Origin of the sequence: Halomonas sp. GT (assembly GCF_002082565.1) — a bacterium.
GTDB lineage: Bacteria > Pseudomonadota > Gammaproteobacteria > Pseudomonadales > Halomonadaceae > Vreelandella.
Map to the genome: position 1 here is coordinate 512106 of NZ_CP020562.1, position 230686 is coordinate 742791.

General features: G+C 53.5%; 207 protein-coding genes, 1 tRNA gene and 2 pseudogenes (2 of these 210 only partly in view). 118 read left to right on the top strand and 92 right to left on the bottom strand.

The window, feature by feature from the left end:
* The 6 genes from dapE to map all read right to left on the bottom strand — a co-directional run.
* Window positions 1–798, bottom strand: partial view of a succinyl-diaminopimelate desuccinylase gene (gene dapE, locus B6A39_RS02445; RefSeq protein WP_083000973.1) — the 5' portion only. Its footprint begins 375 nt before the window's first position; the window shows 798 of its 1173 coding nt (coding positions 1–798); its start codon is at window positions 796–798; the stop codon falls past the left edge of the window.
* Complete coding sequence (gene dapD / locus B6A39_RS02450; RefSeq protein ID WP_083000976.1) at window positions 785–1810, bottom strand: 2,3,4,5-tetrahydropyridine-2,6-dicarboxylate N-succinyltransferase; 1026 nt, start codon at window positions 1808–1810, stop codon at window positions 785–787. The genes dapE and dapD overlap by 14 nt, the downstream gene beginning before the upstream one ends.
* A 57-nt stretch (window positions 1811–1867) precedes the next feature.
* Window positions 1868–2215: a Spx/MgsR family RNA polymerase-binding regulatory protein gene (locus B6A39_RS02455; RefSeq protein WP_083000979.1), complete on the bottom strand. Its 348-nt coding sequence runs from the start codon at window positions 2213–2215 to the stop codon at window positions 1868–1870.
* Between the two features lie 29 nt (window positions 2216–2244).
* Window positions 2245–3441 carry a succinyldiaminopimelate transaminase gene (gene dapC / locus B6A39_RS02460; protein ID WP_083000981.1) on the bottom strand — a complete coding sequence of 399 codons (1197 nt, stop codon included), beginning with the start codon at window positions 3439–3441 and terminating at the stop codon, window positions 2245–2247.
* Between the two features lie 127 nt (window positions 3442–3568).
* The gene (locus B6A39_RS02465) at window positions 3569–6244 is read right to left on the bottom strand and encodes a [protein-PII] uridylyltransferase (protein WP_083000984.1); all 2676 of its coding nucleotides are present in this window, start codon (window positions 6242–6244) and stop codon (window positions 3569–3571) included.
* Window positions 6244–7035 carry a type I methionyl aminopeptidase gene (gene map, locus B6A39_RS02470; protein WP_083000986.1) on the bottom strand — a complete coding sequence of 264 codons (792 nt, stop codon included), beginning with the start codon at window positions 7033–7035 and terminating at the stop codon, window positions 6244–6246. The genes B6A39_RS02465 and map overlap by 1 nt, the downstream gene beginning before the upstream one ends.
* Before the next feature lie 336 nt (window positions 7036–7371).
* Here map and rpsB point away from each other — a divergent pair, with 336 nt between their 5' ends.
* From rpsB to tilS, 18 genes are all read left to right on the top strand, one after another.
* Window positions 7372–8121 carry a 30S ribosomal protein S2 gene (gene rpsB, locus B6A39_RS02475; RefSeq protein ID WP_038481130.1) on the top strand — a complete coding sequence of 250 codons (750 nt, stop codon included), beginning with the start codon at window positions 7372–7374 and terminating at the stop codon, window positions 8119–8121.
* A 218-nt stretch (window positions 8122–8339) separates the two neighbouring features.
* Window positions 8340–9209, top strand: a complete 870-nt coding sequence (gene tsf, locus B6A39_RS02480; RefSeq protein ID WP_038481144.1) for a translation elongation factor Ts — start codon at window positions 8340–8342, stop codon at window positions 9207–9209.
* A gap of 122 nt (window positions 9210–9331) precedes the next feature.
* Complete coding sequence (gene pyrH, locus B6A39_RS02485; protein ID WP_038481158.1) at window positions 9332–10105, top strand: UMP kinase; 774 nt, start codon at window positions 9332–9334, stop codon at window positions 10103–10105.
* A 4-nt stretch (window positions 10106–10109) separates the two neighbouring features.
* Window positions 10110–10667 carry a ribosome recycling factor gene (gene frr, locus B6A39_RS02490; protein WP_083000988.1) on the top strand — a complete coding sequence of 186 codons (558 nt, stop codon included), beginning with the start codon at window positions 10110–10112 and terminating at the stop codon, window positions 10665–10667.
* Between the two features lie 106 nt (window positions 10668–10773).
* Window positions 10774–11559, top strand: coding sequence for a polyprenyl diphosphate synthase (gene uppS, locus B6A39_RS02495; RefSeq protein WP_083000991.1), 786 nt, complete (start codon window positions 10774–10776; stop codon window positions 11557–11559).
* Window positions 11552–12373 carry a phosphatidate cytidylyltransferase gene (locus B6A39_RS02500; protein ID WP_083000993.1) on the top strand — a complete coding sequence of 274 codons (822 nt, stop codon included), beginning with the start codon at window positions 11552–11554 and terminating at the stop codon, window positions 12371–12373. Before uppS ends, B6A39_RS02500 begins: the two co-directional genes overlap by 8 nt.
* Window positions 12370–13557 carry a 1-deoxy-D-xylulose-5-phosphate reductoisomerase gene (ispC, locus tag B6A39_RS02505; protein WP_083000995.1) on the top strand — a complete coding sequence of 396 codons (1188 nt, stop codon included), beginning with the start codon at window positions 12370–12372 and terminating at the stop codon, window positions 13555–13557. Before B6A39_RS02500 ends, ispC begins: the two co-directional genes overlap by 4 nt.
* 52 nt (window positions 13558–13609) lie before the next feature.
* The gene (gene rseP / locus B6A39_RS02510; protein ID WP_083000997.1) at window positions 13610–14968 is read left to right on the top strand and encodes a sigma E protease regulator RseP; all 1359 of its coding nucleotides are present in this window, start codon (window positions 13610–13612) and stop codon (window positions 14966–14968) included.
* A gap of 100 nt (window positions 14969–15068) precedes the next feature.
* Window positions 15069–17420, top strand: coding sequence for an outer membrane protein assembly factor BamA (gene bamA / locus B6A39_RS02515; RefSeq protein ID WP_442906283.1), 2352 nt, complete (start codon window positions 15069–15071; stop codon window positions 17418–17420).
* 48 nt (window positions 17421–17468) lie between these two features.
* The gene (locus B6A39_RS02520; protein ID WP_083001002.1) at window positions 17469–17975 is read left to right on the top strand and encodes an OmpH family outer membrane protein; all 507 of its coding nucleotides are present in this window, start codon (window positions 17469–17471) and stop codon (window positions 17973–17975) included.
* Between the two features lie 51 nt (window positions 17976–18026).
* A complete protein-coding gene (gene lpxD / locus B6A39_RS02525; protein WP_083001005.1) occupies window positions 18027–19064 on the top strand; it encodes a UDP-3-O-(3-hydroxymyristoyl)glucosamine N-acyltransferase in 1038 nt (345 codons plus the stop codon).
* Between the two features lie 137 nt (window positions 19065–19201).
* Entirely contained in the window at window positions 19202–19645 is a 444-nt protein-coding gene (gene fabZ / locus B6A39_RS02530) for a 3-hydroxyacyl-ACP dehydratase FabZ (protein WP_009724151.1), read from the top strand.
* On the top strand, window positions 19642–20409 hold the full coding sequence (gene lpxA / locus B6A39_RS02535; protein WP_083001006.1) for an acyl-ACP--UDP-N-acetylglucosamine O-acyltransferase: 768 nt from the start codon (window positions 19642–19644) through the stop codon (window positions 20407–20409). The genes fabZ and lpxA overlap by 4 nt, the downstream gene beginning before the upstream one ends.
* Before the next feature lie 61 nt (window positions 20410–20470).
* Window positions 20471–21670, top strand: coding sequence for a lipid-A-disaccharide synthase (gene lpxB, locus B6A39_RS02540; protein WP_083001007.1), 1200 nt, complete (start codon window positions 20471–20473; stop codon window positions 21668–21670).
* Complete coding sequence (gene rnhB / locus B6A39_RS02545; RefSeq protein WP_083001008.1) at window positions 21660–22277, top strand: ribonuclease HII; 618 nt, start codon at window positions 21660–21662, stop codon at window positions 22275–22277. Before lpxB ends, rnhB begins: the two co-directional genes overlap by 11 nt.
* A 38-nt stretch (window positions 22278–22315) precedes the next feature.
* Window positions 22316–25819, top strand: a complete 3504-nt coding sequence (dnaE, locus tag B6A39_RS02550; protein ID WP_083001009.1) for a DNA polymerase III subunit alpha — start codon at window positions 22316–22318, stop codon at window positions 25817–25819.
* Window positions 25820–25992: 173 nt separating this feature from the next.
* Window positions 25993–26949 carry an acetyl-CoA carboxylase carboxyl transferase subunit alpha gene (accA, locus tag B6A39_RS02555; RefSeq protein ID WP_083007833.1) on the top strand — a complete coding sequence of 319 codons (957 nt, stop codon included), beginning with the start codon at window positions 25993–25995 and terminating at the stop codon, window positions 26947–26949.
* The gene (gene tilS / locus B6A39_RS02560) at window positions 26930–28216 is read left to right on the top strand and encodes a tRNA lysidine(34) synthetase TilS (RefSeq protein ID WP_083001010.1); all 1287 of its coding nucleotides are present in this window, start codon (window positions 26930–26932) and stop codon (window positions 28214–28216) included. Before accA ends, tilS begins: the two co-directional genes overlap by 20 nt.
* Here the strand turns inward: tilS and ppx are convergent.
* Window positions 28197–29732 (bottom strand): exopolyphosphatase, encoded by a 1536-nt coding sequence (ppx, locus tag B6A39_RS02565; RefSeq protein ID WP_083001015.1) that lies wholly within the window; start codon window positions 29730–29732, stop codon window positions 28197–28199. The genes tilS and ppx overlap by 20 nt on opposite strands.
* A 467-nt stretch (window positions 29733–30199) precedes the next feature.
* Here ppx and rho point away from each other — a divergent pair, with 467 nt between their 5' ends.
* The 9 genes from rho (at window position 30200) to B6A39_RS02595 (ending at window position 37177) form a co-directional block, all read left to right on the top strand.
* Window positions 30200–31459, top strand: coding sequence for a transcription termination factor Rho (gene rho, locus B6A39_RS02570; protein ID WP_009724159.1), 1260 nt, complete (start codon window positions 30200–30202; stop codon window positions 31457–31459).
* A gap of 69 nt (window positions 31460–31528) precedes the next feature.
* Window positions 31529–33022 (top strand): 4-hydroxy-3-polyprenylbenzoate decarboxylase, encoded by a 1494-nt coding sequence (gene ubiD, locus B6A39_RS02575; protein ID WP_083001017.1) that lies wholly within the window; start codon window positions 31529–31531, stop codon window positions 33020–33022.
* Window positions 33023–33063: 41 nt separating this feature from the next.
* Window positions 33064–33843 carry an FAD-binding oxidoreductase gene (locus tag B6A39_RS02580; RefSeq protein ID WP_083001019.1) on the top strand — a complete coding sequence of 260 codons (780 nt, stop codon included), beginning with the start codon at window positions 33064–33066 and terminating at the stop codon, window positions 33841–33843.
* Between the two features lie 66 nt (window positions 33844–33909).
* Window positions 33910–34038 (top strand): hypothetical protein, encoded by a 129-nt coding sequence (locus tag B6A39_RS19125; RefSeq protein ID WP_264177150.1) that lies wholly within the window; start codon window positions 33910–33912, stop codon window positions 34036–34038.
* A 98-nt stretch (window positions 34039–34136) separates the two neighbouring features.
* Window positions 34137–34268 (top strand): hypothetical protein, encoded by a 132-nt coding sequence (locus B6A39_RS19130; RefSeq protein WP_269747974.1) that lies wholly within the window; start codon window positions 34137–34139, stop codon window positions 34266–34268.
* Window positions 34269–34414: 146 nt separating this feature from the next.
* Entirely contained in the window at window positions 34415–34591 is a 177-nt protein-coding gene (locus B6A39_RS18960) for a hypothetical protein (RefSeq protein WP_198036751.1), read from the top strand.
* A 3-nt stretch (window positions 34592–34594) separates the two neighbouring features.
* Entirely contained in the window at window positions 34595–35674 is a 1080-nt protein-coding gene (locus B6A39_RS02585; RefSeq protein ID WP_083001021.1) for a 3-deoxy-7-phosphoheptulonate synthase, read from the top strand.
* 89 nt (window positions 35675–35763) lie between these two features.
* Window positions 35764–36276, top strand: a complete 513-nt coding sequence (locus tag B6A39_RS02590; RefSeq protein WP_083001023.1) for a DUF3087 family protein — start codon at window positions 35764–35766, stop codon at window positions 36274–36276.
* Between the two features lie 160 nt (window positions 36277–36436).
* On the top strand, window positions 36437–37177 hold the full coding sequence (locus tag B6A39_RS02595; RefSeq protein WP_083001026.1) for an MliC family protein: 741 nt from the start codon (window positions 36437–36439) through the stop codon (window positions 37175–37177).
* 30 nt (window positions 37178–37207) lie between these two features.
* On the opposite strand, the gene B6A39_RS02600 is transcribed toward B6A39_RS02595, so the two are convergent.
* A complete protein-coding gene (locus B6A39_RS02600) occupies window positions 37208–38278 on the bottom strand; it encodes a metal-dependent hydrolase (RefSeq protein ID WP_083001028.1) in 1071 nt (356 codons plus the stop codon).
* Window positions 38279–38355: 77 nt separating this feature from the next.
* Between B6A39_RS02600 and B6A39_RS02605 the strand changes: the two genes are divergently transcribed.
* From B6A39_RS02605 to B6A39_RS02615, 3 genes are read left to right on the top strand one after another with little or no spacing between them, the layout of a single operon-like run.
* Entirely contained in the window at window positions 38356–38805 is a 450-nt protein-coding gene (locus tag B6A39_RS02605) for a DUF411 domain-containing protein (RefSeq protein WP_083001030.1), read from the top strand.
* A gap of 18 nt (window positions 38806–38823) precedes the next feature.
* Entirely contained in the window at window positions 38824–39264 is a 441-nt protein-coding gene (gene gloA / locus B6A39_RS02610; RefSeq protein ID WP_083001032.1) for a lactoylglutathione lyase, read from the top strand.
* 45 nt (window positions 39265–39309) lie between these two features.
* The gene (locus B6A39_RS02615) at window positions 39310–39741 is read left to right on the top strand and encodes an META domain-containing protein (RefSeq protein ID WP_198036776.1); all 432 of its coding nucleotides are present in this window, start codon (window positions 39310–39312) and stop codon (window positions 39739–39741) included.
* 29 nt (window positions 39742–39770) lie between these two features.
* On the opposite strand, the gene B6A39_RS02620 is transcribed toward B6A39_RS02615, so the two are convergent.
* The 8 genes from B6A39_RS02620 to B6A39_RS02655 form a co-directional block, all read right to left on the bottom strand.
* Window positions 39771–40973 (bottom strand): FAD-dependent oxidoreductase, encoded by a 1203-nt coding sequence (locus B6A39_RS02620; RefSeq protein WP_198036777.1) that lies wholly within the window; start codon window positions 40971–40973, stop codon window positions 39771–39773.
* On the bottom strand, window positions 40973–43117 hold the full coding sequence (locus B6A39_RS02625) for an FAD-dependent oxidoreductase (RefSeq protein WP_083001038.1): 2145 nt from the start codon (window positions 43115–43117) through the stop codon (window positions 40973–40975). The genes B6A39_RS02620 and B6A39_RS02625 overlap by 1 nt, the downstream gene beginning before the upstream one ends.
* Window positions 43118–43193: 76 nt before the next feature.
* Window positions 43194–43826 carry a TIGR04282 family arsenosugar biosynthesis glycosyltransferase gene (locus B6A39_RS02630; RefSeq protein ID WP_009724174.1) on the bottom strand — a complete coding sequence of 211 codons (633 nt, stop codon included), beginning with the start codon at window positions 43824–43826 and terminating at the stop codon, window positions 43194–43196.
* Window positions 43816–44490, bottom strand: coding sequence for a TIGR04283 family arsenosugar biosynthesis glycosyltransferase (locus B6A39_RS02635; protein ID WP_083001040.1), 675 nt, complete (start codon window positions 44488–44490; stop codon window positions 43816–43818). The genes B6A39_RS02630 and B6A39_RS02635 overlap by 11 nt, the downstream gene beginning before the upstream one ends.
* 19 nt (window positions 44491–44509) lie before the next feature.
* On the bottom strand, window positions 44510–45145 hold the full coding sequence (locus B6A39_RS02640; protein ID WP_083001043.1) for an ATP-binding cassette domain-containing protein: 636 nt from the start codon (window positions 45143–45145) through the stop codon (window positions 44510–44512).
* Complete coding sequence (locus B6A39_RS02645; RefSeq protein WP_083001045.1) at window positions 45142–46824, bottom strand: ABC transporter permease; 1683 nt, start codon at window positions 46822–46824, stop codon at window positions 45142–45144. Before B6A39_RS02645 ends, B6A39_RS02640 begins: the two co-directional genes overlap by 4 nt.
* Window positions 46825–48042, bottom strand: coding sequence for an ABC transporter substrate-binding protein (locus tag B6A39_RS02650; RefSeq protein WP_083001047.1), 1218 nt, complete (start codon window positions 48040–48042; stop codon window positions 46825–46827).
* Between the two features lie 24 nt (window positions 48043–48066).
* Window positions 48067–49101: a phosphotransferase family protein gene (locus tag B6A39_RS02655; protein ID WP_083001049.1), complete on the bottom strand. Its 1035-nt coding sequence runs from the start codon at window positions 49099–49101 to the stop codon at window positions 48067–48069.
* Window positions 49102–49367: 266 nt separating this feature from the next.
* On the opposite strand from B6A39_RS02655, the gene B6A39_RS02660 reads away from it, so the two are divergent.
* The 9 genes from B6A39_RS02660 to B6A39_RS02700 all read left to right on the top strand — a co-directional run bounded on the left by B6A39_RS02660 (window position 49368) and on the right by B6A39_RS02700 (window position 57795).
* Window positions 49368–49859 carry an Lrp/AsnC family transcriptional regulator gene (locus tag B6A39_RS02660; protein WP_083001051.1) on the top strand — a complete coding sequence of 164 codons (492 nt, stop codon included), beginning with the start codon at window positions 49368–49370 and terminating at the stop codon, window positions 49857–49859.
* A gap of 255 nt (window positions 49860–50114) precedes the next feature.
* A complete protein-coding gene (locus B6A39_RS02665) occupies window positions 50115–51296 on the top strand; it encodes a glycine cleavage T C-terminal barrel domain-containing protein (protein ID WP_198036752.1) in 1182 nt (393 codons plus the stop codon).
* A 62-nt stretch (window positions 51297–51358) separates the two neighbouring features.
* On the top strand, window positions 51359–51841 hold the full coding sequence (locus tag B6A39_RS02670) for a methylenetetrahydrofolate reductase C-terminal domain-containing protein (protein ID WP_083001053.1): 483 nt from the start codon (window positions 51359–51361) through the stop codon (window positions 51839–51841).
* Window positions 51834–52868 (top strand): methylenetetrahydrofolate reductase, encoded by a 1035-nt coding sequence (locus tag B6A39_RS02675; protein WP_083001055.1) that lies wholly within the window; start codon window positions 51834–51836, stop codon window positions 52866–52868. The genes B6A39_RS02670 and B6A39_RS02675 overlap by 8 nt, the downstream gene beginning before the upstream one ends.
* Before the next feature lie 113 nt (window positions 52869–52981).
* Window positions 52982–53857 (top strand): formyltetrahydrofolate deformylase, encoded by an 876-nt coding sequence (gene purU / locus B6A39_RS02680; protein WP_083007835.1) that lies wholly within the window; start codon window positions 52982–52984, stop codon window positions 53855–53857.
* 16 nt (window positions 53858–53873) lie between these two features.
* On the top strand, window positions 53874–54800 hold the full coding sequence (gene folD, locus B6A39_RS02685) for a bifunctional methylenetetrahydrofolate dehydrogenase/methenyltetrahydrofolate cyclohydrolase FolD (RefSeq protein WP_083001057.1): 927 nt from the start codon (window positions 53874–53876) through the stop codon (window positions 54798–54800).
* On the top strand, window positions 54787–55248 hold the full coding sequence (locus tag B6A39_RS02690) for an OsmC family protein (protein WP_083001059.1): 462 nt from the start codon (window positions 54787–54789) through the stop codon (window positions 55246–55248). Before folD ends, B6A39_RS02690 begins: the two co-directional genes overlap by 14 nt.
* A gap of 24 nt (window positions 55249–55272) precedes the next feature.
* Window positions 55273–56076, top strand: a complete 804-nt coding sequence (locus tag B6A39_RS02695) for an enoyl-CoA hydratase (protein WP_083001061.1) — start codon at window positions 55273–55275, stop codon at window positions 56074–56076.
* Between the two features lie 84 nt (window positions 56077–56160).
* The gene (locus tag B6A39_RS02700) at window positions 56161–57795 is read left to right on the top strand and encodes an acyl-CoA synthetase (protein ID WP_083001063.1); all 1635 of its coding nucleotides are present in this window, start codon (window positions 56161–56163) and stop codon (window positions 57793–57795) included.
* Between the two features lie 20 nt (window positions 57796–57815).
* Here B6A39_RS02700 and B6A39_RS02705 read toward each other — a convergent pair whose 3' ends face one another.
* Both B6A39_RS02705 and B6A39_RS02710 read right to left on the bottom strand, forming a co-directional pair.
* Window positions 57816–58070: a hypothetical protein gene (locus B6A39_RS02705; protein WP_083001065.1), complete on the bottom strand. Its 255-nt coding sequence runs from the start codon at window positions 58068–58070 to the stop codon at window positions 57816–57818.
* A gap of 72 nt (window positions 58071–58142) precedes the next feature.
* Complete coding sequence (locus tag B6A39_RS02710; protein WP_083001067.1) at window positions 58143–58898, bottom strand: SDR family oxidoreductase; 756 nt, start codon at window positions 58896–58898, stop codon at window positions 58143–58145.
* Between the two features lie 158 nt (window positions 58899–59056).
* On the opposite strand from B6A39_RS02710, the gene B6A39_RS02715 reads away from it, so the two are divergent.
* The 3 genes from B6A39_RS02715 to B6A39_RS02725 all read left to right on the top strand — a co-directional run bounded on the left by B6A39_RS02715 (window position 59057) and on the right by B6A39_RS02725 (window position 61182).
* Window positions 59057–59977 carry a LysR family transcriptional regulator gene (locus B6A39_RS02715; protein ID WP_083001069.1) on the top strand — a complete coding sequence of 307 codons (921 nt, stop codon included), beginning with the start codon at window positions 59057–59059 and terminating at the stop codon, window positions 59975–59977.
* A gap of 241 nt (window positions 59978–60218) precedes the next feature.
* Window positions 60219–60386, top strand: a complete 168-nt coding sequence (locus B6A39_RS19185) for a TfoX/Sxy family DNA transformation protein (protein WP_442906318.1) — start codon at window positions 60219–60221, stop codon at window positions 60384–60386.
* A gap of 97 nt (window positions 60387–60483) precedes the next feature.
* The gene (locus B6A39_RS02725; protein ID WP_083001083.1) at window positions 60484–61182 is read left to right on the top strand and encodes an NAD(P)H-binding protein; all 699 of its coding nucleotides are present in this window, start codon (window positions 60484–60486) and stop codon (window positions 61180–61182) included.
* Window positions 61183–61262: 80 nt separating this feature from the next.
* Here the strand turns inward: B6A39_RS02725 and B6A39_RS02730 are convergent, their stop codons facing one another.
* The 9 genes from B6A39_RS02730 to B6A39_RS02770 form a co-directional block, all read right to left on the bottom strand.
* The gene (locus tag B6A39_RS02730) at window positions 61263–64109 is read right to left on the bottom strand and encodes a valine--tRNA ligase (RefSeq protein ID WP_083001085.1); all 2847 of its coding nucleotides are present in this window, start codon (window positions 64107–64109) and stop codon (window positions 61263–61265) included.
* Between the two features lie 93 nt (window positions 64110–64202).
* On the bottom strand, window positions 64203–65519 hold the full coding sequence (locus B6A39_RS02735; RefSeq protein WP_083001087.1) for an HlyD family type I secretion periplasmic adaptor subunit: 1317 nt from the start codon (window positions 65517–65519) through the stop codon (window positions 64203–64205).
* A complete protein-coding gene (locus B6A39_RS02740) occupies window positions 65516–67654 on the bottom strand; it encodes a type I secretion system permease/ATPase (protein ID WP_083001089.1) in 2139 nt (712 codons plus the stop codon). The genes B6A39_RS02735 and B6A39_RS02740 overlap by 4 nt, the downstream gene beginning before the upstream one ends.
* Window positions 67641–69095, bottom strand: a complete 1455-nt coding sequence (locus B6A39_RS02745; RefSeq protein WP_038481276.1) for a TolC family protein — start codon at window positions 69093–69095, stop codon at window positions 67641–67643. The genes B6A39_RS02740 and B6A39_RS02745 overlap by 14 nt, the downstream gene beginning before the upstream one ends.
* Window positions 69096–69131: 36 nt before the next feature.
* A complete protein-coding gene (locus B6A39_RS02750) occupies window positions 69132–69911 on the bottom strand; it encodes a SapC family protein (RefSeq protein WP_083001091.1) in 780 nt (259 codons plus the stop codon).
* 58 nt (window positions 69912–69969) lie between these two features.
* A complete protein-coding gene (locus B6A39_RS02755; protein ID WP_083001092.1) occupies window positions 69970–71181 on the bottom strand; it encodes an MFS transporter in 1212 nt (403 codons plus the stop codon).
* Between the two features lie 81 nt (window positions 71182–71262).
* The gene (locus B6A39_RS02760) at window positions 71263–71694 is read right to left on the bottom strand and encodes a DNA polymerase III subunit chi (RefSeq protein WP_083001094.1); all 432 of its coding nucleotides are present in this window, start codon (window positions 71692–71694) and stop codon (window positions 71263–71265) included.
* A 102-nt stretch (window positions 71695–71796) separates the two neighbouring features.
* Window positions 71797–72918, bottom strand: coding sequence for a branched-chain amino acid aminotransferase (locus tag B6A39_RS02765; protein ID WP_083001095.1), 1122 nt, complete (start codon window positions 72916–72918; stop codon window positions 71797–71799).
* Between the two features lie 152 nt (window positions 72919–73070).
* Entirely contained in the window at window positions 73071–74591 is a 1521-nt protein-coding gene (locus B6A39_RS02770) for a leucyl aminopeptidase (protein ID WP_083001097.1), read from the bottom strand.
* A gap of 165 nt (window positions 74592–74756) precedes the next feature.
* Here B6A39_RS02770 and lptF point away from each other — a divergent pair, with 165 nt between their 5' ends.
* The 5 genes from lptF to bfr all read left to right on the top strand — a co-directional run bounded on the left by lptF (window position 74757) and on the right by bfr (window position 78432).
* Window positions 74757–75836: an LPS export ABC transporter permease LptF gene (gene lptF, locus B6A39_RS02775; RefSeq protein WP_083001099.1), complete on the top strand. Its 1080-nt coding sequence runs from the start codon at window positions 74757–74759 to the stop codon at window positions 75834–75836.
* 15 nt (window positions 75837–75851) lie between these two features.
* Window positions 75852–76916 carry an LPS export ABC transporter permease LptG gene (lptG, locus tag B6A39_RS02780; RefSeq protein WP_083001101.1) on the top strand — a complete coding sequence of 355 codons (1065 nt, stop codon included), beginning with the start codon at window positions 75852–75854 and terminating at the stop codon, window positions 76914–76916.
* 25 nt (window positions 76917–76941) lie between these two features.
* Entirely contained in the window at window positions 76942–77427 is a 486-nt protein-coding gene (locus B6A39_RS02785) for an RDD family protein (protein WP_083001103.1), read from the top strand.
* Window positions 77428–77585: 158 nt separating this feature from the next.
* Window positions 77586–77792 carry a (2Fe-2S)-binding protein gene (locus tag B6A39_RS02790; RefSeq protein ID WP_083001105.1) on the top strand — a complete coding sequence of 69 codons (207 nt, stop codon included), beginning with the start codon at window positions 77586–77588 and terminating at the stop codon, window positions 77790–77792.
* Between the two features lie 154 nt (window positions 77793–77946).
* A complete protein-coding gene (gene bfr, locus B6A39_RS02795) occupies window positions 77947–78432 on the top strand; it encodes a bacterioferritin (RefSeq protein WP_009724215.1) in 486 nt (161 codons plus the stop codon).
* Between the two features lie 94 nt (window positions 78433–78526).
* On the opposite strand, the gene B6A39_RS02800 is transcribed toward bfr, so the two are convergent.
* The 6 genes from B6A39_RS02800 to sodC form a co-directional block, all read right to left on the bottom strand.
* On the bottom strand, window positions 78527–80290 hold the full coding sequence (locus B6A39_RS02800) for an ABC transporter permease subunit (protein WP_083001107.1): 1764 nt from the start codon (window positions 80288–80290) through the stop codon (window positions 78527–78529).
* Between the two features lie 13 nt (window positions 80291–80303).
* Entirely contained in the window at window positions 80304–81818 is a 1515-nt protein-coding gene (locus B6A39_RS02805) for an ABC transporter substrate-binding protein (RefSeq protein WP_083001110.1), read from the bottom strand.
* Window positions 81819–81891: 73 nt separating this feature from the next.
* Window positions 81892–82749: an ABC transporter ATP-binding protein gene (locus tag B6A39_RS02810; RefSeq protein WP_083001123.1), complete on the bottom strand. Its 858-nt coding sequence runs from the start codon at window positions 82747–82749 to the stop codon at window positions 81892–81894.
* Entirely contained in the window at window positions 82750–83562 is an 813-nt protein-coding gene (locus B6A39_RS02815; protein WP_083001125.1) for an ABC transporter ATP-binding protein, read from the bottom strand.
* Between the two features lie 246 nt (window positions 83563–83808).
* On the bottom strand, window positions 83809–85290 hold the full coding sequence (locus B6A39_RS02820; protein ID WP_038481311.1) for a carbon starvation CstA family protein: 1482 nt from the start codon (window positions 85288–85290) through the stop codon (window positions 83809–83811).
* A 213-nt stretch (window positions 85291–85503) separates the two neighbouring features.
* Window positions 85504–86037 carry a superoxide dismutase family protein gene (sodC, locus tag B6A39_RS02825; RefSeq protein WP_083001127.1) on the bottom strand — a complete coding sequence of 178 codons (534 nt, stop codon included), beginning with the start codon at window positions 86035–86037 and terminating at the stop codon, window positions 85504–85506.
* Window positions 86038–86253: 216 nt separating this feature from the next.
* On the opposite strand from sodC, the gene B6A39_RS02830 reads away from it, so the two are divergent.
* The 7 genes from B6A39_RS02830 to B6A39_RS02860 all read left to right on the top strand — a co-directional run bounded on the left by B6A39_RS02830 (window position 86254) and on the right by B6A39_RS02860 (window position 93178).
* Window positions 86254–87024, top strand: coding sequence for a pseudouridine synthase (locus B6A39_RS02830; RefSeq protein WP_083007836.1), 771 nt, complete (start codon window positions 86254–86256; stop codon window positions 87022–87024).
* 56 nt (window positions 87025–87080) lie between these two features.
* Window positions 87081–87905 (top strand): tRNA cyclic N6-threonylcarbamoyladenosine(37) synthase TcdA, encoded by an 825-nt coding sequence (gene tcdA / locus B6A39_RS02835; protein WP_083001129.1) that lies wholly within the window; start codon window positions 87081–87083, stop codon window positions 87903–87905.
* Window positions 87902–88123, top strand: a complete 222-nt coding sequence (locus tag B6A39_RS02840; protein ID WP_009724224.1) for a DUF1653 domain-containing protein — start codon at window positions 87902–87904, stop codon at window positions 88121–88123. The genes tcdA and B6A39_RS02840 overlap by 4 nt, the downstream gene beginning before the upstream one ends.
* Before the next feature lie 219 nt (window positions 88124–88342).
* Window positions 88343–88771, top strand: coding sequence for a TIGR01244 family sulfur transferase (locus tag B6A39_RS02845; protein WP_083001131.1), 429 nt, complete (start codon window positions 88343–88345; stop codon window positions 88769–88771).
* 53 nt (window positions 88772–88824) lie between these two features.
* Window positions 88825–90567: a SulP family inorganic anion transporter gene (locus tag B6A39_RS02850; RefSeq protein ID WP_083001133.1), complete on the top strand. Its 1743-nt coding sequence runs from the start codon at window positions 88825–88827 to the stop codon at window positions 90565–90567.
* A 79-nt stretch (window positions 90568–90646) separates the two neighbouring features.
* Window positions 90647–92647, top strand: a complete 2001-nt coding sequence (locus B6A39_RS02855) for a RecQ family ATP-dependent DNA helicase (RefSeq protein WP_083001135.1) — start codon at window positions 90647–90649, stop codon at window positions 92645–92647.
* Window positions 92648–92734: 87 nt separating this feature from the next.
* Complete coding sequence (locus B6A39_RS02860) at window positions 92735–93178, top strand: ion channel (protein ID WP_083001137.1); 444 nt, start codon at window positions 92735–92737, stop codon at window positions 93176–93178.
* 25 nt (window positions 93179–93203) lie between these two features.
* Here B6A39_RS02860 and zigA read toward each other — a convergent pair whose 3' ends face one another.
* The 4 genes from zigA to B6A39_RS02880 all read right to left on the bottom strand — a co-directional run bounded on the left by zigA (window position 93204) and on the right by B6A39_RS02880 (window position 96580).
* The gene (gene zigA, locus B6A39_RS02865; protein ID WP_083001140.1) at window positions 93204–94430 is read right to left on the bottom strand and encodes a zinc metallochaperone GTPase ZigA; all 1227 of its coding nucleotides are present in this window, start codon (window positions 94428–94430) and stop codon (window positions 93204–93206) included.
* A gap of 124 nt (window positions 94431–94554) precedes the next feature.
* Window positions 94555–94830, bottom strand: coding sequence for a TIGR03643 family protein (locus B6A39_RS02870; RefSeq protein ID WP_083001143.1), 276 nt, complete (start codon window positions 94828–94830; stop codon window positions 94555–94557).
* 121 nt (window positions 94831–94951) lie between these two features.
* Window positions 94952–95566 (bottom strand): class I SAM-dependent methyltransferase, encoded by a 615-nt coding sequence (locus B6A39_RS02875; RefSeq protein ID WP_083001145.1) that lies wholly within the window; start codon window positions 95564–95566, stop codon window positions 94952–94954.
* A gap of 69 nt (window positions 95567–95635) precedes the next feature.
* Complete coding sequence (locus tag B6A39_RS02880) at window positions 95636–96580, bottom strand: helix-turn-helix domain-containing protein (protein ID WP_083001147.1); 945 nt, start codon at window positions 96578–96580, stop codon at window positions 95636–95638.
* A 254-nt stretch (window positions 96581–96834) separates the two neighbouring features.
* Here B6A39_RS02880 and B6A39_RS02885 point away from each other — a divergent pair, with 254 nt between their 5' ends.
* The 6 genes from B6A39_RS02885 (at window position 96835) to B6A39_RS02910 (ending at window position 104030) form a co-directional block, all read left to right on the top strand.
* On the top strand, window positions 96835–98250 hold the full coding sequence (locus tag B6A39_RS02885) for an ethanolamine ammonia-lyase subunit EutB (RefSeq protein ID WP_083001149.1): 1416 nt from the start codon (window positions 96835–96837) through the stop codon (window positions 98248–98250).
* On the top strand, window positions 98243–99085 hold the full coding sequence (gene eutC, locus B6A39_RS02890; protein ID WP_083001150.1) for an ethanolamine ammonia-lyase subunit EutC: 843 nt from the start codon (window positions 98243–98245) through the stop codon (window positions 99083–99085). Before B6A39_RS02885 ends, eutC begins: the two co-directional genes overlap by 8 nt.
* Before the next feature lie 172 nt (window positions 99086–99257).
* Entirely contained in the window at window positions 99258–100691 is a 1434-nt protein-coding gene (gene eat, locus B6A39_RS02895) for an ethanolamine permease (protein WP_009724234.1), read from the top strand.
* A gap of 119 nt (window positions 100692–100810) precedes the next feature.
* Window positions 100811–101329 carry a CIA30 family protein gene (locus B6A39_RS02900; RefSeq protein ID WP_083001152.1) on the top strand — a complete coding sequence of 173 codons (519 nt, stop codon included), beginning with the start codon at window positions 100811–100813 and terminating at the stop codon, window positions 101327–101329.
* Between the two features lie 43 nt (window positions 101330–101372).
* A complete protein-coding gene (aceK, locus tag B6A39_RS02905; RefSeq protein WP_083001154.1) occupies window positions 101373–103139 on the top strand; it encodes a bifunctional isocitrate dehydrogenase kinase/phosphatase in 1767 nt (588 codons plus the stop codon).
* 177 nt (window positions 103140–103316) lie between these two features.
* Window positions 103317–104030, top strand: a complete 714-nt coding sequence (locus B6A39_RS02910) for an SIR2 family NAD-dependent protein deacylase (protein ID WP_083001156.1) — start codon at window positions 103317–103319, stop codon at window positions 104028–104030.
* A gap of 44 nt (window positions 104031–104074) precedes the next feature.
* Here B6A39_RS02910 and bioA read toward each other — a convergent pair whose 3' ends face one another.
* The 6 genes from bioA to bioB are packed head-to-tail and all read right to left on the bottom strand — an operon-like array spanning window position 104075 to window position 109777.
* Window positions 104075–105346: an adenosylmethionine--8-amino-7-oxononanoate transaminase gene (gene bioA / locus B6A39_RS02915; RefSeq protein ID WP_083001166.1), complete on the bottom strand. Its 1272-nt coding sequence runs from the start codon at window positions 105344–105346 to the stop codon at window positions 104075–104077.
* Window positions 105343–106068 (bottom strand): dethiobiotin synthase, encoded by a 726-nt coding sequence (gene bioD / locus B6A39_RS02920; RefSeq protein ID WP_083001168.1) that lies wholly within the window; start codon window positions 106066–106068, stop codon window positions 105343–105345. Before bioD ends, bioA begins: the two co-directional genes overlap by 4 nt.
* On the bottom strand, window positions 106065–106844 hold the full coding sequence (bioC, locus tag B6A39_RS02925; protein WP_083001170.1) for a malonyl-ACP O-methyltransferase BioC: 780 nt from the start codon (window positions 106842–106844) through the stop codon (window positions 106065–106067). Before bioC ends, bioD begins: the two co-directional genes overlap by 4 nt.
* Window positions 106835–107572, bottom strand: coding sequence for an alpha/beta fold hydrolase (locus B6A39_RS02930; RefSeq protein WP_083001172.1), 738 nt, complete (start codon window positions 107570–107572; stop codon window positions 106835–106837). The genes bioC and B6A39_RS02930 overlap by 10 nt, the downstream gene beginning before the upstream one ends.
* The gene (gene bioF, locus B6A39_RS02935) at window positions 107560–108714 is read right to left on the bottom strand and encodes an 8-amino-7-oxononanoate synthase (RefSeq protein ID WP_083001174.1); all 1155 of its coding nucleotides are present in this window, start codon (window positions 108712–108714) and stop codon (window positions 107560–107562) included. The genes B6A39_RS02930 and bioF overlap by 13 nt, the downstream gene beginning before the upstream one ends.
* Window positions 108701–109777: a biotin synthase BioB gene (gene bioB / locus B6A39_RS02940; protein ID WP_083001176.1), complete on the bottom strand. Its 1077-nt coding sequence runs from the start codon at window positions 109775–109777 to the stop codon at window positions 108701–108703. The genes bioF and bioB overlap by 14 nt, the downstream gene beginning before the upstream one ends.
* Before the next feature lie 211 nt (window positions 109778–109988).
* Here bioB and B6A39_RS02945 point away from each other — a divergent pair, with 211 nt between their 5' ends.
* On the top strand, window positions 109989–110750 hold the full coding sequence (locus tag B6A39_RS02945) for a tRNA-uridine aminocarboxypropyltransferase (RefSeq protein WP_083001178.1): 762 nt from the start codon (window positions 109989–109991) through the stop codon (window positions 110748–110750).
* Here B6A39_RS02945 and B6A39_RS02950 read toward each other — a convergent pair.
* The 8 genes from B6A39_RS02950 to def all read right to left on the bottom strand — a co-directional run bounded on the left by B6A39_RS02950 (window position 110747) and on the right by def (window position 119165).
* Entirely contained in the window at window positions 110747–111652 is a 906-nt protein-coding gene (locus B6A39_RS02950; RefSeq protein WP_083001180.1) for a DMT family transporter, read from the bottom strand. The two genes, B6A39_RS02945 and B6A39_RS02950, sit on opposite strands and share 4 nt — an antisense overlap.
* Window positions 111649–112902 (bottom strand): TraB/GumN family protein, encoded by a 1254-nt coding sequence (locus B6A39_RS02955; protein WP_083001183.1) that lies wholly within the window; start codon window positions 112900–112902, stop codon window positions 111649–111651. The genes B6A39_RS02950 and B6A39_RS02955 overlap by 4 nt, the downstream gene beginning before the upstream one ends.
* Window positions 112903–112941: 39 nt before the next feature.
* Window positions 112942–114390 (bottom strand): TrkH family potassium uptake protein, encoded by a 1449-nt coding sequence (locus tag B6A39_RS02960; RefSeq protein ID WP_083001185.1) that lies wholly within the window; start codon window positions 114388–114390, stop codon window positions 112942–112944.
* Window positions 114391–114438: 48 nt separating this feature from the next.
* The gene (gene trkA / locus B6A39_RS02965) at window positions 114439–115812 is read right to left on the bottom strand and encodes a Trk system potassium transporter TrkA (RefSeq protein WP_083001188.1); all 1374 of its coding nucleotides are present in this window, start codon (window positions 115810–115812) and stop codon (window positions 114439–114441) included.
* 113 nt (window positions 115813–115925) lie between these two features.
* Entirely contained in the window at window positions 115926–116132 is a 207-nt protein-coding gene (locus B6A39_RS02970) for a dodecin (RefSeq protein ID WP_083001191.1), read from the bottom strand.
* A 50-nt stretch (window positions 116133–116182) separates the two neighbouring features.
* Complete coding sequence (gene rsmB, locus B6A39_RS02975) at window positions 116183–117517, bottom strand: 16S rRNA (cytosine(967)-C(5))-methyltransferase RsmB (protein ID WP_083001193.1); 1335 nt, start codon at window positions 117515–117517, stop codon at window positions 116183–116185.
* Window positions 117514–118500: a methionyl-tRNA formyltransferase gene (gene fmt, locus B6A39_RS02980; RefSeq protein WP_083001195.1), complete on the bottom strand. Its 987-nt coding sequence runs from the start codon at window positions 118498–118500 to the stop codon at window positions 117514–117516. The genes rsmB and fmt overlap by 4 nt, the downstream gene beginning before the upstream one ends.
* 152 nt (window positions 118501–118652) lie before the next feature.
* Window positions 118653–119165: a peptide deformylase gene (def, locus tag B6A39_RS02985; RefSeq protein ID WP_038481402.1), complete on the bottom strand. Its 513-nt coding sequence runs from the start codon at window positions 119163–119165 to the stop codon at window positions 118653–118655.
* Window positions 119166–119341: 176 nt separating this feature from the next.
* Here def and B6A39_RS02990 point away from each other — a divergent pair, with 176 nt between their 5' ends.
* The 5 genes from B6A39_RS02990 to aroE all read left to right on the top strand — a co-directional run bounded on the left by B6A39_RS02990 (window position 119342) and on the right by aroE (window position 123835).
* Window positions 119342–120205 (top strand): peptidoglycan-binding protein, encoded by an 864-nt coding sequence (locus B6A39_RS02990; RefSeq protein WP_083001197.1) that lies wholly within the window; start codon window positions 119342–119344, stop codon window positions 120203–120205.
* 27 nt (window positions 120206–120232) lie between these two features.
* The gene (gene dprA / locus B6A39_RS02995; RefSeq protein WP_083001199.1) at window positions 120233–121354 is read left to right on the top strand and encodes a DNA-processing protein DprA; all 1122 of its coding nucleotides are present in this window, start codon (window positions 120233–120235) and stop codon (window positions 121352–121354) included.
* Between the two features lie 81 nt (window positions 121355–121435).
* Window positions 121436–121993, top strand: coding sequence for an L-threonylcarbamoyladenylate synthase (locus B6A39_RS03000; RefSeq protein WP_083001201.1), 558 nt, complete (start codon window positions 121436–121438; stop codon window positions 121991–121993).
* 72 nt (window positions 121994–122065) lie between these two features.
* Window positions 122066–122998, top strand: coding sequence for an oxygen-dependent coproporphyrinogen oxidase (gene hemF, locus B6A39_RS03005; protein WP_083001204.1), 933 nt, complete (start codon window positions 122066–122068; stop codon window positions 122996–122998).
* 9 nt (window positions 122999–123007) lie between these two features.
* A complete protein-coding gene (gene aroE, locus B6A39_RS03010) occupies window positions 123008–123835 on the top strand; it encodes a shikimate dehydrogenase (RefSeq protein WP_083001206.1) in 828 nt (275 codons plus the stop codon).
* Between the two features lie 94 nt (window positions 123836–123929).
* Here the strand turns inward: aroE and B6A39_RS03015 are convergent, their stop codons facing one another.
* Both B6A39_RS03015 and B6A39_RS03020 read right to left on the bottom strand, forming a co-directional pair.
* Window positions 123930–124187, bottom strand: coding sequence for a hypothetical protein (locus B6A39_RS03015; RefSeq protein ID WP_009722105.1), 258 nt, complete (start codon window positions 124185–124187; stop codon window positions 123930–123932).
* Window positions 124188–124209: 22 nt separating this feature from the next.
* On the bottom strand, window positions 124210–125013 hold the full coding sequence (locus tag B6A39_RS03020; RefSeq protein WP_083001208.1) for a M48 family metallopeptidase: 804 nt from the start codon (window positions 125011–125013) through the stop codon (window positions 124210–124212).
* A gap of 97 nt (window positions 125014–125110) precedes the next feature.
* Here B6A39_RS03020 and B6A39_RS03025 point away from each other — a divergent pair, with 97 nt between their 5' ends.
* Window positions 125111–125992 carry an ATP-binding protein gene (locus B6A39_RS03025; protein WP_083001210.1) on the top strand — a complete coding sequence of 294 codons (882 nt, stop codon included), beginning with the start codon at window positions 125111–125113 and terminating at the stop codon, window positions 125990–125992.
* Here the strand turns inward: B6A39_RS03025 and B6A39_RS03030 are convergent.
* The 15 genes from B6A39_RS03030 to trmJ all read right to left on the bottom strand — a co-directional run bounded on the left by B6A39_RS03030 (window position 125989) and on the right by trmJ (window position 140379).
* Window positions 125989–126603: a hypothetical protein gene (locus B6A39_RS03030; RefSeq protein ID WP_083001212.1), complete on the bottom strand. Its 615-nt coding sequence runs from the start codon at window positions 126601–126603 to the stop codon at window positions 125989–125991. The two genes, B6A39_RS03025 and B6A39_RS03030, sit on opposite strands and share 4 nt — an antisense overlap.
* 174 nt (window positions 126604–126777) lie before the next feature.
* The gene (der, locus tag B6A39_RS03035; protein ID WP_083001221.1) at window positions 126778–128181 is read right to left on the bottom strand and encodes a ribosome biogenesis GTPase Der; all 1404 of its coding nucleotides are present in this window, start codon (window positions 128179–128181) and stop codon (window positions 126778–126780) included.
* Window positions 128178–129362 carry an outer membrane protein assembly factor BamB gene (bamB, locus tag B6A39_RS03040; protein WP_083001223.1) on the bottom strand — a complete coding sequence of 395 codons (1185 nt, stop codon included), beginning with the start codon at window positions 129360–129362 and terminating at the stop codon, window positions 128178–128180. The genes der and bamB overlap by 4 nt, the downstream gene beginning before the upstream one ends.
* The gene (locus B6A39_RS03045; RefSeq protein ID WP_083001225.1) at window positions 129359–130018 is read right to left on the bottom strand and encodes a YfgM family protein; all 660 of its coding nucleotides are present in this window, start codon (window positions 130016–130018) and stop codon (window positions 129359–129361) included. Before B6A39_RS03045 ends, bamB begins: the two co-directional genes overlap by 4 nt.
* A 76-nt stretch (window positions 130019–130094) precedes the next feature.
* Window positions 130095–131390 (bottom strand): histidine--tRNA ligase, encoded by a 1296-nt coding sequence (hisS, locus tag B6A39_RS03050; RefSeq protein ID WP_083001227.1) that lies wholly within the window; start codon window positions 131388–131390, stop codon window positions 130095–130097.
* A gap of 86 nt (window positions 131391–131476) precedes the next feature.
* A complete protein-coding gene (gene ispG / locus B6A39_RS03055; RefSeq protein ID WP_030069523.1) occupies window positions 131477–132592 on the bottom strand; it encodes a flavodoxin-dependent (E)-4-hydroxy-3-methylbut-2-enyl-diphosphate synthase in 1116 nt (371 codons plus the stop codon).
* Window positions 132593–132600: 8 nt separating this feature from the next.
* The gene (locus B6A39_RS03060) at window positions 132601–133602 is read right to left on the bottom strand and encodes a RodZ domain-containing protein (RefSeq protein ID WP_083001229.1); all 1002 of its coding nucleotides are present in this window, start codon (window positions 133600–133602) and stop codon (window positions 132601–132603) included.
* 39 nt (window positions 133603–133641) lie between these two features.
* Entirely contained in the window at window positions 133642–134376 is a 735-nt protein-coding gene (gene pilW / locus B6A39_RS03065) for a type IV pilus biogenesis/stability protein PilW (RefSeq protein WP_083001231.1), read from the bottom strand.
* A gap of 146 nt (window positions 134377–134522) precedes the next feature.
* Window positions 134523–135707: a 23S rRNA (adenine(2503)-C(2))-methyltransferase RlmN gene (gene rlmN / locus B6A39_RS03070; protein ID WP_083001233.1), complete on the bottom strand. Its 1185-nt coding sequence runs from the start codon at window positions 135705–135707 to the stop codon at window positions 134523–134525.
* Between the two features lie 85 nt (window positions 135708–135792).
* Window positions 135793–136218, bottom strand: coding sequence for a nucleoside-diphosphate kinase (gene ndk / locus B6A39_RS03075; RefSeq protein WP_038481458.1), 426 nt, complete (start codon window positions 136216–136218; stop codon window positions 135793–135795).
* A 165-nt stretch (window positions 136219–136383) separates the two neighbouring features.
* On the bottom strand, window positions 136384–136710 hold the full coding sequence (locus B6A39_RS03080; RefSeq protein ID WP_038481461.1) for a HesB/IscA family protein: 327 nt from the start codon (window positions 136708–136710) through the stop codon (window positions 136384–136386).
* 56 nt (window positions 136711–136766) lie between these two features.
* Window positions 136767–137933, bottom strand: a complete 1167-nt coding sequence (locus B6A39_RS03085) for an aminotransferase class V-fold PLP-dependent enzyme (protein WP_083001235.1) — start codon at window positions 137931–137933, stop codon at window positions 136767–136769.
* A 31-nt stretch (window positions 137934–137964) separates the two neighbouring features.
* Window positions 137965–138432 carry a Fe-S cluster assembly transcriptional regulator IscR gene (iscR, locus tag B6A39_RS03090; protein ID WP_038481467.1) on the bottom strand — a complete coding sequence of 156 codons (468 nt, stop codon included), beginning with the start codon at window positions 138430–138432 and terminating at the stop codon, window positions 137965–137967.
* Window positions 138433–138508: 76 nt separating this feature from the next.
* Window positions 138509–139462 (bottom strand): serine O-acetyltransferase, encoded by a 954-nt coding sequence (cysE, locus tag B6A39_RS03095; RefSeq protein ID WP_083001248.1) that lies wholly within the window; start codon window positions 139460–139462, stop codon window positions 138509–138511.
* Between the two features lie 170 nt (window positions 139463–139632).
* Complete coding sequence (gene trmJ, locus B6A39_RS03100; RefSeq protein ID WP_083001250.1) at window positions 139633–140379, bottom strand: tRNA (cytosine(32)/uridine(32)-2'-O)-methyltransferase TrmJ; 747 nt, start codon at window positions 140377–140379, stop codon at window positions 139633–139635.
* Between the two features lie 142 nt (window positions 140380–140521).
* On the opposite strand from trmJ, the gene B6A39_RS03105 reads away from it, so the two are divergent.
* Complete coding sequence (locus tag B6A39_RS03105; protein ID WP_038481476.1) at window positions 140522–141316, top strand: inositol monophosphatase family protein; 795 nt, start codon at window positions 140522–140524, stop codon at window positions 141314–141316.
* Between the two features lie 162 nt (window positions 141317–141478).
* Here B6A39_RS03105 and secF read toward each other — a convergent pair whose 3' ends face one another.
* The 5 genes from secF to queA all read right to left on the bottom strand — a co-directional run bounded on the left by secF (window position 141479) and on the right by queA (window position 147085).
* Window positions 141479–142405: a protein translocase subunit SecF gene (gene secF, locus B6A39_RS03110; protein ID WP_083001253.1), complete on the bottom strand. Its 927-nt coding sequence runs from the start codon at window positions 142403–142405 to the stop codon at window positions 141479–141481.
* 78 nt (window positions 142406–142483) lie between these two features.
* On the bottom strand, window positions 142484–144337 hold the full coding sequence (secD, locus tag B6A39_RS03115) for a protein translocase subunit SecD (protein WP_083001256.1): 1854 nt from the start codon (window positions 144335–144337) through the stop codon (window positions 142484–142486).
* Window positions 144338–144472: 135 nt separating this feature from the next.
* A complete protein-coding gene (yajC, locus tag B6A39_RS03120; RefSeq protein ID WP_083001259.1) occupies window positions 144473–144799 on the bottom strand; it encodes a preprotein translocase subunit YajC in 327 nt (108 codons plus the stop codon).
* 71 nt (window positions 144800–144870) lie between these two features.
* On the bottom strand, window positions 144871–145989 hold the full coding sequence (gene tgt / locus B6A39_RS03125; RefSeq protein ID WP_083001261.1) for a tRNA guanosine(34) transglycosylase Tgt: 1119 nt from the start codon (window positions 145987–145989) through the stop codon (window positions 144871–144873).
* 64 nt (window positions 145990–146053) lie between these two features.
* Complete coding sequence (queA, locus tag B6A39_RS03130) at window positions 146054–147085, bottom strand: tRNA preQ1(34) S-adenosylmethionine ribosyltransferase-isomerase QueA (RefSeq protein ID WP_083001264.1); 1032 nt, start codon at window positions 147083–147085, stop codon at window positions 146054–146056.
* A gap of 113 nt (window positions 147086–147198) precedes the next feature.
* On the opposite strand from queA, the gene B6A39_RS03135 reads away from it, so the two are divergent.
* The 11 genes from B6A39_RS03135 (at window position 147199) to B6A39_RS03185 (ending at window position 162695) form a co-directional block, all read left to right on the top strand.
* Window positions 147199–147285, top strand: a tRNA-Leu gene (locus B6A39_RS03135).
* Window positions 147286–147609: 324 nt separating this feature from the next.
* Complete coding sequence (locus B6A39_RS03140) at window positions 147610–154068, top strand: calcium-binding protein (protein WP_083001266.1); 6459 nt, start codon at window positions 147610–147612, stop codon at window positions 154066–154068.
* Window positions 154069–154262: 194 nt separating this feature from the next.
* Window positions 154263–155030 (top strand): helix-turn-helix transcriptional regulator, encoded by a 768-nt coding sequence (locus B6A39_RS03145; RefSeq protein ID WP_083001269.1) that lies wholly within the window; start codon window positions 154263–154265, stop codon window positions 155028–155030.
* 130 nt (window positions 155031–155160) lie between these two features.
* On the top strand, window positions 155161–155517 hold the full coding sequence (locus B6A39_RS03150; RefSeq protein WP_009722132.1) for a RidA family protein: 357 nt from the start codon (window positions 155161–155163) through the stop codon (window positions 155515–155517).
* Window position 155518: 1 nt separating this feature from the next.
* Entirely contained in the window at window positions 155519–156454 is a 936-nt protein-coding gene (locus tag B6A39_RS03155; RefSeq protein WP_083001271.1) for an ornithine cyclodeaminase family protein, read from the top strand.
* A gap of 155 nt (window positions 156455–156609) precedes the next feature.
* A complete protein-coding gene (gene dctP / locus B6A39_RS03160; RefSeq protein ID WP_038481511.1) occupies window positions 156610–157683 on the top strand; it encodes a TRAP transporter substrate-binding protein DctP in 1074 nt (357 codons plus the stop codon).
* Between the two features lie 57 nt (window positions 157684–157740).
* Entirely contained in the window at window positions 157741–158286 is a 546-nt protein-coding gene (locus tag B6A39_RS03165; RefSeq protein ID WP_083001274.1) for a TRAP transporter small permease, read from the top strand.
* Window positions 158283–159557 carry a TRAP transporter large permease gene (locus B6A39_RS03170; RefSeq protein WP_083001275.1) on the top strand — a complete coding sequence of 425 codons (1275 nt, stop codon included), beginning with the start codon at window positions 158283–158285 and terminating at the stop codon, window positions 159555–159557. The genes B6A39_RS03165 and B6A39_RS03170 overlap by 4 nt, the downstream gene beginning before the upstream one ends.
* Before the next feature lie 18 nt (window positions 159558–159575).
* A complete protein-coding gene (locus B6A39_RS03175) occupies window positions 159576–160625 on the top strand; it encodes a histone deacetylase family protein (RefSeq protein ID WP_083001278.1) in 1050 nt (349 codons plus the stop codon).
* Window positions 160626–160635: 10 nt separating this feature from the next.
* Window positions 160636–161742, top strand: coding sequence for a class II histone deacetylase (locus tag B6A39_RS03180; protein WP_083001280.1), 1107 nt, complete (start codon window positions 160636–160638; stop codon window positions 161740–161742).
* Window positions 161739–162695 (top strand): branched-chain amino acid transaminase, encoded by a 957-nt coding sequence (locus tag B6A39_RS03185; RefSeq protein ID WP_009722139.1) that lies wholly within the window; start codon window positions 161739–161741, stop codon window positions 162693–162695. The genes B6A39_RS03180 and B6A39_RS03185 overlap by 4 nt, the downstream gene beginning before the upstream one ends.
* Before the next feature lie 47 nt (window positions 162696–162742).
* Here the strand turns inward: B6A39_RS03185 and B6A39_RS03190 are convergent, their stop codons facing one another.
* From B6A39_RS03190 to B6A39_RS03215, 6 genes are all read right to left on the bottom strand, one after another.
* Window positions 162743–163852, bottom strand: coding sequence for a pyridoxal phosphate-dependent aminotransferase (locus B6A39_RS03190; protein WP_083001282.1), 1110 nt, complete (start codon window positions 163850–163852; stop codon window positions 162743–162745).
* 25 nt (window positions 163853–163877) lie between these two features.
* On the bottom strand, window positions 163878–165260 hold the full coding sequence (locus B6A39_RS03195) for an FAD-binding oxidoreductase (RefSeq protein WP_083001284.1): 1383 nt from the start codon (window positions 165258–165260) through the stop codon (window positions 163878–163880).
* 36 nt (window positions 165261–165296) lie between these two features.
* Window positions 165297–166952 (bottom strand): ABC transporter ATP-binding protein, encoded by a 1656-nt coding sequence (locus B6A39_RS03200; RefSeq protein ID WP_083001286.1) that lies wholly within the window; start codon window positions 166950–166952, stop codon window positions 165297–165299.
* A 9-nt stretch (window positions 166953–166961) separates the two neighbouring features.
* On the bottom strand, window positions 166962–167795 hold the full coding sequence (locus tag B6A39_RS03205) for an ABC transporter permease (protein WP_083001289.1): 834 nt from the start codon (window positions 167793–167795) through the stop codon (window positions 166962–166964).
* Entirely contained in the window at window positions 167792–168769 is a 978-nt protein-coding gene (locus B6A39_RS03210; RefSeq protein ID WP_083001291.1) for an ABC transporter permease, read from the bottom strand. The genes B6A39_RS03205 and B6A39_RS03210 overlap by 4 nt, the downstream gene beginning before the upstream one ends.
* A 78-nt stretch (window positions 168770–168847) precedes the next feature.
* Window positions 168848–170404 (bottom strand): ABC transporter substrate-binding protein, encoded by a 1557-nt coding sequence (locus B6A39_RS03215; protein ID WP_083001294.1) that lies wholly within the window; start codon window positions 170402–170404, stop codon window positions 168848–168850.
* A 255-nt stretch (window positions 170405–170659) separates the two neighbouring features.
* On the opposite strand from B6A39_RS03215, the gene B6A39_RS03220 reads away from it, so the two are divergent.
* The 10 genes and pseudogenes from B6A39_RS03220 (at window position 170660) to B6A39_RS03260 (ending at window position 180438) form a co-directional block, all read left to right on the top strand.
* Complete coding sequence (locus tag B6A39_RS03220) at window positions 170660–171334, top strand: GntR family transcriptional regulator (protein WP_083001296.1); 675 nt, start codon at window positions 170660–170662, stop codon at window positions 171332–171334.
* 146 nt (window positions 171335–171480) lie between these two features.
* A complete protein-coding gene (locus B6A39_RS03225) occupies window positions 171481–175146 on the top strand; it encodes an ATP-binding protein (protein WP_083001298.1) in 3666 nt (1221 codons plus the stop codon).
* Entirely contained in the window at window positions 175143–175772 is a 630-nt protein-coding gene (locus tag B6A39_RS03230; RefSeq protein WP_083001300.1) for a condensin complex protein MksE, read from the top strand. Before B6A39_RS03225 ends, B6A39_RS03230 begins: the two co-directional genes overlap by 4 nt.
* Window positions 175769–176998, top strand: a complete 1230-nt coding sequence (locus B6A39_RS03235; RefSeq protein ID WP_083001302.1) for a hypothetical protein — start codon at window positions 175769–175771, stop codon at window positions 176996–176998. Before B6A39_RS03230 ends, B6A39_RS03235 begins: the two co-directional genes overlap by 4 nt.
* Complete coding sequence (locus tag B6A39_RS03240) at window positions 176995–177861, top strand: DUF7281 domain-containing protein (RefSeq protein WP_083001304.1); 867 nt, start codon at window positions 176995–176997, stop codon at window positions 177859–177861. Before B6A39_RS03235 ends, B6A39_RS03240 begins: the two co-directional genes overlap by 4 nt.
* Window positions 177862–178178: 317 nt before the next feature.
* Window positions 178179–178316: a hypothetical protein gene (locus B6A39_RS18865; protein ID WP_156886190.1), complete on the top strand. Its 138-nt coding sequence runs from the start codon at window positions 178179–178181 to the stop codon at window positions 178314–178316.
* 227 nt (window positions 178317–178543) lie between these two features.
* Window positions 178544–178816, top strand: a complete 273-nt coding sequence (locus tag B6A39_RS03245) for a CopG family ribbon-helix-helix protein (protein ID WP_083001306.1) — start codon at window positions 178544–178546, stop codon at window positions 178814–178816.
* On the top strand, window positions 178813–179094 hold the full coding sequence (locus B6A39_RS03250) for a type II toxin-antitoxin system RelE/ParE family toxin (RefSeq protein WP_083001308.1): 282 nt from the start codon (window positions 178813–178815) through the stop codon (window positions 179092–179094). Before B6A39_RS03245 ends, B6A39_RS03250 begins: the two co-directional genes overlap by 4 nt.
* Window positions 179095–179246: 152 nt before the next feature.
* Window positions 179247–179430, top strand: a pseudogene (locus B6A39_RS03255) (type II toxin-antitoxin system YoeB family toxin).
* A gap of 46 nt (window positions 179431–179476) precedes the next feature.
* A pseudogene (locus B6A39_RS03260) lies at window positions 179477–180438 on the top strand (ribonuclease Z).
* A gap of 15 nt (window positions 180439–180453) precedes the next feature.
* Here B6A39_RS03260 and B6A39_RS03265 read toward each other — a convergent pair.
* The 4 genes from B6A39_RS03265 to B6A39_RS03280 form a co-directional block, all read right to left on the bottom strand.
* Window positions 180454–180708, bottom strand: a complete 255-nt coding sequence (locus B6A39_RS03265; protein ID WP_083001310.1) for a Txe/YoeB family addiction module toxin — start codon at window positions 180706–180708, stop codon at window positions 180454–180456.
* Complete coding sequence (locus tag B6A39_RS03270) at window positions 180705–180956, bottom strand: type II toxin-antitoxin system Phd/YefM family antitoxin (RefSeq protein ID WP_083001312.1); 252 nt, start codon at window positions 180954–180956, stop codon at window positions 180705–180707. The genes B6A39_RS03265 and B6A39_RS03270 overlap by 4 nt, the downstream gene beginning before the upstream one ends.
* 163 nt (window positions 180957–181119) lie before the next feature.
* Entirely contained in the window at window positions 181120–182316 is a 1197-nt protein-coding gene (locus B6A39_RS03275; protein ID WP_083001314.1) for an E22 family MetX-like putative esterase, read from the bottom strand.
* A 77-nt stretch (window positions 182317–182393) separates the two neighbouring features.
* Window positions 182394–183566 carry a UbiH/UbiF/VisC/COQ6 family ubiquinone biosynthesis hydroxylase gene (locus tag B6A39_RS03280; protein WP_083001316.1) on the bottom strand — a complete coding sequence of 391 codons (1173 nt, stop codon included), beginning with the start codon at window positions 183564–183566 and terminating at the stop codon, window positions 182394–182396.
* 115 nt (window positions 183567–183681) lie between these two features.
* Between B6A39_RS03280 and B6A39_RS03285 the strand changes: the two genes are divergently transcribed.
* Window positions 183682–184521 (top strand): NAD-dependent protein deacetylase, encoded by an 840-nt coding sequence (locus B6A39_RS03285; protein ID WP_156886191.1) that lies wholly within the window; start codon window positions 183682–183684, stop codon window positions 184519–184521.
* Here the strand turns inward: B6A39_RS03285 and B6A39_RS03290 are convergent.
* Window positions 184518–185159 carry a DNA-3-methyladenine glycosylase gene (locus tag B6A39_RS03290; protein ID WP_083001321.1) on the bottom strand — a complete coding sequence of 214 codons (642 nt, stop codon included), beginning with the start codon at window positions 185157–185159 and terminating at the stop codon, window positions 184518–184520. The two genes, B6A39_RS03285 and B6A39_RS03290, sit on opposite strands and share 4 nt — an antisense overlap.
* A gap of 70 nt (window positions 185160–185229) precedes the next feature.
* On the opposite strand from B6A39_RS03290, the gene B6A39_RS03295 reads away from it, so the two are divergent.
* From B6A39_RS03295 to B6A39_RS03310, 4 genes are all read left to right on the top strand, one after another.
* Complete coding sequence (locus B6A39_RS03295; protein WP_083001324.1) at window positions 185230–186705, top strand: protein adenylyltransferase SelO; 1476 nt, start codon at window positions 185230–185232, stop codon at window positions 186703–186705.
* A gap of 63 nt (window positions 186706–186768) precedes the next feature.
* Window positions 186769–187815 carry a DNA polymerase IV gene (gene dinB / locus B6A39_RS03300; RefSeq protein ID WP_083001326.1) on the top strand — a complete coding sequence of 349 codons (1047 nt, stop codon included), beginning with the start codon at window positions 186769–186771 and terminating at the stop codon, window positions 187813–187815.
* Window positions 187816–187958: 143 nt separating this feature from the next.
* Window positions 187959–188780, top strand: a complete 822-nt coding sequence (locus B6A39_RS03305; RefSeq protein WP_083001329.1) for an alpha/beta fold hydrolase — start codon at window positions 187959–187961, stop codon at window positions 188778–188780.
* Between the two features lie 18 nt (window positions 188781–188798).
* Window positions 188799–189047: a YkoF family thiamine/hydroxymethylpyrimidine-binding protein gene (locus B6A39_RS03310; protein ID WP_030069625.1), complete on the top strand. Its 249-nt coding sequence runs from the start codon at window positions 188799–188801 to the stop codon at window positions 189045–189047.
* A gap of 48 nt (window positions 189048–189095) precedes the next feature.
* On the opposite strand, the gene gabT is transcribed toward B6A39_RS03310, so the two are convergent.
* The 5 genes from gabT to csiR form a co-directional block, all read right to left on the bottom strand.
* On the bottom strand, window positions 189096–190370 hold the full coding sequence (gene gabT / locus B6A39_RS03315) for a 4-aminobutyrate--2-oxoglutarate transaminase (protein ID WP_083001331.1): 1275 nt from the start codon (window positions 190368–190370) through the stop codon (window positions 189096–189098).
* 171 nt (window positions 190371–190541) lie between these two features.
* On the bottom strand, window positions 190542–191345 hold the full coding sequence (locus B6A39_RS03320) for an EAL domain-containing protein (RefSeq protein ID WP_083001334.1): 804 nt from the start codon (window positions 191343–191345) through the stop codon (window positions 190542–190544).
* Window positions 191346–191584: 239 nt separating this feature from the next.
* A complete protein-coding gene (locus tag B6A39_RS03325; RefSeq protein WP_083001336.1) occupies window positions 191585–192799 on the bottom strand; it encodes a CaiB/BaiF CoA transferase family protein in 1215 nt (404 codons plus the stop codon).
* 26 nt (window positions 192800–192825) lie between these two features.
* On the bottom strand, window positions 192826–194004 hold the full coding sequence (locus tag B6A39_RS03330; protein ID WP_083001338.1) for an acyl-CoA dehydrogenase: 1179 nt from the start codon (window positions 194002–194004) through the stop codon (window positions 192826–192828).
* 83 nt (window positions 194005–194087) lie between these two features.
* Window positions 194088–194777 carry a DNA-binding transcriptional regulator CsiR gene (gene csiR / locus B6A39_RS03335; protein WP_083001340.1) on the bottom strand — a complete coding sequence of 230 codons (690 nt, stop codon included), beginning with the start codon at window positions 194775–194777 and terminating at the stop codon, window positions 194088–194090.
* Between the two features lie 261 nt (window positions 194778–195038).
* Between csiR and B6A39_RS03340 the strand changes: the two genes are divergently transcribed.
* Genes B6A39_RS03340 through B6A39_RS03350 form a run of 3 tightly spaced genes read left to right on the top strand, consistent with a single transcriptional unit; the run spans window position 195039 to window position 198602 of the window.
* Window positions 195039–195998: a TAXI family TRAP transporter solute-binding subunit gene (locus B6A39_RS03340; protein ID WP_083001342.1), complete on the top strand. Its 960-nt coding sequence runs from the start codon at window positions 195039–195041 to the stop codon at window positions 195996–195998.
* A 45-nt stretch (window positions 195999–196043) separates the two neighbouring features.
* Window positions 196044–196556 carry a DUF1850 domain-containing protein gene (locus tag B6A39_RS03345; protein WP_083001344.1) on the top strand — a complete coding sequence of 171 codons (513 nt, stop codon included), beginning with the start codon at window positions 196044–196046 and terminating at the stop codon, window positions 196554–196556.
* Between the two features lie 33 nt (window positions 196557–196589).
* Window positions 196590–198602 (top strand): TRAP transporter permease, encoded by a 2013-nt coding sequence (locus B6A39_RS03350; RefSeq protein ID WP_083001347.1) that lies wholly within the window; start codon window positions 196590–196592, stop codon window positions 198600–198602.
* A gap of 79 nt (window positions 198603–198681) precedes the next feature.
* On the opposite strand, the gene B6A39_RS03355 is transcribed toward B6A39_RS03350, so the two are convergent.
* On the bottom strand, window positions 198682–201210 hold the full coding sequence (locus B6A39_RS03355; RefSeq protein WP_083001349.1) for a penicillin-binding protein 1A: 2529 nt from the start codon (window positions 201208–201210) through the stop codon (window positions 198682–198684).
* A 193-nt stretch (window positions 201211–201403) separates the two neighbouring features.
* Between B6A39_RS03355 and pilM the strand changes: the two genes are divergently transcribed.
* The 12 genes from pilM (at window position 201404) to eno (ending at window position 218478) form a co-directional block, all read left to right on the top strand.
* Window positions 201404–202465, top strand: coding sequence for a type IV pilus assembly protein PilM (gene pilM, locus B6A39_RS03360; RefSeq protein WP_083001351.1), 1062 nt, complete (start codon window positions 201404–201406; stop codon window positions 202463–202465).
* The gene (locus B6A39_RS03365) at window positions 202462–203031 is read left to right on the top strand and encodes a PilN domain-containing protein (protein WP_083001354.1); all 570 of its coding nucleotides are present in this window, start codon (window positions 202462–202464) and stop codon (window positions 203029–203031) included. The genes pilM and B6A39_RS03365 overlap by 4 nt, the downstream gene beginning before the upstream one ends.
* On the top strand, window positions 203028–203675 hold the full coding sequence (locus B6A39_RS03370; RefSeq protein WP_083001357.1) for a type 4a pilus biogenesis protein PilO: 648 nt from the start codon (window positions 203028–203030) through the stop codon (window positions 203673–203675). The genes B6A39_RS03365 and B6A39_RS03370 overlap by 4 nt, the downstream gene beginning before the upstream one ends.
* On the top strand, window positions 203672–204193 hold the full coding sequence (locus B6A39_RS03375; RefSeq protein ID WP_083001359.1) for a pilus assembly protein PilP: 522 nt from the start codon (window positions 203672–203674) through the stop codon (window positions 204191–204193). The genes B6A39_RS03370 and B6A39_RS03375 overlap by 4 nt, the downstream gene beginning before the upstream one ends.
* A gap of 29 nt (window positions 204194–204222) precedes the next feature.
* The gene (gene pilQ, locus B6A39_RS03380; RefSeq protein ID WP_083001361.1) at window positions 204223–206244 is read left to right on the top strand and encodes a type IV pilus secretin family protein; all 2022 of its coding nucleotides are present in this window, start codon (window positions 204223–204225) and stop codon (window positions 206242–206244) included.
* Entirely contained in the window at window positions 206244–206810 is a 567-nt protein-coding gene (gene aroK / locus B6A39_RS03385) for a shikimate kinase AroK (protein ID WP_083001363.1), read from the top strand. Before pilQ ends, aroK begins: the two co-directional genes overlap by 1 nt.
* Entirely contained in the window at window positions 206807–207913 is a 1107-nt protein-coding gene (gene aroB / locus B6A39_RS03390) for a 3-dehydroquinate synthase (protein ID WP_083001365.1), read from the top strand. Before aroK ends, aroB begins: the two co-directional genes overlap by 4 nt.
* Before the next feature lie 599 nt (window positions 207914–208512).
* On the top strand, window positions 208513–212985 hold the full coding sequence (gene gltB / locus B6A39_RS03395; protein WP_083001367.1) for a glutamate synthase large subunit: 4473 nt from the start codon (window positions 208513–208515) through the stop codon (window positions 212983–212985).
* Between the two features lie 33 nt (window positions 212986–213018).
* Window positions 213019–214437, top strand: a complete 1419-nt coding sequence (locus B6A39_RS03400; protein ID WP_083001369.1) for an FAD-dependent oxidoreductase — start codon at window positions 213019–213021, stop codon at window positions 214435–214437.
* A gap of 138 nt (window positions 214438–214575) precedes the next feature.
* Window positions 214576–216231 carry a CTP synthase gene (locus B6A39_RS03405; RefSeq protein ID WP_083001371.1) on the top strand — a complete coding sequence of 552 codons (1656 nt, stop codon included), beginning with the start codon at window positions 214576–214578 and terminating at the stop codon, window positions 216229–216231.
* Between the two features lie 17 nt (window positions 216232–216248).
* Window positions 216249–217118, top strand: a complete 870-nt coding sequence (gene kdsA / locus B6A39_RS03410) for a 3-deoxy-8-phosphooctulonate synthase (protein ID WP_038481648.1) — start codon at window positions 216249–216251, stop codon at window positions 217116–217118.
* Between the two features lie 70 nt (window positions 217119–217188).
* Entirely contained in the window at window positions 217189–218478 is a 1290-nt protein-coding gene (gene eno / locus B6A39_RS03415; protein WP_009722188.1) for a phosphopyruvate hydratase, read from the top strand.
* Window positions 218479–218925: 447 nt separating this feature from the next.
* On the opposite strand, the gene fdxA is transcribed toward eno, so the two are convergent.
* Window positions 218926–219249: a ferredoxin FdxA gene (gene fdxA, locus B6A39_RS03420; protein WP_009722190.1), complete on the bottom strand. Its 324-nt coding sequence runs from the start codon at window positions 219247–219249 to the stop codon at window positions 218926–218928.
* Between the two features lie 155 nt (window positions 219250–219404).
* The gene (gene mutS / locus B6A39_RS03425) at window positions 219405–221972 is read right to left on the bottom strand and encodes a DNA mismatch repair protein MutS (RefSeq protein ID WP_083001373.1); all 2568 of its coding nucleotides are present in this window, start codon (window positions 221970–221972) and stop codon (window positions 219405–219407) included.
* A gap of 148 nt (window positions 221973–222120) precedes the next feature.
* On the opposite strand from mutS, the gene B6A39_RS03430 reads away from it, so the two are divergent.
* The 9 genes from B6A39_RS03430 to alaS all read left to right on the top strand — a co-directional run.
* A complete protein-coding gene (locus B6A39_RS03430; RefSeq protein WP_083001375.1) occupies window positions 222121–222654 on the top strand; it encodes a CinA family protein in 534 nt (177 codons plus the stop codon).
* Window positions 222655–222743: 89 nt separating this feature from the next.
* Window positions 222744–223805 (top strand): recombinase RecA, encoded by a 1062-nt coding sequence (gene recA / locus B6A39_RS03435; protein WP_038481661.1) that lies wholly within the window; start codon window positions 222744–222746, stop codon window positions 223803–223805.
* 551 nt (window positions 223806–224356) lie between these two features.
* Complete coding sequence (locus tag B6A39_RS03440) at window positions 224357–225358, top strand: glycosyltransferase family 2 protein (RefSeq protein ID WP_083001377.1); 1002 nt, start codon at window positions 224357–224359, stop codon at window positions 225356–225358.
* 76 nt (window positions 225359–225434) lie between these two features.
* Window positions 225435–226553 (top strand): NAD-dependent epimerase/dehydratase family protein, encoded by a 1119-nt coding sequence (locus B6A39_RS03445; RefSeq protein WP_083001378.1) that lies wholly within the window; start codon window positions 225435–225437, stop codon window positions 226551–226553.
* Complete coding sequence (gene rfbF, locus B6A39_RS03450) at window positions 226550–227326, top strand: glucose-1-phosphate cytidylyltransferase (RefSeq protein WP_083001380.1); 777 nt, start codon at window positions 226550–226552, stop codon at window positions 227324–227326. The genes B6A39_RS03445 and rfbF overlap by 4 nt, the downstream gene beginning before the upstream one ends.
* A gap of 7 nt (window positions 227327–227333) precedes the next feature.
* Entirely contained in the window at window positions 227334–228680 is a 1347-nt protein-coding gene (locus tag B6A39_RS03455) for an NAD(P)H-dependent oxidoreductase (RefSeq protein ID WP_083001382.1), read from the top strand.
* 3 nt (window positions 228681–228683) lie between these two features.
* A complete protein-coding gene (gene rfbC / locus B6A39_RS03460) occupies window positions 228684–229232 on the top strand; it encodes a dTDP-4-dehydrorhamnose 3,5-epimerase (protein WP_083001384.1) in 549 nt (182 codons plus the stop codon).
* 17 nt (window positions 229233–229249) lie between these two features.
* Complete coding sequence (locus B6A39_RS03465; RefSeq protein ID WP_156886192.1) at window positions 229250–229711, top strand: regulatory protein RecX; 462 nt, start codon at window positions 229250–229252, stop codon at window positions 229709–229711.
* 169 nt (window positions 229712–229880) lie between these two features.
* Window positions 229881–230686, top strand: partial view of an alanine--tRNA ligase gene (gene alaS, locus B6A39_RS03470; protein ID WP_083001388.1) — the 5' portion only. It continues 1804 nt past the right edge of the window; the window shows 806 of its 2610 coding nt (coding positions 1–806); its start codon is at window positions 229881–229883; its stop codon lies off the right edge, out of view.

The window sequence follows — 230686 nt, forward strand, 5'->3', positions numbered from 1 at the left end:
ACGGAAGTTAAAGACGACTTCTACTTCACCTGGAATGACGTTGGTTGCCCCGGTGCCCGCGCGAAAATTAGATACCTGGAAGCTGGTGGCTGGAAAAAAGTCATTGCCCGCGTCCCAGTGCTCGTTAACCAACGCATCCAGTGCGGGCATCGCTTGGTGAATAGGGTTGCGCGCAAGGTGTGGGTAGGCCACATGACCCTGAACCCCTTTGAGATGTAGAACGCCGCCCAATGACCCGCGGCGACCGTTTTTAATCATATCGCCCAGTCGTGAAGTTGACGAAGGTTCACCAACAATACAGTAGTCCAGGCGTTCGTTGCGTTCGCGTAAATGCTCAACCACTGCACGGGTGCCATCAACGGCAGGGCCTTCCTCATCGGATGTGATTAAAAACGCTATCCGGCCATCGTGCTCCGGATGGGTCGTAACAAAGCGCTCAACAGCAGTGAGCATCGCCGCTAGGCTGCCCTTCATGTCTGCTGCGCCTCGCCCACAGAGCATGCCGTGCTCATCAATGCATGGCTCAAACGGTGGGAATTCCCAGTTCGTATGGGGCCCACTGGGTACGACGTCGGTGTGGCCAGCAAAGGCTAACACGGGGCCATGATGGCCTCTTATTGCCCAGAAATTTTTGACATCGCCAAACGGCAGTTGCTCGATATGAAAACCGAGCGCCGTTAAGCGCTCGATCATAAGGTCCTGGCAGCCTTCGTCATCCGGCGTTACCGACGCCCGGCTTAGTAGCTCAAACGCGAGCTGCAGTGTGGGCGACAGCGTTTCAGGCTCAGTTATGGGCATGCAGTGCCTCGTTCAGCGCAATGGCGCTTTTATTGGTCAGGCACTCAATACGACCGTTTTGCGAATTGCGGCGCAGTAATAAGTCATCCTGGCCTGCTAGTTCGCGTGCTGCCACGGTGTTAACTTCCTGATTCTGATCGTCGAGCAGGGTAACTTTCGAACCTGCGGTAATATACAAGCCCGCTTCTACGGTGCAGCGGTCACCTAGTGGAATACCGATGCCAGCATTGGCACCGATCAGGCAGCCTTCGCCTACCTTGATGATGATGTTGCCGCCGCCAGAAAGCGTTCCCATGGTAGAGCAGCCGCCACCCAGGTCAGAGCCTTTACCGACCATAACGCCTGCAGAAATGCGCCCTTCGATCATGCCGGGGCCTTCAGTACCTGCGTTGAAGTTGACGAAGCCTTCATGCATTACCGTGGTGCCTTCACCTAGGTAAGCGCCCAGGCGCACGCGAGCAGTGTCGCCAATGCGGATGCCCGTGGGCACCACGTAATCGGTCATTTTGGGGAATTTATCAACGCAGTCGACTGATAGCGCTCGACCCGCTAAGCGCGCTTTCAGGCGGCGGGCGGGCAGCTCTTCGATATCAATCGCGCCTTCGTTGGTCCAGGCAATATTGCGCAGCAGGCCAAACATACCCGTCAGATCCAAGCCATGAGGCTTCACTAAACGGTGAGAGAGCAGGTGCAGCTTTAAGTAGACTTCAGGAGCGGTTTGTGGTGCCTGATCGCTTTCTAAAAACATCGCGACCAGAGGGCGATGGCTGGTGGCGAGTGATTCGGCGAGGGCTGCCTGCTCAGAGTGGCCGGCAGCTTCTAACGCTTTGGCTAGGCGCGTGCAATCTTCAGGCAGGAAACTGATCGCCGTATTTCCAGTGGGGGCGTCTAGCGCCTCTTTGGCTGCGGCTACCAAGCTGTCTGCAGGATTAAACAGTGGTGCTGGGTAGTAGATTTCTAGCCAGTCGCCCTGGGTGTTTTGGGTGCCGATTCCAAGCGCGAAGCTCAGCATAACGCGTCTTCCTTTAAAGTTTTAAATAATAATCAGTTGTTAGGGTTCAGTGGCGTATTAGCCGCTGAGAGAGTCGTAATCGCCGTCGCGGTAGCCCACTAAAATAGTATCGTTATCAACTTCTAACAGTGGCCTTTTGAGCAACGTGGGCTGTTCAAGTAATAGCCTGCGGGCAGACGTAGCATCCAAGCTGTCTTTTTCTTCCTGGGGTAAGTCGCGCCATGTTTTGCTGCGCTTATTAAGCGCCTCTAATAGCGGTACGCGCTCAAGAATGTGCTCAAGTAGGCCAGCTGAAAGACCATCTTTACGCAGGTCATGGGTCTTGAAAGGAATACCTTTTTCTTCAAGTGCGTTGCGTGCTTTGCGGCAGGTGTCGCATGTGTTGATGATATAGAGTGTCAGCATACAACCTCCTTAAATAAGTCTACGGTGTCTTAGCCGCGCTCAAGCAGTTGACGAAGTCGCTCAGCTGCTTCAAGTGTGGGCGCAAGTTCCGCCACTAATGCTAAACGTAGTCGACCCGAGCCGGGGTTACGGCCATTTTCTCCTGGGCGGCCCATAAGGCTGCCAGGTAAGACGCTGACGTGTTGCTCGCTAAATAGCCGCTGGGTAAAGGCGATGTCATCACCATCGGGCACTGCTGGCCAGAGGTAAAAGCTCGCTTCTGGCGTGGGGAAGCTCATTACCGGGGCCAGAACGTTGGTGACAGCGTTAAATTTTTCGCGGTAAGCGTCCCGGTTGGCGCGAACGTGGGTTTCATCCTGCCAAGCGGCGATAGAGGCATGCTGAAGCGGCAGCGACATTGCACAGCCGTGATACGTACGGTAGCGCTTAAACGGCGCCAGAATATTCGCGTCACCCGCCACAAAGCCAGAGCGTAACCCTGGCAAGTTAGAGCGTTTAGATAGCGAGTGAAATACTACGCAGCGTTGGTAGTCGTCGCGTCCAAGCTCTGCGCAGGCTTGTAGCAGGCCGGGAGGCGGCGTGCTTTCATCCAGATATAGCTCTGAGTAGCACTCATCGGAGGCGATGATAAAGTCGTGCTCATCAGCCAGTGCGATGAGCTCCTTGAATTCAGAAAGTGGCGTGACGGCCCCTGTGGGGTTGCCAGGTGAGCAAATGAATACCATTTGTACATCGCGCCAGGTTGCCGCGCTCACGGCCGAAAAATCAGGGCGAAAATCGTTGTCAGCCGTGCAATCCAAATAGAGCGGCTCGCCACCTGCCAGTAGTGTGGCCCCTTCATAAATTTGGTAGAAGGGATTGGGGACAGCCACCTTGGCGGGGCGATGACGATCCAACGCGGCTTGTACAAATGCAAAAATTGCTTCGCGGGTGCCGTTAACGGGGAGTACTTGCTGTTCGGCATCTAGCCCGGCAAGCGAAAAACGTTGGGTTGCCCAGCGGGCAATTGTTTCGCGTAGGGCGGGTAGGCCGATGGTTGCTGGGTAGCGAGCCATCTCTAATTGGTGGGTAACCAGCGCCTCTAACGCCCCTGCGTAAGGGGCGTGTTGAGGTTCCCCAATAGTGAGGGGAATATGTGCAAGCCCCACCGGTGGCACAAGCGCTGCCTTTAGGGCGGCTAGCTTTTCAAACGGATAGGGGTGCAGAAGGTTTAGATCAGGATTCATGGCATGTCCGTTGATAGCCTAAAGGCGGTGCTGGATGTCTGTAAAAACGGCCAACTAAACCGCCGATTATAGGCAACCCCTGGTGCCACCTCAAACTTAACCACCAAGGTGTCGCTGATTTGAGCGCTTACACGCCTAACACTTCGATAAGCCGTTCACGAAGCTGCTGTTGCCGATCTGGGTCGGTGAGCGGTTCACCTGCTTTTGTGGTAATGAAGAAAACGTCTTCAACCCGTTCCCCCAGCGTGGCAATTTTCGCCGCCGATAAGGCAATATCCTGTTCCATAAAAATACGCCCGACACGAGCCAGCAGGCCGGGGCGGTCTGGAGCAGTTAACTCTAGCAGCGTACGTTCGTTGGCTGGGTCCTGCTCAATAACTACCTCGGTGGGCACTTTGAAGTGCTTAAGCTGTCGCGGTGTGTGGCGCGTAACAATCTCTGGATAGTCATCCGGGTCATCCAATTCTTCGACGAGGTGCCGACGCATCTCCTCAATATGCTCAGGATCACGAATAGGCTGGCCATAATGATCTAGCACAATGAACGTGTTGAGTGTCCAGTCGTTGTGCGAGGTGGCGATGCGGGCATCATGGATAGATAAGCCTAGTTGCTCCATGGCGGCGGCGGTTGCCGCAAATAAATCGTCTACCGAACGGGTGTGGATAAAGACCTTGGTGCCACCTTCGGCCATATCGGCGGTGGGCGCACTAATTAAGACCAACGGCAAAATAGACGGCTGGTGGGCAAGAATGCCTTGGGTCTGCCAGACAATTTCGCTGGGTGCGTATTGAAGGAAATAGTCTTCGCCGAGGGATTCCCACAGTTGATCAATCTGAGCGCTGTCGACGCCGACTGTTTGCAGTAACGAGCGGGCTTCAGTGCGGGTTTCTCGCACCCAGTCATCTCGGTCAGGCGGATTTTTTAGCCCCCGTCGCAATGCACGCTTGGTTTCGGCATGAAGCTGGCGCAACAGTGACGCGCGCCAACCGTTCCACAGAGTGGGGTTGGTTGCGTTTATGTCGGCCACTGTGAGCACGTAGAGGTAATCTAAGCGGGTCTCGTCGCGCACCGTTAGAGCGAAGTCGCGAATCACGTCGGGATCGCTAATGTCACGCTTCTGAGCGGTCATGGACATCAGTAGGTGATGCTCCACCAGCCAGCGCAGTAAATTGGTATCGTGTTGGGAAACGTGGTGACGGTGACAGAATTGTTCAACATCACGTGCACCAATCTCAGAATGGTCGCCGCCGCGACCTTTACCAACATCATGAAACAGCCCGGCAATCCACAGTAGATCCATTTTGGGCAGTTGATGGATAAGCGTGGCTGCGACTGGGAAGTCGTCTTTGGCATCCGATTTTCGAAATCCGTGTAAAAACTTCAGCAAGCGGAGGGTATGAGCATCTACGGTGTAAATATGAAACAAATCGTGTTGCATCAATCCAACCGCGCGACCAAATTCTGGAAGGTACTTGCCTAAGATGCCGTAACGGTTCATACGCCTTAACTGGCGAGGGACATTGCCGGGAGCCCGTAAAATGGACATGAACAGCCGCTGATGGCGCGGGTCTTCACGGTAATGGTCATCGATTTGATGGCGATGGTCGCGAATCAAGCGGATGGTGTCAGCGCGTACCCCCTCTATTTCCGGGTGCTTGGCCATCAACAGAAACAGTTCCAGCATGGCCGCAGGTCGCTCACGAAACAGATTGCGTGAACGCACCTGGATGTAGCCGCCTTTCGTTTCGAAACGCTCATTCAGCTTAACAGTTTCCAAGGCCTCTTTGCCGCGTAGAATAACCTCATCAAAGTGCTGTAACAGCATGTCGTTAAGCCCGGCTAGGGCGGTCACATGCCGATAGTAGCGCTTCATAAACTGTTCAACCGCTAAGCGCTCAGGGGTATCTCGAAAGCCAAACATTTCGGCAATGGTGCGCTGGTGATCAAATAGCAATCGGTCTTCGGCGCGGTCTGTCAGCATGTGCAGGGCATAACGCACCTGCCACAAAAAGGCTTGGCCCTGGCTTAAGATGCGAAGCTCGGCATCGTTCATAAAGCCATTTGCGACAATGTCGGCATAGTGCTCAGTGCCAAAATGGCGTTTGGCTACCCAGCCAATCATCTGAATATCTCGCAGGCCACCTGGGGAGCTTTTGAGGTTTGGCTCTAAATGGTATTCAGAATTGTTGTAGCGGTAGTGGCGAGCAATTTGTTCTTGCCACTTTGCTTCAAAAAAGCGGTCGGCGGGCCAAATGTGCTCGGCACTAAGGCGTTCACGCATTTTTTGGCGAAGGTGTTCGGGGCCAGCAATGAGCCGTGATTCCAGCAGATTGGTCATCACGGTGACATCCGCTTCAGCTTCTCGCTCACAGTCATTTAGTGAGCGTACGCTATGACCAATCTCAAGACCGATATCCCATAAGAAGGTAATAAAAGCGCTTAGCGATTCTTGGAAGGGAGTATCGTCGTCGTGTTCTAGCAGCAGCAACAGATCAATATCTGAGTGCGGGTGTAGCTCGCCACGCCCATAGCCACCTACCGCTACCAGAGCAACACCCTCGTCAGGCCAATCGTGCTGTTCCCAGGCGATGGCTAGCAACTGATCCAGATACCACGCCCGTCCGCGGACTAAGTCGCGTATATCTGCCCCGGAACGAAACTGCTCATCCAGCTTGGCTTGTAGCTCCCGAAGCGCCGCCTTAAACGGCGCAATAGGAGAGCGTGAACCAGCTAGTTCGGTGCGAAACATAGCGAGATCGTACAGCGTGGTGTCCGGCTCGAACCGGTAGTGATGAAGAAGCATCAGCGATTCAGAAAACTGAAGTCTTCGTCGTTGCGTGCTGTTAACACCTCAACGCCGTTTTCCGTGACCAGCAGCGTGTGCTCCCACTGAGCAGATAAGCTTCGATCCTTAGTGACCGCGGTCCAGCCATCGCGTAGTACCTTGGTTTTATAGCCGCCCACATTAATCATTGGTTCGATAGTAAAGCACATGCCGGCTTCCAATGAGATATCGGCATCTGGCGCATAGCCATCATAGTGAAGAAACTGCGGATCTTCGTGGAAATCGGCGCCGATGCCGTGGCCGCAGAAGTCACGTACCACGGAGTAGCCGTGTGCCTCAGCGTGTTGCTGAATAACGCGGGCAAGTTCCGATAGGTGTACGCCTGGCTTTACTAGCTCAATGCTTTTGTACAGGCACTCTTGAGTGATACGGCATAAGCGCTCGCCCTGGATCGTATCGCCGATGACGAACATTACGCTGGAATCGCCGTGGTAGCCGTCAGTCGTTTTGACGGTGATATCCAGATTCATGATATCGCCGTTCTTCAATTTTTTGGCATCATCAGGGATGCCATGGCAGACCACGTGATTGATTGATGTGCAGGTTGCTTTCGGAAAACCGTGGTAGTTCAACGGGGCAGGTGTAGAGCCCAAATTATTAACAATAAAATCGTGGCACAGGCGATCAATTTCACCCGTAGAGATCCCTGCTTCGATGTGGGGTGTGATCATTTCAATGACGCTGGCAGCTTGGCGCCCGGCTTCACGCATTTTCTCGATTTCAGAAGGCGTCTTGATAGGAACGTTCATGAATTCTCGATGTGGATTCTAAAGTAAGTGGTGAACGGCAATGGTGAGCGGTAAATTAAGACCGTTACATGCGCTGTGACTTCATCTTGGTAATGATCTATGGTATAAAGCCGCGCGCTTTCCTGCAATCGCCATCCAATGCTTCTTTATCGGTTGGTCATCTGCAGAAAGGCTATTTTAAACGCAATGCAGGTAGTCTGTGTTGCTAAACAGCAAGCCTTGAAAACACACATGCACCGGCACATGGTCCCGGGTGCCGCTGGCAGCGTCTGACGATGCCACTGGTCGGATCCATGGGGTGCGTGGAGGCCTAACCCGAGTTTCAGGAGTTTTATCATGTCTCACGTTAATATGCGTGACCTGCTGAAAGCAGGCGCTCACTTCGGTCACCAAACCAAGTATTGGAATCCGAAGATGGGTAAATTCATCTTCGGCGCGCGCAACAAGATTCATATCATCAACCTCGAGCACACCTTGCCGGCGCTGAACGAAGCGATCGACGTGGTTGAGAAGATGGCGGCATCCAACAACAAAATTTTGTTTGTTGGCACCAAGCGCAGCGCTAGCAAGATCATCAAAGAAGAAGCAAACCGCGTTAACCAGCCGTTCGTCAACCATCGCTGGTTGGGTGGCATGCTGACTAACTTCAAGACTATTCGTCAGTCCATCAAGCGTCTACGCGACTTAGAAACAATGCGCGAAGACGGTACGTTCGAGAAACTGACCAAGAAAGAAGTCTTGATGGCGACGCGTGAGCAAGAGAAGCTCGAGCGTTCTATCGGCGGTATCAAGAACATGGGCGGCCTTCCTGACGCACTGTTCGTTATCGATGTTGACCACGAGCGCATCGCGATCAACGAAGCCAACAAGCTGGGTATCCCGGTTATTGGTGTGGTAGATACCAACTCAAACCCAGATGGCGTTGATTACGTGATCCCGGGTAACGATGACTCTATCCGCGCTATTCAGATCTACGTGAAAGCAATTGCTGACGCGTGTGGTCGTGCGAAAGAAGGTCGTCCGGAAGAGTTTGTCGAAGTGACTGAAGAAGCCGCTTCTGCCGACACTGACGCTGCTGCCGAGTAACGGTTGCAGTGGTGCGGCGGCCAGACAAGCCGCATCATGTTTAAGAGGGGGCCTTATGCCCCCTTTTTCCCGCTTTGAGTTCGCTCAAGTGGGCCGATTATGCCGGACGCTTAATGCCGGCGAATGCTCTACAAAGTGATACGCAACGGTCATCTACCGAGCCTATACTCTGTAGCGCGTTTAACTTTCAGCTAGAACCATTTCCGAGGTGAAAACTCATGGCTGCTATCAGCGCCTCTCAGGTTAAGGAACTGCGCGAACGTACCGGTCTTGGCATGATGGAGTGTAAAAAAGCACTTACTGAAGCCGACGGTGATATCGAAGTTGCAATCGAGAACCTGCGTAAAAGCTCTGGCCTTAAAGCCGCGAAAAAAGCGGGTCGTACCGCTGCAGAAGGTGCCGTTGTTACTCGCGTAGCAGAAGACGGCAGCTACGGCGTAATGGTCGAGATCAACTCCGAAACTGATTTCGTTGCCCGTGACGACAACTTCATCGCTTTCACCAACAAGATCGCAGATGCGTTCTTTGCGGCGAAAAATGAAGACGTTGCAGCGGTAATGGCTGGCGACCTCGAGTCTACTCGTGAGCAGCTGGTACAGAAAATCGGCGAGAATATCGGTGTGCGTCGTGCCGTTGTTGTGAACGCTGTTGAAGGTGGCCTTGTAGGCGAATACGTTCACGGCGGCCGTATCGGCGTCTTGACCGTTCTGAAAGGTGGTAACACGGAAGCTGCTAAAGACGTTGCTATGCACGTGGCAGCGATCAATCCGTCGGTTGCGCACCCAGAAGATATGCCGCAGGAAGAGCTGGATAAAGAAAAAGCGATTATTCTGGCCCAGCCGGACATGGCCGGTAAGCCTGAGCAGATCGCTGAGAAAATGGTTCAAGGCCGTCTGAAAAAGTACTTGGCCGAGAACAGCCTGACCGAACAGCCGTTCGTTAAAGACCCGAACCAATCCGTTGCCGAGTTCGTGAAAGCGGCGGGTGGCGAAGTGGTTAGCTTCACTCGCTTTGAAGTGGGCGAAGGCATCGAGAAAGAAGAAGTCGACTTTGCTAAAGAAGTTATGGAACAGGCTGGCCGTCGCTAAGGTCAGAGGTTTCAGAAAGAAGATGGCGTGCGCGCGAGCGCACGCTTTTGTGTATCCGGCCCCTGCGAAAAACTGGGGTCGTCTCGCCCGCCTGTGTTCAGGTCTGCCTCAGGAGAGATGCCATGTCACGTGAAGTTCAAGAGTCCGCCCCCGCAGTTGCTGCCAGTAAGGCTGAAAAGTCGAAATCAAAATACAAACGTATTTTGCTGAAGTTGTCTGGCGAAGCGCTAATGGGTGAGCACGATTTTGGTATTGATCCGAAAGTGCTGGATCGTATGGCACTAGAGATCGGCCAATTGGTTGGTATTGGCGTTCAGGTGGGTATCGTGATTGGTGGTGGAAACCTATTTCGTGGCGCGGCGCTCAATGAAGCTGGCATGGATCGGGTGACGGGTGACCACATGGGAATGCTGGCAACAGTGATGAATGCGCTAGCAATGCGGGATGCACTTGAGCGCTCCAATATTCGCTCGCGAGTAATGTCAGCGATTCCCATGAGTGGTGTGGTGGAGCATTACGACCGCCGCACCGCCATCCGCTACTTAACGTCGGGAGACGTGGTGCTGTTTTCCGCTGGTACGGGTAATCCTTTCTTTACGACCGACTCTGCAGCCTGCTTACGTGGTATTGAAGTAGATGTTGACGTGGTGATCAAGGCCACCAAAGTGGACGGCGTGTACAATAAAGATCCGGTTAAACATCCCGATGCCGTGAAGTACGACCAGCTCTCTTACGACGATGCCCTAGACCAAAAATTGGGCGTTATGGATTTGACCGCAATCTGCCTGGTACGTGACCATAATATGCCGGTGCGGGTATTTGATATGAATAAGCCTGGTGCCCTGCTGAATTTGGTAGTAGGGGGCAAGGAAGGCACGCTGATAGACAGAGGGTAATATCGTGATCAATGACATCAAGAAAGATGCAGAATCTCGCATGAAGAAAAGCGTTGAAGCGCTGCACAGTAACTTCAATAAGATCCGTACGGGGCGTGCTCATCCCAGTATTCTCGACGCGGTGACCGTTGATTATTACGGTGGCCAGGTGCCGCTAAATCAAGTGGCTTCCGTTAACGTCGAAGATGCTCGTACACTGACAGTAACGCCTTGGGAACAGGGCATGGTGCCCAAGATTGAGAAGGCGATTATGACCTCTGATCTGGGGCTTAATCCTGCCAGTGCTGGTAATGTCATTCGTGTGCCGATGCCGATGTTGACCGAAGAAACACGCAAAGGCTACATCAAGCAGGCGCGTAGCGAAGCTGAGCATGCGCGCGTGGCGGTACGTAACGTACGTCGTGATGCCAACGGTGATTTTAAATCCTTGCTGAAGGATAAAGAAATTACCGAAGACGATCAGCGCCAAGGTGAAGACGACATCCAGAAGTTGACGGATAAGTATATTGCTGAGATCGATAAAGCGCTTGCCGCAAAAGAACAGGATCTCATGCAGGTATAGTTATTAGTATAAAAATAGCTACCTGCTTTCAATCAACCACGGGGAGCTTGGCTGCCCGTGGGCCATCGCTTGGCTTTACTATGACTGACCTTTGGTGCGAGAACCCATGACGTCTCCGCAGCTTCCCCAAGCGCAGCAGGATGGCAGGCCGCCTTCTCGATCCGAGGAGGCACCGCCATCCCATGTTGCTATTATTATGGATGGTAATAACCGCTGGGCGCGGGCACGAGGGCTTTCCGGAGTGCGCGGTCACCGAGCCGGTGTCGAAGCCGTGCGAGCGGTTATTGAGCGCGCTGCGCAACGGGGCGTTCAAACATTGAGTCTTTTCGCTTTTTCTAGTGAAAATTGGAAGCGTCCCGCGGCTGAGGTGAATGCCTTGATGGAGCTTTTTTTGATGGCGCTTAAGCGTGAAGTCAAAAAGCTCAATGAGCGTAATATTCGTCTGTCAATTATTGGCGAGCAGCGTGGTTTTTCCCATGCGATCCAAAAGCATATTCAGCGTGCCGAGGCGTTAACCGCAGAGAATACCGGCATGCATCTAGTGATTGCTGCTAACTACGGCGGCCAATGGGACCTTGCGCGAGCGGCTAGGCAGTTGGCAGAGCAAGTAGCCGCAGGCGAGCTGGCGGCTTCCGATATTAATGAGGCGCGCCTTGATGCGGCAATGAATACGCACAATGTGCCGCCGGTAGATTTATGCATCCGCACCAGCGGGGAGCAGCGGTTATCTAACTTTATGTTATGGCAGTTGGCTTATGCAGAACTGCATTTTTCGCCACTGCTCTGGCCAGATTTCAACGGGGCGGCGCTTGATGAGGCGTTGGACGACTTTTGCCTACGTCGCCGTCGTTTTGGTATGACCGACGCACAAATAGAGGCGCAAGGTGCTTAAACAGCGGATGATTACAGCAGCCTGGTTAGCGCCCTTGACGCTGATTGGCTTGTTCGGACTACAAGGTGGGGCCTTTGCACTTTTTACAGCACTTATTGTGCTGCTAGGTGCTTGGGAGTGGACCAACTTAGCCGGTGTCGCCCGCCAGGGGGCGCGATTTTCCCTGGTGGCTGTTATGGCAGTGTTAATGCTGGTGATGTGGCTAGGAGGAGCAGCGTTAGCCGCTTGGCCGCTTTGGCTGGCGGTTATAGGGTGGGTAATTAATCTTTATTGGGTGACCCACTACCCTAATGCTGTTAACCAATGGCAAGCCACTTCACGACGGTTGCTAATGGGTGTGTGGGTGCTGCTGCCGTGCTGGGTAGGATTCAACGTGCTCCGCGATAGTGGCGCTGTATGGCTGCTATTTGTGCTATTGCTGGTATGGACCGCTGATATTGGCGCCTACTTTGCAGGTAGGCGTTGGGGAAAAAACAAGCTTGCTCCAAAAGTAAGCCCAGGAAAGTCCTGGGAAGGCGTGTATGGCGGTCTTGCGGCCACATTATTGCTAGCGATTGTGTTCGCTGTATGGCAGCCCATTAATTTTATGGGTGGTGTTGCACTCGTAGTGATTACCGGCTTGGTTACACTAGTTTCAGTGCTTGGTGATCTATTGGAAAGTATGCTCAAGCGCTATCGAGACATCAAGGATTCAAGCCAGCTCTTGCCAGGCCATGGCGGTATACTAGATCGTATTGACAGCCTGACGGCAGCAGTGCCTATTTTTGCGCTGTTCTATTTACAGGTGATCCATCTTCAGGTGAGTGCCCTATGAGCCAACCACCTGTTCAGCGTATTACAGTGCTTGGTTCAACAGGCTCAATTGGTAAAAGCACCCTTGATGTCATTGCTCAATACCCAGACCGCTATCGCGTTTATGCCTTAACGGCTCATACCTCAAAAGAAGTGCTCTTAGCGCAATGTCGCGTTCATCATCCTGAGGTTGCTGTATTAGATGATCCTGAAGATGCGAACTGGTTGCAGCAATCACTTTTAATGTCAGGGCTCTCTACTAAGGTTCTTTCGGGGGCTATAGCGCTTTGTCAGGTGGCACGAGAAAGGCAAGTGGATACCGTGATGGCCGCTATTGTTGGCGCAGCGGGCCTGCTACCTGCGCTAGCAGCTGCCGAGTCAGGTAAGCGTGTGCTGTTGGCCAATAAAGAAGCATTGGTGATGAGCGGTGCCTTGTTTATGGACGCTATTGCTCGCTCGGGTGCAACTTTATTGCCGATTGATTCCGAACATAATGCTATTTACCAGTGTCTACCTACCGAGCACAGGGGCGGGCTACGTCAGCACGGTGTTCGCCAGTTGCTGCTTACTGCCTCTGGCGGGCCTTTTCGCGGCTGGCCGGCAGACGATATCGCTAAGGTGACCCCTGAGCAGGCTTGTCATCATCCTAACTGGTCAATGGGGCGCAAAATCTCCGTTGACAGTGCGACGTTGATGAATAAAGGACTAGAGCTTATTGAAGCGTGCTGGCTATTTGATGCAACGCCCGATCAGATACAAGTCGTGGTTCATCCGCAAAGCGTTATTCATTCTATGGTTGCCTATGATGATGGTTCGGTGATTGCGCAGTTGGGTAATCCTGATATGCGTACGCCTATTGCCTATGGCTTGGCATGGCCGGAACGGATTAATGCAGGGGTTGAGACGCTGGATCTTTTTCAGGTGGCGCGTCTGGATTTCGAAGCTCCCGATGAAACGCTTTTTCCCTGCTTGACGCTCGCCCGCGAAGCAATGCGAAAGGGCGGCGCTGCACCGGCGATTTTGAACGCAGCAAATGAGGTCGCTGTCGAGGCTTTTCTGGAAGGACAGCTTGGCTTCAGCATGATTGCTGAGGTGGTGGCAAAAGTGATGGCCCTACCGTTTGAGGAACCTGCCGACACGCTTGAGCAGATACTATCGGCAGATCAGTGGGCACGGGAGCAGGCGGCTCTAATAGTATGCCAATAGTTCGCTTAGCATCAGCCATCGTTGATCAGCGAGTTGTGTAAAGGAGCGAAGAGTGGGCCTGATACAAAATATACTAGCGGTAATCGTGGTGCTTGGGTTGTTGGTAACCTTCCACGAGTTTGGCCATTTTTGGGTGGCGCGGCGCTGTGGTGTAAAGGTGCTGCGTTTCTCAGTAGGCTTTGGTAAGCCGCTGTGGTCGACCGTTGATCGTCACGGCACAGAGTTCGCAGTGGCGGCCATACCGCTAGGTGGCTATGTAAAGATGCTGGACGAGCGCGAAGCACCTGTGCCCGAAGAGCAATTAGATCAAGCATTTAACCGCAAAACCGTGTGGCAGCGTATCGCTATTGTTGCCGCTGGCCCGATTGCAAATTTTTTACTTGCGATTGTGGCCTATTGGGCACTATTTGTTGCCGGCACCACAACCGTTGCTCCCATTGTTGGTGATGTTACTCCTAACTCTCCTGCGGCAGAGGCAGGGCTTTCTCATGGCGCTGAAATTACCTCGATCCAGGGAGATACTATGCGCTCCTGGGAAGAGATTAATTTAAAGCTAGTCTCCATGATTGGGTTCAATGGCGACCTGATACTTGAGGCGCAGCCTGAAGGGTCGAATGCCTCACGGGTTTATCAGCTTCCTGTGGCCAACTACATGGTTCGCCAGGACCCGCCCCAGCCGATGCAGAGTTTGGGTATTACGCCTTGGCGCCCAAACGTACCCGCGGTGCTAGGCCAAGTGATTGATGGCCAGGCGGCTTCACAGGCTGGCCTGCGAGCAGGTGATCGTATTTTGTCACTGGATGGCGAACCAATTGATGATTGGATGCAGTTTGTCTCAGTTATTCGTGAGAATGCAGGCCAAACCTTAGAGGTTGGTTACCAGCGTGGTGATGAGCAGGGCAGTCTCTCCTTAACGCCTGGCCGTAATGCGCTGGAGAGTGGCGGCGAGGTTGGGTACATTGGTGCCGGAGCGCAGCAGGTAACGTGGCCTGAAGAGCTTCAACGTGAAATCCGTTACGGGCCGGTAGAGGCGGTAGGTCAGGCGCTATCACGCACAGGTGAGATGACGCTGCTGACGGTAGATGCCATCCGCAAGATGCTGGTGGGGCTGATTTCACCGTCTAATCTTTCGGGGCCGATTACCATCGCGCAGATATCAGGTGACTCGGCTCGTGCGGGAATGGAAGCGTTCGTAGGCTTTCTAGCGTATCTTTCCATCAGCCTTGGCGTGCTTAATCTACTGCCAATACCCGTGCTCGATGGTGGGCATTTACTTTATTATTTTATAGAGGTCGTGCGTGGGCGGCCGGTCTCTGAGCAAACGCAAGCGGTAGGGTTGCGTATTGGGCTTGCCATGGTAGGCACCCTAATGTTGATGGCTCTCTATTTTGATCTGATGCGCCTGTGGTAATGACGCGTGTAGGGCGCTGGATGCCTTGTCATCTGCCTGCACAAATGTATATGGTGCCTATCTGGAATGATGGGCAGACCAACGCGAGCGAACTGACTGCATGAAAATCAAGACCCTTGGAATGGCGGCACTGTTGCTAGTAGGTACCAGCAGTGCCCAAGCACAATCCTTTGATGTTTCCGACATTCGTGTGGAAGGACTGCAGCGGGTATCTGCCGCCTCGGTCTTTAATGCGTTTCCCGTCAATGCCAATGATCGCGTTAGCGAGCAGCAGCTTGCTGCCGCTGCGCGCGATTTGTTTGCCACAGGCTTGTTTGAAGATGTTTCCCTCGCACGAGAGGGGGATGTATTGGTTATCCAGGTGGTAGAGCGGCCGACCATCGCGCGCTTGAACATTGAGGGGAATCAGCAGATTTCTGATGAGGACCTGCGCAACGGCCTGCGCGAATCAGGCCTTTCCGAGGGGCAGGTACTGCAGCTTTCAACGTTGGAAGAGATTCAGCGTGAGCTTGAAGGAGTTTATCAAGCTCAGGGGCGCTACAGTGCCCGCATCGATGTTGAAGTTGACGAAATTGATGAAGGCCGTGTTCAGGTTAATATCAATGTTAACGAAGGCGAAGTTGCTAAAATTCGACAGATCAACATTGTGGGCAATGAGGCATTCGATGATGACACACTGCGCGACGTATTTGAGCTAAATGATCGGCCTGGGCGTGTTTTTGGTTGGTTCTCTAAGGATGATTATTCTCGTGAAGCGTTGGCAGGTGACATTGAGCGACTACGCTCTTTCTACCTGGATCGTGGTTACGTTAATTTTGATGTCACCTCAACACAGGTATCGATTGGTCCTGAAAAGTCAGAGATCTTCATCACGTTAAATATTGATGAGGGCAATCAGTTCCAAGTAGGCGACATTCGTTTTGCAGGTGACCTGCAAATTAGCGAAAACGAAGCGAACGAACTACTGATCATTAGCCGTGGTGATACGTTCTCTCGTGGCGATCTTAATGCGTCTACTGAAGCGCTTCGCCAGCGACTTGGTGCGGAAGGCTTTGCGTTTGCTGAAGTTCAGGGTATCCCTGAAATGGCAGGTGATGGCGAAACGGTTGATTTGGTGATTGCAGTCGATCCTGGTCAACGCACTTATGTGCGTCGTATCGAGTTCTATGGCAATACCACAACGCAAGACGAAGTATTGCGTCGCGAAATGATTCAGCTAGAAGGCGCACCAGCCTCCACCGAGTCGATTACTCAATCGCGTCAACGCCTAGAGCGCCTTGGCTTCTTTAGCCAAGTAGAGGTTGATACGCAACCGGTCCCGGGACAGCCCGACTTACTAGACGTAACGTATAACGTTGAAGAACAGCCGTCTGGCTCAGTTTCTGCCAGTGTCGGCTTTTCACAAAGCGCAGGTGTTATTTACGGCGTTGGTCTGGCGCAAAATAACTTCCTGGGCACCGGGAACCGCGTCAACGTAGGTGCACAACGTAGTGATACGTTTACCAGTGTTAACTTTGCTTTCACGGATCCCTATTGGACACTGGATGGTATTTCGCGCGGTTATAATCTCTTTTATCGGGAAACTGATTACGGCGACTCTGATATTTCGACGTTCTCCACTGATGCCTATGGGGCTGGTATTAACTTCGGTTACCCCATTAGTGAGCTTTCACGTCTGAATTTTGGTGCCAGCCTTGAAGAGGTCACGGTTAAAACCTATAACGACTCAGCCTCAGAAATTATTCGTTACGTCGAAGATGAAGGCGATAACGCCCAAAGCCTGAAGCTAACGGCGAGCTGGACACGTAATAACTTGAACCGTGGCATTATGCCGACAGCGGGCAACTATCAGCGTGTATCGCTAGAAACAGGCGTCCCTGGTAGTGATGCGGAGTACTACAAGCTGCGTGCTCGTGCTCAGCAACTGTTCCCAATCAACGATGACGAGACTTGGGCGCTGAAGTTTACTGGTAATCTAGGCTATGCCGACACGCTAGGTAGCAACGACCCTTATCCGTTCTATGAAAACTTTTATGCGGGTGGTTTAGGTTCAGTACGTGGTTTTACATCGAACACTCTGGGCCAGCGTACGACGCCGACTCGAGATGGCGGTCGTGACCGTACGTTGGGCGGCAATATATTGGTAGAAGGATCAGCAGAAGTCCTTTTCCCAATGCCTTTTGTAGAAGATCAGCGTGCGATTCAGCCATCGCTCTTTCTCGATGCGGGTAATACCTTCTTGAGTTCTTGCTATGATGTGCAGGAAGCGGATGTTGGGCGCCAGCAATGCAACTCTGGCGTTGACCTGGGTGACTTGCGCTACAGCGTTGGTGTCGGCCTTTCGTGGCTAACACCGGTAGGCCCATTGACCTTCAGCGTGGCAGAGCCGTTAAGCGACGAAAGCGGTGACGATACTCAGTTTTTCCAGTTCTCGCTGGGCCAAACGTTCTAACATGGTGGGATACCTTTGGTAGCCATCTAATAAAAAGGAGTTAACACGATGCGTAAACTGACAGCAGCTGTGTGCCTACTTGGCGCAATGACGCTACCCGCCTACGCTGTTGCTGCCGAAGTGGCAGTACTTGACTGGCGTGCTGCGTTGATGAATACACAGTCGGCTCAGTCATCGTTGAGCCAACTGGAAGGCCAAATTGGTAACCAACAGCGCGAAGCTCAAGCGTTGGGAGAAGAACTTCAACGACTGCAAGAACGTCTGCAGCGGGAAGGTGAGACGATGTCTCAATCTCAGCGAGATCCGCTAATTGCTGAGCTTCAGGAGAAGGGCAGTCGCTTTGAGCAACTGCGCCGTGAAGTGCTCCAAGCGCAGCAAGCATCTGAGCAGCAGTTCCTTGAAGGGGCTGAGTCCAAGCTAGAGCGAGCGGTAGAGCAGGTGCTAGAACGTCACAACATTGATGTTCTGGTGGAGCCGCAAGGGGTATTGCACTCATCGACTGACCTACCTAATGTGACTAATGAGGTCACACAGATTTTTGATTCGCTAAACTAATTTTATGACTGTCGGTGCGGCTAGCCCGCACCCATGTTTCTCTGGGCTCCCATGACGCACGCTTCTCATCACCTCACCCTTGCGGATATTGCACGTCACTTGGACGTCGATTTTGAAGGCGACGCCGAACAGCCGATTCGGGGTCTTGCAACGCTTAAAGAAGCGGCGCCTGACCAAGTGGCTTTTCTCGCTAATCGTGCGTATTTGAAAGATCTAGCCACCACTAAAGCAGCCGCGGTACTGCTTCATCCTGAGCATGGCAAAAACTGCCCTGTTCCACGCTTAGAGATGGCCAATCCTTATTTAGGTTACGCAAAGCTTTCCCAGCTGTTTGATCCATTACCTGCTCGGGATGTGATCGGTATTCATCCCACAGCCGTTGTGGCAGAGAGCGCCATGTTGGGTGAGGGTGTTTCTGTTCAAGCACATGCGGTGATTGAAGCAGGTGTGGTGTTAGGTGAGCGTGTGGTTGTGGGTGCTGGCAGCGTGATCGGTGCAGATAGTGTGATTGGCGATGATACACGGCTACACGCGAATGTGACTGTTTGCCACGGTGTTGTTGTGGGCAAACGGGTGATTTTGCAAAGTGGTTGTGTGATCGGTGGTGATGGTTTCGGCTTTGCCCATGACGGTGCTGGATGGCATAAGATCGCTCAGTTAGGCGGGGTTGTGCTAGGCGATGACGTTGAGGTCGGCAGTTGCTCAAGTATTGATCGTGGTGCATTGGGAGACACCGTCATTGGCAACGATGTGAAAATCGACAGCCAAGTACAGATTGCGCATAACGTGATCATTGGTGATCACAGTGCACTAGCGGGCTGCGTTGGCATCGCTGGTTCCACCAACGTGGGTAAACACTGCATGCTTGGAGGGGGGGTTGGGCTTTCCGGGCACCTCACTATTTGTGACGGCGTGCAGGTAACGGGTATGAGTCTAGTGACCAATTCGATTCATGAGCCAGGTGTCTACTCTTCGGGTACCGGTGCCATGAACAATACCCAATGGCGTAAGAATGCGGTGCGATTTAAACAGCTAGACGAAATAGCCAAGCGTTTATCCCGTTTAGAGAAGAGCCAACGCAGCGAGTAACATTATGCCAGCTATTTAGAGGCAGGTAGCTTGAGGCTGTACAGCAGCAGGTTATAATTCACTGCTTTTTGACCAGCAAATTTGCTGGTGCGTGCCTGATATAACTCAGGCCTTTTGTCATTTTAGAGGTCGTTACGATGGTTATGGATATTAACGAAATTCGCGAATACTTGCCTCACCGCTACCCGTTTTTGCTGGTGGATCGAGTAACGCAATTAACCGTGGGTGAATCCATCGTTGCGTACAAAAATGTCAGTATTAATGAGCCATTTTTTAATGGTCATTTCCCGCATCACCCCATTATGCCAGGTGTTTTAGTTTTAGAGGCGCTGGCTCAGGTGTGCGGTATTTTAGGTTTTAAAACCGTCAATAAGCTGCCCGCTGACGGCTATGTTTACTATTTAGTAGGAAGCGATAATGTGCGTTTCAAGCGCCCGGTTATGCCGGGTGATCAGTTAGTCTTGGAAGCCAATGTCATCCGAGGGAAGCGTGGTATCTGGAAGTTTGCCTGTCGCGCCACGGTTAATGATGAATTAGCCTGCGAGGCGGAAATTATTTGTGCTGAGAGGAAGGTAGCTTGATACATCCTACTGCACTGGTTGATCCCAAAGCGCAGCTTGCTGACGACGTTGAGGTTGGCCCGTTTAGTGTTATTGGGCCAGACGTCACGATTGGTGCTGGCTCTGTGATAGGCCCTCACGTGGTTATTAAAGGGCCTACCGTTCTGGGTGAACGTACGCGAATTTTTCAATTTGCTTCGGTAGGAGAAGACTGCCAAGACAAAAAATACGCGGGTGAGCCAACACGGTTGGTAATGGGAGATGATAACGTTGTTCGTGAAGGCGTTACCCTCCATCGTGGTACCGTGCAGGATCGCGGGGAAACCACCATTGGTTCGCGTAACCTATTTATGGCGTATGTTCATGTTGGTCATGATTGTGTGATTGGCAACGACTGTATCCTAGCTAACCAAGTGACTTTGGCAGGTCATGTGGTTCTCGGCGATCACGCCATTTTGGGTGGCCTAGCGGCTGTTCACCAGTTTTGTCACTTTGGTGAACATGCGATGGCCGGAGGCGGGTCGATTATTACCAAAGACACGCCCGCTTTTGTGATGATTAATGGTAACCCTGCTGAAGCGCGAGGCCTTAATCTTGTTGGTTTGAAGCGCCGTGGCTTTAGTCGAGACGCGATTAATGCATTAAGCAGTGCCTACAAGCTGGTATACCGCCAGGGCTTAACTGTCGAACAGGCGGTTAGCGAAATGCGCAGCCGATTCGACCTGCCCGAAGTCACCACGTTTGCCGACTCTATTGAACGGTCAACGCGCGGTATCGTCCGCTAATGATAGTGATGTCTAGCTGACATCAACGATGGATTCAAATGCCACTACTTCTCCCGTCATCATGACACTTCGGCGCGTTTACATTGTTGCAGGCGAACTCTCGGGCGATATCCTCGGCGCAGGGTTGATGCACGAGCTGAAGCTTCGTTACCCAAACCTCGAGTTTCGAGGGCTGGGTGGCCCTCGCATGGAAGCGCATGGTCTGACGAGCCGCTTTCCCCTTGAAACATTATCGGTGATGGGGCTTGTTGAAGTCCTAAAGCACTTGCCAGAACTCATTCGTGTACGCCGTACTCTGCGCGAAGAAGCGCTCGCCTGGCAGCCGGATATTATGATTGGCATTGACGCGCCTGACTTCAATATTGGCCTTGAAAAACAGCTGCGCGCCGCCGGTTTAAAGACAGCTCACTATGTCAGTCCTTCGGTATGGGCATGGCGGCAAGGGCGGGTGAAAAAGATCGCCAAGGCGGTTGATGGCATGTTGACGCTACTGCCGTTTGAGGCTGACTTTTATCATCAGCACCAGGTGCCGGTCGCCTTTGTTGGCCATCCATTAGCGGATGAATTGCCGCTTGAGAATGATCGCCAAGCGGCTCGCCAAACACTCACATTGCCTGCTCAAGCTTCTGTTCTGGCAATATTGCCTGGTTCGCGGGGCAATGAAATACGCTTTCTTGGTGATACGTTTTTACGTGCTGCTGAGTTGCTCTGTCAGCGTAATGAATCGCTGCATGTGGTCATTCCCGCAGCGACCCACCAGCGTTATCAAGAAATTACCCAGCTACTGGCAAGCTACCCCACGTTAAGCGAGCGGGTCATGCTCTTGGAAGGTCAGGCTCGCGAGGCGATGGTTGCCAGCGATGCTGTGTTGCTGGCCTCGGGCACTGCCGCGCTAGAAGCCATGCTATGTCATCGGTCAATGTTGGTGGCTTATAAAATGGCATCGATAACTCATTGGTTGGCAAAGCGCCTGGTGAAAACAGAATGGATTTCACTACCCAATTTGATTGCTCAAGAGGGCGTTGTGCCCGAGCTAATTCAGGACGCTGCATCACCAGAAACGATCGCTGATCGGCTTAGCGAAATGCTTAATAATGCCCAAGAACGTAACGCCCTGGAGGCACGTTTTGCCGATATGCACCGTGCATTACAGCGCAATGCCAGTCAGCGGGCGGCACAAGCCATTATCTCTCTGGTGGCGAGCCAGCCATTGGATAGCGACGAAATAGCTTCCCAAGAAGGGAGTCATCATGGCCGTTAAGCCGACTGACTATCCTCCCTTAGTAATCGACTATCGTGGTGACTTTTTAGCGGGCGTTGACGAAGTTGGGCGTGGGCCACTGATCGGTAGTGTGGTCGCATCGGCGGTGATTCTTGATCCTAGTCGCCCTATTGAGGGGCTGACGGATTCAAAAAAACTCAACGCTAAAAAACGCGAAGCGCTGAATGTACAGATTCGCGAACGAGCGCTAGCGTTTGCTGTGGCCGAGGCCAGTGCTGCTGAGGTTGATCAACTAAATATCTATCATGCCACTCATCTTGCTATGCGGCGTGCCATTGATGCTCTAACACCCGCGGCAGAATATTTATTGGTAGATGGTAACCGCTTGCCCGGGCACGAGCTTCCCGGGCAAGCGGTGGTAAAAGGCGATGCTCGCCATCCTGCGATCGCCGCTGCGTCAATTTTGGCCAAAGTAGCCAGAGATGCCCAGATGGCCGAGCTGGATCTGCGCTATCCTGACTATGGCTTTGCCCGCCACAAAGGCTACCCAACGAAAGAGCATTTGGCGGCACTGTCTGCCCACGGGCCGCTTGCCGAACACCGCCGGAGCTTTGCGCCGGTGCAGCGTCAGTTAGCGCTGCTGTAAGCATTTTCTATTTATCTAGCTTTGTTGCTGAGAGTCCCATGACGGTTCCGTTTGTTCATCTACGTTTGCACAGTGAATACTCCCTGGTCGATGGCTTGGTAAAACTCAAGTCACTGGTCAGTACCACCGCTGAGCGCGGGATGCCGGCTCTGGCCTTAACCGATGAAGCTAACTTGTTTGGTTTGGTTAAGTTCTACAAAGCGGCGCAGGGCGCTGGTCTCAAGCCCATCATTGGTAGCGACTTATGGCTGTACAACCCCCATGATGAGGCCCATCCGTACCGCATTACGCTGCTGGCGATGAACGATGTTGGTTACCGCAACCTCACTGAATTGATTTCTAAAGGGTGGACCGATGGCCAACGCCAAGGGCGAGCCATTCTGGACAAACAGTGGGTGCTAGCGCAAAGCGAAGGACTGATTGCGCTATCAGGCGGACGTGAAGGCGAGATAGGTCGTCACTTGCTGTCTGATCATGAGCGCGAAGCCCGAGAGCTGTTGGAAGAGTGGCAGCGCGCTTTTCCAGACCGTTTTTATTTGGAGTTAATCCGTACCGGGCGCCCACTTGAAGAAGATTGCGTTCACGCGAGTGTGAAGCTGGCGATTGAGTCGAATACCCCAGTGGTAGCGACCAATGACGTGCGCTTTTTAGAGCGGGAGGACTTTTGGGCACACGAAACCCGCGTTGCCATCGGTGAAGGTAAGGCCTTGGATGATCCGCGCCGTGAACGACGCTACACCGAAGAGCAGTACCTAAAAAGCCCTGAGGAGATGGCCGCACTGTTTGCTGATATTCCTGAGGCGCTTGAGAACAGCGTCATGATCGCCGAGCGGTGTAGCGTTGATGTACGGTTGGGTGAAATTTTCCTACCTGAGTTCGAAATTCCCGAAGGGATGACTCAGGATGAGTTTTTCCGCAAAGTCTCCCATGACGGCCTCACTGAACGGTTAGATTTTCTGTTCCCTGTTGAACAGTACCCCCGCGATAGCGATGCCTATCGCGAAATTGATCAACGTTACCGTGACAGGCTTGAATTTGAGCTGAACGTTATTATCCAAATGGGCTTTCCTGGCTACTTCCTGATCGTGATGGACTTTATCCAGTGGGCGAAGGATAACAACGTGCCAGTTGGCCCAGGGCGTGGTTCCGGTGCGGGCTCATTAGTGGCTTACGCGCAAAAAATTACCGATCTTGATCCCATTGGCTACGACTTGCTGTTTGAGCGCTTTCTTAATCCTGAGCGTGTCTCCATGCCTGACTTTGACGTCGACTTTTGCATGGAAAAACGCGATAAGGTAATTGAATATGTAGCTAATCGCTATGGCCGCAACGCGGTATCTCAGATTGTTACCTTTGGCACCATGGCCGCCAAAGCGGTGGTGCGCGATGTGGCGCGTGCCCAGGGGCGGCCTTACTCCTTGGGCGATAAGCTCTCCAAGCTGATTCCCTTTGAAGTGGGTATGACGCTTGCTAAAGCGATAGAGCAAGAACCGGCCCTGAAAGAATTCATCGGCAATGACGAAGAAGCCGAAGAGATCTGGGAAATGGCCCTCAAGCTAGAGGGCACCACCCGGGGTACCGGTAAGCACGCGGGGGGCGTCGTTATTGCCCCAACCAAACTGACCGATTTCTCGCCGCTGCTGTGCGATGAAGATGGCTCTGGCCTGGTGGTGCAGTTCGATAAAAACGACATCGAAGACGCTGGACTAGTGAAGTTCGACTTCTTGGGCTTGCGGACGTTGACGATTATCGACTGGGCGCTGGAAATGGTCGATAAAGTGCGGGGGGTAAACGGTCAAGCGCCACTTAACATCGACGCCATCCCGCTGGACGACAGTAAAACGTTTGAGATGCTTAAACGCGCGGAAACCACCGCCGTTTTCCAGTTGGAATCTCGTGGTATGAAGGAGCTGATTAAGCGCCTGCTGCCAGACTCCCTCGACGATATGATCGCACTGGTGGCGCTATTCCGCCCAGGCCCGCTGCAGTCTGGCATGGTTGATGACTTTATCAATCGTAAGCACGGCCGTGCCGAAGTCTCTTACCCCCACCCAGATTATCAGCATGACCTGCTGAAGCCGGTGCTCAGCCCGACGTACGGCATTATTTTGTACCAAGAGCAGGTCATGCAGATTGCTCAGGTAATGGCCGGTTATTCTTTGGGGCAGGCAGACATGTTGCGCCGCGCCATGGGTAAGAAAAAGCCCGAAGAGATGGCCAAGCAGCGTTCAGGCTTTATGGAAGGCTGTGCCGCCAACGGTATTGATAAAGATCTTGCTGGCAATATCTTTGATCTTGTTGAGAAATTCGCCGGTTATGGTTTTAACAAATCGCACTCTGCCGCTTACGCCTTGGTGTCTTATCAAACCGCCTGGTTGAAAGCGCACTATCCTGGCCCGTTTATGGCCGCCGTTATGTCAACGGAAATGGATAACCTGGACAAGGTGGTGCCGTTAATTGAGGAGTGCCGCCACCTCAAGCTTACCGTCACACCGCCGGATGTTAATGTCGGTGGCTACAAGTTCACCGTTGATACAGAAGGGCGCGTGGTTTACGGCTTGGGTGCCATTCGCGGTGTGGGTGAAGGCCCGATTGGTGCGATTGTTGAAGCCCGTAGCACCGATGGTCCATTTAAAGATCTTTTCGATTTTTGTCGCCGCCTTGATCCAAAGCGGATAAACAAGCGAACGCTGGAAGCGCTGATTCGCTCTGGCGCACTGGATAATCTTGGCCCTAACCGGGCGGTGCTTTCCGCCGCGATGGAAGACGCCTTGAAAGCGGCTGCTCAAAACCATGCCAACCAAAATCTGGGTATGCTGGATATGTTTGGCGATGCGTTTACTGCGGAAGAGGAAGAAACGGATCCTTATGCTGAGTATCAGAGCGCCCGTGAATGGACAGATCGTGAGCGCCTTTCTGGTGAAAAAGATACGCTGGGTCTCTATCTGACCGGCCATCCCATTGATGAATATGAGCGTGAGCTAAAGCGCTTTGTCTCTACTCGCATTAGTGATTTGAAGGCCTCTCGTGAGCCGCAGCGGGTGGCTGGCTTAGTGGTAGCCATGCGCACCATGAAGTCCAAGCGCGGCGATACCATGGCGTTTATCACGCTGGATGATCGCACCGGGCGCATCGAAGCCTCTCTGTTTGGCGAACTATTTGAGCAACTGCGGGGCCAAATCGAATCTGACCAAGTGATTATCGTTGAAGGTGAAGTATCCAACGATGACTTCTCCGGCGGTTTACGCTTGCGGGGTAAAGACGTTACGCCGATGGTGACCGCGCGGATTCGCTATGGCGAAGCGGTGGAATTAGCACTGGATGCTGAACAGATCAACGGGCGTTTAGTCGATAGCCTGCGTGAGAGTCTTACGCCATACCGCGATACCGGCGGGCTGCCAGTGCGGTTGCAGTATCGCCACTCAGCAGCGGTTGGCTGGCTGGCGCTGGCCGATGAATGGAAAGTAGCACCCAGCGACGACTTGCTGTTGGCCCTTCGTGATGTGCAGGGGCAGGTTGGCGTTCAGCTCCGCTATCGTTAAAAAACGTTATAAACGTGCGCGTGCCACCGCTAGATTGAATGCTAAATGACGGTGCGGCACGCTAATTGAAAGGGTACTGCCTTGCGTGGCAGGTTCAGGGTGCGATAATGCCCCTTATACATGCCCGTTTCGACAAGGCTTCTTTTTTTATAGGCAGCTTACAGGCAGAGCCGATGAATCCTAACTATCTCGATTTTGAACAGCCCATTGCCGAGCTTCAGGCAAAAATTGAGGAGCTGCGTTTGGTCAGCTCCGATAGCCAAGTTAATCTCTCCGATGAGATATCTCGGCTGGAAGAGAAAAGCCGTAAGTTAACCGAATCGATCTTCAAGGATTTAACGCCCTGGCAGGTTTCCCAGATATCTCGCCATCCGCAGCGCCCTTATACGCTGGATTATCTTGAGCATATTTTTACTGACTTTGATGAGCTTCACGGCGACCGCAACTTTGCCGATGATGCAGCCCTTGTCGGAGGCGTCGCGCGTCTGAATGATCAGCCGGTGATGGTCATTGGGCATCAAAAAGGACGAGATGTTAAAGAGAAAGTACGTCGCAACTTTGGCATGCCGCGCCCAGAAGGCTACCGTAAAGCCTGTCGCCTAATGGAAATGGCTGAACGCTTTAAAATGCCCATTCTAACCTTTATCGATACGCCTGGGGCTTACCCAGGGATCGATGCGGAAGAGCGCGGTCAGTCGGAAGCCATTGCGTATAATTTGGCAGTGATGTCACGCCTGAAAACACCGATTATCTCCACCGTAGTGGGGGAAGGGGGTTCTGGTGGCGCGCTGGCGATTGGTGTGTGCGACGAGCTGCATATGCTGCAGTACTCCACCTATTCGGTTATTTCTCCGGAAGGCTGTGCGTCTATTCTTTGGAAGAGCGCTGAAAAAGCATCTGACGCCGCCCAAGCCATGGGGATCACTGCTGAGCGTCTCAAAGAGCTTGGCTTTGTTGATGAGCTAATTAAAGAGCCGCTGGGTGGTGCTCATCGTCATCCGCTGACAACGGCTGAGCGCGTTAAAGAGGCTTTGGCTAACAGCCTGGAACGCCTGCAAAGCTATGATAGCGATGCGCTACTAGAGCGCCGCTATAAACGGTTGATGAGCTATGGCGCCCCAGCCGCCTAGGCCGCTTTTACGCTTACTGAATGACGCCCTGGCGGAGACCCCGCCGGGGCGTACTATTTGGGTAGCGCTTTCCGGTGGGCTAGACTCTTCGATGCTGCTGACGTTGGCCGCTCAGGTTTGCCGGGACGCACGTCGTCCGCTGCGGGCGATTCATATTAACCATGGCCTACAGGCGGCAGCCAGCGCCTTTGAAGCGCATTGTCAAACGCTGTGCGATACGCTTGGTGTATCACTAGTAACGGCAAACGTTGCTGTGGACGCTCAGGGCGAGGGCATAGAGGGGGCGGCGCGGCGAGCGCGCTACCAGGCGTTCATGGCGCATATTCCCGCTGGCGATACGCTATGGCTAGCCCAGCACCAAGATGACCAAGCCGAGACGTTACTGCTGGCCGCGTTGCGCGGCAGTGGTGTGCGTGGCTTGGCGGGCATGCCTTTTCGCCGCGAGTGGCAGGGGCTCACTCTGCTGCGGCCCTGGTTGAGTGTCAGCAGACAGACGTTGGCTGATGCCGCGCAAGGATTATCAATCAGTTGGTGCGAAGACCCGACAAACCGAGACATCGCGTTTGATCGCAATCGCTTACGTCATCAGGTGATGCCAGCATTACAGCTACGTTGGCCTGGCGCTGCACGAGCCCTTGCCAACAGCGCCCAGCATGCCGGTGAGGCAGACCAGCTGTTGGAGGCCTATGCCGCGGAAGAGCTGGCAACGCTGATGCGCGGAGAGTACTGCATGGATGCTACGCTGCTTAGTCAACGCCCCTTACCTCGCCAGCGGCTGCTGGTGCGTACGCTTTGTAAGCAGCTAGCGCTCCCAACACCCCCTCAAAAACGCCTTGAAAGCCTGCTTGCGCAATTAGATGCAGCGGATGACGCCCAGGTGAAGGTTACATGGCCAGGGGCAGACGCACGAATTTGGCAACGCCGTCTCTATCTCATGGAACTGCTTAAGCCGCTGCCTAAGTGGGAAACCGAGTGGGAGGGTGAGCCAGGGAAGATAACCCCCCTAGGCAGGCTGGAAGTAACACTGCAGCCGCCGCGCCGTGTAACGTTGCGTTGGCGACGTGGTGGTGAAGTGGTTGCATTAAAAGAGCGCGGACGGCGGGATGTTAAACGCTTGCTCCAAGAGCAGGGTGTGCCGCCCTGGGAGCGTGAGCGTTTGATTGTAGTGATGGAGGGTGATGTCTGCTTGGGCGTTATCCAACCGCCTGCCGAGGTATTGTGGCAGGCTGAAGGCGTCGTTCTTGCCTCTATACGACTGAAAACGTAAATCCAACCGCTGTCATATAGGCTTGTTCCTGCTCCATATCAGTACTTAACAGTGTCGGTTCATCGCTGGGTGGTAGCGTCATCATCAGCGCCTCACCCTCGGCGTTAATTTCTGGTAGCGGCGGGGCATTTTCAGACCGGGAGTGATTAATAAGCACGGCCAGGCGCAGCAGGCGAGCAAGCTTAGCACAACCTTCCTGATGGGAGGCCGGCAGAGCCTGCCACTCTTTCGTTGGAAACTTGCGTCGATGGGCGCGCACTAAAAACGCTAGTAAACGCTGCTCAGGGCGCGAAAATCCAGCCAAGTCGGAATGTTCTAGCAAGTAGGCGCCATGGCGATGAAACTGGCTGTGAGAAATAGCCAAGCCAATTTCATGTACATGGCTTGCCCAGACAAGATAGTGGCCTTGCTCTTTTGTTAATCCCCAGGATTTTTTTACTTCATTGAATAAACGAAGGGCAGTGTCGGCGACATTTTCCGCCTGCCGAGAATCAACATCGTAAATCCGTTTCAATGCATCTAGGCTTTTAGAGCGAGTATCTTCTGCACTATTTCGCCCCGCCATGTCATAAAGCACTCCTTCGCGCAGGGCTCCATCCGCAAAGCGCATTTGGGAAAGATTAAAGGCTTCAAAAATAGCGTTTAAAATGGCAATACCTGCCGGAAAGACTTTTGCTCGATCAGGTTTTAGGCCATCTAACTCAACTTTATCGAGCTGTTTGCATTTTAATAGACGCTCACGCAGTTTTTTCAATCCACTCCGGGTAATAACACCCTCTTGGGGCGAATCGCCATAAGCATATAGCACACTGGCGGCGGCTTTTATCGTTCCGCTAGAACCCACTGGGTCATCCCAGCCAAGGCGTTGATAGGGGCGCTGAATGTTGGCCAGTTCTGACAGCGCTGCTAGCTCAGCCCGACGCATACGCTTTTCGCTAAGTTCGCCATCAGGAAAGAAGCGGCTGCTGAAGGTGACGCAGCCCATGCGTAAGCTCTCAAGCGCTTTGGGCTCGAAGGCTTCGCCAATGATAAATTCCGTCGATCCGCCACCAATATCAACAATTAAACGGCGGCCAGTTTCGGCTAGTGCGTGGGCGGCCCCTAAATAAATAAGCCGGGCCTCTTCGCGGCCAGCAATAATTTCGATGGCGTGTCCAAGCTGCGCTTCGGCACGCTCAATAAACGCCTGACTGTTATAGGCATCACGCAATGCATTCGTACCAACAATGCGAAGATTGGCATCTTCAATGCCGGTGAGAAACGGTGCAAAGCGCCCCAGACAGTCCAATGCGCGCTGCATCGCTGCTTCGCTTAAATAACCGTTCTCGTCCAACCCAGCGGCTAACTGAACCTTTTCACCCATCCTGGCAACGACTTGAAGGCGCTCATTTTGATAGTTGGCTACCAATAGGTGAAAGCTATTGGAGCCCAGGTCAATGGCGGCTAAGCGCTGCGGTTCAGTGTGATCCAGTTCAGCAGATGGCGCGGTGAGTGGGAGCGAAATTTCCTTGGGCATGGGCTTTCCTTCCTAGTGGCTATGCCAAGGTTGCGGTGCCTCATTAGTATTGTCAATTGTCAAAGGCTTGCGTTTATCGCGGGGCTTGACTACCATCGAACTACTGGCTTGATCCGAGTTAACTTGTTTGCCTATTAAACAGGCGTATTACTCGGGTATCCCGAGCAGTACGTATCCAAATGGCATCAGCCAGATGTCCAAGTCGTCAGATAACCCGCTGAAACAGCATTTTCTGTGCCGATCAGATTAACTAGTTTATTAGCACCCTCACGCTAAGCAGTCATTGATGCCGCTACTCCTTCATTGGCATTTGCTTCAAGACTGCCTAGCTTTCAGTATCTGAGTGTGTGCCTAGATGGGGTTCTGAACGCATCACTCGGCGCTTAGCCCTACTATTTAGGCCACGCCTCCTGTCTTATTCCCGGCGCTTGTCGCCCAGCTTTCATGAGCAACTTTCTAACACACCGATGAATCTCACTGAACTCAAGCAAAAAACCGTTCCCGAGCTGCTCGATATCGCCCGCGAGATGGGTATCGACAACTTAGCCCGTTCGCGCAAGCAGGACATCATTTTCGCCATCCTCAAAAAGCATGCTAAAAGCGGAGAGGATATTTATGGCGATGGTGTGCTGGAAATTCTTCAGGATGGCTTCGGCTTCCTGCGTAGCGCTGACAGCTCTTACCTCGCTGGACCGGATGATATCTACGTATCGCCGTCTCAGATCCGTCGTTTCAATCTGCGTAAAGGCGACTCCATTTCCGGCAAAATTCGCCCGCCTAAAGAAGGTGAGCGCTATTTTGCCCTGCTCAAAGTTAGCCAGATCAACTTTGATCGTCCGGAAAATGCCAAGCATAAGATTCTCTTTGAGAACTTAACGCCGCTGTTTCCAGACGACCGGATGCGCATGGAGATCGGTAATGGTTCCACCGAAGATCTAACAGCGCGCATCATTGATCTGACTGCGCCGATTGGTAAAGGTCAGCGTGGTCTATTGGTGTCACCCCCCAAAGCGGGTAAGACACTGATGCTACAGAACATCGCGACGTCTATTACGCGCAATAATCCTGAGTGCCATTTGATCGTATTGCTGATCGATGAGCGTCCTGAGGAAGTGACCGAGATGTCACGCACCGTGCGTGGCGAAGTGGTTGCCTCGACCTTCGATGAACCACCCGCCCGCCACGTGCAGGTTGCCGAAATGGTTATCGAAAAAGCCAAGCGCTTGGTAGAGCACAAGAAAGATGTGGTGATTCTACTCGATTCCATCACCCGTCTGGCGCGTGCCTACAACACCGTAGTACCAAGCTCCGGCAAAGTGCTAACGGGTGGTGTGGACGCTCATGCCCTCGAGAAGCCGAAACGCTTCTTCGGCGCTGCACGTAATATCGAAGAGGGCGGTAGCCTGACGATTATTGCCACTGCACTGGTCGATACTGGCTCGAAAATGGACGAAGTCATCTTCGAAGAGTTTAAGGGCACCGGCAACATGGAAGCGCACCTTGATCGCAAGCTGGCTGAGAAACGCGTGTTCCCCGCGATCAATATCCGTCGCAGTGGTACCCGTCGTGAAGATCTACTGGCATCTGAAGACGAAATGCAGCGCATGTGGATTCTTCGCAAGCTGCTCAATCCGATGGAAGACACGGCTGCTACAGAGTTCCTCATTGACCGTCTGAAAGATACCAAGACGAATCTGGAGTTCTTTGAAGCGATGAAGCGCCGCTAGGCGCTGCATTACGGCCAAGTACGAGCGACAAATGTCTGACCGCCGGAGAAGTGCCTTGAGGAGAGTGCCTTGAAGTACCACGACTTGCGCGATTTTATTGCGGCACTTGAAGCGCAGGGTGAACTTAAGCGAATTAAAGCAGAAGTTGATCCTTATCTGGAAATTACCGAAATTTGCGACCGGACATTGCGTGCCGGTGGCCCTGCACTGCTGTTTGAAAATGTGAAGGGTCACGACATGCCGCTGCTGGGCAATCTATTTGGTACGCCAAAACGGGTTGCGCTGGGCATGGGGCAAGACTCGGTAGAGGCGCTGCGCGAAGTGGGTAAGCTACTGGCGTTTCTAAAAGAGCCCGATCCGCCCAAAGGGTTAAAAGATGCCTGGGACAAGCTGCCGATTTTCAAGCAAGTGCTAAGTATGGGGCCAAAAATTGTCAAGCGGGCCCCGGTACAAGCGCTATCGTTTGAAGGCGATGAGGTTGACTTAGATCGTTTGCCGATTCAGCACTGCTGGCCTGGCGATGCGGCGCCGCTAGTGACTTGGCCGTTGGTGATTACTAAGGGCCCGCATAAAAAGCGTCAAAACCTAGGTATTTACCGCCAACAGAAAATTGCTAAAAACCGCCTGATTATGCGTTGGCTCTCTCATCGAGGCGGTGCGCTGGATTTTCTTGAGTTTCAAAAAGCGCATCCCGGTGAGCCATTCCCTGTGGCGGTGGCGCTGGGGGCAGACCCTGCAACAATTTTAGGCGCCGTCACACCGGTACCGGACTCTCTTTCTGAATACGCGTTTGCTGGGCTTCTTCGCGGTTCACGCACAGAACTTGTCAAGTGCGGACATGCTGACCTAGAAGTGCCTGCGTCTGCAGAAATTATTCTTGAAGGGTTTATTTACCCTGACGATATGGCGCCGGAAGGACCATTTGGCGATCACACCGGTTATTACAACGAAGTCGATCACTTTCCTGTTTTTACCGTTACGCGGATGACTATGCGCCGGGACGCGATATATCACTCCACGTATACCGGTCGCCCACCCGATGAGCCAGCTATTCTAGGCGTCGCGCTTAACGAGGTGTTTGTCCCGATCCTGTGTAAGCAGTTCCCCGAGATTGTCGACTTCTACCTGCCGCCGGAAGGGTGCTCCTATCGGATGGCCGTCGTGACCATGAAGAAGCAGTACCCCGGTCACGCCAAGCGCGTCATGATGGGGGTTTGGAGCTTTCTGCGTCAGTTTATGTACACCAAATTTGTCATTGTACTGGATGACGACGTCGACGCGCGTAACTGGGAAGACGTGATGTGGGCAATTACCACGCGTATGGACCCAGCACGGGATACTGTGATGGTGGAAAATACCCCCATTGATTACCTCGACTTTGCGTCTCCGGTGTCTGGGTTGGGTTCTAAAATGGGACTCGACGCCACCAATAAATGGCCAGGTGAAACGGATCGAGAGTGGGGAACACCCATCGTGATGGACGATTCAATAAAGACCCGCGTTGACGAGCGTTGGGACGAGCTGGGCATTGATATCCCGTTACCCACACCTCGCCACGGCTAACCAGTGGCGCAGGTCGGACGATTCTTCATAAAGAGGCTTTCATGAGCGCAAGCACGTCAACTTGCAAGACGTTAACCTGCCAGGTAACCGCCGTTGAGGATCTAAATCCTGACGTCTTTGGGGTGACCCTGGAAGGGCGGCCAGAGGCCATGCAGCATGCGCCTGGTCAGTATTTAGAGCTAAAACTAGATGATAACACCTGGGTGCCGTTTTCAATTGCCAGCGCTGAACGCGGCGATGGCATTATCGAATTGCATATTCAGCACTGGCCTGAGCGTGATAACTCTGCTCGCTTGAGAGAGCTGTTGCAGGTGGCCAACCAGTTGACCGTACGTTTACCCAGTGGTGACTGTGTGCTGGACGCCGAAAGCGAGCGCCCGCTACTGCTGGTCGCGGCAGGCACCGGTTTTGCACAGATGAAAGCCATTGTAGAAGCGACGCTGCGGCAGACGCCTGTTCGGCCTATTTCGCTATGGTGGGCAAACCGCGAGCACCGCGATCTCTATGCCGAAGACTTGGCCTGCGAATGGGCACAGCAGTTTGCAAATGTTGCTTTCCAAGCCGTAACAGAGTTTCCGCTTACCGAGCCGCTGGCAGTTGGTGAGCGTATATCACACCATCAAGGACGCATTGACCTTGTACTGGAAAATGCGCTTGAGAGCGAACTTGCAAAGGCTCAGTTGACACCCAGTGACTGTGATATTTTCCTATCGGGCTCGCCGGGGATGGTTTACGCCTGCGTTGATGTGTTAAGGCGGAAACACATCAGCAGTGAACGAATGTTCTCCGATGTATTTGCCTACGCTCCTCGCCCTCACTAAAATGATTGGCCGATGACTGAGGCACGGCATGTGCCAATAACCGATACCGATAAAAAGGAGGCTTTTATGGCCCACCATGACGACAATTTCAAAGACGAATCAGGTTTACTTTCTATTGTGCTCGGCGTTGTGGTCCTGGTTAGCATGAGCGCACTGCCAGCAACGATTGGTTGGATACAAGCATTTGGCGGCTGATGGTTGCCATTTTGTTTCTATGCAGGCAGGATTAAACATCCAGATGTCATCGTTTCCGATGAGCAACGCGAATTAGAATCGTAAATTAGGACGTAGCTATGCACACAGCACAACTTACTCACCACGTACAAGCAAGGCCGGTATCGGCGGCTAGTGCTTGGGCGTGCGTTGCTGCGTTCTTTTATGCTGCCTATTGGTTTAGCCACGGTGTGCCCCTGGCCGACCAGTAGCGTCGCGTCATCAGGCACACCGACTAGGTTGCCTGCCGCATGCAAAGAAGCCTCGGTTGGTAACCCAGCCGAGGCTTCTTTTGTTTTAACTGTTTATTTAGTTTAACTAGTCAGGTTTCACAGACATTTCATCAAGGAGCTGCATCATGATGTACCGCGCAAACTCTCTCGCTAATCTGCTCGCCAATGTTGCCAACTATATCGGTTATGGCTATGGCTGGCGATTTAGCGACGCGCGGTCGGTGCAAGCTGCCACCTCCGACCGTGCAAGCCAGGGTGGCAAGTTGTTGTTATCACGATGTCACACGCTTCCGGAGAGTTAAGTTATGAATGCCCATGTCAGTCCTGCTTGCACAACCTTGTCAAACCTAGCGTCATTAACAAATAGCCCCTCGAACTCATCGCAGCCATTGCCGTTGCCAGCAGAGCTACGCCGCAGTGTCGCTATCAATAACCAATTGGATGAGCAAATTGCCCGTCAGCGCCAAGCGGTTCAGCGCATCCTCAATGGTCAAGATAACCGCTTATTAGTGGTTGTGGGCCCTTGCTCAGTCCACGATCCAAAAGCTGCGTTAGAGTATGCTGATCGTTTGGCTGCGCTAAGCGAAGAAGTTAGCGAGCAACTATTACCAGTAATGCGTGTTTACGTAGAAAAGCCGCGTACCACCGTTGGCTGGAAAGGATTGGCATATGACCCTGGGTTAGATGGCCGTGGTGATATGTCAAAAGGCATCACTCTATCTCGTGAGCTTATGCACGCGGTTGCCTCACGGGGGTTGCCGGTGGCCACAGAGCTTTTACAGCCAATGCTAGCCCCCTACTTAGATGATCTGCTGAGCTGGGTTGCCATTGGTGCTCGTACCACTGAGTCGCAGTTACACCGAGAGCTAGCAAGTGATCTTGCGGCAGCAGTGGGGTTTAAAAATGCGACGAGTGGCGACGTTCAGGTTGCCATTGATGCAATGCAGGCAGCGGCTCATTCCCATCAGCGTTTCGCAATGGATAATGAAGGACGCCCGATCATGCAGGAAACGGCTGGTAACCCCAATACGCATGTGGTGTTACGAGGCGGTCATGGCGAGCCAAACTACCAGGCGCATCATGTGCGAGCAGCGGTGAATACTTTACGAGACGCCGGACAGAACCCTCGCTTAATGGTGGACTGCAGTCACGCCAATGCGCGCAAAGATCACCGACGCCAAAGCGAAGTGATGCTCGACGTGTTGGCGCAGCGCAAGGCAGGCGATGCAAACCTAGTGGCGCTAATGCTCGAAAGTTACCTGTTCGAAGGTAAGCAAGCGCTGTCGCCTAACGCGATGCGCTACGGTGTATCGGTGACCGATGCCTGCGTGAGTTGGGAAACCACTGAACGGTTGCTAAAAACCGCTGCTGATCGAATGAGTTAACCCCGTTATCTTCCAGCAGTTTGATAATCTCTTGTTTGCCCTGGCCAGCCCCGTATCATAAGAGACTACTTTTTATGATGAGGTTGGCCATGGTTTTCACCCTTGAGCAGCATAATCCCAGTAGTTACCAGCGCAAGGCGCGAATGATCAGTATTGCCATGGCAGGGCAATTAATTGTCTTCGGGTTACTTTTCTCGATGCTTTTAACCTCCGCTTTTGGCAGCAGTTTATGGCTCAATGGGTTAGGAGTTTTCCTTGGCTTGTTGGCAACCAGTGCACTGTTTGCGGTACTGAAGGATCGGCCGTGGATGACTGAAATGCGTTACGTATGGCAACTCAAACATCACCTTTCCCATATTAGCGGCTACTTACAACCACTGCGTCGGGGCGTGGAAGAAGATAACCGTGTGGCGCTGGATATTGTGACGTTTTACCATCAGGGCATGACGCAGCTTGCAGAACTTAACGGCCGTACTACCGATGATGATTCCGAACGCCTAGCTGAAAAAATGCAGATAAAGCTAAAGCGAGAAGAACTGGGGCTACCAGCCCAGGTTGACAGTTTTGATCCGCAGGACTTAAAAGCATTTAAGCGTCGCTAACTGAAGCGAAATTTGTTTATTAAGAAGAACGATGCCGAACGCTAAGTAGACGCCATTGACGATATCTAGATGATGAATGGCATTACAAAGATAGCGGTATGAATAGTAATCACGGTAACAATAATGGTAACAACAGTCATAACAACAGGGAGCAGGATGCATGACTTACTCATCTAATCGGTTAACTGGTTTAATTGCGCTGACTGCCGCGGTTGTGTTGTCTGGCTGTGCAAATACTGGGACAACACCTGCTGATTCTGCTGCTGGCGTATCCAAAACAACCGTGCACAGCAGTGCCCCGTTACTGCCTGCTGTTTTGTTTCCAGGCAGCGCGTCCCACTTTGACGCTTGGGAGTGTCAGCCTGCAAATCAGAACCTAGTGACTGCGGTGAACGACGATAACCTGCGTCTTTGGTCACTGCATGGAGCCTGGCGTTTACCGGAAGCGATTGTGGCAAGCGGTGCGCGCTATCAAGATGGTGAGATCAGCTTCTGGAACCGAGGCGATCAGGCGCAGGTAGAAACACCGCGTGGTCAGCTTCAATGTCAGCAAGGGCAGCGTCGAGCAGCAGCAACCCGTGCGGATCACCCCGGCGTGATGTTTCTAGGACGTGGTAATGAGCCCGGCTGGTCGATTGAGCTTGCCCATGACGCGCCGATGATGACCTGGACAACGAACTACGGCAGCGAGACGCAAACGATGCCCTATATGGTTAGCGTCATGGATAATGAAGCGGGTAGGGTGGTGATTGAGAATGCCAGCGCTAATCAGTTTTTCCGTGTACGTATTGAATCAGGCGCCTGTTTTGATGATATGAAAGGCCAGCCATATCCCGCCCGAGTCACATTGACCATCGGCGGGGAGCAGTACAAAGGCTGCGGCCAGGGTATTGCCCCTTAATTGGTGCGGCCTTTTGAACCCGCTGGTGTGTTAGCAACGGTAAAGGAAAGGCTCTACACGCCAGTGGGACTCGATAAAATCGCTAGCGCATAGGGCGGTGACGTTTCCTGTGGCTCTAACCGCGAGTCTTGAAAGTGTCGAAAGGCGAAGCCCGCGAGATGTGTCTAGTTCTTCGCTAACCTCCACTGGGCGCCAAAGGTCATCATCCCGCGTTGCCAGGGTAAAACTGAATGGATGAAACCCGGGAAAGCCAAGGCGAATATCCGTGGCGATCAACGTTTCCTGGCCATCAATCCACTGCGTGTCATAGCGTAAAAATGGACCAGTAAACCACGCCAGCCGTTGCCCTAGCGGCCCTGATAGCGCTGCTTCCTCAAGAGCGATGTTGCGCTTTATCGGTTCAAGTGTTGGCTCGCGCTGCCCATCAAATACGCTGATCAAACTCTCATAATAACGATCTTCGTCAATAACGGTGCTGCGCCAAAGTGCAATATTGAACGGGGTGGGTTGAATCAATACAGGGGCTGACTGCAATCCAGCGTCCGCTAATGCTGGCGCTAAGCGCTGCTCAACGCTCCACTTTGCGCCTGCCGCCAGTAGTAAATACATGCTGGATACTGCTAATCCGACTGTACAAGCCCTACGTACTTTTTTAGCAGCAATGGCGATAATCAGCGCTATCAATAGTGGCAGGGTATAAAAAGGGTCGATAATAAATACGATAGGCCACGCTGCAGGTGGCATATCTAGCGGCCAAAATAGCTGAGTGCCATAGGTGGTCAAGGCATCTAGTAGCGGATGAGTGATCAAAATGAGCGCAAAAAAGCACCACCATCTTCCCAAAGATATATCCCGGGCAGGCGCGAAACGGTTACACAGCAGCGCTAATAGTGTGGCTAACCCGGTGAGTACAAACAGCGAGTGGCTAAAACCGCGATGCTCTGTCACATTGGCCACGGCATCGCCATAGTCAAGCACTACGTCAAGGTCGGGTAAGGTACCGAGCAGCGCACCGATAAGCACGGCTTTACGGCCCAACCGTTTGCCCAACACAGCACCACCTATGGCGCCCCCAAGAGCTGCTTGTGTGATTGAGTCCACGAATATCTCCTTGGGGTGACCCCCGAATTCCAAGCAATTAATATATTATTATACAGATCTGTGAGGAGGGTGTTTGAATGTCACAAAATCGTCTAATTAAGTATTTTGCCATTAGTCTTCTTGCCACGTATTCGCTCAGCGCGTTAGCAGCACCTACTATTGATGTGCACAGTGACCCTAACTGTGGCTGTTGCAGTGCGTGGGTAAGCCACCTGGAAGAGGCTGGGTTTGATGTTAACCATCACCGTGACGACGACCTACGGTCTATCAAAATGGCCAACGGCGTTCCGCCCGAACTCGCTTCCTGTCACACGGCCATTGTTGAGGGCTACGTGATTGAAGGTCATGTGCCTGCGTCAGATATTCAGCGACTACTGGAAGAGCAACCAGAGGTCGTTGGGCTAACGGTGCCGGGCATGCCGCATGGTTCTCCAGGCATGGAAACAGGTCGAGTTGATGATTACGCTGTTCTCAGCTGGACCCGCAACGACAGCACCCCGACTATCTTTAGCGAATATACCCAGTAATGATGAAGGGAGAATGACATGCAGTTTTTGCACACCATGGTAAGGGTAAGCGACTTAGATGCATCGTTGAAATTTTACTGCGATCTTTTGGGATTGAAAGAAGTGCGCCGCAAAGAAAACGAAAAAGGCCGTTTTACGCTGGTCTTTCTCGCCGCGCCGGAAGATGAAGCGCGTTCAGAGCGCTTAACAGCACCAGAGCTTGAGTTAACCTATAACTGGGATCCAGAAGAAGTCGCCGGGGGGCGCAACTTCGGGCATTTGGCCTATCGCGTTGACGATATTTACGCGCTATGCAAAAAGCTTCAAGATAACGGCGTTACCATTAACCGCCCGCCGCGGGATGGGCATATGGCGTTCGTGAAGTCGCCCGACGGTATTTCTGTCGAGCTACTGCAAAAAGGCGATGCGTTGCCCCCTCAGGAGCCATGGGCGTCAATGGGAAACAGCGGAAGCTGGTAATTTGTCAATAAGGAGCATGAGACAGTGACGGTCAAATTTGGAGCAATGCTAGCCGGTGTGGCTACCGCACTATTAATCAGTGCCTGCAGCAGTACACCAGAGCAAGAGAGCCCGGCAGCGCCGGAAAGCGCGTCGCTGTCAGGCGCGATAGTCGATCAGCGTTGGAATTTGCTATTAGTAGGTACCGATGAGCGGGTATCGTTACCCGATACGCCATTCTTTCAAATTGGACGCGACGGCAGCGTGAGCGGCTCGGATGGTTGTAACCGATTTACCGGCAGTGTGGAGCTGGGTGAAAACCAACGTATCGAGTTTAGCCAGCTCGCGTCGACACGCATGGCTTGCCCCAATATGGAAGACGCCAAACGGGTAACAGATATGCTCGACACGGCCTATCGCTACCTAATCGACCACGATCGGCTGGTGTTTTTTGGACCAGATAGCCGCGTATTAGGCGGCTGGCGCGAGGCTAACTAAGCCTTCAGTTAGAACCTGGTCGCAGTTATCTAGTGCTTAAAAGGCGGATTGAAGCGAGCAATAAAGCGCGCATCAATCCGCTTTTTCCATTCCCATACCCAGCGGCCTGAGAAACCGATGGCACCTCTGCTGGCAATTGCATGCCCGTCGCCAGTACCTATTAGAGCCAGTACACGTTTTGGTGGCTTCCAGTTGACCAGCGGTTCATTGTGACAGGCGGCGCGCAGGTTATCCGCCAGCACTGGCCCCTGGCGCACGGCATAAACTCCGGCTTTGGGTAGTGGGGAAGAGTTCAGTGGAGAAGAGTACAGTGGCGATGAGTGCGGTGATGAGTTGAAGGCTGCGCAGTCTCCTGCGGCAAAAAGCCCCGGTTGGCCCGCTACCTCAAGTGTCTTATTTACCTGGATAAATCCCCGCTGATTCAGCGGCAGAGCGGTGTCTTGCAGCCAAGGCTGGCCTATGGCGCCGGTAGCCCACAGTACGATATCCGCGTCAATCAGTTCGCCTTTAGAGGTTTGGACGCCACCTGCTGTTAGCGCCTGGCCGCGGACACCGTGCAGCACCGTAATACCTGCCCGGCGTAGAGCTCGTTGGGTTAACCAGCGAGGTAGCCGACCCGCATCGGGTAACAGTGTCGTTGATGCGCTGACTAGCCTACCTTGCCAAGTAATATCTGAGCGTTGTTGACGAAGCTGCGTTAACACACTCATTAAGGTTTCGCAGCCTGCTGCGCCGCCGCCTACGCTTACTAGCTGCTGTGTAGAACCATGCGGGAACTGGTCGACTTTCTCTCTTAGCACTTGCCAGCGGTAGTGCAGTGAACTCAGCGGTCGCATCGCCAACAAGTAGGGGCCTTGTTCGCCATGCTTTTCGAGAAACGGCTGTTCAGGCAACCTTAAGGTAGAACCCACGTTAAATGAGGCCACATCAAAATGGATCGCCTCGCCGTTCGCTAGCGCTATCTGGCGCTTAGTGGGATCGAGAGCCGTTGCAGGCGAAGTGATTAAGCGAGCGCCAGCCCGTTGAGATAGCGCCGCCACGTCAATTTGTGTTTCGCGTAGCGAGCATTCCCCTGCCAGCCACGCTGGCACGCTGCCAGAATAGGCTGACAGGGCACTGTCGCTAACCACGGTGATAGCGATTGACGGATCTGGGTGCTGAGCAAAGGCTTCCAGCACGAAGGCATGGGCATGGCCCGCGCCAATCAGCACGAGGTCTTTCATGGAGGGCATCATTTTTCCGCGCCACGCCGCCAGCGGAAATACCTCTCCAACAGGGTGAGCATACGCTCGGGTTTGTGGGCATTTTTCCACACGCCAGCGGTGGCTTTGGCAGCTTCACCAAGGGTGGGATAGGGGTGGATGGTGCCCAGTAGCTTGTTAAGCCCCAGGCCATGCTTCATGGCGAGGGTGAATTCTCCTAGCCATTCTCCGGCGCTTTCAGCCACGATGGTCGCACCAAGGATTTTGTCCTTACCGGGCACAGTAAGCACCTTGATAAACCCGTCTGTCGCGCCCTCGGCAATAGCGCGGTCGCTTTCACTCATGGCATAGCGGGTGACTTCAAACGCCACGCCTTTAGCAATGGCCTCTTTTTCGTTGAGCCCCACCCGCGCTACTTCCGGCTGGATATAGGTGACGGCAGGCATAAAGCGATAATCTACTGTGAAGCTTTTTAACTCACCAAACAGTGCATTGACTGCTGCATGCCACGCCTGATGGGCAGCGGCATGCGTGAGTTGATAGGGGCCTGCCAGGTCGCCGCAGGCCCAAATGTTAGGCAGTCGAGTTTGGAGACGCTCGTTGAGTTCTAGCGTGCCAGTGTTGGTGGTGGTGATTCCCAGGGCTTCCAAACCCAGTCCTTCAACATTGGCTTGGCGGCCAACGCTGACGAGCAAATAATCAAATTCGATGGTGGTACGCTGGCCATTGTGCTCTACCACCAGTTGATGGCCAGGGCCATCTTGGCTTACTTCCAAGGCGTTGGCGCCGGTCATTACGTTAACGCCTTCCTGGGTGAGCGTGCGCTCCACGTGTTCGCCTACGTCTTGGTCTTCTCGGCCTAGCAACTGCGGAATACCCTCCACCAACGTGACCTGACTGCCCAGGCGGGCAAAACTCTGGCTGAGCTCGCAGCCAATTGCTCCGCCGCCCAGTACGACCAAGCGTTTAGGCAACTCCGTGAGTGACCACAGGTTTTCTGAGGTGAGCAGTGGTGCATGCTCGATGCCGGGAAGCGGTGGTATTCGGGGGCGCGCGCCAGTGGCTAGCACAATATGGCGGGCGGTCAGGGTTTTATCACCGATGTTGATTTCCCAAGGAGATATCAGGGTGGCATGTTCCTGATACACCTCAACGCCCAGTTTGGTGTAACGCTCGACACTATCGTGGGGTTCAATATCAGTAATGGCTTGGTGTACGTGCCCCATCACCTTGGCAAAATCAATATCTGGCTCGCTAGCGTTAACGCCAAAGCGATGTGCTGTACGTACTTCGTGGGCAGCGTGGGCGGCACGAATTAGCGCCTTTGAAGGTACACAGCCGGTATTCAGGCAGTCGCCGCCCATTTTGTGCTTTTCTACCAACGCCACTTTTGCTTTTACCGCGCTGCCAATATAGCTAGTGACGAGACCCGCCGAGCCGCCGCCGATGACCACAATGTCGTAATCAAAGCGGGATGGGCGCTTAAAACCACGATAGGCATTGCGCTTTTGTACTAGTAGCGCAATACGGCGAGCTATCCAAGGAAACACTGCCAGCAGCGCAAACGAGGCCAAAAGCCCAGGAGAAATAATACCGCCCAGGCTTTCAAGTTCACCCAATTGACCGCCCGCATTCACGTAAACCACGGTGCCGGGCAGCATGCCTAGCTGGCTTACCCAATAGAAGGTGACTGTTTTAAGCCGCGTTAGGCCCATCACCAGATTGATCATAAAGAAAGGGAATATCGGTACTAAGCGAAGGGTGAAAAGATAAAAAGCTCCGTCTTTATCAACGCCACGATTGACCGTATCGAATTGGCGAGGAAAACGCTTTTCAATCGGCTGTCGAAACAGGAATCGAGAAAGTAAAAAGGCTAGCGTTGCGCCGATGGTGCTGGCAAAGGAGATAATTAACAGCCCCCAACCGAGGCCAAACAGTGCGCCACCTAGCAGTGTGAGGAGTGTCGCGCCGGGTAGCGATAGTGTCGTCATAACCACATATACAGCAAAGAAAATGCCCGCAACCTGCCAAGGGGATTGCTGGAATGCAGCCTGGAAATCGCTGCGATAGGTTTGCAGGGTTTCCAAGGTGAAGAACGTATGGGCACCGCTCACGTAAAAGCCAAGCACGGCCAGTAGCAGCAAGGTGATAATCAGCAGGCGCTGACGGTTCATGGCAGGCTCCGTTAGGGCAAAGTGGTGGTAGAAACAGAACATTCGTTCAGTAACAGTGACGTAAAGAGCGGAATCCTTACAGGCTGTTTGCGTGCTTCAGTGTTTGTTGCCAGCGCTGCCAGTCTTCTGGGCGGTCAATATCCCACATGGTGTCGGGAAAGATGGCTTCTAAGGACAGCGCTTCAAGCCGCTGTCGAGTGACTTGGAGCACTTGCTCGGTTCCCCAAGGTATGTTCTTAAATAGGCTAGGATGATCGTCATGAGTGCCGATCAACCCATAGCCGCCGTCTTCGGCAGGTAAAATCACCACTGGCACGTCTTTAAGCGCTGCACTGCACTGCCTAAGCATCGCAACGGTGATACTAGGGCAATCAGTGCCCATCACCATTGATGGACCTTGAGTGCTATTCAGTGCATGACGTACGCGCATTCCCACATCGCCGTGAAGTTGAGCGGCGAGCGATATTCCGTAGTGAGCCTGTAGCTCCACAAACAAAGGGTGCTGATGCTCTAAGGAAGTCCATAATGTGACGTGTTGCGATCCCAGTGCTTGGCAGGCGGTGGCAACGCAGTGGCGAACCATGGTGGCATGGGCTTGCGCCGCACCTTCTGGCCCAAGGCAAGGAATTAAGCGCGTTTTCGCCTGCCCAGGCAGCGGCGCTTTGGCCAGCAGATGTAGATGGGGCTGCACTGGAGACTTAACGGGCATTGCGATACTCCTTGGCAAGTTGGGTGGCGCTGACACCGCGCCAGTAGCGGTAACGCAGCCGCCACATCAGGCAAATAGTTTTCCTGGCGCCGAACTGATCCCAGCGCCTGCCTGAGCTTATCACTTTGGTGCGTAGGCAGGCGGGGGGAGAAAGTGCCTTTAGGCGCTTGCTTAACTCGATATCTTCCATTAGCGGTTGTTCGGGAAAGCCGCCGACCGCTTCAAAAGACGCTCGGCGTAGGAACATGCCCTGATCGCCAGTGGCGATACCGCTTAGCCGTGAGCGTAGGTTCATCAGAATGCTAACGAGAGGCAGCCAGCGGCTTTTTCCCTCAAGGTGAATATCAAACCGTCCCCAGCAATTTGTGCTTAGCGATTGGAAGATCAGCTTGCAGGCCCCTTCAGGAAGCCGAGTGTCAGCATGTAAAAATAGCAGCGCCGCTGAGCGCGCGCTTTTTGCGCCGAGGTTCATCTGCCGTGCTCGGCAAGGGGCGCTCGTCAGTAGTGTATCCGCTAGCGGGGTGGCCAGCGCCACGCTGTCATCGGTACTCCCCCCGTCGACCACAATGATTTCCGCAACGGTCTCTCGCAGTGGCTGCAGCGCGGCTAGTGCCGTTTCAATCCCTGCAGCCTCATTCAGCATGGGGATCACAATGCTAAGCATAGGTGATTTCGCACCTGGGTTAGCCAAGGGCAATGATTGGTCCTCCGGCGGCATTGGCATCGGCTTCATCATGGGTGACCAGCAGGGTGGGCAGGCCTGCTTCCCGAAGCTGGCCGAACACTAGCGTACGCATCTCCTGGCGCAGTGCGGTGTCCAGTTTGGAAAACGGCTCATCCAGCAGCACGGCACGGGGCTGTGAAAGCAGCAGGCGCATCAGCGCCACCCTAGCTTGCTGGCCGCCGGAAAGAGTCGCCGGATCGCGGTTTTCAAAGCCCGCCAGCCCCACTTGATTCAACGCTTGGGCAACCTGCTGGCGTTTGTCGTTGGCACGGTGTGGCAGGCCAAAGCGACAATTCCCCGCCACACTTAAATGGGGAAATAGCATCGGGTCCTGAAACAGCAGGCCAATGCCACGCTGTTCGGCGGGCAGGGTATCTAGGCGTTTATCACCCAGATAGAGTTCACCTTGAGCCTGAAAGGCGGGGGACAAAAAGCCTGCCAGATAGGCCAGCAACGTAGACTTGCCTGAGCCGGAAGGGCCCATCACGGTTAATACTTCACCAGGCGCAATGTCACGGTGCATTGCCAGCAATGTTTCGCCTTTCAGCGTGATAGACATCTGTTTGATATGCAGCGTTTGAAGGTTGGGGGTCATGCAGCTCCTCGCATTTGGCGGCGTTTTGCCCACACAAGGCGGGGAATCATGAGTGCTAGGCTAAAGCCAATAAAAGGCAGCAGCGCCTGCAACAGCGCTAATACCGCCACTAGTCTTCGATTGCCGCCAGACGCCATGGCAACCGCTTCGGTAGTGATGGTGGGTACGCGACCACCCCCCAGCAGCAGTGTTGGCAAATACTGGCCAATACTCACGGCTAAGCTCACTGCGCAGGCGGTGAGTAGCGGGGCCAATAACAGTGGCAGACGCACTTGCCAGAAAGCTCGCCAGGGGGGAACACCCAGCGACAGTGCCACCTGTACCCAGCGTGGGTCCAGCCGCCGGTAGGACTCTGACAGCGATAAGTAGAGATACGGCACCACAAACAGCAAATGAACGGCCACTACCAAGGCGTGCTGAGGGCGGATGGCAATGCTTTCAGCGGCGACCACTAAGCCAAACAGAAAGGCTACTTGAGGCACAATGAGCGGTAAGTAAAGCAGCCATTGAGCACGCAGTGCAGGCAAGTGGTGGCGCGCTGCATGCTCCAATGTTGCCACGACCAGTACCGCGGCGATAAGTGTCGCGGCCAGCCCCACACTCAGCGTATTCATCAGCGGTGTTGCCACGCCGGGCAGAATGCGCCGCCAATGATCCAGTGTGAACGTGCCCGGCAGCGCATCCGGAAAACGCCAAAAGCCCGCCACCGAAAACAGGGCCAACCCGGCCAGCGCACTGATCGCTAGCAGCGTGACAGCTAGCAGCAGCGCACGGCCACTAAAGGCAATTGCCGTTGACCCTGATGTCCGCGAGCCGTTGGCCAACCAACGCTGACAGAGGCACTTGACCCCTTGTTCGCCAAGCCACCAGGTAAGCAGTGCCGCCAGGGTAACGCCGAGCTGTAGCACGGCACCGGCAGATGCCATAAATCGGCGGCTTAAATCGGGATCATTAAACCAGGTGAGCACCGAAACACTCAGCGTTGGTGGCAAGGTAGGGCCAAGAATCAACGCCATATCCACCACCGACGTGGCGTAGGCAATAACGGCATAAACTGGCAAGCGAATGAGAGGGTAAAGCGCTGGGAAAACGCACTTCAGCCAAGCAATGCCGGGTGCATAGCCCAGCGACCGCGCCAAGGTGACACGTTGTTCAGGGCGCAACTGAGGGAGCGTAGCTAAACTCATCAATAGCAAAAAGGGCACTTCTTTGAGTATCAGGCCCGCCATTAGCGCAAGCCCTAACGGGTCGTTGACGATCAGCAGGTCAGGTGGGCGCTCCCACCCAGTGAGTCCAGGAGAGACCCAGCGCACCAGCAACCCTGAAGGGGCAATCAAAAAGGCGAGCCCGAATGCCACGGCTGCGTGGGGAATGGCCAGTAGCGGTGAGACCATTCGCCGAATGGCGCGGTCAATCCAGGTTCCTTGGCTAGCTGCCAGGAACAGCACCACGATAAACAGTGCCACCAAGGTGGTGATCAGACCGCTAAAATAGCTCAGCAGTACGGAACGGTGGAGACCCGCACGCCCCCATAGAGCATGCCATGCTTCCAGATGAAACGTGCCCTCTCCGAGTACCGGTAAATAGCCAAAGGCAGGCAACAACACCATACCAAGCCCCACACTTACTGGAATAACCAAAAGTGCAATAAGCAGTATAGGGGCTAGCCGCAGGATCAATTAATTAACGCCATAACGCTTAAGCCACGCATCCTGTAGCGCCGTCATCCAGCTGGGGTGAGGTTCGGCCAGGGTATTGGAAAGTGCATCGGCGGGCAGAGCAGATGGGTGGCTTTCGCCTTGTTCGAAGAGCGCCTTGTCGTTTTCATCTAACCGACTGACTGCCAATACGGTGCGATCGCCCCACATGCTAAGCGACTGCTTTTGGGCTTGGGCTTCAGGTGAGAGCAGAAAGTTGGCTAGTGCCATTGCGCCTGCTTTATGGGGAGAATTATAGGGAATAGCGACAAAGTGAACGTTTCCTAGGGTGCCGCCTTCCAGCACGTAGCTGCGCACACTCTCTGGGAGTTCATACTCCATCACCGCGACGGCGGCATCTGTCGGGTAGAAGGAGAAGGCCACGCTGAGTTCACCATCGCTCATTAAAGTGCGAAGGTTAGGGCCTGATTCCGGGAAACTTCGGCCGCTGCGCCATAGGTATGGGTGTAACTCATCCAGATAATCCCACAATGGCGCAGTGATCTCCGCAAACTCCGCTTCAACCACTGGCGCATAAAGGGCGTCATCTTGATTCGATAATTCAATTAACGCCTGTTTTAAAAAGGTGCTACCGGTGAAATCGGGAATACGTGGATAGCTGAATTGGCCAGGATTATCTTTGGCCCACTCCAGTAAATCCGCAATACTTTGCGGCGGCGTTTCAGTTTGAGCGCTGTCGTAGTAGAAAGTGATTTGTGCTTTTCCCCATGGAGACTCATAGCCTTCAGTAGGCAACGTAAAGTCGGTAACCACTTCTGGGTTTTCATCTGAGTGAGTCAAGGCGAAGTTAGGCAGGGATTCGGCAAAGGGGCCAAATAAGAGGTCCTGTTCGCGCATGGCGGCGAAGTTTTCGCCGTTAATCCAGATCAGGTCGATGCGGCCATCATCCATGTTACCAGCCTGCTTTTCACCCAGTACTCGAGCAACGGCACTACCTGTGTCGTCTAACTTCACATGCTCTACATCGACGCCATACGTGGACTGCATTTGCTCGGACACCCAAGCGATATATCGGTTGGTGCGACTGTCACCGCCCCACGCGTTCCAGTAAATGGTTTGACCCTCGGCGGCTTGCAATACGGCATCCCAATCATTGGGATCTGGGGCAGCCATGGCGGGCAGCGCCAGTGACAACATGGCAGTGGCGACAGCGGTCATTAGGGTGGCGCGTGGTTTCATCGTACACCTTTTAAAATCAGTTGGTTATAGAGATGCTTTTAGGTAGAGAAGTTCATTATGAACATGCTCAATAATCGGCAGTGATAAATAGTGCTCGACCCGGTCGCGAACATGGGCAATGACGTCAGCATCGGTGAGATCTGCTGACCAGTCCTGGCCACGGTGCGCGGCATCTTTACGTTGCAAATGCTGGGCACGCCACTTGGCGCACCATGTTAATGACCACAGCCAAGTGGCACGTCGGCAGGCAACCAGCGTTTCCGCGCTGGGTGATTTACCCACATGCGCTTGCCAACGCTGATAAAAAGCGACGACGTCTTCCAGAGTAAGCACTGCCTGGCTGTTAATGTCCCAGGTGGTCGAGGTGTAAAGCGAGGTGTGGGCAAGATCAATGCCCGGTAGGCCGTAGCGACACTTCTCTAAGTCCACCAGCATCGCGCTACCCTCTGCGGTGATCAAAAAGTTTCCAGGGTGGGTATCAAAGCTGATCAAGCAGCGCTCGGCATCGGGCAGCGTGGTGGGCAGAGCCTCCAGCTCATCGCGAACACGGGCAATGATATCGGGTTCCAAGTCGGCCTTTTCCAGCCACTCGGACTGATGGCTAACTTCCTCACACATGGCTTGCCATGAGTCGGCAGGCGCCAGTAATGGTTGGGGATGCTCAGGTAGCGGTAAGCGGTGTAGGCTTGCCAGGGTCTCTGCGATACGTGGTAAATCCTGCGGTAGCTGTGCCAGCCGCCCTTCAATAGCATCGACCAGCAGCCCGCCACGCGGCAGGGCATCACTCACGGGCAAGATGCCATGCAAGCGGGGCACTTGGCCTCCCTGGCTGGCGCGTTCGTAGCACGCAGCTTCATATGCCAGGTTATCGGCAGGGGCTAGATTCATTTGGCTCTGTTTTGGCAGTCGTGCGACCCAATCATCGCCATCGCGATGTACCCATACATGATCGTGGGCAAGCCCAGTATCTGCCATCGGTGAAAGCGACTGGTAAGCGATCTCCGCCTGTTGCAGGGTGTTTTCCAGTGCCTGCAAACGCGCCGCTAATGGTGTTGGCATAGCTTCGTCCGTGTCGGTATATGTTTAGCAATGCCAGTTAGTGGCAGTATTGTCGCCAACCTTACATGTTCTGTCGTAAAGAGTGATTAAAACGCAGTTAATAGGCGTTAAAATACACGCCTATGGCGTTTGCCTATAGGCTATAAGTTTGTCGCTTAGCGGTAAGTTTGCTGATGATCATTTAGGATACGGTTTTATTCTTAACGGGCATCTATCAGGCGAATGCTGCTATTTGTCTAGGGCTGATTATCTAGGGCTGAGAGTCAATGAAAAAAACTGCTATTGATGCCGCAGATATCCGCATTCTTTGCGCATTACAACAACATGGCCCGCTCAGCAAAATGAAACTCTCCGAGCTGGTCAACCTGTCTCCAACACCCTGTTGGGTACGTTTTAACCGTTTAAAACAGGCAGGGCTTATACGTGGATACCACGCTGACATTGCACTTAATCAAATCGCGAACGCCTCGAAGGTGGTGGTGACCGTTTCTCTTAAGGAGCATCAAAAATCGGCGTTCGAGCGTTTTGAGCGTTACATCAATCAAGTAGATGAAATTATCGAGTGTATTGCCACGGGCGGAGGCATGGATTATGTGTTGAAAGTTGTGGCTCCAAGTTTAGATGCCTTTCAGCAAGTGATAGAGGGCCTGCTCGCCCCAGAGTTGGGAGTAGAACGTTATATGACGTATATCACTACCAGAGAAGTAAAATCGACCCAGTTGAATCTCGCTTGTCTTATGACAAATAAAGGCCACTAAGCAACACCGCTGGCCATTGGATGACGATTGTCTTTCCCGCTAACTCCCTATCCTCCTTACACCTAATCCTGCTAGATACGACGTGTGAAACTGACGGTATCCCTCTTACTGCCAAGCCATTAAAACTTGGTCTGTTCAGACTTCTTAAATCGTTTTTTTAGGCCGCGCCGTCACATCTTGTACCCCTATAGTGCATGTACTGAACGCCTAGTCGTTCGATTGACTATAAAACACTACAAAAACAAGGTGGTTAGCATGCCAAATACGACATTAAACAACGTGGTTGTTAGCATCAGTAAGGAAGACGATTTTGGCTTTGGTACACAGATTCGTAAGTCCCCTTACTTTGACGCAACTGTTCGCTGGGGGGCAACGGCGTTTTCGGTTTACAACCATATGTATATTCCACGTGCATTTGGCAACCCTGAGCAGAATTTTTGGAATTTAGTAAATGACGCCATTCTGTGTGATGTGGCTGCCGAGCGTCAGGTGGAAATTACCGGCCCAGATGCAGCGAAATTTGTGCAGCGTATGACGCCACGTGACTTGTCCTCCATGGCGGTTGGGCAGTGTAAATACATCTTAATGACCAATGCTGAGGGCGGCATTCTGAATGATCCGATTTTACTTCGATTGGCAGAGAATCACTTCTGGATATCGTTAGCTGACAGCGACATTTTATTATGGGCGCAAGGGCTTGCTGTCAACTCAGAACTGAATGTGAGGATCAACGAACCAGATGTCTCTCCTCTGCAGTTACAGGGGCCTCGCTCGGGTGACGTGATGAATGCGCTGTTTGGTGACAGCATCATGGATCTCCGCTATTTCTGGCTGCGCGAGGTTGAGCTGAACGGTATTCCGCTGATTGTTTCACGTACTGGCTGGTCAAGTGAGCTGGGCTACGAGCTCTATTTGCGTGATGGTTCACGAGGCGATGAACTCTGGGAGACCATCATGGCAGCAGGGCGGCCCTTTGGTTTGCAGCCTGGTCATACGTCGTCAATCCGTCGCATCGAAGGTGGCATGCTCTCCTATCATGCGGATGCGGACATGCACACTAACCCCTATGAACTGGGCATGGACCGCCTAGTGAATCTCGACATGGCTACCGACTTTATTGGCAAAGCAGCTTTGCAGCGTATCCAGGCGCAAGGCGTGAGCCGCAAGCAGGTTGGGCTATGGATTGATGCAGCTCCGCTGAAAGGCCCAAACACCACTTTCTGGTCGCTTGAACGCAATGGCGACGTCGTTGGCAAGGTAACCTCCGCTGTTTACTCCCCGCGCTTAGATCAGAATATTGCGCTGGCGATGGTGGCGGTTGAGTACGCCGACCTTGGAACTGAGCTAGACGTGTATACCGCTGTCGGTTCAGCTCGGGCCGTTGTTGTCGAGAAACCTTTCTTTGACCCCCAAAAGAAACTCGCCGTATCGGCATAAAAGTAAGCGTGGGGGCCGAAGGGCGGTTGCTTTCGTTCGCATAACAGCCACAGGAGCGCTTTATGTATTCCATTCGTCGTTGGGTCGTACGCAACGCAAGATTTTTTGAGGTCGCTTACCGTCTGTTCGAACCAGTGGTCGTCACGTTAACGCCACTATGGAAATGGATGGGGTACCCGCGAGCAGAAAAAGCCGTTAGCAAGCTGGAAAAGGTCTCCAAGGAGTTGCTGTTCGACTGCAAGATGTGTGGCCAATGTGTCCTGAGTTCTACGGGTATGTCTTGCCCTATGAACTGCCCAAAAAACATGCGAAATGGCCCATGTGGTGGCGTCTTACAGAACGGGAACTGTGAAGTGCTTCCCGATAAGCGGTGTGTCTGGGTAGAAGCCTGGGAGGGCAGTCAGAGAATGCAAGCTGGTGGCCAGATACATGCTGTGCAGTTGCCGGTTGATCATCGTCTAAAGGGGAGCTCGTCTTGGCTGCGTGTGGCGCGACAGGCTGAGGAAAAAGCACCACATCATAAGCAAGGGGAGCGTAATGATTAACCACGAGAGAGGCCATGATCGTTTAGTGGCAACACCAGCGGCATATAGCTCTGCCGGACGTCTGGAGCGTGTCTTAAAGGCTGGTTATTTTGCCGTTACCAGTGAGTTGGCTCCTCCCGATTCTGCGAATCCTGAAGACGTGTATATGCGAGCAAGAGTCTTTGATGGTTACGTAGACAGTTTAAATGCGACGGATGGTTCCGGTGCTAACTGCCATATGTCTAGCGTGGCAATGTGCGCGTTGTTATCACGTGTTGGCTACGACACGGTGATGCAGGTTTCCTGTCGAGATAGAAACCGCATCGCCATTCAAGGCGATGTATTAGGTGCCGCCGCATTGGGCGTCAACAATGTCCTATGTCTGACGGGAGATGGTGTACAGGTAGGCGACCATCCACAAGCAAAGCCGGTGTTTGACCTCGACTCGATGTCGCTATTAGAAGTCATCGCAGGGCTACGTGACAAAAAGATGTTTGTCAGCGGCCGTAAAATAAGCGACCCACCAAAGGTGTTTCTGGGGGCAGCTGAAAACCCATTTGTACCGCCACATGATTTTCGACCTTATCGATTGGCTAAAAAAATTGCTGCAGGGGCGCAGTTCATTCAAACGCAGTACTGTTTTGATCTACCTCGCTTTGCAACGTTTATGGCCCGCTCGCGAGACCTTGGGCTACTCGAAAAATGCTTTATTTTGCCTGGTGTTGGGCCGTTGGCATCGGCACGCACTGCCAACTGGATGCGACATCATGTACCGGGTGTGCATATTCCTGACGCCGTGATTAAACGGCTCGAAGGTGCACAGGATCAAAAGCATGAAGGGCGTCAGATATGTATCGAGATGATTCAGCAGTTACGAGAGATACATGGCGTCAGCGGGGTCCATGTAATGGCCCATCGTCAGGAATCTGCAGTCGCCGACATTATTGAAAAATCCGGTGTATTACGTGATCGGCGGCCATGGTTTCCTGGGAGCGACCAGCGTCTTGATAAGCCTCATGAATTGCCAGTAGACCTCAATTTAGAGTGAGGCGTACTTAACTGTTGAGCGATAGTGGCTAAATGCTTTTCGAGACAAACGCGTCGTTGTGGCGTGTCCAGACAACCCAGCATCTCATTATCTATTTGCATAGGCTTTCTGTTGTGACAAAAAATCTGGATCAAACAAATCACTTTGTCTTAACCGTCAGATGCGAAACGGGTCCGGGTATCGTCTCTGGTGTTACCTCATATCTAGCAGATCACGGTTGCAATATCGGCGAATTATCTCAGTTCGACGATAAAATTACCGGACAGTTTTTCATGCGCGCCGTGTTCAATATTCTGCCAAATTCCAGCGTCTCTTTTGCTCAAATACAAGCAGGGTTTGTTGAGTTGGCCGACCGGCTTGGTTTGGACTGGCAGATGTACCAGGCCGATCAGCCCGCGCGGGTTTTGATAATGGTATCCCGCTTTGATCACTGTCTACTCGATCTGCTTTATCGGCACCGTAAAGGTGAGCTGAATATCGAAATTACCGCAGTGGTATCGAACCATCTGGACCTGCGGCCCATCGCAGAGCGTGAAGGTATTCGTTTTATTTATATGCCTGTCACCAAAGAGAACAAACCGGCCCAAGAAGCTGAACTGATGAAGCTGGTTCATGAAACAGAAACCGAATTGGTGGTCCTGGCGCGTTACATGCAAATTCTATCTGACCAGCTGTGTCAGCAACTGCATGGGCGAGCCATTAATATTCATCACTCTTTTCTACCCGGTTTCAAGGGTGCCAAACCCTATCATCAGGCGTTTGATCGTGGGGTCAAACTGATCGGTGCCACGGCGCATTATGTGACCGCCGACCTAGATGAAGGCCCAATAATCGAGCAATCTGTGCAGCCGGTTGATCACGCCTACTACCCAGAAGAGTTAGTGGCGCTAGGACGTGATACCGAAACGATGGCGCTGACACGTGCTGTAAAGCTTCACGCTGAGCGTCGCATTTTTCTCTCGGCTGACAAAACCGTGATTTTCAAATAGCAACAGTGAGCCCCCTATGGCCCAGTTAATAGATGGTAAAGCGCTCTCCGCTAAGGTGTTGCAGCAAGTGGCCTCAGAGGTTGCGTCACTCAGCGCTGAACATGGCATTAAACCTATGCTGGCCGTGGTGCTGGTAGGTGAAGATCCGGCTAGCCAGATATACGTCAGAAATAAGATGAAGCGAGCGAGTGAGGTGGGCATCGGCTCAAGAGAGTATGTACTTGATGCTGGCATTACTCAGGATGAGCTAGCGCAGTTGATCGATGCTTTGAACAACGATGCTGATGTACATGGCATTCTGGTTCAGCTACCACTTCCCGCTCAGCTGGATGAAGATACCGTTATCGAATCGGTCCATCCGGATAAGGATGTTGATGGGTTTCATCCGTTAAACGTCGGCGCGCTTGCTGCCGGAAGCGACACGGTGGTGCCATGTACACCACAGGGCTGCATGATCATGCTCCGCCAGATCCACTCAGATTTGAGCGGTAAACATGCGGTGGTGATCGGGCGCTCCAATATTGTCGGTAAGCCGATGGCCATGCTGCTTTTGCAAGCCAACTGTACGGTGACTATTGCCCATTCCCATACGCAGGGTATTGAATCCCTATGCCGCCAAGCCGATATCGTTATTGCAGCGGTTGGCTGTAGAGAGCTTGTTGATGCTGACTGGGTAAAGCCAGGCGCAACGGTGATTGATGTTGGTATTAATGCTATTGAGATTGATGGCACGCGCAAGCTCGTTGGCGATGTAGCCTTTGACGCGGTCTCCCAAGTTGCCGGTGCCATTTCGCCAGTGCCCGGTGGCGTGGGACCGATGACAATCGCTTGTCTGTTGCTGAACACCACGGGTGCCGTAAAACGTCAGCTACCGCGTACGTTTGATCTGGCGTCGGGTACTGTGAATAAACCAATAAGGAGTTACTGCTATGTCCGTTCATGAAGCCGCCGTTCACTGGCAGCACGCCCCTCACACAACTGACCCCAACACCTATTCGCGTAACCACCGTGTGAGTTTGAATGGCAACCAGCAGGTAGAGGTTTCCGCATCAGTTGAATTTAAAGGTGATGCCAATTGTGCCGACCCGGAGCAGATGCTGATTAGCGCCGTATCCAGTTGTCACATGCTGTTTTTCCTGGCCATTGCTGAAATGCAGGGCTTTAAGGTGGCGTCTTATCAGGATGATCCGAAAGGCTATCTGGAACGCAATGACAAAAAGGGGATGGCAATTACACGTATTGAGCTATCACCACGCATCACTTTTAGCGGCGATAAAGCGCCCGATCAGAAAGCCATCGACAATATTCACAGCAAAGCCCACAGCAACTGCTTTATTCGTAACTCAGTCACCGCTGAGGTAACGATCAACTCGCTGCCACCTGCCGTTTGAATCAGTCATGTTCGTTGGGAGCCGATGATGAATCATACGAACACCTCACAAGACATTCTGATAAGGGAAGATAGGCAGGGCGCTGTTTATCTCACCTTAAATCGGCCAGAGAAGTTCAACACGCTTTCTGAAGCTATGCTCTCTGCGTTGCAACACGAGTTAGATGCCATTGCTGTTAATACTGCTGCACGCTGCGTCGTGATTGGAGGTAATGGGCGTGGATTTTGTGCTGGCCATGATCTAAAGGAAATGCGGTCGAATCCTGACCAAGCTTATTATCAAGCGCTGTTTCGCAATTGTAGTCGATTAATGCAGAGCGTTGTTGCACTGCCGATACCCGTGATTGCCAAAGTGCACGGCATGGCCACGGCGGCGGGGTGTCAGTTAGTGGCTAGCTGCGATCTGGCCATTGCTGGCCGTTCCGCAAGTTTTGCGGTGTCAGGTATTAACGTTGGACTGTTCTGCTCGACGCCTGCTGTGGCGTTATCGCGGTGCATACCTACCAAGAAAGCGTTCGATATGCTGATATCAGGAGAGTTTATTGATGCGAAGGCGGCGCTAGAGAAGGGGCTGGTGTCTGATATTTGTGAAGACGCTGAGTTAGACACGACTGTCGCCGCAAAGGTAGCTCAGATCCTAGCTAAAAGCCCAGCAGCAGTGCGTTATGGCAAGTCCATGTTTCATTCCCAGCGACAGATGGATTTAGCAGATGCTTATGACTTTGCTGGCAACGTAATGGCCGAAAATATGCTTAACCCAGATGCCCAAGAGGGAATAGACGCCTTCTTAAACAAGCGTAAACCCGTCTGGGGACAGCCTGGCCATTGAACGATTAGTGCTGAGGGTGAGAGGCGTCGCGTTGGCTGTAGAGCCAAGTGATGAGCGGTTGCTAACAATAAAAGGGATAAGACTATGAGTGATATTTGCTATTTTAATCAAGTGCTTGAGAAAAATGCGGCGAATCATGCCGCGCTGTCACCGTTGAGCTTTATCCGTCGAGCGGCAACTGTCTACCCTGATCGTACAGCGCTAATCTATAACGAGAGCCACTATAGCTGGCGCGAAACGTATGCTCGCTGCTGTCAACTGGCATCACTGTTGACCCGCCTAGGCATCTCTAAAGGCGATACGGTAGCGGTAATGCTGCCTAATGTCCCCGCCATGTATGAAGCGCATTTTGGTGTGCCGATGGTGGGAGCCGTATTGAATGCGATCAATACCCGCTTGGATCCAGAAGCAATTGCCTTTATTTTGGATCATAGCCGCTCGCGTCTTTTACTTGTAGACCCAGAGTACACGGACGTGGTCGAGAAGGCCTTAGCCCAGTTGGAAGGGCCTACGCCACAGGTGATCAATGTCTCGGACCCGAGCCAGGGCACAGAGCGGTGGATTGGTGAATTTGAATATGAAGTGTTGCTAGCCAACCAGTATCTGTGGGACGACTGGCAGCTACCCGATGACGAATGGGATGCCATTGCGCTGGGGTATACCTCGGGCACCACCGGCAATCCCAAAGGGGTGGTTAGCCATCATCGTGGAGCTTATCTGAATGCCGTTAGCAACGTACTTTCCTGGACGCTACCCGCTAACGTGACCTACCTGTGGACACTGCCGATGTTTCATTGCAATGGCTGGTGCTTCCCATGGACACTGGCCGCCATTGGTGGCACCAGTGTCTGTTTGCGCAGAGTGGATCCCGAGCACATCCTGGCGCTGATCAAAGAGCAGCGTGTTACTCATTACTGTGGGGCACCCATTGTACACACTATGATTGCCGATGCTGCTATGGCACGCGGAGCGCCGATTGAGCATAAAGTTTATGGGCTGATTGCCGGTGCCGCGCCACCTGCCTCTGTGCTAGAGCGGATGGAGAAAATTGGCATCGAACTCACCCATGTTTACGGGCTAACAGAGACCTACGGCCCGGCGTCGGTGTGCGTCAAGCAGAATGACTGGGCTCAACACTCACTGGAAGAGCGAGTACGGCTCAATGGCCGTCAAGGCGTCGCTTACCCGCTTCAGGAAGATATGGCGGTGCTCGACTCGGAAACACTGATACCCGTTCCCGCAGATGGCAAAACGGTCGGCGAAATTATGTTTCGCGGAAATATCGTCATGAAGGGGTATTTGCGCAATGAAATTGCCACCCGCGAAGCGTTTGCTGGTGGCTGGTTTCATTCAGGCGATCTGGCCGTTATGGAGCCGGACGGCTATATCAAAATCCGCGATCGATTAAAGGACGTCATTATCTCAGGGGGAGAAAATATTTCCTCCCTTGAAGTAGAAGATATTGTGCAACGTCACCCCGACGTCGAGCTTGCTGCGGTTGTTGCCATGGCAGATGAAAAGTGGGGGGAGGTACCTGCTGCCTTCGTTCAACTACGTTCTGGCAGTGTGCTTAGCGAAAGCGCTCTGATCCGTTTTTGTCGCGAGCAAATCACTCATTACAAAGCGCCTAAAAAAATCATCTTTGGGCAGCTACCCACCACGGCAACCGGCAAAATTCAGAAATTTCAGCTGCGACAGCAGCTTGAAAAAACCTATTAGCCTGAATGCATGGAGGGCGATCAGAGATACTTTTTCTTAATCAGGTAGGCAGTGATGACGGGGGCTAAGAAGACGATCAAAAAGAACGGCAACTCATACATTAATGAGTATCCTGCGTGAACTACGCCGACCCATAGGTTGATACAAGCAGCGAGTAACCAGAGAACCGCAAAGACAATGAAATAGTGGGGGCGGAAAGCAGGTGCCAGCCTAGCCGCAAATGCCAGAATAGCAAAGAGTACTAAGCCAGCGCAGATAATCATTAGTGTATGCATAGGCTCCTCCAGTGGAAGATAGCGTTTTAATTATGAAGAATCGGCTGGCGTTCGGCCAGCCGATTTGACTGATCAGCGCGTTGTATAGCCGCCATTGGCAAAAATTGTTTGGCCAGTAATCCACCAGCCGTCAGTTGCCAGGAAACGGATAATGGGGGAAATATCCTCGATTTTGGTAAGGTCCCCATTTAGTGATTGAGATTTATGGTATCCCACCCGCTCTGGCGTTTCCTGCCCGTAGAAGAAAGGAGTGTCCATGGGGCCGGGGCCAACGGCGGTTACCGAAATGCCACGCCCTGCGAACTCTTTTGCCGCCGCACGGGTGAAATGCTCCACGGGTGACTTGCCACCAGCGTAAGTGGAATAGCCATCAGTAAAGGCTGCAAGCAGGGAAGTGACAACAGTGATGATTTTTCCATTGTCATTGAGATGCTTGCCTGCTTCCTTAATAAAGAAATACGCCGCCTTGGCATTGATCTCGAACATGGTGTCGTATTCGTCTTCGCTCGTCTCGACGATGGGCTTGCGCAACACCATACCTGCTGTGTTGACGGCGACATCGATGCCTCCGAATCTATTTTTGGCTTCTAGAAAAAGTGCTTCCACGTTGGCTGGCCGGGTTAAGTCACCTTGGGTGATGTAGGCGTCGCCACCCAAGCCTTTTACCGCATTAACCGTGTCTTCCGCGTCGGCACGGGTGGCATCGCTGTTGTAATGCACCACAACTTTCGCACCCTCTTTAGCAACTTCACGGCTTAGAAGACCGCCGAGGTTTTTCGCACCGCCAGCGATAAGTACTACTTTGTTTTTAAAATCGTATGTCGCCATGTTGATTACCTTCTTGGTATTTTGAAATCAAATGTATTTGCTGTTACGCCGAGCATCGACATCGGCTTGCAGATTCATTTTCTTCAGGCTGAGCATTGGTATAAACCGGCGTAAACTGACAGCATTTGTCGAGAATCACGAACAGTAAGGTGAGGGAAATGGATCGGCTGGAAAGGCTGAATGTTTTTGTCCGTGTGGTGGATTGCATGAGCTTCACCCGTGCTGCAGAGAGCCTGAGTATTCCTCGCTCTACGGTATCGACAGCGGTGAAAGATTTAGAGAGCACGCTGGGAGCCCGTCTGATTAATCGGACGACGCGGGCGCTTGATATCACCGAAGAGGGGCAACTGCTGTACAAGCAGGCGCTGTTATTGTTGGAGGATTATGAGCGGTTAACAGGTGCGTTTCCCGCGGAAGCGGGGCGTCCCAGCGGCAAGCTGCGCATTAATGTCCCAGGGCGACTAGGACGGCGGGTGCTAGTACCTGCGCTGCCAGATTTCCTCGACCGATACCCGGATATTGATATTCAAATGGGAGTGACTGATCGAGCGGTTGATTTAGTAGGCGAGGGGGTGGATTGCGTGATCCGAGTGGGGGAGCTGGCAGACAGTAACCTTATTGCCCGCCCACTTGGCAGTTTGCCGCTGTGCAATTGTGCGAGCCCTGCTTATCTAGCCCGCTTTGGCATGCCTAAGACGATTGCTGATCTATCCGCTCATCGTATAGTTGCATTCGTTTCGTCCATCTCAGGCAGTGTTGAGAGTTGGGAATATCAGCAAGGAGGTCGGGTGGAGAGTGCTCTACTCCCTGCTCGGGTCACCGTGAACACAGCAGAAGCGCTCATAGCTGGTGCTTTGGCTGGCTTGGGGCTAACCCAGGTCCCCCGTTACGATGTTCAACATCACCTGGAATCCGGAAGACTGGTTAGTATTCTGCCTAGTACAGTACCCGACCCCATGCCCATAACTCTGTTGTACCCACATCGTGAGCACATGACGCGGCGTCTTGAAGCATTTATAGACTGGGTGGTGCCGGTATTACAGAGCCAAGTGTTGAGGTCGTCAAATCAGGAGCCATGATCAATGACGTTAAGAAATTTTCCCCTATGCCCTAATACCAGTCAGTCAAGGCTGACTGGCATTACCCTCTAGTCCTATATAGCAAAGCGGCCACCTCCCGAAGCGTGCACCTCACGCATTCCCGAGTCACCGCACTGTCATTCCCGAGTGGGGTTATCGGGAATCCACTTTGACCTTAGCTTGCAGCAGCCCGAAACCCCAGATCAACTTGGATTCCCGCTAAGGGCTTGCGGGAATGACGATGGCGGCTCTGAGGGCTGGGGCGCACCAAAGGATCAGGGAGATGTATCCAGAGGAAAGGTTGCCAGTCTGCTACTACCTATACTCTTTCGAGGGCGCCTTAACTGATACGCATTGGAATAAAATCGGGGAACACAGAAAACGGCAACTTAGAGCGCAGATCGGTTAGTCCAGTCTAATGAGTTTATGCACGCTGACGCAGGATGCTATTTGAAACTGCGCACTCACCGAAATCACGAACTACTTGAAACCGCGAGGGGTTGGGGATGCATGACACGGCAATTGTATTGGGCTCAACCGGGGCTATTGGCAAACAGTTAGTCACCCAGTTAACCCAGCGAGAAGAGCTCGCCCATGTCATCGTACTGACGCGCCGTGAGTTGATGGTGTCGCAGGTTTTTCCGGTGGCTATCTCCTCCAAAATTAGCCTTTGTGTGATTGATTTTGAAAAGTTGGAAGAGCAGGCGGCGGGTTTAATACCTGCTGGTTCAATGGCGTTTGTGGCATTAGGCACAACGAAAAAGCAGGCGGGAAGTGAAGCGGCTTTTCGCGCTATTGATCATGGGCTAGTACTAGCGTTTGCTCGCGCATGTAAGTCTGCTGATGTCAGCCAACTAGGCGTCGTAACAGCAGCTGGTGCCAATGCGCGTTCTGTTAGTTTTTATAACCGCGTGAAAGGCGAGGTGGAACAGGATCTTCAAGCGCTAGGCCTGTCGAGCGTGTTTTTTGCCCGGCCTTCACTGCTGCTGGGGCGACCGGAGGAGGGACGGGGTGTGGAAAATATCGCGGCCACGCTATTGACGCCAATGACGCCGTTACTTCCTAAAGCGGTACGCCCTATTGCGACACAGCGGGTTGCAGCGGCAATGATTGACGTGGCGTTTAGTGGTGAGCCGAATCGGCCGACGTTTGTGCTATCAAATGCTGCTATGCACTCAATATCGTGCTCTTTGACTAGTGGCTAGCGTTGATTAAGAAGTGAGTTAACATCCAGAACGGCACCTCGCGGTGCCGTTTTGGTTTCGGCTGTGTTAGCTAACCCGTTTTACAGCGCCGCGATCTTCGCTTGTTGCTCTTCCAGAAGCTTTTTGGCAGCTTGGAATTCAGCGAGTTTGCCACGCTCTTTTTCCACCACGGCTTCCGGGGCTTTGGCGATAAAGCCGTCGTTGCCGAGCTTCTTCTCGATACCGCCGATCAACTTGTCCTGCTTTTCAATTTCTTTAGCTAGTCGTTTGAGTTCGGCGTCTTTATCGATTAGATCCGCCATGGGCACCAGCACTTCCATATCGCCCACTAGCTGCGTTGCGCAGAGTGGTGCGTCGTCTGGGTTGGATAGCCAGGTGGCGCTTTCCAACTTAGCCAGCTTGGCGAGGAAGTGGCGGTTGCTTTCCAAGCGCTGGGCGTCTTCCGGCTTGCCTTTGGTGAGCAGTACGTCCAGCGGTTTGCCAGGGGCAATGTTCATCTCGGCGCGGATGTTACGCACTGCGATAATCACGCCTTTCAACCATTCGATATCTCGAGTGGCCTGTTCGTCGATTTTGCTTTCGTCGGCTTCCGGCCAGGCTTGGAGCATGATAGACGCGCCATCACCGACGAAGGTGCCTGCCAGCGGCGCAACGCGCTGCCATATCTCTTCTGAGATATAGGGCATCATCGGATGGGCGAGGCGCAGAATCGTTTCCAGTACGCGCACGAGCGTACGGCGGGTGCCACGTTTGGCTTCCGCACTGGCGTTTTCGTCCCATAAAACAGGCTTGGAAAGCTCCAAGTACCAGTCGCAGTACTCGTTCCAGACAAACTCATACAGCGCTTGGGAAGCGTGGTCAAAGCGGTACTCGTCCATCGCTTTGGTGACCTGGGTTTCGGTTTTCTGCAGCTGGGAAATAATCCAGCGGTCGGCCAGTGAAAGCTCAACGTCGCCACCCTCTGTTCCGCAATCTTCACCTTCGGCATTCATAAGCACGTAGCGTGAAGCGTTCCACAGCTTGTTGCAGAAGTTGCGATAGCCATCCAGGCGGTTCATATCAAACTTAATATCGCGCCCGGTGGTTGCCTGGGAAAGGAACGTAAAGCGCAGGGCATCGGTGCCGTGGGCTTCAATGCCGTCTTTAAATTCGTCCTTGGTCGCTTTGGCAATGGCTTTGGCCTGTTTCGGCTGCATCATATTGCCGGTGCGCTTTTCCAGCAGCGCATCTAGTGTGACGCCGTCAATCAGGTCGATGGGGTCCAGCACATTGCCCTTGGATTTGGACATTTTCTGACCCTGTCCGTCGCGTACCAAACCGTGCACATAAACGGTTTTGAACGGTACTTCGCCAGTGAACTTGAGGGTCATCATGATCATCCGGGCAACCCAGAAGAAGATAATGTCAAAACCGGTCACCAGCACGCTGGAGGGGTGGAAGGTTTCCAGTTCTGGGGTTTTTTCCGGCCAGCCTAGCGTGCCGAACGTCCACAGGCCCGAGCTGAACCAGGTGTCGAGGACGTCTTCGTCTTGGGTCAGTGTCACCTCTGCAGCTAAGCCGTGCTTCTCGCGGGCTTCCTCCTCGCTACGGGCAACGTACACATTGCCTTCCGCGTCGTACCAGGCAGGAATGCGGTGGCCCCACCACAGCTGGCGGGAGATACACCAGTCTTGCAGGTCGCGCATCCAAGCGAAGTACATGTTTTCGTAGTTCTTCGGTACAAACTGGATATCCCCGTTTTCTACCGCTTCAATGGCGGGCTTGGCCAGGGTTTCTACCGCAACAAACCACTGGTCGGTGAGCAGCGGCTCGATCACATCGCCAGAGCGGTCGCCATAGGGCAGGGTGTTATTAACTGCTTCCACCTGTTCCAGCAGACCCAATGCGTCCATATCGGCCACAATCTGCTTACGCGCTTCAAAACGGTCCAGCCCTGCGTACTTGGCGGGCAGGCTGGCGTCTTCGTCGGGCTGGGGAGTGCCTTTCAGGTCGAAGATTTCAGCGCGCTCAAGGATGGTGGCATCCTTGGTAAATACGTTGATCAGCAGATGGTTCTGGCGCTTGCCGACTTCGTAGTCATTGAAGTCGTGGGCCGGGGTGATCTTCACGCAGCCGGAGCCTTTTTCCATATCGGCGTGCTCGTCGGCAACGATAGGAATGCGGCGGCCGACCAGCGGCAATTCGATAAATTTGCCGACCAGCGAGGCATAGCGAGCATCGTCGGGGTTAACCGCGACACCCGTATCGCCTAGCAAGGTTTCAGGGCGAGTGGTTGCCACGACCAGATAATCTTTACCATCGGTGGTTTTGACGCCATCGGCCAGCGGGTAGCGGAAGTGCCAGAAGCTGCCCTGCTGATCTTTGTTTTCCACTTCTAGGTCGGAAATGGCGGTGTGCAGGGTAGGGTCCCAGTTCACCAGGCGTTTGCCACGGTAGATCAACTTTTCTTCGTGCAAGCGCACGAACACTTCTTGCACGGCTTTATAGAAGCCGTCATCCATCGTGAAGCGCTCGCGGGACCAATCAACGCTGGCGCCCATGCGGCGCAACTGGCGGGTGATGTGGCCGCCGGACTCCTCTTTCCACTCCCATACCTTGTCGATAAACGCATCGCGGCCCAGGTCGTGGCGGGTTTTGCCTTCTTCCGCGGCAATTTTACGCTCAACCAGCATTTGCGTGGCGATTCCGGCGTGGTCGGTGCCTACCTGCCACAGGGTGTTGTTGCCCTGCATCCGCTTCCAGCGCGTCAGGGTATCCATAATGGTGTCCTGGAACGCGTGGCCCATGTGCAGGCTGCCGGTCACGTTAGGCGGCGGAATCATGATCGAAAACGGCTTACCGCGGCCTGTTGGGGCGAAGCGGTTGTCGGCTTCCCAGCGTTCGTACCAGCGGGTTTCGATCTGTTCGGGTTGGTAGGTCTTTTCCATGGGGGAGTCGGCTCACGGCTTGCAAAAAAATGGTGGCAAGTATACCGCGAACGACCCCCTGGCGTCAGGGGCGTTGATGAAACCGCACAGCGGTTAATCGCGCAGGGCGCGGTCGCGTACTTTCACCACGGGCTCCATGAGGTAGTCCAATACGCTGCGCTTACCGCTGAGAATATCGATTTCCGCCACCATACCGGGAATTATGGTCAGCGGTTCATTATCGGCGTCATAGAGATAGCCGTCGGTGCGCACCTCAACGGGGTACATCAACTCACCGCTTTCGGGCATTTGGACAGCGTCGGCGGCAATAGTGACCAGCTCGCCATCCAGGCCGCCGTAACGGGCAAAGTCGTAGGCCGTTAGTTTTACCTTTACTGGCTGGCCGGGGTAGAGGAAGGCGATATCCGAGGGGCGAATATGCGCTTCTACGACCAAGGCGTCATCGGCAGGAACGACTTCTACGAGCGGCTCACCGGAGCCTGCTACGCCACCTACGGTGCTAATATGCACTTGATTAACAACCCCTGCGACTGGCGAGCGGATGGTGGTGCGTGCCACCTGGTCTGCTCGGCCGGGAAGTGTCTTTTGTAGCTCTGCGACCTGTGAGGTCGCTTCGGCCAGTTGAGCGAGCGCATCGGCTTCAAAGGCATTGCGAGCGGCTGCTTTGCGGTCTTCAATTTCAGCGATGGAAGATTCTGCGCGGGCAACGGCGCTTTGTTGGCGGGCTACCTCGCCGCGCAGCTCGTTGAGTGATTGACGCACGCGCAGCAGCGAGGTTTCTGGTTCAATACCGCGCTGAGCCAGTGGCTGAATGATGGCGAGCTCTCGTTCGGCCAGCTGCACGCCGGAACGGGCGGTGTTTAACGCGGCTTCGAGCTCAGCTTTCTCCTGACTGCGCTGATAGCCCTGCTGTTCTAATACTTGAAGTTCCGCGCTTAGCTCCAACTGCCGCCCATGAAACAGACGGGTTTCGCTCGCAGCCACACTAGGTGCGCCTTGGCTGAGTGCATCATCGAGTGCCAGCGGCGTTTGGTTGATTTCGGCTTCCAGGCGTTGCAAGCGCAGTTGTAACGAACGCAGGCGCTGTAAGCTCTCTTCGTAGTCGCCTTCCAGCGTGCCGCCACTAAGCACCATCAGCGTGTCGCCTTGTTCGACCGTATCCCCACGGCGTACGTTAATCTCGGTCACCACGCCGCCTTCCAGGCTTTCTACTACTTGCAGGCTGCGCGAGGGCACGACTTTGCCTTGCCCTCGAGTCACTTCGTCCACTTCCGTGAGATAAGCCCATAAGAAGCCAATCAGTAAAAAGCCAATAATGGTGAGTAGCAGCAGGCTGCTGGCAATTGGGCGTTTGGCGCGGCCATGGCGTACAAAGTGTTCAAAATCAAGCTGGGACGTCGGGCGGCTCACAATGCTGTTCCTTCACGCGTGCGGTGGGGCGCTGCTTCAACGGGGCGCATCACCTGGGCCTTAGGGCCATCGGCAATAATCTGGCCTTGATCAACAATAATTACCCGATCCACCAGTGCTAGCAGGCTGGTACGGTGCGTCACGACGACCAGGGTTTGCGATTGGCTAGCGGCTTTTAGCCGTGAGATCACTTCTTTTTCGGTTTGAATATCCATCGCACTGGTTGGCTCATCCATCAGCAACATCGGCGGGGCACCCAGCAGCGCGCGGGCAAGGCAGATGAGCTGCCGCTGGCCACCGGAAAGCCCTTCGCCGCGCTCACCAATGGGCATGTCGTAGCCCTGGGGGTGGCGGGCGATAAAGTCGTGGGCACCGGCCAGTTTGGCCGCCTGGAGAATTTGTTCATCGGTAGGGTGGTGAGCACCAATCGCAATATTCTGGCGAACGGTGCCAGAAAACAGCCACGCTTCTTGCAACACGCTACCAATGTTGTGACGTAAATCCGCAGGGTCAATTTGGCGAATATCGGTGTCATCTACCAGTACCGCGCCTTTTTCGGGCGGATAAATACCAAGCAGTAGCCGCGCCAGGGTGCTTTTGCCGGAACCCACGCGGCCCAGTAGCGCAACTTTTTCTCCAGGCTCGATCGTCAGGTTGATATTGGCCAGTGCCGCAGTGGTTTGCTCTGGGTAACGGAAGCTCACATCTTGCAAGCTGATTTTGCCTTCCAGAGAAGAGCGGCTTAAGTAGTGACGGCCAGCGGGGCGTTCGGAAGGCATATTCATTAGTTGGTCGAGCGCACGGTAAGAGGTGCGGGCTTGGTTAATGCGGGTCATGGTTTGAGCCAGCTGCGCCAGCGGCGCGAGTGCCCGTCCGGTGAGAATCACACAGGCAATCATTGCGCCCATGGAAATCACCCCGTCGCCGACTAAAAATACCCCATACACCACAATACTCACCTGAGCGGCTTGCTGGGCGAACGCGGTGGCATTCAGGGCAAATTGTTGAATTGAGCGGCCTTTACGGCCCACGTTAGATTGCTGCTGAACGCTCTCTTCCCAGCGCTGACGAATCATTGGCGCAGCGCCACTGGCTTTAATGGTTTCCAGCCCTGCTACCGCTTCAATCAGCACGCCCTGCTTGGAACGGCTCTCTTCGAAGGCTTGGCCGGAAAGGCGTTTAAGAAAGGGCTGCACCGCCAGGCCAATCAGCAGTACCAACGGCACGGCAATCAGCGGCACCATAAAGAGCGGGCCCCCAATCAGATAAATCACGCCGATAAACAGGAAAATAAACGGCAAATCGACGAGGGCTACCAGCGATGCTGAGGCGAAGAAATCGCGCAACGACTCAAATTCCCGAAGGGTGTTGGCAAACCCGCCAGTAGAACCTCGCTTGGCACTCATTTGTAGATTGAGTACATGGTCAAAAATGCGCCTGCCCATGCGCAGATCAGCTTCTTGTCCCGCCCGTTCAATAAACAGTTGGCGCAACGTTTTTACCGCAAAATCAAACAGCAATGCGATGCTCACACCCACGGTTAGCGCGACGAGCGATTCAATGGCCTCGTTGGGCAATACGCGGTCGTAAACCACCATAATAAACAGTGAGGTGGCTAGCCCAAGGAAGTTGGTTAGCGCAGCGGCAATCACCACTTGGGTGTACACCCAACGATTAGACGAGAGGGCGCTCCAAAACCAGTGGCCGCCTTGTATGGCTGGCTCGCTATTCAGTGTTACCGGCCGGTAGCGGGCGCGCACCGCAATCAGGTGGCCGATGTACTCTGCTTGAAGGGCACTTAACGCGGTGTCGACCGGCTGTTTGCCTAATGCCGGATCGAACAGCGCAAAACGCTCAACATCAATGCGCTCAATGATGACCACGGCGCGCCCGTTTTTTAGCAGCGCGACCGCTGGCAGCAGCGAGTTACCCAGCGTTGCCAACGCGTGTTCACCCAGCGCCGCGACCATGCCGTGACGCTCGGCAGCATCAATAAAGCCGTCGGGGGTGAGCGGGGTGTTTGCGCCTACCCGTTGGGCGCGTACAGCCGCTTCTGAGACCGGCAGCTCAAGCCGAGCCGCCACAAAGGTCAGGCATTGCTCAAGGGCATCCGTGTGGGGATTAGCGGCGTTCAAGGTAAATCTCCATCACATCGAGTAGCTGCCCGGTTACCGCGAGCTGTTGAAAGCTAGCTTGTTCCCAGCGCACACGGCGATTAATCAGCTCTAGCGCGGTTTGGAACAGATCCCGCTGGGCGTCCAACAAATCGTTAATGCTGCTTCTTCCTACGGCGAACTGATCGCGGTAGGCCAGTAGCGCTTCTTCTTCAGCGGCAAGCGTGGCGGTTTGCGCTTCAAGCTCCGCTAGGCGGGTGCGCGTGTCGGTATAGGCAGAGCGTACTTCCCGCTCCAGCTCGCGATGCAAGGCTTGGCGTTCAAATTGGCTCTGCTGCTGACGTTCAACCGCTTGGGCAATGCGCGATGAGGTCGCGCCGCCGCTATAGGGCGTGTAATCAAGATTAAATAACAGCGCCACGTCATTATCCGATTCGTTGAACTCATTCACATCGAATTGACGACCTTCCACGGCTACGCTCAGGCTAGGCAAGCGGGCGTTACGGGTAGCTTGAGCGTCGGCTTCGCTGGCCTCGCTGGCCAGGGTTTGGCTACGCAGCGAGGCGTTACGGGCAAGGGCGTTATCCAGCAGTTGGTCGGCGCTGGTCTCGCTTAGTAGCGCCCCGCCTTGGGGCAAGGCCAGCTCGTCGGGCTGGGTAAAGAACGCTTCTTGGTAGACGTTAATCGCCCTGGCTAACTCACCTTCTAAAGAGATTAGCCGCGAGTTGGCGTCGCTTAAGCGGCTCTGGGCACGTAGTACATCGGCTCGCGAACCGGCGCCTGCCTCGCGGCGAAGTTGAACGTCTTCAAAAATGCGCTGATGCTGCTGCAGATTGTGCTCAGCTAGCTGGCGCTGAGCGCTAACACGGGCAACATCCAAGTAGGCATTCAAGGCGTAGAGGACTTCTTCTTCGACACTGGCGTGGGACTGCCAGTAAGCCGCTTCAGCACTAAGATCGGCAGCGCGGATGCGTTCGCCGCTGGCGCCAAAATCTACCAACAGCTGGCTGAGCGTAATGACCGCGTCAACACGTGAGCCGCGGTCGGGCAGTGATTCAGTGCGCTGCAAGTCGTTACGGTACTCAAGCCCAGCGTTCACCTGAGGGCGGCGTACGGCGCGCACTTCATCAATTTGCAGCACCGACTCACGCTCACGCGAGCGTTGCGCCAGAATTCGAGGCTGTTGCTCTAGCGCCTGTTGGATTTTTTGGCGTAGCGCACCTAGCGCAGGGGTGGCTTCCATTGGCTGACCCGTTTGCCAGCGAAAGCGCGTTAATAGTTGCGTTAGTTCCGGCGAAAATGCCGGCCCTTCCAGCGATGAGGCGGGCAGTGGCGCAGCCTCAGGAAGCGGTTCATCAAGCGCCGTTTGAGCGGCCAGTAATGGACTTGCCAGCAAAAACGCAGCGGCCACGCTGCTTAGTAATAGCCGTTTGCGTGGCCGCGTATCAACATTAAAAGACATTCACGTTCCTGAATAACGTCGGTGCTTGGCACCCAATTAAGAGAGATCCGGCCATTGATAGCGTTCTTCGCTGCTAAACGTTTCTTGCCACTCGGAAAGGGGGCGGGAAGCGTTTGCTTCTGGCGGCGATGTTGTCGGCCGCTGAAGGAGGCTGCGAAGTACGCCAAGCTGCCGTTGGGATATGAGCTGAGCGTACACTAAAGGAACGGCACCCAATTGCCAGAAAAGCCCCATTTGTTCAGCGGATAGCGCCTTCCAAGCGGGCTCATCAATTTGATATAGCGGCGCGCTGCCTTGATAGCCTTCTGGCTGCCAAGGCGTGAGCAGCTTGGCATTGGCCAATGCATCAAGCTGCTGTGCAACTCGCTGGCAACCTGCTTTCCGCTGCTGGAGAAAAGCCAGTACTTGTTGGGGGAAGCTGGCTAGCTCGCCGTGTTGGTTAAAGAAAGGCTCGGCATCCAGGCGCGCCACCACAAAAGGCGAATGCTGGTCGATGCATAGCTTTTCAGGATATTCAGCATGCAGCCCGAAGGGGTGGCTTCGCAGGGCGGCAGGCACATACGCCGCGCGCCAGCCCCCTTGGCTATCGACGATGAGATTTTGTTCATCGCGCAGCCCCAATAGTGCGACGGCCTGCCAGCCTGATGCTGTTTGGGTGAACCCAACTGGAAAACTAGCGGCCGCATGGCGTAATTCGGCTTCTGCAAGGCTTGCCTGGGTAATGTGCTGAGCAAAATGGTAGGCAGTAAAACGTTGCCACATCAAACCGCCGTGGCGCTTAACGTCAAGCGGCACCCAGTGGGCAGCGTGGGCCATAGGAAAACCTTTGTGGTGGTGATAACAAGGCGGCCACCATACCAAGAACACGCGCTAATCATTTACTTGAAGAGAGCCCACGCATGGCGATTAATCCAAGCACTGGGCCAGGTAGTAGCCACCATATCACCCAGGGGCCTTGGCTTACCCAAAGAGCAGTGACTAGGGCAATAGACGGAATCGTTAGGCCAAAGCCAATGGCATTCATCATGGCTAGCGCCGCGCCGAGACGCTCAGGTGGGGCGGCGGCTGACGCCAGCGCGGAAAACTGCGCTGAGTCGGCAATCACGCTAATACCCCAAATTCCTAACAGGGTTAGCAGTAGCCAGGGTGAAGTGCCACCTAAGAGTGGATAGAGCAAACAAAGCGTGCCGGAGGTCGCTAGCGCCACAACGGCCACTCGCGCACTGCCCACTCGGCGGCTCCAGCGGCCAGCCCATACGCAGCCAGGTAAGCCCAACGCAATCACCGCAAAGCTGAGCCATGGCTGAAGGCCCGGCGCTGCGCTTAGGCGCTCCAGCTCTCTAGTAACTAAAAAAGGTACCAGCGCCCACAGGGCGTATAGCTCCCAGCAGTGACCAAAGTAGCCCAGCGCCGCGGCGCGAAAGTTCTTTTGCCTGAAGGCAGCCAGTCCTGCCCAGGGGCGTCCGCCGCTAGCTTTGGCGGGCAGGTGTGGCCCCACGCCTAGTTTAAAAATCATCAGTGCGGCGAGCAGTGCCAGGCCAGAGGCCAGCAACAGCGGCCACTGCCATGGCAAGTGCAGCGTTAGACCGCGCAGTAAGTGGGGCGAGGCAATGCCCAGTGTCAGCATGCCGACCAACCAGCCCAGCGCCGCGCCTGCGTTGTTGGGTGTCCAGCTCACCACCAATTTCATACCGAGCGGATAAATACCGGCAAGACACAGCCCGACCAAAAAGCGTGCTGCTACCGCTAAGCTGACGCTCTCGGCCACGCCAATAAACGCGGCATTAATCAGCGCGCCTGCTATCGCCGAGATAGCAAACAAGTGGCTGGCACGGACGCGGTCGGCAAGCCCAGTGGTAGCAATCAACAGCGTGCCGGTAATAAAGCCTGCTTGCACCGCAATGGTGAGCAGCCCCAGGTCGCTTTCACTCAAACCAACGGCCTGTTGAAGCGCCAGCCCAACGCCGTTAACACTGAACCAGAGCGATGTTCCAAACAGCTGGGCAATGACAATCACCGCCAACGGGGCGCGCGCTAAAAAAGCATGGGAAGATTGAGTGGATGCAAGCCGAGTGGGAAAGCGCATTGAGTGACTCTTCCGCTGAGTTGTTGTTATGTATGGCGCTAGTGTAAGTGGTTATGCATCAGTGGCCAGATGGTAGAAAGATTACCCCAACTTATGCGGCACCACTTCATGACCCATTTCTTTATAGCGTTGCCAGCAGGCACGTTTGGCGACCAGTACTTGTTGGTGCTGATTGATGATTTCGGCAATGCGGGCGTAGCGCTCCACGCCGTCGGGAATGTCGGGGTGCAAGTTCAGTAGAGCGGTTTCTTGCGTTGGCACCGGGAGTTGCTGCCAGCCTAGCGTTATCGGCACGCTGGCGGCCATGTCGCTGTCTTCCAGCGCGTGGGGGAGGTAGGCATCTTCACGGAACTGCCAAAGGGCCTCGTCGGCCTGTTCGGCCAGGGCTTTATCTTCGCAATGCAGGTGCAACCGATAGCCTTTGCGGTGGATGGTTTCTGCTAGCTTGCAAGCAAACTGCAGGCGCGCTTCCAGGGTGGTGTCAGGAAGGATATAAAAATCAATACGTGCCATTGAAGGCTCCAGCGGTTTCCGCTTTTTTCAAAACCTTTCCCTACCACCGCAGCTAGCGGCGGTAGGGTGTCGGTTTATACCAGTTGATTTATACCAACTGATTTATACCAACCGGGTGAGCCAACCGTATTTGTCTTCACTGCGGCCATATTGCAGATCAAGCAGCGTTTTACGAATGCGCTTGGCAATTTCATTGTTGCCATCGCCTTGTAAACGAATACGCTCGTTTTCGGTGACCAGTTCGCCGACCGGGGTAATGACCGCTGCCGTACCGCAGGCGAACACTTCAGTAATCTCACCAGACGCAGCGCCTTCGCGCCATTCATCGATGCTGATGGGACGCTCTTCCGGTGTTAGGCCCGCATCTTTTGCCAACGTAAGCACAGAGTTGCGGGTAACGCCCTCCAGAATGGTGTCGGTGAGGCGGGGCGTCACTAAACGACCATCTTTATAAACGAAGAATAGGTTCATACCGCCTAGTTCTTCAATCCACTTGTTTTCAGCGGCGTCTAAGAACGCTACTTGGCTGCAGCCGTTTGCGGCGGCTTCTTTCTGGGCTGCCAGGGAGGCTGCATAGTTGCCGCCGCACTTGGCAAAGCCGGTGCCGCCAGGGGCTGCACGCTTGTAGTGGGAAGAGAGCCAGATAGACACCGGCTCAATGCCGCCCTTGAAGTAAGCCGCCGCCGGTGAGGCAATCACGTAGTAGTCCACTTCATGGGCCGGACGTACGCCTAGGAAGGCTTCGGAGGCGATCATAAACGGACGCAGGTAGAGGCTGCACTCGTCGGCATCGCTGGAAGGTGTAGGTACCCAGGTGTGGTCTTGGGCCAGCAGCGCTTTCAGTGAACCGATAAAATCTTCATCGGAAAGCTCCGGCAACGCTAATCGGCGGGCACTGCGGCGAAAACGTTCGGCGTTTTTCTCTGGGCGGAATGTCCAGATAGAGCCATCGGCATGGCGATACGCTTTAATGCCTTCAAAAATTTCCTGACCGTAGTGCAGCACAGAGGCCGCTGGGTCGAGGGTGAGCGGGCCATAGGGGCGCACTTGATGGCCGTGCCAGTCGGCGTCGACTGTCCAACGGACATGGGCCATGTGGTCAGTGAAGTGCTTGCCAAAACCTGGGTTTTGTAGAATGTTGTCACGAATCTCATCAGCCATCGGTTGATTGGACGGCAGTATTTCAAAGTGTGATTCAAGCTGGGTGTCTGAAGCTGTGGGCACGGCGTATTCTCTCCGCTATAGCCTGGCCCCGAAGGGCAAGTGTTAGTGTTTATTTGGTGTAGCGTACGCCCTGAAAACAGTACGTACGCTAATGCCCTTAGATGTAACGTTTACGTCAACCAATGGCAACCGTTGATCGCCTGATTGTGATGTTAGCCGTCGCTATTTTCTACTTGTGCATCGGCCTCACGATCAAGCAAGTACTGGGTGAGCAGTCCTACTGGGCGGCCGGTAGCGCCTTTTTGTTTGCCGGAGTGCCAGGCGGTACCGGCAATATCCAGATGCGCCCAGGGGAAGTGGTCGGCAAAGCGTGATAGGAAACAGGCTGCCGTAATGGTGCCTGCCGGGCGGCCACCAATATTGGCCAAGTCGGCGAAATTAGAATCAAGCTGTTCCTGATACTCATCCCATAGCGGCAGATGCCAAGCACGATCCCAAGCTGCTTCGCCAGCGTCCAGCAGGTCAAGTGCCAAGTCATCATCGTTGGAAAGCAGGCCCGTTGCATGGTGGCCAAGGCCAATAATGACAGCACCAGTGAGGGTGGCAATATCAACCACGCTGGCCGGGGTAAAACGCTCGGCGTAGGTAAGCGCATCGCACAGCACCAAGCGGCCTTCTGCATCGGTGTTGAGCACTTCAACCGTCAAGCCCTTCAAGGTTTTGATAATATCGCCGGGTTTAGTGGCCGCACCATCAGGCATGTTTTCAGCGGCGGCAACAATAAACACCACGTTTAGCTTGGGCTTAATGGCGAGCACTGCTTTTACGGTGCCGAATACGCTAGCCGCACCGCCCATGTCGAACTTCATTTCATCCATGCCTTCGCCGGGCTTCAGCGAAATACCACCGGTGTCAAAGGTGATGCCTTTGCCCACGAGCACATGGGGTGCTTCTTCAGGGCTTTCCGCCCCCTGGTATTTCATCACGATCAGGCGAGTCGGTTCTTGACTACCGCGTCCAACAGAAAGCAGTGAACCAGCACCCAGCGCTTCTAGCGCCTCTTCATCTAAAATTTCAACCTCAAGGGCGCCTTGGGATTCGCGGCCCAGCTGTTCGGCTTGTTCGGCTAAATAGCGCGGTGTACAGACATTGCCTGGCAAGTTACCTAGGGTGCGAGTGACGTTGATACCCTGGCCAATGGCGGTACCCAGCGCTGCTCCTTGTTTGGCCATGGGGGCTTCGTCGGCATCGCTGACGATGAGGTTCAGCTTGGCCAGGCTGGGGGCTTTTGCGGGTGATGTTTTGAACTGGTCAAAGCGGTAAATGGCGCGCTCAGCCGCTTCGAGGGTTTTACGGGCTTTCCAAGCAGTATCGCGATCTTCTAGAGGAACGTCTGTAAAGGTAGCGCTAGCTTCATCAATGGGCAGCTTGGTCAACGCTGCCATGGCGGCGTCTAGGGCTTTAATAAACGCTGCTTCCTGACATTTTGCGCGTTCGCCCAGGCCAACGAGCAATAAACGTTCAGCGCCCAGGCCCGGCGCAAAGGGGACAAGTTGAACGTTGCCCAGCGTGGCATCAAAGTCGCCACGGTCAAGCAACTGGCCAATTAGCCGCTCGCTCGCGTCATCTAATTTGGCGACGGCGGGCAATAAGTCGCTACCTTTAAAGACAGGCAAAACGAGGCAAGCCGTTTCGGCTTTGGCTGGGTTCGCGGTCTGAACGGAAAATTCCATGACGTCTCCAACAAGACAAGCATCGAGTGATTCGGGATAATGCCCCGTTACTTAGGTTTCTGATAACAGGTTTCTGATAACAGGCTTTTTTGATAACAGTTTGATTAGTGTACCCAAGCCATGGGCGCATTGCATTGCAACCTGCGCTACTAGCCGGAGAGTGCGTTGATTTTATTTCGGTACTTAACTCGCGAAGTATTACTGACGATGTCAGCGGTGGCTGGAATTTTGCTGCTGGTCATCATGGGCAGCCGTTTTATTCGCTATTTCTCTGATGCGGCAGAGGGCGATATTCCTGTCACTATCTTAGGCAGCCTCATGGTTTTTCACCTGCCTGGATTTATGGAGCTGATTCTACCGCTATCTTTTTTCCTGGGGATATTACTGGCCTATGGTCAGCTTTATATGAACAGCGAAATTACCGTAATGGTGGCTTGTGGTATGAGCCCTATGCGGCTGTTGCGAGTAACGCTGTTGCCTGCTTCAGTCGTGGCAGTGCTGGTGGGTTTTTGTAGTTTGTGGCTAACACCTGCGGGCGCGCTACAAACTGAGGCCGCGCTTGAAGAGCAGCGCAGCCGATTGGATGTGTCAGTACTGGCGCCAGGGCGTTTCCAAGATTTCGGTGGAGGGCGTACCGCTTACATCAGCGATTTCAGCAGTGATGGCACTGAAATGCAGGAGGTGCTGGTTCATGAGCAGCCCGTAGCTGGGGCGGAAAAGACTCATAGCTACGTGACCCGGGCAGGTTCTGGCTATCAAGAAACCAGCATGGAAACCGGCAGCCGTTTTCTAGTGCTGGAAGATGGCGAGCGCTATGGTGTAACGCCAGGTAAACAAGCTGCCGAACGGTTGACGTTCGAACGCTACACACTGCGTCTGGGCTTGAGCCGGAATCGACAAGAGCTGGATTCATTAGAGTACGCGACCACGGCTGAACTGTGGAGCGACCCTAGTCCTCGTGCCCAAGCGCAGTTTCAGTGGCGTGCGGGTTTGCCGCTTATGGTGTTTGTTTTGGCATTGCTAGCTCAGCCGCTTTCCAGAGTAAATCCTCGACAGGGACGGTTTGCCAAATTGCTGCCTGCCGTTTTTCTTTATGTCGCCTATTTAAGTCTGCTATTGGCCGCGGTGGATGCGATCGGCAACGGCGCGCTGGCAGTTGCGCTTGGGGTTTGGCCGGTACACGGGCTGTTTTTGGCGCTTGGCTGCCTGCTGCTATGGCACTCGCAACGTAAAGGAATGCGCTAATGAAGGGGCTAACTCATGCTTGCTGATCGCCTTGATCGTTATATTGCCCGCAATGTATTGGCGGCCATTATTGTTGTTCAGTTTGTGTTGCTGGGCTTGGACATCACCATCGCCTATATCGGTGATTTAGGCGACACCCAAGGTAACTATACCGCGTTAGATGTGTTGATTTATCTGGGAATGCGTCTGCCTTGGCGATTTTATCAGTACGCGCCAGTGGCGGTGTTGATTGGCGCACTGATTGGCTTAGGGAGTATGGCTTCCAGCAACGAGTTAACCGTCATGCGTGCCGCTGGGCGATCCCTTGCGCGGATTGTCTGGGGGGTCATGAAGCCAGTGCTATTAGTGGTCGTGGTGGTGCTGCTGGTCGCCGAATTTGTATCTCCCCGCACGGAGCAATTTGCCGAGGCGTGGCGTCTAGAGCAGCGCCAGGGGGAAGGGGCGCAGCTAACTAGCCGGAGTGGCTGGCAGTTCGAAGGAGAAAGCGTTTACCGCTTTGGTGCTATTCGTGCGGATAACGTGGTGCTGGATTTAACACGCTATCGTTTTGATGAGCGTCGGTTAACTGAGGCTACCCATGCGAATCGTGCGCATTGGGAAGACGGTGCATGGCAGCTGGAAGGCGTTACGACTACGCGTATTTTTGATGACCATACTGAATCGGAGTATCAGCAACATGCGGGTTGGGATACGGCGTTAACGCCCACCCAATTGGAACGTTTGCTGCGTGATATCGAGAGCCAAGCGCCTAGTGAGCTGTGGGCGTACGCCAACTTTTTGCAAAGCCAAAACCTCCAAGCTGACCAGCCGCTGCTCTATTTCTGGCAAAAAGTGCTGATGCCGCTAACGATGGGATCGCTGGTATTAATCGCCGCTTCCTTTGTGTTTGGCCCGTTGCGAACGGTGGCCGCAGGTACGCGCGTGTTTTATGGCGTGGTGACCGGTCTTGTTTTTAAGTATGTGCAAGACCTGCTGGCGCCTGCATCAACCATCTTTGGTTTTTCGCCGGTGTGGGCGGTGTTGGTACCAACCCTTGCCTGTGCGGTGGTGGGTATTTATTTCTTACGCCGCAACGGCTAGTTGGGGCTGCGATAGGTGAAAGAAGATGAGCAATGTAACGAGCCCTCGACGCTTTACCGAATTAGATAGCGTTTGGCCTGCTGGGTTAAGCCGCCGTTTGGGCGCGATGTTGTATGACGGGTTTTTGGTGACGGCCATTTGGATCACGGTAACGGTGGCTCATCTGGCATTTTTTCGGTTTGTGTTGGGGCAGCAGGCAGATGAGATAGGCACAACCTCGTTTGATATCTGGAGCCTTAGATTGATGCTGCTGTTTTTTGTCACGCTGTTCTTTGTCTACTCTTGGCGGCGCGGCGGCATGACGCTAGGCATGCAAGCGTGGCGGCTGAGAGTGCAAACGATCGATGGCCATGCGATTACGCTTAAGCAAAGCCTAATTCGCTGCGTGGCAGCCTGGCTTTCTCTGGCCGCGTTTGGCATTGGTTACTGGTGGGTCTTATTTGATCGGCAGCGTAGAAGTTGGCCAGATATCGCCTCTAATACGCAAACGGTGGTGCTACCGAAAAAATAATTTCATCGCCTTTTTTGCTAAAAATATTGCTATGACAAGACGTTATCATATGGCTCATTTTTATTAAGACGAATGGCTACCAAAAAGCATCCATTTCTACTTGAAAAGATGTATGCGAATCATTTACATTCATCTCATGATCTTTATGAGGTGTTGCCATGTACGTTTGCGTGTGCAAGGGAGTAACCGACCATCAGATTCGCCAGCACGTTAGCGACGGAGCGCGCAGCTGGCGAGAAGTACGCGAAGCTACTGGGTGTGGAACCCAGTGCGGAAAATGCGCCTGTTTTGCTAAATCGCTTACCCGCGAAGCGGTTCAAGAGGCGCGTTGCGAAGCGGATATGAGTCTCGCTTACGCTGTGTGACGCGAATCACTATTGTTTAAGTTATCGTTAGCAAATATATGATTTTTTTGAGTTTTTAATTGCTTCCTATATACTCCCAGCATCGTTGGGAGTAAGCCTATTTATGGCCTATACTCTCTAGTTAGCGTAATTGCACACTAAGAAAGGTGACGTCATGAAAGGTGATCCCAAAGTTATTCAGCATCTCAATATCGCCCTCGGCAATGAACTGGTAGCCATCAACCAGTACTTTCTGCATGCCAAAATGTACAAAGACTGGGGCTTTAAAGAGCTTGCTAAGTGGGAATACGATGAGTCTATTGAAGAGATGCAGCACGCCGATAAGCTAATCGAGCGTATTTTGTTCCTTGAAGGCATTCCTAACCTTCAAGATCTAGGTAAGCTGCATATCGGCGAAAATGTAAAAGAAATGCTCGAAAGTGATTTGAAAATCGAGCACGACGGCCGCAACGACTACATCGAAGCGATTACCTATTGTGAAAGCGTTAAGGATTACGTGACTCGTGATCTACTGCGCGACCTGCTTGCAGATGAAGAAAGTCATATCGACCATATCGAAACGCAGCTAGGTTTGATTGATAAAGTGGGTATTCAAAATTATCTGCAAAAACATATGCAACTGGCGACTGACGAAGAGTAACACCGCTTAACTGGATTAAAGCAAAACGGGCAGCCAAATGGCTGCCCGTTTTGTTTGGGGCTGTTTACGTCTTCTATTTTTGCGCTTGATGATCTTAGCGAGGTAGCTTGCGCAAGCCCACAATACTTGAAAGTGACACCGCTAGTACCGATAGCAAAATCAGTGCTAATGCGGGAATCAGCACCGCCCAAGGCGCTCGCTCAATATAGGGCATACCTTCGGCAAGGATTAATCCCCACTCTGGCGAAGGTGGACGTGGCCCCAGGCCGAGAAAGCCAAGCGCTGCCAAGGCCAGCGCCACACCGGGTAAACGCAGCATGGCGTGGCGAAATACTGGGCCAAGTACTGCCGGTAAGATGTAGCGGCTCATTAAACGGAAATGCCCCACGCCTAGCATTGGCGTAATGCGAACGTGAGGCTGGGCTTTCACTTCTGCCACCAGTGCCGCTGTGTGCGCTGCAAGCGGAGCCCAAGCTACGGCTGTTACCGCAATGATCGCGCCGCTAGCACTTGGCCCTATTAGCCCCGCGACAATTAACCCCGCAATGGTGGGTGGCGTTGCCTTGGTGATTTCAATAGGACCAGTGGCTAGCTTGGGAGCTAGTCCAATCAGTAGCCCTATGACTAGCGAAAAGAAGACGACGACTGTTGCCATGCCCATGGTGGACAGCGCGCCGTGAGCCACCCGTGCCAAAATATCGCGCCCAGTGCCGTCGGCGCCTAATGGTAACGCAAAGCTTGGTGACTCTAAGCGCATAAACGCAGAGCTAAACGGGTCGCGGCCAATCCCCGCTACAATTAGCACAAAGAGCAGTAATATCGCGATGGCGGGTACAACCCATGCCCTGCGAGGAATATTCTGCTCACTATGCGCCACGGGCAGTGCCCCAAGCTGAAAAGCACGGCCTAGTAACAGTACGCGACCGATATTGGCCAAATTGCCTAATATAATGGCAATAATCAGCAGAATCAGAATGCCGGTCTGTAGAGCGGGTAGGTCCTGGGCCGATGCTGCGCCAAGCGTTGCACGGCCCAGGCCTGGAATAGAGAATACTTGTTCGACGGCAATGGCTCCGCCCGTCAGACCCACCATCACCATGCCGACCTGAGGCATCAGGCTGGGTAAAGTGCGTCGCAGTGCGGCCATGACAATTCGGCTGCGTGAAAAGCCTGCTACGTTCCAGGTAGCGACCCAGCGCTCGCTGAAGGTGGCTGCAAGGCCATCGCTAAACAAGCGGCCCAATAGACCGCCTGCCGGAAGGCCCAGCGCGAAGGCGGGCAATAGGGCATAGCTAAAACCTCGCCAGCCGTAAGGCGGTAGCCAGTTTAGCCATGCCGCAAACACCACTAGCAGTAGTGAAGCAAGTAGAAACTCAGGTAGAGCTGTTAATGCTGCGCCAATGGCGCCGGAAGAACGGCTGACCTGACCTCGCAAGCCACGCCGTACAACGGGTAGGCAGATAAGCGTAGCGGTAATTATCGCTACCAGCATGCCAAAGGTCATTAGTGTAAGTGATACCTGGGCGCTTTTTAACATACCTGGTAGCACGGGTGCGCCGGAGATCCAGGAATTGCCTGCATCGCCATGCAGCAGGCCCATCAGCCAGCTCTGTAGCTTTTCGAAGGGGCCAAGATCAAGGCCTAACTGAGCACGAATGGCTGCTAAGGCTTCGGGCGTGGCTTCCTGCTCAGCAGAGCGCGCTCGCAAAATGCTCAGCGCTGGATCTCTGCCGGATAACCATGGCAGTAGCCCGACCAGCACCACCACACCGGCTAACGTTAGCAAACGTGAGAGCAGCGGAATAAAGGCCGTGATGCGCAAGCTGCGCCATAGGCGCAGCGGTATTGCGGTTGTCATGCGTGGCGTACCCTTAGGAGCCACTGTCGGCGACAATGGTGGTCTCTTCAGTAATTAGCATGCGCTCGCGGGGGTCGCGCTCGGCATTTGAGACCCGCGCCGACTCGCCCTGGATAACGCGCTCGTGGAGCATCGGAATGGCCGCATCAGTGCGTAAAATAGCCGCTTCCGCCTCGATAATTGCCTGACGACGCTCATCTCCGGTGGGCAGTATGGCGGCATTGGCCAGCGCTTCATCGACGGTGGAGTCACACAGCTGGGCGATGTTGAAAGAGCCCGCACAAGCGAAGTCGCTGAACATATAGGCCACCGGGTCGCCGGAGTCGAGGACGGTGGCACGCGAAAGAATAAAGGCGTCAAATTCACCGGCTAAGGCGTCTGCTTCTATATGCGCGTACTCACGCACTTCTTGGGTCACGTTAAAGCCCGCACGAGTCAGCTGCTGTTCAAGCAGTACAGCCACTTCGGGCAGCTCGGCGCGGTCAGTAAAAGTCGCTAGGGTGATGTCAGTGCCGTTTGGCTCAGTGGGTAAGGTGCGATCTTCAAGCGGGGTGCGGTAGTTGCTTGCCCACGCTAGCGCCGGGCCGAGCAACCCTTCGGCGATATCCGCGCGCCCTTCGTAAACGGTATTCACAATAGCGGAGCGGTCTACCGCTTCGCGGACGGCTGCGCGAAGGCCGGGGTCGGTCATTGGGCCTGATTCGGTATTCAGGTAAAGCGTATTGGTGCGTGGCATGGGCACTTCGTGGACTAACTCAGGGTCAAGCAGCGCCACCTGGGAGACTGGAATTGCTTCAACCACATCTGCCGCGCCGGTTCTCAAGGCTGCCGCTCGAGCGGTGCCGTCGGGGACATAATCAGCATCAATACCGGCCACTTTGGCGGGCTCGCCCCAGTAGTCATCAAAGCGGTCTAGATGTGCGCTGGTAGTGCCGTTGATCTCTGTTAATACGAACGGGCCGGTACCCGCTTTGATGGGGTTAACCCGGCCATCTTCGCCATAGGCGCTGGCGGCCAGAATCGCTAGTTGCGGGCTTGAAAGGCGGTTGGGAATCAGCGGGTCATCGGTTTCTGTGCGCACAACCACCGCGTTATCACCATCGTCTTCGATGGTCATGTTCACGCCGTCTAAAATGCGTGGCTTCGGGGCGGCTTTGGTGGCCGCAGTAAGAGCGTTCACTACGTCGTTAGCTGTCAGGGTTGTGCCATCATGAAAGGTGACTCCATCGCGAATCACAAACCGCCATGTGTTGGCATCGAGCTGCTCCCACTCGGTGGCCAGAAATGGCTGTGGGTCGCTGCTGTCATCCAGTCGAATCAGGGTTTCTGCTGCGCTCCAGCGCGACAGTTTGAAAGCATCGTCGGAAAGGGGGGTTAATCCCGAGCGAGGTGGTTGCAGCATGGCCAGGCTGATCCGCTCACCAGCTTCTGATGAGGCGGTGTCGCGCTGTTCATCGAAACAGCCAGCAAGCAGTAGGGGGGCAGCAAGGGCAATAGGCAGAGAAAGGCGCAGCGGGCGGCGTAGCATCGTAACGACTCCAGTCGAAGTAACGGGTAGCAAAAACGTGTAGAAAAGATGAATAAAAAACGTCACGGATACGTTATAAAAGCGCTTCTACCTCAGCCGCATTGCAGTTTGGGTGCGCACAAGTGGGTAGTTGCGCAACCGCATTGATTAGCGAGCGCGTTGTCGGGTGACGGGGTGTGCGCCATAGCGCTTCCGTTGGGCGGTCTTCAACTATCTTGCCGTCATCCATGACCAGCGTGCGTTGGCACAGTTTGGTGACCACCAATAAATCATGGGACACCATCAGCAGTCCGGTGCCACTTTCATCACAAAGCTGCTTGAGCACGCTAATCACCTGCGCGCGAACCGGTAGATCCAGGCCGCTAAGTGGCTCATCGGCCAATAAAAAGCGCGGGCGTGTGGCTATCGCGCGAGCAATGGCGACCCGTTGGGCTTGGCCGCCGGAGAGTTCATGAGGCAGGCGCTCCAAAAACTGGGTATCCAAGCCGACTTGCTCCAATGCTTCTCGGGCGCGTTCTCCAGGGTCGCAATCAACGTTTAGGCGTATCAATGGCTCGGCCACTAGTGCACGAACATTCATACGAGGGTCAAGGGAGGCACCGGGGTCTTGGGGAATATACTGAACAGCCCGACGGTACCATCTAAGCTTGGCCGTGGAGGCGGGACGTACCGTTTTATGCAGACAAGTAATCGAACCAGTATCGGGCGCGTCAATCGCTAACAGCGAGCGTAGTAATGTCGTTTTCCCCGACCCTGACAAGCCGACTAGTCCGACACGTTCACCCGGATAAAGCCTCAGGTTGATGTTATTCATGACTTGTTTGCGTTCACCCGCCCGCCAAAAAACAGTGCGGGGTAACGAGACGCTTTTATAGAGCCCGTTTGCTGAGAGGAAGGCTTCCTGGCACTTGAAAAGTGGATGGCTCTGCATTTAGGCACTCTTCAAATAGTCAGTTGGGACTACTTCAGGCGGTTGCACATTATGCGACGCCGCTACTAGCGCTTGAGTGAAGGGGTGCTGCGGGGAGGTGATTAGGGTATCTAGCTCACCGCTTTCGATCATCGTGCCCCGTTCAATAATGACTGCCCGCTGGCATAGCTGTGCTGCCGCGTGTAGATCATGAGTAATGAATAGCAGCGCAGATGCTGAGCTGTCGGTATGTTGATGTAAGGCGCGCAGCACCTGGGCTTGAGTGACGACGTCCAACGCAGTCGTAGGTTCATCGGCAACCATTAGCGACGTTTTACAAGCCATTGCTAACGCAATGCATACCCGCTGACGCTGTCCACCAGAAAGCTCTGCTGGGGTACGCTTGATTAACCGTTGAGGGTCTGGAAGGTCCAGTGACGCGAGTAGTGCCACTGTGGCGTCATTCGCGGCAGAGCGCGATAGGCCATGGTGGCGCAAAAAGGGTTCTCGCAGCTGGGAGCCGATAGAAACTAAGGGATTAAGTGCCGAGAGCGAATCCTGAAACACCATCGACACCCGTGAGTTTTTCGGCCGCTGTGTCGCTGGTGTCGCAATCGCTTCTTGGCCTTGAATCCGTATACTTCCCTGAGCTTGAGCATTGGGGGGCAGCATACCGAGCACTGCTTTAGCTGTGAACGATTTGCCTGAGCCGGAAGCGCCCAAGAGGCAAACACGCTCGCCAGGCAGGACATCAAACGAGAGACCATCGACAACCTGTAGCTGGCCGATTTTGATGCGCAGATCACGCACGGATAACACTGGGTCGCTGCACATTGACACCATCGTTTGCTATACCGCTCAATAAGATATTTTAGTTATGATATAACATTGGATGAATGAGCATCAATCTATGCGTTAATGCTGCGTCTAAAAAGCGTGTTTCAGTGGTTAAAACAACTAGTCAAAACAGCTAGTCAAAACAGCTAGTCTAAAAGTGGTCGAAATGAAGTTAAGAGTCGTCCATAAAAAAGCGCTGAGCTAATCAGCGCTTTTTCTCTTAAGGGACAGTAAAACAATAACTTACTTGGTAGCAGTAGATAGTGTTTGGGTCTGCCCCTCTTGGCCTGCATCAAAGGCATCAGCATGCTCATCAACCGCAAAGGTCGCGCGGCTTAAGCGGCGCACACGCTTCATAAACAGTGCGATACATACCAGCGTTCCCAGCGCCGCGACGATACAGCTTGTTTGGAGTGGCAAACCAAAGCCAATCGGTGCGTAGGCTAAATAGGTAAAGGTAGCCATGGTCATAAAGACAGCTGGGATTGAGGTGATCAGATAAGGTTTACGTGATAGCACTAGGTACATGGTGCCGACCCACAGTGCAATGACTGCCGTGGTTTGGTTGGCCCAGGAGAAGTAGCGCCATAGCAGGGTAAAGTCCATGTGGGTAAGCGCGTAAGAAGCAACAAACAGTGGCAGGGCGATCAAAATACGCTTAATAATCGGCTTCTGCTCAACCTTGAGATAGTCAGCAATAATCATTCGTGCACTGCGGAAGGCGGTATCGCCTGAGGTAATCGGCAGCACAATAACCCCCAGCACTGCCAGCGTGCCGCCAACAGCGCCAAGCATGCTAATAGATACTTCGCTGACCACTGCTGCGGGGCCACCGGCGGCCAACACAGCGGACAGCGACTGTTCACCCTGGAATAAACTCATGGCGGCGGCGGCCCAGATCATCGCAATCACGCCTTCGGCAATCATCATGCCGTAAAAGATTTTACGGCCATTGGTTTCGTTTTGCGTCGTACGCGAAATGATGGGGGTTTGTGTGGCATGGAAGCCTGAAAGAGCACCGCAGGAGATCGTTAAGAACAGCAGTGGGAAAATGGGCGCTCCTTCCGGATGCATATTCTGGAAAGAGAGTTCTGGAATCGGTGCGCCGGTAACAACCAAACCAATACCGATGCCTGCGGCACTGAATAGCAGCAAAGCGCCGAAGTAGGGGTAGATACGCCCAATGACTTTATCAATCGGTAGCAGAGTAGCAACCAGATAGTAGGCAAAAATCGCCAGAATAATGAGCGTTAAAGAGAGTGATGTCATATTAGAAAGCAGCGCTGCGGGCGAGGTTACAAAGACCGTGCCCACCAGTAATAACAGCAAAATAGCAAAGCCGTTAACCACATGCTTCATGGTTTTACCGAGAAATTTACCCGCCAACTGAGGCAAATGAGCCCCGTGATTGCGAATCGAGATCATACCGGTGAGGTAATCATGTACGGCACCTGCAAAGATGCAGCCAACCACAATCCATATGAAGGCCACCGGGCCATAAAGCGCCCCTAAAATGGGGCCAAAAATTGGGCCGACACCGGCAATGTTAAGCAATTGAATAAGTGAGTTGCGCGTGGTGTTCATCGGCACATAGTCAATATTGTCACGCATACTAAACGCCGGTGTTTGACGCTTGCGGTCAGTAACAAACACGCGCTCAACGAACTTGCCGTAGGTGAAGTAGCCCACGACTAGAAGCAGTATCGATACAATGAAGGTGATCATTTAGGGCACTCAGTCTCAGGGGAATTAAGATGGTCGTGCATGCTAGTGAATTACTTGTTAGCACGCTTATTTGGCCGGGCTGAATGTACCGACTCATCAGGATAATCGCTTTAAGACTTTAGTGGCCTATGGTGCTAGCGAGAGCAATCATCAACATAAAAAAGGGCAGCGCTGTGCTGCCCGATATATCGCTGTAGTAATGGGTTTTAAACGTTACGATTCAACGACGCCGCAGGCCATGCGCGCACCGCCGCCGCCTAAGTGGGGATCATCTGAATACGTATCGCCGCCGGCATGGATCATCAGGCTGCGCCCTGGCATATCTTCCATGCTCAAGCGCGGTGCCAACACGGGAAGGTTAGCTTCGCCATCTTCATTCACCGTGAGAACCGGTAGGTCACCCAGATGGCCATCGCCGTAGGGACCTTGGTGGGTGTCAGTCTCTTCGGGATCGTAATGACCACCTGCAGACAGCGCTGCTGTCATTTCGCCGCTATCGTTTTCAGCAGGCTCGCAGCTGGCATTTTTGTGGACATGAAAACCGTATACGCCGGGTTCTAGGTCAGTTAACGACGGCGTAAGCAATACGCCGTGCTCAGTATGCTCAATAGCGACAGTCCCAATAGACTGTTCAATTCCTTCAGCGCTGACCTTGTGCATTTCAACGTCGAGCGTCTCATTGGCCTGAGCGGTGGATGCCAGCAACAAACCCACGGCCATGCCTGTTAGCGGTAGTGAGTAACGCATAGTGCAATTCTCCTGTCCTTATCCATGGAAGCTCGTATGACGAGTTGCCATTTCAAAGTAGCTTCCTGGAAGCAACTCTGCCAATGGATTGGGTTGGGGTTATTCGCTTTCTTGATGCCGCTAGTAGCGGATGACATTGAACCGTTAAGCCGCGACAATAGCGCTGCTTCAAATCACCGCGATTTGTTATCTCAATTGCCGCTATCGGGGAGTGCCATGTTGCCATTGAACATCCTTTATCAGGATGAGCACCTTGTTGCAGTGCATAAGCCGTCTGGGTTACTAGTGCACCGCTCGGCGCTGGCGCGTGGAGAAACAGAATTTTTGCTTCAACGCCTGCGTGACCAAATTGGCAAACGAGTGTATCCGGTGCATCGGTTAGATAGACCCACCTCTGGCGTGATGGTGTTTGGTTTATCATCTGAAGCGGCAGCCGTGTTGAGTGAAGGCTTTAGCGAACGGCAGGTGGAAAAACGCTATCTGGCGGTAGTGAGGGGCAAGGCGCCGGAGCAAGAGCGCCTGGATTACCCTCTACGGGAAGAAGATGGCACGCGCCCCAAAGCCGAGATGCCTGCTATGCCCGCGATGACCGATATTCGACGCCTGGATAGCGTTGAACTGCCTGTACAGGTAGACCGCTATCCAGTGGCGCGCTATTCGCTAGTGGAAGCGCGGCCTATGACCGGGCGGCGACATCAGATCCGTCGCCATCTTTCTCGGCGTGGTTATCCAATTATTGGAGATGCCAAACACGGCAAAAGTGTCCACAACCGCTTTTTCGCGGATCAGTTGAATGCTCCCCGTTTGCTGTTGGCTGCCACCTATTTGGCATTTGATCACCCCTTAATCGATAAGCGCATCCAACTAAGCTGTGCGCTCGATGCGACCATGAGAAGTTTGTTTGAGCAGTTCGGCTGGGCTGGACATCTGCCGCTAGATAGCGTGCGCACCCCAGCCATATCAACGCCCGCAGCACTTCAGCGGTAGTCGTGACGAATCGACCCGTGCTGTCAAATAGCATGTTGTAAAATAGAGAGCCTGTAATGTCTTCGGATTATGACTTTCGCTTTGGCGGCATTCGCCGCTTGTATGGCCAACGTGCTGCCACGGCATTTTGCCATGCCCATGTTGTGGTAGTGGGTGTGGGAGGCGTGGGCAGTTGGACGGTAGAAGCGCTGGCGCGCTCTGGCATTGGCAAGCTGACGCTGATTGATTTGGATGACGTCTGTGTGTCTAACGTCAATCGTCAGCTCCATGCGTTAGACGACACGATTGGCCAGCCAAAGGTGGACGTGTTGGCCGAGCGTTGTCGCTTGATTGCCCCGGAGATAAACGTCGTAGCCGACAGTGCTTTTGTGACGCCCACTAACCTTGCCGAGCGTATCCCCGAGGATGCCGATCATGTGGTGGACGCCATTGACAGCGTCATCGCCAAGGCAGCGCTAATCGCTTGGTGCAAACGACGTAAACTACCGATTACCGTGACGGGAGCTGCAGGCGGTCAGACGGATCCAACCCGCATTCAGGTGGCAGATTTAACGCGCACTGAACACGATCCGCTACTTTCCAAGGTGCGCTCGCGGCTGCGCCGTGATTACGGTTTTTCGCGTAATCCTAAGCGGCGCTTTTCCGTTGAGTGTGTCTATTCTGATGAGCAGCTGGTGTACCCTGGCGCTGACGGCGAAGTTTGCCTGCAAAAGCCCGGCAACGGTGATGCTACCCGTTTAGACTGCGCCTCAGGCTTTGGCGCCGCCACCTTTGTCACTGGTACGTTTGGTTTTGTCGCTGCCTCAAAAGTGCTCGAACGGCTGGCTAAAAAAGCCGCTAAGCCCATGCCTTCAATGACCCATCAAGAGGAAAGTGAATGACTGCGCCTGTTCCCGGTATATATCGCCACTATAAAGGCAGCCTTTACGAAGTGCTGGGCACCGCTCAGCACAGTGAAACTGAAGAGGTGCTGGTAGTTTACCGTGCGCTTTATGGTGACTACGGCCTGTGGGTGCGCCCGCTGACAATGTTCACTGAAAGCGTTAACAAAGACAGCCAACCACAGCCGCGCTTTGCGTTAGAGAAAGTGTTTAATTAATCCGGCGTTCCCTAATAGCGATAACACTCAATAGCGTTCCGTTTCTCCCTTCGATATTTATGCGCCACCCGGGTCTTTTCTCTAAAAAAAGCCCCGGGTGTTTTTGTCGTGCGCTATTGCTTATATTCCAAAATAAGCTATGTTTATAACATTATTTTAATGCCATGTTATGCCTGCACTGCTGCTTAAAACGGCAGTGAGAAACGCTAGGAGAGATGCATGCATACACAATCGTTAGAGAAGGGCGTTGCTATTACTTCACAGCTCACGGTCGAGGAGCTTGAGCACGTAAAAGCTCAGGGCTTTAAAACGGTGATCTGTAACTGCAAGCCGGGTGAAAGCGCTGAGTTTTCTGGAGAGGATGCTTACCGCTTTAAAGCAGAAGAACTTGGGCTTCATTGGGTGCACATTCCTGTGACCCCCGGCGAGTATAGCCAAGCGGATGTCGCCACTTTTGCTAAGGCGCTGCAGCAGCTACCTCGGCCTATTTTGGCGTTTTGTCGGTCAGGTAAGCGTGCTACCCATCTTTGGGCTTACGCAAAGCGCCATACCGAAAAATGCGATCTGGCGGAACTATTTTCCGCTGCCAAAGCAGCCGGTTTTGATTTGGAAGAGCACCGCCAAGGGCTTGAAAACCAGACAGCGTAGGCGTGCGGTGTGATTTGCCTTAGTCAGTGCTATTACTAGAATGAGTACTCCCCATGAACATAGAGCGTTGGGTGCCTGTGGTTGGCTGGCTGCGGCGCTATAACCGGGCTTTGTTATTTAAAGATTCGCTGGCAGCCGTTATCGTCACGCTAATGCTGGTGCCCCAGGCGTTGGCCTATGCCTTACTGGCTGGGTTGCCGCCAGAGATGGGCCTGTATGCCAGTATGCTACCGCTGGTGCTTTACGCCATATTTGGTACCAGTGCCAGCTTGGCGGTAGGGCCGGTAGCCGTGGCAGCGTTAATGACGGCGTCGGCTTTAAGCAGCTTTGCTACTCCAGGCAGCCCTGAATATATTGGCGCTGCACTGGTGTTGGCGGCGCTTTCAGGATTGATATTGATTGCCATGGGCGTACTGCGGCTGGGCTTTTTGGTCAACTTTTTAAGCCATCCGGTTATTTCTGGGTTTATCACTGCGTCGGGAATCTTGATCGCCATTAGTCAGTTCAAGCATATTCTAGGCGTGGAGGCCACGGGACATAATGTTATTGAGCTGCTGGGCGCACTGTTCAGTCAGTGGCAGCAGGTCAATCTCATCACGCTGCTGATTGGTTTAGGGGTGTGGGGCTATCTGCTGATTTGCCGCAAGCGGTTACACACTTGGCTGATGGCGATAGGTATCTCGGCTAGCGCTTCTGGTTTGATGGTCAAAGCCGCACCTATTTCAGCGGTGATGGTGACTACACTGCTGGCCTGGCACTTTAACTTGGGGCAGTACGACGTGGATCTGGTCGGCTTTGTGCCTAGCGGCTTGCCTGCCATTACGCTGCCTAGCCTAGATCAGTCGCTATGGTTTGGCCTGTTGCCTGCCGCTTTATTGATCAGTTTAGTGGGCTTTGTAGAATCGGTATCCGTGGCGCAAACCCTGGCGGCTAAGCGTCGCCAGCGTATCGACCCTAATCAAGAACTCATCGCTCTTGGGATGGCCAATTTGGGCACTGGCGTCAGCGGCGGGTCGCCGGTGTCAGGTGGGTTTTCACGCTCGGTAGTGAACTTTGAAGCGGGCGCGGCAACACCGTTAGCCGGGGCATTTACCGCCTTGGGTATCGTGCTTGCAACGTTGTTGCTCACTGGTCTGCTGGCATTTCTGCCGACGGCGACCTTGGCCGCTACCATTATCGTCGCCGTGGGCACATTGATTGATCTGCCCGCAGTAAAGCACACTTGGCAATATTCCCGCAGCGACGGCGTGGCAATGGTGGCGACCTTGCTGCTCACCCTGCTGCACAGTGTCGAGGTCGGTATTATCAGCGGCGTTGTGCTTTCGTTAGGGCTACATCTTTACCGCACCAGCCAGCCCCACAGTGCCGTGGTGGGCCGGGTGCCGGGCACCGAGCACTTCCGCAACGTGAAGCGCCATGACGTTGAAACCGATGAGCACGTGGCCATGTTGCGCATTGATGAAAGCCTTTACTTTGCTAACGCTCGCTACTTAGAAGATACCGTGATGGCGCTGGCTGCTCGTTCGCCCTCGTTAAAGCATATTGTACTGACCTGCCAAGCGGTGAACGTGATTGATGCGTCCGCGCTTGAAAGCCTAGAAGCCATTAACGGACGGTTAAAAGATGCTGGCGCGATGCTTCATTTGGCAGAGGTGAAAGGCCCTGTGATGGATCGCTTAACAAACACAACGCTTTACCGCGAGCTAACAGGGCAGGTGTTTTTTACCACCTTTGAGGCTTGGCAGACGCTGGCTCTCCCCGCACAGAATGAAGAGCCGCAACCCTATACGCATTAATGGTCATCGTTGATTGGAGAAAACGACGTGAACGCGTTAGCTTAGCCCTAACGTATTGACGACACTCCAGGGAACGGCCATGACCTCGCTATCACCGCAGCAGACGCTGAAGGCAGTATTCGGATTTGATGATTTTCGTGGCGGTCAGCAGGCGGTGGTATCCAGAGTGTTGGATGGATGCTCTACCGCGGCGATTTTTGCCACCGGGGCGGGGAAGTCGCTCTGCTATCAGTTGCCTGCACTTCATCTTCCGCACCTGACGCTGGTGGTATCGCCGCTGCTGGCACTGATGCAGGATCAACTCGCTTTTCTGGCACGCCATGGTGTTTCAGCCGCGAGTATTGATTCCACCCAAGACCGCGCTACGACCCGTGATGTGATGGAACGCGCTAAAAGCGGTGAGCTGAAAATCCTTATGGTGTCGGTGGAGCGGCTTAAGAACGAGCGCTTTCGGCACTTTCTACGCCAGATTCAAATATCGCTGCTGGTGGTTGATGAAGCACACTGTCTCTCTGAGTGGGGACACAACTTCCGCCCCGATTACCTCAAACTACCCGAATATCAGCGCGACTTCGCTATTCCCCAGGTGCTGCTACTGACAGCCACGGCCACGCCCGCCGTTATCGCTGATATGCGCGGGAAGTTTGCTATTGCGCCAGAAAATGTTGTTACCACCGGCTTTTACCGCCCCAATTTGGAACTGCTGGTAGCGCCCGCGATGGAAAATCGTCAGCAACAGCTGATTGATTGGCTTATGCCGCAAATGCCGCTTGGCAACGAAGCGCCCACGATTATTTACGTTACCTTGCAGCAAACAGCCGAGCAGGTGGCAAGTGCACTTGCCACCCAGGGGATTGCTGCCCAGGCGTACCATGCGGGGCTGGATTCAGCCCGCCGCGACGAGATTCAGCGCCAGTTTATGAGCGGCAAATCGCCCTGCATTGTGGCTACCATTGCCTTCGGCATGGGGATTGATAAAGGCAATATCCGCAACGTTGTGCACTTTGATCTGCCTAAATCGATTGAGAATTACAGTCAGGAAATTGGTCGAGCAGGGCGCGATGGGCTGCCTTCCACCTGTTTAACCATTGCCGGACGCGATGGTCTACGGGTGCTGGAGAACTTCGTTTACGGGGACACGCCTGAGTACGCGGGTATTTTGCGCTTACTGGAAGAAATTTCATCAGCCGGTCAAGCGCCAGATCGCCAGTGGGAAGTGCTGCTCAATACGCTTTCTCGAGATACCAATATCCGCCTGCTGCCACTTAAAACGCTACTGGTGCGGCTGGAAATGCACGGCATTATTGCACCGCGCTTTGCGTTCTTAGCCGAGTATCGGTTGCGCTACCATATTGAGCCTACTGCCTTGGCGGGACGTTTTGAAGGAGAGCGGGCAGCCTTTGTATGTTTGTTGATTGACAATATTGCTATTGCTCGCACCTGGGGAACGGTAGATTTTGAGCGACTGCATCAGGCTGGGCAGGCACAGCAAATTGATGCTTCCCGTGCCCGCGTCATTACCGCGCTTGAATACTTCCAGGATAAAGGCTGGCTGACCCTGGAAGGTAAACGCATGACCGATGTGTATGAAATTTGTCAGCCGGAATTTTCGGTCGAGGCGGTAGCAAGCCAGTTGTTTAATGAGTGTCTACATCGAGAGCAAATCGAAATTGAACGGTTGCACTCCATGCTGGCACTGTTTGAGTCGGAAAGCTGCCTGACTCGGCGATTAGCTGAGCATTTTGGGGATACTACCTTCGATGGGCCACTTCATACCGAGCAGGGCCGCTGTGGTCACTGTTCGGTATGCTACGGCAACCCAGTTCGGTTGCCGGATGCGCCGCCGTTACCCACACTGTCTGATAATGATTTCATTCGCTATGCCTCACCGCTAATTGAACGCCATACAGAACAGTTCGGCCGGCCACCTAATGCCCATCGGTTGGCGCACTTCTTATGTGGTTTAACCATGCCAGTCTTTACCCCACTCAAAGCCCGCGGCCTTAACGGCTTTGCGGTCTTTGAGCAGCGTGCCTACCCTGAAGTGCGACATTGGGCAGAGGCAATGCTAGGCGGGTAAGTGTTTTGATAGCTGCTTTACTGATAGGTAGGGCCAATCGTTGACTACGCTTAAGTTCGTTCAAGGAAGCTAATCCAGGGAGTCGTAATGTTAAGCGGAAGTGGGGCAGTCGTCGTCATCACCGCAATAGCCGTCATAATGAGCGTGCTAGTACATTTTGAAGTGGCTATTCGGGTGAGCCGAAAGCTTGAGTATTGGTCGCTAACGTTGCGGCGGCGTTTTTTAGTACTGATATTCTCGTTATTTGGAGCGCATGTTACCGAAATTTGCCTGTTTGCTCTCGCGCTGATATGTCTTCAATACCTGCCAGAAACGGGTCAACTTTCGGGCAGCGAAGCGGTGACACTATGGGATTATGTTTATGTGTCGGCAACCAGTTATACCACCCTAGGTTTTGGCGACCTAACACCTGAGGGCGGTATACGTCTGTTACTAAGTGCCGAAGGATTGATCGGTTTTATGCTGATTACTTGGTCAGCATCGCTTACCTTCTTGCAAATGCAGCAGCACTGGGCTGTGGGGCCTGAGTAGTCAGTGGGGAGATGTGGCCTGTGAATTACTCCCAAGCAGGAAAAGGATCGGGGAGCTGCTTCCAGGCTTCCATGCCTTGTAGCAGTTCAGCTTCACTTAGCAAGCAGGCATCTAGCGCCTCGCGCATGTTGTCTTGATCTAAGTGTTGGCCGATAAACACCAACTCCTGGCGCATGTCGCCAAACGGCTCCTGCCACTTTTCCATAATGAACTGGCGAGTTTCAGGATCTTCCGGCCAGTTAGCTTCTGGGATAGCTTTCCAGAACACTCCCGCTGGGCCGTGATGAGCAATACCGCCTGCTTGGCTCCATTGGCCTGCGAAGCGTGGCCGAGTAGCAAGCCAGAAAAAGCCTTTCGAGCGTAGCAGCCCTTTACCAAACCACTCTTCATTGAGTAAATCGTGGAATTTCTGCGGGTGGAAAGGGCGGCGAGCATGATAGGCAAAGCTACCGATACCGTACTCTTCGGTTTCTGGCACATGCTCGCCACGCATCTCTTTTAGCCAACCAGGCGCTTGCTGGGCGCGCTCAAAATTGAACTTGCCAGTATCAAGCACCTTCTCTAGCGGCACGCCACCTTGAGTGATGGGCACCAGCTCTGCATCAGGGTTTAGTGAGCGTAGAATCGCCGTTAGCGCATCAAGCTCTTTTTTATTGATCAGATCCGTTTTACTGATCAGTAATACATCACAAAACTCGATCTGGTCGACCAGTAGGTCTGCGACGTTACGCTCGTCGTCTTCACCCAAGCTTTCGCCAGCTTCAGCGAGGCTCTGCGCTTCGCGGTACTGCTCAAGAAAGTTGGCTCCATCGACAACAGTGACGAGCGTATCAAGGCGTGCAACGTGGGAGAGGCTCTGGCCGCTTTCATCTTCAAAGGTGAAGGTTTCCGCAACGGGCAGCGGCTCGGAAATCCCTGTGGACTCAATCACCAGGTAATCAAATTTACCTTCTCTGGCCAGTTGGCTAACTTCGTCTAGCAAGTCTTCACGCAGCGTGCAGCAAATACAGCCGTTGCTCATTTCTACCAAACGCTCTTCAGAGCGGTTCAGTGCCACCTCGCCATCTAATGTTGATTCGCCAGGGCCGCCACGTACTAATGCACCGTCGATATTGACCTCGCTCATATCGTTGACAATCACCGCAACGCGACGACCTTCGCGGTTAGCCAAAATATGATTGAGTACGGTGGTTTTACCTGCACCTAGAAATCCTGAAAGCACGGTCACAGGTAGGGGAGAAAATACGGTCATTGTGAATGCACCTCTAACGAGTTTTATAAGCGAGTTTATGTTATGTGATAATATAACATTAATTCAGTGGTTAAAAAGGCCCGTTAGAAGATGGCATCCTATAATTTTTCGTTGCAAATGGTGATTAGCGCTTATATTGCGTCGGGCAGTAGCCGCGTAAAACATCCGAAGATCGCAAAGCCGTGTGTTTAGTCGCGCGACCTGTAACGCGTTTACGCCATAAACGAAACGAGGCTGGCTTAAGCTGGTGGCGCATCACCTCTATGACGTCTGGCTCGCCTAGGCCAAATAGAGAATTGATCGCTTCAAACGGCGTGCGGTCTTCCCAGGCCATTTCAATGACACGGGACTGCTCCTCTTCAGGTAAGCGACGAAAGCGTTTCACAGCTGCTTTAGGCATTGGGCACCTTACATGTTGATGAAGCGAGAAAGTAACGGGTTGTTGTTAATTATACCAGTGTTGGACATTGTTGATTCCAATGTACTGGTATTTTGAGGGGGTGTGCAGTTGTGAGAGCCGTTTACTTTATCGCTAAAAGCGCTCGAAAAAGGCCATTCATCAATACGGGTTCGTCGCGGCGGATAGTAAAGCCTGCCTGTTTAAGCAGTGGCGTTGCCTGACGGGTGATGTCGGTCGCGATCAATGAAGTGATGGCGTTCAGTGCTCGCCGACTTGGACCGGCAATGTGGGTGTCGGGTTGGAATTTATCCATAACACATAGCTGTCCGTCGCTTTTTAGTACTCGGTGCGCCTCGGCTAGTCCCTGTTCAGGGTTGGGCATCACCGCCAAAATGAGATGCATCACAACGACATCAAAATGCTCATCTGGATAGTCAAGTGCTGCAGCATCCATCACATGGCACTCCACGTCACGTTGCGCATGTTCCGCTCGTTCACGGGCGCGCGTCACCATCGCGGGGGTAAGGTCGGTTAAATGAATTTCTAATTCGCGTGGTAAATAAGGCAGGTCTAAGCCGGTGCCTGCACCGACCAGTAACACTCGCATCCCGGGTTCCCAGTCAACTTGGTTTAGCGCATTTCTTCGGGGTTGACGAAACGCTTTAGTCGCCACCAAATCATAGACTGGCGCGTAAATGCTATAACGCAAGCGGTTCCAGGCGGTGGTATTTACCATAGGGTCTCTACCTCGATACAGGACCTTTGCTCGACATAAGGTCTTTACCTCGAAAGGACTGCCGCGCGCTCAATGAATCGCGTTTAACGTTTGTGAAGGGCTTTCTCCAAACTGTTGTTTGTAGTCATGAGCAAATTGCCCCAAATGCCAAAAGCCCCAATAGGTGGCAATTTCAGTCACTGTTTGGTGAGGCTCGGCACTGCGCAGGGCGCGGCGCACTCGGTTAAGCCGCGTTAAACGTAAAAACTGCAGCGGGCTAATACCTAGGATAGTCGTAAAACTGTATTGCAGCGTACGTCTGCTGACATGAGTTAGCTCGCATAGTGTCTCCATCGTCACTGGACCTTCCAGGTGTTCATCAACATAGCGCTTCACCCGGTCAACCACTGCTTTTCGATGAGGATAGCTGGGAGGCAATTCATGGCTTGCTTGGTTGGCTTTTAATACTTCCATTAGGCCTGTTAGCAAAATATCTTGATGAACGTTTTCAGCAATGGGGCCTTGTTGATTTGAGAGTAAGCGTTCAAGCAAAAACGACACAGCATGAAGGGTTTCAGGTGCTACCCGACGGCGGGGTGAAGCATGCCACTCATTATCAAGTATCACCCCCTGTCGCTGGGCGGCAGCCTGTAATAACGGCATACGTATCACCAGCCCATAAATATCAAATGCCTCGGGCGTTACCAGCTCAAAATCGTGACCGCCGGGGTGGCACATCACCTCATGTTTTTCCAACGCCTGCCCATTAATTCGTGACCCTGGTGCTTGAGTGGGGATGCCCAGCCAGAGAGAGTCAGCCCACACCCGGCAGTCTTGTCGCAGCGCTTGCCCTGTATGTTCTTTAAACACCTGCATAGCGGGTAATTCAATTTCATCTAGTCGCCCATAAAATCGGCCAGGACTTAGTTGGTCGTATTGCTGCTGCCAGCGGGTCAGGTTTTGGGCATGTTCGTCGGCATCAAACGCCTCCTGTATGCACTTTTTTGGTGCATGGTCTTGACTTGTCAGCGTCATGAGAAACTCCTGTGAACGTGATTAAAGCGCTATCACGTTGCTTGCTTGTTTCTAATTTATTGTATTTGTTTGAATTTTTATCAGTATGACAGGTTTGCCAAAACTCGATACTCCCCATTAAGTGATAGCGCTATTGTGGAAACAAGCAAATTCTGTTCCTCAACGTGCATTCGGCGCCATTGTTTTAGCAATAGACGTTCTAGGAATAGACGTTTTGGAAATAGCCGCTTTTAAATATAAAAAAGGAAGGTCCCATGGCGCAGACCTATCACACAACTGTCGGAAGCCGCCGCTATCGCTTTAATGGCTTGGCGGAATTAATGGCCAAGGCCACGCCACCACGCTCCGGTGACCGCTTGGCAGGTGTCATTGCAGAATCAGCAGAAGAGCGGGTAGTGGCGCAAATGGTGCTCGCAGAGCTCCCGCTTACCACGTTTTTGAATGATGTACTTATCCCTTATGAGCAAGACGAAATTACTCGTTTAATCATCGATGAGCACGATGCCGCTGCATTTGCGCCGCTGAAGCATTTAACCGTGGGGGACTTCCGTAACTGGCTGCTGTCCGACTATGCCACCAGCGATATTTTAGCCGCGGCTCGCCCTGGCATTACCCCTGAAATGGCCGCCGCTGTTAGCAAGTTGATGCGCAATCAAGATTTGATGCTAGTCGCCAAGAAGTGCCATGTGACGACTGCATTTCGCAATACTATTGGTTTGCCGGGGCGGTTATCCACGCGTTTGCAGCCCAACCATCCTACTGATGACGTGACCGGGATTGCCGCCAGTATTCTGGATGGCTTGCTGTATGGCAGTGGCGATGCGGTCATTGGGATCAATCCTGCTACTGATAATGTCGCCCAAAGCATCAAGCTAATGCGCCTGATGGACGATGTCATTCAGAAATATGAAATTCCCACCCAATCCTGCGTGCTCACCCATGTTACCAATACGCTTGAAGCGATTGAGCAGGGCGCGCCGGTAGATCTCGTTTTTCAATCCATTGGCGGTACCGAAGCCACCAACCGCAGCTTTGGCTTTGATTTGAGTACGCTGGCGGAGGCTGAGGCGGCCGCTCTGACCCTGAACCGCGGTACGGTTGGGCGCAACGTGATGTATTTCGAAACTGGGCAAGGCAGCTCGCTTTCCGCTGACGCTCATCATGGTTTAGACCAACAAACCTGTGAAGCCCGTGCTTATGCGGTAGCGCGCAAGTTTAATCCGCTGCTGGTGAATACGGTGGTGGGATTTATCGGCCCCGAGTACCTGTACGACGGCAAAGAAATCACCCGAGCGGGGCTGGAAGACCACTTTTGCGGCAAGTTGCTAGGCGTACCCATGGGCTGTGATGTTTGCTACACCAATCACGCTGAAGCCGATCAAAATGATATGGACAACCTGCTAACGCTATTAGGCGTGGCGGGCTGTAGCTTTGTGATGGGTATCCCCGGTTCTGACGACATAATGCTCAACTATCAAACCACCTCTTTTCACGATGCGCTGTATGCGCGGCGGGTGCTTGGGTTGAAGGCCGCCCCTGAGTTCGAGCAGTGGCTGGCGAAGATGCAAATCTTCCAAGATGTTTCTTCCTATCGGCTCAACGATCAATTACCGGCCGCTTTCGCTAATAGCCTGCGCCACCTGCCAAAGGAGGATGCTCGCGATGTCTGATAATGAATCTAAAAAAGCCCCATCGATTGTGATTGCTAACCCATGGGAGCGGCTGAGGGCATTTACCGATGCTCGCATTGGGCTTGGACGAGCGGGCATTAGTCTGCCCACGCATCAGCTATTGGCGTTTCAACTGGCTCATGCCCAAGCCCAGGATGCCGTTCACTGCCTTCTTGAGTGCGACGCGCTGGCCGATGAGTTAACGACAGCGCTGAGCCTGAACCAGCCACCTATTCATGTGCATAGCCACGCAGTGGACAGGGCCATGTATCTGCAGCGTCCGGATTATGGCCGTCGTCTTGACGACGCTTCGCGAGAGCAACTGCAACAAGCGGCGCAAAGTGGCCAGCGCTTTGATTTAGCGGTGGTGATTGTTGATGGACTTTCCTCACTGGCAGTACAGCAGAACAGTGCGCCGTTTCTTACTGCGCTGTATCGCGCCTTTGAGAGTGATCAGCGGGAATGGCAGCTCGCGCCATTAACCATCGTAGAGCAGGGGCGTGTGGCGATTGGTGATGAGGTTGGCGCGCTGCTTAATGCCGATGCCGTGTTGGTGATGATTGGTGAACGTCCAGGCTTAAGCTCCCCCGATAGCCTCGGGCTGTATATGACCTGGGAGCCAGAAGTGGGCTTAAAGGATGACCGCCGAAACTGCATTTCGAACGTTCGCCCAGCAGGGCTCAAGCCGGAAGAGGCCGCACGGCGGCTGCTGTTGTTATTAACCGAAGCCCGTCAGCGGCAACTGTCTGGCGTGCAATTGAAAGATCGTAGCGAGGAAAGTGTATTAGAAGGTGCAACAGGGGGGACAACTCAAAACTTTCTGGTGGCCGATTAACGGGGGCTTGCGTACTAAGCGAAACCCATTAACAACCCGCCAATAACGACATATCAATAACAACACTTATAGAAACGCTCCTAACAACACTCCTAACAACAATATGGAACCAACACCCTGACTCAGCACGCCGCTGACAACGATTGCGTTCCACACTAAAAAGGGCAAGACAATGACACAACCTTCTGTCGATCAAGCGTATTTGGCCAAGCGCCAACTGCGCAAGGGTACCGCGGGCTGGCTATTACTAGCAGGGCTTGGGGTTTCTTATGTTATTTCTGGTGACTTTGCCGGCTGGAACTTCGGTATTGCTGAAGCGGGTTGGGGTGGTTTTGCCATTGCCGCCTGCTTAATGGCGCTGATGTACCTTGCGCTCGTATTAGCATTGGCGGAAATGTCCGCAGCGATTCCAGCCGCAGGTGGAGGTTATAGCTTTGCCCGCCAAGCGATGGGGCCAGCCGGTGGCTATTTAACCGGGCTTGCGGTGTTGATTGAGTACGCGCTTGCGCCTGCAGCGATCGTGATTTTTATCGGCTCGGCAGTCGAAGCGCTCTTAGGTATTAATGGGCCGCTGGTTTATTTGCTGTTCTATGCGGTGTTTATCGGTATTCACTTAGCAGGCGTGGGTGAAGCGCTAAAAGTCATGATGGTGATTAGCGGGCTGGCCGTGTTCGCGATTTTGGCAACAGCAGTAGCGCTGATTGGCGATTTCGATTCAGCGAACCTCTTTGATATTGCGCCCACTGATGCCGCTGGCGCGAGTACCTTTATGCCCTATGGCTGGTACGGTATTTGGGCCGCGCTGCCGTTTGGTATGTGGCTATTTTTAGCGGTTGAGGGTGTGCCCCTAGCGGCAGAAGAAGCCAAAGATCCCGCGCGCGATATGCCTAAAGGCATTATTGCTGCGATGCTGTTTCTGCTATTTACCGCTTTATTAGTCGTGGTGTTACTGGCAGGCGCAGCGGGTGCTGAAATGATAGGTCAAAGCGGTGTGCCGCTGGTCGATGCGCTTAAGGTTGCAGGCAACCCTACGCTTGCCACACTGGTTAACGTGCTGGGCCTTGCGGGACTGGTGGCATCATTTTTCTCGATTATCTATGGCTACAGCCGTTTGGTGTTTGCGCTTTCACGAGCGGGTTACTTGCCTAAGCAGTTGTCACTAACCAGTGAGCGTAAAGTGCCTTATCTGGCGCTGATCGTGCCTGGTGTATTTGGCTTTTTGGTCTCACTTAGCGGCGAAGGCGATCTAATTTTAGGGATGGCCGTTGTCGGTGCAACGCTCTCTTATGCATTGATGGCGCTCAGCCACATTCTATTGCGAGTTAAACAGCCTGACTTGCCGCGCCCTTATAAAACACCCGGTGGTGTGGTGACCTCTGGCGTTGCATTAGTTCTTTCCCTCGTCGCGCTGACCGGTGTCTATGCTTTCGACCCACGGGCGTTTAATTACACCATTGTTCTATTCATCGCCGGTGCAGCGTACTACTTCCTTTACAGCAAGCATAAGCTGGTGGCGAAAACCGCTGAAGAGGAGTTTGCGTTGGTGACTGCCGCCCCGGAAGAGGTAGGCATTAGCGAGCCAACGCCAGCCGCCGCCAAGCTGTAATGTTTGGCCCCAATCGCCTAACCTGATTAGGCAGTTTAAGCCTCTGTGCCCAACGGCCCAGAGGCTTTTTAGTAACTTTAGTAACAAACAGCGAAACGTTGACGACGCCAGGAGCCCACATGACATTAACCTTTGTGCCCCGCGCTAACAGCCCCGATTTTAATCAGCATCGTGAGGAGCAGCGCTGGTTTGCAGTAAATGACGGTGTAATGGGCGGCGTCTCTCGCAGTACGTTTCGTATCGAGGCGGGGGCGGGCTGTTTTATTGGTGAGGTGTCGCTTGATAATGGCGGTGGTTTTGCCTCGATACGCCGCGAACCGGGCCACTTTGAACAATCGCTTGCTAAAAGTAACGGCGTTACTCTACGTATACGGGGCGACGGGCGTACTTATCAATTGCGTTTGAAAAGTACGGCGTTAGACGAAGCCAGCGCCTATCGGGTAGCGTTCACACCGCCCCAAGGTCAGTGGGAAACGCTGGCGTTTACTTGGAATAGGTTTGAAGCTGTGCGGCGTGGCACTCTTCTTAACGATGCGCCGCCACTTTCTTCTGAAAGCATTTATCAACTTGGCTTCTTGATTGCTGACCGAACTGCTGGACCATTTCGACTCGACATTGCATCCATTGCAGCGCTTTAGCAGTCTATTTTGCAACGTAACTTTCCAATAAGAGCACACCGCCATGAAGCACTCCCCAGCGTATCGCTTAGCGGTCACTATTCTGCATGGGTTTGATGGTTACCGTGCTCGCTTTAAGCAGATAACCTTTGATGCCAGCCGTCGTTTTCGAGAGGCAGCATGGCGGGAGGCTCAGCAAGCCTCCGCAGCGCGGATTAACCTGTATGAAGAGAAAGTGGGCGATACGCTAACACGTTTGCAGCGCACGTTTGATCATGAATCGCTTACGTACTGTGAAACATGGCGAGAGGCACGTGAGCACTATGCGCAGCTGATCAGCCAGCGGTTGGATTACGAGTTAGCAGAGACATTTTTTAACTCGTTATTCTGCTCGATTTTCCACCACCGCCATATTCGCAATGACTGGATGTTTGTGTACAGCTCTCGAGAAGATGCTGCGCATCATTCTGGAATTGAGCTTTGTCGCCAGCATTCAGTCAACGGTGATTGGTCTCAGGCGCTTGCCTGGGCGCTTGAAGAGGCTCCGTTTGATAACGCTTTTGCTGATCTGGAACGCGATATTGAACTAGGTGCTGGCTTATTAGAAACCCTGCTTCCTGCCGCTATTCTGCAGTCAGAAGATGCTCAATTAGAACTGTTGAAAAGCGTCTTTTATCGCAATAAAGGGGCTTACTTGGTGGGCCGCATTTTGGGTGGCGGTGAGCAGGTGCCGCTGGTATTGCCCATTCTGCATGGTGAAGGGTTTGGCGAGCAGCAGGGCGGCGACCCCTGCCTGCACTTGGATACCGTGCTAACCGAGACTGATGAAGTCTCGATTATTTTCTCGTTTACCCGTGCCTACTTCCAAGTCGATGTGCCGGTGCCTGGGGAGTTTGTCCATTACTTAAAACAGCTCATGCCGCATAAGCCTGAAGGCGAGCTGTATGCCGCGATTGGCTTTTTTAAGCATGGCAAAACCGAATTTTTCCGTGCGTTAAACCTGCAAGTAGCCAAGCGTGAGGATCAGTTTGTCATTGCACCTGGTGTGCGTGGCATGGTGATGGCGGTGTTCGTGCTGCCCAGTTTTCGCACCGTGTTTAAGATCATTAAAGATAAATTTGATCCGGCCAAGGATGTCACCCACGCAATAGTGCGCGAAAAATACCGCTTGGTGAAACGCCACGACCGAGTTGGGCGTATGGCTGATACCCAGGAGTTCTCGAATTTTATCGTGCGTCAGGATCACTTTGCGCCGGAGTGTCTAGAGCACTTGTTAGAAGTGGCGCCGTCTACTGTGTCATTGAAAGATGACAAGGTGATTATTAAGCACTGCTATACCGAGCGCATGATGACGCCGCTGAATATCTATCTGGAGCAGTGCAGCGCGGACGAGCGCGTAATGGTGCTCAAAGACTATGGTAACGCCATTAAGCAGATGGCAGCGGCTAATATTTTCCCTGGTGATATGCTGTTAAAAAACTTTGGTGTTACTCGCCATGGTCGGGTGATTTTTTACGATTACGACGAGGTGTGCTATCTAACAGAGTGTCGCTTTAGACACATGCCTAAATCGTATGGCAATGATTACCTATGCGGCGGTGGTGAAAGCTTTTCTATTGGTCCCAACGATATCTTCCCCGAGGAGTTCGGCCCCTTTATGTTTGCCAACTCGGAGCTGCGCAGTATTTTTATGCAACAGCATCCGGAGTTATTTGATCCCGATTACTGGTTGGAGCTGCAGCAGGCTATTGTCGATGGGCGAGTGATTGATGTTTACCCATATCGTAATAAGCAGCGCTTCGCGGGGATCATAGGGCAGCTGGTATATTAAGTAACCTCTGATTAACTATTGCGCTTGGCCATACTGCGTTAAAAATCGCCTTAAAATGCTCATTTACAACCCGTAAACTCCGCTTTTTCGTTGATTTTTGCCTTGTCTGGCCTGCGCTCATTACATTAATAAGAGGCTCCTTGTGAAACAGTAAGCAGTGATTTAGTCGAGGAAAACATGACAGCACCACCGCACCTAGTGGTTTTTACTGGCTCGGGCATTAGTGCCGAAAGTGGTATTAAAACGTTCCGTGCCAGCGATGGCCTGTGGGAAGACCACCCGGTCGAAGAGGTAGCCACGCCCGCGGGCTGGCGTCGAGATCCTCAGCGGGTGCTGGCGTTTTATAATCTGCGTCGGGAGCAAATTCGTAAGGCTAAGCCCAACGCTGCTCATAAAGCCCTGGCGGCACTTGAAAAAGATGGCTTTAGAGTTAGCGTTGTAACGCAGAATATTGACGATCTGCATGAGCGTGCAGGGTCGCGAGATGTGTTGCATCTTCATGGCGAGATTTTGAAGGCGCGATCTTCAGTGGATATGCGGCTGCGCTACCCACTGCCGAAAGGTGGTATTGCGCTGGGCGATATTTGTGACAAAGGCAGCCAACTGCGCCCGGACGTGGTGTGGTTCGGTGAATCGGTACCGCTGTTTGAAGACGCCTGCGAGCTTGTTAGCCAAGCAGATTTTTTGCTGGTGGTGGGCACGTCATTGGCGGTTATGCCCGCGGCATCGCTGCTGTCGTATATTGACTTGGATACCCCGTGTGCCCTGGTCGACCCCGATGCGGATGCCTTAACACCGCCGGGCGTTCTAGCGATTAACACCACCGCAGGCAAAGGCGTTCCTGCCTTGGTCAATCAGTGGCGCAAACAGGGCAATTTGATGCTGCCTTGAATATTTTCTAATAACTATCGCTTCAAGAGCTAAGTCCTCAAGAGCTATCTGTTCAAAAACCATGCTTTCATTACGTCGGTAATCTGAGTGATGTCGGCGTCGGTAGCGATATAAGCGGGCATGGTGTAAAGCCAGCGGCCGATTGGGCGCAGCCATACACCACGCTCGCGGGCGAACTGCCCGACACCTTTCAGCGCCTCGGCGGAGTGCGCTTCAATCACCGCGGTGGCACCCAGTACTCGCACATCGGCCACGTCTGGGTGGGCGTTCAGCACGGAGTCGTCAATTAACGCTCGGCTAAGCTGTTGGCTGAGAGCCGCAATCTTGTCCAGGTAGTGCTCCTCTTCAAACACGCGTAGGCTTTCCAGCGCGACGCGGCAGGCCAGCGGATTGCCCATAAATGTCGGGCCGTGCATAAAGGCATGGTGGGCGCTGTCGCCAACAAACGCATCGTGAACACGGTCGCTGGCCAGGGTCGCTGCATGGCCGAGGTAGCCGCCGGTTAATCCTTTTGAGAGCACCATAATATCCGGTGTTACGTCAGCGTGATTGGCGGCAAACAGCTTGCCAGTGCGGCCAAAGCCGGTGGCTACTTCATCAAAAATCAGCAACACGCCAAACTCATCGCATAACTCCCGTGCACCGCGCAGGTAGTCAGGCGAGGTCATATTCAGCCCGCCTGCCGCCTGGAGTAACGGCTCCATCAGTAGGGCCGCAATCTCATGGTGATGGCTCGCCAAGACGTCGCGCAGCGCCGCTAAATCGTCGGCTACCTGCTCCGGTGTGGCGTTAAACGGTGCGGTGGGCGCGGGGGCGAAGTAGTGTTGGGGCAGCAGGCTGGCGAACAGGCTGTGCATGCCCTCTTCCGGGTCGCATACCGCCATACAACCGGTGGTGTCGCCATGGTAGGCCTTCATTAACGAAAGCATCTTGCATTTTTCGGGGTGGCCTATGAGCACTTGGTACTGCAGGGCCATTTTCATTGCCACTTCCATCCCAACTGAACCACTGTCGGAGTAGAACACGTGATTAAGCCCGGCAGGGGTGATGCGCACTAGCTCCTGAGCAAGCTGGTCGGCGGGACCATGGGTGAGGCCGCCGAGCATGACATGGCATAGCTCGCCTGCCTGTTCACGAATGGCCGCGACTAAACGCGGATGTCCATAGCCATGAATCATGCACCACCAAGAGCAGGTAGCGTCGAGCAGTTGCTCGCCGCTTTCCAGCGTAAAGTGACTGCCGCTGCCGCCGACCACTTTGGGTGCTGGCGCTTGGGTTTTGAGGTGGGCATAAGGGTGCCAAACGGGAGAACTCATAGAGCGGCTTCCTGATTCAAAACTGAGATGTTGAGCAGCGCGGTTAGTGAAAGCGCGTGGCGCGCATGGACGGCATCAGCGGTGGCTAAATGAGGAATAATGCCTAGACATGGCGCGTTAAGGGTGTTTTTAAGCAGGGTGATGTTGGCGTCAAAGCGCGCTGTGTCAGAGGCGAACTCAGGATCCACTACACTGCCGACCCAACCCGCAAGGGGTAGGCCATCGGCAGCGATGACCTCCGCGGTAAGCCGCGCATGATTAAGACAGCCAAGTTTTAGTCCCACGACCAGAATGACTGGCAGCTGCATCATCCGCGGTATATCGGAAAAGTCGTTGTGCTCATTGAGTGGCACGCGCCAGCCGCCAGCGCCTTCAATGAGCGTTAAATCGCGCGGCATGTCGTTTAGGGTGGCGGTAAGCGAGGCCACTACGCTATTGACGTTAAGAGAGCGTCCTGTCTCGCTGGCGGCCAGATGCGGCGCAATAGCGGGCGCAAACGTCCACGGGTTAACGGTGGTGTAATCGACGGGAGGAGCGCTCTGTTGTTGTAGCGCCAACGCGTCGCTATTGCGCAGCCCATCCGCCGTGATGTGGCTGCCAGAGGCAATCGGCTTAAGCCCCAGCGTGCTGAGCTGCTGCTGTTTGGCAGCGCATAGCAGTGCGCTGGTGGCCAGGGTCTTACCTGCATCGGTATCGGTGCCGGTCACGAAATAGACGGTCATGGTGATTTTTCCAGGTGCAGGGTGATGCAGTGGTAGCTAACGGGGAGCCCTTGGGGTTCACGTAGCGTTTCAAAACGCTGGCGGGCGGCGACCAGGTCTCGGCGAGTAAGACTTGCCTTGGGCCGCGCCACCTGGGCGCCTACCCCCTTGATTGAAGCCATGACGGCAGTGAGATCGGGGTAGTAAAACCGCCGCCATTCGGTGATGCGGTCAACCTGCGTTAGGCCGCTTAAGCCGACGGCGCGTTCAAGCGACTGGGCATTCGGCGTCTGCAGTAATGCCTCAGGGCGCTGCCAAGCAGAGGCGACTTCAGCCAACGTGCCTGGTAAGAGTGTCGTGAGGCGCACTTGGCCGCCAGGGGACAGCACTCGTTGAAGCTCGCGCATAACCGCATCGATATCGCGGCACCACTGGATGGCGAGGTTGGAAAATATTAGATCAAAGGTGCCGCGCTCAAAAGGCAGTGCAGCGGCATCGCCTTGCTGCCAACGAATATGATGGCCATAGCGCGCTTGGGCGTGAGCGAGCATGCCAGGGGCAATATCCAGCCCAGTGACGTGAGCTCGGGGAAATTGAGTGGCTAGCCGTTGTGTCCAGACGCCAGTACCACAGCCAAGGTCGAGTATGTTGTCGGCACTAGGCGGAAGTGATGACCAGAGCGTTTCCCCTATCTGGCGCTGAGCGCTGGCCAGAGCATCGTAGCGGGGTGCCGCGCGAGAAAAAGCGTGGGCGACTTTTGCCTGCCAGTTTGGCGCTGGCGTTGCCGTTAGGTACATACGTGCTCCTTGGCGACCAGTGCGGCCTGGGAAGCGATGGTCGCGACTAGTTGAGCAGGTTGGGAAAGCATCGGGCAGTGTCCCGCGTGGGCAAGGTTGATTGCCTGAGCGCGGGTGCTGGAAGCCACTAACGGATCGTGCTCGCCCACTAGTTGAATGACCGGGCAGGGTGCCTCTTGCAAACGCTGAGTGTTATCCAGAGTGGCAAGCCAGTGGAGCCCCTGGGACAGCGTGCTTGTCGTGGCATTTGGGGGGTCACCCAACATGGCGCGTAGCTGTCGGTAGGCATGGCGGGCATTGGGTTCGCCCTGGGTTTGCCAACGCAAGAAATGCCGCCACGTGGCGTTGGGGTCGCGGGTGAAGGCGCGATGAAAGCTGGCAAGCTCGGCTTTGCTAACCCCGTCATCGCTACAAAATTGCTCGCCCGTGCCAATCAACACAAGGCCGCGTGGCGCTGGCAGCTTATCGAGCAGTGCGCTGGCTAGTAGTCCGCCCAACGACCAACCAATCCATACGGCGTCGCTGGGTAGTTGGTCGTCCATGGCGCTGGCAAGAGTATCAAGGGTGGCCGGTTCAGCCAGGGCAGGGGTGTCGCCATAGCCCGGCCAATCCACGGTATGTACCTTGCTATGGGCAGGCCAGTGGTGTTCCAGCGGCTGCCAGATGCGTTGATCGATCCCCCAGCCCGACAGCAGCACCAGACGTTGAGGGGCGTCTAGGCGGGACATGCTGTTTCCTCACGCTGACAGGCACTCAGCCCTTCAATAAGCCGATCAATATCCTCTGGTGTGTGGCGGGCACTCAGCGTAATGCGCAGCCTTGCGGCACCATTGGGTACCGTGGGGGGACGAATCGCTCCGACGTGAATGCCCCGTTGGGCGAGCTTAGCCGCCCAAGCCATGGTGCGTGGTTCGTTGCCGAGTAACAGCGGTTGAATAGGTGTATGGGAGTCGGCTAAGGGCAGCTCTAGCGCCAGGGCTTGCTGGCGGAAGTAGCTGATATGGCGCTGGAGCCGCTGGCGATGTTCAGGCTCGCGCTGCACGATAGCCAGCGCTTCCAGGGTCGATGCGGCAATGCTGGGGGGCTGGGCCGTGGTATAGATATAGCTGCGAGCAAACTGGATGAGGTGGTCAATCAGCGCCGCGTCACCGGCCACAAACGCGCCAGCGGTGCCCAGTGCTTTGCCCAGTGTACCCACCAAAATAGGCACCGCTTGGCTATCAAAACCTTCCACACAGCCGCCGCCATTAGCGCCTAACACGCCCAGACCGTGAGCGTCATCAATCATTAGCCAGGCGTTGTGCTGCTGGCTGACGTGGGCAAGGGTGGCAATATCAGCAACGTCGCCATCCATACTGAACACGCCGTCGCTGATCACCAGCTTATGGGTGGCGGAGCTGCGCGCTAACAGGTGTTCAAGATCAGCGCTGTTGCGGTGATGAAAACGCCGCGAGCGAGCGCCGCTTAACACTGCGCCATCGAGTAGCGAGGCATGGTTCAAACGGTCTTGAAAAGTGGCGGTATTTGAGTCGGCGAGCGCCTGCAACACGCCAAGGTTAGCCATATAGCCAGTGGAAAACAGCAGTACACGCTGCCGTCCGGTCCACTCGGCTAGCGCGTCTTCCAGTGCGTCGTGAACTTCCAAGTGCCCGCTGACCAAGTGCGACGCGCCCGCGCCTGCGCCAAAGCGGCGCGCACCCTCTGCCTGGGCAGCTTGCACACGTGGATCATGAGCCAGTCCGAGATAGTCATTGCCGGCAAAGTCCAGCGTGCTGTGGGTGTTCACCCGCCGGTGCCGCCAGCGCTGTTCATCGACACGCTGCTGACGGGCGCTGGCTAGGCGCTGCAGCCACGCGTCAGACACTGGCATCTACCGCCAGTGCTGCTGCCCGCTCTGCCAGGGCGCGCTGCTGAGCTTTTTGGGTGAGTCGCTCGGTGTGAGTGGCTTCATCTTCGCAGGTATCACGGCGTTCTGGGTGCAGGCCTAATTTTGCAAATAGCGCGCGGTCGCGTTCTGCCTGAGGATTGCCGGTGGTGAGTAGTTTGTCGCCGTAGAAGATCGAGTTGGCTCCAGCCAAAAATGCCAGTGCTTGAGTCGACTCGCTCATCTGTTCGCGGCCAGCGGAAAGCCGCACATGGCTTTGCGGCATCATAATACGCGCCACCGCGATAGCGCGGATAAACTCAAGCGGGTCCAAGTCTTCGACGTTCTCAAGCGGTGTGCCCGGTACTTTAACCAGCATATTGATGGGCACGGATTCTGGGTGCGGTGACAACTTGGCTAACTGCTGTAACAGCGCGCTGCGGTCTTGTGCGCCTTCGCCCATGCCTAAAATGCCGCCGGAGCATACTTTCATCCCCGCTTCACGCACGGTGGCCAGGGTGTCTAGGCGGTCGCTGAAGGTGCGGGTGGTGATGATTTCACCGTAAAAGTCGGGGGAGGTGTCTAGGTTATGGTTGTAGTAATCCAGCCCAGCAGCCGCCAAGCGGTTGGCTTGGGCACCGTCGACCATACCTAATGTCATGCAGGTTTCCAGCCCCAAGGCTTTTACTTGGCGAACCATCTCTTCGACCAGCAGTAAATCTTTGTCCCGCGGGCTGCGCCATGCTGCGCCCATACAGAAACGGCTAGCGCCAGCTTCTTTGGCAGCCTTGGCCTGGGCAACGACCTTTTCGATTTCCAGCAGTTTCTCTTTTTCGAGCTGGGTAGTGTAGTGACCGGACTGCGGGCAATATTTGCAGTCTTCTGGGCAAGCCCCCGTTTTAATCGACAGCAGAGTCGAGACCTGCACCGCGTTAGCATCAAAGTGGGCACGATGCACTTGCTGAGCTTTAAATAGCAGGTCGTTGAAGGGCAGCGCGAACAGCGCATTAATCTCTTCCAGCGTCCAGTCGTGGCGCGGGGCGGCGGCATTGAAAGCGGTGGCGGTCACGGGTAAACCTTTTTTCTTTTGAAAGTTGACGAGACTCTAGCGGCGTTACGCTTTTGGTGTCAACTATTCAGAGTATGTTGGTTTACTACGAGTGGTTTTTAGAGAGCTGGGGTTCGTCATGGTGGCCGGGCTGCTTTATACTCGGCGCCCTTTGTTGACCGTCTTTTGTTAATCGCCCTTTATTAATCGCCCTTTATGAATTGGAGCGCGGATGTCTGACGCTACGTCACAGCCCCCTGAGTCTTCATCATTGACTGACTACGACCCTGCTACGGGGCATCCGCGTCCACCTCGGCGTGAATTTAAAGCACGGGGCAGTTTTGTCACACGCTGTGAAGGGTGCAATCTTCCTGAGCTCAACTGCCTGTGCCCTTATCAGGTGGAAGCGGATAGCACCGCCCAGGTGTGGCTATTGACCCACTCTATAGAACACTACAAGCCAACTAATACAGGACGGTTAATTGGGGATGTGCTGACGCAAACCAAAGTGTTTACCTGGTATCGCACCGCACCGGACGAAGAATTAGCCGAACTGCTTAAAGATCCACGCTATGCGCCTTTTGTGATCTTTCCAGATGACCAGCCCGACTACGCAGACCGTGTGGTGGATATTAATGCCGTGCACGCTGTGAAGCAGCAAGCACGTATTCCGGTATTTGTAATTTTAGATGGCACATGGCGCCAAGCGCGACGTATGTTCCGCAAGAGTCCTTATCTGGATGCGCTACCGGTACTACCGCTACGCACTGAGCGGGAAACACGTTATCGGCTACGCAAACCTGCCTCTAAAGCGCACCTGTGTACGGCAGAGGTTGCCATTGAACTGCTGCGCCAAAGTGGTGATGAAAATGCCGCCGATGTGCTAGACGATTACTTTGATGTATTTAACGATAGCTATGCCGAGAGCCGCTACTATCGCAAAATTGCTGAACCAACCACTGCCATGCAGCGGCTATTAGACCGAAAGGGTTAGCGCTGAGCGCCAGGTAGCCAGCGAAGCATCACTTTGCGCACCCAGTACCAGCGGTTAATCAATAGGGCGGTAAAAATCAGACTACAGCCAAGTAACTGTAGCAGGGTCATGGTTTCGCCAAACCACCAGGCTGCGAATAGGGCAGTCCACACGGCTTCAAGCATTAAGATAACCGCCGCGTGACTAGGCGTGGTCATGCCCTGGGCTTTGATTTGCAGAAAGAAGCGCAGTGAACTTGCTAGCAGCACGCTGGCCATAAACCAGCCCAGTATTGAGGGGCTGAGCGCTAGCGGTTGATGCTCGACGACCAACGACAGGCAGGTCAGTATGCTGCCTACCGACATCAGCTGTAGTGTCGTTAATGGCAGCGCGGGCACGTTGCGCACCACGCGGGTGTTGACGTTGATCAACAGCGCGAAGCAGAGCGCCGCGCAGACCATCAGCAGTTGACTAGCTTCTACTTTGAATCCTGCGTTTAGCGACAGTAGGGCAAATCCCAGTAGTGCTACCGGCAGGGCAATCCAAGTAGAGCGTGGCGGACGGTCGCCAAACAGTAGTCGCGCCACTACAGGTACCAGCAAAATCCCCAAGCTGTTGATAAACGCACTTTCACCCAGGTGATCAGAGTAATTTAACCCCAGAATCCAGAAGGCTATTGCAGCGCTGAACAAAAAGCCTACCAGCACGCCGCGTCTTATCCTACGTGCGGGTAAGCATCTTAGTGCAGGCCAGGCGAAGGGTAGGAGTATCAGCCCTGCCAGTAAAAAGCGCGTACCAATAAACAGTAATGGTGGCATGCCCGCTAACGCTTCTTTAGAAAAAATCCAGCCGCCAGCGGCTACCACCGTTACCAGCAATAGCAATGCATCAGCTTGCCATGGCGCTTGTTTGATCGCGCTCAAGCAGCACCACTACCGAACAGTGCACCGGCAATTCTAAAGCCTGCTACCCAGGTACCCACCGCAGACCCTAATGTTGCCAAAATAAACACCAGCAACGTACGGGAGACGCGATTTTTCCACCAACCTTTGAGCTCGGTGACATCATGGCGCAGTGTCGAAAAATCGCGCACCTTCGGTTTACGCATATAGAGTTCAACCCCCGCAGCGACAAAGCCTGCACCAATGGTGGGGTTAAGCGAGGTCAGTGGGGCGGCAAAAAATGTGGCAATCACCGTTACTGGGTGCGCAAGGGCTGCTATCGTCGCGCCGCCGGATAAAATTCCATTGATTAAAAACCACTCAATGACCAACTGCCAGCCAAGCTCGGTATTGCGTGAAAAGCCGATCACAAAGCCGGTCAGAACCAGCGCGGTAATCAGCCAAGGGGCTGCTTTCCAGAGTTTAGACGGTGGTGGCGTTGCCTCCAGCGTCTCACGCTCAGTGGTAGGGTTTTCGGGAAGCGGTGCTTCCAGATGTTCACCCGTGCCTTTTAAATGCCCGGCACCCAGTACCACTAACACGTTTTGGTAGCGCCCAGGCGGTGCTTCTTCAGCTAAGCGCAGTGCCATATAGCGGTCGCGTTCGCGAATAAGCGGGGTATAAAGTGCTTCTGATTCGGCAGCAAATTCGCTGAAAGTGGCTTCCAGCATATCGCCTTCTTTGAGCTTTTCGATATCCTCTTTGGAAACATCTTGGCGCGACATTACGCTGCCAATTAGCCCCGAAAATAGCGAGAAGCGTTGCCACCAGGGAACATTGCGGTAAATGCGTTTTAGCGTAATACCAACATCACGATCGACCAACATTAAAGGCAGCTTGCGGGTACGGCACTCTTCTACTGCTGCACGCATTTCAGCGCCAGGCTGAATGCCGGACTGCTCAGCAATCCGTTGCTGAAACGCACCAAGCGCCAGGCTTGCCGCTACCATGCCTGCTTTGCCCTGTTTGAATACCTGAAATAGATCCTGTTCCCCCATTGCATCGGGGTTGTCCATACTGTGATGACGTGCGTCGCATAGCTCAATGGCAACGGCATCGAAAGTGCCACTGTTGATTAATTGGCGAACGTCATCGGCACTTTCGGCAGAGACGTGAGCGGTGCCGAGCAGGGTGTAACGGGTGCCGCCAACGATGACGGTTTTTAACGGGCCGCTGGTCGTTGGCAGCGCGTTTGGTTCTTGCGCCAACGGGGTTGTATCGTCATGGATCATTAATGTGTCTCAATTTGAATAAAAAGCATTGATACGTGTTTAACGACGCCAGAAGGCGGGTGTAAATAGCACAAGTACCGTAAAAATTTCTAAGCGGCCTAGTAGCATCGCTAGCACTAAAATCCACTTAGCTAGGCTGGGCAAGTCGCCGTAATGGCTGCTAGCTTCGCCCAATGCTGGGCCTAAATTGTTCAGTGCAGAACCAACCGTGGACCAAGCGGTAACTTGGTCAACACCTGTTGCCATAACGCCTACTAGCATCAAGAAAAAAAGCATGACATAGGCTGAGAAAAAGCCCCATACCGCCTGGGCGATGCTGTCGGGGACACTAACTTTGCCCACTTTAACGGCAATGACCGCGTTGGGGTGAATAAGGCGCATGACTTCACGCATACCCTGTTTCAAGATCAGAATAATACGGATTACTTTCATGCCGCCCGCCGTCGAGCCGGAACAGCCACCTACAAACGCGGCAACAAATAACAGAAACGGTAACGCACCAGGCCAGCCTGAGAAGTCGGCAACTGCAAAGCCGGCAGTGGTGGCGACAGAGACGACTTCAAATAACGCGTGTCTCAAACCTTCAACATCGTCGTAGGTGTCAGTGAGCCACAGAGTAATTACGGTAATCGTGGTTAACCCGGCAAGAAATATCATTAAAAAGCGGGCTTCTGGGTCCTGGAAATAGTGCAGCAGGCTTTTTTCACGCCAGGCAATAAAGTGCAGACTAAAACTCACCGCTGAAATCAGCATAAAACCAACGCAAATCAGCTCAATAGCGGCGCTGTCAAAATAGCCTATGCTGGCATCATAGGTAGAAAATCCGCCAATCGCGACAGTCGAAAAACTGTGGCTCAAAGCATCGAACCAGCTCATTCCTGCCAACATGTAGGCGACCATGCAGGCCAGCGTTAGCGTCGCGTAGATGTACCAAAGCGCTTTGGCGGTTTCGGTAATTCGCGGTGTTAGCTTTGAGTCCTTGAGTGGTCCAGGAATTTCTGTGCGATACAGCGCCATTCCTCCAACACCCAGAGTAGGCAAAATAGCCACTGCTAACACCACAATCCCCATGCCACCTAACCACTGCAACTGTTGGCGATAGTAAAGAATGGACTCTGGAAGAAAATCGATGCCAGTAATGACAGTTGCACCTGTCGTAGTTAGACCAGAAAACGACTCAAATACTGCATCGGTGATACCGAGTGAGCCTTCACCAAACAGCATCAACGGTAGCGAGCCGAACAGGGCCAGCACGGTCCAAAACATGGCCGCAATAATAAAGCCGTCGCGAATCCGAAGCTCTTTATGAGCGCGGCGGTTGGGTAGGTAAAGTAGTAAGCCCGTTATTACTGTAATGGCGATGCCGCTCATGAAAGCGTGCCAAACACCGTCACGAAACCAAAGCGATATCAGCATTGGTGGCAACATGGTGAGGCTAAATAGCATCAGCAGAAGCCCTAAAATGCGTAGTATGACCCGCAAACTCATAGCAGTGGTTGCCTCATAGCGATGGCTTGGTTTCTTGAAGAACGTTGCCTAGAAGAACGTTAATCCGACTTGGAATAGGCGCTCCACATCACGTATACGCCGCTTATCGATTACGAACAGGATAATGTGGTCACCACTCTCTACCATCACATCCCCATGGCCAATGATGACCTCTTTGCCTCGCACAATGGCGCCAATAGTGGTGCCTTCAGGCAGATTGATCTCAGCAATGGTCCGGCCCACCACTTTTGAAGATTGCTTATCACCGTGTGCGATAGCCTCGATGGCTTCTGCAGCGCCACGGCGTAGCGAGTGCACATTGACAATATCGCCCCGGCGGACGTGAGTAAGCAGGCTGCCGATGGTTGCTTGCTGGGGGGAAATGGCAATATCGATTTCGCCCCCCTGAACCAAGTCCACGTAGGCAGCGTTGTTAATCAGCGTCAGTACTTTCTTGGCTCCCAGGCGTTTGGCCAGCAGCGACGACATAATATTCACTTCGTCGTCGTTGGTCAGGGCACAAAAGATATCGCAGTCTTCGATGTTCTCTTCTTCCAACAGCCGCTTGCTGGTGGCGCTGCCGTGTAGTACCACCGTTCGGTCAAGCCGCTCGGAAAGCGCAGTGCAGCGCTCTAAACTGTGCTCGATAATTTTGACCTGATGGCTGTGCTCCAGGTGCTCGGCCAAGCGTTCACCGATATTGCCCCCACCAGCAATGACCACCCGCCGAAAATCCCGTTCAACACGGCGTAGTTCGCTCATTACTGCACGAATATCGCGCCGTGCCGCCAGGAAAAACACTTCGTCGTCGGCTTCAATCACCGTATCGCCACGGGGAATAATTGGCCGGTTGCGGCGGTAAATCGCCGCCACGCGTGTTTCCACATTGGGCATGTGCTTGGCGAGAAAGGCTAAATCCTGTCCCACCAGCGGGCCACCGTAGAACGCCTTGACCGCCACCAGCTGCACCAAACCACCGGCAAACTCCAACACCTGCAACGCCCCTGGGTGCTCAATCAAGCGGCGAACATGATCCGTGACTACTTGTTCAGGGCTGATCAGTACATCAATAGGAATCGCTTCGTGGGCGAATAACCCCTTACGGGTGAGGTAGGCGGTTGAACGTACGCGGGCAATTTTGGTGGGGGTACGAAACAGTGTATGGGCCACTTGGCAGGCGATCATGTTGATTTCATCGGTGTTGGTCACCGCAATCAGCATATCAGCGTCTTCACAGCCCGCCTGACGCAGCACAATGGGATACGAAGCCGCGCCCGTCACGGTGCGAATATCCAGTTTGGTGTGCAGTTCGCGCAGTTTCGCACCGTCGGTATCGACAACGGTAATATCGTTTTCCTCGCGGGCGAGGTGCTCCGCTAAGGTGCCGCCGACCTGGCCGGCGCCGAGAATGATGATTTTCATTGCTAAGCATCGGTTCCGTTGTAAGCGCCAGCGCGTTCTCGGCAAGAGATATGTGCGCTGCAATAAAGACGGCGGCCAGTGTAAACCAGCCGCCGTTGAAAAGCAGGTCGGGATTACTCGAGAGTGAAGCCGACTTTTATCGTGACCTGCCAGTGAGCGACACGGCCGTCTTCGATATGGCCACGAGTATCGGTGACTTCGAACCAGCGCAAGTTATGAATGGTTTCTGATGCTTTGGCGAGAGCATTTTGCACAGCTTCTTCAATTCCCTTTTCAGAAGAACCGGTTAGCTCGATATGCTTATAAGTGTGAGTACTCATAGTGTCTCCATCCTTGTCATCGGTTCACCGCCCTGGCAGGGGACGGTATGTTAAGCAGTACGCTTCTCTAGTCTGGCATAAAAAAAGCCATCATGACTGCTTTGCGCGGGAAACAGTTGACGTCCTTGGCCACTTGGTTCGCCCCAGGCCACATCGTTTGGCGTGGTGACTTTTGCATCGGGCGTGCGGTCAAGAAAGGCATCGATTTGCTCAGCGTTTTCCTCTGGCAGTACTGAGCAGGTGGCGTATAGCAAGGTGCCGCCTGGGCGAAGTAGTGACCAAAGATTATCCAGCAGTTGGCGCTGTAGTTTAGCAAGCTGGCGAATATCCTCTTTACGGCGCAGTTTTTTAATGTCGGGATGACGACGAATAACGCCCGTTCCAGAACAAGGGGCATCAAGCAAAATCGCGTCAAACGGCGCGCCGTCCCACCAGTCTTGCTGGGTTGCATCAGCGTGCTGCAGCTCTGCTGTTAAGCCGAGGCGGTTCAGTGTGTCGTCTACACGCCCAAGGCGCTGGTTGTCGCTATCAATGGCCGTGAGAGCAATATCAAACTGCTCTAATAGGTGGGCAGTTTTACCGCCGGGTGCACAGCAAGCATCGAGAACGTGAGCCCCAGGGCGGGGAGCTAATGCAGGCCCTAACAGTGCAGCGGAGAGCTGAGCCGCTTCGTCTTGGACGCTGACATGACCTTCTTCAAAGCCGGGGAGTATGGTGACATCACAGGGCGCATCCAGGGTAATGCCATCCGGTGCATGTAGGCAAAGGTGCCCACTTAACCCCTGTTCAGTCAGCTGTTGTAAATAGGCTTCGCGGTCGTTGTGGCGCTGATTAACTCTCAGCGTCATGGGCCCTGGTTCATTGTTCGCTGCGGCAATGGCGCGCCATTGTTCAGGCCAAGCGGTGCGCAACGTATCAAGCAGCCAGGGCGGGTGCTCCAGAGCAACGCTCTCCTCTAGGTCAACGGCGGCTTGAAGCTCTTCGGATTCACGCTGGAGGCGGCGCAGGCAGCCGTTAAGTACCCGGGTGGCCCACTCTTTGCCTAGAAGACGAGCGGCACCAGCGGTTTCGCCGACCGCTGCGTGAGCCGGGATACGCATATAAAGCAGCTGGTAGATCCCTACCAATAACAAGGCCTGAACATCGCTATCGCGCTTTTTAAAAGGCTGCTTGAGAAGCGCGCTAGCCAACGCTTCCAGGCGTGGTAAACGTCGGCAAGTGCCGTAACAGAGTTCTTTTAACAGGCTGCGGTCGCGGGCGATAACGCTATGCTCATCTAATCCAGCGAGCGAGCCTTGATCGGTCAATACAGGTACTAGCGAGCGGGCGGCTGCGGCACGAACTTCCTGGCCGCTGCCGCCTTTAGGTGGGCGATTCTGGCTCATTCACTAACTCCTTGATGAGCGGCGGCGTGCCCAAGGCGTGCGCCGACGGTAAGCGGGGTTTGACGGGCGTTAAGCAGGTCGCGCACGGCCATCGCTTTACCACCAGGTAACTGGGCGTGGCTAACGCACAGTACTTCTTGACCTTGCTCGCCACAGGCAATGCGTAGGTGGTCCTCGCCATGTTGAAGTAGTGTGCCGGGTGAAGTGGAAGGCTGTTCGCCTAGCTCAACACTGGCCATCAACAAACGTAGGCGATCATTGCCTAGCGTGCACCAAGCCACTGGCCAGGGGTTAAAGGCACGGATTTTGCGCGCTAGTTGTTCTGCAGGCTGATGAAAGTCCAGTTCGGCTTCCGCCTTACTGAGCTTAGCGGCGTAGGTGACGCCCTCGTCAGGTTGCGGTGTTGCTTCTAAGTCGTTGCTGTCCAACGCATCAAGCACGTTAATCAGCGCATTCGCCCCTTGAATGGCCAGCCGATCATGCAAGTCACCGCCTGTGGTGAGCGAGGTGATCGGTGTACGAACTTCATACAGCATCTCACCGGTATCCAGACCCGCATCCATTTGCATAATGGTGACGCCTGATGCGCTATCACCGGCTTCAATGGCGCGTTGGATAGGGGCGGCACCTCGCCAGCGTGGTAGCAGGGATGCGTGCACGTTGATGCAGCCTAAGCGGGGAATGTCGAGCACCGCCTGTGGTAGTAAGAGCCCGTAAGCAACGACAACCATTACGTCGGCGTTCAATGCCGCTAATTCTGATTGAGCGTCAGTCTCTTTTAAGCTGACGGGTTGATAGACAGGTAGCCCATGCTCAAGAGCAAGCTGCTTGACGGGGCTAGGGGTGAGCTTGCGCCCGCGGCCTGCTGGGCGGTCAGGTTGAGTATATACCGCTACCACTTGATGCTGACTTTCGAGCACGGCAGCAAGGCTTGAAGCGGCGAAATCAGGCGTGCCAGCAAAAACAACGCGCAACTGTGACATGGTGATGACTACCTAGCATTGAAGGGGGAAAGTAATCGTGCCGTGCGTGAAACAAATAAAGGCCGAGAAGCAACGCTACAACGCACCAGGAAAAACATTCTGTGCGTTTGCAGCGTGTCAGCTCGGCCAGCAATAACACGGCGTAGGTCGGTTTATGCGTCGTGTAATAGCTTGTGGCGTTTCTGCATCTTTTTCATCACTCGGTCACGCTTTAGGGGTGATAAGTAGTCAACAAAAAGCACGCCTTCCAAATGGTCATACTCATGCTGAATGCAGTGGGCTAACAAACCATCGGCTTCTAGCTCGTAGGGCTCACCACTACGATCTAGCGCGTTCAGCTTTACTTTTAAATAACGCGGTACTTCAGCGTAATATTCCGGAATGGATAAACAGCCTTCAGAAAGGGGCTCTTTTTCGTCACCAATTGGCTCGTAGCGTGGATTAATAAGTACTAGCGGCTGCGAGTTATCGTCGCTGACATCCATTACTACGACACGCCGATGAACATCGATTTGCGTCGCTGCAAGGCCGATGCCGCGCGCGTCGTACATGGTCTCCAACATATCGTCGACGAGCTGGCGGACCTCATCGTCAACGGTTTCCACCGGTGCAGCCTTGGTGCGCAGGCGCTCGTCGGGGAATTCGAGAATAGGAAGTTTGGCCATGGCGTTACAATCACCGTTATGCTGAGTCTTTAATATGAGCAGGCCTTGCCACCTGGGTTGGCAGGCCTAAGTGCTTTACTATCGGCCACTATATCATGCTGTAAGCGTTCCTGGGCACGCACAACGCCATGCAGCTCCCCTCAACGGCTTCACCAATAACTGGCAAGGGAGAACGGATGGTGGCGAAAAGGATAGTGGCAAAAAGGTTTCTTTATTATAGCGTGCCGTTGGCATGTTTGACGCTTATGACGACCGCCGCATTTGCGTGGGAATCACCGCAACGGGTGGTAAAGCTTTCTCCCCAAATGCGCGCCGTTCCTCAGCAAGAGGCAATGGCGCCGCTTCCGATGGAAACGATTCGGGCGTTTTTGCGAGCGCACCGAGTGGTAGAGCTGGACGCGCCTTCCCGCGAACTGGCCTACGTCGTGGGCGGTGAGAATCAACGATTGATGAGTGGCGCAGGCGATACGTTGTATGCGCGCGGCGTACTACCGTCCAGAGCGCGTTTAGGCATTTATCGTCCGGGCGAGCATTATGTTTCCGCTGAGGGTGCACCATTGGGGACGGAGTTAATCAATATTGGCGAAGCGCGCCAGCTCAGCAGTGAGGGAGACATTGCTCGCTTAGAAGTACTCAGTGCTTATCAAGAAGTGCGCAATAACGACATTTTGCTGCCGCTTGATTCTCAGTTGTTTGAATCTCAGTCGTTAGAAAATAGCGTTCAGCCTCGTTTACCGTTGAACGATGTCGCTGGCCAGATTATTGCGGTACCTGGCGGAGTGCGCTTTATTGGACGCTTACAAATAGTGGCTCTGGATATTGGTACTCAGGATGGCTTGCAGCCCGGTCATGTATTACATGTTGGCCAGCAGGGGGAGCTCGTTAATGACCCACGTAGCCAAGAGCTTTTGCAACTTCCCGCCACTGAGGCGGGAAGCGTCATGGTGATAAAGCCTTATAGCCTTATGAGCTATGCGTTGGTGATGCAGGCATCGAACGTTTTAGCGGTTGGAGACCGGGTACACACGCCGATACGCTAAACACCACACAACTAACAGGGGATAGGTATGGATGCCAAGGAGTGGCTGGTGGTGAATGAGCTGCCGGGTATGGGGGCGCTTCGCACTGCAGCGCTGGCCGCTAAACAGCCGCAATGGCCCCATGGCTGGCTTGCTGGGCTGCCCAGCAACGCCGCGAGTGCACTGCGGCTTTGGTTAGCGCAGCCAGAGCGAAGCCCGTTGCAGCAGGCAGTCGACCATACTTTCGCATGGCTAGAGACTTCTCCTAATCGCCATTTACTCCATCGCAATCACCCCGCATGGCCTGAGTTGCTCAATCAATTGCCGGATCCGCCTGTGGTGCTTTGGGCACAAGGTGACCTTAGCGCACTAGACGGCCCAAAACTCGCCATGGTGGGCACTCGGCGTCCCACTTCTGAGGGAAGCGGTAATGCTCAGGCGTTTGCCAGAGAGCTTGTTAATCGCGGCTGGTGCATTGTTAGCGGCATGGCTCTCGGAGTTGATGGGGTTGCACAGCGCGCAGCGTTAGCGGCAGGAGGGCAGTCGATTGCGGTGCTTGGCTGTGGCATAGATGTCATTTACCCGCCACGTCACCGTGATCTACATGAGCAACTAAGTACCGTAGCAGGAGGCTTGTTATTATCGGAGCATCCACCGGGAACCGTTGCTCGGCCAGCTTTCTTTCCTCGGCGGAACAGAATTGTGACCGGCCTTTCATTAGGTACGTTAGTGGTCGAAGCGACTGAGAAGAGCGGCTCATTGGTAAGCGCACGATTAGCCCTTGAGCAAGACCGTGAGTTGTTTGCTCTGCCCGGGTCGCTACATAACGTACAGGCTCGCGGTTGCCTGCAGTTATTACGCAGCGGTGCGACGCTGGTGCGTCACGTGGACGATATTTTAGAAGAGTTGCAGCACTGGGCTGAACGCTATATGCCAACCAGTCCACGTGCTATTGCTGACAACGCAAGCCTTAATTTGCCTATCGATAACGATGAGCTCAAAGACAATGTACTAAACGCGCTGGGCGCAACGCCAACGCCAATTGATATATTAGTTCAGAGCGCGGGCATCACGGTCAGTGAATGCCAACAACGGTTATTGATGCTGGAGCTTGATGGCAAAGTGGCGCAGCAAGCGGGCGGCTGGGTGCGTTTGACGCGGCCATGGTAGGATATAAGTAACCGTTTTTCATCTACTGAAGCTGTATCAATTTCAGGTGATGAAGAGCCGCGTTAGTAACGAGGAGCATCTATGAAATCGGCTGTTGAGGTTAAAGAGGCGGTACGAGCATTAAAAGAGGGGGGCGTTATCGCCTGCCCCACCGAAGCAGTCTGGGGGCTGAGCTGTGACCCAGATAACGATGAAGCGTTAGCGCATTTGATGCGTATGAAAGAGCGTGATCCCGCCAAAGGCGTGATTCTTGTTGCTGCGAATATTCGGCAATTTCAGCCTTGGCTAAACCAACTGCCACTTGCACTGCATGCGCCCTTAGCGGCCAGCTGGCCTGGCCCTAATACCTGGCTAGTGCCTGACAATGGCCGCAGCCATGGTTTAGTGCGCGGCGCCCATCAGAGTGTAGCTCTGCGAGTGACCGACCATCCGTTGATGAAGGCACTCTGCGAGGCCTTTGGTGGCCCGCTAGTCTCTACCTCCGCTAATCGCGCGGGCGATCCTCCCGCCATGAGCGCTGAAGAAGTCGTATCCATTTTTGGTGATGAAGTCGCCGCGGTTGTAGCGGGTGAGCTTGGAGGCAACGCAAAGCCCAGCACCATCAAAGACTTGGTGACTGGCAAAATAATGCGTTCATAGCGAGGCACCTTAAACTGTCTCTGCCATTTACTATTTACCAATCACACTTATCTCGACCTCTTTGGAGTTACTGTGGCTCACGAGCACCTAGACGACGTTAAACACTACCTTCTGGATCTGCAGGAACGGTTGTGTGCAGGGCTTGCCGATGCTGATGGAAAAGCGGCATTTAGAGAAGATAGCTGGCAGCGTGAAGAAGGCGGCGGCGGACGCTCACGGGTCATTGAAGAGGGCGCTGTTTTTGAGAAAGGCGGTGTGAATTTCTCACATGTTTACGGTGCTCAGTTACCCCCCTCTGCAACGGCTGCACGACCGGAACTTGCCGGACGTAGCTTTCATGCGGTCGGTGTATCTTGGGTACTCCATCCTGAAAATCCTAATGTGCCGACGAGCCACGGAAATGTCCGTTTCTTTATCGCTGAAAAACAGGGTGAAGCACCAGTATGGTGGTTTGGTGGCGGCTTTGATCTAACGCCTTACTACCCGGTGTTTGAAGATGTTGTGCACTGGCATCGGGTTGCCCAGGCTGCCTGCGTGCCATTTGGCGAAGAGGTGTATCCGCGCTACAAAGCGTGGTGCGATGAGTACTTCTATCTTAAGCATCGCGACGAGACACGTGGTGTGGGTGGGCTGTTTTTCGATGATTTAAATGAAGGCAGTTTCGACGACTGTTTTGCTTTTCAGCGTGCGGTGGGCGATAGCTTTCTGGACGCCTACGTACCGATTGTAGAGCGCCGTAAGGGTGATGCCTGGGGTGAGAAAGAGCGTGATTTTCAGCTTTATCGCCGCGGCCGCTATGTAGAATTTAACTTAGTGTGGGATAGGGGCACTCTGTTTGGCTTGCAAAGCGGCGGGCGCACCGAATCTATTTTAATGTCGATGCCACCGCTAGCCCGTTGGGAGTACGCATTTACACCGCCCGAGGGCAGCCGAGAGGCTAAATTGCACGAGTACTTGGTGCCACGCGACTGGCTAGCCGAAGCCACTCAGTTGGGTAAAGTGTAAGGAGCCTGCATGACTGACCGTTACTGTGTCTTTGGAAACCCGATTAAGCACTCTAAGTCGCCATTAATTCACGAAGAGTTTGCTAACCAAACTCAGCAACCTATGACCTATACCGCCGAACTTGCACCGGTGGAAGGTTTTGCCAGTGCTTGGCGAGAATTTGTGGCAACAGGAGGCCGTGGAGCGAACGTGACTGTACCGTTCAAAGGCGATGCCTTTGCGCTGTGTGATACCCTGAGCCACCGTGCCAAGCGTGCTCAGGCGGTGAATACGCTGATTGTCGGCGGCAATGGCCGTACCTACGGTGATACCACTGACGGTATTGGGCTAGTGCGTGACCTTGGTTACCATCATGTGCCCATTAAGGGTAAACGCGTGTTGGTGATCGGTGCCGGTGGTGCAGTGCGTGGCGTGCTAGAACCGCTGCTTGCCGAGCAACCTCGTGACGTTGTTATCGTCAATCGAACGGCGGAAAAAGCCGTCCAATTAGCAGACGCATTTGCCGACTTAGGTACCCTTCATGGCGGTGGGTTTGAGACGTTAGAAGGCCAGTTTGATTTGGTCATCAATGGCACTAGTGCCAGTCTTTCTGGTGATTTGCCGCCGTTACCGGATAACCTATTTAACCAAGGCGCTTGGGCCTACGACATGATGTATGGCTCGGAACCCACGGTGTTTTTACAGTGGGCAGGGCCACGTGGCGCTAAGCTGCTCGATGGCCTGGGTATGCTGGTCGAACAAGCCGCCGAATCTTTCTTCCTATGGCGTAACGTGCGGCCCGAAACTGCCTCGGTGCGCACACTATTAAGGCAATCGTTGAACGTCGCCAGTGACTAGCGATAGCGAGCATTTCCATACGCTCTGAAGTTAAGACAGCAAAAGGCAGCCATTGCGGCTGCCTTTTCGGTTAATGCTGGTTGCTCTCGTGTGTTTAGCGAGATTTGGTGTAAAAGCCAATCATGCACATAACAAGACCAACCACAGAGACCAGCATGCCGCCGTTGACCAGCAGCGGTGAGCGCTCAAGCCACGATACAAAGGGCTGCGGCGACTCGCTGCATGCACTTGCCAGGTAGTCCCAGTGTCCCCCGTCGAGCTGGCAGGCACGTACATCACCCAGCTCCCAGAAATAGACGCCGAGCAACACTAAAATCGGCAGGACAAGCAGCAATAAACCAAATCGAATCATTCAAACCTCAACATTAAGGTGCTTAAGGACGTGGGCAGTTGGGGGTGCGGCCGCTATTACGCGCCTGCTCGTAGCTTGCCATAGCGTTACTCATGTTAGCTTGAAGCCCTTCAATACGCTGGCCTTCGCTTGGGTGCGTCGACATCCAGGCAGGCGGAGCGCCACCGCCGGAGGCAGCCTGCATATTTTCCCAAACAGTAATGCTTTCCCGTGGGTCAAAACCGGCCTGGGCCATCAATTGGAGGCCGATAACGTCGGCTTCACTTTCATGGCGACGGGAGAATGGCAGCGCGATCCCGTATTCTGCTCCCATTCCCAGTACGCCCATTAGCTGTTGGCCACCAGGAGTTTGCATGCCTGAGGTGCTAGAAAGCACCGATAAACCAAGTGACGTGGCACTTTGGGTCGAGGCGCGTTCGTTGGCATGATTCGCAATGACGTGACCAATTTCATGGCCGACAACCGAGGCTAGCTGGTTTTGGTTGGTGGCGATATCTAGCATGCCCGTGTTCACGCCCATGTAGCCACCAGGCAGGGCAAAGGCGTTGGGCTGTTCAGATTCAAAGACACGGATTTGCCAATCAAGATTACGCTGCTCGGCTGGCAATACCTCTACGATGGCATCCGTAATGCACTGTACATAACGATGGCTTGCTTGGCCTGCGGTGGGAATATCTTGCTGATATTGCGCAAAGGCTTGCTGGCCCATTTGATTGAGCTGATCATCTGAAAGCAGTAGCAACTGAGAGCGACCGGTAGGTGACGTGGAGCATGCTACGACAGAAGCACACAGTGCAGTAACAGCCAAGGGACGAAGCCAGCGCATAAGCGGTTTCCTTATAGACGAGTAGGGATCTTTGCACACAAGATAACCACTGTCAGTGGTAAATCAACTCATATCATAACGCACTCTGAGGACAATCATGGATGCTGAATTGAGCCAACGCTTAACGCGGTTACTGGACCACGTAGAACATTGGTTGCCGCCTGCGCCGATCCAGGTAGATTGGAACAAGCATGTAGCGGCTATTTGGCAGCGTCATCCGTTAGGTGGTCGCTTGGTTCCCGTGCCACCGCGAGACACGATGACGCTGGATGATCTGTTAGGCATCGAGCGTCAAAAATTAGCGTTAGTCGATAATACTCGTGCATTTTTGCAGGGGTTACCCGCCAATCATGGTTTGCTGTGGGGGTCACGGGGCAGCGGGAAGTCATCGGTGATTCGTGCGCTGCTTAACTCATTGGCGAATGATGGGCTGCGCTTGATTCAAGTGGATCGCCACGATTTGGGTAGTCTGCCGATATTGGTAGAACAGCTGCGCGACACGCCGCATCGTTTCGTGGTGTATTGCGACGATCTTTCGTTTGAAGGCAATGACGATGCTTACAAGGCGCTAAAAAGCGTCTTAGACGGCGCATTAACGGGGCCGCCAGAAAACGTCTTGTTGTATGCCACTTCCAATCGCCGCCATTTATTGCCGGAATCTATGGACGATAATAGTGGTACGCGTCTTGTAGGTGAAGAGCTACATCACGGTGACGCTGTGGAGGAAAAAATCTCATTGTCGGATCGCTTCGGCTTATGGTTAGGCTTTCATCCTTTCAGCCAAGCGACTTACTTAGAGGTCTGTGAGCACTGGGTAGCTCGTATTGGTGATAAGCAGGATTGGAGTGATGCCGCACGGGCAGACGCGGTTCGTTTTGCAACGCTAAGAGGAGGCCGCAGTGGCCGAACGGCTTGGCAGTTTGCAGCCCAGTGGGTGGGCCGCAAACGGCTTCATGAAGAGGGAAGGCGTCGGACTTAACGCACAGGTGTTAACTGGCCGTCGGCGCCTACGTTCAGGCGAATGGTCGGTGTTAAAAGTCCCGCGGGTAATGTCATGCCCAGCCCACGTAGGTCTCCCGGTGTGATAGCAAGTTCACTGCCAGGCGGCAGTGAGCCTTGGGTGGCTAACTGACTGGCGAGTTCTAGCATGGGCATCATTCGCTGAGTGTCGGTCGTCAGGATGTCAAACGCTACCGGTAGACGTAACGTTGAGTCTTCCCCAGACGTTAGCGTCACATCCTCTTGATATTGACCTTGCACTGGATCGACTCCAGGCATATTTAGCATCCAGCGGAAACCAGACATCTCAACAGCGGGCATACCTGTGGGTAAGCCCAGGCCCATCGCTAAGGTGGCCTGAACGGGCAAGCTGCCAGCACCAAGGCTAGATGCAAGCAAACTTGTTAGGTCGCTGGTATCAAGTCCTGCTTGCACGCTATAAGGGCCAATACGCACCTCTTCAATGCCCAGCGATGTTACCGCCAAGCGAAAGGCAAATAAGCCTGTTTGGGGCAGAGCAAGGCAACCTGCTAGCAAGCTTGCCATCAGCAGTAAGAGCATGCCGCGCCCGCGTTTTATTGCGTAGTGCATTAATATCCCTCCTAGGAAGGGCAATATAGGTATGAGTGGCGATTGCCGAAAAACGCGGCTATTTGAGGGTTAGTGCGGATAGCTGTCAAGCAAATTTACTCGATAATGGGGGCCATCAACCAAAACGCCTGCTGATGAAGGTCAGCAGGCGTTTTGTAGATTAATGCGTTAGCATTAACGGCGGCTTTTACGTGCTTCTTTAGTACGGTTAAGCTCGCGTTTTTTGGCTTTCTCTTTATCGCTTGCCCCTGCCATGTGGTCAAACGGATTGCTACCCGAACGGAACTCAAAGCGCATTGGCGTCCCGCGAACTTTCAACACTTTACGGAAGGTGTTGGTTAGGTAGCGGCGATAGGCTTCCGGCAGTGATTCAGTCTGATTGCCATGTACTACGATGATGGGCGGATTGCTGCCACCTTGGTGCGCCATACGCAGTTTGATACGTCGGCCGTTAACCATGGGCGGCGGGTGCTGGCTGACCGCATCTTGAAGTAGGGTTGTCAATCGATTGGTCGACCAGTGGGCGTTCGCGGCATCGAAAGCTCGTTCGATCGAAGGATAAAGGTCACCCACCGCGGTGCCGTGTAGGGCAGAGATAAAATGCATCTCTGCATACTCAGCAAAGCCTAGGCGGCGCTTAATTTCTGCGCGCATTTTCTCTTTCGCATCGCTTTCCAGCCCATCCCACTTATTGATGGCCAGCACCAACGCGCGGCCAGTGGTCAGCACGTAATCAAGTAGATGGAGATCTTGCTCAACTAAACCGCTGCGTGCATCGAGTACCATCACTGCGACGTGACACTCTTTGATAGCATCAAGAGTTTTGATAATGGAAAACTTTTCTGCAATTTCGCGGACGTTTTTACGCCGCCGAATGCCTGCGGTATCAATCAATACGTAGGGCTTGCCACGACGCTCGAACGGGATTTCAATCGCATCGCGGGTAGTGCCCGCCTCATCGAATACAACAACGCGCTCTTCGCCCAACAGCCGATTAACCAATGTGGATTTGCCCACATTGGGACGGCCAATAACGCCTATACGAATACCTTTGGTGCCGGTATCCCCAGGAATGCTGGGGTCGCGTTCTGGAAACGGCTCCAACACTGTGTCAATGAGCAGTGAGACATTGCGGCCATGGGCAGCAGCAATCGGCCATGGGTCGCCAAGACCTAAGGTCCAGAAGTCGGCCATGGCCGAATGCTCTTCCAAACCATCGGTTTTGTTGACCACTAGCCAGGTTTTTTTCTGATTAACGCGCAGATGATTCGCAATGGCTTCATCGGCCACGTTAAGCCCCGCGCGAGCGTCTACCAGAAACAGTACAATATCGGCTTCATCAATCGCGGCTAGAGATTGCTCGGCCATTGCCGCATCAATCCCTTCTTCGTCACCGCTGATGCCGCCGGTATCAATCACCGTATACGCTTTGCCGCCTAGCATGCCGTTCCCGTATTTACGGTCACGGGTAAGGCCAGGAAAGTCCGCCACGAGCGCATCGCGTGAGCGGGTTAGGCGGTTAAACAACGTCGATTTGCCCACATTGGGCCGACCGACTAAAGCAATGACGGGTGTCATGGAGTTACTTCCAGGGTTTCCAGGCGACCATTATTGGCCTGGACATGAATGGTGCTGCCTTCAGTGGCAGGACGCACGCTGATGCCAGATTTGTGTACGCGCGTACGGCCTACTAACGTGCCTTCGCGGGCATCAAGTAGATGAACGTAGCCTTCAAAGTCACCGACGACCACACGGCCATCTGCAAACGCAGGTGCTGTTAACCAGCGGTCTTCCAAGTCATCGTTACGCCACACTTCCTGTCCGTTGTCGGCATTCAGGCCAACGACGTGGCTATCATCAGTGACCACTAGCAGAATGTTACCTACCAAAATAGGGGTATGGCGGCTAGATAAATTGCTTTCCCATAGAACGCCACCGCGTGTTGCTTCCAGTGCTACGACGTTACCGTTATAGCTAGTCACGAAGAGTCGACCATCGGGAGTTATTACCGGTTGACCGGCAAGATCAACCAACCTGTCGACGTCGCTACGTCCGCGGGGAGTGGCAATTTGCAAATCCCAAAGTGGCTGGCCATTGCGGTTGTCTAATGTTGCCAGTCGTCCGTTAGCAAAACCAACAAAGCTTACGGGATCAATGACCATTGGCGTGCCAGTACCGCGAAGCGTCAGAGAGGGCTGCGAGCTGGTGTATACCCAGCGCTCCTCGCCGCTGGAGCGATCAAGAGCGGTGATTTGTCCGTCAACGCTTTGTACAAGTAGTAGCTGTTGATTTGCTTGAGGTGCTGCTAGCACTTCACTGGAAACGCGTGAGCGCCAATTGACACTGCCGTCGCGCTGATCCAAGGAGATAACTTCTCCGTTGCGGGTGCCTAAATAGACCTGACCTGCAATAGCGTTCAGGGCGCTTGAAATAGGCGTATCCAGCTCGATTTCCCACTTGCGTTCGCCGTTATCTGCATTAAATGCGGCCACCAGCCCATCGGCATCCGCAGCAAATACGGTGTCGCCTTCACGAGCCGGAGCAATGGGGTAACGGGCACGACCCAGGCCATCGCCGACATTTCTGCTCCATACGCCATCAAGTGAGGACGTTTCTGAAAAGCTACGCAGTTCTTTAGGCGTATAAGCAGGTTCGCCTTTACTGGCGCAACCTGCTAGCAATGCTAATGCAACAGCACCGACGGTAATGCGCACAGACGGCTTTGAAAATAGCGATTTGGGAAGGCTAGTCATGATCATTGTGTCACCTCTTCGACGCCGAGATCGTCAAGCTTGAACTGTACGCCGTAAAGCGGCTGATTCTGGGCTTGGGCAAGTTCTAACGCGGTTTGCCAAGCGTCTCGCGCTTGTTCTGTTTGGTCTAACGCAGCGTAAGCGTCGCCCCGCACGTTAGCCTGCTGAGCTGCCAGGGCATCAGTAATCGACTGATCTAACAAACTCAGGGCTGCTTCTGGATTGTCGTTTGCAATCTCAATACGCGCTAATCTTAGCCATGCGAGACTTTGCACATAGCGGCGGGAAGAGTCGCTCGCCACGTTTTCAAGCGCACTTTTCGCAGCCTCAAGATCACCCTCTTGGACGGCTAAACGTGCTTCCAGCAGCTGTGCTAATTCTGCATAGAGGGTGTTGCCATGGTCACTGGTGATTTCATCAATGAGTTCACGAGCATTGGCTAACTGATCATCTGCCAAGGTGTTACCAGTGGTCATATTGACGAGTTGCTGATAACGCACGGAGGCGGCTTCTGCTTGGCCTTCTTGATAGTTTTGCCATGCATTCCAGCCAAGCACACCCGCTGCAGCAAGAACAGCCCCTGCTATGAGAGAGGTTCCGTTCTCTTTCCACCAGCGTTTAATTACCTCTAGCTGTTCTTCTTCGCTTCTCAGCTCCGCCACGGGCGGCCTCCTGTTCTTTAGCTCAGCCGCAAGGGCGGCTGGCGAGTGTTCGTCTGCCAGAGAGTAGGCAGTAAGGTTAGTGGGACACTAAGTTTTTCAGTGTCGCGGTGAGCTCAGCCTGAGATACGCGCAACTGTTCGCGATCATCACGCAGGAACTTGAGCGTTACGGCTTGCTCTGCCAGCTCGTCTTCGCCCAATAAAACTGCAACAGGCGCGTTGCTTTTGTCTGCTTTTTTCATACGGCTTTTAAAACTGCCGCCACCACAGTGCAGCTGCAGCCTAAGGGTGGGTAGCTCACTACGAAGCTTTTCAGCCAGTGTGAGAGCGGCAATGGTCGCGTTGTCATCCATCGGTAGCAGATAAACATCGCAGCCACCTAGCGCTTCTTCTGGCACCAGGTCTAATGTTTCCAACAGCAATATTAAGCGCTCGATACCCATGGCGAAACCAACGGCTGGCGTGGGCTTTCCGCCTAGTTGCTCAACTAATCCGTCGTAGCGGCCGCCTGCACATACCGTGCCTTGGCTGCCTAGGGCCGTGGTCGTCCACTCAAATACCGTACGGCAGTAGTAATCAAGACCGCGTACCAAGCGTGGGTTAACAATGTAGTCAATGCCTGCTGCATCCAGCATTGCTTTGAGTTGTTCAAAATGTGTCCGCGACTCATCATCCAAATGATCCATCAACTGCGGCGCACCGTTCAGCATTTCTGCCATCGCTGGATTCTTGGAATCCAAAATGCGCAGTGGGTTGCTTGTGAGGCGACGCTTTGAGTCGTCATCAAGAACATCGTGATGCTGTTCAAAGTAAGCGACGAGCTTATCGCGATAGGCCGCGCGCGCCTCTGTGGAGCCCAGGGAGTTAAGCTCTAGCGTCACGTGTTCCAGTAAGCCCAGCTCTTGCCATAGGCGTGCTGAAAGGAGAATGACTTCGGCATCGATATCCGGACCGTCAAAGCCGTATGTTTCAACGCCTACCTGATGAAATTGACGATAGCGGCCTTTTTGCGGACGCTCGTGGCGGAACATGGGGCCTTGATACCACAGCCGTTGCGTTTGGTTATGCAGCAAGCCATGTTCCATCGCTGCCCGTACGCAGCTGGCGGTACCTTCTGGCCGCAGCGTTAGGCTGTCGCCGTTGCGGTCATCGAACGTGTACATCTCTTTTTCGACAATATCGGTGACTTCACCAATAGAGCGAGCAAATAGCGCCGTTTGTTCAACAATGGGCGTACGGATTTCATCAAAGCCATAGCGATGCATGAGCTGACGCACCTTGGCTTCAAAAAATTGCCAGCGGGGACTTTCGCTGGGCAATAAATCATTCATACCACGTATAGCTTGAATTTTTTTTACGGCGGACTTGCTCAATGAAAACTCCTTGTATGGGAGACAACGCTGGGGCGGGAAAAAAAGTTATGCCCGCCTCCAGGTTGGGTGTCGCTTGCTCGGCTTTTTTAAACGCTGCGAGCAATCATGTCGTCTTCTTGCTGCTGTTTTTGGCGTACTTTCTCGCGGATCAGCTTTTCAAGGTCATCCACTAGGTGGTCATTACGTAGTTTGCTAGCAGGTTTGCCATCGATATAAACCAAGTTGGCAGGGGAGCCGCCGGTTAGGCCGATATCCGTTTCTTTCGCTTCGCCTGGGCCATTAACGACGCAACCAATCACCGATACGTCCAGAGGAGTCATGACGTCTTCAAGCCGCTCTTCTAGCTGATTCATGGTGCTGATAACATCAAAATTCTGCCGTGAGCAACTGGGGCAGGCAATAAAATTAATACCTTTGGCTCGCAGCCTCAGGCTTTTAAGCATGTCAAAGCCAACTTTAATTTCTTCTACCGGATCGGCGGCGAGCGATACGCGAATCGTGTCGCCAATGCCATCCATTAGCAGCATGCCAAGGCCAATCGATGACTTCACCGTACCCGAGCGCAGACCGCCTGCTTCCGTAATACCTAGATGGAGTGGCTGCTCAATACGAGTAGCTAGGTCGCGGTACGCTGCTACTGCCATAAATACATCTGAGGCCTTTACGCTGACTTTAAATTCCTGGAAGTCGAGACGATCAAGATAATCGATATGGCGCATGGCCGACTCTACTAACGCTGCGGGCGTAGGCTCGCCATACTTTTTCTGTAGGTCTTTTTCCAGCGACCCAGCATTAACGCCAATACGAATCGGTATGCCGTTATCGCGGGCAGCATTAACAACCGCACGTACGCGATCTTCGCGGCCAATATTACCTGGATTAATACGCAAGCAGTCCACACCTAGTTCAGCGACACGCAGGGCAATTTTATAATCAAAATGAATGTCTGCCACCAGCGGGACATCGACACGCTGCTTGATTTTGCCAAAGCTTTCAGCGGCGTCCATGTCGGGTACTGAGACGCGGACAATATCGGCTCCCGCTTTTTCCAACTGCTGAATTTGTGCCACGGTGGCATCGACGTCCAGCGTATTTGTGTTGGTCATGCTCTGAACGGCAATAGGTGCATCACCACCGACAGCAACGTTGCCAACGTGAATTTGACGAGAAAAACGGCGTTTGATCGGAGAAGGGGCGTGCATAAGACGGGTCACTCTCCCAAGGTAAAGCGGGCAACATTATTAGCACCGGCGCGCTGGACAAGGTTAACGTCCTCGTCTTCGTAGCGCAGTTCTACACCGGTGGCATTGCCGATAGTTAAACGAAAAGGCGGTTCGCCCTCAACACTTGCTGTGGTACCAGGCGTTTGCAGGCCAACGAACACTCGCTGGTTATTGGCATCAAAAATCTCAGTCCATGACTGCTCGTTAAACGTCAGTTCAAGCAGGTTAGGGTTTGTTGCTGGCGCTGTTTCGGCTGTGTTGTCTTCACTGTCAGTAGCAGCGTCCGCGTCCGCTTGTTCAGCAGTATCTGCCGAGGCCAACTCGTTGTCCTCCGCTACTTCGGAAGACGTAGACGACTCTGATGCAGACTCAATGGCAGCCGTCGCGGCGTTAGCCGCTCCCTCATCAATTCCACTGGTGGTGTTGGTTTGTTGTGCTGGTGCGCTGCTAGGAGGCTGAGGTGTAGCAACCGGCGTTTGCTCAGGTGTTACATTGTCATCTGGCGTACCAGCAGAGCCGCCCTCATCTTCCATAGAAGGAGTGCTTCCCATGCTAGGGGGTTCGCTGCCGCCACGGCTTTGCCACCACATCACCGTGACGGCAATCAAGGCCACAATCACTAGCAGGGTGACTAGCTTAAATAACCATGCGCCAATACGAGATGGTGGCCGGGTGACTGAAACTGGGGTCACCCGACGATCTGTCTCTGTATTCCCATGGTTAGCTTGGTAGGCCTCAAGTACTAGACGATCATCCATGCCTAGGTATTTTGCGTAAGCACGTAAATAGCCCCGGCGATAAGCGGCAACAGGAATTTCTTCATAGTTGTCCTGCTCTAATCCGTTAACAACTGCTGGGCGTAAATTCAGAGCCCGTGCGGCATCGGTAAGCGGTACGCCGAGTGCTTCGCGTTGGCGTGAGAGAAGCTCGCCGGGTGTGGCCGTTGGGCTAGAGGTCGTAACATTATCGTGTGATTGTGTATCGCTCATAGCTGAGCATCCTTCAATAATTAGGTGGTCAGGGCACCGTTAGTCAATATTCAATAAGCGTTGGTAGTTCGCAGCCGTAGCGTGATCACCACGGGCGTGGGCGATATCGATCGCCATTTCCAACGCGACTGGATCTTGCCCGGCCAGCTGCAAATAGCGCTGCAGCGGCTCCCAGGCTTGACCGTCATTGCCCTGTGAAACTTCAAGTTCGGCTAATAATAAATATCCACGCGGGCTACGTGGATCAATGCTCACAGCGCGCAACAGGCGTTTGCGTGCTTCCTCAATGTTATCGGCTGCCAAATAGCACTGCCCTAGGTTAGTAAATAGCTGGGCACGATTAGCATATTGGGCATCGCGAGATGCTATTTCTAACTGTTCGCAGGCGGCGTTGAACTGCCCCTGCTGATATAAAAACGCCGCGTAATTATTACGCGCACGTGTCAAAGAAGGTGCTGATTTAATCGCTTGCTGGAAATAGCGATTTGCGAGCTCATCTTCACGCTGCTGTTGATAGACCAGCGCAAGCGCCTGAAGTGCCTCGGCATTGCGTGGATTAATTTCAAGCGCACGATCAAGCGCGCTGAGCGCGCGGGCTAGATTGTTGCGTTCTAGGTAAGCAACCCCCAGTTGGGTATAAGCGTCTGCAGCGCCATCGTCAGCCTGAGAAGACGTGCTACCTGAAGTGGCACAGCCAGCTAACAACATGCTGCTTATTAGCACGCACAGCATGTGAACCCGGGATGGGTAACGTCGCCAGCGGTGACCGATCATGTACACCCTCTTGTAGTAACCGTCTTCAAAGAACCATATGTCAGTGACCATCAGTCGCGTCGTTATTCGATAAACTTGGCGCTTCTGGCGGTTTTGAACGTGTCCATCAAAGCGCCGCACTCGACGGAAGTCAAGATAACGGCGGTTTAGTCCGCATCAAGCTGAACAGACTGAATATAGCGCGCACTTCGCTTAGTGCGATCTTTCACCTTTCCTACCAGTTGGCCACAAGCAGCATCGATATCATCGCCCCGCGTGATGCGTACGGTGGCGTTATAGCCCAGGTCGTATAGCCATTGCTGAAAGCGCATCACTTGGTTGCGTGAGGGCTTTTCGTAGCCTGAATTAGGGAACGGGTTGAACGGTATTAGGTTGATTTTGCAGGGCAGCTCTTTTAACAGCGCCGCCAGTTGTTCGGCATGTTCCTGCTGATCATTCACATCTCTAATGAGCGTATATTCGATAGTCACCTGACGATTATCCGGGCATTTGGATAGGTAACGATGACAAGCATCCAGAAGCGCACGAATATTGTATTTACGGTTAATCGGTACTAGCTCGTTGCGTAGCTCATCGGTAGAGGCGTGCAACGAAATGGCTAAGCTCACGTCGATCTCATCGCCAAGCTTATCTATCATCGGCACAACGCCTGATGTGGAAAGCGTGACGCGGCGTTTGGAAAGTCCGTAGCCGTTGTCGTCGAGCATCAGCTTCATTGCTGGAACGACGTTATCGAAGTTGAGCAGCGGCTCACCCATGCCCATCATGACTACGTTAGTCACCGGGCGGTTGGCGGTATCGCGGCGAGGGCCTACGCTGCGTTGGGCGACCCACACTTGGCCGATAATTTCGGCGGCGGTCAGGTTGCGCTGAAAGCCTTGTTTGCCCGTTGAGCAAAAACTGCAGTCTAACGAGCAGCCTACCTGGGAAGAGACGCATAGCGTCCGGCGCTTGCCATTTTCCGCAGGAATCAGCACCGTTTCCACATAACTGCCATCTTCTACTTCCAGGACCCACTTGCGTGTGCCGTCGCTGGAAGTACCTTCATAGACGACGCCTGGGCCACGAATCTCAGCCAGCCGAGCTAGTTTTTCTCGCAGCGGTTTGGATAGATTCGTCATGGTAGCAAAATCATCACTACCTTCCTGGTGAATCCACTTCATTAGCTGGGCAGCGCGAAACTTCTTTTCGCCAATCGACAAAAAGAAGTCCTCCATCTGCTCGCGAGACATGCCCAGCAGGTTCTGGCGCTCTGGCGCGTTAGTGGCGGCAGGTTCGCTTTCGGTCGAGGAGAGAGAGGTAGGCGTATGTTGAGCTACAGTAGTGGTCATGGCGGTCAGCGTTCAGAGAAAAGGCGGGGGCATAGCCCCCGCGAAAATGGCCGGCAACGGATGTTGAATCGGCGGCACGCTTGATTTAGCGCGGGCAAATTTCGTCGTTACCGAAGAAGTAGCTAATTTCGCGCTCAGCGCTTTCCGGAGAATCAGAACCATGGACAGCGTTTGCGTCGATTGTTTCCGCAAAGTCAGCGCGGATAGTGCCGGGTGCCGCTTCTTTCGGGTTAGTAGCACCCATCAGGTCGCGGTTTTTAGCAATAGCGCCTTCGCCTTCTAGTACCTGAACAACAACCGGGCCAGAGGTCATGAAGCCAACCAGGTCTTTAAAGAAAGGACGCTCTTTATGTTCGGCGTAGAAACCGCCTGCTTTTTCTTCAGAAAGATGAACCATCTTCGCAGCAACAACTTTCAAGCCTGCTTTTTCAAAGCGAGAAATGATGTCGCCAATCGCATTTTTAGCAACGGCATCAGGCTTGATAATAGAAAGAGTACGTTCAATTGCCATGGTGGAATCTCCTTAAGAGGCATAAAGCAGAAGTGCCGCCCCGGAAAGCCGAGGCGGCGCAGGAAAAAAGAGTCGGCAGGGCTGTTGTGCATTACCGATTGCCGAGTGGCCGCGATTATAGCGCCTCAAGGGGGTGATGAATACCGGTGATGCAGCGCTAAACGCTTAGACCGTGAAGCTTTCGCCACAGCCACACTCATCTTTGACGTTGGGATTGTTGAAACGGAAAAAGCGATTCAGCCCTTCGCTTACGTAGTCCACTTCACTGCCGTTGAGTATTTCTAGCGCGTCTGGCGCGATATACACGCTGGCGCCGTGCTCTTCAAAGCGAATTTCGTCATCGCTGACGTCATCGGCAAAGTCGAGTACGTAGCTATAGCCTGAGCAGCCGCTAGGTTTTACAGAAACGCGCAGCCCAAGCCCCTGGCCACGCTCATCGAGAACGTGACGAATTTGCTGAGCAGCAGCGGGGGTAATGTTGAGAGTTGCCATCGGGCGTCCTCCTTCAAGAAGTCGGTAGGTTGATTGCCAGGTGTGGCATCAGCCGTTTAACGCGTTGAGCGTAGTCCGCTCAATGCGTGGCGCAGTAGTGTCAGCGCATGATCAATGTCGGCGTCAGTGGTGAAACGCCCAAAACTAAAACGTAGCGATGAGAGTGCAAGGGCGCGCGGTGTGCCGATTCCCAATAAAACGTAGGAAGGGTCGACGCTAGCAGAGTTACAAGCAGACCCGGTTGACACAGCAACATCGCGCAGCGCCATCAATAGAGATTCACCGTCTACCCCTTTAAATGCCAGGTTTAAAATATTGGGAACGGCATTTTCCGGCGGAGAGTTGGCGAAGACACCATCAACATCTTCTAGCCCTTTTAGGAAGCGCGCGTGTAGCTGGGCGATATGGGCTTGATCTTCCTGGTGATGGTGTTGCATTAGCGCAAACGCTTCACCCATGCCGGCAATTTGATGGGTCGGAAGTGTGCCAGAGCGCATGCCTCGCTCGTGGCCGCCACCATGAATAAGTGCTTCCACACGTATATCTGGATGGCGTTTGACGTAAAGTGCACCAACGCCTTTGGGGCCATAAACTTTATGTCCAGACAGCGACATTAGATCAATTTGTTGAGCCACTACATCTAACGGAATACGTCCTACAGCTTGGGCTGCATCGGTGTGAAAAACAGCCCCGAATTCATGGGCAACTTCTGCCAGCGCGGAAATATCATTAATGCTACCCAATTCGTTATTGACCGCCATTAATGACACGAGTGCCGTGTCGTCTCGCATGGCGGCACGCAGCTGTTCTGGAGTGGTACGCCCGTCTCGCCCAGGGGTTAGCCACGTCACTTCAAAACCTTCGCTTTCAAGGGCATTGGCAGTATCCACAACCGCTTTATGCTCAATGGTGGACGTTACCAGATGCATGCCGCGCTCACGATTGGCGCGCATGTAGCCGATCAGCGCTAAATTGTTGGCCTCCGTGGCACCGCTGGTCCAAACCACTTCTCGTGGGTCTGCGCTAATGGTATCGGCGACTTGACGGCGGGCCTGCTCCACCACCTGTTCCGCCTGCCAGCCGAGCATATGACTGCGCGAGGCAGGGTTGGCGAACAGCTGGTCAACGGTTAAGTAGCGCTGCATAACGTCAGCCACACGGGTGTCGACCGGCGTGGTCGCGGCATAGTCCAAATAAATCGGCAGCGAAGGGGAGGAGGTCATCGTCATAGAGTCCAACGTGCAGTGAAAGCCGTTAAGGGGATGAGGCGAGAATGCCAGCTTCTACGCGCTGCTTTTGCCGAGAGGCAATGCGTATAACATCGGGGCGCTGCATCAGTTGTGCAAGGCTGGTGTCATCAAGGAAATTACGAATCTGCCCTGATAGATCACACCACAGGTGATGGGTTAAGCAGGTGTCGCCTTGCTGGCAGTCTGAAAGCCCTTGGCAGCGTGTTGCATCCACGGTCTCATTAACAGCATCAATCACTTGGGAAACACTGATGTCTTCGGCTGGTTTAGCCAGCAAATAGCCGCCACCAGGTCCGCGCACGCTGCTAACTAGACCCGCTCGGCGCAGGCGTGCAAATAGTTGCTCAAGATAAGAGAGCGAAATTTCCTGACGCTGAGAAATATCCCCCAAGCTGGTCGGGCCTTGGGGGGTGTTAATCGCCAAATCGAGCATGGCGGTAACGGCGTAACGGCCTTTAGTGGTCAAGCGCATGACAGGCACCTCGACGCTGAACCTCAGCGCACTTACGGCAAATGTAACGCCATTATGGAAATCCTGAGTGCTTTGGTCAACTATTGCGAGATGTCGTTGAGTCAGCGGTTGAGTCAGTCGCTGAATCAGATGGCGAGTTAGCCGTTGAATCAGGAACGGTTTGCTGCGTACTGGCGACTACTGTCTCGGTCGCCTCGGCGTTGGCTTTTGGCTCGGAACTGTATTTGCCAACCCCTGGGCAGCCTGTATCATTTTCATCAAGAATGTCGGCGAAATCTTCATCTCGCAGAGCAGGGAGTTGACCGTCGCGATAGTTGGCATCTAATTGACGCAGTGTCGAACACATACGCTCAATGCGCTCATCCACGGCGTGCATGTGGTCAAGCATCGCCTGCATTGAACGGGCCACAGGGTCGGGCATATCCTGGCTGACACCATAAGCATCGAAGCCAAATTTTTGGCAAATCGCTTCGCGGCGAGCTGGGTCAACATCTAACGCTTCCTCCACATCGGGGTCGGCGCGTTTAACAATTTTGCCAGGAATGCCTACCACGGTAGCGCCGGATGGCACTTCTTTGGTGACCACGGCATTAGAGCCAATTTTAGCCCCCGCGCCTACGGTGAACGGGCCAAGGATCTTAGCGCCAGCGCCAACAATGACGCCATCTTCTAACGTAGGGTGACGCTTACCCTTATTCCAGCTGGTGCCACCTAAGGTAACGCCTTGATAAAGGGTCACGTTATCGCCGACTAACGCTGTTTCACCAATCACCACGCCCATGCCGTGATCAATAAAGAAACGACGGCCAATAGTGGCGCCTGGGTGAATCTCAATGCCGGTCAGCCAGCGGGAAAACGTCGATAGCGTTCGCGCCAACCATTTAAAATTTTTCTTCCATAGCCAGTGGCTGCAGCGGTGAAGCAGCAGGGCGTGCAGGCCGGGATAGTTGGTCAGCACCTCAAGAGAGTTACGTGCCGCTGGGTCGCGGTCGAATACGCTATTAATGTCTTCACGCAAGCGTTGAAACATGGGTGATCCTTGGGCGTTAAAGGGCGGCAATCATAAGTTCTTGGAATACGGTTCTTGGAATATGGTTCTTGGAATAATAGTTAGTGCAATTCAGCGCTCAAAAAAACGATGTTGGGGCGCACCGATACGACTTCAAGTTTCGGTTGCCCAAGCCGCAGCAGTGCTCAGCGCTATGGATGATGTTTGTCTGTCGCTTTTTCGGTTGCCGAAAGAATGCCACGTAGAATATTCATCTCCATTTTTTCAGGACGAGCACGTAGGTATAGGCGACGCAATCTCGCCATCAGTTGGCGCGGCTGTGCGGGGTCATGAAATTCAATGGCAATCAGCGTGCGCTCCAAGTGCTCAAAGTAGCGCTCTAGTTCGGCATGGGTAGCCAGCGCATCATTCTGCTCTTCAGCGGTGCTAGCGGTATCCTGTTGGCTTAGCCATGCCATACGGCACTCATAGGCAATTACCTGAACGGCGGCGGCCAGGTTTAGCGAGCTGAAATCTGCATTGGTGGGAATATGCACGTGGGCATGGCAGCGCTGCAGCTCGGCATTGGTTAAGCCGCTGTCCTCGCGGCCAAACACCAGCGCGACACGTGCATTGTCGGGCTGGCATTCGCTGGGCAAGCGCTCGGCCAGCTCGCGTGGGGAAATCATTGGCCAGGGCAGCGTGCGCGAACGAGCGCTAGCGCCCACGGCAAGCGTGCAATCAGCTACGGCGTCTTCAAGAGAGGTGTGAACGTTTGCCTGATGAAGAAGGTGGTCGGCTCCCGAAGCACGGGAAATGCTGTCTTGGGTAATCACCTCGCAGCGCGGCGCCACCAGGGCCAAATCGGCTAAGCCCATGTTGTGCATGGCGCGGGCGACGCCGCCAATATTACCAGGATGGCTAGTGCCAATAAGAACAATACGGATGCGCTCAAGCATAATGGGCTCGGTAATCAAGTGCGGAAAACGCGCAGTTTAGCATGAGTCGATAGCATGCCCGAGGGGGCTCTGTTAGAATTGCGCACCAAAGCAGTCCTGCCACTGCCTCCGTTCTTTAACATCACTGTGACAAGGCCCGATCATGAATCCTATGGTCCAATTTACGCTGCGCGCTGCGCGTGGCGCTGTTGAACACTTTTTACGTGTCCGTGAACGCATTGAAAATGCTCACGATGAATTTAACCTCGACCGTTTGCTAGAAGACACCGCTCGCAAAGCCGAGGCCACTATTGTTCAGCAGCTGCAGCGTGGGTACCCCCTGCACGGCTTCAGTGGCCGCTATACGCCCCATAAAGCGGGTGAAGGCGAAGGCGCTGATATCGTCTGGAAAATTGAACCAATGCACGGCTATTCCAATTTAGCAGTGGCAGGTAAGGGCTTTGCTCTCTCAGTGGTGTGTCTTGTGAAAGATCGCCCCGAACATGCAGTAATTATCTGTCCGTTTTCTGACGATGAGTACATCGCCAGCCGTGGCCGCGGTGCTCAGCACAACGATAAACGCATGCGTGTTAGTAAGCCTACCGCCATTAGTGGTACGCGGATAGCGATGAGCCTGCCAGAAACCTGGTTGCGCCCCAGCCATTTGCCAGCCTATCTGACCATTACTCAACAGTTAGCGCCCCAAGTAGAAGCCATGTTGGCATCTGGTAGCGGTTTGCTGGATATTTGCGAGCTCGCTTGTGGTCGTGTGGACAGTGTTTTTGTCCTGGGTCTTGAAGAGCAGGATATGCAGGTGGGAACGCTATTGCTGAAAGAAGCCGGTGCGTTGATGGGTACGCCTGACGGCAAGCCGACGGTGAATGCTGAGGGTCAACTGATGGCCGCTGGCCCGCGTCTATACAAAGCCTTGATTAAACAATTGGCACCGCATTTTTAAGCATTAAAAAGCGATGTTAAGCATTAAAAAGCGATGTTAAGCATTAAAAAGCGATGTTAAGCATTAAAAAGCGATGTAGTGAATAAGTGATGTAATTAAAAAGCCCCGCTGGTTTTTCGCCAGCGGGGCTTTTTTTGCGTGTCGGCACGATAGAGCGGCTGTTTAAGGCAGCTCTTCTTCCTCTTCATCCGTCTCTTTCTTGGTGGGGATTAGGTCTTCCCGTGAAAGCTTAAGCGGAATCAGTAACGCACCTGAGATATAAATTGATGAGAACGTACCCACCACGATGCCAATTAACAGTGCAATAGCGAAGTGTTCGATCATGTCGCCGCCTAATAGCAGCAGCGCCAGCAACACCAGCACCGTAGTACCAGAAGTGGCGAGCGTACGGGACAGTGTCGCATTGATCGCTTCGTTGAAGATTTGCGGCATATCATCAATGCGAGATGTGCGGATGGTCTCGCGGATACGGTCATAAACAACAATCGTATCGTTTAGCGAGTAGCCGATAACGGCCAAAATCGCTGCCAATACCGTTAGATCGAACTCAAGCTTGAACAACGCGAAGATGCCAACAACGATGATGACATCGTGAAGCAAGGCGAGTAGGGCACCAAGAGCAAACTTGTATTGAAAGCGAAAGGCAACGTAAAGCATCACCACGCCCAATGCCACTAGAAGGCCTAAGCCGCTCTGGTCGCGAAGTTGGTCGCCTACCTGCGCACCTACAAATTCGGCCCGTACAAGATTAACGCTATCGCCATTAGCACGTAGCAGACTGACAACGTCGTTACCGACATCTGCATCGAACGCTTGCTGAATGCGGATAAGTATTTCCGTTGATGCCCCAAACGTTTGCACCGACACATCTTGGAAACCACTGTCTTCTAGCAATTGGCGAATCGCGTCTAAGGAAGGGACTGCACCGTAGCGCACTTCCACCAGGGTGCCGCCGGTGAAGTCCAGTCCGAGATTTAGCTGCTGAAAAATAATCGCGCCAATTGAAATAATTAGCAGCACGGCCGAGACGACAAACGCAAGGTTGCGCCGCCCCATAAAGTCGATTTGCAGTTGTGATAGGGGTTTCATTACCACCTCTTAAATTCTGGGCTAAGCACGTGGTTCAGATCCATGCTTTTCAAATCTATGCCATTTAGATCCATGCGTTTAAATCCACAGCTTTTTGACGGGTTTGCTGCCATAGGTCAGGTTGACCATGGCGCGCGTTACCAGCAGTGCCGTGAACATGGATGTCAAAATGCCAATGGAGAGCGTAACGGCAAACCCTTTCACCGGGCCGGTACCAATCGAGAACAGAATCACCGCTACTAGCAGCGTGGTGATGTTGGCATCCACGATAGAGGTGAAGGCGCGCTCGTAGCCCGCATGGATTGCTTGCTGAATCGACAAACCGTTGCGTAATTCTTCGCGTATGCGCTCGAATATCAGCACGTTGGCATCAACTGCCATGCCTAGCGTAAGCACAATCCCGGCAATGCCTGGTAGCGTTAAGGTGGCTCCTAGCATCGACATAACAGCAACGAGCAGCGTTAAGTTCAGTGCCAGGGCGATGTTGGCAAATACACCAAAGACTTTATAGCGTACCAACATAAACAGAACGACCAGCAACAAGCCGATTTGTACCGATAGCAGGCCACGTTCAATGTTCTCGGCACCCAGGCTTGGCCCAATAGTACGTTCCTGGACAAAGTAGATAGGGGCGGCTAGTGAACCAGAGCGGAGCAGAAGGGCAAGCTCAGCAGCTTCAGTCGGTGAGTCTAAGCCGGTAATGCGGAAGCTGTTGCCCAGTGCACTTTGGATGGTAGCAAGGCTGATCAAGCCGCGTTCGACGTAGGGCTCGCGAATAATCGTTTCTTCGCCCGTTTCGGGGTCGATTTCTACTCTGTCTTCGCTTTTATGCTCAATGAACAATACCGCCATATTGCGACCGATGTTGGTGCGCGTGGCGCGGTTCATTAGCGTACCGCCGGTGCCGTCCAAGTTAATGTTGACCTGTGGACGACCATTTTCATCAAAGCTATTGCTGGCACTGGATACGCTATCACCGGTAATAATGACATCGCGCATCAGCTCTGCCGAGCGTGCTGGGTCGTTACGGAATTCTAGGCGCTCGGTTTCTGTTTCAGGCGTATCGTTGCGTGCTTCCAGACGAAACTCTAAGTTTGCCGTTGCACCCACAATGCGCTTTGCAGCCACGGTATCTTGAACGCCGGGCAGCTCAACCACGATTTGGCTAGGACCTTGGCGTTGAACCATCGGCTCAGCCACACCCAGCTCGTTAACGCGGTTACGTAGTGTGGTTAAGTTTTGATTGATCGCATAGTCCTGAATTTCGCTAACGGTTTGATCGCTGAGCGTCATGACTAGGCTAGAGGCACGGCCATCGCCTTCATTGCTATATTCAAAATTAGGAAAGTCGCGACTAATCAAGCGTCTGGCAGTATCGCGGTCTTCCGTGCTGCCAAAGTCAATTGAAAGTGTGCGCTCGTCGATGGTGGTGTTGCGATAGCGAATGCGCTCACCGCGTAGCAGTTCACGCATGGCGCTGGCATTCACTTCCAGACGCTGGGTAAGGGCGGCATCCATATCTACTTCGAGTAAGAAGTGCACGCCTCCACGTAAATCGAGGCCCAGTGTCATGGGAGATGCAGAAAAGGCTTGCAGCCAGCCAGGGGTGGCGTCAGCGAGGTTGAGTGCGACAGTACCGTCACTACCCAATACATTAGAGGCAATATCACGGGCGTCTAGCTGGTCATCATCGCTCTGCAGGCGAATTAGCCATTGGCCATTCGTTTCTTCAATAGCTTTAATGCCGATGTCGCTATTAATAAGCGCTTCTTCAACGCGGGATATTTGCCGTTCATCCAGCGAATCGCCCTGGGCATCACTAACCTGGATGGCGGGATCTGCGGGGAATAGATTGGGAAGCGAATAGATAAGGCCAACCACCAGGACGACCAGTATCAGCAGATACTTCCACAGGGGGTAACGGTTGAGCATGCAAGCCCTGCCTTCAATTACAAACGGAATTGCTGTGCACGGACAAACCGCGCACAGCAAAGTTCACCATCGTGGCTACCATGTCACCCCTGCCGGGGTGGCTGGCACTGGATCGGCAGGGGGGAGATGCAGGCGTTAGATGGACTTAATAGTGCCTTTAGGAAGTACGGCAGCAACGGCATTTTTCTGCACGTTAACTTCGGTGCCTTCAGAAACTTCCAGCGTTAGGAACTCATCATTAACTTTGGTAACACGACCAACAAGACCGCCACCGATGACGACTTCATCGCCTTTGGCCAAGCTAGTCACCAGCTGTTTGTGCTGCTTAGCGCGCTTTGCCTGGGGGCGCCACAGCAGGAAGTAAAAAATCAGCACAAAACCAACCAGCATAACAATTTGCGCGATGCCACCGCCGGCAGCGGCTTCTTGGGCATGGGCTGGTGAGATGAAGAAATCCAGCATTGCAGAGAACTCCTGGGTTAGAAAACTCAATGGGTGAACCGATTAAACCACCCGCCAATGGCGGATGGCGATTAATTCGCTAGGGGAGGCACTGGCAGGCCGCGCTGGGCATAAAAGCCTTCCACAAAGGTCGTCAATGTACCCGCTTCGATTGCCGCGCGCAAATCAGCCATTACCCGCTGGTAGTAGCGTAAGTTATGGATGGTATTGAGCATGGAACCCAGCATTTCGTTACAACGATCCAGGTGGTGCAAATAACCCCGTGAGAAATTCTTGCAGGTATAGCAGTCACACTCGGCATCAAGCGGTTGGGTATCGAAGCGGTGCTTGGCGTTACGGATCTTGACCGTACCCCCGGAGGTGAACAGGTGGCCGTTGCGCGCATTACGAGTAGGCATCACGCAATCGAACATGTCGACGCCGCGGCGCACGCCCTCTACCAAGTCTTCTGGTTTGCCAACGCCCATCAGGTAGCGAGGGGTGTCGTCCGGCATCCATGTCGGTAGATAATCAAGCACCTTGATCATCTCTTCTTTGGGTTCGCCTACCGACAGACCGCCAATGGCTAAGCCATCAAAGCCAATGTCGAGCAGCCCTTTTAGTGAGCGTTCGCGAAGTTCAGGGTGCATGCCGCCTTGAATAATACCGAACAGCGCTGAAGGCGAGTCACCATGAGCATCGCGTGAGCGTTTCGCCCAACGAAGTGAAAGCTCCATGGATTTTTCAGCTTCTTCAAAGGTGGCTGGGTACGGTGTGCACTCGTCGAAGATCATCACCACGTCAGAGCCCAACGAACGCTGCACAGCCATGGATTCTTCCGGCCCCATAAATACCTTGCTGCCATCGACTGGCGAACGGAAGTGAACGCCTTGCTCGGTAATTTTGCGCATTTCACCTAAGGAAAAAACCTGAAAACCGCCGGAGTCGGTCAGGATCGGTTTGTCCCATTGGGCAAAGTCATGCAAGTCGCCATGGGCTTCAATAACGTCGGTACCTGGGCGCAGCCAGAGGTGGAAGGTATTGCCGAGAATGATTTCTGCGCCAATCTCTTTCACGGAGTCAGGTGTCATGCCCTTCACCGTGCCGTAGGTACCCACCGGCATAAAGGCAGGGGTTTCGACGGTACCGCGGGGGAAGTGCAAGCGCCCCCGGCGCGCACGGCCATCGTCGGCTAGGCGCTCAAAGCGCATAAAGCATTCGTTTCGCATCTAAATAACTCGTCAATAATCGGTTAAGGCGCTGGGCGTATCGTGTCTAGCGGGTCAGCAGCATGGCATCGCCATAACTAAAGAACGCATAGCGCTCGTCAACTGCCGTGTGGTATGCCCGCATCATGTGGTCATAGCCTGCAAACGCAGAGACCAGCATCAGCAGGGTCGACTCGGGCAGGTGGAAGTTGGTAATTAGGGCATCCACACAGCGCCATTCATAGCCAGGATAGATAAAAATATCGGTGTCGCCGCTGTAGGGGGCGATCTGGCCGTCGCTACTTTTTAGGCAAGCACTTTCTAAGCAACGCACGCTGGTAGTACCGACAGCAATGACCCGTTTTCCAGCGGCTTGAGTGTCGCGAACTTGTTGACAGGCAGCCTCAGAAACCTCAATCCACTCGCTGTGCATATGGTGTTCGAGGATGTTGTCGACGCGCACTGGCTGAAAGGTGCCAGCGCCGACGTGCAAGGTTACAAAGGCACTGTTAATGCCTTTCTCTGCCAGGGCATCCAGCAACGGTTGGTCAAAGTGAAGCCCTGCGGTGGGTGCTGCTACTGCGCCGTCGCGGCGGGCATAAACGGTTTGATAGCGTTCCCGGTCACTCAGCTCATCGTCACGGGTGATATAGGGCGGCAATGGCATATGGCCGTGCTTTTCAAGCAGTGCAATCATTGGCGTGTCGCCTAAAAAGCGCAGCTCAAACAGCGCATCGCGGCGGCCTTCAACCACCGCATGAATGTCGCCTTCAAAGATCAGCTCGGTGCCGGGCTTGGGCGATTTGCTCGAACGGATATGCGCTAAACCACGGTGGCTATCCAACGGACGCTCCAGCAGCATTTCTACTTTACCGCCGCTAGCTTTGTGGCCGTGCAAGCGTGCTGGAATGACACGCGTATCATTGAATACCAGCAAGTCGCCGGGTTCGAGTAGCTCAAGTAAATCAGGAAATCGACGATGCTCGAGTGCGCCGCTTTGACCATCCACACATAGCAAACGGCAGTCGCTGCGCTGCTCAGAAGGGTAGCGAGCAATTAGCTCGTCGGGTAGCTCGAAATGAAAATCCGCGCGCTGCATGGAAATGGCTCTTATCAGTGGTCAAACAGGCGGCATAGGATAGCGCTTTAGATAGATAAAGTCAGTCAATGTGATTGACCTGTGAGGTTATCTACGTATAATGCGCAGCCATTGCCGGTGTGGCGGAATTGGTAGACGCAGCGGATTCAAAATCCGCCGCCTTTACGGGTGTGCCAGTTCGAGTCTGGCCACCGGCACCAAATTCAAGGGCTTAGCGATTTATCGCTAAGCCCTTTTTTGTGCCTGCTTTTTATGATCTCTTCGCATCTGGCCGCGCTTTTCGGCTGATTGCAATGCTCGCTACCGCGTTTCAGTGGTGACGATGCGTCTAATGCTCTGTTACCGCTATATAACCAGCCTTTTTCAGGGTTTGGCTAACACTTCTTTGTGGAATACTTAGGCCTATTTTTCTAATGCGCCTGATAAGCACAGTGTTCGTTCAGGCGTGTGGGCGATATACGCCAACCAGATATAAAAACGATTAGGCGCCAAGCGCCTGCGAACTTTCAGTGGAGAAGTGCTCAATGGCGATATCATCAGCCGATATTCTTAAGTCGACCCAGCCTGGCGTGATGAACGGCCACTTGCTCAATGGCGTCAGGGTGAGTGCAGTTAGCTCTCAGGGCGACTGGAAAGCGTTTGCTGACACTCAAGAGGGTGTGGCGCGCATAGAAATACCAGCTGATCCGCAGGCACGTCTTGCTTTCGTTCGCCGTTGGATGGCGAAAAACCAAAAAGTGCTGAAACGTGGCGGAATGGCGGCAACGCTAGTACTGCCGCTGATGGCTCAGCAGGCGATGGCTGATGACATGGTCGCTGTTAATGACCTGCAAGGGGTTGATGAGGTTATTCGCCAGCCTAATGGCAGCCTGACCCTGGTAATGGATAACGGCCAGCGTATTTATCTAGCGGCTGCGGATGTTGAACTTGAGGGCGGGCGCGTGGTAGTTGATATCACGGCGCTCATGGAAAAGTTGGATGCCGACAGCGGTCTGCTTGTACCGTTAAGCCAGTTGCCCAATGTGCAGACCTGGGAGCTGCTGCCCGACGGCAATGTAATGATTACCCGCGCTGATGGCTCACTATTACTAGTAGAGCGTGGCGCCGTGGTTCAACAGGGCGATCTTTTGTTGATCAGCCCGAGCAGTGCGTTGCAGCAAGGCGTGGCACAAAGCACTGACTTTGGCACACTGCTTTTTGTGCCCAGTGCGTCTTTTTCACCTAGCGTTAGTGGCAGCGAAACCACGCCAAGTAATGCAAATGCCACAAACGGTAGCGGCACCCCAGTTAGCTCTTTTGGTGATATTCCACCCTGGCTTTACCTCGGTGGCGGGGCGTTGGCGTTAGGAGCAGCTGCAGCTGGCGGCGGCGGTGGGGGAGGTGGTGGTTCCTCAACACCGCCTGCACCAGAACCTGAACCACCTACGATCAGCGGCTATGTGATTGATGGCTATATTGCGGGTGCCACCGTTACTCGTGCCGTTAACGCTAATCAAGTGGAAACCGATAATAGCGGTTTCTTCAGCGGCCTGCAGGGCAGTGGCATTCTGAGTGCAACGGGTGGTGTTGATATTGCCACTGGGCTGCCTTTTAACGGGGTGTTGCGAGCGCCTGAAGATGCCACGGTAATCACGCCGTTGACCACCATGATGGTTCAGCTATCTGCGCAATTTGATGTCAACGATGCTACGTCGCAAAGTGTGATTAAAACCGCGCTGGGGCTAGATGAGCGCGTTGATTTGCTGACTACCGACCCACTGGACGATCAATCCGCTAGCGTTGAGTTGCTTGTCGCGGGTGTTAAGGTTGCTGGCTTGCTAGCGATGGCCAACAGTGCAGGCATTAGCAGTAGCGACGCGCTGTCACTTCTTGCCAACGCGCTCAATCAAGCCAATGACGCGGGTCGTGAGCTGACCAATCAGCAAATGGCTGATGCATTAGGGTTGCCTTCTATTGCCGGTCAGGTAAAGCAAGCACTAGACGCTATTGATAACGCGGGGGCAGACGTCAACCTTGATGCTTATCGAGACGGCGACAGCAACCCACTTCGCGATGCTCAACAAGCGGTTCAAAACCCCAACAGCGATCTTTCCAATACGATTGATGTTCGCGCTGATCTTCCTTATCTCACGCTTCAAACCGCGGTTAATCTTGCGCAAAAAGGAGACTTGCCCTCTCAGTACTTGATCAACCCTGATCAGGGGTTCTCTGCGGGCACGTTGGGATTGACCGTCGCCGCTGACCGTTTAGCGCTGGTGGAGAAGATCTTAGCAGGTGATTACGATGTTGGAACGGCGCCTATCGAGCTTTCCGACATTTACACTTGGTCAATTCGCGCTAGCGTCGAAGATGTGTTGGTGACTGGCGGTTTGGAGCGCCCCGCCGTTTTAGGTGCTGAGCGCGTTACGCTAACGGACGAAACGATCCGGCCGAACCAGTTTGCAGACTTGAATACGCTGGATAACTTTGTACTTGGCAGCACGGTGGTGCCTTACACGCTTGAAGAGGCGCTGAAAACGGCAGAAATGCCCGCAAACTACACGTTAGATCCAGAAACGCCGTTTGTTAATAATGAATTAAGCCTGCGTGAAGCGGCAGAGCTTATTGATGAAACACGGCTGTTAACAGATCGCGCGCTGAACACTGGGGATGATGGTTTAACACGCGAGATGTTGTTGAACTGGACCATCCTCGATAGTTTTGACAACGTGATAGACGCTTCCAGCGCTGACCCGCAGCTTAATGAAGCCCGCCGTGTCAGCGTTACAGAAGCCGTCATTACGCCAGAGCAATTTAAGCAGCTCGATGCGCTGAGCAATTTCGAGCTAGGTGCCACAGAAGTAGGCTATACGCTTGCACAAGCCCTCGATGCAACACCGCTGGCCAGCAACTACATCATTGATCTCGATGCTCCCCTTAATGTTGGTACCGTGACCGTCGCACAAGCAGCTTCAGCCTTTGCCGATGTTTCGCGGGTTTTGGAAGGTGCCAACAATCAACCGCCACTGACGCTATTTCAGTGGGCCGTGAGTGATAGTGCGAGTGCCATTATTGCGGATATCAACGATGGCCACGTCGCTGGCGCTAACCCCATCACTATTAGTGATCGTGCGATAACCGTTGATGAGTTTGATCAGCTTAATACGCTGGATAACTTCCAGCTAGGCGATACCGTTGTAGGCTACACCTTGGCACAAGCAATCGCTGCTGACGTGCTTGCCGATAACTACGAAATCGCCCAACAACCGCCCTTTAATGCGGGCAGTGTTAGCGTGTTGGAAGCAGAAGATACGCTCGCGACCGTAGAAAACATTCTGGCGAATGCGCTGAACCCAGAAACGCCCAATGTCGGCCAGCTCTTCAACTGGACAGTGCTTGATACGGTTGACGCTATTTTGAAGGCAGGTGATGTTGCCCATTTACTGCGTGCCAATGCCGTCAACGTTAGCGATGGTGTGATTACCTTGGCGCAGTATGAAGCCCTAACAGGACTTCAGAGCAATTACGTACGCACCGGAGAAACCGTCGAGTACACGTTGTCGGAAGCCATTGAAGCTGAAGATGCTGGCTCGTTGCTCACCAATTATGCGATTAATTCTGAGGCCAGCCGTCAGGGTGGCGAGCTCACCGTGGCAAACGCGCGGGAACAGTACCTCCAGATCGATGCGTTAGTAGAAAACGCTGAAAACAGTGAGGAGCTGCGCGAAGATTTGCCATTTAGCTGGGTAGTGGTCGATAACGCCAACACTATCATTGGCGATATTGTCGAAGATCACGTGATGCTTGCGGACCAAGTGCGTGTCGCCAATGCGGGAATTAATCAATCCCAGTACGAACGCTTGGCCATGTTAGATAACTTTGAACTGGCTGCCACGGTTGTTCGCTACACCTTAGAAGGTGCTATCAGTACAGACATTGAACTGGCGGATAACTATCAAATTGCACCAGAAGTTTACAGCCCAGGAGAGCTCAGCGTTGCTGGTGCTAGTTCTGAGCTTGCCCGTGTTGAAGACATTATCAGCGGTGCCAATAACGCCGATGGGCTAGACGCTGGTGAGCTGTTTGATTGGGTGATTAATGATACTGCTGAGGCAGTTTTAGCCGTTGAGCAAGGTGCATTGCATATCGCTCTTGCTGATGAACTTCGTGTCACCGACCAAACGATTACCATTGGTGAATACAATGCGCTGCTAGCAATTGAAAGCAATAACGCTGGGTATCAGCGCGGCGACGAACAGGTGGAGTACACGCTAGCGCAGGCGTTTAGCGTCGGTATCGACGATGTTGTGGCTAATTACATTATTAGTACTGGCGCGTTATTTGCCCCACAACCATTAACCGTACAGTCTGCTATTAATGATCTGGCCGCTGTGCGCCAACTGCTAGATAGCGCCGAAAACGCGCCCAATCTTAGCAATGTTTATACCTGGAGCGTGCTTGATGGCTATGCCAATATCCAGGCACAGTTAAGGGCTAACCTTCCAGATGGGTTGCAGCTTGCGGATACGATTCAAGTCACTAACCCCACCTTAACCGCAGCCCAATATGAGCGTTTGGATACAACGCTGAACAACTTTAGCTTAGGTGATACGACCGCAGTAACCTATGCCGATATTAGCGATGCGCTGCGTGCCGAAGAGGCCGATCTACTCGCACCAGCAGGACGTTTTAGCCTGCTAGATGATACAACAGCCCTGGTAGAGACCTTAACCGTCGCGGAATCCGCCGACACCTTGGCAAACATCCGCACCGTATTGGAAGCGGCGAATGGTCTCGAAAATAACAATGAAACCGTTCAAACCCTGTTTGACTGGACGGTAAGCGACACGGCTGACAACGTTATTCGTGCGATCAATCAAGGCCACGTAACGCTGGCTGGTAATATCGCGATTTCGGATGATCAAATCACCTACGCGCACTATCAGTCGTTGACGACCCTAGGTAACTATCAGTATGCCGATGACCCCATTGAAGTACTGTATACCTTAGAAGAAGCATTAGAGATCATTGACGAAGAGGGTGTAGAAAGTCTCAATAAAGATCCAAGCGATAACAGTGTGGGTTATCGTATTGCTGATGAAGAGCTGTCCGTGGGTACCTTCACCGTTGCTGACGTTAAACCGTTGGTGGATAAAGCGCTATCTGCACTGGCAAATGCCAATGGGCCCACGCCAGCAGTAAATGCACTACTGAAATGGACGGTTGTTGATACGGCAGCTGCCTTGCTAGAGGCTCAGACTGGCACCAAATTCCCGTTGCATATCACTGGCGCAGAGCAGGTATCAGTTAATAACGACATTCTAGCGATTGCTGATTTACAGCGTTTACAACGGCTAGATAATTTTGAGCTTGGCGATACGCCAGTGCGATTTATCTTAACCAGTAACTTAACGCTGAATCAGATTGAAAGCATTGCCAATAGCTATGAAATCACCCCAAACAGTGGTGAGCTACCCAATTTCTCACTTGCTACGGTTGCTGATGCACAAGCCCGATATCAGTCGGTTCAGGCAATTGTTGATGGTGCGCTAAACAGCCGCGATGTCAGTGTGGAAGTGCTGCAAACGTGGAGTATTACCGGGGCTCTGGCGGATAATTTATTAGCGGCGAGTGATGAAGCGTGGGTAACGGGCGCTACTACTATCAGCTTGGAGTTGGGAGCTGATGAGCTTCTGAGCGCCGAGCAGTACGAGGCGTTTGTCGCGCTAGGCAATGTGACGCTCGATAGCGTGGAAGTGGGTTACTCCTTACAAGAAGCGGTTGCCGTAATAAATGCCGGAGAGGTATTGCCTGCCAGCACCGATGAGCGTCCGGGTAGTTACCAAGTGCTGGCTGACCAGCTTTTTGATGCCTCTTCGTTAACCGTCGTGGAAGGTGAGCAGCTGCTACCCACCGTCGCCTCCATTATGGCAGATGCCAACAATGCCGCTGAGCTGGATCGCGAAACGCTGCTGGACTGGGTGGTGGAAGATAGTGTTCAGCAGCTCATGGACGCTATCGATAGTGACGTGCTATTAGCGGCGAGCAGTGTGCGCGTTAATACGGATGAGATCAGTTATCAAGATTTTGAAGTGCTCAGCGAGCTAAAGAACTTTGATCAAACAGGGCTGACGGTGTCTTACCCCCTAGCGGATCTGGTGCAGCGCTTTATCAGCGGGGGAAGCATCCCTGAAAACTACTCGCTGGAGACCGATCAAAGCGCATTTTTCGATGCTGGATTGTTGAATGTTCGCGCGGCTGAGGAGTTGTTTGATACCGCCAGTACACTGCTGGACGGCGCGGTAAATAACGACGTGCCTCTCTCCTCGCTAACCTCATGGGTAGTGCAGGATACCTACAGCAATATCTACACCCTCAATGTCGCAGGCAATGGTGGGGTTCCGGCTGACTTTCTAGTCGATGATGCCGCAAGCATTGTCGTCATTGATGACCCGCTCAACAGTGACGATGAGCAGGATCTGAATATTGCCTTTACGGTCAATGGCTACGAGCATCAGCCCGGTGCTGGAGTCGGTGGAAGCGTCGATCAACTTGCCCAAACCTTTACGGTGGAGGGTCAGCCTGGTGGCGAGGTGATGAGTATCACCGACTTCCGCGTCGGTGATGTGCCAGGTGCTGACGAGTTACGCGTTGACCTGACCGCCGATGAGTTTGCAGCACTGCGCGGTGAGGGGACTGGGCTTGTGATCAGCGATGAGGTGCAAGCGTTAGACGTTAATGACGCCTTCGCCGTGTTCACGACCGCTGAATTTGAAAGCGGTGTTGATTGGCTTGATCAACTTGGCCTGGAAACCGGTGACGTAGTGTATCTCTTAGCCGGTGATGGCAGTACGCCAGACATCGCCGATGATGCGCTACTGCAGCGTGTTGAAGCACTTTCAAACAGCGCGTTTGATACTGACACGCTAGCGTCGTTCGAGACTATTAATCTTGGCGATTTTGACGGCGTTAACTGGAATACCAACTACAACACGATTGCCTGATGACGATGTGAAGGCGGTGCTGGTCAGCCTGGCTGCTACTGTTTTTACAGGTGAACGTAGTCATTTATAGCCAGTAGTTTGTAAAATTGTTTTACGTAAAAAGAAAGCGTTAGCCAAGCGTTAGCGCTTTCTCGCTTTTCTATGGTCAGCCGTTTTATAGTGCAATCGTCAACGTAGAACCAAACGGTACGTCCATGGTCCAGTTTGAGCTGCATAACCGTAATTTAGCCCCCGAGCAGGTGTCACACTCACACGATTTTCACCAGTTAATTCTGGCGACATGCGGCGTGACGGAACTTGCTATGGAAGGGCAGAGCGAGCGCGTCACGGCACGCCGTGGCTGCTTGATTCCGTCGTCTCGACACCATGAGTATCAAGGCGATGGCAGTAACCGCACGCTGGTGTTGGACATTCCTGTTAAGCACTTGGCGGTGTTGGAAAAAGGCAGTGAAATCGAGCGGCTATTTGATAAGCCACGTTTTTTCACCGTACCTCCTGCGCTGAATCAACTGACCCATGCTTTGACGCACCAGTTGGAACAGTGCCCCGCGCTGCAAAATGAAATTGCCGTGCTGCTGCTTCGAGCGCTGTATATGTACCTTCAAGATGAGCCGAAGCAAGTTGCTGATCAGATTGGTGTTCGCTGTATCAGCGAACGGCTTGACCTGGAAAGGCTGGATGCGTGGCTGGATCAGCACTTAGCGGACGATATTCGGGTTGAGCAATTAGCCGCATTATGTGCGCTAAGCCCGGGGCATTTTCATGCCTGCTTTCGTGACCTAACCGGTGTGACACCCTTAGCATATGTTCAGCGCAGACGGCTTGAACACGCCCGCACGTTGGTTCGGCACAGCGCACTAAGCCTGGGCCACATTGCCATGCTGGTTGGCTTCCGTGACCAAGGAAGCTTTTCTCGCGCCTATCGGCGCTACTTTGAGATTGCCCCCTCCTCAGACCGTTAGCTTGGCATACAGAAATCATCGCTCGACGAGTTTCAACACTTACGGGCAAATTTGCCAGAGTTTCGGGCAAGCACGTCACTCATCATCATCGTAGTCTCAAGAGGAACCTCATCTTCCTTGGAGAGACACCATGAGCGTTACCTATCAAGACAGCAATGCCCGCATGAGCCAAGTCGCGATTCACAACGGCACCGTTTATCTCGCTGGCCAAGTGCCCAGTGATGCAACGGCTGATATGCGTGGCCAGACGGAGCAGGTGCTTGCGCGCATTGATCAACTGTTAGCTCAGGCAGGCACCTCGAAAGAGCAGCTTATCTCGGCGCAAATTTGGGTCACCAGCATGGCCGAGTTTGACCAAATGAATGCTGCTTGGGATGCCTGGGTAGTGCCTGGCCGCCCGCCAGTTCGCGCTGCGGTTGAAGCTAAGCTTGCTAAGCCGGAATGGAAAGTAGAAATCATGGTTGTTGCTGCGCTGCCGGAGGCTTGATATGCGGGTTGTGTCTGCGGCGGAAGTGGAGCGCTATCTAACCTGGGAAGGTTTGATTAAGCGGCTACATACCACCTTTGTGAACGGCGTTGAATCTCCGCCACGCCATCATCACGCGATGCATCGCCCCGACGGTGAAGCCACCATGCTGCTGATGCCTGCCTGGGAGCCAGCAGGCTATATCGGCGTCAAAATGGTCAACGTTTTTCCTCAGAATGCCCAGCACAATATTCCTGCTATTTCAGGGCTGTATTTGCTTAGTGAAGGTAAGCATGGCCAGCCACTGGCCTGCATTGATGGCAGCGAACTAACGCGCCGCCGCACAGCGGCGGCCTCTGCCTTGGCGGCACAAGCACTAGCCAATGAGACAGCTGAAACGCTATTGGTGGTAGGGACTGGCAAGTTGGCCCCTATGGTCATTGAGGCCCACGCCAGCATTCGACCAATCAAACGCGTGTTGGTGTGGGGTAGAAACCCTGAAAAGGCTTCTGCTATCGCCGAGGCCTATGCGGATCGGTTTGACACCCAGGTTGTTAGCGATCTGCAAGAAGCGGTTGTGCAGGCGGATATTGTCAGCTGCGTCACGCTCTCCACAGAGCCTTTAATTAAAGGTGAGTGGTTAACACCGGGCACGCATGTTGACCTAATTGGTGCCTTCCGCCCCCAAATGCGCGAAACCGATGCTGAGTGTCTGCGTCGATCTGCCGTATTTGTGGATACCTACGCAGGGGCTAAGGGTGAAGCTGGCGATATTCTTCAGGCAATCGAGGAAGGTGCGTTCCGTTTCGAAGATATTAAGGCAGAGCTTACTGAGGTGCTTGCGGGAACTAAGCCTGGTCGGCGCTCTGCAGAGGCCATCACGCTGTTTAAGTCAGTTGGCGCATCGCTTGAAGACTTAGCGGCTGCCATTGAAGTGTGGGAGGCCATTAACCAGTAGCTAACAGCCAGTAACTAACAGAGAGCCGAGTAGCTAACAGGGAGCCGTCACGTTCGCCTTCTACGGCTTTAACAATAACGATAATAAAACGATCGCTTACGAGTGGAAACGCCAGTCATAACGCAAACCAGCTAATAACCAAAACGAGGTAAGTTATGAAACCTACACAGTCTTTTTTATTCGCTGCCATGGCGGCTCTGCCACTGGCTATTGCCAGTGCCACCGCCCAGGCGCAGTCCTATGAAATGGTCATCGCCACCCAGCTTCCAGAGGATATGAAAAATAACGAAATCTATCCTGCCCTGGTGCATTTCAAAAACCTTGTGGAAGCGCGCACCGATGGAGACCTTGAGGTCTCTATTTTTGGCGGTGGTCAGCTAGGTTCTGAAGTAGAAAACGGCTCAGAAGTGCAGGGTGGTCGTACCCTGCAATCGACCATTATGTCAGCGGGTGCGATGTCGTCGTTTTATGGCGACTACCAAGCGGTAACGGCACCTTTCTTGTTTACCAGCTGGCGCCAAGCGTGGAGCTTCTTTGACAGCGAATGGTTTGCTGACTTCATGTCCGGCACCGTTGAAGACGCCAACATGCGCTACTTAGGTACGTTCGATGATGGTGGTGGTTTTGTGGCCTTCACTAACAACGTGCGCTTGATTGAGACCATGGAAGATTTAGAAGGGCTCAATATCCGTACCGAAGAGAACCCCGCTCACGTGGCTATCATGCGCTCACTTGGTGCTTCTGCCACGCCCCTCCCTTGGGGTGAGCTGATTACTGCCCTTGAGACGGGGCTGGCGGATGGCCAGTTTAACGCTCCCGTGTTGAATACCACGTTCAACTTTGATGCGGTAACGGACTACACCACCCTGACAGGGCATGTGTACAACAGTGCCCCTTGGGTCGTCAGTGAATCCTGGTATCAGTCGCTACCGGAAACGCATCAACAGGCGTTAATCAGCTCTGCCCGCGAAGCGATTCAACTGAGCCACGGTATGTCTGGTGCGCTTGCCACCGCCAGTTGGGTAGAGTCCTGCGAACGTTTCGAAGCTTGCTACCTAATGCCTGATGCTGAGCGGGAACGCATGGCAGAGGTTGCTCGACCCGCTTGGAAAGAGTGGATTGTCGATGACTTCGGTATGGATGAAGCCCGTGTGCAGGGGCTACTTGACGAAGTCGAGCGGGTTGGTCAGCAGCTTGCAGATGATGATCTGCGCATTTACGGCCAGTAAGACTTAGCGACGGACAAACGCTGGGGTAGCACGACTGCCCCAGCGTGAGGAATCACGATGAGCGTTTTACACCCGTTACGCCGCCTAAGCGATCACATCAATCAGGCGGCGATTGTGTTATGCGTTGGCTGTATTTTATCGATGCTGGGCATTTCTTTTACCGCCTTTCTCTACAAGCTGTTTACCGGCAGCACGCTGAGCTGGACCTATTCACTGGCCCGGCTTTTTTTGCCATGGATAGGCTTTCTCTCAATGACCATTTCACTACGCTATGGCGAGCATGTAGCGATGACGCTACTAGTGCGTAGCCTGCCCAGAATCATGGTGAAAATAGCGGCGGTGTTGTGTCTGGCGGTCCTCGGCTTATTTGCACTCATGCTTACTTGGTATGGCTGGGGCTACTTCACCAACGCGACGCAAGTCTACATGGTGTCGGATCAGATCCGCATTCCTAGCAAAGTGACGGCCATTGTTGTTCCTATCAGTGGCCTGATTATATTGCTGCATCTCGTTCATGGCTTTGCACTGCTTGAGCACTTTACAAGCGAGCATGAGGTGATTGATGAGCTTCTTGAGAGCGCTGAAGAGGAGGCTCGACCATGATGCCTACGATTATTGTATTTGTGCTGTTGCTATTTATTGGTGCTCCCGTGGCGGTTGTCATGGCCATGTCAGGACTGGCTGGGGGGTTCTCCCTGGGCGGAGAGCGCATGCTCGGTATCATTGCCGACCGGATGTTTTCAGGGGTTTCAGGGTTTTTGTTAATCGCGGTGCCTTATTTTATTTTTACCGCCGAGCTAATGAATCAGGGCGGGCTAACCCATAAGTTGATTGCGTTTAATAATTCACTGTTTGGCCGTGTTCGTGGTGCACTTTCCCACGTCAATATTTCGGTATCGGTGTTTTTTGCCGGGTTAACCGGTGCCGCTGTCACTGACACCGTGGCAATCGGCAAAATCATGATTCCCGAAATGAAAAGGCAGGGTTACGACGCTGAGTACGCGGCAGCCGTGACGGCGTGTTCATCGATTATTGGGCCGATTATTCCACCCAGTGTGGTGATGGTGGTATATGCCACCCTGTTGCGTGATATTTCGGTGATCGATCTTTTCGCGGGCGGCATTATTCCTGGGCTGTTGATGGCGTTGGCGCTGTTATGTGTGAGCTTTTTCCTGGCCTGGAAACGGGGTTATCCCAAACAGGCACCAACGCCGTTTAAAGTAGCGCTGATGTCGTTTGTGGTCGCGCTGCCTGCCATGGTGGTGCCACTGATTATTTTGGGTGGCATTCTGTCGGGCTTAACCACCATCACTGAAGCCTCTGGGTTTGCGGCGGTGTATGCCATCGTGATTGGCGTTGTATTTTACCGAAATCTCACTTGGCGAAAAATTTGGGACGCGCTGGTCGTGACAGTACGTTTCTCTGGGGTGGTGTTTTTCTTGCTTGCCACCTCGGCGGTACTGGGTTGGTTTGTAACACGCTCAGGAATTGCCAGAGACGCTGCTGGGCTTATTACCACCTTCAGTGATGCTGCCTTCCTACAGTTAATGCTGGTGTGCTTGCTACTGTTGGTGATTGGTACGGTGATGGATGTGCTACCTGCGCTCGTAGTGGTAGCGCCCGTACTTGTGCCAGCCATGATTCAGCTGGGTTTTGACCCGTTGCATTTCGCCATATTGATGATTGTGGTGCTCAACGTTTCCAATGTGACGCCCCCCGTGGGGATGACGCTGATGACGGCCGCCCGAATAGCCGAAGTGCCTTATGAGCGAGCCATCGTGGCATCACTACCATTTTATGTAGCGTTCATTGGCGTTATTGTGCTGTTAGCGGCATTTCCAGCGCTTTCAACCTGGATTCCCTCACTACTTTAAAAGGCGGATGTGCAACACATGAAGTGCTTTTACCACCCTGACCAGGACTACCATGCGCCGCCGACCTTTCTGCTGCGTGGGCAGCCCGCGCCATCACCGGAAGGGCCGGTGCGCGCTGAACTGCTAAGCAAAGGGCTGGCCGCGGCTGGTTTGAGCCTGACGGCACCTAGTGAAACTGACTCGCCGATGCTGCGTAAACGTCTAGAGCAGATTCATACGCCGCGCTATTTACGCTTTTTGGAAACGATTTATCAGCGTTGGCAAGCACTGCCTAATGCAGCGGCGCTGGTGGCACCGAACGTTCACCCCTGTGGTGGTGCTAGCCACTACCCGAGTCACCCCGTTGGCCAAGCGGGCTGGCATTTGCACGATATGGCCTGCCCGTTAAGCGAAACAAGCTTTCAAGGGGCATTAGCGTCGGCTGCGACAGCCGTGGCTGCAGCTGAGGAAGTGATGAGCGGTGCATCGCTCGCCTATCCCCCTCGCGCTTATGCCTTATGCCGCCCACCGGGTCATCACGCGGGGCCGGATAACGCGGGCGGCTTCTGTTTGCTGAATAACGCTGCCTTGGCTGCCAGCGTGCTGCGTGAGAAATTTGCCAAAGTAGCGATCATTGACGTGGATTTGCACCACGGTAACGGTACTCAGGATATTTTCTACTCCCGCGGGGATGTCTGGACTGGCTCTGTACACGTCGACCCGAGTGATTTTTATCCCTTCTTCTGGGGTGGCGTGGACGAGATAGGGTGCGAAGAGGGTGAAGGTGCCAACGTCAACTTACCTTTGCCCTTGGGCAGTGATGGTGAGACCTATCTTAACGCGGTGGCCACGCTGATTGAGCAGCTCAACCGTTACCAGCCAGAGGCGGTCGTGGTGTCTTTGGGGCTGGATATCCATAAGGATGATCCGCTTGCTGGGTTCAGCGTGGAAACGGAAGCCTTTGTGGCATTGGGTGAGCAGTTGAGCGCCTTATCGCAGCCCACCGTGGTGATTCAAGAGGGCGGCTATCCGACCGAATATCTCAGCGCTAACCTTGCCGCCTTTATGCGTGGTTATCAGAGAAGTTGAGAGACGCTCAATGAGTAAGACAGGGTTTTACTGGCACGAACGCTGCTTTTGGCACGACCAGGGTGCCATTGGTGTTTTTTCTGCTCCCGGTGAGTTTCTGCAGCCGCAACCAGCGTCGGAAAGTCCCGAAAGCAAACGGCGGCTGAAGAATATTCTTGAGGTTAGTGGGCTGATTGACGAGCTCCGCGTCGTCAAACCTCCTGCCGCATCTGTTGAGGACCTGCTGCGCTTCCATACGGCTCGTTATCTTGAATCACTTCAGGCCGGTGACCAGGCGCGCGGTGGTAACGGCGGCGACTGCGCGCCTTTCATGCCTGGCAGTTGGGCAGCAGCAAGGCACTCAGCGGGGCTTGCCGTCGCAGCGGTAGAAGACGTGGCGCTTGGGCATGTCAATAACGCTTATGCGCTTTGCCGCCCGCCGGGGCATCACGCCGAGGCGGATCAGGGGCGTGGTTTCTGTTTGCTGGGCAATATCCCGGTAGCCGTGATGCGTGCCCGGGCCTTGGGGCAAGTGAAGCGGGTAGCGATTCTTGATTGGGATGTGCATCACGGTAATAGCCAGCAGTCGGCGTTTTACGCTGAGCCTGAGGTGTTCACCGTTTCCGTTCATCAAGCCGCGAACTACCCTCTCGATACAGGCAGTTTTGAAGAGCAGGGAGAAGGCGAGGGGTTAGGGGCGAATCTTAACCTGCCGCTACCGCCGGGCTGTGGTTTGGGCGCTTATCGCTATGCGATGGCGTCGCTGGTGTTGCCAGCACTGGAAGCGTTTAACCCAGACTTAATTGTAGTGGCCTGTGGCTATGATGCCTGTGCAAAAGACCCGCTAGGCAAGATGCTACTCAACAGTGCCGCGTTTGCCGAAATGACCGCACAGCTAAAAGCACTTGCCGCCCGTTGCTGCCAGGGGAAGCTGGTCTTCGTCCATGAAGGCGGTTACTCAGAAGGCTATGTACCGCTATGTGGACATAGCGTTATTCAAACGTTGGCAGGTAGCACCATTAGTGTTCCTGACCCGCAAAACGATGAAATTGCTGCCTGGGGGTATCAGGCCTTACAACCGCACCAGCAAGCGCTAATCGACGGCTGGCGCCAACAGTGGGAGCAATGCACGCAATGACACCGCTTTATGATCGCGATGGTTGGATTTGGCAGGATGGTGAATGGCTGGCTTGGCGAGAGGCTAAGGTCCATGTGTTTACCCATACGCTGCACTATGGCATGGGCTGCTTCGAGGGCGTGCGCGCTTATGAGGGGGAGCAGGGAACGGCGCTGTTTCGCGTGGCTGAGCATACCCGCCGCTTGGCAGAGAGCGCCCACTCCTTAGATATTCCGATCGCTTTTAGCGAAGAGGCGCTGATCGAGGCTCAGCAGGAGTGCTTGCGTAAAAATCAGCTGACGAACGCTTATCTTAAGCCAACGGTGTTTCTTGGCGCGGAAGGCCTTGGCCTGCGAGCCAAAGGATTAAGCACCCATGTGATGATTGCTGCCTGGGACCTTGGGCCGTATCTGTCGCCGCAGGCAACCCGCTGTGGGTTACGTGCGCTGACGTCTTCCTGGGCGCGCCACCACGTCAATATCAGCCTGTGCCGTGCCAAGACCAGCGGTCATTATGTGAATTCGATGCTGGCGCTGAATACCGCCGTGAAAGCAGGGTTTGATGAAACCATCATGCTTGACCCAGAAGGCTATGTGGCCGAAGCGTCCGCCGCTAATGTTTTCTTATTGCGCGATGGTGTACTGCACACGCCCGAAGTGACGTCCTGCTTGCAGGGTATCACTCGCGACAGCGTGATCCAGTTAGCCCGCGAGGCGCTGGGCATAGAAGTGCGCGAGCGACGCATCACTCGTGATGAGCTGTATACCGCCGATGAAGCGTTCTTAACCGGTACCGCTGCGGAAATTCTTCCTCTGCGTGAACTGGATGGCCGCCGCATCGGGGTAAGGGCGGGTGCGCCGGCTGTCGACGCGCCGATACCGGACGACAGTGTGACCGCGCGCTTGCAGCGCCTGTATCGCCAAGCGGTGCGTGGCGAGCTGGCTGCGTTCAAGCACTGGTTAACGCCCGCTTAGGTTCATTGCCCGCTATTCGCTAGCGTTTGAAGAATGCCTGACAGCCGTCAGGCATTCTCTTTAATGGCCTGCTCAAGAATCGCCAGCTGCCCTGGTTCCAAAGCATCCGCGACGGCGGTGATGCGTAAGACATGACCAAGCGCTGGGTGAGCGGGGCGGGCGATTAAACGGCCTGCTTCCAGTAGCTCACGGTTTATCCGCTCGGCCAGTTCGGCAGTTGGTAAGCGAATGCCGATAAAGTTGGTGGCGCTAGGCAATACATCGGCACCCAGTGCTTGGAAATGAGCCGCTAACTGTTCCCTGCGTGCTTTTACTTCCGCAATATGTTGGTGGACTTCAGCTGGGTGATCGAGCACGATTTCTGCGGCTGCCTGGGTAAAGGTGGATACCGCGTAGTGAATGCGCACCTTCATCATCAATGCGAGCACATCAGGGTCGGCAATCGCATAGCCAATGCGTAAGCCTGCTAAACCGTGGGCTTTTGACAGCGTGCGTAGGCGAATGACACCTGGAAGTGCCTTGGCCGCGAAGTCACTGTTGGCGTCATCACGAAAATCGCCATACGCCTCATCCAGCAGCAGCCAGCAGGTGTCCGGCAGTGCGTCGCGCAGCTTGAGAATGGCACTGTCGCTATGCAGATGGCCGCTAGGGTTATCGGGGTTGGCTAAATAAACCAGCTGGGCATTTTCCTGGTGTGCTGCCGCCGCTAACGCTTCCAAATCAGGGGCCAGTAGGCCAGGGGCTTCAACATAGCTAGGCTCTACTAAGTGGCAACCCTGGCCTTTCGCAAAGTAACCAAAGGTTGGGTAAGTGCCCGCCGTACTAACCACGGTGTCGCCCGGTGTGCAGGTGGTGCGTAGTGCTAACGCGATTAGGCTATCGGCACCGGCATCCACCAGCAAGTGATCAAGCGGTATACCCTTCTGGGCGCTTAGTCGCTGACGAACGCCGAGAGCTTCCGCATCGCCGTAACAGTACACATGCTCGGCGACAGCATCGCCAAAATGTTCACGTAGCGCACGATGGGGCATGTCCAGCCCTTCATTAGAGCCCAATCGATGAGGGATTTCGCGGCCAATGCGGCGCTCCAGAACTTTAATCCCAGGAAACGGATTAAGGGGACCTTCACCAGTAAGATGATGGGGGTAGGAGGGCATATCGATATCCTAATAATGAAAATTTTCAGCTCAAAATTTTACCGCGATTAAGCAACTGATGTGGGTCAAACGCCTGCTTCAGTGTGTGCATTAATTCGATTTCCGCCTGAGAGCGGCAGGTGCTAAGCCAGGGGCGCTTTTCTAAACCAATGCCATGCTCTGCTGAAACAGAGCCTCCCAGCGCTTTAAGTGGCTCGTAAACCAGTGTTTCTACCGCGTGGCGCTCTTCTGGCGCATCGCTGCCAACGCTAATAGAAATATGCAGGTTGCCGTCGCCAAGATGGCCAAACACCACTAGGCGGCCCTCTGGCCAGCGTTGTACCAGCTGCTTCTCTAATACATCGGTATAGCGCTGCATATCGGCAATGGGGAGGCTGACATCAAAGGTAAAGATGGGTGCCAGCCCCTTGATGAGCCCTTCAATATCTTCTCGTATCGCCCAGAGACCATCGCGTTGAGTGGTTGATTGGGCAATCACGGCATCGACGATTAAGTCTTGTTCAAATGCCTGTTCAAGCGCTACACGGAATTGCTCTGCATGGTGAGTTTCATCGTTGCCGAGCGACTCGATAATCACATAAAAGGGGTGCTCTGGTGGAATCGGGGGCGTGTGCCTCGCCAGCGTTTCAGTGAGCAGGCGATAGTGGTTTTGCCACATTACCTCAAACGCCCCCAGGCCACCCCCAAGCGCTTTGCCCATATGGCTTAATAGCCCGGTTAGCGCGTCAAACGAGTGGCAAGCCACCAGTGCCGTTTGCTCGCTAGGGGTAGGCGGCTGAAGCCGCAGCACGGCGCGGGTAATAATCCCCAGGGTGCCTTCACTGCCAATAAATAGCTGCTTTAAATCAAACCCTGCATTGTTTTTCAGCATGCGATTCATGGAACTGACAACACGCCCGTCGGCCATCACTGCTTCAAGCCCTAGTACTTGCTGGCGCATCATGCCGTAGCGAATCACCCTGACACCGCCAGCATTGGTGGCGATATTGCCGCCAATCGTACAGCTTCCGCGTGCGCCTAAATCCAGCGGGAACTGCAGCCCTACCTCGTTAGCGGCTTCCTGTACTCGCTGAAGGGGGGCGCCTGCTTGTACCGTTATCGTGCCGCCGACCTGATCAATCTCTTCAATAGCGGTCATGCGTTCCAGGGAAATGACCAACTCTTCTGGACTCGCCTCCGCGCCATGCACTAAACCGGTTAAGCCGCCATGGGTAACCACTGGCTGTTTAAGCGTGTGGCAGGCCTGCATAACAGCCGCTAACTGTTCGGTATCTGCCGGGCGAACAATGGCGCCTGCCTGGCAGGGCGCACCGGTCATCCAATCAACACGGCGACTAGTGACATCATCGCCCGTGATTACATGGGCAGCACCAACAAGTTTACGCAGCGCCTCCAGGGTTATCTGCATGGGTGTTCCTTGGTAAAGAGGTTAACGATCTAATGATTAGGCGGTAGCCGCCACCGGCGCTTGACGACCAGGAATCGCATCAAGCAGCGACTGGGTATAGGCTTCTTTTGGCTGAAGGAATATTTGTTCAGCGCTGCCTTGTTCAACAATACGGCCATGCTGCATCACCACGATGCGGTCGCAAATTTGCGCGGCTACCCGTAAATCGTGGGTAATAAACAGCAGTGAAAGCGAAAGCCGTTGCTTCAGTTCTTCAAGCAGTTTAAGCACTTGGGCTTGAATAGACACATCCAGTGCTGAGACCGCTTCATCTGCCACAATAAGCTCAGGGTTTAGCGCTAACGCACGGGCAATGCCAATGCGCTGGCGCTGCCCGCCGGAAAACTCATGAGGGTAGCGCTCCACGGCGCTTGCGCCAAGGCCCACTAGATCCAGTAGTTCTCCTGCCTGTTTGAGCGCCACGTTTTTGGGTGTGCCATTGGCCATAGGCCCTTGAGCAATCGCCATGCCGACCCGAGTACGTGGATTAAGCGAGGCGTAGGGGTCCTGAAAAATCATCTGCACGCGGTGGCGTTCACGACGCAGCGCGTCGCCTTTTAGCTGTGAAAGATTAACGCCATCCAGCAACAGTTCACCGCTATCGGGGTGTTCAAGGCGCACCACACAGCGGCCAAGGGTGGATTTCCCCGACCCCGATTCGCCAACAATGCCCATGGTTTCGCCACGGGCCAGGGTTAGCGAGATATCATCCAGTGCGCGGACTTCTCGTGCTGGCTTAAACCAGCCCCCGCGTGAACGAAAGACTTTATTAAGCTGTTTGATCTCGAGTAGCGGAGCTACCTGGCTTGTTTCACGGTGGGGCGGCACTGCATTGCTGGGAATGGCGGCAATCAGTGCTTTTGTATAAGCGTTTTGTGGATTATCCAGCACCTCTTTCGCTTCACCGATTTCGACAATTTTACCATGGCGCATGACACAGACGCGGTTGGCAATTTCAGCCACGACCCCAAAATCATGAGTGATAAACATCACCGCCATGCCTCGGCGGCGCTGCAAATCACGAATAAGCTCAAGGATCTGCGCCTGGGTAGTCACATCCAGCGCTGTGGTGGGCTCGTCGGCGATCAATAGCACGGGTTCAAGGGCTAATGCCATGGCGATCATGACGCGTTGCCGCTGGCCGCCAGATAGCTCAAAAGGGTAGGCGCTAATGGCTTTTTCCGGCTGTGGAATCCCCACTTCAATCAACAGCTCCAAGGCACGTTCTTGACGCTGTTTCGGGGTGAGTTGACCATGCGCTTCAAACACCTCAGCGATTTGGGCGCCCACCCGCATTAACGGATTAAGCGCGGTCATGGGCTCCTGAAAAATCATGCCGATTTTAAGGCCGCGCAGGGCGCGATGCTGTTTCTCGGTTAGGGTGATGACATCTTGGCCCAGAAAGTTGACCTCACCTTGAACGGGGCGCACGCCTTTAGGGAGCAGGCCCATCACGGTGTTAGCGGCCATTGATTTACCCGAGCCGGATTCCCCGACAACACACATGATCTCGCCGCGATTAACATCGTAGCTAACGTTTTCCACCGCCAAGGCACGGTCTGCTCCTTTGGGGAGCGCCACGCTTAAGTCACGAATGCTAAGCACAGTTTCAGCTGATGGATGCTGTTTTTTAGAATCGGTAGTGACCGTCATGAGGGGCTCCTAGCGCTCGCGGGAAAGTTTGGGGTTAAGCGCATCGTCTAGGCCTTCACCAACTAAGTTCAACGCCAGAACGGTGAGTAGAATCGCTACACCAGGGAAGAAACTCAGCCACCAGGCTTGGCGAATAACCGTGCGTGCCGCGCCAATCATGTAGCCCCAGGACATCACATTGGGGTCGCCCAAGCCTAAAAATGACAGCGCCGATTCCAGCAAAATAGCGGTAGCGACCATTAACGAGGCTAGAACAATAATGGGCGACAGCGTGTTAGGCAGAATCTGACGCAAGATAATGGTGCTATTGGTTTGGCCAACCAAGCGAGCCGCTTCAACGTATTCACGGTGCCGTAACGACATAAACTCTGCCCTTACCAAACGGGCAACCGGGGGCCAACTGACCAGCGCAATCGCCAGTACAATGGAGGTGATGCTGGGTTGCATAATCGCCACCAGCACAATCGCCAGGGCAAAGTTGGGGATGGTTTGAAAGAACTCGGTAAAGCGCATGAGTACGTCGTCAATCAGGCCTCCGTAGTACCCCGCAATCGCACCCAGCGGCACGCCAATCAGCAGGGCGACGCTGGTGGATACCAAGCCAATCAGCAACGACACCCAGGCACCATGCATTAACCCAGCAGCGACGTTGCGTCCCATGGTATCGGTGCCCAGCAGGAAACCTTCCTGGGATAGCGGCGGCAAAAAGGGCCGTTGAACCATGCGCCAGGGCGACTCAGGAAATAGCAAAGGCGCCAGAATCGCCATGACGATAATTAGCAGCAGAATAATCAGCCCTATCAGGGCACCACGGTTTTGCGCAAAGCGTGCGAAAAAGCTCATGAGGCCCCCTTGATGCGCGGATCAGCCAAGCGGTAAACCAAGTCGGTAAGAATATTGAAGACAATCACTAAAGCCGCCGAGAAGAAGAAAATACCCAGCAGCAGGTTGTAGTCACGCTGTTGTAGCGCTTCAAACATCAGTCGCCCGATACCCGGCCAAGCAAACACGGTTTCCGTCAAAATAGCGCCGCCAACCATCTGCCCAGCCTGTAAGCCTGCCAGGGTGATGATCGGCAGTAGGGCATTGCGAAGAATGTGTCGGCGCTGAATGACGCTAGGCTTTAACCCTTTCGCGCGAGCGGTTTTAACGAAGTCCTGCTGGGCTGCATCGAGCATAGAGGTGCGCGTCATGCGGGTATAAATCGCCATAAAAAATAGCGCCAGCGTAGTGGCAGGCAGTATTAAATGCGTGGCGACATCCAGCACAAGCGCAAAGCCAGTGTGCCCCGCACCAACGGTGTAAAGACCGTAAGCGGGCAGCCAGCCGAGGTAGACGGAAAATACCACCACGGACATCAGTGCTACCCAAAACAGAGGCGTAGCATAAAACACCAAGGCTAGCGCCATAATCAGTGAACCAGAGGGCTTTTTAACCCGCGCCGCGGCCATGGAACCTGCCACAATACCGAGCACCAGCGAGAGCACAAACGCCGTGCCGGTTAGTAACAGTGTGGCGGGCAGTCGAGACATGATGAGATCAAAAACAGGCACACCAAGCCGATAGGAGTAACCAAAATCGAGCATGGCAATGCCTGATACGTAACGCCACAGTTGCACATACATCGGCTGATCAAGGCCGAAGCGTTCACGCAATTGGTTGAGAAACTCCTGGTCAGCAGCGCCCGCCTCACCGGCTAAAATCGCCGCGGGGTCGCCGGGAGCCATCTGAATAAGGAAGAAGTTAAAAATAACGATTAGAAACAATACGATAACGGCCTTCAATAACCGCATCACTATCAAACGAGCGTAAACCATAGACACCTTCCTGACCGATACCTTCATGACATGGCTGAAGCACCCAGGCAGCTTGCGCGGCCTGGGTGTCGCTTTGGATTAGCGGTCTAACCAAGCATCTTTGAAGCCATCGTTGACACCCACACCGGAGGTCACGAGGTCTTTTACGTCACAGCGGTAAAGGGTAGGGAAGCCAAGCTCCATCAACCAGCCGACAGGCACGTCTTCATGCAGAATTTCCTGCACTTCATGGTATAGCGCTTCACGCTCTTCATCGGGGAAGGCCGTGGCCGCAGCGTTAAACAGCTCGTCAACACGCTCGTTTTCATAGCCTTCTACGTTATTCCAGGGTGAGCCTTTGGCAATATTGTCGGAAAGGTAGGTGCGTGAAATGCCCAGCGCCGGGTCGCCATACTGGAACAGGTAGGTAAAGGCGAGATCGTAATCCCAGTCGCCAAGGCGCTGGTTCCAGCCGCCCACGTCGGTGGCTTGGGTTCTTACGTTAATACCCACTTCACGCAGGTTCTGTTGTACGGCTTCAGCCCAACGGGTCCACGTTTCGCCGTAAGGAAGTGGCAGAATGGTAATCTCTTCGCCGTCATACTCCATTTCTTCCAACAGCTCACGGGCACGGTCTGGATTGTGATCGTAAGGCTCTAAACCATCATGTTGGAAACGCGCATTGGAGCCAAAGGCTGAGAGCGGCACATTGCCTAAGCCATTCCACAGCACATCTTTGGCAAACTCACGATCCATGGCATACATCACTGCTTGGCGGAAGCGTTTGTCGGCGGTTGGGCCTTCACGGTTGTTCATCCACAGCATGGCGAAGGGACTGAAATATTCGTGGCCTTCTTCTGTCATACAGACGTTATCCATGGCAGATAGGCGCGGAATATCGAAGTTCTCAACGGTGCCGCTTGGTAGTACATCAATGGTGCCATTCTCGAAGGCGACCGCACGGGAACCACCGTCTGGAATGATGTGCCAGTTGACGCCGTCCAGATAGGGCAGCCCGTCTTCGTAGTAGTCGTCGTTTTTAACTAGCTCGATAACGGTGCCGCGTTCCCAATTAGCAAATTTGAAGGGGCCTGTGCCAATCGGGTGGTCGTTGTGTTCGTTGTTGCGGAAGTCGGTGTCCGCGTAAAGGTGTTCAGGCACCATGGTGAAGGTGCCTGCTTCAAAGGAGATCAGGAACGGGCCGAAGGGCTCGGTTAAGGTAAATACAACGGTGTGATCATCTGTTGCTTCGATGCTTTCCACATGTTGTAAAACGGCCCGCGCACTGGGGTTCAGCTCGCGGTGGAAAACATCGGCAGAAAACACCACGTCGTCAGCAGTGAAGGGTTCGCCGTCGTGCCAGGTAACATCTTCTCGTAAGTGAAAGGTGTAGGTGCGGCCATCGTCACTGACTTCCCATGACTCAGCGAGCTGCGGCATGGGTTCCAGATCCGTAGTGTAGCGCAGTAGCCCTTCATAGATATTGCCTGCCACGGTGCGCGTAGGTGCGTTTTGCACCATCCCCAGCACTAAGCCTGGTGGTTCTGGTTGAATAATAGTGTTAACAGTGCCGCCCTGTTTCGGGTCGTCTGATAGAGCGGTCGACGAAAAAGCGAATGCTGCAGCGGAAATTGCCAAAGCCAAAGGTGTTTTCATTTTGTTTCTGCTCCTCGGTTACTAGGCCAAAGCCTGGCACGTAATGGATTTACGTTGTCGTTAGGCGAGCGAGGCGTGATACAAAAAAAGCCCAGTTGTGATTGTTGTTATGGATTGTCGTTACAGAGCGTTATAAGAGGCCTTTTTGAACATAGCAGTGGTTTATAAAACTGTCGACAGTCGGCAATCGGCCGTCGACAGAATACTTTTTTGCGTCATACTAAAAATACGTAACACTTAATAAGAGTAGACTCTATGGTCTCTTCCTCAGTGGCTCCCGGCGGCTTTATTCAACAGCAAAACCTTGTTGAACAGGTGGCCGACTATTTGACGCAAGCGATTATCCAGCAACACTTTTTGCCCGGTGAGCGGCTTTCAGAAGTGCAGCTGTCTCGGGATTTAGGCGTCAGCCGTGCGCCGGTTCGCGAGGCCGCTCGCTTATTGGAAAGTCGTGGGTTGTTGGTCTCAAAACCGAGGCGTGGTTTTTTTGTCAGGGCGTTGAATGCCGTTGAATTAGAGGATGTCTTCGATCTGCGGCTATGCCTTGAACGCCATGCCATCCAACGCTTATCAGAGCGCTATAGCAGCGACGCTGAGCGCGCGCTAAAACAGCAGGTAGAGGTTTTATGCGAAGCGACCGCCAGCAATGATGGAACACGCCGCATTGAAGAAGACCTGCAGTTTCACCGCTTAATAATTCATTACGCGGGCAACGAGCGGCTGCTGCGGGCATTTGATGGCTTAACCCATGAACTTCGTCTGTGCATTACGCTGATTACCAAAACCCACGAAGCCCCCGATACCATTGCCACCAGTCACTTTAAGCTGCTAGATGCCTTGGGTAGCGGCCGTTCAGAGGCTTGCCGCGAGGCCATTGACTACCATATAGGCGTTGCTAGGGATTTTGTGGTGAGCAGCGTGGGAGAGTGAATAAAAGAGTGCGTGAGAGCAGCTAACCCCTAATCTAAATGTGCATTGTCATTAGATAAATCAATAGTTCACACCTGAACAGATGTCGCCTTGCTCTAGGTCTGGCAAGATAGCGTTTTCGGACGTTTGACGATCAAGGACACGGCATGGCGCATTTGCTACGCATCGTTATGATTCACGGCCACTTGTCAGGGGTGGTTGAACTCAATGTGGATGGCCACACCAATATTTGCGGCACCAACGCGTCAGGCAAAACCACGCTTCAGCGGTTAGTGCCGGTGTTTTACGGCGAGCTGCCCAATAAGGTGGTGCCGAAAACCCGCATGAAGTTTGATGCCTTCTATTTGCCCACTCGTCAAAGCTATCTCGTTTACGAATATCGCCGCGAAGCAGGTAATGTTTGCCAAGTCGTGCTGACGCGCAAGCAAGAAGGTGGCGTGGAGTATCGTTTTGTCGGTGCCCCTTATCGGCCAGAAGACTATCTGATCGAAACTGAGAAAGGCCCCTTGGCACTGGAGTACCCACAGTGGTCTAGCGGATTGCGCCGCAGCGGGATTCCTGTCTCTTCCAAGCTGGGGGCTACCTCCGAGTTTCGCTCTGTGATCCAAAACGACTTTACCCAGCTGCACGGTAATAGTCGCGATGGCCTAAAGCTGCGCCAAATCGCGGCGCAGTTTAGTCTGGTTAACCCTGAACGGCGTATTCGTCATATCGAAAAATTGGTCTCTGCTGTGCATGCGAAAGAGGGCAAGATGGATACCCTCAAAACCATGCTGGCGGCAATTTTCGAAGAGGATGGCGTCGAGCTGCCGGTCACCCGCATTCGCAGTGCCAAAGCGCGGGAGTGGATTGCCCAGATGCGCCAGTCCATGCGCCTGGAGCCGCTGCAGGCCGCGCTGACTAAACTTGGTGGCATCGACCGCGAATTGGCCCAGTTAGAGACCACGCTGTGGCAGTTGAAACCCCAGCTAAGCGCCGACCATCAGCAGGCAGAGCAGCGCATTGCGGAGCTGGATGGCGAGTTAAACCGCCACCAGCGCGAATTCCAGCAGCGTGAAAATGCCTACACTCAGCAGCGCGATGAGCTGAACGACCGCCACAGTGAAGTTGCGAGCGACTTACAGCACACTCAGCGTCGCTTGAATGACCTGCAAACCCAGTTTGAGCACTACGCCGATGCCGACATGACCGGCCTGGAGCGAGACATCAACGCCTTGCCACAGTGGCGTGAGCAGCGTGATCAGCTTCAGAAGCACCTGCAAGTTATGCAAGAGGCGGTAAAAGAGAGCCAGGCGCGTTTAGATGGCCGGTTACGCGAGCTTTCCGAAGCACTTGCCCGGCAAACTCAAGAAAATCAGGAGTTGATAGATGCCCTGGTCGAGGAAAAAGCCCAACGCCGAGAGCAGCAGTGGCAAGCCGAACAGCAGCATAACGAGCGCTATCAGCAAGAGCGCCAACGGCTAGAGGGTGAGTATCAAGCGCAGTTAGAACTGGGTGTTGAGCAACTAGCCGAATTAAAAGCGCAGCTGGCGATGCCCACCCAAACCGCTGAAGAGGCTCAAGAAGCCGAGCTTGCCCAGGCGCGTTTAGACCAAACACAGCAGGAACGCAGCGCTGCCGCCGCCACGTTGGAAGCGCTGCGCCGCGAGCTTGAAGGCCACAAACGTGAGCGCGACGCCGCTGAGCAGCAGCTGGTGCAGTGTCGCCAGCAGCGTGAGCGGGCCGAACAACACTGCTATGCGCTCTATCAACAGCGCGACCCCGAACAAGGCAGCCTGCGCCACTTTTTGCGTTACCACCGCCCCGGTTGGGAGCAGCAGCTTGGTAAGGTTATTGCGCCAGAGCTACTTGAGCGCCGAGACCTCGCCCCGCAGCTTGCTGAAGGCGCTAGCGACGACCTGTTCGGGCTAGCGCTGGACCTAAGCGCCATTGCACTGCCGGATTACGCCCAAGACGAAGCCAGTTTGCTGGCGGCGATTGAAGAGGCGGATGGCGCTAAACAGCGCGCCCAAGCCGAGTGTGCCGCTGCCGAAAAAGCCTTAAAGCAGTACAACGAACGGGTGCAACAGGCCGACGAGGCCCAAGATCAGGCGCGTATGGGGTATCAGCGTGCCGAACAGGAAGTGGAGTATGCCCTTGAGGCTCGCCGCCAGCAGCAAGAGCGCCATACCAAGCGCCAGCAGGCACGTCGAGCGGAGCACCAAGCGGCGTTGGCTCGCCAGGAGCAGGCCCAGACCGAACTGCGTGAAGAGAAACGCCAGTCGCTTGCCGAGCTGGCCGAGACCCATCAGGGCCAACTGCTGGAGTTAAAAGCCGATGCGCAAAACCAGCTGGATAGCCTGGATGCGCAGCTACGCCAGTACAAGCAGCAGCTTAACGATGCCAACGCGGAACATCAGCGCCAGCGCAATGAGCTGGAAGCCGCCTTCAGCCAGGAACTTGCCGAGCAGGGCGTGGACCCCGCGCAGCTTCAGGAAACGAAAAAACGCATAGAGCAACAGAATGAGCGCATTCGTAAAATCGCCGCTCGCCAGGAAGAACTCACCGAGTACCAACGCTTTATGCGCGTGGAGTGGAGCCAGCACAAGCCCCAGCTGGTGGCGCAGGAAGCGGAGCTTGTTCAGCTTGACCAGCAGTTGAAACGTGAAAAAGCGCGCCTCAAAAACGACTTCCAGGCCGCACGTGAAGCGCATCAATCAGCGGTTAATGAGCTAAAAATTCAGCGCGCAAATGCCCACGGCAGTGTAGAAGCCCTTAAGCCGCTGCTGGCCCAGTTGGAAAGTTTGGACATCGTTTCAGAGGGGGCGCCCTTAGCGGATGCCGTAGGTGACATGGAGGAGCGCATTGAGCGTGCGCGCCAAGCGTTAACCAGCCGCCATCAGCAGCTTGAACAGCTGCGCCGGGGCTGTCTGGAGGTAGAAAGCCAGCTGATTAAAGATGCCAGCAGCGGCTTTGCCGATGCACTGCAAAGCGAACGCGAGAAGCTGCCGAACGACAGCCCGCGACTAGTGTTGCCGCTGCTGCGCGACATGTTAAAACTGTTAGAAGATCAACAGCAGCAACTGATTCAGGAAGGGCGCAATTTAAGCGATGACCTGGATAAATTCTTTATTGTGTTCCGCGACTTAAACCGCCGTATCAGTGCGCAAAGCCGTCGGCTTTCCGACGAAGTAGCGGATGACCTGCGCTTAGAAGGCATCAGCAAAGCGGAAGTGCGCATTCAATCGACGATCGATGAGCTGGGTTTCTGGGAGCCTTTAAAGTTGTTTGCCCAGCGCTACAAAGCGTGGCGGGAATCTGGCCAGATGTTGCCCAGCGACGATTACCTTAATGCGCTGGCCGATGTGGTCGATTTGCTGCGCAGCGACCAGCAGTACAGCTTCGAAAGCCTGCTGCGCCTTGAACTGCACCTAAACGAGGGCGGCACTGACCTGGTGATCAAAAACGACCGCCAGTTGTTAGAGTCTTCAAGCCATGGCATGGCCTACCTGATTTTGTGTAAGTTCCTGCTGGCGTTTACGCGGCTGCTACGGGGGGATGCGCAAATTGCTATCCATTGGCCGATTGATGAAATCGGCACGCTGGCCTACCACAATGTCGAAAAGTTGTTCGACGCTTGTGACAGCAACCGCATTCATATTGTGGGGGCTTTCCCTAACCCGGAATCGGATGTGCTGCTGCTGTTTGCTAATCGCTACCTGATTGAGCGGGACCCTAACCAGCCCAACCAGCGCCTGCTAAAACGTATTGAACCGCGCCTTAGCCCGCTTGCGCAGCGGATCAAGGAGCGTCAGCAAGAGGTGACCGCATGATCGAACACGGCCCGCTACTGGAACGCTTGCTGGCTGGCGAGTTTGTCTGCGCCGTCAGTGATGACAACGCCTTCCGCCACCTAGCCAACGAAGAGACCCGCGACGCGATTGATGACTACCTGCGCCCGCTCAACCGCAGGCTGGCGAGCAATGATGAAGGCAGTGTCTACTTTTTAGCTTGGCGACAGCTGAACGAAGCCGCTCGGGAGCAGCTATCGCGCCAGCTGAGTGACACGGTCAACAGCCTGTTGCCGCTGCTGGAATGGCTGCAACTGGTTCAAGAGGCGCTAGGCCGCGACACCTTGGCGGCCCCTGGTGATGTGCTTAAGCCCGCTGAGTTCAGCGCTAAGTGCGAAGACAACCAAAGCCTGCGTGAGCGTTTGGAACGGCTAGCCACAGACAGCTTCTTTGGTTCCCAGAGCGACCAGTTGGATGCCCAAGTAAAGCAGTTATTTAAACGCTTGAAAGAGCATGGTTACTTGCTTCAGCCCCACACTGAGCGTCAGGTGTTTGTGGTCACCGGTAAAATTGATTACCTGATCGAGGTGGTGCGCTTTATCCGCGATGAGGAAAACTTGCCCATCGATGCGGAGCAGGAAGAGGGTGCCCAGGAGGCGCTGCTGTGAGTGAACTGGAAAGCCGCCTGCTAAAAACCGGCGCTGAACGGCTGGCGCTATTGGGCAAACATGCCGAACGACTGATGCAGGGCTACACTCGTGATGACGTGCCGTTAGATGGACTCAACGACAGTGCGCTGCGCAAACTGTTGGCTGCTCGAGTGTTATGGCGGCCCGATGAGCAGAGCGGCGTAAAGCTCGCTCCTAAAGTGCGCGAGCTGATCGCTGAAATGCTGGCCGACGAAACCCGCCGCCATGTAAATGCCGATGTTGCGGAAACCCTTGAGCTAGTGCGTTCGTTGGTGCACAGCTACCGTGAAGCCCGCAGCCGAGGTGAACATTGGCGACAGGAGCAGCAACTGCTGCGCCTGCGTCAGGAAGTTGACGATCTAAACGGCCGCTTTGCCGATGCTATTGATAGCCTTTGGCAGCGGCTCAATAGCGATTTCGGCTTTGTTAGCCAGTTGAGCGATAAGATTCGCGAAAACGACCGCGCCCAAAAACAGATAGTTAGGTTGTTGGATGGTCTGGCACTGATCGACTTCGACGAACTGATTGCGTTAGTAGGCAGCGATGGCAGCCTGCGCAAGCTACTGATCAGCCAGCTACAGCAGCGCTTAAGCCACCATTACACCAGCCTGCGGGAAGTGCAACGGCGGTTAATTGAGCTAATGGCACGCTTTCGCAAACAGCAGGCACGCAGCCGCCTGATCAGCGGCATGGTCGCGTTTATGCGCGAACATCCAGGCTTTGTGCCGAGTAATTACGCCAAACGCAGTGATGTTCCTGCGTTATTCAACCATGCTGCGCCGTTAAATGCCGCCGCTGCGCCAGCGCTAGATCGCGCGCTGGAAAGTCGCGTGCTGGCAGAACTGCTGCATGAGTTGCCAACCCCACGCCATGCCACGCAAACCGTTGAGTCGGCAGTGCCTGCGCTCACGCCGGAAGATAACCTTGCCGCTGCACGCCAGCAGGCGCTTAAACAAGATGTCGAACGCTTTTATCTTGCGGTGTTAGATCAGCCCCCCGCCGAGCCAATCAGCGCCCTCGCTTATCTGTATGACAGCCACCTCGAATGGCCCGATGAAATTTGGCTGTTTCAGGTTATCTCCGAATACCAGGGCTTGCCACGTAGCGAGCAGCAAGCGTTTCGCCTACACCAAGATGAATCACCGGCCAGCCCATTTAACGATCTGCGCCTGATTCATGACGTCGTACTGGCGGTGGCAGTATGACATTATCAGGCCGCGCCCGTGCCGGGCTTAACAGTGTTGTTCGAGAGCTTAACCGCCAGCCCGTGGTAGAAAAATCCCGTGGCAAGTGGGTCGAAGATGTAGTGGCATGGTGCCATCAGCAAGATATTGATCTAACCATGCGGATTTCCAACCAAGCGCTGCGCTTTGACGCCACGCTCATGGCGCAAATCAACAGCATGTTGGAGAGTGACCGTTTGGCACCGCTAGGGCGCTCGTTAAGTGGCTTAAGCAGTGCCGCCCAAGCAGCTGAAGGCGTTGAGGAGGATAAAAGCCGCCGCGAAGGCCCACGCGCAAAACGCGTGCTGATCAACTTGCCGCCGCAGCCCTCTGCATGGCTTGCGCCAGAGCCGCGCAGCATACGTGATGTTGATGTGAGCGGCCTGAAGCTGCCGGTGTTTGGCGCGCTCGTTCAGGTGGAAAACCTGGATAGCTTCTACGCGTTTTCGCCAGAGATAGCAGCGCTTAGCGGCTACGCTAACCCGCTGGTCGTTTACCGTGGCGACAGCCATTACGGCGGCGGCTTTGCCGAACTGACAAAAGCATGGCGCAAAACCAATCGGCCACACCTCTACGCCGGTGACTTCGACGCCAAAGGAGTGACCCTAGCCCTAGACAGCGGCGCCACGCATCTACTACTACCGGACATCGAATGGCTCACCCAGCACGTCACGCCACTGCACCAACCCGCTGAACAGCTGCCGTTCCAACGCCGCCTACGCCAACTGCATCTCACGTTGCCCAACCACCAACCCCTACGCCCGTACTTAGCCCTGCTGGAAAAACAGCGCGGGCTAAAACAGCAGTGGTTTGGAGGGGATATGGTGTGTGTATCGCTCAGTTAAAAACTGCCTTAGGGCTGTCACTCAACCCCGCTATTTTACGCTTTCCCTTACTTGGCCGTTAACGAGTTCGCAAATACGCGACGTTTTGATAGTTTGCCAACATTGGCTTTTCCCTAAAGGGAATTAGTGGGGTAGATTCAGGTGAGGGCGACAACAACCATTTTTAAGAAAAGCGTATCGCGTTGGCGAGCTTTTTTATAAATTTCAATGTATGGCAGGTAGATGGTTTGGCTGCTGGGTGTTAGGAAAATACGCATGTCAGGACTATTCTTTCCGGCGTTCTTTTTGAGGTGCGTGAGCTTCACCAAGTTGTAGCAATGGCCATCAATTACGAAGGTGAAGAGTACCGATTCCCTGATGGTTTAGACAAAATAGAGCAGGAGTTGGCGCGGTATGCGGCAGTTATCCCTGGCAGGCTAAAGTGGCTGAGCGATGATAGCCCGATGAACCGGTAAAGCTTGAGGAGTATCGGTCTCATGCCCTAGAGCTAGAATCTCGAATGACGAAGGTCCGGCCTATGAGTCAGGAATTAAAAGTTGAAGTCATACCGGGCAAGTCGTCTAACAAATCGCTCAATTCGTCGCCGCAAAACGGCGCGAATTAGCGCAGCGTTAAGTTTTTTGCTCCACCCTCGCAGACTATAATGTCATACGCTGTAGTCGCTAAATATGAGGGTATTGTTATGAGCGTCACCACAATCCGCCTTCAAGCAGACGTTGAACAGCACCTGGAAGCAATCGCCAACAGGTTACACCGGAGTAAAGGCTGGGTGATCAACCAGGTATTGTCGGAATACATAGAAAAGCAGCCGCTTGAGCAAAAGCGGTTGAAACAAACGTTAGAGGCAATGGAGTCTGCTGCCCAAGGCAAGGTTGTTGATGCCAGCGAGGTTCACCACTGGCTTAATAGCTGGGGAACCGAAAACGAGCAGGATGCGCCAGGGTCAGGTAAGTGAAACTGGTTTACACGGCCGAAACCATTGACGATTTGAAACGCCTCCGAGAGTTCATTGCGGATCACAACCCGTCTGCGGCGGCCAGGATTGCCGCCGAGCTTGTTGGCAAAATCGAATTACTTCCAGGCTTGCCCAATGTGGGCGCACCGGTTGAAATGGCACCGGTGCCTGACTCTGTTCGAGATATGGTTTTCGGAAAATACGTCGTTCGATATTCAGTCCATGCCACTGCCATCATTGCTCTCCGGGTATGGCATGGTCTTAAAGGTGAACGGTAGTCATTAAACCAGGCGCGGCACTCGGATGCCTTTGTATCTGCTTTGCTGCGTAAAAACCATCGGCGCTCTGCGCTCACCGGCGAATGCTGAGCATTTGAATCGCTCAACTGAACAATTCAAAGCAGGTAAGGTAACCCGCAGAGACTTGATGGATGAGTCGTCGATTACTGTCATGGACTGACGAATCCTGGAGCGATTCCCTTCACTGGCAAACCAGCGCCATTAAAGGAAAACTTAGCTGGTTTTTGGTCGCGACGTATAGATGATACGAATCGATTCGTCTACGCAGTTGATGATAATGCGATTACGATTATTTTGTGTCGTTATCACTATTAGATTCGGGCCTTCCACAGACTATCTCAGAGACCATTCAGAATAAGCGATGAACCTACTCTTCCTCGGCACCTCCGCGGGTGTGCCCACCAAACAAAGAAATGTCTCTGGGATTGCTTTGCGTGAAAGCAAAGGGAAGGGGTGGTACCTGATTGATTGTGGTGAAGGTACCCAGCATCAGGTCTTGCATACCAAGCTGTCGTTTCATTCACTAAAAGCCATCTTTATTACCCATGTGCATGGCGACCACTGCTACGGGCTGCCGGGCATTCTGGCGAGTGCCGCCATGGGGGGCCGGAAAGCGCCACTGACCATTGTTGCGCCCGCAGGTATCAAAGCTTGGTTGGAGGCCACCTGTGAGGTGACGCAGCTATGCTTACCTTTCGCCTTAGAGTTTATCGCCTCAGACGACTTGCCAAGCGTTGAGTTTGAGAACATCGCGGTTGAGACATTCAGCCTTTCACATCGGGTGGCGTCTTATGCCTATACATTTACGGAACGAAAGGTTGATGCTGCCCTGGACGTGGATAAGCTAGCGCAAAAGGGGATTCCAAGAGGGCCGTTGTGGGGCAGTTGAAGCAAGGGGTTGATATTGAGTTTGCAGGTGAGCAGTTAAAAAGCCATGACTACCTAATCTTCAAGAACACGCCTAGGAAAGTGGTGATCGCTGGGGATAATGACCAGCCTGACTTATTGAGCGAGGCGTGTGCAGAGGCGCAGGTGTTGGTACATGAGGCCACCTATACCGAAGAGATGGCCCAGAAGGCCGGTGATGTGGGGCATAGCTACGCCAAGCTTGTTGCTGCTTTTGCCGAATCGATAAAGCTACCTAGTTTGGTGCTGACACACTTCAGCCCTCGTTATCAGTTTAGCCCCCATGCGTCGCCGTCCATTGAGGACATCCGCAAAGAAGCTGAGTGCGTCTACTCGGGCTCTCTTTTCTTGGCGCGGGATTTTGGCGAATACACCTTGGAAAAAACGGGCCACTTTTCTGAGGTGGTGGGCGAGTAGTTTTCCGCGCGTTTGTCAGTAGTGATACCGAAGCTGGGCGATCAGCAGCGCATCGTCAGTCACCTTGTAAATCATCCGGTGCTCTTCGTTGATGCGTCGAGACCAGTAACCGGCCAAGCCGTGTTTAAGAGGCTCTGGTTTACCAACGCCGCCAAAGGGTTCTCGTTGGGTTTCTTTGATTAGCTTATTGATACGGCCAAGCACTTTTTTGTCCGTTTTTTGCCAGTATAAATAATCTTCCCATGCATGCTCAGCGAAGATGAGTTTCATTCCAAGAGTTCCCGCTCTTGGCCGCCACCTTGCTCTAGCTCGGCAATTGACTCAAGCAAGCGTTGAGCATTCTTGGGGGCGCGCAGCAGGTAGGCGGTCTCTTGCAGTGCCTCATAATCCTCTAAAGAGACCATGACCACAGACTGCGCTTTGTTACGGGTAATGATCATGGGCGCGTGATCTTCGCAGACCTGTTGCATTGTTTTCGCTAGATTGGTTCTAGCTGCTGTGTAGCTAATGGCATCCATAGGTAATTCCTGTTCACGATATTGTTCATGTACAGAATAATGTACGTTTTTGGTTTTGGCAATCGGCTGCGTTTTGAAGATGCCACTTATTTGACGTTGAAGCCGCTTAGTAGCACTGGCTTCCGGAGAAGCCAGTGCTTACTTCTTTATTTCAAAACAAAAGTTATTTCAAAAACGCTCGCAGCGTTTCGCTGGCTTGGTCGATAGCGACAACGCCATCTAAATGGCCGCGGTTGCCTTCTAAGGTTTCAAGCGTTACTTCGGTGCCGTCGGCTTCTATCAGCTCGGCAGTGCGGCGCACGCCTTCGGGGGCGAAGACGAGGTCGTTTTCGCTATAGAGCATCAGCGTTGGGGCGTCGATGGCGGCCAGTCCTTCTTCTAGTGAATCACCGTGGCCCGCCATAAAGAGTTGGTTGGCGCGAACCAAATACAGCAGATGGTTGGCATCGGAAAGTTCGGCGCGGGCGGCGGCGACGTCATCCAGCGTTTTCTCAATAGCGTAGCGGGCGTTGATATCTTGAGCGGGGTCGCGTTCGTCATCGGCCCAGTCGCGGTTGAACGTTTCGTTGGCCCACTGCCAGTGATTGGCATTGAGGGTGACGAGCTTGAGCGCTTCTTTTAGGCCATCGGTGGGTGGCTCGCCATCGTAATAGTTGCCTTCATTCCAGTTGGCGTCTAAGCGAATGGGCGCTGCCCAGGCGCTAAGCGTTGCCAGTAACCAGGGGTCGGCAACGCCGCCGCCAATAACAGGAATCAGCCTGTCCACTTTGTCAGGGTACGCGCTGGCCCATTCAAATGCTTGAAGCGCCCCCATCGAGGCACCCATGACCGCGTGTAGCGATTCAACGCCTTGGCTCTCTAGTAATGCGCGCTGTACCTCGACAAAGTCACGAATCGTCACTACAGGAAAGTCCATTCCCCACGGTTCGCCGGTGTCTGGGTTAATAGAAGCGGGGCCAGTGGTAGTGACATTGGGGTCGTGGGCGTTGAGGTTCACCAGCGTATCGGACGCAATAATGTAGTACTCGTCGGTATCCAGTGGTTTGCCGGGGCCAATGATGGCATCCCAGTAGCCGGTTGGCTCGCCATCCGGGTCATAACGACCTGCAGCGTTGCTGGTGCCAGAGAAAAAATGGGTAATTAAAATGGCATTGTCACGGGCGTCGTTTAATTCACCGTAGGCTTCCCAACCCACCGCAAGTTCGGGGATCGTTTCGCCGCCTTGAGTGGTAAAGTCTTGCATCTCGAAGGTTTGTTTTTCGACGACGCCATCCCAGGCCAGTAGCGGTGATGCTGCCAGTAATCCGAGGCTGGTAACTGTCACCACGGTCAATAAAGAGTGTCGTTGCTTGAGGGGCATACGCCTTCCTTAAATGAGGGATTGTTATGATTATTGTTGGCAACGGCTGCGTTGCCACCCTCTTAGCGTAGACGGCTTTAGCGCATTTTAAATGGGTTTAGCCCGTTAGCTTGTTGCATCATCATGCGTTTGGCGAGCGGTACGCGTTCGGCAAGGTGCAGGCTGAGGTCACCCAGCTGGCGTAGCGGTTTTGCGCCGGTGAACAGGTGATGGAAACTGTCGGTGGCGGCAATCATGGCTTGGTTAGCCAAACGGCGGTGGCATTCGAAGCGGTGCAGGCTGATAGCGTCACCGGGGTCGCGGCCTTTGATAATCAGCTCTGCCAGGGTGTCGGCATCGTGCAGACCAATATTTAGCCCTTGCCCTGCCAGCGGATGCACCACGTGGGCGGCATCGCCAATCAGTGCTAAGCGCTTGCCGATATAGCGTTTGGCGTGCTGGCGTCTAATTGGAAAACTCGCCTTTGCGACCACACGGGTTAGCTTGCCTAGCCGCTTGGGAAAGGCTGTTTCAATGGCCGTTTTTAGGGCGTCGCTGGAGAGCTGTTCACGGGCTTTGGTGGCTTCGTCGCTGTCATACCACACCAGCGATGCACGATGGCCTGGTAAGGGAAGCATGGCAATCGGGCCGGTGGGGGTGAAACACTGCCAACTGATATCTTGTTGGGGTAGCTCGGTTTCTACATTAATAATCATCGCCCGCTGATGGTAGTCGTAGCTACTAACGGTAATGCCAGCAAGTTCTCGTAGCGTCGAATGTGCGCCATCTGCGCCAACAATCAAGCGGGCGCTTAAGGTTTTGCCGTTATCTAGCTCCAGCATGCGGCCGGTGCTAGCCGCCATGGTGCTGAGCGGTGCGCACTGGGTATAGCAGGTCACGCTGGGAAGATTCTCTAAGCGCTGCCACAACGCATATTGCAGGGTGCGGTTTTCGATAAAAATACCGAAGTCATCCATGCCACTGTCCTGGGCAGAAAACAGTGAGTGGCCGGAGCCATCCTGATTAGCGACATCAATATGGCGAAACGGGCAGCAGCGCTCTTCGGGAAGCGCGGTGCCGCTCGCTTTTACAAACGCCAGCGAACGGGCATTAAGTGAGGAGATACGCAGGTCATAATCGCCGCTGAGCGGGGTGGGGGCGCTGCCACGTTCTACCAGCCCAACCGACATGCCGGTATGGCCTAACCGGGCTGCTAGCGCGGCACCCACCATGCCACCGCCGACAATGATAATCTCGTGATCCCATTGCATGAGACACTCCTTACGTTGAATAACGAGGGCATATTGCATACCCCTTTATTGTCATACAGTATCGGTTACTTGTCGCAGTGTTGCATAGGGTGATCCATTGACGCAGGCCGTGGAAATGACAAATAGCATCGCACAGACGGGGGAAGCGCTGGCGGGTTTTATTGAGCGCCACCCTAAACTGTGGGTGATTACTGGCGCAGGAGTAAGCACTGACAGCGGCATTCCTGATTACCGCGATGCGGACGGGCAGTGGAAGCGCCCGCCGCCGGTACAGCATGGCGATTTTATGACCTCACTTGCTGTGCGCCAGCGTTATTGGGCGCGGGCGCTGATCGGTTTCAAAGCTATGCGTGAAGCCCAAGTGAGTGGTGCACATCGTGCACTAGCGGCGCTGGAAACCATGGGCTACGTGGAACTGCTGGTGACACAGAACGTAGACCGTCTGCATCAGCGGGCAGGTTCTAGCAAGGTGATTGATTTACACGGGCGAGCAGACATGGTGGCGTGCATGACCTGCGGTTACCAACTCATGCGCCACGCCATGCACAGCGAAATGGCCAGGATGAACCCGCGTTTTGCAGCACTGGATGCCCGCCATGCGCCCGACGGCGATGCGGATTTAGAAACCGATTTTTCGACGTTTCAGGTGCTGGATTGCCCGCGCTGCCAAGGCATCCTAAAGCCCCAAGTTGTCTATTACGGAGATGTGGTGCCGCCAGCGCGGCGCTTGGCTGCTCAAGCAGGGCTGCAAAACGCCGATGCCGTGTTGGCTGTGGGCACTTCGTTGATGGTGTATTCAGGCTACCGCTTCTGCCGCGATGCCCACGCCATGGGTTTGCCGGTTGCCTCGCTGTCGTTGGGCGTTACTCGCGCCGATGCGCTCTTAACCCATCAGTGGCGCGCACCGTTGACGCCCGTGCTAGAGCACGCGGTGGCGTGTTTGAAGCGTGACTAACGCGCTTTCGAGACCCAGGGATTGCCGTCACTCCACAGCCGCCAAGGGGCGTCGCGGTCGGCGGGCTGGGCATAATCGATACCCACGCGAGGGCCAGAGGCAACGGCATCGGGAGGAGTGCCCGCTGTTATCCATAGCACGTCAGACTGGGTCATATCATGACCATATAGCGTTTTATCAATACGCAGCGCGCGGGTTAGCTTACCGGGGCCATTGGTGAGATTGCGGCCCTTTACATCACGTAGCGCGCGCATGGCCACTTCACCTGACACTGGCTCCACCGCGCGAATAAGCACCGCGCACGGGTTGCCTTCTGGCTGTGTCACTACGTTCAGCAGCCAGTGCATGCCATACACCAGGTACACGTAGGCGTGCCCTGGAGGCCCAAACATGGCCTCCGTTCTCGGCGTTTTGCGCCGATGCGCATGGCAGGCCGAATCTTCAGACCCCCGATAGGCCTCTGTTTCGACGATCTCCGCGACCATCAGCTCGCCTTCGTAGTAACGAACCAGTCGACAACCCAGTAGGTCTCGAGCGACGGCGAGGGTGTCACGGCGATAAAAGTCGCGCGGAAGAGGGGGTAGCGCCACTGTGTTAGCGAGTCGCTTAACGTCAATTAATGGGTCAGTATGCGCCATGATATCGCCAATTACTTGAGTAAGCTGCTAGGGTATTCGTTAGCCCTTTCTTTTAAAAGCGGAGTCGCCCGTGCTGTCATTTGAACACCAGTTTGCAACGCTTCCCGAGCCACTGTGGATGGCCTGTCAGCCCACGCCAGTGAGCCAGCCCGCGCTGATTGTATTTAATGAGCGCCTGGCAGAAACGCTGGGAGTTAAGACAGGGCTGAAGAGTAAGCCCGATGATGCCACTCTTACCCAGTGGTTTAGTGGAAATCAGCTGCCTCCGGGCGCAGAACCACGGGCGCTGGGCTACGCTGGGCATCAGTTTGGTAACTTTGTACCGCAGTTGGGTGATGGCCGCGCATTATTGTTGGGAGAGGTCGTCGACCAGAACGGGATACGGCGCGATGTTCAGCTCAAGGGCAGCGGCCGCACGCCATTTTCCCGTGGTGGTGATGGTCGTTCGCCGCTGGGTCCGGTGCTACGGGAGTATCTGGTCAGTGAATTTATGGCTGCAATGGGCGTACCCACCACCCGTGCGTTAGCCGCCGTTTCTACCGGCGAGCGAGTCGTGCGCCAATTACCTGAGCCCGGCGCAGTATTTACCCGCGTCGCAAGCAGTCATATTCGTGTGGGCACCTTTCAATTTGCTGCGGTACGTAGAGATGAAGCTGCCCTGAAAGCGCTGGCCGACCATGTGATTGAGCGCCACTATCCGGAAGCCGCTAGTGCAGACGATCCTTATTTAGCCTTGTTAGAGGCGGTGGTTGCTCGCCAAGCGGTGCTAGTGGCGCGGTGGATGAGCCTTGGATTTATTCATGGTGTTATGAATACCGACAACTGCAGCATTGCCGGAGAAACTATTGATTACGGCCCCTGTGCCTTTATGGAGCAGTTTGACCCGCAAAAAGTCTTCAGCTCAATTGATCAAGGCAAGCGCTATGCCTTTGATAACCAACCCGCCATTGCTCAATGGAACCTAGCCCGCTTTGCAGAAACGTTACTGCCGCTGATGCGCGAAGAGGGCGATACCGTCGTCGAGCAGGCCACCGATATCATCCGCCGCTTTGAGCGACTGTTTGATGCCGAGCAGCGCCGCTTGCACGCGGATAAGCTTGGCCTTGAAGCAGACAGCGACCAAGCGGTACCGCTAATGGAAGCGCTGGAAAGCCAGATGCACCAGGGGCGAATGGATATGACCGCCACCTTTGATGCGCTAACACACTTTGCCAGCACCTCAAGTGAAACGCATAAAGAAGCACTGCTGGCGCTAACTACCCAGCCCGATGAACTGGCGGCATGGTTAGATAAATGGCAAGCCGCACAGGTTGCCAGCCAAGGCAGCGAGCGCTTAGCCGCCATGCGGCGTGCTAATCCAGTTGTTATTCCCCGTAACCACCGAATTCAGGAAGTTATCGATGCGGCTTACGAGGGCGACTTTGCGCCGTTTCACAGCTTACTTGCTGTGGTCACCCAGCCCTTTGATGAATCCGCAGAAGCCCGCCGCCTTGCAGCTCCCGCAACGGAAAACGAGCAGGTACTAAGAACGTTTTGCGGTACGTAACCTCGGCTTTTCCTGTGGTAAACTGTGATTATTTACAGGTAAGGGCGGAGGCAAGGGCAACCTGTGCGCAAAATTATTCATTGCGACTGTGACTGCTTCTACGCAGCGGTTGAAATGCGCGACAACCCAGCGCTTAACGATGTGCCTATTGCGATAGGCGGCAGCGTTGAGCAGCGCGGGGTTGTCGCTACCTGTAACTACCCCGCCCGCGAATTTGGCATCCACTCGGCCATGCCTATGGCGCAGGCACTCAAACGCTGCCCACATTTGACCGTTATCCGCGGTGATATGGCCAAATACAAAGCGGTGGCGCGTCAAGTATTTGCGATTTATCGCGATGTGACTGAACTGATTGAACCGCTCTCGCTAGATGAAGCCTTTTTAGACGTTACTGATATTTCCCTGTGCAACGGCAGTGCTACCCGCATGGCCGAAGCGATTCGCCAACGGGTTAAACAAGAAGTAGGCATTACCGTCTCGGCAGGTGTCGCACCCAATAAGTTTCTTGCCAAAATTGCCAGTGACTGGCGTAAGCCCGATGGTCTGTTTGTGATCACGCCGAACGATATCGATGGCTTTGTGCAGCAACTGCCGGTCAAGAAAATCCACGGCGTGGGGCCGCGCACGGCTGAAAAATTGGCGGGGTTGGGTATTCAAACCTGTACGGATTTGCGGGCTCGTCCGCTCACTGAGCTGGTCGAACAGTTTGGCCGCTTCGGTCATCGACTGTTTGAGCTTAGCTTTGGGCGCGACGAGCGGCCAGTGAAAACCCACCGTGAGCGGAAATCGATCAGCACTGAGCAAACCTACTCCCAGGACTTACCCACTCTAGAAACTTGTCGCCAACAATTACCTGATCTTCTCAACGACCTAGAGCAGCGCTACGCCAGACTAGACCCCGCGCCCGCCGTGCGCGGGCTAATGGTAAAGGTAAAATTCAACGACTTTACCCAAACCACCGTGGAGCACGCCGATCCCGCGCCTAACCTGGATCAATTCGAATCCCTGTTAACTATTGGCTGGTTACGAGGGGAGAGACCGGTTCGGCTATTAGGCGTGGGCTACCGCTTGGCAGAAGAAACCACCGTTCAGCAACTCTCGCTGTTTTAATTAGCCTGTTAATACTTATGTCGATTGACGCTCATTCCAAGGCGCGTTAAAACAGACGTATGATAGTTTGTCTACTTGCTAGCTAGTTAGCGTGGTTGTTGCTGCCACGATGCTTTCCTGTCTTCTTACCCTGCGAGCTAACCATGTCTGCCCATGCCACCCAACGCCCTCGTTTAGTGTTCGCCCATGCGAATGGCTTTCCTGGCTTAAGCTATCGCACGCTGCTGGAACCGCTGGCAGAGTCGTTTGACCTCCATCCGCTTGATCGATTGGGCCATCACCCGGATTACCCGGTGAACCATAACTGGGGCAATTTAGTCGATGAACTGTTGAGCTACTTGCCGGTTACAGATGCACCGTTATTGGGTGTTGGTCACTCGTTAGGCGGTACGCTGATGGCGATGGCGGCAGATAAACAGCCAGAACGCTTCTGCGGCGTCATTATGCTCGACCCGCCGCTGATGCTGGGGCCGGATGCCTGGGTGATGAAAGCGGCGAAGCGGTTTGGCTTTATGGATCGCATCACGCCTGCTGGTAAAACCCAGGGGCGGCGTAGTGTGTGGCCTAGCCGAGAAGCAATGGCTAACTCGCTGCGCCGTCGTGGGTTATTTCGCCGCTTTACCCCAGAGGCGTTGAACGACTACATTGAAGCAGGAACGCGCTTGCTAGATGACGGTAGCGCTGAGCTAACTTTCGACCCAGGGGTTGAGGTAGAGATATTTCGCCATCTGCCGGATCACCTATCGGGATTGCCACGCCGAGTCGGTGTGCCGATCCACTTGGTAGCAGGGCAGGAGTCGCACTTACTCACCCCTACACGGGTCAAGCGGCTTCAGCGTCGTGGGTTAGCTATTAGCGAGGTTCCCGGTACTCATATGTTCCCTATGGAGTATCCTGATGAAACGCGAGCGGCCATATTGGCGGCGTGGCAGCGTTTTGAGCTGGGAGTCAGTAAGCGCGCATAAAGCGTATAAGGAGGCAGGATGTATCTTTCCGTACAGCTAAGCTATTACCCGCTGGCCGATGATTTTAAGCCAGTAGTGAAAGACGTAGTAAAACGTTTGGAAGCGACAGGATTAGAAGTACACCCTAATCGAATGAGCACCCAGGTGTTCGGGGAATTCGATGCGGTGATGGCCGCTTTAAGCGACGTCATGAAGTGGTCGTTTGAGACTCATGGAAAAGCGGTTTTTACAGCTAATTTCCTCGAAGGCGATCGGCGTCCACGTTAAAGAAACGCCGCCCGATTTGGGCGGCGTATATGTTGGCGCTAATAACGGCTAAACCAGCGATTCCAGGCAGGATTCAATAATATCCAGCCCTTCGTTGAGGACGCTGTCTTCAATTGTGACAGGCATCAAAAAGCGAATCGTATTGCCGTACATGCCGCAGGAGAGCAGGATTAATCCCTCTTCACGGGCTTTCTTACACAGCGCTGCAGCAAGTTCAGCATTGGGCGTGCGATCCGTTTTGTTCGAGACCAGCTCAAATGCCGCCATCGCGCCCATGTTGCGCACATTATCGATGCAGTCGAACTTGGTCTGCCACTCGCCAAAACGAGCCGCTAGCTTTTCACCCAGCGTTCGGCTTTTCTCAAGAATATTTTCCTCTTCGAACACTTCCATTACGGCCAGTGCCGCGGCGCAGGCGGTGGGGCTGCCGGTATAGGTGCCGCCCAAAGAGTTGGGCCCAGAGGCATCCATAACCTTGTCGGTGCCAACAATCGCAGAGATTGGCATGCCGTCGGCCATACTCTTCGCCATGGTCATCATGTCCGGTTCAACGCCGCTGTGCTCAATGGCGAACATTTTGCCGGTTCGGCCAAAGCCAGACTGCACTTCATCGATGATCATCAGCATGCCATGCTCATCGCAAATTTCGCGGATTTTCTCCAGGAAACTTTTAGATGCAGGATAGAAACCACCTTCGCCAAGCACCGGCTCCAAGACAATCGCGGCGGTATCTTTTGGGTTAGCGTCGGTTTTCAGGGTCATTTTCAGACCACGAATGGCTTCGTCTTCGCTGACGCCGTGGTAGGGCACCGGATAAGGCGCGCGGAATACCGTGCCTGGCATCGGGCCAAAATCGGTTTGATACGGGGCAACTTTGCCGTTCATGGCCATGGTGTAGAACGTTCGACCGTGATAACCACCGTCAAAACAAATGACGTTAGAGCGTCCGGTAGCAGCGCGGGCAATTTTAACGGCATTTTCCAACGCTTCTGCACCGGAGTTAGCCAGCATAACTTTGGCGTGGCCACGAACAGGTACGAGGTGACTAAGTTTTTCAGCCACTTTCACATAGCCTTCATAAGGCATGACCGTTTGACAGGTATGCATCACCTTATCCAGTTGGGCTTTCACTGCAGCAACCACCTTGGGGTGACGGTGGCCTACGTTCAAAACGCCAATACCGCCTGCGAAGTCGATAAAGCGATTGCCGTCGGCATCCCAAATCTCAGCATTTTCAGCGCGATCTGCAAAAGCAGTGGCGGGGCTGGCGGCGCCCGCTGCGACATACTTCTGCTTTAGTTCGTTTAGCTCGGCGTTGCTCATGGCTCAACTCCTTTGGGTGTTGGATGTTGCCTGTGAGAAATATGCAGTGTCACAGCTAATATGACAGGTTCGGCCTTCATTGTTTCAGATTCGTTATGTAGGCGATAAAACGGGTGTAGTGGGTAGTCGTTAAAAGACAATCGGTAATAGGCAGTCTGTAATGGGTTTGCATCAGTAGCTTGATGCTTCTAAGCCTACACATACCTCTTCTCTTAAGTCTAATAATCGAGAAGTTAAGTCTGGGCCTAAGGAATTAATAGCCGGTTTTGCGTAGAAAAAACCCTGTTGGCGAGCAATGCCCGCCCGCGCTAGCCATAGTGCTTCCTCGCGTGTTTCTACCCCTTCAGCAATGAGTATCATGTTCAATTCGTTAGCTAGTAAAATGATAGAGTTGAGCAGCGCTTGACGACGCGTATCATGGTCGCAGTTCATTACCAGCTCGCGGTCGATTTTGAGCTTGTCCGGCGTTAGATCAGTCAACAGATCCAGGTTGGCATAGCCATTGCCAAAGTCATCAAGGGCCGTTTTAAAACCCATTTCGCGATAGGCTTCGATGATATTGCGAAGGTGCTGGCGGTCACGTACGCGTTCGGTTTCAGTGATTTCAAAAATTAGCCGATCCATTGGCCATCCAACGCGTCGAGAAACATCAAGCGTTGCTTGTATGCAGGCTTCAGGTTCGTAGACAGCATTGGGTAAAAAATTGATTGATAACGCCGTTGACATATTCAGAGCGCTTGCCATCTCAATCGCTTTAACGCGACAAGCTTGATCAAATCGGTACAGTAGGTCATCAGTCACCTGAGAAATAACGCTCCAGGCAGATTCGCCATTAACCCCTCGTACAAGCGCCTCATGTGTCACTACGCGAGCAAGTGACACGTCCACAATGGGTTGAAAGGCCATTGTGAAATCAAAAGGAAGATCCCCCTCGCATCGTTTACAGCTACCGTCTACCCGTGCGCAGTGACCCATGAAATCCCCCTGTAGCAGTGCGCCAAATTACCCGCTGGCCGATTTACGTTAGCCATTGCCGATTAATTTAAAATTTTTTTTAACTATTTAATCATAGACGAAAACAGTTTAGTCGCTTGTTAACTTTTCGTATAGGTTTTGTATAGAAATTATTGAGTGCGCTGAGCCGACAAAAAAGCGCCCAAGCGGGCGCTAAGATGAATCGTTAGCAGATATGAAGAGAGAAAGGATAAAGAGCGTTAAATAATGCCTGCTTGTTGCAGAGCGTGGCGCTGTTCGCTGGTAATGCCAAGCTCGTCAAGCACCTGTTGGGTGTGCTCACCCAGAGAGGGAGGGGGAGTCTGGGCACTGATGGACTCGCCGTTGATACGGATAGGATTCGCGACTAAGTCGACGTGACCGGCTTGGCTGTGGGGAAGCCTTTGCTTCAAGCCACGTGCCTTAACATGGGGGTCGTCAAAAACGCGATCCAACGTATTGATTGGCCCGCTAGGCACACCGGCAGCTTCAAAGACAGCCAGCCATTCATCGGTTTTCTGCGTCAGTAACACGGCTTCTAATAGAGGAGCCAATACATTGCGGTACTGTACTCGTGCGCCGTTGGTGGCGAACCTTGGATCCAGCGGCAGCGTTGGCTGATCGATCACTTGGCAGAAACGCTTAAACTGCTCGTCATTCCCAACGGCAACAATCATATGGCCATCAGCAGTGGCAAACGCTTGGTAGGGAACGATATTGGGATGTGCATTCCCCAGCCGTTGAGGTACTTGACCGGAGGTCAAGTAGTTGAGCGCTTGGTTCGCCAGTACGCCCACCTGAACGTCCATCAACGCCATATCAATATGACATCCAACGTTGCTATCGCGGCGCTGGTAAAGCGCTGCTAGGACTGCATTGGCGGCATATAGGCCGGTGAAAATGTCGGTAAAGGCAACGCCGATTTTGACGGGACCACCGCCGAGTTCATGGTCAGGCTTGCCGGTTAGGCTCATAATACCGCCCATTGCCTGAATCATGAAGTCGTAACCAGCGCGGTGTGCGTAAGGACTTTCCTGGCCAAAGCCGGTGATTGAACAGTAGATAAGCCGAGGATTCAGTGTCTTGAGGCTCTCATAGTCCAGACCGTACTTCTTTAAACCGCCAACTTTGAAGTTTTCAAGTAACACATCGGAGGTGGCGACGAGCTGCTTAATCAACGCCTGACCTTCAGGCTTGGCCATATCGACGGTGACCGAGCGCTTGCCTCGATTGGCGCAGAGATAGTAGGCCGACTCTGAACTGCCAGAGAGCCATGGAGGGCCCCAGTGGCGAGTGTCATCTCCGCTGATGGGGCGCTCTACCTTGATCACATCAGCCCCCATGTCTGCGAGCATTTGCCCGCACCACGGGCCAGCCAGTACACGTGAAATATCGAGTACTTTGATGCCTGCTAGTGGCTTGGCTGCTGTGCTCATTAGGTGCCTCACTTGTCGCTCGCCGTTTAGAAAAATGCCTGAATACCGGTCTGGGCACGGCCCAAGATTAAGGCGTGTACATCGTGAGTGCCTTCGTAGGTGTTTACCGATTCCAAGTTCACCATATGGCGAATAACGCCGTACTCATCGGAAACGCCGTTGCCGCCGTGCATGTCACGAGACTGGCGAGCGATATCCAGCGCTTTACCGCAGTTATTGCGCTTGATTAGTGAGACCATCTCCGGTGCCCAATTGCCGCTATCCATCAGTCGTCCTACCTGAAGCGCTGCCTGTAAGCCCAGGGTAATCTCGGTTTGCATGTCTGCGAGCTTTTTCTGGATTAGCTGATTCGCAGCCAGTGGGCGGCCAAACTGTTTGCGGTCTAAGGTATATTGGCGTGCGGCATGCCAGCAGAACTCAGCGGTACCCATGACGCCCCAGGCAATGCCATAACGAGCTTTATTCAAGCAGCCAAAGGGGCCTTTTAAACCGCTCACGTTAGGCAAGAGGTTTTCTTCAGGTACAAAGGCATTGTCGAGTACGATTTCACCGGTAATGGAGGCGCGAAGTGACACCTTGCCTTCAATTTTGGGTGTGCTGAAGCCTTCGGTGCCGCGCTCAACAATAAAGCCTTTGATTTGATTATCGTGGGCGGCGGACTTTGCCCAAACCACCGCAATATCGGCAATCGGGCTGTTGGTAATCCACATTTTGGCACCGGTTAAACGGTAGCCACCGTCAACTTTTTCTGCCCGAGTGATCATTGAACCAGGGTCTGAGCCATGATCAGGTTCGGTTAAACCAAAACAGCCGACCATTTCACCGCTGGCGAGTTTAGGTAAATATTTATGCTTCTGCTCTTCAGAGCCATAGGCTTCAATCGGGTACATCACCAGTGATGACTGCACGCTCATGGCTGAGCGGTAGCCTGAATCAACGCGCTCTACTTCTCGGGCAATGAGTCCGTAGGCCACATGATTCACACCTGAACCGCCATATTCTGGGGCGACGGTTGCACCTAGCAGGCCAAGCTCACCCATCTCGCTCATGATCTCACGGTCAAAGCGCTCTTCACGAAAAGCACTTAGCACGCGTGGCTGCAGGTTTTCCTGACAGTAGTCATGGGCTGCATCACGAATTTGGCGCTCTTCATCAGTGAGTTGGTGTTCGAGCAGCAGCGGGTCGTCCCAGTTGAAGCGGGTCATGGCGTGAACTCCTACATAGTCATTTCGATATGATTCAATGTATCGTCGTTTTGTTAAAATATCTACATTTTAAAATAAAGAATTTAATTGATCCCACGTTCCTTGAGAACACGGGTAATAATCGGGACAGGCGTCATTAAGTGATCACGCATGAGGTTGGCGGCCTGCTCTGTGTCACGAGCCAGGATGACATCCACCAGCGCGGCATGCTCTTGTCTTTTTATTTCAAGTGCTTGGGGTGACATGACTGTTTCCTGCAGCCACAAGTGGCGATAGCGTTCTACCTGATCAAACAACGTGTCGCGCATTTGTAACAGGTGCGGCGAGTTGCAGCCGCTAGCAATGGCGGTATGAAATGCCTTATGGCGTAGATCCCATCCATCAAGCAGCTCATCTGGGGAACTTACCTCTGTCACTTTAGCTAGCCGATGAGCGGTGGCGAGGACGTTGGCTTCCCAGTCGTCGTCGCCGCGCTCAATGGCTAAGCGCAAAATCAGGCCTTCTAGCTGAGCACGTGCGTCGTAAATATCGTTCAGCTCGGCCAGCGACATGGGGGCAACACGATAGCCACGCTGGCTAATCGCAATCACCAAGCGGTCGGCAACTAATTGGGAAAGTGCTTCGCGTAATGGGCCGGTGCTAGCGCCGTAATACTCCTTGAGGCGGCTCATTAACAGCTTCTCTTCAGGCGCATAACGGCCGCGAATGATGTCGTGCTTCAGGGCGCGGTAGGCACTGATGGCTAGGTTCGGGCGCGGCGCATCGAGCTCCATGATATCTCCTTAGGCCAACGTTGGACGTGGGGGCTGCATTCACTAATCGCTATTATCAATAAATTTTAGACATTTGGCACAGGTAACGACATTTATACGGGGGGCACCGGCGAATAGCGTTGTATTAGCATCTCACGCTAAAGCCGTGCTAACTTCATTGCACCGCGTTTGCTTGCCGTTTACGGTAACCAGAGGCTGGGACTTCACACCTCCTTATCGTCAACCATACTTATAAGTCCAAACAGGACGGAGGAACCGCTCATGCGAACTCTAAAATATACAGTGGCAGCATCTATGTTGGCTGTTGCACTGCCAGCTAGTGCGCAACAGCTATCAATTGCGACCGGCGGTACCGGCGGGGTTTATTACCCGATCGGCGGTGGCTTCGCTGAAATGATTAATAACCATATTGAAGGCGCTCAGGCGACTGCAGAGGTGACCGGTGCCTCAGTCGAAAATATGGGGCTGATCATGCGTGGCGACGCTGATTTGGCGCTAGCGCTGGCTGACACGGTCTATCAGGCTTATAACGGCAGCGGCGATTTTGAAGGTCGTCAGATTGAAAATACCCGTGCACTGGCCTCTGTTTACCCGAATGCGGTGCAGTTAGTAACGCTGGCTGAGTCGGACATCGAGACCATCGCAGACTTAGCCGGGAAGCGTGTGTCTGTCGGTGCACCAGGCAGTGGCACCGAACTAAATGCGCGGGCCGTTTTGGAAGCCAACGGCATTAGCTATGACGATTTTACCCCTCAGCGACTCAACTTTAACGAAACCGCAGATGCCATTCGTGATGGTGATATCGACGCCGGTTTCTGGAGCGTTGGCCCCCCCACCAGTTCTATTCTTAACCTAGCTGCTACCCGTGATATCCGCTTAATCGGCCTCTCCGATGAAGAAGTTGCCAACGCACAGGAAGCAGAAGCGGTGTTCGCGCCCTACGAGCTGGCAGCGGGCATGTATGACGGTATGGACGAGTCTGTTCAGACCATCGGTATTCCCAACGTACTAGTGGTGAATTCTGATATGGACGAAGAGCTCGCTTACCAGCTGACTCAACTACTGTTTGAAAATACCGACGAGTTGATTGCTGTTCATCCTGCCGCCAACGACACTACCATTGAGTTCACTATGAACTCTACGCCTGTGCCGCTACATCCGGGTGCGATTCGCTACTTTGAAGAAGTAGGAGCGGATATTCCTGATCGTCTGCGCCCTTAACGGTTATAGGGTCTTGCCATAAGACATTGCCATAAGGATATTGCCATGCAGTGGCAACAACGACTGATGGCGCTACTTTTTGCATGTCTACCGCTCGCCGAAGTGGGGGCTTCCCCCGCTTCGGCGAATGCGTCTATGCGTTTAGCTGTGGTGACTGAGCAAGGGAATATTCTCGTGGATGAGCCGATGCCTTCAGAAGGGCGCTGGTGCATCCAGTGGCAACACTCAGTTGAGCACTTTACGGTATTGGATTGCTATCGCAATGCGGCAGGCGTTATGCAACTTGAACGTAGTCATCAACCAGACTTTGCTGCAGGCCTTGGTCACATCTTTGGCCGTGGGGAGCAGGTTTCAGACGGTGACGGCGGATATTGGATTAATGCTATTAATGAGCCTGTTGCGAATAACCGTTATGTATTAAGAGTCGGTTCTTCTACCGTCAATCACCAAGTGGTGTGGCCAAACGGTGAGCATTCACCGGTGAGTTTAAGTGAGTACGCAGCCGGGCAACGTGTGATTATCCAATTATTATCACCTAGCACCGCTCCGCGTGAATAAAAACGATAGTAGTTAACGCTTCCGAGGACGTTCATGAACGAATCCACTCCACCGCCGGTTGTGATGCCCGGCGCGAATGCGATGCAGCCCCGCATGGTTCTGTGGTGTATCACCGTGGTTGCGGTGGGGCTTTCACTCTTCCAGCTCTATTCTGCCGGCATCCAGCCCCTAGGGCTTTTTTACCAGCGTAGCATTCACTTAGCACTGATTATGTTGCTGGCGTTTTTGATGTTTCCTGTGTTTGGGCCAACGCGCAAACGTGGAGTGCTGGGGTGGGGCATTGATCTAATTTTCTTTGCTGGGGCTTTGACCACCGGTGGCTACCTAGTGCTCTTTTTAGATGAGATTATCAATCGAGCCGGCTTCTGGAGTGACACCGATATTTTAGTGGCCTGTATTGCGACGGTTACCGTGTTGGAAGCAAGTCGTCGAGCCGTTGGGTTTGGCATGACGGTGATCGGCCTGCTTGCCATTATCTACGCATTTGCCGGGCCTAGGGGCGAACTGCCATGGCTAGGCGAATGGATGCCGGGTATTTTGGAACATCGAGGCTACACCTTGGAGCGCGTCGCAGGGCAGCTCTATTTAGGACAAGAAGGCATCTTTGGTTTGCCCTTGGGGGTTGCGGCGACCTACATCTTTATATTCGTACTCTTTGGTGCCTTTTTGGAAAGCACTGGCGCAGGTAGGTTTTTTATTGATATGGCCTATGCTGCTACTGGTCGCCAGCGGGGCGGCCCCGCGAAAGCTGCCGTGCTGGCTTCAGCGGGTATGGGGTCTATTTCGGGTAGTGCGATTGCCAATGTGGTGACCACTGGGGCATTTACCATTCCGCTGATGAAAAAGCTCGGTTATCAGCCAAAGCAGGCGGGAGGAATAGAAGCGGCCGCCTCTACCGGTGGGCAAATTATGCCGCCTTTAATGGGGGCGGGAGCGTTTTTAATTGCTGAATATACCAACACGCCCTATTTAGAAATCGTTAAAATCAGCATTCTGCCGGCGATTATGTACTTTGCAACGGTGTATCTATTTGTCCATATCATTGCATTGAAGCAGGGTATGCAGGGGTTGCCGAAAAACGAGCTGCCGCAAATGCGCCAAGTTATGAAAGATGGCTGGCACTTCCTTCTTCCTCTAGCGGTGCTGGTGTGGCTGCTTGCGATGAGTATGTCGCCGATGCGCGTGGGATATTACGCCGTGGTCACCATCATCGCTGTGGCGGTTCTTCGCTATGCGCTTTGGTACTTCTTCATTGCTCCCAAGCAAGGTCAGCCGGTCACCATTAGCCGCACCAAAGGCGTGGTGTGGGCGGGGTTAGTTAAGCTGGTTCAGGGATTGGAGCTTGGTGCACGAAATGCCGTCGCGGTTTCTATGGCTTGTGCCGTGGCGGGGATCATTGTCGGCGTTGTGGGTCTGACAGGGCTAGGGTTGAAGTTTTCCTCAATGATGCTGGCTTTCTCTGGCGGCAACCTAGTGTTGGCGTTGGTGATGGTGCTGCTGGCAAGTTTGATTTTGGGGATGGGACTGCCGGTTACCGCCAGCTATATTGTCTTGATTGTGCTGGTGGGCCCAGCACTGACCGCTGAGTTTGGAGTACCGCTACTAATCGCTCACTTAGTGGTGTTCTGGTACTCCCAGGATTCTAATGTGACACCGCCTATCGCTCTGGCCGGTTTTGCTGGGGCGGCAATCGCAGGTAGTAAACCGATGGAGACTGGCTTCCAAGCCTGGAAATTTGCCAAAGGTCTCTATTTGATCCCGCTATTTATGGTGTTTAATCCAGAAATCATTGTCGGTGGCCCGGTTCATGTAGTGATTTGGAATGCACTGATTGCTATTCTGGCGCTGTGTGCTTTTGCTGCTGCGCTTGAAGGCTACCTGTTTACCAGAATGTCTTGGTTACCGCGTTTGGCGATTGGCGGCGCTATCGTTGGGGTATTTTATCCGAATCTGCTAACTGAAATGGCTGGGGTGGTAGTGATGATGGCCGCGATTGGTGCCAACTGGTTTGCCAGCAGGCGGGAGCCCCAACCGATGAGCGGTTAACCGCAGCACTTAATTCGTATCATTAAAAAAGCCCGGAGACCGTAAGGTCTCCGGGCTTTCTCATTGCACAGGTAATGCTTTAGAAAATGGACTCTGCGGTACCAGAGCCCTGCGAGCCGCTAGCTTCTTCCAGTTCACGACTAATGCGACGTTGCTGGTAGCCGGGAAGATGATCGCGGTGGAAAAGCTCAGAAATGCCCCCTGACTGGCCATCTGCCAAGCGGTGTCCAGTGCTGGGATCTATCCGTGCGGTGACAATAGTATCGGGGCGTTCGGGTAGCGCTGAGGGGGTGCCTTCTAGTGCATCACCCATAAAATCAATCCAGATAGGTAGTGCTGCATTAGCGCCATATTCAGCGATGGTCTCGTTGCTGTCTTTACCTACCCACACCGTCGTTACCAAGTTGCTGTTAAAGCCTGCGAACCATGCATCACGCTGGCTATTGGTGGTGCCTGTTTTGCCGACGATATCATCGCGGTTCAGACTAAGAGCGCCACGGCCTGTACCAGACGTGATGACGTCGCGAAGCATGTCGCGCAGAATATAGACAGCAGCAGGATCAGCTACGCGAGGAGCAACAGGGTACTCTTTACCGTCGATTTCAACCGTTTCCTGCCCATCAGCACAGCTAGGGCAGGCAACCTGAGGTGTTGCCTCATCCACTAGCTCTTCATCATCGTTACGCGTGACGCGTTCGATGAACCAGGGCGCGACCTGGAAGCCGCCGTTGGCAATAACGGAATACGCGTTGGTCATTTCCATCGGCGTTAAACTAGCGCTGCCCAAGGCGAGAGATAGCCCGCGTGGTAGACGGGTGGGGGAAAAGCCAAACCCTTCTAAATAGCGAATGGTATGGTCTAGCCCCATGGTTTGAAGCACACGAATAGTGACCAAGTTACGCGAACGAGCTAGCGCTGGGCGCAAGCGCATTGGGCCTTGGAAGTCACGGCTTGAGTTGACGGGACGCCACAATGAATTACTGCCGTCATCCAGTACAACGGGAGCGTCATTGACTACGCTCGCTGCGTTCATGTCACCGTCTTCTAAGGCGGCAAGATAGATGAACGGTTTAAAGATAGAGCCTGATTGGCGTTGAGCCTGGACGGCGCGGTTGAATTTGCTGGCATTGAAATCAAACCCGCCTTGTAGGGCCAAAATAGCGCCAGTGCGCGGGTCTTGGGCAACCAAAGAGCCTTCGGCGTCCGGGCGCTGTGATAGGCGTAGGGAGCCGTCTTCGTTTTCAACCACGCGGACTAGATCGCCGCGAACAGCAATTTGCTCTGCACTGCTAGGCTCGGCACCGCGACTGCGTGGGCTCAAATAGGGGCGTGCCCAGCTTAGACCGCTCCAGGGAATCGTTTGCAGCTCGCCACCGCGGGTAAGTACCTGCATTTCACGGCCACTGCTCTCAACCACAATCGCCGGCAGAAGCAGGCCGTAGTTGGGCGTGCGCTCTAATACCTGCAACCAGTTGCTGACGTCGCCATCGACACCTTCAACTTGTGTCTGGCTACGCTCTGCTGCCTGGCGGGCGGTTTGACGAATTTCGGGTGACTCTGAAAGCTCTTCTTCAAGGCCTTGAGTAGCGGTTTGCTCTTGCGCTTCTACCAAGCTAGCTGCGATATCTTGCTGTTCTGAACCACGCCAGCCATGGCGAAGATCGTAAGCCAGCAGGCCATTTGCCAATGCTTGGTGAGCATGAGGCTGCATTTCGCTATCAATCGTGGTGTAAATTCGGTAGCCACCGGTATAAGCCCGATCTCCAAACCGCTCAACGGCATATTGGCGAGCCATCTCTGAAACATAAGCTGCGTCTACTTCAGTTTGGGTGTAGTGTCGGCGAGCCGTCACCGGCTCCTGCACGGCCGCTAGATAAGCATCATTATCAATATGCCCTAGCTCGCGCATGCGGAACAGAATCCAGTTGCGGCGAATAAGCGAGCGCTCTGAATTAGCCAGCGGATTAAAGGCCGAAGGTGCTTTAGGCAGCCCTGCGATCATTGCTGTTTGAGCTAGAGTCAATTCAGCCAATGGTTTGTCGTAGTAAGTTTCTGATGCGGCAGCAATACCATAGGCACGATGGCCGAGGAATATTTTGTTGACGTAGAGCTCGAAAATTTCATCTTTATCAAGAATTTGCTCCATTTGTAGGGCAAGCAAAATCTCACGAATTTTTCGAGTAAATGTCTGATCGAGCGTCAACATATAGTTACGCGCAACCTGCATGGTGATGGTCGAGCCGCCTGATTGAATGGCACCGCCACTCTGAGCTAGTTCAACCGCCGCCCTAGCGATACCACGGGGATCAACGCCCGCGTGCTCAAAGTAACTGGCATCTTCCGCTGCGATCAGCGCGTTGATCATATCCTGCGGGATGTCAGCAAAGTCAACGGGCATACGCCGCTCTTCGCCAAATTCACCAATGAGTTTGCCGTCATTGGTGAAGATGCGAAGCGGAGTATGGAGCTCGAAATCTTGCAACTGGCGTACATCAGGTAGGCCAGGAGAAAAATAGATAGCGGCACCCACCACTGCCAACACGGTGGCGCCAATGAGCGCAACGATTAGCGAGAAAAGTGACAGGATGAGGGTTCGAAAAAACGTCATGAACAGAGTACACCCGTGGAAAGGAGAATAGACACGGTATCTAAACGACCGTATCACGCAATTGGCTGCCATTATAGGAAGGCGAGGCAGCGGTCACCAGTGTTGATATGCCGTAATGCCATTCGCGTGTGACTTCACTGAAAATCATGTAACCTCGAAACTCGCACTATAGGCAGGCGGAGCCGAACTCAGGATGCGTTTACTCAAACCCGGTAAAGGGTTGATTGGAGTCGATATTACATCGGCGACCGTCAAGCTGTTAGAGCTCAAACAGTACAACGATAACTATCAAGTAGAGAGCTATGCTGTTCGGCCGCTGCGAGAGGGTGCGGTGGTTGAGAGGCGCATCCGCGACATACATGATGTGGCCAGTGTGCTCCGCCGTGCTGTTGAGCATGCAAAGCCCTCTACTCGTAAAGCAGCAGTGGCCGTTCCAGCGAGCGCTGCTATTACTAAAACGCTTACTTTTCCTGCTTCGTTAAGCGAAGAGGAAATCGAAGAGCGAATAATCGCCGAATCAGACCGCCATATTCCCTTTCCGTTCAGTGAGGTGGCATTTGATTTTCAGTGCCTGGGCCCAGCTCCTTTCGATGAGGACCAGCAAGAAGTTATTTTAGTGGCGTGTCGTCAGCAAGATGTGACCCAGCTTACTGAAACGCTAGAGCTTGCAGGGCTTGAGCCTGCCGCTGTAGATGTAGAAACATTCGCGATGGAACGTGCGCTGGCTGAGCTGCGTCGGCAGCTAAACGTAGAAAACGATCCAACGGCTTGCGTGGGGTTAGTTGATATCGGGGCCAATATGAACGCCTTCCATGTTGTGCGTGGGGGGCACATTGTTTATAGCCGCGATACAGTGTTTGGTGGGCGTCAGCTAACAGATACGATCCGCGAGTATTACCACATGAGTATAGAAGAGGCTGGATTTGCTAAAAAGCGCGGGGGCCTTCCAGACGATTACCAGGAAAAGGTGCTCACGCCTTTTCTAGAAACGGTGGTGCAACAGGTAGGGCGCTCGCTGCAGCTTTATTACACCGCTGGTCGTCAGCATGAGGTGCAACACATAGTGCTGGCGGGTGGTTCTAGTGTCATTCCTGGCCTTGCAGAGCGAATTGCTGATGATAGCGGTATGTCGGTGACCATCGCCAACCCGTTTCAACGTATGCGCATTAACAAACGGCTTAATAAGGAAGCGTTAAGCAACGATGCCCCAGCGATGCTAACGGCGGGTGGATTGGCGATGCGAGTTAGCCAATGAGCATTAATATCAATCTTTTGCCCTGGCGTGAGGCACGGCGAGAGAGGCGGACACGGCAATTCTACGGCGTAATAGTGTTTATGTTGCTGGCGGGCATGGCGTGTGGCTTTGCGGTATTGCACGTACATCAACAACAGTTAGCTGCCCAGCAACTGCGCAATGCCCATATCTCCGCTCATATAGAGCAGCTAGACAATGAAATCGCTGATGTGCAGCGCTATCGGGGTGATACCGAGCGATTGGGAGAGCAATTAGCACTCTTTCACACGCTGAATGCCGAGCGCATGAGTACAGTAAGGTTGTTTAACGATATCGCTGCTAGCGTCGCTGATGGTGTTGTCTATCAGCGCCTATCTCGCAGCGGACAACGAGTTAGTCTTTCAGCGGTCGCTAGCAGTGAACGTCAGATTTCTGAGCAGCTGCGCCAAATTGCAACTATGCCAGGGTTAGGTGTGCCTCTGTTTTCCGAGGTGGCCAGTGGTCAGGATGAGAGTCGGCGTGTTTTTCAGTTTGAAGTAATGCAACTGTCTCCTGAGGAAGCGGTTTCCATGGAGACAACACCATGACATCTATTCGTCAACGCGTTAAAAATGACTGGCAGCGCCTGAGAAACGTTGAATGGCAATCGTTGGATATCAAAGAAGCAGGTGAGTGGCCTTGGCTGCTTAAAGCGCTGCTAGGGCTATTTGTTTTTTTACTTGCTTTTATAGGTATCAACTGGTGGCTGGTGGGTGAGGCTCGCGATTCGCTGGCGACAGAGCAGCGCCAAGAAGAGCGTTTGTTGATCGAGTATCGACGCAAGGCGTCTGAGGCTGCATTTCTGCCGGATATTCGCCGCCAGTTGACCATTCTTGAAGACCAGATGGTGCAGATGCAGGCGATGCTGCCAACCAGTGCAGAAATTCCTTCTTTATTAGATAGCATTAGTGACGCTGCTATCGAAAATCGGCTAACCATTGAAACTATCCGTTTGCGGCCTACGGTGAGTAACACGCACTATATTGAGCACCCTTTAGATATACAGGTGCGCGGTGATTACCATGCTTTGGCGCAATTTGTTTCGGATATCAGCGATTTGGCGCGAATTATAACCCAGCATGATTTTACTCTAGTGCCTGTTGATCAGAATGGCGACATGTTGCGAATGTCGCTGCTTGCACGCACTTATAGCTACAAGGCAGCATCGCAAGAGGGGAGTAGCACGCCATGAAGCGTTTGTTAAGCGTGCTGTCTCTAGCTGGTTTGGCTGGCTGCAGCGACCCTCAGCTAGGGCAGTTAGATCAAACCCTTGCAGAAATACGCCGTGCTCCTGGTGGGAAAGCGCCTGAGATAGTGGAGGCACTGCCAGAGTATCAGTCGCTAGATTATCGCTTTAGCGATGCGCGGAGCCCCTTTCTAGCGCCGGAAGGGATTCGCGAAAACGTATTGCAAGTAGAGCAGACAATGAGCGAGCTTGCTCCCGATCAGCAGCGCACCCAAGAACCTTTAGAACGCTTCCAGCTCCAGACGTTACGCTTAGTGGGTACGCTTCGTATGAGAGGTCAGAACGTCGCATTGATTGCACCTCCCGAAGGAGAGATTGTTAGTGTTCGGGTAGGCAATTATTTAGGCGCCAACCATGGGCTTATTAACCAGATTGGGCCGCGAGAAATCACTATTGTTGAACGTATTTTCAGCCCTCAGCAAGGGTGGCAAGAGCGTCAAGCAACGCTCACCCTTGAGGAGTAGCCTTTTTACTTGTTACCGGATATCACCCTATGGTTGTCACATTTCGCCGAATTTTGCTGTTGTTGATAGCCTTGGTGCCGTCGCTCAGCATGGCATCAGTGCTCACCGATTTAGATGTGCGCCAAACCAATAGCGGTGACGTGGAGCTAGTGCTGCAATTTAGTGGCGGCGTTGCCCAGCTAAGAGGCTATCGATTAGACGCACCTCCTCGTCTAGCGCTTGATTTAGCCGATACACAAAGTGCGATTGCCCAACGCCGTATTGCCGTTAGCCGGGGTGGTGTAGAGCAAGTGACGGTGCTGGAAGGCAGTGGGCGGACGCGTCTCGTGGTTGATTTGAAAGAATCTCTTGATTACACCTCACGCGTGGTCGGTGACCAGTTAAAAATCACGCTAGCATCAAGTAGCTCTGTGCCAGCGCCCCAGCCTTCCCAGGCTATCCAGGAGCCGCGGATTGAGAATATTGATTTTCGGCGTGGAGAAGATGGTGCCGGGCGTTTAGTGGTGACGTTTGATCGTGCGAGCGTGGTCACTAACGTGCGTGAAGGTAGTGAAGGCAGCGTCATAGCGGAGCTGCGTGATGTAACGCTACCTGATGCGCTTAACCAAGTTTACGATGTCACTGATTTTGCGACGCCGGTAACCCGTATTACCCCTCGTCTTAGGCAGCGTGATGTGCGGCTGGAGCTGCAAACCAATGGCCCCTTCGCGATGGTCTCATCGCAAAGCGGGCGTACGTTGACGATTGAAGCGCAGCCCGTTAGCCAAGCGACGCAGCAGGATCGAGAGCAGCAGGGGGAGTCTTTTACCGGAGAGCGGTTAAGTCTAAATTTTCAAGATATTGAAGTGCGTGCAGTGCTTGCCACGTTGGCGGAATTTACCGGCCTGAATCTAGTAGCCAGTGATAGCGTTTCTGGGCGCATTACGCTTAACTTAAACGATGTTCCCTGGGATCAAGCACTAGCGTTGATCTTGCAAAGCCAAGGCCTGGCAAGCCGAGAACAGGGTAATGTGATCGTGGTGGCGCCTGCCAGCGAGCTAGCAGATCTCGAACGCCAAGAGATAGAGACACGCAACCAGCGCCAAACGCTGGCACCGTTAGTCACAGAGTTTATCGAAGTAAAGTACGCGCGTGCCGAAGATCTTGCCCAACTGTTGCGTGGTGGCGACGGCTTTGGGCTGTTAACCGACCGAGGGCGAGTTAGTATTGATCAGCGCACAAACACGTTACTGGTGCAAGATACTGCAGAGCAGGTGCGCGATATTATCCGCACTTTAGACCGCTTGGATGTCGCCGTCCGACAGGTGCAAATTGAGGCAAGAATTGTCATAGCCCGAGATACGGCATCCCGGGAGCTAGGGATTAACTGGGGTGTGTCGAGTACCCGCGGCTTTTTAGAAAACGATGATGGCACATTTTCTCGGCGCGACATCAACCCTAACAGCATCAACCGTGCCCAAGGTGGTCTCGCAGTAGATTTAGGCTCAGCGGCGGCTGCCAACACGGGTTTTAGTTTTGGTTATTTATCAGGGGACGTTCTGCTAGATCTTGAGTTGCGGGCGCTGGAAAGTGAGGGCAAAAGCCAGACGATTTCTCAGCCCCGAGTGATCACAGCTAACCAACGAACCGCTATTATTCGTCAAGGTGAAGAGCGTGCTTTTCAAAGCGTAGACGCACAAGGAAATCCAGATACGGAGTTCAAGGAGGCTGAGCTTTCCTTGGAGGTAACGCCACAAATTACCCCGGATAACCGCATCATCATGGACTTGGTGATTAAAAACGATAGCTTCCGGGAAAGTGAGTTTGGTGGTGAGCCGCCGATTGATACCAACCAGATAGAGACGCAGGTGCTGGTCGATAATGGGCAAACGGTAGTGTTAGGCGGAATTTTGACAACTGAGCAGTTGAGTCAAATAGCGAAAACACCGCTGCTAGGAGATATTCCTTGGCTTGGGCGGCTGTTTCGCTATACCGAAGAGAGCAATGAAAAGGTAGAGTTATTGGTCTTTATTACTCCACGACTACTTGATGATGGTTTGGCGGTTCGCTGATGCAAGAGTTACCCAATATTTTTTTAATTGGCCCTATGGGGGCTGGCAAGAGCACGATAGGCCGCCTGCTTGCGGCTGAGTTATCGCGCTCGTTCTTTGACAGCGATCACGCCATACAAGACCGCTGCGGTGCGGATATCCCCTGGATTTTTGACGTTGAGGGAGAGCCCGGCTTTCGTCAGCGCGAAAGTCAAATGATTGACGAGCTCACACAGTTGTCCGGCGTGGTAGTGGCTACCGGCGGTGGCGCAGTGCTACGTGAAGAAAATCGGCGTGCTCTGCGTGAACGAGGAACGGTGGTTTACTTGCTGACCACCGTCGATCAGCAACTGAAACGCACCGCCAAAGATCGGAATCGACCGCTATTGCAGTGTGATAATCGCGAACAAGTGTTGAACGATATGTTTGCTACACGGGATCCACTGTATCGAGCGACGTCCGACATTACGGTGCGAACGGATCGGCGCAGCCCACGTGCGGTGGTCAACGAAATTCTGCGTCGTGTCCATCGCATGGTGGATCCTTTGGAAATTGCGCGGGCTCAAAGTAAAAAGGTATCACAATGACTGAAATGACAAGTGCCCAGCGTACGCTAACCGTCGCATTGGATGAGCGTAGCTACCCGATACATATTGGTGTTGGGCTTCTAAGGCGCGCCAATATGCTGGAGCCTTATCTCGCTGGTCAGCAGGTGATGGTAGTAACCAATGAGACTATCGCACCGCTTTATTTAGACGCGCTTTGCGCTGGTCTGCCTGATCATTTAGACATTCGCACGGTAGTGCTGCCTGACGGGGAGCAGTATAAAACCATCGAGCAGGTAAGCCGGATTTGGGATGCGCTGTTAGAGGCAGGTTTCAATCGTCGCTGTACGCTGATTGCCTTAGGTGGCGGTGTGGTTGGCGATATGGTTGGTTATGCAGCGGCAGCTTATCAACGTGGCGTTGCCTTTATTCAGGTGCCTACTACGCTATTATCCCAGGTAGACTCTTCGGTGGGTGGGAAAACCGGTGTTAATCACCCGCTGGGTAAAAACATGATTGGTGCTTTTTGGCAGCCAAAAGCCGTCATCGTGGATATCGACACCTTGACTACGCTGCCCAGCCGCGAGCTTTCTGCAGGCTTGGCAGAAGTGATCAAGTACGGGTTAATCCGCGATGAGCGTTTCCTAGGCTGGTTAGAAGAGAATATGCAGGCGCTACGTAGTGTTGAGCCTGCGGTGATTGCGGAAGCGATTGCCCAAAGTTGCCAGATTAAAGCCGACATTGTGGCGGAAGACGAAACTGAGCAGGGCGTTCGCGCGTTGCTGAACCTGGGTCACACGTTCGGTCATGCCATTGAAGCTCATAAAGGTTATGGCAACTGGTTGCACGGTGAGGCCGTGGGTGCAGGCATGGCGATAGCAGCAACGCTCTCTCATCAGCTTGGCTGGATTGATAGCAACGCCCTCGCGCGTGCTAAGGCGGTTGTTGAAAGCGCTGGACTACCGCTAGCCGCGCCTGCCGGAATGTCTGTAGATGACTTTTTAGCCCGCATGAAGTTGGATAAAAAGAATATTGATACTCGTTTGCGTTTGGTGCTGCTCAATGCCTTGGGAGACGCCTGTGTAAGTGATGCCACGCCGCCTGATATGCTGCGTGAGCTACTTCATCACTATCCACGCGATTAAATGCCTAGGCGTATTGGCTATACAATCAAAAGCCAGTATGGGTAAGCAGTATTGATAAACGGTGCTTATAAACAGTACTTACAAACAGTACTTACAAACAGTATTTATAAACAGTACTTATTAATAGTATGAATAGACCGTATTGCTAAACAGTTTTAACAAACAAGGCTGCACAGAAAACCCACCATCGCGTGGGTTTTTTTGTTGTCTGGCCGTTAAGTGATGATCGTTCTGTATGTAATCCGTATGACTTATGCGCTATCGGCATGGGGGTTTTGGGGCAATTAATACTAAAGTCTAGTTATGCGTTTTTATCGTTTAAAAAACGTTTAGCCACTTTGCAAGTGGTTGAAGTTAATATGTTTTTTTATTAACTGAGAATGCAAATGCAAGATTTGACAAGGTTTTTTAAGGATTGGCGGGTTCTGGGTGATTGCGCTACACGCAGGCAAATCGCTATGCTGAGCGACCTTTTCTTGAAGCAGTGGAAGCGGGAAATGCCCTGTTTTTAATGGGTAGCAACAAGTAAAAAATTAGAAAAACCCGTTACGATAACATGAAAACACTGCTAAATAAATACGCTGACTAGAGGCACGCCCATGAATAGAGGTCTTCACCAGCCTGGCGAGTTTCGCGATAACTGTGGCTTTGGCCTTATTGCCCATATGGAAGGGCAGGCCAGCCACGACTTGCTGAAAACTGCTATTGAATCACTTACCTGCATGACCCATCGCGGCGGTATTGCGGCAGACGGCAAAACCGGTGACGGTTGTGGCTTGCTGCTGAAAATGCCGGTGCAATTCATGCGCGCTGCCGCGAAGCAAGCGCTTGATACGGAGCTTGGTGAGCGGTTTGCTGTAGGCGTCATCTTTTTGCCAGATGACGATGCACGTGCCGCTCATGCTAAAGAAACCCTTGAGCGCGAGCTAAGCAGCCGAGGCTTAGAGGTACTGGGCTGGCGCGAAGTGCCCACCGACTCTAGCGTATGCGGCCCGATGGCGCTGGACTGTCTACCGCGAATTGAGCAGCTGTTTGTCCAGCCAGGTAGTCGTGGAACAGGTAGTAGTGGGAATTTAAGCAGTGATCGCTTTGATGTCGATCTGTTTATGGCACGCCGTTATGCAGAGCAAGCGCTACGTAGCGATGAAGACTTTTATGTTGCTTCACTCTCATCAGAAGTTGTTTCCTATAAAGGCTTAGTCATGCCGGAAGATTTGCCGGCGTTCTACAAAGATCTAAATGATCCGAGCCTGGAAACCGCCATTTGCGTGTTCCACCAGCGTTTCTCTACTAACACTGCACCACGCTGGCCGCTGGCCCAGCCATTCCGCCTATTGGCTCATAATGGCGAGATCAATACGATTGAAGCCAACCGCGGCTGGGCAAACTCCCGTAAAGCCAATTTTGTTAATGAGCGTCTGCCTGATATTGCTGAGCTTGACGAAATCGTCAATACCACTGGGTCAGATTCCTCAAGCATGGATAACATGCTGGAAGTGCTGCTGACTGGCGGTATGGAGCTGCATCGCGCGGTGCGCATGATGGTGCCGCCTGCTTGGCAAAACGTTGAGACCATGGACGCCGAGTTACGCGCGTTCTATGAATACAACTCCATGCACATGGAGCCTTGGGATGGTCCGGCCGGTGTGGTAATGACCGACGGTCGTCAAGCTGTTTGTATGCTGGATCGCAACGGCCTTCGCCCAGCGCGCTGGGTGATTACCAAGAATGGCTACATTACGTTAGCGTCTGAGATTGGCACTTATGGTTATCGCCCTGAGGATGTCGTCGCTAAGGGTCGCGTTGGCCCAGGCCAAATGCTGGCGGTAGACACTCAGACTGGCGAAGTGCTCCACACCCAGGATATTGATAACCGCCTGAAGTCAGCTTATCCGTATAAGCGCTGGCTCAAGCAGGAAGCCAATTACCTAGAGTCAGCGCTGACTGAGCTTGCGCGTTTCCAGACCATGGACACTGACGCGCTAAATGTTCAGCAGAAAATGTTCCAGGTGAGCTTTGAAGAGCGTGATCAGGTACTGCGCCCGCTGGCAGAAAGTGGCCAGGAGGCGGTTGGCTCGATGGGTGATGATACCCCCATGGCGGTGTTGTCTAGCCGTCCGCGTCTGCTAACTGATTTCTTCCGTCAAAAGTTTGCCCAGGTGACCAATCCGCCGATCGACCCCCTTCGTGAAGCGATTGTTATGTCGCTGGAGACCTGCTGTGGTGCGGAGCTGAACGTCTTTAAGGCAACGCCTGAGCATGCCCACCGTTTGATTTTGACCACACCAGTGCTGTCACCGCGTAAATTTACTGCGCTGGTTAGCCAGGATGATCCTGCCTTTGCTAGTCACACGCTGTCACTCGGATACGATCCGGAGCACACCAGTTTGCAGCGGGCAGTCACTTTACTTTGCCAGGAAGCTGAAGCGCAGGTCAAAGCGGGCAAGGTGATTCTGGTGTTGACCGATGCTGACCTTCCAAAAGGGCAGTTGCCCATCCAGGCGGCTTTAGCGGTGGGGGCTGTTCACTCTCATCTTGGTCGTTTGGCGCTGCGCCCCAATGCCAACATTGTGGTGGAAACCGGCTATGCAAGGGATGCCCACCAAATGGCAGTGCTGTTTGGCGTGGGCGCTACGGCAGTGTATCCATGGCTTGCTTATCAGGTCATGGCCGATATGCATCGCACTGGTGAGCTAACAGGCAACCCTGCCGATGCTCGTGAGAATTACCGCAAAGGTCTGCAGAAAGGGTTGTTCAAAATTCTTTCGAAGATGGGTATCTCAACGTTAGCTTCATACCGCGGCTCTATGTTGTTTGAAGCAGTGGGGCTATCCGATGAGATCATGGATACCTGCTTTGTCGGCATGGCATCACGCATTCAAGGGGCTGGCTTTGCTGAGCTGCAAATGCAGCAAGAGCTGCTGGCGAAAGATGCCTGGATTGCCCGCAAAGGTATTTCTCAAGGCGGTATGCTGAAGTATGTTCATGGCTACGAATATCACGCCTACAACCCCGATGTCGTGAAGTCGCTTCAGGCGGCGGTGCAAGAAGGCAGCTACGCAAAGTGGAAAAAGTTTGCCCAGCTGGTCAATGAACGTCCGGTTGCCACTATTCGTGACTTGCTTAAGCTAAAGCCTGCTGAAACGCCCATTCCGTTAGAGGATGTTGAGCCGGTTGAGGCGCTGATACCGCGCTTTGATAGCGCCGGCATGTCACTAGGTGCGCTTTCTCCAGAAGCCCATGAAGCGTTGGCCCAAGCAATGAATGAAGCGGGCGGGCGCTCCAACTCCGGAGAGGGGGGAGAAGACCCTGCTCGCTACGGCACCATCCGTAGTTCGAAAATCAAGCAGATCGCTTCTGGCCGCTTTGGTGTTACTCCGGCCTATTTGGTCAATGCAGAAGTATTGCAGATCAAAGTTGCTCAGGGTGCTAAACCCGGTGAAGGTGGTCAGCTGCCAGGCGGTAAAGTGAACCAGTTGATTGCCCGGCTGCGTTACGCGGTGCCTGGTGTAACGCTGATTTCACCGCCTCCACACCACGATATCTACTCGATTGAAGATTTGGCGCAGCTGATTTTCGACCTCAAGCAAGTCAATCCAGATGCCCAGGTTTCCGTGAAGTTGGTCTCTGAGCCAGGTATTGGCACTATTGCTACCGGTGTGGCGAAAGCCTATGCGGATCTGATCACCGTTTCTGGTTACGACGGTGGTACTGCAGCAAGTCCATTGACCTCTATTAAGCACGCGGGCTCCCCTTGGGAGCTTGGGTTGCCTGAGGTGCACCAAGCACTGCGTATTAATGGCCTGCGCGACAAGATTCGCCTGCAGACCGATGGCGGTCTCAAAACGGGTCTTGATGTCGTTAAGGCGGCGATTCTGGGGGCTGAAAGTTTTGGCTTCGGTACTGCGCCTATGGTGGCATTGGGCTGTAAGTACCTGCGTATTTGTCACTTGAACAACTGTGCAACCGGCGTAGCGACGCAAGATGACTTCCTGCGTGGCGAGCATTTCCGCGGCACTGTCGACATGGTGAAAAACTACTTCCGCTTTATTGCTGAAGAAGTGCGTGAACTGATGGCGATGCTAGGGGTGTGTCAGTTGACTGACCTGATTGGTCGCACCGATCTGCTTGACGTGTTGGAAGGCAATACGCCCGCTCAGCGTAAATTGGATCTAACTCCGTTGCTTTCGAATGATTTTGTACCTGCAGGTGCACCGCAGTTCTGTAAGGTGAGCCGAAATGTGCCCCACGATCCAGGCGCTAAGAACCAAGAAGTGCTGGCTGCGCTGAAAGAGGCCATTGAAAGCCAGTCTGGGGGTGAGTTTGACTTCACCATTACCAACTGCGACCGCAGCGTAGGTGCATTGAGCTCTGGCGCGATTGCAAAGCGCTACGGTGAGGACGGCTTGGAATCAGCCCCGGTCACTGCGCGTTTTACCGGGGTGGCTGGCCAAAGCTTCGGGGTGTGGAACGCCCGTGGCTTAAACCTCTATCTCGAAGGCGATGCCAACGACTACGTGGGCAAAGGCATGAACGGTGGCAGCATTGTGATTGTGCCGCCCAGGGTTAGCCAGTTTGAAAGCCACAAAACCGCCATTATCGGTAACACCTGCCTTTATGGTGCGACAGGCGGCACGCTGTTTGCCGCGGGTACTGCGGGTGAGCGCTTTGCAGTGCGTAACTCTGGGGCTACTGCGGTGATTGAAGGTGCAGGTGACCACTGTTGTGAATACATGACTGGAGGCTTGGTCTGCGTATTGGGTGAAACTGGCGTTAACTTTGGCGCGGGTATGACCGGAGGTTTTGCTTACGTCTTGGATGAAGACCGTACCTTTGTGGACAAGTACAACCACGAGCTGGTCGAGATTCATCGGGTCAATACCGAAGCGATGGAAGCGTATCGTCGTCATTTGCGTGAAATGATTGAAGCCTACGTTGCAGCGACAGGCTCTGCTCGAGGCGCGGCGATTCTGGAAGACTTCGGCGACTACGCGCGCCACTTCTGGCTAGTGAAGCCAAAAGCGGCAAGCTTGGGTAGTTTGCTGAATCAATCTCGGCGTCAGCCGGAATAACCCGCCAGAGCCTACGCTTCGAGGAGAGAGATCATGGCTAACCGTTTAAATAACGATTTCCAGTTTGTTGATGTGGGTCGTCAAGACCCACAAAAAAAAGCCGCACACACACGGTCAAAAGAGTTCGCTGAAATTTACGAGCCCTTTAAGCCCACCGATGCGGCGAGTCAGGCGCACCGTTGCCTGCACTGCGGTAATCCGTACTGCGAGTGGAAGTGCCCGGTACATAACTACATTCCCAACTGGCTTCAGCTGGTGGTGGAAGGCAATATTATTGAAGCAGCCGAGCTTTCACACAAAACCAATTCGCTGCCAGAAGTGTGTGGCCGCGTATGCCCGCAAGATCGTTTGTGTGAAGGCGACTGTACGCTGAATGACGGCTTTGGTGCGGTTACCATTGGGTCGGTAGAGAAGTACATTACCGACACCGCGTTTGCGATGGGCTGGCGTCCAGATATGTCTAAGGTGGAGTGGACCGATAAGAAGGTCGCCATCGTAGGTGCGGGGCCTGCGGGTCTTGGTTGCGCTGATATTCTGGCACGTAATGGCGTCAAGCCCGTGGTATTTGATAAGTACCCCGAGATTGGCGGTCTACTTACCTTCGGTATTCCAGAGTTCAAGCTGGAAAAGAACGTGATGGAGCGTCGCCGCGCTGTTTTTGAAGAGATGGGCGTCGAGTTTCGTCTGAATACCGAAATTGGTACCGACATCGAATTCGATACGCTGCTGCAGGAGTACGATGCGGTTTTCCTAGGCATGGGCACCTATAAGTACATGGAAGGTGGCTTCCCCGGCGAAGATTTGCCTGGCGTGTATAAAGCGCTCGATTTCTTAATCGCCAACGTTAATCGTCGCTTAGGCTTTGAAAAAGATCCTAACGACTTTATCTCGATGGAAGGTAAGCGTGTGGTGGTGCTTGGCGGTGGTGATACGGCGATGGATTGTAATCGCACCTCAATTCGCCAGCGCGCCGACAGCGTTATCTGCGCTTATCGCCGTGATGAAGAAAATATGCCCGGTTCCCGCCGTGAAGTCACTAATGCGCGTGAAGAGGGCGTTGAGTTTTTGTTCAACCGCCAGCCGGTTGCGGTGGTGGGGGAAGAGCAGGTCGAAGGGGTTAAGGTCGTGCGTACCCGTTTGGGTGAGCCTGATGAAAATGGCCGTCGCCGTCCTGAAGTCGTGCCCGGGTCTGAAGAAATTATTGCCGCCGACGCAGTCGTAGTAGCATTTGGTTTTCAGGCAAGTCCTGCGCCTTGGTTCGATAGCGCCAACATTCAGGTCGATGAGCGTGATCGCGTAAAAGCACCGGAGCACGGCCAGTACGCCTACCAAACCAGCAATGAGAAAATTTTTGCCGGTGGCGATATGGTGCGTGGCTCTGACCTGGTGGTCACCGCGATTTATGAAGGCCGCCAAGCTGCTGAGGGGATTTTGGATTACCTAGGCGTTTAGTTTTGGGAGTGAGGGGCGTCTTCGCCCCTCTGCCACCTGCAGTTCAAATTGAGCCTTTAGGCGTACTCTGCTATTCTGTCATCCCATCCTGGTGTGGCTTTCTGTTACGCCTTTTGATCACGTTTTGACAGGTTTTCCATGACACGATATATCTTCGTGACCGGCGGCGTTGTGTCCTCTCTAGGCAAGGGCATCGCGTCGGCCTCGCTGGCGGCGATTCTAGAGGCCCGCGGCCTTAAGGTCACCATGCTCAAGCTCGACCCCTACATCAACGTGGACCCGGGCACCATGAGTCCTTTCCAGCACGGCGAGGTGTTCGTCACCGAAGATGGCGCCGAGACGGACTTGGACTTAGGGCACTATGAGCGTTTTATTCGCACCAAAATGACCCAAGGGAACAATTTCACGACGGGGCGCGTGTACGAGAATGTACTGCGCAAAGAACGCCGTGGTGATTACCTGGGCGGTACCGTTCAGGTAATCCCTCATATTACCGATGAAATCAAACGGCGGGTCTATGCGGGCGGTGAAGGGTTTGATGTGGCACTGGTGGAAATTGGTGGCACGGTTGGCGATATCGAATCGCTGCCGTTCTTAGAATCTATTCGCCAGATTCGTAGTGAGCTTGGCGCTAGTCGGGCGATTTACATGCACCTCACGCTGGTGCCGTATATCAAGACGGCAGGCGAGACTAAGACCAAGCCGACTCAGCACAGCGTCAAAGAGCTACGCTCGATTGGTATCCAGCCGGATATTTTGATTTGCCGTAGCGAAGTAGAGCTTGAAGAGAGCGAACGCCGCAAAATCGCCCTGTTCACTAACGTGGAAGAGCGTGCCGTCGTACCGTTACAGGATGCCGATACCATTTATCGGATTCCGTTGATGCTTCATGAGCACGGCTTGGATGACATTGTTTGCGATAAGCTGCGTCTGGAAGCCGAGCCTGCCGATCTTTCGGAATGGGTCAAGGTGCTGGATTCCAAGTTGAATCCGCTGAAGTCGGTGAGCATTGCCATGGTCGGTAAATACATGGAGCTGCTGGATGCCTATAAGTCGCTCAACGAAGCGCTTATTCACGCAGGCATTCAAGGTCGTATTAAGGTCAATGTCGACTATATCGACTCCGAGGATATCGAACATCACGGCACCGAGCGGTTAGCTGGCAAAGATGCCATCTTAGTACCTGGTGGCTTTGGCGAGCGTGGTGTAGAAGGCAAAATTCTTACCGCGCAGTTTGCACGTGAGAACAATATTCCCTATCTGGGTATTTGTTTGGGCATGCAGGTAGCGGTCATCGAGTTTGCCCGCAACGTGGCTGGCTGGAAAGACGCTAACTCTACCGAGTTTACCCACGACACCAAGCACCCCGTGGTGGGCTTGATTACCGAGTGGATTAACGCTGAAGGTAAGATTGAACTGCGTGACGCCGCATCTGACTTAGGCGGAACGATGCGTCTAGGCGGTCAGGTCTGTCATTTGAAATCCGGCAGTAAAGCGCGCGAAGCCTACGGTGCTGATGAGATTGTCGAGCGCCACCGCCACCGCTTTGAAGTCAATAACCAGTTTATTGATGAGTTAGAGCAAGCGGGTCTGGTCATTTCTGGCAAGAGCGTCGATCAATCTTTGGTAGAGGTAGTCGAGCTAGCTGACCACCCATGGTACGTGGCGTGCCAATTCCATCCGGAATTTACATCGACACCACGCGACGGACATCCGTTATTCTCTGGGTTTGTTAATGCTGCCTTAGAGCACAAAACGGCACGTACGCGCACTCATACAGCGACTCAGGAATAAGAGGGAGAGCGAATAATATGTCTTCGACTTCTCAATCATCCTTTCCAGAGCGTCATATTAACGTTGCCGGCCTAACCGCCGGCAATTCTTTGCCGCTAATGTTATTGGGCGGCATGAATGTGCTGGAGTCAGCGACGCTTGCTGATGAAGTGGCGCAGGCTTACGTTAATGTGACGCAAAAGCTCGGAATGCCTTATGTATTTAAGGCAAGCTTTGATAAAGCAAACCGTAGTTCTATCCACTCCTATCGTGGGCCTGGGTTAGAAAAAGGTTTGCAGATTCTAGCGGATATTAAAGCGCGCTATGGCGTGCCCATCATTACCGACGTTCATGAGCCCTGGCAGGCAGAGCCTGCGGCTGAAGTCGCAGACATTATTCAGCTGCCAGCGTTTCTTGCCCGCCAGACCGATCTAGTGGTGGCGATGGCCAACACCGGCGCGGCGATTAATATCAAAAAACCGCAGTTTCTAGCACCTCACGAAATGCGCCATATTCTTACCAAGTTCCAAGAGGCCGGTAACGACCGTCTGATGCTATGCGAGCGTGGTACCAGCTTCGGCTATAACAACCTTGTGGTGGATATGCTGGGCGTTGGCGATATGAAGCAGACCGGTTATCCGGTGTTTTTTGATGTCACTCATGCCTTGCAGCGCCCAGGTGGCCGTGCGGACAGTGCCGATGGTCGTCGCGCCCAAGTGGCAGAGTTGGCCCGTGCGGGTGTGGCCGTAGGTTTGGCGGGGATTTTCCTAGAAGCTCACCCTGACCCAGATAACGCTAAGTGCGATGGACCCTGCGCACTGCCATTAGATCAATTAGAGCCATTTTTGACTCAGCTTTCGCAGTTAGATGCCTTGGTGAAGGGATTTACACCTTTGACCATCCGTTAACCACGACGGCAAATATGGTATACATTGGACCCACAATCATCCATTAGACTGACAACCAAAGGACACTGTTATGACCAAAATTGTTGAAATCAGCGCATTAGAAGTGCTTGATTCCCGCGGCAACCCTACCGTTCAGGCGATGGTTCGCCTGGAAAGTGGCGCCGTAGGTGAGGCATGTGCGCCAAGCGGTGCTTCTACAGGCTCCCGCGAAGCGCTTGAGCTGCGCGATGGCGACAAGACACGCTACCTCGGCAAAGGCGTTTTAAAAGCCGTTGAGGCAGTGAATGGCAAAATCAGTGGTGCGTTGTTAGGAATGGATGCGCGTGATCAGCGTGGGTTGGACGACGCAATGCTAGCCCTGGATGGCACTGAAAATAAGGCTAATCTGGGTGCGAACGCCATCCTAGCAGTGTCGCTGGCTGCCGCTAAAGCTGCTGCCAACGCTAAAGGTGTGCCGCTATATGCGCACATTGCTGAGCTTTATGGCCAGCCGGGTCAGTACAGCATGCCGGTACCGATGATGAACATTCTTAACGGTGGCGAGCACGCGGATAATAATGTTGATATCCAGGAATTCATGGTACAGCCTGTAGGCGCTGCAAACTTCCGTGAAGGCCTACGGATGGGCGCGGAAATTTTTCACGCGTTAAAAAAAGTACTGTCTGCTAAAGGCCTTTCTACGTCCGTGGGTGACGAAGGCGGATTTGCCCCTAACTTGGCATCTAACGCAGATGCCCTGGCGATCATTAAGCAAGCTGTTGCTGATGCCGGTTATGCACTGGGTAAAGACGTTACCTTGGCGCTAGACTGTGCCTCTTCCGAATTCTATAAAGATGGCCAGTACAACCTTTCCGGCGAAGGTAAAAGTTACGATGCCGAAGGGTTTGCCGATTACCTGGCGGGCCTCTGTGCTGATTATCCGATCGTTTCCATCGAAGATGGTATGGATGAATCAGACTGGGCGGGCTGGAAAGCACTGACTGACAAGCTAGGCGACAAAGTACAGCTGGTTGGCGACGATCTGTTTGTTACCAATACCAAGATTCTTAAGCGTGGTATCGACGAGCAAATTGGTAATTCAATTCTGATCAAATTTAACCAGATTGGCTCGCTGTCTGAAACACTGGATGCGATCAAAATGGCCCAGGACGCTGGTTTTACCGCGGTTATTTCACACCGTAGCGGTGAAACTGAAGATACGACGATTGCTGATTTGGCAGTGGGTACCTGTGCCGGTCAAATTAAAACGGGCTCCCTGTGTCGTTCCGACCGTGTAGCGAAATACAACCGTTTGCTCGTCATCGAAGCGGAATTGGGCGATGTGACTTACCCAGGCTTGAAAGCCATTAAAGGGCAGTAATCAAAAATAGGTGCTGGCATGTAAGAGATATCTCAAAATTTTGTAAGAGATATCTTACAAATGCCGGTATTAATTGCTCAGATGATTTTTTTGTTTGATCTTATGTTTTTGATTTTGTTTGTTTTTTAAACAACAGGCGAGCCGCTGCGGCTCGCCTGTTGTCGTTTTAGCCTGCTTGAGTTGTGATCACTTTCTGCCACAATACATTCAGGACAGGGGAGGCAAGGATGCTTCAGGCAGGATGCAACGGGATGCAGGTCAGATACGCCGGGTGACACAATGATGTGGGCCCTGGCAGGGATGGTATCTGAGGAGTTTGACACAGGGAGTGGTCAGAGGAAGTGCTTGGAGCGGGCGGCCTACGGGCCGCCTTTTTTTGTGCGCCATGGGCGGGGCGCACAAAAAAACCAGCGCGAACGCTGGTCTGAAAAGGCGTGACTTATAGGATTAGCGTTCGAGCTTTTCCAGTTTTCCTGTTTTGCCATCCCACTCTTCTGCATCGGGCAGCGGGTCTTTTTTCTCAGCAATATTCGGCCATACATCGGCTAATTCAGCATTAATTTCTATAAACTGTTCTTGGCCATCCGGCAACTCATCTTCTGAGAAGATAGCTTCTGCGGGGCACTCCGGTTCACACAGGGCGCAGTCAATACACTCGTCTGGGTGAATGACCAGGAAGTTGGGGCCTTCGTAGAAGCAGTCGACCGGGCAGACTTCCACACAGTCGGTGTATTTGCACTGGATGCAGTTCTCGGTAACGACAAACGTCATCTTGCTATCCCTCTTGCGGGACCGGGAGCTTCCCGGTCGTGGTCAATAGTTAATGGTTATAAATCGGACGTTTTTTATAAGATAAAACAGTATGGGCGACATTCTAGTGGTGCCCTTACGCGGCGGCAAGCGCTCATAGCTTTCCTTTCATACCATTACAGTAGCTCTCGCCACTGATAGAGCAGCGCTAGCGCTTCGCGAGGTGTTAAATCGTCCACATCGGCTTTTCCCAGTGCTTCCACGACGGGGTGCGGCGCGCTGGCAAACAAGTCGTTTTGTTGCGGTGCTGTGGAAATTCCAATCGGGCGCTGCAGCTCATCCACGTCGCGCTGCTCCAGAGCCATCAGTTTTTCACGGGCTCTGCGTATCACATGGCTAGGAACACCTGCCAACTGGGCTACCTGTAAGCCATAGCTCTGGCTCGCAGGGCCAGATTCAATGCGGTGCATGAACACGATGCTATCGCCGTGCTCGGTGGCGGTCAGGTGAATGTTTGCCACACCCTCAGCCTGCTCGGGCAGCGCGGTCATTTCAAAATAGTGCGTGGCAAACAGAGTGAGCGCCTTCGCTTTGGCTAGGTATTCAGCACTTGCCCAGGCCAGCGAAAGGCCATCGAAAGTGCTGGTGCCACGACCAATCTCGTCCATTAATACCAAGCTATGTTCGCTAGCATTGTGCAAAATATTAGCGGTTTCAGTCATTTCGACCATGAAGGTAGAGCGACCACCTGCTAGGTCATCTGACGAACCAATACGAGTGAAAATACGATCTATAGGGCCTATTTCAGCGCTATCGGCAGGTACGAAGCTGCCACTATGAGCCAGTAGCGCGATGAGCGCGGTCTGGCGCATGTAGGTCGATTTACCACCCATGTTGGGGCCGGTGATAATCAGCATATGCTGATCAGGTGTTAGCGTGACATCGTTGGGTACAAACGGTGTATCGCTGACGTGTTCGACGACAGGATGCCGTCCAGCGGTAATCCTGAGGCCTGTGTGATCACTTAGCTGGGGCCTTATCCAATTGAGTGCTTCCGCACGCTCGGCAAAGGCGCAGAGTACGTCAAGTTCAGCCAATGCCCTCGATGTGTTTTGCAACGCATGAAGCGCCGCGTTGAGCTCTCCCATTAGGCGCTCGTAAAGCCACTTTTCACGTGTGAGCGCTCTGGACTTGGCCGAGAGTGCTTTGTCTTCGAACTCTTTAAGTTCTGGAATAATAAAGCGTTCAGCATTTTTTAGCGTTTGACGACGGATGTAGTCGGCGGGTGCCTGCTGGGCTTGAGAACGAGGGAGTTCAATAAAGTAGCCATGAACTCGGTTATAGCCGACTTTTAAATTGGCTAGGCCAGTGCGCTCGCGCTCACGCAATTCCAGCTGCACTAAATAGTCACCGGCATTTTCAGCCATGCCACGGTGTTCATCTAGTTCGGCGTCAAAGCCGTTTGCAATCACGCCGCCATCGCGAATCACCACGGGCGGATTCTCAACTAACGCGCGAGTTAGCGTATCCGCTATTTCTGGATAGGGGCGAATGTGAGGTTTGAGGCCGTCTATGGCGCTACCACTATCAATTTCGCTCAGCAGTTGCTCAAGCGTGGGTAGCGTTACCAGGGCGTCTCGTAGGCGCGCCAGGTCTCGTGGTCGGGCGCTATACAGCGCGACGCGTGCCAGGATGCGCTCTACGTCGCCTACATCACTTAATGTATCCCGTAATGGCAGGTAGGCCGCTTCAATAGAGAGCAGCGCCACGCCTGCGTGCCGGTCTTCTACGATGTCACGCTGGCGCAGCGGGCGGTTAAGCCAACGCTTTAATAATCGCGACCCCATCGCGGTGGTACAGGTGTCTAGCACACTGGCCAGCGTGTTATCGCTGTTGCCACCGAGATTAATATCAATTTCTAAATTGCGCCGACTGGCCGCGTCAATCACTACGGCTTCATCACGGTTTTCGACGCTAATGGCCGTTACGTGGGGCAGTCGTGAACGTTGGGTGTCTCGGGCGTAATCGATAAGCACACCTGCCGCGATGAGCGCGGTAGTTAGATGCGCACAACCAAAGCCACGTAAATCCTGGACTTCAAACTGATCGCACAAGCTGCGTGTGGCGCTGTCCAAGTCGAACAGCCATTCGCCTTGGCGTCGTAGGCTGCGCTTTTGGGACCATGCGTCGGGCAGGGTCAAACTTTCGGGTACTAACAATTCGGCAGGCGACAGGCGGGTGAGCTCTGCCTGCATCTCGGCTTCACTTTCTACTTCCAAGATATTGAAGCGACCACTGGAAAGTTCCAACCACGCAAGGCCCCAGCTCTCTTTGCCGGGCGCAACGGCGACCAGCACATTATCGCGGCGGGCATCCAGCAGAGCTTCATCGTGAAGCGTTCCAGGGGTGACGATGCGAACCACTTGCCGGTCAACGGGCCCTTTGCTGGTGGCGGGATCGCCAACTTGTTCGCAGATAGCGACGGATTCACCGGCTGACACCAAACGGGCTAAATAGCCTTCAGCGCTATGGTAGGGCACGCCTGCCATAGGAATAGGCTTGCCGCCTGACTGGCCGCGCTGGGTGAGGGTGATATCCAACAGCTTTGCAGCGCGCTTGGCATCATCGAAAAACAGCTCGTAAAAATCTCCCATCCGGTAAAAAAGAAGTACCTCAGGGTGATCGCGTTTGATCTTAAGATATTGCGCCATCATTGGCGTGTGAGCGGGGCTGGCCTGTGACATGGGCGTCCTGGTTGAGCGTTGCGCAAGCAGTCTCAGCTTGCGGCATGTTCTTTGGCAATTTCTTTGAGCAATTTCTTTGGGCAATTTCTTTGAGAAAGTTAAACACGGTATTCTACGCTGAACTGAGGTCTCACATGAAGGAGTCACCATGGCACCTAGCGTTTCAAGCCTGAAGAATCTTGACTTATCACTGCTTGCTCAGCGGTTGGGAAGGCTGTGCCAGCAGCTTGGGGTTGAAGTTTCTACGGCAGAGTCCTGCACAGGCGGCGGTATTGCCAGTGCAATTACTTCTGTCGCGGGTAGCTCCGCGTATTTTACAGCAGGCTACGTAACCTACTCCAATGCCGCTAAAACGCGTATGTTGAATGTGCCTGAAGCAGTTATCGAAGCCCATGGCGCGGTCAGCGAGCAGGTAGTTAATGCAATGGTTGAAGGTGCCTGCTTAGCCAGTGGGGCTGACTTAGCGGTTGCAGTCAGTGGGGTGGCAGGTCCTGATGGCGGCAGTCAAGAAAAACCTGTGGGAACCGTATGGCTTTCCTGGGGCAGTACAGAAAGCCAGCAGGCGATGTGTTTCCACTTTCACGGCGACCGACAGGCGGTACGCGAACAAGCTGTACGCGAAGCGTTGGCAGGGTTAGTTGCGCGTTTGATGGCTCAGGCGAAAGGTAGTGAAAAGAAATAAACATTAAATATGGTGCTGAGGATTTGTTTAGACGCTAATCTTTGGCATACTACTGGCTAATTATACAGTTTGTAACGAGGAATTTCTGCATGGCTCAGGATGACAACCGCACCAAAGCGCTAAATGCTGCACTTAGCCAGATTGATCGCCAGTTTGGTAAAGGGACTGTTATGCGCCTTGGCGATGCTCCGCGCGTGATAATGCCGTCTGTCTCCACTGGTTCATTGGGGCTTGATATTGCGCTTGGTATCGGCGGGCTGCCGTTTGGACGCGTATGCGAAATTTATGGCCCAGAATCATCAGGTAAAACGACCCTGACCCTGTCAGTCATTGCGCAGGCGCAAAAACAGGGCAAGGTATGCGCGTTCGTCGATGCAGAGCACGCTTTGGACCCAAGCTATGCAGAAAAGCTAGGTGTTAATCTAGACGACTTGCTGGTTTCTCAGCCGGATACCGGCGAGCAAGCGCTGGAAATTACCGACATGTTGGTACGCTCCGGCGGTGTAGATGTGATCGTGATCGACTCCGTGGCTGCATTAACGCCGCGTGCTGAAATCGAAGGCGAAATGGGCGATTCCCACGTTGGTCTTCAAGCACGTTTAATGTCTCAGGCACTGCGTAAAATTACCGGTAATATCAAAAACGCCAATTGTTTAGTGGTGTTTATCAACCAGATTCGCATGAAGATTGGCGTGATGTTCGGTTCGCCCGAAACCACGACCGGCGGTAACGCGCTTAAATTTTACGCCAGCGTGCGTCTGGATATTCGACGTACAGGCTCCGTAAAATCGGGTGATGAAGTTACTGGTAACGAAACCCGTGTGAAGGTGGTTAAAAATAAGGTGGCGCCGCCATTCCGCCAGGCGGAGTTCCAAATTCTCTACGGCAAGGGTATCTACCATGCGGGGGAGGTTATTGATCTGGGCGTGCAGTGCAGCTTGGTAGACAAGGCGGGTGCATGGTACAGCTACAAAGGCAAAAAGATTGGTCAGGGTAAAGCTAATGCTGCGCAGTATTTAGAAGAGCATCCTGAGACCATGGAAGAGATTGAAGCGCAAATCCGAGCGCAGCTGCTGGCGCCACCGGATGCAAAAAAAGAAGAAGCCCCAGAGGCAGATGTTGCCGCTGAGAGCGATGATGATTTGCTGTAAGCCTCTTTATGATGCTGTTTTCTAAGCTGTTGAGTTAACGCCTCGTGAAGTGGTGATTCAAATACTGTCTCGGCGCGAGTACGCTCGCGCTGAGCTAGCGTGCAAGTTACAGCAAAAAACATTCAGCCTGATGAGATTGCTGCCTAGTAACTAGCAGCAAGCTAAAGCTGGCGGTAAGCCTGGCCTGTATTTTCAGCATGAAAAAAGGGGTGCCTGAAAAGGCGCCCCTTTTTGCTTTTTGAATGAGAAAAATAGTACTGCAAACTAGATTTTTGATCAGCCCATGTGCTTGACAGAAAAAAACACGTCGCTTACTTTTTAAATGTAACTTTTGATGTTGTTAGGTTTCAGATTGTAATTTGCGGTCACCGTTGCTACTGCGCTGTTGCTACTGCGGAGAGTCCGGTTGTTGTAGGTTGGGGGACTATTTATAGAATTATAAAAAAAGAGTGAAATAAAACTTTTCTTATAGTGGAAAGCCTGGTTGATTAAATTTAGAGGCTAGCTTCTATCGCGAAAAGAAAAAAGCTCATCTTTGGGGAAAGTGTGCTATGCATAAAGTATTCGCGGTAATCCTTACTTATAATCGAAAGGAACTACTGAAGCGATGTCTCGATGCAGTATATGCCCAGTGCCGCTCTTGCGACCGTGTCATCGTCATTGATAATGCAAGTAGTGATGGTACTCAGAAGATGCTGTCCGAAAGCCATTATTCGGGTCTCATGGTACATGTGCTGAAGGATAATATTGGCGCCTCTGGAGGGTTTAATGCAGGTATGCGTCTCGCCTATCAAGAGGGCGCTGATTTTATTTGGACAATGGACGATGATGTCATACCTGAGCCGGATGCACTTCACTTCTTGTTATTGGCCGATGAGGCACTTAAGGATAAAGGAAAAAAACCAGCTTTTCTTCTCTCCCAAGCTTTCACTGAAAATGGGCTAGTTACTAATACTCCCATTATAAGTCCTTTGAAAAATGTCATCGGTTATCGAAACTGGCCCGAGTTGCTTGAACTGGGTGTAGTGGCAGTACATCGCGCTACTTTCGTATCAATACTGCTGCCGCGCACTACCTTGGCGCAACATGGCTTGCCAATTACCGCGATGTTTATCTGGGGAGAAGATAGTGAATTTACCTTAAGGGTCACTCAAGATAACCCTGGTTACGCTGTTGGTATGAGTAAAGTACAACATTTACGCCAAGAAAATGGCCCTATCAGCATTCTTACTGAAAGAAATCCGGCGCGCTTGAAGTTATACCGACACTTTATTAGAAATAAAATTTATATCGCTCGTAAATATCGTCATTTCCCACATTATCGCTACCTTATGATTTCAGAGGTTTATAGAGTTTCTCGACTATTTTTTATACTTGTATTTAGAGGTGAAGTTCGTAAAGCCAATATAGTCCTGCACGGAATGTTGGAAAGTTTATGGTTTTATCCTGAGCCTGAAGCTGCAGATACACCTATTGAAAAAATGAAAACTTCCACGTGGCTGTTAGATCAGCTATGTCCAGAGCAAGCAGACCTTAAGAAAAAGCCGGGATAAAAAAGTCAACTTTAATACAGGGTCATAAGAATACTTGGTGTGCTGATACTCAGATGCTAAATGATGGGGTGATATTTTGAAAATATTGATCGTGGGCAATATGGGGTATGTCGGCTCCGTACTGGTAAGAGAATTAGCCGCACGATATCCATCTGCCATTCTTCATGGTTACGACAATGCCTATTTCGCGCACTGTCTCACGGGGGCCGAACTCCTTCCCGAGTGTTATCTCGCCCAACAGTTTTTGGGCGACGTTAGGGAGATTCCAGCTGGTTTTTTTGAAGGTTATACGGCCGTGGTACAGCTGGCTGCTATCTCCAATGACCCTATGGGAGACCGTTTCGCTGCCGTCACGGCTGAAGTCAATCACTACGCTACGGTAGACATGGCCAAAGCAGCGGCTCAAGCGGGAGTGGACAACTTCGTCTTTGCCTCAAGCTGCAGTATTTATGGCGTTGCCCTTGGTGCGCCGCGTTGCGAAGCAGACGCTGTGGCTCCGGTTACTGCTTATGCCTGTTCGAAAATTGCGGCAGAAGAAGCTTTGGCGGGCATCGAGGGGGACATGGTGATTACTAACTTACGCTTTGCGACTGCCTGTGGAATGTCGGAACGCCTCCGCCTGGATCTAGTGCTCAACGATTTTGTCGCCTGCGCGCTTAGCCAGCAGCATATTACCGTGCTTAGCGATGGGTCACCCTGGCGACCCTTGATCGATGTCTCCGACATGGCAAGGGCTATTAGTTGGGCGATACAGCGTAAGCCCGAAAATGGGGGGCGCATCCTCAATATCAATACCGGCTCTAACGAACGCAACCATCAGGTGCGTGATCTAGCCGCGGCAGTTGCCCAGGCGATTCCTGATACCACGCTGAGTATCAATACCCAAGCACCGGCGGACAGCCGTTCCTACCAAGTAGATTTCAGCCTGTTCGCTAGGTTAGCACCTGAGTATCAACCAAAAATGACACTTTTGGATTCGATAATGGGGATGGTTAACGGCCTAAAAGGCATGAAGTTTGCTGATGCTCAGTTTCGAGCCTCACGCTATGTGCGTCTGCATGCGCTACAAGCGCATATCGATGAAGGACGTCTGTCCGAGAATCTGAGTTGGCAAATTCGTAATGGAGTGACTCCCACTACTTCGCCTGACTCTTCCCCAGTTACTTCAACGCCTGTAATGGAGGCTAAACCATGAAGGTTGCAATTTTTGCGGGAGGGTTTGGCACGCGTTTGAGTGAAGAAACAGCGATTCGTCCAAAGCCTATGGTGGAGGTAGGAGGGCGACCGATTCTTTGGCATATCATGAAAATGTATGCCCATCACGGCTTGAAGGAATTCGTCGTGCTGGGTGGCTATAAGGTTGAGTATATTCGCGACTACTTTCTCAATTATCGCGGCAATCGAACCGACTACACGATCGACCTGAAAACAGGCAAGGTCGCCTGGCTTCAAAGTGTGGATGATGACTGGAAAGTCACCGTGTTGGACACCGGCGCCGATGCCATGACAGGTGGGCGGCTTAAGAAAGCCATGCATTTGCTGGGGGATGAACCTTTTTGCTTGACCTATGGTGATGGGCTGAGCGACTTGAATATTACTGCATTGATCGATGCTCATCTGGCCTCAAAAAATTGGTGCACTCTGACGGCAGTCACGCAGCCAGGACGCTATGGTGCGCTGCGCTTGCAAGAAGGGAACAATCAGGTGGAAGGCTTTCGCGAAAAGGGAGAAATAGATGGAGGCCTTATCAACGGGGGCTTTTTCGTCTGTGATCCGGAGGTCTTTGAGACGATCGACGACAGTCAGACCGTCTGGGAAAACGAACCCATGCAGCGAATGATTGAAATGGGCAGGTTGGGCTACTTTCATCACAACGGATACTGGCAAAGCATGGATACTCTGAGGGACCGAATGGTGCTTGAGGCCGCTTGGGCGGAAGGTGCTCCCTGGAAGCTTTGGAAGGAATGAATCACCGATGATCATTGTTGATACAGCACTTGCCAAGCGAGAGGCACAAGGCAACCCCATTCGAGTAGGAATGATAGGAGCGGGGTTTCAAGCGAGGGGGGTCGGCCTGCAGATTATGACTGCAACGGCAGGTATGCGTCTTTGCGCTATTGCTAATCGTCACCTTGATGCAGCGGTCAAGGTCTATCAACAAGCCGAGATCGAACCAATCACCTGTGACACTCAGCAGGAACTTGAAATGGCGATTGCTGCGGGGCGAGCGGCAGTCACTGAGAATGCCGTGGCTCTGGCTCGCGCCGAAGGGTTGGATGCGATCATCGAGGTAACCGGCTCGTTGGAGTTCGCGGCACATGTTGTGCTGGCGGCACTAGAAAGTGGTAAAGGCATCATCCAAATGAATGCGGAACTCGACGGTACAATCGGCCCTATTTTAAAAGTGAAGGCTGATGCTGCAGGCGTTATCTATAGTTTTGCCGATGGCGACCAGCCAGGCGTACAGATGAATCTCTATCGCTTCGTCGCCGGTCTGGGCGTCAAGCCTGTGCTATGTGGCAACATCAAAGGGTTGCATGATCCTTATCGCAATCCGGCTACCCAAGAAGGTTTTGCTAAACGCTGGGGACAGAAGGCGGCGATGGTGGCGTCTTTTGCTGATGGCACCAAGATTTCGTTTGAACAGGCGATCGTCGCCAATGGAACCGGCATGCGAGTCGCTCAACGCGGCATGCTTGGTCCTGATTTTTCCGGTGGTGTGCCTGGTGGACCCTTAGTACCTATCGAGGAGACGATGTCGGCGTTTGAGCCCTATCTTGATCCGGCAGGGCCGGGGCTGGTGGATTACGTTGTGGGAGCACGGCCTGGGCCAGGTGTGTTCGTGCTGGGTACCATCGATAATCCCCGTCAGCGACATTATCTCGAGCTCTATAAAATGGGAGAAGGGCCGTATTACTGCTTTTCAACGCCTTATCATCTTTGTCATTTTGAAGTGCCTACGTCCGTTGCGCGAGCAGTATTGTTCCGTGATCCGGTTTTATCTCCTTTAGGCGGCCCAAAGGTAGGGGTGATCGCTATGGCCAAAAAAACCTTGCATGACGGCGATAAAATTGAGGAGCTCGGAGGCTTCGAAGTCTACGGCATGGCTGAAAATATAGAAGTGATAAGGCGTGAACGGCTACTACCTATCGGTCTAGCACTAGGGTGTCAGGTGGCAGGTCGTGTGGAAAAGGACAAGGCACTGACCTTCGATGATGTGGTTATTCCACCCTTGCGCTTGATCGATCGTCTGTATGCCGAACAAGAAGCCATGTTTGCCTTGGAACCCCTATCTGGCACCGCCGCTACTTCTGTGGAGTAAGCCATGCTATTTCATCAAACGAAACTCAAGGATGCTACGCTGATAGAGCTTGAAACGCATGGTGATGAACGGGGTTTTTTTGCCCGTACAATGTGCCGCGTGGAGTTTGAGCGCCATGGTTTGCTGGGCGATTTTGTACAGCAGAATACCTCGTTCTCAGCTCATAGAGGAACCTTGAGGGGGCTGCATTACCAGCGTGAACCGCACGCTGAAGCCAAGTTGGTGCGCTGCCTCCGGGGGGGCATTATTGACGTCATTGTGGATATTCGTGAAGATTCAGAAACCTACCTGCACCATCAGCTGTTCGAGCTGACCGAAGCCAATCGGTATCAGCTTTATGTGCCGCCAGGCTTTGCGCACTCCTTTCAGACGCTGACCGACGATGTTGAAGTCAGTTATCTGGTTTCGGCTGCTTATCATCCCGAGGCTGAAAACGGTTTGCGCTATAATGATGAGCGTCTCGCGATCGAGTGGCCTATTCCGCCCACAATAGTGTCCGAAAAGGACGCCAATTGGCCATTGATCAGTGAGCGACGTGACGCGCTCTTCTAAACCGTTGAGAGAACATTATGTTTTCCCCCAGTAGTGAGTTAACGCCACGCGAAGTGGCAATTCAGTTGCTGTCTCGGCGCGAGTACTCTCGCGCCGAGCTAGCTCGCAAGATGCAGCAAAAAACATTTCAGCCTGATGAGATTGCTGACTGCCTAGACGCTCTGGAGGAACAAAATTTACAGTCCGATGAACGTTTTGCTGAAAGCTTTATACGTTCGCGGATTCTTCGTGGGCAAGGTGCTATTCGCATTAAAGGTGAACTGCGCCAGCGGGGTGTAGACCAGGAAACGTCAACGACGGCCTTTGCTAACGTAGAAGAGCAAGAGGCCGTGGACTGGTTTGAGCTAGCCCGTGATACCTTGGCGCGGCGCTTTTCCTCGCCAGGTGATACGCCCAAAGAGCGAGTAAAGCGTGAGCGTTTTCTCGCCACGCGCGGCTTTAATTTTGAGCAAATACGCTACGCGCTTTCGTGTTTGTAATTTCCTCTTTATAAGCCTTTTCTAGTTGTTTTTTGACCCTCTGTTTTAGTTCTGCCACTAACTGCGGCTTTAGTCGTTTGACAACTGCGTTATAATGCTCCCTTTGCGACCCCAGCGGGTGGCGGCGACAGCGCCCTGGGGCATCATGCTTTCTTGTCACGGATACCCTATGAAAAGCGCAGAGATCAGACAGGCCTTTTTATCTTTTTTTGAAAAGCAGGGGCACACGATTGTGCCCACAAGCTCTCTAGTGCCGGGCAATGACCCGACGCTGCTCTTCACCAATGCAGGCATGGTGCCCTTCAAAGACGTTTTTCTAGGCCGAGATCCGCGCCCGTATGTGCGCGCCACATCAGCCCAGCGTTGCGTACGTGCTGGGGGTAAGCACAATGATCTAGACAATGTCGGCTATACCGCGCGCCACCATACGTTCTTTGAGATGCTGGGTAACTTTAGTTTTGGCGACTATTTTAAGCGTGAGGCGATTCGCTTTGCCTGGACGTTTCTGACGGAAACGCTGGGCCTGCCCAAAGAGAAACTCTGGGTTACCGTGCATATCAGTGACGACGAAGCGGAGCGCATCTGGAAAGATGATATCGGCATTGACCCTGAGCGTTTCTCAAAGCTTGATGAAGATAATTTCTGGCAAATGGGTGACACCGGCCCATGTGGTCCCAGCTCTGAAATCTTTTTTGATCATGGTCTGGAAGTATGGGGCGGTCCTCCTGGCAGCCCTGAAGAAGATGGCGATCGCTATATCGAAATCTGGAACCTTGTGTTCATGCAGTTCGACCGTGATGCCGCTGGAACATTGAATCCGCTGCCTAAGCCTTCCATTGATACAGGAATGGGCTTGGAGCGAGTGGCTGCCGTTATGCAGGGCGTTCACTCTAACTACGAGATCGATCTGTTCCAAAACCTGCTGAAAGCTGCTGCCGAGGCGACCGGTCATGGGGACACCACAACGCCGTCGTT

What these genes read in the sequence shown, in the direction of transcription:
- B6A39_RS03270 (WP_083001312.1), bottom strand. Translation starts at nt 180,956, where the DNA reads ATGGATGCCATTAGCTACACAGCAGCTAGAACCAATCTAGCGAAAACA.
- B6A39_RS03145 (WP_083001269.1), top strand. Translation starts at nt 154,263, where the DNA reads ATGGTCCAGTTTGAGCTGCATAACCGTAATTTAGCCCCCGAGCAGGTG.
- B6A39_RS02625 (WP_083001038.1), bottom strand. Translation starts at nt 43,117, where the DNA reads ATGAACCGTCAGCGCCTGCTGATTATCACCTTGCTGCTACTGGCCGTG.
- B6A39_RS02455 (WP_083000979.1), bottom strand. Translation starts at nt 2,215, where the DNA reads ATGCTGACACTCTATATCATCAACACATGCGACACCTGCCGCAAAGCA.
- B6A39_RS03290 (WP_083001321.1), bottom strand. Translation starts at nt 185,159, where the DNA reads ATGGCGCATACTGACCCATTAATTGACGTTAAGCGACTCGCTAACACA.
- B6A39_RS02620 (WP_198036777.1), bottom strand. Translation starts at nt 40,973, where the DNA reads ATGCCCTCCATGAAAGACCTCGTGCTGATTGGCGCGGGCCATGCCCAT.
- tsf (WP_038481144.1), top strand. Translation starts at nt 8,340, where the DNA reads ATGGCTGCTATCAGCGCCTCTCAGGTTAAGGAACTGCGCGAACGTACC.
- B6A39_RS02700 (WP_083001063.1), top strand. Translation starts at nt 56,161, where the DNA reads ATGAGTGATATTTGCTATTTTAATCAAGTGCTTGAGAAAAATGCGGCG.
- lptG (WP_083001101.1), top strand. Translation starts at nt 75,852, where the DNA reads ATGCTTGCTGATCGCCTTGATCGTTATATTGCCCGCAATGTATTGGCG.
- B6A39_RS03195 (WP_083001284.1), bottom strand. Translation starts at nt 165,260, where the DNA reads ATGCAGATAACCCTGGAGGCGCTGCGTAAACTTGTTGGTGCTGCCCAT.
- B6A39_RS02930 (WP_083001172.1), bottom strand. Translation starts at nt 107,572, where the DNA reads ATGTCCCGCCTAGACGCCCCTCAACGTCTGGTGCTGCTGTCGGGCTGG.
- csiR (WP_083001340.1), bottom strand. Translation starts at nt 194,777, where the DNA reads ATGGAGCTCGATGCGCCGCGCCCGAACCTAGCCATCAGTGCCTACCGC.
- B6A39_RS02725 (WP_083001083.1), top strand. Translation starts at nt 60,484, where the DNA reads ATGCATGACACGGCAATTGTATTGGGCTCAACCGGGGCTATTGGCAAA.
- B6A39_RS03025 (WP_083001210.1), top strand. Translation starts at nt 125,111, where the DNA reads ATGGATGCTGAATTGAGCCAACGCTTAACGCGGTTACTGGACCACGTA.
- folD (WP_083001057.1), top strand. Translation starts at nt 53,874, where the DNA reads ATGGCCCAGTTAATAGATGGTAAAGCGCTCTCCGCTAAGGTGTTGCAG.
- B6A39_RS02520 (WP_083001002.1), top strand. Translation starts at nt 17,469, where the DNA reads ATGCGTAAACTGACAGCAGCTGTGTGCCTACTTGGCGCAATGACGCTA.
- B6A39_RS03080 (WP_038481461.1), bottom strand. Translation starts at nt 136,710, where the DNA reads ATGGCAACTCTCAACATTACCCCCGCTGCTGCTCAGCAAATTCGTCAC.
- B6A39_RS02590 (WP_083001023.1), top strand. Translation starts at nt 35,764, where the DNA reads ATGGTTTTCACCCTTGAGCAGCATAATCCCAGTAGTTACCAGCGCAAG.
- B6A39_RS03455 (WP_083001382.1), top strand. Translation starts at nt 227,334, where the DNA reads ATGATCATTGTTGATACAGCACTTGCCAAGCGAGAGGCACAAGGCAAC.
- B6A39_RS03150 (WP_009722132.1), top strand. Translation starts at nt 155,161, where the DNA reads ATGAGCGTTACCTATCAAGACAGCAATGCCCGCATGAGCCAAGTCGCG.
- B6A39_RS02855 (WP_083001135.1), top strand. Translation starts at nt 90,647, where the DNA reads ATGACCTCGCTATCACCGCAGCAGACGCTGAAGGCAGTATTCGGATTT.
- B6A39_RS02670 (WP_083001053.1), top strand. Translation starts at nt 51,359, where the DNA reads ATGTATTCCATTCGTCGTTGGGTCGTACGCAACGCAAGATTTTTTGAG.
- B6A39_RS02755 (WP_083001092.1), bottom strand. Translation starts at nt 71,181, where the DNA reads ATGCGCTTTCCCACTCGGCTTGCATCCACTCAATCTTCCCATGCTTTT.
- B6A39_RS02750 (WP_083001091.1), bottom strand. Translation starts at nt 69,911, where the DNA reads ATGGCCCACGCTGCCCACTGGGTGCCGCTTGACGTTAAGCGCCACGGC.
- pilW (WP_083001231.1), bottom strand. Translation starts at nt 134,376, where the DNA reads ATGATCGGTCACCGCTGGCGACGTTACCCATCCCGGGTTCACATGCTG.
- B6A39_RS02465 (WP_083000984.1), bottom strand. Translation starts at nt 6,244, where the DNA reads ATGCTTCTTCATCACTACCGGTTCGAGCCGGACACCACGCTGTACGAT.
- B6A39_RS02900 (WP_083001152.1), top strand. Translation starts at nt 100,811, where the DNA reads ATGACATTAACCTTTGTGCCCCGCGCTAACAGCCCCGATTTTAATCAG.
- B6A39_RS03285 (WP_156886191.1), top strand. Translation starts at nt 183,682, where the DNA reads ATGACAAATAGCATCGCACAGACGGGGGAAGCGCTGGCGGGTTTTATT.
- B6A39_RS02885 (WP_083001149.1), top strand. Translation starts at nt 96,835, where the DNA reads ATGGCGCAGACCTATCACACAACTGTCGGAAGCCGCCGCTATCGCTTT.
- B6A39_RS03405 (WP_083001371.1), top strand. Translation starts at nt 214,576, where the DNA reads ATGACACGATATATCTTCGTGACCGGCGGCGTTGTGTCCTCTCTAGGC.
- eutC (WP_083001150.1), top strand. Translation starts at nt 98,243, where the DNA reads ATGTCTGATAATGAATCTAAAAAAGCCCCATCGATTGTGATTGCTAAC.
- B6A39_RS03140 (WP_083001266.1), top strand. Translation starts at nt 147,610, where the DNA reads ATGGCGATATCATCAGCCGATATTCTTAAGTCGACCCAGCCTGGCGTG.
- B6A39_RS02820 (WP_038481311.1), bottom strand. Translation starts at nt 85,290, where the DNA reads ATGATCACCTTCATTGTATCGATACTGCTTCTAGTCGTGGGCTACTTC.
- B6A39_RS03355 (WP_083001349.1), bottom strand. Translation starts at nt 201,210, where the DNA reads ATGACGTTTTTTCGAACCCTCATCCTGTCACTTTTCTCGCTAATCGTT.
- B6A39_RS02840 (WP_009724224.1), top strand. Translation starts at nt 87,902, where the DNA reads ATGACTGCGCCTGTTCCCGGTATATATCGCCACTATAAAGGCAGCCTT.
- bioA (WP_083001166.1), bottom strand. Translation starts at nt 105,346, where the DNA reads ATGAGTTCTCCCGTTTGGCACCCTTATGCCCACCTCAAAACCCAAGCG.
- B6A39_RS03030 (WP_083001212.1), bottom strand. Translation starts at nt 126,603, where the DNA reads ATGCACTACGCAATAAAACGCGGGCGCGGCATGCTCTTACTGCTGATG.
- B6A39_RS02745 (WP_038481276.1), bottom strand. Translation starts at nt 69,095, where the DNA reads ATGTCTTTTAATGTTGATACGCGGCCACGCAAACGGCTATTACTAAGC.
- rfbF (WP_083001380.1), top strand. Translation starts at nt 226,550, where the DNA reads ATGAAGGTTGCAATTTTTGCGGGAGGGTTTGGCACGCGTTTGAGTGAA.
- B6A39_RS03105 (WP_038481476.1), top strand. Translation starts at nt 140,522, where the DNA reads ATGAATCCTATGGTCCAATTTACGCTGCGCGCTGCGCGTGGCGCTGTT.
- map (WP_083000986.1), bottom strand. Translation starts at nt 7,035, where the DNA reads ATGAACGTTCCTATCAAGACGCCTTCTGAAATCGAGAAAATGCGTGAA.
- B6A39_RS02655 (WP_083001049.1), bottom strand. Translation starts at nt 49,101, where the DNA reads ATGCCAACACCATTAGCGGCGCGTTTGCAGGCACTGGAAAACACCCTG.
- B6A39_RS02810 (WP_083001123.1), bottom strand. Translation starts at nt 82,749, where the DNA reads ATGCAGAGCCATCCACTTTTCAAGTGCCAGGAAGCCTTCCTCTCAGCA.
- rho (WP_009724159.1), top strand. Translation starts at nt 30,200, where the DNA reads ATGAATCTCACTGAACTCAAGCAAAAAACCGTTCCCGAGCTGCTCGAT.
- pilQ (WP_083001361.1), top strand. Translation starts at nt 204,223, where the DNA reads ATGGTTGTCACATTTCGCCGAATTTTGCTGTTGTTGATAGCCTTGGTG.
- rlmN (WP_083001233.1), bottom strand. Translation starts at nt 135,707, where the DNA reads ATGACCACTACTGTAGCTCAACATACGCCTACCTCTCTCTCCTCGACC.
- pilM (WP_083001351.1), top strand. Translation starts at nt 201,404, where the DNA reads ATGCGTTTACTCAAACCCGGTAAAGGGTTGATTGGAGTCGATATTACA.
- B6A39_RS03205 (WP_083001289.1), bottom strand. Translation starts at nt 167,795, where the DNA reads ATGAGCTTTTTCGCACGCTTTGCGCAAAACCGTGGTGCCCTGATAGGG.
- B6A39_RS03345 (WP_083001344.1), top strand. Translation starts at nt 196,044, where the DNA reads ATGCAGTGGCAACAACGACTGATGGCGCTACTTTTTGCATGTCTACCG.
- bamB (WP_083001223.1), bottom strand. Translation starts at nt 129,362, where the DNA reads ATGATCATGACTAGCCTTCCCAAATCGCTATTTTCAAAGCCGTCTGTG.
- B6A39_RS03375 (WP_083001359.1), top strand. Translation starts at nt 203,672, where the DNA reads ATGAAGCGTTTGTTAAGCGTGCTGTCTCTAGCTGGTTTGGCTGGCTGC.
- tilS (WP_083001010.1), top strand. Translation starts at nt 26,930, where the DNA reads ATGGCGCCCCAGCCGCCTAGGCCGCTTTTACGCTTACTGAATGACGCC.
- tcdA (WP_083001129.1), top strand. Translation starts at nt 87,081, where the DNA reads ATGTCTTCGGATTATGACTTTCGCTTTGGCGGCATTCGCCGCTTGTAT.
- B6A39_RS02605 (WP_083001030.1), top strand. Translation starts at nt 38,356, where the DNA reads ATGTCACAAAATCGTCTAATTAAGTATTTTGCCATTAGTCTTCTTGCC.
- lpxD (WP_083001005.1), top strand. Translation starts at nt 18,027, where the DNA reads ATGACGCACGCTTCTCATCACCTCACCCTTGCGGATATTGCACGTCAC.
- gltB (WP_083001367.1), top strand. Translation starts at nt 208,513, where the DNA reads ATGAATAGAGGTCTTCACCAGCCTGGCGAGTTTCGCGATAACTGTGGC.
- gloA (WP_083001032.1), top strand. Translation starts at nt 38,824, where the DNA reads ATGCAGTTTTTGCACACCATGGTAAGGGTAAGCGACTTAGATGCATCG.
- B6A39_RS02845 (WP_083001131.1), top strand. Translation starts at nt 88,343, where the DNA reads ATGCATACACAATCGTTAGAGAAGGGCGTTGCTATTACTTCACAGCTC.
- aroE (WP_083001206.1), top strand. Translation starts at nt 123,008, where the DNA reads ATGACTGACCGTTACTGTGTCTTTGGAAACCCGATTAAGCACTCTAAG.
- B6A39_RS19125 (WP_264177150.1), top strand. Translation starts at nt 33,910, where the DNA reads ATGGCCCACCATGACGACAATTTCAAAGACGAATCAGGTTTACTTTCT.
- B6A39_RS03400 (WP_083001369.1), top strand. Translation starts at nt 213,019, where the DNA reads ATGGCTAACCGTTTAAATAACGATTTCCAGTTTGTTGATGTGGGTCGT.
- B6A39_RS02710 (WP_083001067.1), bottom strand. Translation starts at nt 58,898, where the DNA reads ATGGCGACATACGATTTTAAAAACAAAGTAGTACTTATCGCTGGCGGT.
- B6A39_RS03000 (WP_083001201.1), top strand. Translation starts at nt 121,436, where the DNA reads ATGAAATCGGCTGTTGAGGTTAAAGAGGCGGTACGAGCATTAAAAGAG.
- B6A39_RS02665 (WP_198036752.1), top strand. Translation starts at nt 50,115, where the DNA reads ATGCCAAATACGACATTAAACAACGTGGTTGTTAGCATCAGTAAGGAA.
- def (WP_038481402.1), bottom strand. Translation starts at nt 119,165, where the DNA reads ATGGCCAAACTTCCTATTCTCGAATTCCCCGACGAGCGCCTGCGCACC.
- B6A39_RS03020 (WP_083001208.1), bottom strand. Translation starts at nt 125,013, where the DNA reads ATGCGCTGGCTTCGTCCCTTGGCTGTTACTGCACTGTGTGCTTCTGTC.
- trmJ (WP_083001250.1), bottom strand. Translation starts at nt 140,379, where the DNA reads ATGCTTGAGCGCATCCGTATTGTTCTTATTGGCACTAGCCATCCTGGT.
- B6A39_RS02690 (WP_083001059.1), top strand. Translation starts at nt 54,787, where the DNA reads ATGTCCGTTCATGAAGCCGCCGTTCACTGGCAGCACGCCCCTCACACA.
- B6A39_RS19185 (WP_442906318.1), top strand. Translation starts at nt 60,219, where the DNA reads ATGGCGGCTCTGAGGGCTGGGGCGCACCAAAGGATCAGGGAGATGTAT.
- B6A39_RS03015 (WP_009722105.1), bottom strand. Translation starts at nt 124,187, where the DNA reads ATGATTCGATTTGGTTTATTGCTGCTTGTCCTGCCGATTTTAGTGTTG.
- B6A39_RS03350 (WP_083001347.1), top strand. Translation starts at nt 196,590, where the DNA reads ATGAACGAATCCACTCCACCGCCGGTTGTGATGCCCGGCGCGAATGCG.
- B6A39_RS02770 (WP_083001097.1), bottom strand. Translation starts at nt 74,591, where the DNA reads ATGGAATTTTCCGTTCAGACCGCGAACCCAGCCAAAGCCGAAACGGCT.
- B6A39_RS03265 (WP_083001310.1), bottom strand. Translation starts at nt 180,708, where the DNA reads ATGAAACTCATCTTCGCTGAGCATGCATGGGAAGATTATTTATACTGG.
- B6A39_RS02800 (WP_083001107.1), bottom strand. Translation starts at nt 80,290, where the DNA reads ATGACAACCGCAATACCGCTGCGCCTATGGCGCAGCTTGCGCATCACG.
- B6A39_RS02635 (WP_083001040.1), bottom strand. Translation starts at nt 44,490, where the DNA reads ATGCTTAGCATTGTGATCCCCATGCTGAATGAGGCTGCAGGGATTGAA.
- B6A39_RS02595 (WP_083001026.1), top strand. Translation starts at nt 36,437, where the DNA reads ATGACTTACTCATCTAATCGGTTAACTGGTTTAATTGCGCTGACTGCC.
- B6A39_RS03175 (WP_083001278.1), top strand. Translation starts at nt 159,576, where the DNA reads ATGAAGTGCTTTTACCACCCTGACCAGGACTACCATGCGCCGCCGACC.
- B6A39_RS03280 (WP_083001316.1), bottom strand. Translation starts at nt 183,566, where the DNA reads ATGCAATGGGATCACGAGATTATCATTGTCGGCGGTGGCATGGTGGGT.
- tgt (WP_083001261.1), bottom strand. Translation starts at nt 145,989, where the DNA reads ATGCGCTTTGAGCGCCTAGCCGACGATGGCCGTGCGCGCCGGGGGCGC.
- B6A39_RS03370 (WP_083001357.1), top strand. Translation starts at nt 203,028, where the DNA reads ATGACATCTATTCGTCAACGCGTTAAAAATGACTGGCAGCGCCTGAGA.
- B6A39_RS03230 (WP_083001300.1), top strand. Translation starts at nt 175,143, where the DNA reads ATGATCGAACACGGCCCGCTACTGGAACGCTTGCTGGCTGGCGAGTTT.
- B6A39_RS03155 (WP_083001271.1), top strand. Translation starts at nt 155,519, where the DNA reads ATGCGGGTTGTGTCTGCGGCGGAAGTGGAGCGCTATCTAACCTGGGAA.
- dprA (WP_083001199.1), top strand. Translation starts at nt 120,233, where the DNA reads ATGGATGCCAAGGAGTGGCTGGTGGTGAATGAGCTGCCGGGTATGGGG.
- B6A39_RS03060 (WP_083001229.1), bottom strand. Translation starts at nt 133,602, where the DNA reads ATGAGCGATACACAATCACACGATAATGTTACGACCTCTAGCCCAACG.
- fmt (WP_083001195.1), bottom strand. Translation starts at nt 118,500, where the DNA reads ATGTCACAGTTGCGCGTTGTTTTTGCTGGCACGCCTGATTTCGCCGCT.
- B6A39_RS02910 (WP_083001156.1), top strand. Translation starts at nt 103,317, where the DNA reads ATGACAGCACCACCGCACCTAGTGGTTTTTACTGGCTCGGGCATTAGT.
- B6A39_RS02880 (WP_083001147.1), bottom strand. Translation starts at nt 96,580, where the DNA reads ATGACGCTGACAAGTCAAGACCATGCACCAAAAAAGTGCATACAGGAG.
- B6A39_RS02945 (WP_083001178.1), top strand. Translation starts at nt 109,989, where the DNA reads ATGTCTGACGCTACGTCACAGCCCCCTGAGTCTTCATCATTGACTGAC.
- B6A39_RS02585 (WP_083001021.1), top strand. Translation starts at nt 34,595, where the DNA reads ATGAATGCCCATGTCAGTCCTGCTTGCACAACCTTGTCAAACCTAGCG.
- B6A39_RS03220 (WP_083001296.1), top strand. Translation starts at nt 170,660, where the DNA reads ATGGTCTCTTCCTCAGTGGCTCCCGGCGGCTTTATTCAACAGCAAAAC.
- B6A39_RS02580 (WP_083001019.1), top strand. Translation starts at nt 33,064, where the DNA reads ATGAGCGCAAGCACGTCAACTTGCAAGACGTTAACCTGCCAGGTAACC.
- lpxB (WP_083001007.1), top strand. Translation starts at nt 20,471, where the DNA reads ATGACACTTCGGCGCGTTTACATTGTTGCAGGCGAACTCTCGGGCGAT.
- pyrH (WP_038481158.1), top strand. Translation starts at nt 9,332, where the DNA reads ATGTCACGTGAAGTTCAAGAGTCCGCCCCCGCAGTTGCTGCCAGTAAG.
- dapD (WP_083000976.1), bottom strand. Translation starts at nt 1,810, where the DNA reads ATGCTGAGCTTCGCGCTTGGAATCGGCACCCAAAACACCCAGGGCGAC.
- B6A39_RS03365 (WP_083001354.1), top strand. Translation starts at nt 202,462, where the DNA reads ATGAGCATTAATATCAATCTTTTGCCCTGGCGTGAGGCACGGCGAGAG.
- B6A39_RS02815 (WP_083001125.1), bottom strand. Translation starts at nt 83,562, where the DNA reads ATGTGCAGCGACCCAGTGTTATCCGTGCGTGATCTGCGCATCAAAATC.
- aroB (WP_083001365.1), top strand. Translation starts at nt 206,807, where the DNA reads ATGACTGAAATGACAAGTGCCCAGCGTACGCTAACCGTCGCATTGGAT.
- rfbC (WP_083001384.1), top strand. Translation starts at nt 228,684, where the DNA reads ATGCTATTTCATCAAACGAAACTCAAGGATGCTACGCTGATAGAGCTT.
- B6A39_RS03185 (WP_009722139.1), top strand. Translation starts at nt 161,739, where the DNA reads ATGACACCGCTTTATGATCGCGATGGTTGGATTTGGCAGGATGGTGAA.
- iscR (WP_038481467.1), bottom strand. Translation starts at nt 138,432, where the DNA reads ATGCGCTTGACCACTAAAGGCCGTTACGCCGTTACCGCCATGCTCGAT.
- B6A39_RS19130 (WP_269747974.1), top strand. Translation starts at nt 34,137, where the DNA reads ATGCACACAGCACAACTTACTCACCACGTACAAGCAAGGCCGGTATCG.
- cysE (WP_083001248.1), bottom strand. Translation starts at nt 139,462, where the DNA reads ATGTTTCAACGCTTGCGTGAAGACATTAATAGCGTATTCGACCGCGAC.
- B6A39_RS03210 (WP_083001291.1), bottom strand. Translation starts at nt 168,769, where the DNA reads ATGGTTTACGCTCGTTTGATAGTGATGCGGTTATTGAAGGCCGTTATC.
- B6A39_RS03330 (WP_083001338.1), bottom strand. Translation starts at nt 194,004, where the DNA reads ATGACCCGCTTCAACTGGGACGACCCGCTGCTGCTCGAACACCAACTC.
- bioC (WP_083001170.1), bottom strand. Translation starts at nt 106,844, where the DNA reads ATGTACCTAACGGCAACGCCAGCGCCAAACTGGCAGGCAAAAGTCGCC.
- ppx (WP_083001015.1), bottom strand. Translation starts at nt 29,732, where the DNA reads ATGCCCAAGGAAATTTCGCTCCCACTCACCGCGCCATCTGCTGAACTG.
- secF (WP_083001253.1), bottom strand. Translation starts at nt 142,405, where the DNA reads ATGAAACCCCTATCACAACTGCAAATCGACTTTATGGGGCGGCGCAAC.
- B6A39_RS02650 (WP_083001047.1), bottom strand. Translation starts at nt 48,042, where the DNA reads ATGAAACCACGCGCCACCCTAATGACCGCTGTCGCCACTGCCATGTTG.
- zigA (WP_083001140.1), bottom strand. Translation starts at nt 94,430, where the DNA reads ATGACCGTATTTTCTCCCCTACCTGTGACCGTGCTTTCAGGATTTCTA.
- dctP (WP_038481511.1), top strand. Translation starts at nt 156,610, where the DNA reads ATGAAACCTACACAGTCTTTTTTATTCGCTGCCATGGCGGCTCTGCCA.
- rsmB (WP_083001193.1), bottom strand. Translation starts at nt 117,517, where the DNA reads ATGAGCCAGAATCGCCCACCTAAAGGCGGCAGCGGCCAGGAAGTTCGT.
- B6A39_RS03215 (WP_083001294.1), bottom strand. Translation starts at nt 170,404, where the DNA reads ATGAAAACACCTTTGGCTTTGGCAATTTCCGCTGCAGCATTCGCTTTT.
- aroK (WP_083001363.1), top strand. Translation starts at nt 206,244, where the DNA reads ATGCAAGAGTTACCCAATATTTTTTTAATTGGCCCTATGGGGGCTGGC.
- B6A39_RS02640 (WP_083001043.1), bottom strand. Translation starts at nt 45,145, where the DNA reads ATGACCCCCAACCTTCAAACGCTGCATATCAAACAGATGTCTATCACG.
- rnhB (WP_083001008.1), top strand. Translation starts at nt 21,660, where the DNA reads ATGGCCGTTAAGCCGACTGACTATCCTCCCTTAGTAATCGACTATCGT.
- B6A39_RS02660 (WP_083001051.1), top strand. Translation starts at nt 49,368, where the DNA reads ATGAAAAAAACTGCTATTGATGCCGCAGATATCCGCATTCTTTGCGCA.
- B6A39_RS03440 (WP_083001377.1), top strand. Translation starts at nt 224,357, where the DNA reads ATGCATAAAGTATTCGCGGTAATCCTTACTTATAATCGAAAGGAACTA.
- B6A39_RS02970 (WP_083001191.1), bottom strand. Translation starts at nt 116,132, where the DNA reads ATGAGTACTCACACTTATAAGCATATCGAGCTAACCGGTTCTTCTGAA.
- accA (WP_083007833.1), top strand. Translation starts at nt 25,993, where the DNA reads ATGAATCCTAACTATCTCGATTTTGAACAGCCCATTGCCGAGCTTCAG.
- bioD (WP_083001168.1), bottom strand. Translation starts at nt 106,068, where the DNA reads ATGACCGTCTATTTCGTGACCGGCACCGATACCGATGCAGGTAAGACC.
- secD (WP_083001256.1), bottom strand. Translation starts at nt 144,337, where the DNA reads ATGCTCAACCGTTACCCCCTGTGGAAGTATCTGCTGATACTGGTCGTC.
- ndk (WP_038481458.1), bottom strand. Translation starts at nt 136,218, where the DNA reads ATGGCAATTGAACGTACTCTTTCTATTATCAAGCCTGATGCCGTTGCT.
- queA (WP_083001264.1), bottom strand. Translation starts at nt 147,085, where the DNA reads ATGCAGCGCGCGGATTTTCATTTCGAGCTACCCGACGAGCTAATTGCT.
- recA (WP_038481661.1), top strand. Translation starts at nt 222,744, where the DNA reads ATGGCTCAGGATGACAACCGCACCAAAGCGCTAAATGCTGCACTTAGC.
- eat (WP_009724234.1), top strand. Translation starts at nt 99,258, where the DNA reads ATGACACAACCTTCTGTCGATCAAGCGTATTTGGCCAAGCGCCAACTG.
- B6A39_RS02730 (WP_083001085.1), bottom strand. Translation starts at nt 64,109, where the DNA reads ATGGAAAAGACCTACCAACCCGAACAGATCGAAACCCGCTGGTACGAA.
- B6A39_RS02955 (WP_083001183.1), bottom strand. Translation starts at nt 112,902, where the DNA reads ATGATCCATGACGATACAACCCCGTTGGCGCAAGAACCAAACGCGCTG.
- B6A39_RS02850 (WP_083001133.1), top strand. Translation starts at nt 88,825, where the DNA reads ATGAACATAGAGCGTTGGGTGCCTGTGGTTGGCTGGCTGCGGCGCTAT.
- B6A39_RS03430 (WP_083001375.1), top strand. Translation starts at nt 222,121, where the DNA reads ATGGCACCTAGCGTTTCAAGCCTGAAGAATCTTGACTTATCACTGCTT.
- fdxA (WP_009722190.1), bottom strand. Translation starts at nt 219,249, where the DNA reads ATGACGTTTGTCGTTACCGAGAACTGCATCCAGTGCAAATACACCGAC.
- B6A39_RS02875 (WP_083001145.1), bottom strand. Translation starts at nt 95,566, where the DNA reads ATGGTAAATACCACCGCCTGGAACCGCTTGCGTTATAGCATTTACGCG.
- B6A39_RS02790 (WP_083001105.1), top strand. Translation starts at nt 77,586, where the DNA reads ATGTACGTTTGCGTGTGCAAGGGAGTAACCGACCATCAGATTCGCCAG.
- B6A39_RS02695 (WP_083001061.1), top strand. Translation starts at nt 55,273, where the DNA reads ATGATGAATCATACGAACACCTCACAAGACATTCTGATAAGGGAAGAT.
- B6A39_RS03190 (WP_083001282.1), bottom strand. Translation starts at nt 163,852, where the DNA reads ATGCCCTCCTACCCCCATCATCTTACTGGTGAAGGTCCCCTTAATCCG.
- B6A39_RS02990 (WP_083001197.1), top strand. Translation starts at nt 119,342, where the DNA reads ATGGTGGCGAAAAGGATAGTGGCAAAAAGGTTTCTTTATTATAGCGTG.
- yajC (WP_083001259.1), bottom strand. Translation starts at nt 144,799, where the DNA reads ATGCTGGATTTCTTCATCTCACCAGCCCATGCCCAAGAAGCCGCTGCC.
- B6A39_RS03465 (WP_156886192.1), top strand. Translation starts at nt 229,250, where the DNA reads ATGTTTTCCCCCAGTAGTGAGTTAACGCCACGCGAAGTGGCAATTCAG.
- rpsB (WP_038481130.1), top strand. Translation starts at nt 7,372, where the DNA reads ATGTCTCACGTTAATATGCGTGACCTGCTGAAAGCAGGCGCTCACTTC.
- aceK (WP_083001154.1), top strand. Translation starts at nt 101,373, where the DNA reads ATGAAGCACTCCCCAGCGTATCGCTTAGCGGTCACTATTCTGCATGGG.
- B6A39_RS02785 (WP_083001103.1), top strand. Translation starts at nt 76,942, where the DNA reads ATGAGCAATGTAACGAGCCCTCGACGCTTTACCGAATTAGATAGCGTT.
- gabT (WP_083001331.1), bottom strand. Translation starts at nt 190,370, where the DNA reads ATGAGCAACGCCGAGCTAAACGAACTAAAGCAGAAGTATGTCGCAGCG.
- der (WP_083001221.1), bottom strand. Translation starts at nt 128,181, where the DNA reads ATGACACCCGTCATTGCTTTAGTCGGTCGGCCCAATGTGGGCAAATCG.
- ispC (WP_083000995.1), top strand. Translation starts at nt 12,370, where the DNA reads ATGAGCCAACCACCTGTTCAGCGTATTACAGTGCTTGGTTCAACAGGC.
- B6A39_RS03240 (WP_083001304.1), top strand. Translation starts at nt 176,995, where the DNA reads ATGACATTATCAGGCCGCGCCCGTGCCGGGCTTAACAGTGTTGTTCGA.
- B6A39_RS02715 (WP_083001069.1), top strand. Translation starts at nt 59,057, where the DNA reads ATGGATCGGCTGGAAAGGCTGAATGTTTTTGTCCGTGTGGTGGATTGC.
- B6A39_RS03310 (WP_030069625.1), top strand. Translation starts at nt 188,799, where the DNA reads ATGTATCTTTCCGTACAGCTAAGCTATTACCCGCTGGCCGATGATTTT.
- B6A39_RS03170 (WP_083001275.1), top strand. Translation starts at nt 158,283, where the DNA reads ATGATGCCTACGATTATTGTATTTGTGCTGTTGCTATTTATTGGTGCT.
- B6A39_RS18960 (WP_198036751.1), top strand. Translation starts at nt 34,415, where the DNA reads ATGATGTACCGCGCAAACTCTCTCGCTAATCTGCTCGCCAATGTTGCC.
- B6A39_RS03305 (WP_083001329.1), top strand. Translation starts at nt 187,959, where the DNA reads ATGTCTGCCCATGCCACCCAACGCCCTCGTTTAGTGTTCGCCCATGCG.
- B6A39_RS03200 (WP_083001286.1), bottom strand. Translation starts at nt 166,952, where the DNA reads ATGACGGTCACTACCGATTCTAAAAAACAGCATCCATCAGCTGAAACT.
- B6A39_RS02675 (WP_083001055.1), top strand. Translation starts at nt 51,834, where the DNA reads ATGATTAACCACGAGAGAGGCCATGATCGTTTAGTGGCAACACCAGCG.
- B6A39_RS03085 (WP_083001235.1), bottom strand. Translation starts at nt 137,933, where the DNA reads ATGACCTCCTCCCCTTCGCTGCCGATTTATTTGGACTATGCCGCGACC.
- uppS (WP_083000991.1), top strand. Translation starts at nt 10,774, where the DNA reads ATGACGTCTCCGCAGCTTCCCCAAGCGCAGCAGGATGGCAGGCCGCCT.
- B6A39_RS02615 (WP_198036776.1), top strand. Translation starts at nt 39,310, where the DNA reads ATGCTAGCCGGTGTGGCTACCGCACTATTAATCAGTGCCTGCAGCAGT.
- ispG (WP_030069523.1), bottom strand. Translation starts at nt 132,592, where the DNA reads ATGCACGCCCCTTCTCCGATCAAACGCCGTTTTTCTCGTCAAATTCAC.
- B6A39_RS03340 (WP_083001342.1), top strand. Translation starts at nt 195,039, where the DNA reads ATGCGAACTCTAAAATATACAGTGGCAGCATCTATGTTGGCTGTTGCA.
- sodC (WP_083001127.1), bottom strand. Translation starts at nt 86,037, where the DNA reads ATGCGTTACTCACTACCGCTAACAGGCATGGCCGTGGGTTTGTTGCTG.
- B6A39_RS02630 (WP_009724174.1), bottom strand. Translation starts at nt 43,826, where the DNA reads ATGCCCGTTAAGTCTCCAGTGCAGCCCCATCTACATCTGCTGGCCAAA.
- B6A39_RS02805 (WP_083001110.1), bottom strand. Translation starts at nt 81,818, where the DNA reads ATGCTACGCCGCCCGCTGCGCCTTTCTCTGCCTATTGCCCTTGCTGCC.
- B6A39_RS02705 (WP_083001065.1), bottom strand. Translation starts at nt 58,070, where the DNA reads ATGCATACACTAATGATTATCTGCGCTGGCTTAGTACTCTTTGCTATT.
- dnaE (WP_083001009.1), top strand. Translation starts at nt 22,316, where the DNA reads ATGACGGTTCCGTTTGTTCATCTACGTTTGCACAGTGAATACTCCCTG.
- B6A39_RS02870 (WP_083001143.1), bottom strand. Translation starts at nt 94,830, where the DNA reads ATGCCTAAAGCAGCTGTGAAACGCTTTCGTCGCTTACCTGAAGAGGAG.
- kdsA (WP_038481648.1), top strand. Translation starts at nt 216,249, where the DNA reads ATGTCTTCGACTTCTCAATCATCCTTTCCAGAGCGTCATATTAACGTT.
- B6A39_RS02830 (WP_083007836.1), top strand. Translation starts at nt 86,254, where the DNA reads ATGTTGCCATTGAACATCCTTTATCAGGATGAGCACCTTGTTGCAGTG.
- dapC (WP_083000981.1), bottom strand. Translation starts at nt 3,441, where the DNA reads ATGAATCCTGATCTAAACCTTCTGCACCCCTATCCGTTTGAAAAGCTA.
- B6A39_RS02760 (WP_083001094.1), bottom strand. Translation starts at nt 71,694, where the DNA reads ATGGCACGTATTGATTTTTATATCCTTCCTGACACCACCCTGGAAGCG.
- B6A39_RS03325 (WP_083001336.1), bottom strand. Translation starts at nt 192,799, where the DNA reads ATGAGCACAGCAGCCAAGCCACTAGCAGGCATCAAAGTACTCGATATT.
- mutS (WP_083001373.1), bottom strand. Translation starts at nt 221,972, where the DNA reads ATGTCACAGGCCAGCCCCGCTCACACGCCAATGATGGCGCAATATCTT.
- fabZ (WP_009724151.1), top strand. Translation starts at nt 19,202, where the DNA reads ATGGTTATGGATATTAACGAAATTCGCGAATACTTGCCTCACCGCTAC.
- bamA (WP_442906283.1), top strand. Translation starts at nt 15,069, where the DNA reads ATGAAAATCAAGACCCTTGGAATGGCGGCACTGTTGCTAGTAGGTACC.
- trkA (WP_083001188.1), bottom strand. Translation starts at nt 115,812, where the DNA reads ATGAAAATCATCATTCTCGGCGCCGGCCAGGTCGGCGGCACCTTAGCG.
- bfr (WP_009724215.1), top strand. Translation starts at nt 77,947, where the DNA reads ATGAAAGGTGATCCCAAAGTTATTCAGCATCTCAATATCGCCCTCGGC.
- B6A39_RS03275 (WP_083001314.1), bottom strand. Translation starts at nt 182,316, where the DNA reads ATGCCCCTCAAGCAACGACACTCTTTATTGACCGTGGTGACAGTTACC.
- B6A39_RS02860 (WP_083001137.1), top strand. Translation starts at nt 92,735, where the DNA reads ATGTTAAGCGGAAGTGGGGCAGTCGTCGTCATCACCGCAATAGCCGTC.
- B6A39_RS03180 (WP_083001280.1), top strand. Translation starts at nt 160,636, where the DNA reads ATGAGTAAGACAGGGTTTTACTGGCACGAACGCTGCTTTTGGCACGAC.
- B6A39_RS18865 (WP_156886190.1), top strand. Translation starts at nt 178,179, where the DNA reads ATGGCCATCAATTACGAAGGTGAAGAGTACCGATTCCCTGATGGTTTA.
- B6A39_RS02960 (WP_083001185.1), bottom strand. Translation starts at nt 114,390, where the DNA reads ATGAGTTTGCGGGTCATACTACGCATTTTAGGGCTTCTGCTGATGCTA.
- B6A39_RS03225 (WP_083001298.1), top strand. Translation starts at nt 171,481, where the DNA reads ATGGCGCATTTGCTACGCATCGTTATGATTCACGGCCACTTGTCAGGG.
- B6A39_RS03165 (WP_083001274.1), top strand. Translation starts at nt 157,741, where the DNA reads ATGAGCGTTTTACACCCGTTACGCCGCCTAAGCGATCACATCAATCAG.
- eno (WP_009722188.1), top strand. Translation starts at nt 217,189, where the DNA reads ATGACCAAAATTGTTGAAATCAGCGCATTAGAAGTGCTTGATTCCCGC.
- B6A39_RS03245 (WP_083001306.1), top strand. Translation starts at nt 178,544, where the DNA reads ATGAGCGTCACCACAATCCGCCTTCAAGCAGACGTTGAACAGCACCTG.
- B6A39_RS03320 (WP_083001334.1), bottom strand. Translation starts at nt 191,345, where the DNA reads ATGGGTCACTGCGCACGGGTAGACGGTAGCTGTAAACGATGCGAGGGG.
- bioF (WP_083001174.1), bottom strand. Translation starts at nt 108,714, where the DNA reads ATGCCAGTGTCTGACGCGTGGCTGCAGCGCCTAGCCAGCGCCCGTCAG.